Source organism: Alterotamlana spongicola, from assembly GCF_035818475.1.
In the GTDB taxonomy this organism is placed as follows: Bacteria; Bacteroidota; Bacteroidia; order Flavobacteriales; family Flavobacteriaceae; genus Cognatitamlana.
In genome coordinates, this window is record NZ_JAYMGV010000001.1 from 2,109,716 (window position 1) to 2,340,401 (window position 230,686).

At 33.5% G+C, this 230,686-nt stretch carries 189 protein-coding genes, 6 tRNA genes and 1 other RNA gene (1 of these 196 only partly in view); 149 read left to right on the plus strand and 47 right to left on the minus strand.

What is annotated here, in order from left to right; all coding sequences use genetic code 11:
• From VOI54_RS09065 to VOI54_RS09080, 4 genes are all read left to right on the plus strand, one after another.
• A partial coding sequence (locus VOI54_RS09065; protein WP_326282429.1) for a polysaccharide lyase family 8 super-sandwich domain-containing protein occupies nucleotides 1–671 on the plus strand: 671 nt, incomplete at its 5' end.
• A gap of 117 nt (nucleotides 672–788) precedes the next feature.
• A complete protein-coding gene (locus VOI54_RS09070) occupies nucleotides 789–2,003 on the plus strand; it encodes a glycoside hydrolase family 88 protein (RefSeq protein ID WP_326282430.1) in 1,215 nt (404 codons plus the stop codon).
• A gap of 23 nt (nucleotides 2,004–2,026) precedes the next feature.
• The gene (locus tag VOI54_RS09075) at nucleotides 2,027–3,586 is read left to right on the plus strand and encodes a sulfatase family protein (RefSeq protein ID WP_326282431.1); all 1,560 of its coding nucleotides are present in this window, start codon (nucleotides 2,027–2,029) and stop codon (nucleotides 3,584–3,586) included.
• Nucleotides 3,587–3,707: 121 nt separating this feature from the next.
• The gene (locus VOI54_RS09080; RefSeq protein ID WP_326282432.1) at nucleotides 3,708–4,076 is read left to right on the plus strand and encodes a hypothetical protein; all 369 of its coding nucleotides are present in this window, start codon (nucleotides 3,708–3,710) and stop codon (nucleotides 4,074–4,076) included.
• 587 nt (nucleotides 4,077–4,663) lie between these two features.
• On the opposite strand, the gene VOI54_RS09085 is transcribed toward VOI54_RS09080, so the two are convergent.
• The gene (locus VOI54_RS09085; protein WP_326282433.1) at nucleotides 4,664–5,893 is read right to left on the minus strand and encodes a hypothetical protein; all 1,230 of its coding nucleotides are present in this window, start codon (nucleotides 5,891–5,893) and stop codon (nucleotides 4,664–4,666) included.
• 227 nt (nucleotides 5,894–6,120) lie between these two features.
• On the opposite strand from VOI54_RS09085, the gene nagB reads away from it, so the two are divergent.
• Nucleotides 6,121–8,049, plus strand: coding sequence for a glucosamine-6-phosphate deaminase (gene nagB, locus VOI54_RS09090; protein ID WP_326282434.1), 1,929 nt, complete (start codon nucleotides 6,121–6,123; stop codon nucleotides 8,047–8,049).
• 11 nt (nucleotides 8,050–8,060) lie between these two features.
• Here nagB and VOI54_RS09095 read toward each other — a convergent pair whose 3' ends face one another.
• Nucleotides 8,061–8,771, minus strand: coding sequence for a LytR/AlgR family response regulator transcription factor (locus VOI54_RS09095; protein WP_326282435.1), 711 nt, complete (start codon nucleotides 8,769–8,771; stop codon nucleotides 8,061–8,063).
• Nucleotides 8,768–9,826 (minus strand): sensor histidine kinase, encoded by a 1,059-nt coding sequence (locus VOI54_RS09100; protein WP_326282437.1) that lies wholly within the window; start codon nucleotides 9,824–9,826, stop codon nucleotides 8,768–8,770. The genes VOI54_RS09095 and VOI54_RS09100 overlap by 4 nt, the downstream gene beginning before the upstream one ends.
• A gap of 128 nt (nucleotides 9,827–9,954) precedes the next feature.
• Here VOI54_RS09100 and VOI54_RS09105 point away from each other — a divergent pair, with 128 nt between their 5' ends.
• The 18 genes from VOI54_RS09105 (at nucleotide 9,955) to VOI54_RS09190 (ending at nucleotide 36,681) form a co-directional block, all read left to right on the plus strand.
• Nucleotides 9,955–12,213, plus strand: a complete 2,259-nt coding sequence (locus VOI54_RS09105; RefSeq protein ID WP_326282439.1) for a GH92 family glycosyl hydrolase — start codon at nucleotides 9,955–9,957, stop codon at nucleotides 12,211–12,213.
• The gene (locus VOI54_RS09110; protein WP_326282440.1) at nucleotides 12,213–14,090 is read left to right on the plus strand and encodes a sodium:solute symporter family protein; all 1,878 of its coding nucleotides are present in this window, start codon (nucleotides 12,213–12,215) and stop codon (nucleotides 14,088–14,090) included. Before VOI54_RS09105 ends, VOI54_RS09110 begins: the two co-directional genes overlap by 1 nt.
• Nucleotides 14,091–14,141: 51 nt before the next feature.
• Nucleotides 14,142–15,107: a glycoside hydrolase family 130 protein gene (locus VOI54_RS09115; protein ID WP_326282443.1), complete on the plus strand. Its 966-nt coding sequence runs from the start codon at nucleotides 14,142–14,144 to the stop codon at nucleotides 15,105–15,107.
• Between the two features lie 59 nt (nucleotides 15,108–15,166).
• A complete protein-coding gene (locus VOI54_RS09120; protein ID WP_326282445.1) occupies nucleotides 15,167–16,240 on the plus strand; it encodes a carbohydrate-binding family 9-like protein in 1,074 nt (357 codons plus the stop codon).
• 7 nt (nucleotides 16,241–16,247) lie between these two features.
• Nucleotides 16,248–17,357, plus strand: coding sequence for a family 10 glycosylhydrolase (locus VOI54_RS09125; protein WP_326282447.1), 1,110 nt, complete (start codon nucleotides 16,248–16,250; stop codon nucleotides 17,355–17,357).
• A 62-nt stretch (nucleotides 17,358–17,419) separates the two neighbouring features.
• Complete coding sequence (gene fucP / locus VOI54_RS09130) at nucleotides 17,420–18,733, plus strand: L-fucose:H+ symporter permease (RefSeq protein ID WP_326282448.1); 1,314 nt, start codon at nucleotides 17,420–17,422, stop codon at nucleotides 18,731–18,733.
• A gap of 86 nt (nucleotides 18,734–18,819) precedes the next feature.
• Complete coding sequence (locus tag VOI54_RS09135) at nucleotides 18,820–21,066, plus strand: GH92 family glycosyl hydrolase (protein WP_442809381.1); 2,247 nt, start codon at nucleotides 18,820–18,822, stop codon at nucleotides 21,064–21,066.
• A gap of 10 nt (nucleotides 21,067–21,076) precedes the next feature.
• The gene (locus VOI54_RS09140) at nucleotides 21,077–22,096 is read left to right on the plus strand and encodes an isoaspartyl peptidase/L-asparaginase family protein (RefSeq protein WP_326282450.1); all 1,020 of its coding nucleotides are present in this window, start codon (nucleotides 21,077–21,079) and stop codon (nucleotides 22,094–22,096) included.
• Nucleotides 22,097–22,134: 38 nt separating this feature from the next.
• Entirely contained in the window at nucleotides 22,135–24,456 is a 2,322-nt protein-coding gene (locus VOI54_RS09145) for a glycoside hydrolase family 20 protein (protein WP_326282451.1), read from the plus strand.
• A 105-nt stretch (nucleotides 24,457–24,561) separates the two neighbouring features.
• A complete protein-coding gene (locus VOI54_RS09150) occupies nucleotides 24,562–26,943 on the plus strand; it encodes a PSD1 and planctomycete cytochrome C domain-containing protein (RefSeq protein ID WP_326282452.1) in 2,382 nt (793 codons plus the stop codon).
• Nucleotides 26,944–26,947: 4 nt separating this feature from the next.
• On the plus strand, nucleotides 26,948–28,405 hold the full coding sequence (locus VOI54_RS09155; protein ID WP_326282453.1) for a DUF1501 domain-containing protein: 1,458 nt from the start codon (nucleotides 26,948–26,950) through the stop codon (nucleotides 28,403–28,405).
• 19 nt (nucleotides 28,406–28,424) lie between these two features.
• Nucleotides 28,425–29,468: an NHL repeat-containing protein gene (locus VOI54_RS09160; RefSeq protein WP_326282454.1), complete on the plus strand. Its 1,044-nt coding sequence runs from the start codon at nucleotides 28,425–28,427 to the stop codon at nucleotides 29,466–29,468.
• Nucleotides 29,465–30,265, plus strand: a complete 801-nt coding sequence (locus VOI54_RS09165) for a chitobiase/beta-hexosaminidase C-terminal domain-containing protein (protein ID WP_326282455.1) — start codon at nucleotides 29,465–29,467, stop codon at nucleotides 30,263–30,265. Before VOI54_RS09160 ends, VOI54_RS09165 begins: the two co-directional genes overlap by 4 nt.
• A complete protein-coding gene (locus VOI54_RS09170) occupies nucleotides 30,265–32,394 on the plus strand; it encodes a c-type cytochrome domain-containing protein (protein ID WP_326282457.1) in 2,130 nt (709 codons plus the stop codon). Before VOI54_RS09165 ends, VOI54_RS09170 begins: the two co-directional genes overlap by 1 nt.
• Nucleotides 32,388–33,749: an alpha-L-fucosidase gene (locus VOI54_RS09175; protein ID WP_326282458.1), complete on the plus strand. Its 1,362-nt coding sequence runs from the start codon at nucleotides 32,388–32,390 to the stop codon at nucleotides 33,747–33,749. Before VOI54_RS09170 ends, VOI54_RS09175 begins: the two co-directional genes overlap by 7 nt.
• Before the next feature lie 5 nt (nucleotides 33,750–33,754).
• Nucleotides 33,755–36,094, plus strand: coding sequence for a GH92 family glycosyl hydrolase (locus VOI54_RS09180; RefSeq protein ID WP_326282459.1), 2,340 nt, complete (start codon nucleotides 33,755–33,757; stop codon nucleotides 36,092–36,094).
• Between the two features lie 58 nt (nucleotides 36,095–36,152).
• Entirely contained in the window at nucleotides 36,153–36,470 is a 318-nt protein-coding gene (locus VOI54_RS09185) for a hypothetical protein (protein WP_326282461.1), read from the plus strand.
• Entirely contained in the window at nucleotides 36,466–36,681 is a 216-nt protein-coding gene (locus VOI54_RS09190) for an RNA polymerase sigma factor (RefSeq protein ID WP_326283149.1), read from the plus strand. Before VOI54_RS09185 ends, VOI54_RS09190 begins: the two co-directional genes overlap by 5 nt.
• Before the next feature lie 149 nt (nucleotides 36,682–36,830).
• Here the strand turns inward: VOI54_RS09190 and VOI54_RS09195 are convergent, their stop codons facing one another.
• Nucleotides 36,831–37,694: an AraC family transcriptional regulator gene (locus tag VOI54_RS09195; protein WP_326282462.1), complete on the minus strand. Its 864-nt coding sequence runs from the start codon at nucleotides 37,692–37,694 to the stop codon at nucleotides 36,831–36,833.
• A gap of 215 nt (nucleotides 37,695–37,909) precedes the next feature.
• Between VOI54_RS09195 and VOI54_RS09200 the strand changes: the two genes are divergently transcribed.
• The 31 genes from VOI54_RS09200 (at nucleotide 37,910) to VOI54_RS09350 (ending at nucleotide 93,270) form a co-directional block, all read left to right on the plus strand.
• Complete coding sequence (locus tag VOI54_RS09200) at nucleotides 37,910–38,998, plus strand: mandelate racemase/muconate lactonizing enzyme family protein (RefSeq protein WP_326282463.1); 1,089 nt, start codon at nucleotides 37,910–37,912, stop codon at nucleotides 38,996–38,998.
• 5 nt (nucleotides 38,999–39,003) lie between these two features.
• Nucleotides 39,004–39,765, plus strand: a complete 762-nt coding sequence (locus tag VOI54_RS09205; RefSeq protein ID WP_326282464.1) for an SDR family NAD(P)-dependent oxidoreductase — start codon at nucleotides 39,004–39,006, stop codon at nucleotides 39,763–39,765.
• A gap of 102 nt (nucleotides 39,766–39,867) precedes the next feature.
• Complete coding sequence (locus VOI54_RS09210; RefSeq protein ID WP_326282466.1) at nucleotides 39,868–40,890, plus strand: zinc-binding alcohol dehydrogenase family protein; 1,023 nt, start codon at nucleotides 39,868–39,870, stop codon at nucleotides 40,888–40,890.
• Between the two features lie 20 nt (nucleotides 40,891–40,910).
• Nucleotides 40,911–42,542, plus strand: a complete 1,632-nt coding sequence (locus VOI54_RS09215; protein WP_326282467.1) for a sodium:solute symporter family transporter — start codon at nucleotides 40,911–40,913, stop codon at nucleotides 42,540–42,542.
• Between the two features lie 28 nt (nucleotides 42,543–42,570).
• Nucleotides 42,571–43,377 carry an L-rhamnose mutarotase gene (locus tag VOI54_RS09220; RefSeq protein ID WP_326282468.1) on the plus strand — a complete coding sequence of 269 codons (807 nt, stop codon included), beginning with the start codon at nucleotides 42,571–42,573 and terminating at the stop codon, nucleotides 43,375–43,377.
• Nucleotides 43,378–43,381: 4 nt separating this feature from the next.
• A complete protein-coding gene (locus tag VOI54_RS09225) occupies nucleotides 43,382–44,902 on the plus strand; it encodes an alpha-L-fucosidase (protein WP_326282469.1) in 1,521 nt (506 codons plus the stop codon).
• 172 nt (nucleotides 44,903–45,074) lie between these two features.
• Nucleotides 45,075–46,154 carry a glycoside hydrolase family protein gene (locus VOI54_RS09230; protein ID WP_326282470.1) on the plus strand — a complete coding sequence of 360 codons (1,080 nt, stop codon included), beginning with the start codon at nucleotides 45,075–45,077 and terminating at the stop codon, nucleotides 46,152–46,154.
• A gap of 105 nt (nucleotides 46,155–46,259) precedes the next feature.
• On the plus strand, nucleotides 46,260–48,110 hold the full coding sequence (locus tag VOI54_RS09235; protein WP_326282471.1) for an arylsulfatase: 1,851 nt from the start codon (nucleotides 46,260–46,262) through the stop codon (nucleotides 48,108–48,110).
• A 156-nt stretch (nucleotides 48,111–48,266) separates the two neighbouring features.
• The gene (locus tag VOI54_RS09240; RefSeq protein WP_326282472.1) at nucleotides 48,267–50,360 is read left to right on the plus strand and encodes an alpha-L-fucosidase; all 2,094 of its coding nucleotides are present in this window, start codon (nucleotides 48,267–48,269) and stop codon (nucleotides 50,358–50,360) included.
• A gap of 24 nt (nucleotides 50,361–50,384) precedes the next feature.
• Nucleotides 50,385–51,959 (plus strand): sulfatase family protein, encoded by a 1,575-nt coding sequence (locus VOI54_RS09245; RefSeq protein WP_326282473.1) that lies wholly within the window; start codon nucleotides 50,385–50,387, stop codon nucleotides 51,957–51,959.
• 179 nt (nucleotides 51,960–52,138) lie between these two features.
• A complete protein-coding gene (locus VOI54_RS09250) occupies nucleotides 52,139–56,128 on the plus strand; it encodes a hybrid sensor histidine kinase/response regulator transcription factor (protein ID WP_326282474.1) in 3,990 nt (1,329 codons plus the stop codon).
• 811 nt (nucleotides 56,129–56,939) lie between these two features.
• Complete coding sequence (locus VOI54_RS09255) at nucleotides 56,940–59,087, plus strand: fasciclin domain-containing protein (RefSeq protein WP_326282476.1); 2,148 nt, start codon at nucleotides 56,940–56,942, stop codon at nucleotides 59,085–59,087.
• Between the two features lie 11 nt (nucleotides 59,088–59,098).
• Complete coding sequence (locus VOI54_RS09260) at nucleotides 59,099–62,326, plus strand: SusC/RagA family TonB-linked outer membrane protein (protein ID WP_326282477.1); 3,228 nt, start codon at nucleotides 59,099–59,101, stop codon at nucleotides 62,324–62,326.
• Between the two features lie 15 nt (nucleotides 62,327–62,341).
• Nucleotides 62,342–63,787 (plus strand): RagB/SusD family nutrient uptake outer membrane protein, encoded by a 1,446-nt coding sequence (locus VOI54_RS09265; protein ID WP_326282479.1) that lies wholly within the window; start codon nucleotides 62,342–62,344, stop codon nucleotides 63,785–63,787.
• 49 nt (nucleotides 63,788–63,836) lie between these two features.
• Nucleotides 63,837–65,375: a fasciclin domain-containing protein gene (locus VOI54_RS09270; protein WP_326282480.1), complete on the plus strand. Its 1,539-nt coding sequence runs from the start codon at nucleotides 63,837–63,839 to the stop codon at nucleotides 65,373–65,375.
• Nucleotides 65,376–65,385: 10 nt separating this feature from the next.
• Nucleotides 65,386–66,972, plus strand: coding sequence for a fasciclin domain-containing protein (locus tag VOI54_RS09275; protein ID WP_326282481.1), 1,587 nt, complete (start codon nucleotides 65,386–65,388; stop codon nucleotides 66,970–66,972).
• 10 nt (nucleotides 66,973–66,982) lie between these two features.
• Nucleotides 66,983–70,039, plus strand: a complete 3,057-nt coding sequence (locus tag VOI54_RS09280) for a SusC/RagA family TonB-linked outer membrane protein (RefSeq protein WP_326282483.1) — start codon at nucleotides 66,983–66,985, stop codon at nucleotides 70,037–70,039.
• Nucleotides 70,040–70,066: 27 nt separating this feature from the next.
• Entirely contained in the window at nucleotides 70,067–71,599 is a 1,533-nt protein-coding gene (locus tag VOI54_RS09285; protein ID WP_326282485.1) for a RagB/SusD family nutrient uptake outer membrane protein, read from the plus strand.
• A 191-nt stretch (nucleotides 71,600–71,790) separates the two neighbouring features.
• Nucleotides 71,791–73,413 carry a sulfatase family protein gene (locus tag VOI54_RS09290; protein ID WP_326282486.1) on the plus strand — a complete coding sequence of 541 codons (1,623 nt, stop codon included), beginning with the start codon at nucleotides 71,791–71,793 and terminating at the stop codon, nucleotides 73,411–73,413.
• A 26-nt stretch (nucleotides 73,414–73,439) separates the two neighbouring features.
• Nucleotides 73,440–75,425, plus strand: a complete 1,986-nt coding sequence (locus VOI54_RS09295; protein ID WP_326282488.1) for a beta-N-acetylhexosaminidase — start codon at nucleotides 73,440–73,442, stop codon at nucleotides 75,423–75,425.
• Between the two features lie 59 nt (nucleotides 75,426–75,484).
• Nucleotides 75,485–77,461 carry a beta-N-acetylhexosaminidase gene (locus tag VOI54_RS09300; RefSeq protein WP_326282490.1) on the plus strand — a complete coding sequence of 659 codons (1,977 nt, stop codon included), beginning with the start codon at nucleotides 75,485–75,487 and terminating at the stop codon, nucleotides 77,459–77,461.
• Nucleotides 77,462–77,478: 17 nt separating this feature from the next.
• Nucleotides 77,479–78,996, plus strand: a complete 1,518-nt coding sequence (locus VOI54_RS09305) for an alpha-L-fucosidase (protein ID WP_326282492.1) — start codon at nucleotides 77,479–77,481, stop codon at nucleotides 78,994–78,996.
• A 49-nt stretch (nucleotides 78,997–79,045) separates the two neighbouring features.
• Entirely contained in the window at nucleotides 79,046–80,266 is a 1,221-nt protein-coding gene (locus VOI54_RS09310) for a glycoside hydrolase family 18 protein (RefSeq protein ID WP_326282493.1), read from the plus strand.
• A 31-nt stretch (nucleotides 80,267–80,297) separates the two neighbouring features.
• Nucleotides 80,298–81,791, plus strand: coding sequence for a sulfatase family protein (locus tag VOI54_RS09315; RefSeq protein WP_326282495.1), 1,494 nt, complete (start codon nucleotides 80,298–80,300; stop codon nucleotides 81,789–81,791).
• 47 nt (nucleotides 81,792–81,838) lie between these two features.
• Nucleotides 81,839–83,287, plus strand: coding sequence for a sulfatase family protein (locus VOI54_RS09320; RefSeq protein WP_326282497.1), 1,449 nt, complete (start codon nucleotides 81,839–81,841; stop codon nucleotides 83,285–83,287).
• Between the two features lie 208 nt (nucleotides 83,288–83,495).
• Nucleotides 83,496–84,947 (plus strand): sulfatase-like hydrolase/transferase, encoded by a 1,452-nt coding sequence (locus VOI54_RS09325; protein WP_326282499.1) that lies wholly within the window; start codon nucleotides 83,496–83,498, stop codon nucleotides 84,945–84,947.
• A 20-nt stretch (nucleotides 84,948–84,967) separates the two neighbouring features.
• A complete protein-coding gene (locus VOI54_RS09330; protein WP_326282501.1) occupies nucleotides 84,968–86,458 on the plus strand; it encodes a sulfatase family protein in 1,491 nt (496 codons plus the stop codon).
• Nucleotides 86,459–86,468: 10 nt separating this feature from the next.
• Nucleotides 86,469–88,451, plus strand: a complete 1,983-nt coding sequence (locus tag VOI54_RS09335; RefSeq protein WP_326282503.1) for a beta-N-acetylhexosaminidase — start codon at nucleotides 86,469–86,471, stop codon at nucleotides 88,449–88,451.
• Between the two features lie 11 nt (nucleotides 88,452–88,462).
• Entirely contained in the window at nucleotides 88,463–89,788 is a 1,326-nt protein-coding gene (locus VOI54_RS09340) for a sulfatase (RefSeq protein ID WP_326282505.1), read from the plus strand.
• Nucleotides 89,789–89,809: 21 nt separating this feature from the next.
• Nucleotides 89,810–91,207, plus strand: coding sequence for a sialate O-acetylesterase (locus tag VOI54_RS09345; protein WP_326282507.1), 1,398 nt, complete (start codon nucleotides 89,810–89,812; stop codon nucleotides 91,205–91,207).
• A 23-nt stretch (nucleotides 91,208–91,230) separates the two neighbouring features.
• On the plus strand, nucleotides 91,231–93,270 hold the full coding sequence (locus VOI54_RS09350) for an alpha/beta hydrolase fold domain-containing protein (RefSeq protein ID WP_326282509.1): 2,040 nt from the start codon (nucleotides 91,231–91,233) through the stop codon (nucleotides 93,268–93,270).
• A gap of 72 nt (nucleotides 93,271–93,342) precedes the next feature.
• Here VOI54_RS09350 and VOI54_RS09355 read toward each other — a convergent pair whose 3' ends face one another.
• On the minus strand, nucleotides 93,343–93,999 hold the full coding sequence (locus VOI54_RS09355; RefSeq protein WP_326282511.1) for a hypothetical protein: 657 nt from the start codon (nucleotides 93,997–93,999) through the stop codon (nucleotides 93,343–93,345).
• Between the two features lie 415 nt (nucleotides 94,000–94,414).
• Nucleotides 94,415–94,809: a transfer-messenger RNA gene (gene ssrA / locus VOI54_RS09360) on the minus strand.
• A 187-nt stretch (nucleotides 94,810–94,996) separates the two neighbouring features.
• Here ssrA and VOI54_RS09365 point away from each other — a divergent pair.
• Both VOI54_RS09365 and VOI54_RS09370 read left to right on the plus strand, forming a co-directional pair.
• Nucleotides 94,997–95,428 (plus strand): DUF1801 domain-containing protein, encoded by a 432-nt coding sequence (locus VOI54_RS09365; RefSeq protein WP_326282515.1) that lies wholly within the window; start codon nucleotides 94,997–94,999, stop codon nucleotides 95,426–95,428.
• A gap of 11 nt (nucleotides 95,429–95,439) precedes the next feature.
• Nucleotides 95,440–96,648, plus strand: a complete 1,209-nt coding sequence (locus VOI54_RS09370; RefSeq protein ID WP_326282517.1) for an NAD(P)-dependent oxidoreductase — start codon at nucleotides 95,440–95,442, stop codon at nucleotides 96,646–96,648.
• Here the strand turns inward: VOI54_RS09370 and VOI54_RS18005 are convergent.
• The 8 genes from VOI54_RS18005 to VOI54_RS09405 form a co-directional block, all read right to left on the minus strand.
• On the minus strand, nucleotides 96,627–97,292 hold the full coding sequence (locus VOI54_RS18005) for a DUF1361 domain-containing protein (RefSeq protein ID WP_442809365.1): 666 nt from the start codon (nucleotides 97,290–97,292) through the stop codon (nucleotides 96,627–96,629). The two genes, VOI54_RS09370 and VOI54_RS18005, sit on opposite strands and share 22 nt — an antisense overlap.
• Nucleotides 97,293–97,302: 10 nt before the next feature.
• Nucleotides 97,303–97,695 (minus strand): ribosomal maturation YjgA family protein, encoded by a 393-nt coding sequence (locus VOI54_RS09375; RefSeq protein WP_326282519.1) that lies wholly within the window; start codon nucleotides 97,693–97,695, stop codon nucleotides 97,303–97,305.
• A gap of 44 nt (nucleotides 97,696–97,739) precedes the next feature.
• Nucleotides 97,740–98,132 carry a ribosomal maturation YjgA family protein gene (locus tag VOI54_RS09380; RefSeq protein ID WP_326282521.1) on the minus strand — a complete coding sequence of 131 codons (393 nt, stop codon included), beginning with the start codon at nucleotides 98,130–98,132 and terminating at the stop codon, nucleotides 97,740–97,742.
• A gap of 30 nt (nucleotides 98,133–98,162) precedes the next feature.
• Complete coding sequence (locus tag VOI54_RS09385; protein ID WP_326282523.1) at nucleotides 98,163–98,780, minus strand: tetratricopeptide repeat protein; 618 nt, start codon at nucleotides 98,778–98,780, stop codon at nucleotides 98,163–98,165.
• Between the two features lie 142 nt (nucleotides 98,781–98,922).
• Nucleotides 98,923–100,293, minus strand: coding sequence for a cell envelope integrity protein CreD (gene creD, locus VOI54_RS09390; protein ID WP_326282525.1), 1,371 nt, complete (start codon nucleotides 100,291–100,293; stop codon nucleotides 98,923–98,925).
• 56 nt (nucleotides 100,294–100,349) lie between these two features.
• A complete protein-coding gene (locus tag VOI54_RS09395; RefSeq protein ID WP_326282527.1) occupies nucleotides 100,350–100,640 on the minus strand; it encodes a winged helix-turn-helix domain-containing protein in 291 nt (96 codons plus the stop codon).
• A 31-nt stretch (nucleotides 100,641–100,671) separates the two neighbouring features.
• Nucleotides 100,672–101,733, minus strand: coding sequence for a DUF6688 domain-containing protein (locus tag VOI54_RS09400; RefSeq protein ID WP_326282529.1), 1,062 nt, complete (start codon nucleotides 101,731–101,733; stop codon nucleotides 100,672–100,674).
• 9 nt (nucleotides 101,734–101,742) lie between these two features.
• Nucleotides 101,743–102,351, minus strand: a complete 609-nt coding sequence (locus VOI54_RS09405) for a hypothetical protein (protein WP_326282531.1) — start codon at nucleotides 102,349–102,351, stop codon at nucleotides 101,743–101,745.
• An 87-nt stretch (nucleotides 102,352–102,438) separates the two neighbouring features.
• On the opposite strand from VOI54_RS09405, the gene VOI54_RS09410 reads away from it, so the two are divergent.
• A complete protein-coding gene (locus tag VOI54_RS09410; RefSeq protein ID WP_326282532.1) occupies nucleotides 102,439–102,816 on the plus strand; it encodes a DUF1801 domain-containing protein in 378 nt (125 codons plus the stop codon).
• Here the strand turns inward: VOI54_RS09410 and kdsA are convergent.
• Nucleotides 102,813–103,634: a 3-deoxy-8-phosphooctulonate synthase gene (kdsA, locus tag VOI54_RS09415; RefSeq protein ID WP_326282534.1), complete on the minus strand. Its 822-nt coding sequence runs from the start codon at nucleotides 103,632–103,634 to the stop codon at nucleotides 102,813–102,815. The two genes, VOI54_RS09410 and kdsA, sit on opposite strands and share 4 nt — an antisense overlap.
• A gap of 133 nt (nucleotides 103,635–103,767) precedes the next feature.
• Here kdsA and typA point away from each other — a divergent pair, with 133 nt between their 5' ends.
• From typA to VOI54_RS09445, 6 genes are all read left to right on the plus strand, one after another.
• Complete coding sequence (gene typA, locus VOI54_RS09420; RefSeq protein WP_326282536.1) at nucleotides 103,768–105,567, plus strand: translational GTPase TypA; 1,800 nt, start codon at nucleotides 103,768–103,770, stop codon at nucleotides 105,565–105,567.
• 1 nt (nucleotide 105,568) lies between these two features.
• The gene (locus VOI54_RS09425) at nucleotides 105,569–105,805 is read left to right on the plus strand and encodes a uroporphyrinogen decarboxylase (RefSeq protein WP_326282538.1); all 237 of its coding nucleotides are present in this window, start codon (nucleotides 105,569–105,571) and stop codon (nucleotides 105,803–105,805) included.
• Nucleotides 105,806–105,983: 178 nt separating this feature from the next.
• Nucleotides 105,984–107,291, plus strand: a complete 1,308-nt coding sequence (locus VOI54_RS09430; RefSeq protein WP_326282540.1) for an O-antigen translocase — start codon at nucleotides 105,984–105,986, stop codon at nucleotides 107,289–107,291.
• A 24-nt stretch (nucleotides 107,292–107,315) separates the two neighbouring features.
• The gene (locus VOI54_RS09435; RefSeq protein WP_326282542.1) at nucleotides 107,316–108,293 is read left to right on the plus strand and encodes a GNAT family N-acetyltransferase; all 978 of its coding nucleotides are present in this window, start codon (nucleotides 107,316–107,318) and stop codon (nucleotides 108,291–108,293) included.
• The gene (locus VOI54_RS09440) at nucleotides 108,290–109,390 is read left to right on the plus strand and encodes a DegT/DnrJ/EryC1/StrS family aminotransferase (protein ID WP_326282544.1); all 1,101 of its coding nucleotides are present in this window, start codon (nucleotides 108,290–108,292) and stop codon (nucleotides 109,388–109,390) included. The genes VOI54_RS09435 and VOI54_RS09440 overlap by 4 nt, the downstream gene beginning before the upstream one ends.
• A gap of 35 nt (nucleotides 109,391–109,425) precedes the next feature.
• Nucleotides 109,426–110,712 carry an O-antigen translocase gene (locus VOI54_RS09445; protein ID WP_326282546.1) on the plus strand — a complete coding sequence of 429 codons (1,287 nt, stop codon included), beginning with the start codon at nucleotides 109,426–109,428 and terminating at the stop codon, nucleotides 110,710–110,712.
• Nucleotide 110,713: 1 nt separating this feature from the next.
• Here the strand turns inward: VOI54_RS09445 and VOI54_RS09450 are convergent, their stop codons facing one another.
• Nucleotides 110,714–111,868 (minus strand): glycosyltransferase, encoded by a 1,155-nt coding sequence (locus tag VOI54_RS09450; protein ID WP_326282548.1) that lies wholly within the window; start codon nucleotides 111,866–111,868, stop codon nucleotides 110,714–110,716.
• A gap of 150 nt (nucleotides 111,869–112,018) precedes the next feature.
• Between VOI54_RS09450 and VOI54_RS09455 the strand changes: the two genes are divergently transcribed.
• Nucleotides 112,019–112,432: a sugar 3,4-ketoisomerase gene (locus VOI54_RS09455; RefSeq protein ID WP_326282550.1), complete on the plus strand. Its 414-nt coding sequence runs from the start codon at nucleotides 112,019–112,021 to the stop codon at nucleotides 112,430–112,432.
• Nucleotides 112,433–112,495: 63 nt separating this feature from the next.
• Nucleotides 112,496–113,566, plus strand: coding sequence for a glycosyltransferase (locus VOI54_RS09460; RefSeq protein WP_326282552.1), 1,071 nt, complete (start codon nucleotides 112,496–112,498; stop codon nucleotides 113,564–113,566).
• Nucleotides 113,567–113,574: 8 nt separating this feature from the next.
• Here VOI54_RS09460 and VOI54_RS09465 read toward each other — a convergent pair whose 3' ends face one another.
• From VOI54_RS09465 to VOI54_RS09480, 4 genes are all read right to left on the minus strand, one after another.
• Entirely contained in the window at nucleotides 113,575–114,513 is a 939-nt protein-coding gene (locus VOI54_RS09465) for a glycosyltransferase family 2 protein (protein WP_326282553.1), read from the minus strand.
• On the minus strand, nucleotides 114,510–115,370 hold the full coding sequence (locus tag VOI54_RS09470; protein WP_326282554.1) for a glycosyltransferase family 2 protein: 861 nt from the start codon (nucleotides 115,368–115,370) through the stop codon (nucleotides 114,510–114,512). Before VOI54_RS09470 ends, VOI54_RS09465 begins: the two co-directional genes overlap by 4 nt.
• Complete coding sequence (locus VOI54_RS09475; protein ID WP_326282555.1) at nucleotides 115,370–115,813, minus strand: methyltransferase domain-containing protein; 444 nt, start codon at nucleotides 115,811–115,813, stop codon at nucleotides 115,370–115,372. Before VOI54_RS09475 ends, VOI54_RS09470 begins: the two co-directional genes overlap by 1 nt.
• Nucleotides 115,814–116,108: 295 nt before the next feature.
• On the minus strand, nucleotides 116,109–116,792 hold the full coding sequence (locus tag VOI54_RS09480) for a cell division ATP-binding protein FtsE (protein WP_326282556.1): 684 nt from the start codon (nucleotides 116,790–116,792) through the stop codon (nucleotides 116,109–116,111).
• Nucleotides 116,793–116,985: 193 nt separating this feature from the next.
• Here VOI54_RS09480 and VOI54_RS09485 point away from each other — a divergent pair, with 193 nt between their 5' ends.
• Nucleotides 116,986–120,006 (plus strand): tetratricopeptide repeat protein, encoded by a 3,021-nt coding sequence (locus VOI54_RS09485; protein ID WP_326282557.1) that lies wholly within the window; start codon nucleotides 116,986–116,988, stop codon nucleotides 120,004–120,006.
• 34 nt (nucleotides 120,007–120,040) lie between these two features.
• Nucleotides 120,041–121,780 (plus strand): TonB-dependent receptor, encoded by a 1,740-nt coding sequence (locus VOI54_RS09490; protein WP_326282558.1) that lies wholly within the window; start codon nucleotides 120,041–120,043, stop codon nucleotides 121,778–121,780.
• Nucleotides 121,781–121,846: 66 nt separating this feature from the next.
• On the opposite strand, the gene VOI54_RS09495 is transcribed toward VOI54_RS09490, so the two are convergent.
• A complete protein-coding gene (locus VOI54_RS09495) occupies nucleotides 121,847–122,542 on the minus strand; it encodes a class I SAM-dependent methyltransferase (protein ID WP_326282559.1) in 696 nt (231 codons plus the stop codon).
• Between the two features lie 122 nt (nucleotides 122,543–122,664).
• On the opposite strand from VOI54_RS09495, the gene VOI54_RS09500 reads away from it, so the two are divergent.
• From VOI54_RS09500 to VOI54_RS09510, 3 genes are all read left to right on the plus strand, one after another.
• Nucleotides 122,665–123,156, plus strand: a complete 492-nt coding sequence (locus VOI54_RS09500; protein WP_326282560.1) for a YkgJ family cysteine cluster protein — start codon at nucleotides 122,665–122,667, stop codon at nucleotides 123,154–123,156.
• Nucleotides 123,157–123,275: 119 nt separating this feature from the next.
• On the plus strand, nucleotides 123,276–124,115 hold the full coding sequence (locus tag VOI54_RS09505) for a sterol desaturase family protein (RefSeq protein WP_326282561.1): 840 nt from the start codon (nucleotides 123,276–123,278) through the stop codon (nucleotides 124,113–124,115).
• A 30-nt stretch (nucleotides 124,116–124,145) separates the two neighbouring features.
• Nucleotides 124,146–124,970 (plus strand): glycerophosphodiester phosphodiesterase family protein, encoded by an 825-nt coding sequence (locus VOI54_RS09510; protein WP_326282562.1) that lies wholly within the window; start codon nucleotides 124,146–124,148, stop codon nucleotides 124,968–124,970.
• Here the strand turns inward: VOI54_RS09510 and VOI54_RS09515 are convergent.
• Nucleotides 124,967–126,232, minus strand: coding sequence for an exo-beta-N-acetylmuramidase NamZ family protein (locus VOI54_RS09515; RefSeq protein WP_326282563.1), 1,266 nt, complete (start codon nucleotides 126,230–126,232; stop codon nucleotides 124,967–124,969). The genes VOI54_RS09510 and VOI54_RS09515 overlap by 4 nt on opposite strands.
• Before the next feature lie 8 nt (nucleotides 126,233–126,240).
• Here VOI54_RS09515 and VOI54_RS09520 point away from each other — a divergent pair, with 8 nt between their 5' ends.
• Nucleotides 126,241–127,476 carry an ABC transporter permease gene (locus tag VOI54_RS09520; RefSeq protein WP_326282564.1) on the plus strand — a complete coding sequence of 412 codons (1,236 nt, stop codon included), beginning with the start codon at nucleotides 126,241–126,243 and terminating at the stop codon, nucleotides 127,474–127,476.
• A gap of 124 nt (nucleotides 127,477–127,600) precedes the next feature.
• On the opposite strand, the gene VOI54_RS09525 is transcribed toward VOI54_RS09520, so the two are convergent.
• From VOI54_RS09525 to VOI54_RS09540, 4 genes are all read right to left on the minus strand, one after another.
• Nucleotides 127,601–129,172, minus strand: coding sequence for a DUF1501 domain-containing protein (locus VOI54_RS09525; protein ID WP_326282565.1), 1,572 nt, complete (start codon nucleotides 129,170–129,172; stop codon nucleotides 127,601–127,603).
• A gap of 2 nt (nucleotides 129,173–129,174) precedes the next feature.
• Nucleotides 129,175–130,758, minus strand: coding sequence for a DUF1800 domain-containing protein (locus VOI54_RS09530; protein ID WP_326282566.1), 1,584 nt, complete (start codon nucleotides 130,756–130,758; stop codon nucleotides 129,175–129,177).
• A gap of 619 nt (nucleotides 130,759–131,377) precedes the next feature.
• Nucleotides 131,378–131,773, minus strand: a complete 396-nt coding sequence (locus VOI54_RS09535; protein WP_326282567.1) for a DUF2721 domain-containing protein — start codon at nucleotides 131,771–131,773, stop codon at nucleotides 131,378–131,380.
• Nucleotides 131,774–131,881: 108 nt separating this feature from the next.
• Nucleotides 131,882–132,181, minus strand: a complete 300-nt coding sequence (locus VOI54_RS09540) for a hypothetical protein (protein WP_326282568.1) — start codon at nucleotides 132,179–132,181, stop codon at nucleotides 131,882–131,884.
• A 157-nt stretch (nucleotides 132,182–132,338) separates the two neighbouring features.
• Between VOI54_RS09540 and VOI54_RS09545 the strand changes: the two genes are divergently transcribed.
• From VOI54_RS09545 to VOI54_RS09660, 24 genes are all read left to right on the plus strand, one after another.
• Complete coding sequence (locus VOI54_RS09545; protein ID WP_326282569.1) at nucleotides 132,339–133,610, plus strand: DUF2851 family protein; 1,272 nt, start codon at nucleotides 132,339–132,341, stop codon at nucleotides 133,608–133,610.
• A 36-nt stretch (nucleotides 133,611–133,646) separates the two neighbouring features.
• On the plus strand, nucleotides 133,647–133,874 hold the full coding sequence (locus tag VOI54_RS09550) for a PspC domain-containing protein (protein ID WP_326282570.1): 228 nt from the start codon (nucleotides 133,647–133,649) through the stop codon (nucleotides 133,872–133,874).
• Nucleotides 133,875–133,877: 3 nt separating this feature from the next.
• Nucleotides 133,878–134,897 (plus strand): potassium channel family protein, encoded by a 1,020-nt coding sequence (locus VOI54_RS09555; RefSeq protein ID WP_326282571.1) that lies wholly within the window; start codon nucleotides 133,878–133,880, stop codon nucleotides 134,895–134,897.
• A gap of 96 nt (nucleotides 134,898–134,993) precedes the next feature.
• Nucleotides 134,994–136,580, plus strand: coding sequence for an alanine/glycine:cation symporter family protein (locus VOI54_RS09560; protein WP_326282572.1), 1,587 nt, complete (start codon nucleotides 134,994–134,996; stop codon nucleotides 136,578–136,580).
• A gap of 16 nt (nucleotides 136,581–136,596) precedes the next feature.
• Nucleotides 136,597–137,478 (plus strand): ComEA family DNA-binding protein, encoded by an 882-nt coding sequence (locus VOI54_RS09565; protein ID WP_326282573.1) that lies wholly within the window; start codon nucleotides 136,597–136,599, stop codon nucleotides 137,476–137,478.
• Nucleotides 137,479–138,645 (plus strand): acyl-CoA dehydrogenase family protein, encoded by a 1,167-nt coding sequence (locus VOI54_RS09570; RefSeq protein ID WP_326282574.1) that lies wholly within the window; start codon nucleotides 137,479–137,481, stop codon nucleotides 138,643–138,645.
• Nucleotides 138,646–138,729: 84 nt separating this feature from the next.
• Nucleotides 138,730–138,924, plus strand: coding sequence for a 30S ribosomal protein S21 (gene rpsU / locus VOI54_RS09575; RefSeq protein WP_326282575.1), 195 nt, complete (start codon nucleotides 138,730–138,732; stop codon nucleotides 138,922–138,924).
• A 137-nt stretch (nucleotides 138,925–139,061) separates the two neighbouring features.
• Nucleotides 139,062–139,955, plus strand: a complete 894-nt coding sequence (locus VOI54_RS09580) for a tyrosine-type recombinase/integrase (protein WP_326282576.1) — start codon at nucleotides 139,062–139,064, stop codon at nucleotides 139,953–139,955.
• 34 nt (nucleotides 139,956–139,989) lie between these two features.
• Nucleotides 139,990–140,292, plus strand: a complete 303-nt coding sequence (hpf, locus tag VOI54_RS09585; RefSeq protein ID WP_326282577.1) for a ribosome hibernation-promoting factor, HPF/YfiA family — start codon at nucleotides 139,990–139,992, stop codon at nucleotides 140,290–140,292.
• Nucleotides 140,293–140,393: 101 nt separating this feature from the next.
• Nucleotides 140,394–140,467: transfer RNA gene (locus VOI54_RS09590), tRNA-Thr, on the plus strand.
• Nucleotides 140,468–140,516: 49 nt separating this feature from the next.
• Nucleotides 140,517–140,598 (plus strand) — tRNA-Tyr (locus tag VOI54_RS09595).
• A gap of 75 nt (nucleotides 140,599–140,673) precedes the next feature.
• Nucleotides 140,674–140,746 (plus strand) — tRNA-Gly (locus VOI54_RS09600).
• A 91-nt stretch (nucleotides 140,747–140,837) separates the two neighbouring features.
• A tRNA-Thr gene (locus tag VOI54_RS09605) sits at nucleotides 140,838–140,909 on the plus strand.
• A 68-nt stretch (nucleotides 140,910–140,977) separates the two neighbouring features.
• A complete protein-coding gene (gene tuf, locus VOI54_RS09610) occupies nucleotides 140,978–142,165 on the plus strand; it encodes an elongation factor Tu (RefSeq protein ID WP_326282578.1) in 1,188 nt (395 codons plus the stop codon).
• A gap of 64 nt (nucleotides 142,166–142,229) precedes the next feature.
• Nucleotides 142,230–142,302: transfer RNA gene (locus VOI54_RS09615), tRNA-Trp, on the plus strand.
• Between the two features lie 66 nt (nucleotides 142,303–142,368).
• Entirely contained in the window at nucleotides 142,369–142,566 is a 198-nt protein-coding gene (gene secE, locus VOI54_RS09620) for a preprotein translocase subunit SecE (protein ID WP_326282579.1), read from the plus strand.
• An 11-nt stretch (nucleotides 142,567–142,577) separates the two neighbouring features.
• Nucleotides 142,578–143,132: a transcription termination/antitermination protein NusG gene (gene nusG / locus VOI54_RS09625; protein WP_326282580.1), complete on the plus strand. Its 555-nt coding sequence runs from the start codon at nucleotides 142,578–142,580 to the stop codon at nucleotides 143,130–143,132.
• 76 nt (nucleotides 143,133–143,208) lie between these two features.
• Entirely contained in the window at nucleotides 143,209–143,646 is a 438-nt protein-coding gene (gene rplK, locus VOI54_RS09630) for a 50S ribosomal protein L11 (RefSeq protein ID WP_326282581.1), read from the plus strand.
• Nucleotides 143,647–143,665: 19 nt separating this feature from the next.
• The gene (gene rplA, locus VOI54_RS09635; protein ID WP_326282582.1) at nucleotides 143,666–144,355 is read left to right on the plus strand and encodes a 50S ribosomal protein L1; all 690 of its coding nucleotides are present in this window, start codon (nucleotides 143,666–143,668) and stop codon (nucleotides 144,353–144,355) included.
• Nucleotides 144,356–144,374: 19 nt separating this feature from the next.
• Complete coding sequence (gene rplJ / locus VOI54_RS09640; protein WP_326282583.1) at nucleotides 144,375–144,896, plus strand: 50S ribosomal protein L10; 522 nt, start codon at nucleotides 144,375–144,377, stop codon at nucleotides 144,894–144,896.
• Nucleotides 144,897–144,961: 65 nt separating this feature from the next.
• On the plus strand, nucleotides 144,962–145,339 hold the full coding sequence (gene rplL / locus VOI54_RS09645) for a 50S ribosomal protein L7/L12 (RefSeq protein WP_238674287.1): 378 nt from the start codon (nucleotides 144,962–144,964) through the stop codon (nucleotides 145,337–145,339).
• Nucleotides 145,340–145,533: 194 nt separating this feature from the next.
• A complete protein-coding gene (rpoB, locus tag VOI54_RS09650; RefSeq protein ID WP_326282584.1) occupies nucleotides 145,534–149,346 on the plus strand; it encodes a DNA-directed RNA polymerase subunit beta in 3,813 nt (1,270 codons plus the stop codon).
• A 32-nt stretch (nucleotides 149,347–149,378) separates the two neighbouring features.
• Nucleotides 149,379–153,680 (plus strand): DNA-directed RNA polymerase subunit beta', encoded by a 4,302-nt coding sequence (gene rpoC, locus VOI54_RS09655; protein ID WP_326282585.1) that lies wholly within the window; start codon nucleotides 149,379–149,381, stop codon nucleotides 153,678–153,680.
• Between the two features lie 137 nt (nucleotides 153,681–153,817).
• Nucleotides 153,818–154,135 (plus strand): DUF3467 domain-containing protein, encoded by a 318-nt coding sequence (locus VOI54_RS09660; RefSeq protein WP_326282586.1) that lies wholly within the window; start codon nucleotides 153,818–153,820, stop codon nucleotides 154,133–154,135.
• 42 nt (nucleotides 154,136–154,177) lie between these two features.
• Here VOI54_RS09660 and VOI54_RS09665 read toward each other — a convergent pair whose 3' ends face one another.
• Nucleotides 154,178–154,411: a (4Fe-4S)-binding protein gene (locus VOI54_RS09665; RefSeq protein ID WP_326282587.1), complete on the minus strand. Its 234-nt coding sequence runs from the start codon at nucleotides 154,409–154,411 to the stop codon at nucleotides 154,178–154,180.
• 131 nt (nucleotides 154,412–154,542) lie between these two features.
• Nucleotides 154,543–156,132 (minus strand): peptide chain release factor 3, encoded by a 1,590-nt coding sequence (locus VOI54_RS09670; RefSeq protein ID WP_326282588.1) that lies wholly within the window; start codon nucleotides 156,130–156,132, stop codon nucleotides 154,543–154,545.
• Between the two features lie 130 nt (nucleotides 156,133–156,262).
• Here VOI54_RS09670 and idi point away from each other — a divergent pair, with 130 nt between their 5' ends.
• The 4 genes from idi (at nucleotide 156,263) to VOI54_RS09690 (ending at nucleotide 157,700) form a co-directional block, all read left to right on the plus strand.
• Nucleotides 156,263–156,787, plus strand: coding sequence for an isopentenyl-diphosphate Delta-isomerase (gene idi / locus VOI54_RS09675; RefSeq protein WP_326282589.1), 525 nt, complete (start codon nucleotides 156,263–156,265; stop codon nucleotides 156,785–156,787).
• Nucleotides 156,784–157,194 (plus strand): 6-pyruvoyl trahydropterin synthase family protein, encoded by a 411-nt coding sequence (locus VOI54_RS09680; protein ID WP_326282590.1) that lies wholly within the window; start codon nucleotides 156,784–156,786, stop codon nucleotides 157,192–157,194. Before idi ends, VOI54_RS09680 begins: the two co-directional genes overlap by 4 nt.
• Before the next feature lie 101 nt (nucleotides 157,195–157,295).
• Complete coding sequence (locus VOI54_RS09685) at nucleotides 157,296–157,565, plus strand: hypothetical protein (protein WP_326282591.1); 270 nt, start codon at nucleotides 157,296–157,298, stop codon at nucleotides 157,563–157,565.
• A gap of 61 nt (nucleotides 157,566–157,626) precedes the next feature.
• Nucleotides 157,627–157,700 (plus strand) — tRNA-Thr (locus tag VOI54_RS09690).
• Between the two features lie 139 nt (nucleotides 157,701–157,839).
• Here VOI54_RS09690 and VOI54_RS09695 read toward each other — a convergent pair.
• The 3 genes from VOI54_RS09695 to VOI54_RS09705 form a co-directional block, all read right to left on the minus strand.
• Entirely contained in the window at nucleotides 157,840–158,544 is a 705-nt protein-coding gene (locus VOI54_RS09695; RefSeq protein WP_326282592.1) for a DUF4369 domain-containing protein, read from the minus strand.
• Between the two features lie 50 nt (nucleotides 158,545–158,594).
• The gene (locus tag VOI54_RS09700) at nucleotides 158,595–159,899 is read right to left on the minus strand and encodes a DUF819 family protein (RefSeq protein WP_326282593.1); all 1,305 of its coding nucleotides are present in this window, start codon (nucleotides 159,897–159,899) and stop codon (nucleotides 158,595–158,597) included.
• A gap of 508 nt (nucleotides 159,900–160,407) precedes the next feature.
• Entirely contained in the window at nucleotides 160,408–161,001 is a 594-nt protein-coding gene (locus tag VOI54_RS09705; protein ID WP_326282594.1) for an alpha-ketoglutarate-dependent dioxygenase AlkB family protein, read from the minus strand.
• 39 nt (nucleotides 161,002–161,040) lie between these two features.
• Between VOI54_RS09705 and VOI54_RS09710 the strand changes: the two genes are divergently transcribed.
• The gene (locus VOI54_RS09710) at nucleotides 161,041–161,706 is read left to right on the plus strand and encodes a M15 family metallopeptidase (protein ID WP_326282595.1); all 666 of its coding nucleotides are present in this window, start codon (nucleotides 161,041–161,043) and stop codon (nucleotides 161,704–161,706) included.
• Between the two features lie 53 nt (nucleotides 161,707–161,759).
• On the opposite strand, the gene VOI54_RS09715 is transcribed toward VOI54_RS09710, so the two are convergent.
• Nucleotides 161,760–162,101, minus strand: coding sequence for a DUF6249 domain-containing protein (locus VOI54_RS09715; RefSeq protein ID WP_326282596.1), 342 nt, complete (start codon nucleotides 162,099–162,101; stop codon nucleotides 161,760–161,762).
• Nucleotides 162,102–162,239: 138 nt separating this feature from the next.
• Between VOI54_RS09715 and VOI54_RS09720 the strand changes: the two genes are divergently transcribed.
• On the plus strand, nucleotides 162,240–162,827 hold the full coding sequence (locus VOI54_RS09720) for an RNA polymerase sigma factor (RefSeq protein WP_326282597.1): 588 nt from the start codon (nucleotides 162,240–162,242) through the stop codon (nucleotides 162,825–162,827).
• A complete protein-coding gene (locus VOI54_RS09725; protein WP_326282598.1) occupies nucleotides 162,808–163,212 on the plus strand; it encodes a hypothetical protein in 405 nt (134 codons plus the stop codon). Before VOI54_RS09720 ends, VOI54_RS09725 begins: the two co-directional genes overlap by 20 nt.
• Here VOI54_RS09725 and VOI54_RS09730 read toward each other — a convergent pair.
• The 5 genes from VOI54_RS09730 to htpG form a co-directional block, all read right to left on the minus strand.
• Nucleotides 163,209–163,718 (minus strand): cupin domain-containing protein, encoded by a 510-nt coding sequence (locus tag VOI54_RS09730; protein ID WP_326282599.1) that lies wholly within the window; start codon nucleotides 163,716–163,718, stop codon nucleotides 163,209–163,211. The genes VOI54_RS09725 and VOI54_RS09730 overlap by 4 nt on opposite strands.
• Before the next feature lie 10 nt (nucleotides 163,719–163,728).
• Nucleotides 163,729–164,970 carry a DEAD/DEAH box helicase gene (locus VOI54_RS09735; protein ID WP_326282600.1) on the minus strand — a complete coding sequence of 414 codons (1,242 nt, stop codon included), beginning with the start codon at nucleotides 164,968–164,970 and terminating at the stop codon, nucleotides 163,729–163,731.
• A gap of 36 nt (nucleotides 164,971–165,006) precedes the next feature.
• The gene (locus tag VOI54_RS09740) at nucleotides 165,007–165,648 is read right to left on the minus strand and encodes an MOSC domain-containing protein (RefSeq protein WP_326282601.1); all 642 of its coding nucleotides are present in this window, start codon (nucleotides 165,646–165,648) and stop codon (nucleotides 165,007–165,009) included.
• Between the two features lie 55 nt (nucleotides 165,649–165,703).
• Nucleotides 165,704–166,405: a hypothetical protein gene (locus VOI54_RS09745; RefSeq protein WP_326282602.1), complete on the minus strand. Its 702-nt coding sequence runs from the start codon at nucleotides 166,403–166,405 to the stop codon at nucleotides 165,704–165,706.
• 353 nt (nucleotides 166,406–166,758) lie between these two features.
• Entirely contained in the window at nucleotides 166,759–168,669 is a 1,911-nt protein-coding gene (gene htpG, locus VOI54_RS09750) for a molecular chaperone HtpG (protein WP_326282603.1), read from the minus strand.
• Between the two features lie 244 nt (nucleotides 168,670–168,913).
• Between htpG and VOI54_RS09755 the strand changes: the two genes are divergently transcribed.
• The gene (locus VOI54_RS09755; protein WP_326282604.1) at nucleotides 168,914–169,921 is read left to right on the plus strand and encodes a 3-oxoacyl-ACP synthase III family protein; all 1,008 of its coding nucleotides are present in this window, start codon (nucleotides 168,914–168,916) and stop codon (nucleotides 169,919–169,921) included.
• A 479-nt stretch (nucleotides 169,922–170,400) separates the two neighbouring features.
• Here the strand turns inward: VOI54_RS09755 and VOI54_RS09760 are convergent, their stop codons facing one another.
• The gene (locus tag VOI54_RS09760) at nucleotides 170,401–172,878 is read right to left on the minus strand and encodes a TonB-dependent receptor (protein ID WP_326282605.1); all 2,478 of its coding nucleotides are present in this window, start codon (nucleotides 172,876–172,878) and stop codon (nucleotides 170,401–170,403) included.
• Nucleotides 172,879–172,966: 88 nt separating this feature from the next.
• On the opposite strand from VOI54_RS09760, the gene VOI54_RS09765 reads away from it, so the two are divergent.
• Nucleotides 172,967–173,329, plus strand: a complete 363-nt coding sequence (locus VOI54_RS09765; RefSeq protein ID WP_326282606.1) for a CoA-binding protein — start codon at nucleotides 172,967–172,969, stop codon at nucleotides 173,327–173,329.
• On the opposite strand, the gene VOI54_RS09770 is transcribed toward VOI54_RS09765, so the two are convergent.
• Nucleotides 173,300–174,748 (minus strand): sodium:solute symporter, encoded by a 1,449-nt coding sequence (locus tag VOI54_RS09770; RefSeq protein WP_326282607.1) that lies wholly within the window; start codon nucleotides 174,746–174,748, stop codon nucleotides 173,300–173,302. The two genes, VOI54_RS09765 and VOI54_RS09770, sit on opposite strands and share 30 nt — an antisense overlap.
• 124 nt (nucleotides 174,749–174,872) lie before the next feature.
• Between VOI54_RS09770 and recR the strand changes: the two genes are divergently transcribed.
• The 13 genes from recR (at nucleotide 174,873) to VOI54_RS09835 (ending at nucleotide 183,816) form a co-directional block, all read left to right on the plus strand.
• Nucleotides 174,873–175,490: a recombination mediator RecR gene (gene recR, locus VOI54_RS09775; protein WP_326282608.1), complete on the plus strand. Its 618-nt coding sequence runs from the start codon at nucleotides 174,873–174,875 to the stop codon at nucleotides 175,488–175,490.
• Nucleotides 175,491–176,063, plus strand: coding sequence for a hypothetical protein (locus tag VOI54_RS09780; protein WP_326282609.1), 573 nt, complete (start codon nucleotides 175,491–175,493; stop codon nucleotides 176,061–176,063).
• A gap of 160 nt (nucleotides 176,064–176,223) precedes the next feature.
• Entirely contained in the window at nucleotides 176,224–176,664 is a 441-nt protein-coding gene (locus VOI54_RS09785; RefSeq protein WP_326282610.1) for an HAD family hydrolase, read from the plus strand.
• A gap of 130 nt (nucleotides 176,665–176,794) precedes the next feature.
• Nucleotides 176,795–178,129, plus strand: coding sequence for a dihydrolipoamide acetyltransferase family protein (locus tag VOI54_RS09790; RefSeq protein ID WP_326282611.1), 1,335 nt, complete (start codon nucleotides 176,795–176,797; stop codon nucleotides 178,127–178,129).
• A 107-nt stretch (nucleotides 178,130–178,236) separates the two neighbouring features.
• Nucleotides 178,237–179,013 (plus strand): exonuclease domain-containing protein, encoded by a 777-nt coding sequence (locus tag VOI54_RS09795; protein ID WP_326282612.1) that lies wholly within the window; start codon nucleotides 178,237–178,239, stop codon nucleotides 179,011–179,013.
• A gap of 210 nt (nucleotides 179,014–179,223) precedes the next feature.
• Nucleotides 179,224–179,835 (plus strand): fumarylacetoacetate hydrolase family protein, encoded by a 612-nt coding sequence (locus VOI54_RS09800; RefSeq protein ID WP_326282613.1) that lies wholly within the window; start codon nucleotides 179,224–179,226, stop codon nucleotides 179,833–179,835.
• Nucleotide 179,836: 1 nt separating this feature from the next.
• Nucleotides 179,837–180,178: an Hpt domain-containing protein gene (locus VOI54_RS09805; RefSeq protein ID WP_326282614.1), complete on the plus strand. Its 342-nt coding sequence runs from the start codon at nucleotides 179,837–179,839 to the stop codon at nucleotides 180,176–180,178.
• Nucleotides 180,178–181,428, plus strand: coding sequence for a competence/damage-inducible protein A (locus VOI54_RS09810; RefSeq protein WP_326282615.1), 1,251 nt, complete (start codon nucleotides 180,178–180,180; stop codon nucleotides 181,426–181,428). Before VOI54_RS09805 ends, VOI54_RS09810 begins: the two co-directional genes overlap by 1 nt.
• A gap of 82 nt (nucleotides 181,429–181,510) precedes the next feature.
• A complete protein-coding gene (rpmB, locus tag VOI54_RS09815; protein WP_072402996.1) occupies nucleotides 181,511–181,747 on the plus strand; it encodes a 50S ribosomal protein L28 in 237 nt (78 codons plus the stop codon).
• A 25-nt stretch (nucleotides 181,748–181,772) separates the two neighbouring features.
• Complete coding sequence (gene rpmG / locus VOI54_RS09820; RefSeq protein ID WP_008271040.1) at nucleotides 181,773–181,955, plus strand: 50S ribosomal protein L33; 183 nt, start codon at nucleotides 181,773–181,775, stop codon at nucleotides 181,953–181,955.
• Between the two features lie 20 nt (nucleotides 181,956–181,975).
• Nucleotides 181,976–182,125, plus strand: coding sequence for a DUF4295 domain-containing protein (locus tag VOI54_RS09825; protein WP_326282616.1), 150 nt, complete (start codon nucleotides 181,976–181,978; stop codon nucleotides 182,123–182,125).
• A 240-nt stretch (nucleotides 182,126–182,365) separates the two neighbouring features.
• Nucleotides 182,366–183,340, plus strand: coding sequence for a signal recognition particle-docking protein FtsY (gene ftsY, locus VOI54_RS09830; RefSeq protein WP_326282617.1), 975 nt, complete (start codon nucleotides 182,366–182,368; stop codon nucleotides 183,338–183,340).
• A gap of 47 nt (nucleotides 183,341–183,387) precedes the next feature.
• The gene (locus tag VOI54_RS09835) at nucleotides 183,388–183,816 is read left to right on the plus strand and encodes an SRPBCC family protein (protein WP_326282618.1); all 429 of its coding nucleotides are present in this window, start codon (nucleotides 183,388–183,390) and stop codon (nucleotides 183,814–183,816) included.
• Here the strand turns inward: VOI54_RS09835 and VOI54_RS09840 are convergent.
• Nucleotides 183,813–184,880 carry a serine hydrolase domain-containing protein gene (locus tag VOI54_RS09840; protein WP_326282619.1) on the minus strand — a complete coding sequence of 356 codons (1,068 nt, stop codon included), beginning with the start codon at nucleotides 184,878–184,880 and terminating at the stop codon, nucleotides 183,813–183,815. The two genes, VOI54_RS09835 and VOI54_RS09840, sit on opposite strands and share 4 nt — an antisense overlap.
• A 111-nt stretch (nucleotides 184,881–184,991) precedes the next feature.
• Between VOI54_RS09840 and rimO the strand changes: the two genes are divergently transcribed.
• The gene (gene rimO, locus VOI54_RS09845) at nucleotides 184,992–186,299 is read left to right on the plus strand and encodes a 30S ribosomal protein S12 methylthiotransferase RimO (protein ID WP_326282620.1); all 1,308 of its coding nucleotides are present in this window, start codon (nucleotides 184,992–184,994) and stop codon (nucleotides 186,297–186,299) included.
• 121 nt (nucleotides 186,300–186,420) lie between these two features.
• On the opposite strand, the gene VOI54_RS09850 is transcribed toward rimO, so the two are convergent.
• Nucleotides 186,421–187,944 (minus strand): arylsulfatase, encoded by a 1,524-nt coding sequence (locus VOI54_RS09850; RefSeq protein ID WP_326282621.1) that lies wholly within the window; start codon nucleotides 187,942–187,944, stop codon nucleotides 186,421–186,423.
• A gap of 191 nt (nucleotides 187,945–188,135) precedes the next feature.
• Between VOI54_RS09850 and VOI54_RS09855 the strand changes: the two genes are divergently transcribed.
• Entirely contained in the window at nucleotides 188,136–188,828 is a 693-nt protein-coding gene (locus VOI54_RS09855; RefSeq protein ID WP_326282622.1) for a peptidoglycan DD-metalloendopeptidase family protein, read from the plus strand.
• A gap of 31 nt (nucleotides 188,829–188,859) precedes the next feature.
• Here VOI54_RS09855 and VOI54_RS09860 read toward each other — a convergent pair whose 3' ends face one another.
• From VOI54_RS09860 to VOI54_RS09885, 6 genes are all read right to left on the minus strand, one after another.
• Nucleotides 188,860–189,297: a hypothetical protein gene (locus VOI54_RS09860; protein WP_326282623.1), complete on the minus strand. Its 438-nt coding sequence runs from the start codon at nucleotides 189,295–189,297 to the stop codon at nucleotides 188,860–188,862.
• A gap of 490 nt (nucleotides 189,298–189,787) precedes the next feature.
• A complete protein-coding gene (secA, locus tag VOI54_RS09865; protein ID WP_326282624.1) occupies nucleotides 189,788–193,141 on the minus strand; it encodes a preprotein translocase subunit SecA in 3,354 nt (1,117 codons plus the stop codon).
• Nucleotides 193,142–193,306: 165 nt separating this feature from the next.
• The gene (locus VOI54_RS09870; RefSeq protein WP_019387375.1) at nucleotides 193,307–193,528 is read right to left on the minus strand and encodes a DUF2795 domain-containing protein; all 222 of its coding nucleotides are present in this window, start codon (nucleotides 193,526–193,528) and stop codon (nucleotides 193,307–193,309) included.
• Between the two features lie 185 nt (nucleotides 193,529–193,713).
• Entirely contained in the window at nucleotides 193,714–194,289 is a 576-nt protein-coding gene (locus VOI54_RS09875; RefSeq protein WP_326282625.1) for a cob(I)yrinic acid a,c-diamide adenosyltransferase, read from the minus strand.
• A gap of 173 nt (nucleotides 194,290–194,462) precedes the next feature.
• Nucleotides 194,463–195,236 carry an O-methyltransferase gene (locus VOI54_RS09880; RefSeq protein WP_326282626.1) on the minus strand — a complete coding sequence of 258 codons (774 nt, stop codon included), beginning with the start codon at nucleotides 195,234–195,236 and terminating at the stop codon, nucleotides 194,463–194,465.
• Nucleotides 195,237–195,262: 26 nt separating this feature from the next.
• Nucleotides 195,263–197,125: an ABC-F family ATP-binding cassette domain-containing protein gene (locus VOI54_RS09885; RefSeq protein WP_326282627.1), complete on the minus strand. Its 1,863-nt coding sequence runs from the start codon at nucleotides 197,123–197,125 to the stop codon at nucleotides 195,263–195,265.
• 107 nt (nucleotides 197,126–197,232) lie between these two features.
• Here VOI54_RS09885 and VOI54_RS09890 point away from each other — a divergent pair, with 107 nt between their 5' ends.
• The 30 genes from VOI54_RS09890 to VOI54_RS10035 all read left to right on the plus strand — a co-directional run.
• Nucleotides 197,233–198,033, plus strand: a complete 801-nt coding sequence (locus tag VOI54_RS09890) for a polysaccharide biosynthesis/export family protein (protein ID WP_326282628.1) — start codon at nucleotides 197,233–197,235, stop codon at nucleotides 198,031–198,033.
• 10 nt (nucleotides 198,034–198,043) lie between these two features.
• Complete coding sequence (locus VOI54_RS09895; RefSeq protein ID WP_326282629.1) at nucleotides 198,044–200,503, plus strand: exopolysaccharide transport family protein; 2,460 nt, start codon at nucleotides 198,044–198,046, stop codon at nucleotides 200,501–200,503.
• A gap of 34 nt (nucleotides 200,504–200,537) precedes the next feature.
• Nucleotides 200,538–201,404 (plus strand): ABC transporter permease, encoded by an 867-nt coding sequence (locus tag VOI54_RS09900; RefSeq protein WP_326282630.1) that lies wholly within the window; start codon nucleotides 200,538–200,540, stop codon nucleotides 201,402–201,404.
• Between the two features lies 1 nt (nucleotide 201,405).
• Complete coding sequence (locus VOI54_RS09905) at nucleotides 201,406–202,656, plus strand: ABC transporter ATP-binding protein (RefSeq protein WP_326282631.1); 1,251 nt, start codon at nucleotides 201,406–201,408, stop codon at nucleotides 202,654–202,656.
• A 24-nt stretch (nucleotides 202,657–202,680) separates the two neighbouring features.
• Nucleotides 202,681–203,469: an FkbM family methyltransferase gene (locus tag VOI54_RS09910; protein WP_326282632.1), complete on the plus strand. Its 789-nt coding sequence runs from the start codon at nucleotides 202,681–202,683 to the stop codon at nucleotides 203,467–203,469.
• Between the two features lie 12 nt (nucleotides 203,470–203,481).
• A complete protein-coding gene (locus VOI54_RS09915; protein WP_326282633.1) occupies nucleotides 203,482–204,657 on the plus strand; it encodes a glycosyltransferase family 4 protein in 1,176 nt (391 codons plus the stop codon).
• Complete coding sequence (locus VOI54_RS09920; protein ID WP_326282634.1) at nucleotides 204,630–205,628, plus strand: glycosyltransferase family 2 protein; 999 nt, start codon at nucleotides 204,630–204,632, stop codon at nucleotides 205,626–205,628. The genes VOI54_RS09915 and VOI54_RS09920 overlap by 28 nt, the downstream gene beginning before the upstream one ends.
• Nucleotides 205,629–205,868: 240 nt before the next feature.
• On the plus strand, nucleotides 205,869–206,975 hold the full coding sequence (gene wecB / locus VOI54_RS09925) for a non-hydrolyzing UDP-N-acetylglucosamine 2-epimerase (RefSeq protein ID WP_326282635.1): 1,107 nt from the start codon (nucleotides 205,869–205,871) through the stop codon (nucleotides 206,973–206,975).
• Between the two features lie 87 nt (nucleotides 206,976–207,062).
• The gene (locus tag VOI54_RS09930) at nucleotides 207,063–208,238 is read left to right on the plus strand and encodes a glycosyltransferase (protein WP_326282636.1); all 1,176 of its coding nucleotides are present in this window, start codon (nucleotides 207,063–207,065) and stop codon (nucleotides 208,236–208,238) included.
• Nucleotides 208,235–209,155, plus strand: coding sequence for a glycosyltransferase family 2 protein (locus tag VOI54_RS09935; RefSeq protein ID WP_326282637.1), 921 nt, complete (start codon nucleotides 208,235–208,237; stop codon nucleotides 209,153–209,155). Before VOI54_RS09930 ends, VOI54_RS09935 begins: the two co-directional genes overlap by 4 nt.
• A 16-nt stretch (nucleotides 209,156–209,171) precedes the next feature.
• Nucleotides 209,172–210,065, plus strand: a complete 894-nt coding sequence (locus tag VOI54_RS09940; protein ID WP_326282638.1) for a glycosyltransferase family 2 protein — start codon at nucleotides 209,172–209,174, stop codon at nucleotides 210,063–210,065.
• Nucleotides 210,062–211,267, plus strand: coding sequence for a hypothetical protein (locus tag VOI54_RS09945; RefSeq protein ID WP_326282639.1), 1,206 nt, complete (start codon nucleotides 210,062–210,064; stop codon nucleotides 211,265–211,267). The genes VOI54_RS09940 and VOI54_RS09945 overlap by 4 nt, the downstream gene beginning before the upstream one ends.
• A complete protein-coding gene (locus VOI54_RS09950) occupies nucleotides 211,260–211,982 on the plus strand; it encodes a hypothetical protein (protein WP_326282640.1) in 723 nt (240 codons plus the stop codon). Before VOI54_RS09945 ends, VOI54_RS09950 begins: the two co-directional genes overlap by 8 nt.
• 7 nt (nucleotides 211,983–211,989) lie before the next feature.
• The gene (locus VOI54_RS09955) at nucleotides 211,990–213,003 is read left to right on the plus strand and encodes a glycosyltransferase (protein WP_326282641.1); all 1,014 of its coding nucleotides are present in this window, start codon (nucleotides 211,990–211,992) and stop codon (nucleotides 213,001–213,003) included.
• Nucleotides 213,004–213,028: 25 nt separating this feature from the next.
• Nucleotides 213,029–214,330 carry a hypothetical protein gene (locus tag VOI54_RS09960; RefSeq protein WP_326282642.1) on the plus strand — a complete coding sequence of 434 codons (1,302 nt, stop codon included), beginning with the start codon at nucleotides 213,029–213,031 and terminating at the stop codon, nucleotides 214,328–214,330.
• Nucleotides 214,331–214,353: 23 nt separating this feature from the next.
• The gene (locus tag VOI54_RS09965; protein WP_326282643.1) at nucleotides 214,354–215,013 is read left to right on the plus strand and encodes a methyltransferase domain-containing protein; all 660 of its coding nucleotides are present in this window, start codon (nucleotides 214,354–214,356) and stop codon (nucleotides 215,011–215,013) included.
• A complete protein-coding gene (locus VOI54_RS09970; RefSeq protein WP_326282644.1) occupies nucleotides 215,013–216,014 on the plus strand; it encodes an N-acetylneuraminate synthase family protein in 1,002 nt (333 codons plus the stop codon). Before VOI54_RS09965 ends, VOI54_RS09970 begins: the two co-directional genes overlap by 1 nt.
• Nucleotides 216,011–217,171 carry a UDP-N-acetylglucosamine 2-epimerase gene (neuC, locus tag VOI54_RS09975; RefSeq protein WP_326282645.1) on the plus strand — a complete coding sequence of 387 codons (1,161 nt, stop codon included), beginning with the start codon at nucleotides 216,011–216,013 and terminating at the stop codon, nucleotides 217,169–217,171. Before VOI54_RS09970 ends, neuC begins: the two co-directional genes overlap by 4 nt.
• Nucleotides 217,172–217,309: 138 nt before the next feature.
• A complete protein-coding gene (locus VOI54_RS09980; protein ID WP_326282646.1) occupies nucleotides 217,310–218,008 on the plus strand; it encodes an acylneuraminate cytidylyltransferase family protein in 699 nt (232 codons plus the stop codon).
• A gap of 1 nt (nucleotide 218,009) precedes the next feature.
• The gene (gene asnB / locus VOI54_RS09985; RefSeq protein ID WP_326282647.1) at nucleotides 218,010–219,716 is read left to right on the plus strand and encodes an asparagine synthase (glutamine-hydrolyzing); all 1,707 of its coding nucleotides are present in this window, start codon (nucleotides 218,010–218,012) and stop codon (nucleotides 219,714–219,716) included.
• A gap of 60 nt (nucleotides 219,717–219,776) precedes the next feature.
• Entirely contained in the window at nucleotides 219,777–221,174 is a 1,398-nt protein-coding gene (locus VOI54_RS09990; RefSeq protein ID WP_326282648.1) for a glycosyltransferase family protein, read from the plus strand.
• On the plus strand, nucleotides 221,165–222,256 hold the full coding sequence (locus VOI54_RS09995; protein ID WP_326282649.1) for a glycosyltransferase family 4 protein: 1,092 nt from the start codon (nucleotides 221,165–221,167) through the stop codon (nucleotides 222,254–222,256). Before VOI54_RS09990 ends, VOI54_RS09995 begins: the two co-directional genes overlap by 10 nt.
• A 3-nt stretch (nucleotides 222,257–222,259) precedes the next feature.
• Entirely contained in the window at nucleotides 222,260–223,423 is a 1,164-nt protein-coding gene (locus VOI54_RS10000; RefSeq protein ID WP_326282650.1) for a hypothetical protein, read from the plus strand.
• An 11-nt stretch (nucleotides 223,424–223,434) separates the two neighbouring features.
• A complete protein-coding gene (locus VOI54_RS10005; protein ID WP_326282651.1) occupies nucleotides 223,435–224,391 on the plus strand; it encodes a glycosyltransferase family 2 protein in 957 nt (318 codons plus the stop codon).
• Nucleotides 224,381–225,013, plus strand: coding sequence for a class I SAM-dependent methyltransferase (locus VOI54_RS10010; RefSeq protein WP_326282652.1), 633 nt, complete (start codon nucleotides 224,381–224,383; stop codon nucleotides 225,011–225,013). The genes VOI54_RS10005 and VOI54_RS10010 overlap by 11 nt, the downstream gene beginning before the upstream one ends.
• 418 nt (nucleotides 225,014–225,431) lie before the next feature.
• Nucleotides 225,432–226,577: a glycosyltransferase family 4 protein gene (locus VOI54_RS10015; protein ID WP_326282653.1), complete on the plus strand. Its 1,146-nt coding sequence runs from the start codon at nucleotides 225,432–225,434 to the stop codon at nucleotides 226,575–226,577.
• Complete coding sequence (locus tag VOI54_RS10020; RefSeq protein WP_326282654.1) at nucleotides 226,571–228,109, plus strand: glycosyltransferase family 2 protein; 1,539 nt, start codon at nucleotides 226,571–226,573, stop codon at nucleotides 228,107–228,109. The genes VOI54_RS10015 and VOI54_RS10020 overlap by 7 nt, the downstream gene beginning before the upstream one ends.
• A 1-nt stretch (nucleotide 228,110) precedes the next feature.
• The gene (locus tag VOI54_RS10025) at nucleotides 228,111–229,112 is read left to right on the plus strand and encodes a glycosyltransferase family 2 protein (RefSeq protein ID WP_326282655.1); all 1,002 of its coding nucleotides are present in this window, start codon (nucleotides 228,111–228,113) and stop codon (nucleotides 229,110–229,112) included.
• On the plus strand, nucleotides 229,109–230,227 hold the full coding sequence (locus VOI54_RS10030) for a glycosyltransferase family 4 protein (protein WP_326282656.1): 1,119 nt from the start codon (nucleotides 229,109–229,111) through the stop codon (nucleotides 230,225–230,227). Before VOI54_RS10025 ends, VOI54_RS10030 begins: the two co-directional genes overlap by 4 nt.
• Nucleotides 230,227–230,686 carry the start of a glycosyltransferase gene (locus VOI54_RS10035; RefSeq protein ID WP_326282657.1) on the plus strand. Its footprint extends 617 nt past the window's final position, so only the first 460 of its 1,077 coding nucleotides appear in the window; it begins with the start codon at nucleotides 230,227–230,229; its stop codon lies beyond the right edge, outside the window. The genes VOI54_RS10030 and VOI54_RS10035 overlap by 1 nt, the downstream gene beginning before the upstream one ends.

Below are 230,686 nucleotides of genomic sequence, written 5' to 3' on the forward strand. Positions count from 1 at the left end.
TCATTGATCCGTATAAAAACGGATATGTTGTTTTGTCTGATAATACCATTGTCTTTTCAAAAAAAGAACAACACTCATATCACAATAAATATTCTGTTAGAACAGGAAAAATTGATAAGGCTGTTAAAGGGGTAAAAGAAACTAAAGCTAACTATGCTACTGCCTGGATAGACCATGGAAGTGCTCCTGAAAAAGCGTCATATCAATATGTGATTTATCCAAATTTAAAAGATAATGAGATCAAAAATTTTAATCAATATGTGGTTGAAGACAAATCGTACCAAATATTGCAAGCTAACAGTGATGCTCATATTGTAAAAAACAAAGAGACTTCTACAGTAGCTTACGTAGTTTTTAATGAAGATAATGCAATTAATATTGGAGTATTACAAAGTGTGTCTAAACCTTCATTGGTTATGATAGAAGAAAAAGATCCAAACAATTTAAAAATAGAAGTAACCAACCCTGATTTAAATTTTGTCATAGAGGAAGGAAAAGAAAATAGGTACAATAATTATGGACTCCCTACAGAAGTGTCATTATCAATAAAAGGTAAATGGAAGGTAAATAATAAGGATATGGTGGTGGCTGTTTCTGAAAGTGGAGAAACCACAACAATTACTTTAAAATGCGTAAATGGATTAAAAACCAGTATAGTTATAAGTAAATAGACTTACGTACTGCTTTAGACCATTTTGCCCCCCTCATTAGCATTTAATTTCACCTGTCAAATTGGTTTATACTATAGATATTGCGCATTATAATTGAACACGTTTTAAATGATATTTATGAAAATAATAAAGTCGATAATTATACTTTTAATAATAGTTTCTCTTCAATCTTGCTTTTCACAAAAAGCCGGATTATCTTTTCCTGAGCAACAATTGAATCATGCAGAATTACAGCTGTCTTTACTTTTGGAAGAAGCAATCAAAGCAGATAAAATACCCAGAACCATTGAAGAAGACGGTGATGATATTCAGTATATACGTAACGGTTTTGATTGGACCGAAGGATTCTTTCCAGGTACATGCTGGTATTTATATGAAACAACTAACAATGAAAAATGGAAGAAAGCAGCTGAAAAGTTTCAGGCAAAATTTGAAAGTCATAAACTATATACAAAATTCCATGACCTGGGATTTGTATTTAATTGCTCATATGGAAACGGGTTAAGATTAACAAAAAATACACATTTTAAGGAGGTATTGATTACTGCGGCAGATTCTTTAATGACCCGTTTTAATCCTGTTGTTGGTTGTATCCTTAGTTGGAATGTAGATGCAGGTTGGCAAGCAAAAAGAGGGTGGAAATTTCCTGTGATTATTGATAATATGATGAATTTAGAATTATTATTTAAGGCGTCTGATCTAACAGGAGATGACAAATATAAAAATGTAGCCATTACTCATGCCAACACCACCATGAAAAATCACTTTAGAAAAGATAATAGTTCTTTCCATGTAGTAGATTATGATCCGGAGACCGGAGAAGTTAGAAGCAAGCAAACTGCACAGGGGCATGCTAACGGTAGTGCCTGGGCAAGAGGGCAGGCCTGGGGAGTCTATGGATTTACCATGTGTTATCGTTATACAAAAGATAAACGGTATTTAGAACAAGCCATAAAGATTGCTGATTTTATAGAAGATTACAAAGGCATGCCAGAGGATGAGATCCCCTACTGGGATTATAATGCACCGGGCATACCTAATGCTCCCCGTGATGCTTCAGCAGCAGCAATTACAGTATCGGCTTTATTAGAACTAAATAACTATACCAATAATGAATTTGAAAAAGAGACACAAAGAATATTAAATTCATTAGCATCTGAAAAATACACAGCAAAACTTGGCGAAAACGAAAACTTTGTTTTAATGCATTCAGTTGGAAGTATTCCTCATAATAATGAAATTGACGTACCTTTAAATTATGCCGATTATTATTATTTAGAAGCTTTATTGCGCTACAAGAAAAATAAAAGCACTCTTAACCCTAAAAAATAGAAAGCGCTTTAAGAAGTCATTACATGTTAAAATTTCTCAAAATATTTGGCATCATTCTATTCGTGTTTTTGACCTTTGTTGGGTGTGCTAGTTTAGAGCAAAACAAGAAAGAGAAAATAATAAAGCGTGTAAGCGATAACCCCAATATTTTAATTATACTCCCGGACCAGTTAAGACGCTATAGCGCTGGGTTTTGGACTGAAGATTATTATAAAAAAAGTGTGGTAGGGAAATCAGACCCTGTAGTTACACCAACAATAGACAGATTAGCAAAGAATGGAGTTGTTTTTACAAATGGAATTAGCAATTTCCCTTTATGTAGTCCATATCGTGGGATGTTAATGTCCGGCATGTACCCGGAGCAAAATGGTATTTGGAACAATTGTAGAATAGGTAGGAATGAAAGTTTAAGAGATGATATTGCTACTATTACCGATTTATTTTATAAAGCAGGATATAATACGTCATATTTTGGAAAACTTCATTGGTTAAAACCAGAACCTTTATTTGATGAAAATGGCAATTATATAGGAACCGCAGATGAACCGGGAGGGCACTATGTAAATCAATATGATACTTACGTGCCGCCAGGAAAAGCGCGGCATAGCATAGAATATTTTTATCAATCGTTAAAAGATAGTCATAAAAACCCGCTTACTTATTCAAATGATCCAAAAGCGGTTAATGGTAAAAAAGACGGAGAATTGTATCAACCCAAACAATTCTCATCTAAAATTGAAGCTGAGAAAATTATAGAGTATTTACAAAATAAAAATAATGTAAGGGATACTAATAAACCATTTTGTATGATGTGGTCTTTAAACCCTCCTCATTCACCTTGGGAAGATCAACATACAGAAATGGATGTTTTAAAAGCGCATTATGACACAGACAAATACCCTACGATAGCGTCATTAGTTCTTAGAGAAAATGCCCAGACGGAAAAAGCAAAGCATGTAAGACATTATTTTGCACATGTAACAAGTGTTGATAATTATATTGGTAAAGTCCTGGAAGCGTTAGAAAGACAAGGGGTGTTAGATAATACAATTGTTGTTTTTACGTCAGACCATGGTGAAATGTTAGGGAGTCATGGTTTAAAAAGTAAAAATGTAATAAAAACAGAAGCTTTGGCTATTCCATTAATTATACATTGGCCAAAAGGAATAAAAAGCGGTATTAATGGTATACTTTTTGGTGCTCCGGATATTTTGCCAACACTTATGGGGTTGGCTGGTTTGGAAAAAAATATTCCAAAGGAAGTACAGGGCATTAATTTTGCGGAACTCATAAAAGATCAATCAACAAAAAATATTCAAAAACCGGAATCTATTTTGCTAATGCTTAACAGCGCCAGAGGGATTATGACAGAAAGGTATATCTTATCTGTAGAGGAGGATAAGGAGGGTGTTAGCACGTATATCTATGATAATTTAAAAGATCCGTATCAATTTGTGAAATTACCATTAGATGACCATCCAAAATTATCTGAAAGGCTTTTAAAAGAGTTGGCCAGTCAATTAAAAAAAACCAACGATCCTTGGTTTAAGCATAAAGAACATGCAGAATTAATTCCCTATTAAATTTTGTGTTTTAAGCAAATATTCCACTTTTATACTGCTATAGTTAACAATTAGGTTTTAGTTTGTGGAATCAAAGCTACATTATAATTTTTTACATAATCTAACAGTTTTTATATTTATTATGACTATTAAATCTTTACAGTATCTAATTAGATTAGGTGTTTTTCTAACTTTTTTAGGACATGGTGTATTTGCGTTATATACTAACCCTAACTGGATAAAATATTTAAATACAGTAGGCTTTGATTCAGAAACGGCTAGTAAGTTGATGCCGGTAATTGGAGGTATAGATATTCTTGTAGCCATTGTAATTCTTCTAAAACCCTATAAAGCTTTTGTAATTTGGGCCTTTATTTGGGCCTTTTCTACAGCCTTAATAAGGCCATTGTCAGGGGAGCCTATCTGGGCTTTTATTGAGCGGGGTTCTAATTGGGTGCTACCATTAGTTTTACTTATTATGCTTCAAAAGAAGAATCAGAAATACAACTAGTGAGTAGCTTCTTCTTAATCAGATTATTTTAGGTATATGTCAATATAAAATTATGACAAATAATATATCCGATTTTATTTAAGCCGAGCATTCTAATTCATAATATAGATGTAGAGGTTTAAGGAATGGCAGACAAGGCAACAAAAAGATAATATGTTGGTGATTTTGGAATACCAAAAGCCCCCTATTATATGCTTTACCTACAGACTAAGAGTTGTACATAGCTATGAATAAAATATAAGGGTTAAAAGTGATAATTACAATTAAAAGTCAAGTAAATAATACAATAGGCATGGTTTTTTGTAAAAAAAATGATGTATTTAATAGTACGGGGCTAACAGCTCTGAATTAAAAACTCCGGAAATACTAATATATTTGATTAAAGATTTGAACCAATTATTTAAGTCTTCCGTACTTAATTTATAGGTTTAATTAGTATACATTTTATTGAGTTTTCTTCAAAATAGAACGAATTAGCTTATAATAATAAAAAAATGAGGCAAATAAAAAGAGCTGTTATAGCTCTTTTTATTTGCCTCAACAGAGGTCTTTCTCTCTACTACTACTCTATGACTAATCTTGTATTTTTAATAAAAGGACATTGCAATAGCTTGCTTCCCTTCATAATTAGATGATACATCAGAATTAAAAAGAAAATAAACGCCATCCACAGGTGCTCTGTACCTCCAGAATTTTAAATTAGGATCTATTGACGTACTCCAATTACCTCTACTAGCGGCAGCACCAAACTCATTAAAAAGATCATCTATAAGTAATGGATTGCTACTGGAGGAATCAAATTTCTTATCATCAATGGGAATAAAACCATAGGGGTATGGTGTAATATCATAGGTAACGGAGTCGATGATCAAATCATAATTATAGTCAGCTCCATACACAAAAGCAGCAGTTACATTCTTAGAAGATTTCCAAATTCTAAAGCGAAATCCTTTTGAAAAGTAATACCAATAATCTGCATTTGCATCACGAGGTGATATAAGCTCTGGTTCCCCTAAAGCATCTAACAAGGTGTCAGCTAAATCAGGATAGGTATTATCCGGATTGGTTTGCGCATCATCAATAGTTATTCCTTCAAGAATATTAAACGATTGAATGCCATGTTTCAGAACATTTATTTTATCGGTTTTAAGAGCCAAACTATCTGGAATAGTATACGCATATGGTGTAGGTGTATAAACCACGTCATTAAAAGTTATTTCCCAGTTATCATCTTCGTAAATAGATCCTGCCTCTATATTTTTTGTGCTGGTATTTACTACAAAGAAATAGCCTTTTGAGAAATAGTACCACGCCTCAGTGCTTGAATTTCGGGTTCGCTTAAATTCCGGCTCACCCAAAAACTCCAGGATAGTATCAGAGGAATCAGGATTATCAGAGTTGTCATTAATTGTGATGCCTTCAAGTTTATTTAAATTTGCTCCGTGTTCTATAACCTGGAGCCTAAAACCCTTCACCTGTTCTAAGCCTTCGCTGGCACTAACTCTAAAAACAATATTATAATCGCCCCCGTTTTTAGGTGTAATTTCAAATGATGTAGGTGTAATTTTATTAACACTTATACTATCGTTTACATTTGCAGATGAGTTTCTTTCATAAGCTGATACAGTACTATTTACAACACCTGTAGCGTCTAGTTGAATAGTTACTACATCTCCGGCAAAAACTTTTTGTCCGGTTGTTAATATGCGATTAAATGCTAAAGTTTCATCACTGCTGTTGTCATTATCATCATTGCTACAAGAAACAAATACTAATGTTAACAGACATATTGTAATAAGTTTAATTATCTTAATCATAATTCAATTTTTTGATTTGTTTAGTTTGTAGAGACAAAACTATGATATAAATTAAAAGTTTAAGTGGGTTATATTGGTCATTAAGACAGTACAAATTGTTCAACCTTGTAGTGTTTACTGGATACGGTTAAGTTATTTTTTGTCGATGACCAGAGGTTATTGGTCGAAATTATGGTTTACATGAATAATATGCGATTAAATTTATTCATACATAATAACCATTAAAAATGCAATTAGATATACCTAACACTATAGATATTACTTATAAAGAACCCGGAAAATTTGAAGACACACGTTTTGAAAAAATTCACAATGTTATTTTCGAGTCTTCAATTGAGGCTTCTGTATTAGTAGCTCAGGAAATAGCCCATTTAATTCGAGAAAAAGCAGAAAAAAATGAGCCGTGTGTGTTAGGTTTAGCAACAGGCTCTTCACCAATAAAAGTTTATGAAGAGTTAGTAAGAATGCATAAAGAAGAAGGTCTGAGTTTTTCTAATGTAGTAAGTTTTAACTTAGATGAGTATTACCCTATGGACAAGAGTAATATTCAAAGTTATTTTTATTTTATGCATGAGCACCTTTTTAATCATGTGGATATCCTTTCGGAGAATATAAACATTCCGGACGGAAGCGTGAGATTAGAAGATTTATATCAATACTGTATAGATTATGAAATGAAAATTAAAGCCCTTGGAGGCTTAGATTTTCAACTTTTGGGAATTGGTAGAACTGGACATATTGGTTTTAACGAACCAGGATCTCATTTTAATTCAGGAACAAGAAACATTACATTAGACCATATCACCCGTATTGATGCAGCACCTTCCTTTCTGGGAATTGATAATGTGCCCAGAAAAGCTATTACTATGGGAATTGGTACAGTACGTAGTGCAAAAAGGATAATACTTCTTGGTTGGGGAGTTAGTAAGGCAGAGATTCTTAAAAAAACAATAGAAGGAGCAATTACTCCAGAGGTGCCAGCAACCTATTTACAAGAGCATAATAATACAACCTTTGTTTTAGATGGAGGGGCTTCTTCAGAATTAACCAGGGTCAAAACCCCTTGGTTGGTAACTTCTTGTATATGGACAGAAAGCTTGAAACTTAAAGCAGTAGTTTGGCTGAGTGAGTTAACTAATAAACCTTTTTTAAAGCTAACTGATAAAGATTATAACGACAATGGTATGTCTAACCTTTTGACTGAAGAAGGTACCGCATACGATTTAAATATCAAAATGTTTAATAGGTTACAGCATACCATTACCGGATGGCCGGGGGGAAAGCCAAACGCAGATGATACAAATCGCCCTGAGCGATCAACACCAGTACAAAAGCGGGTTATTATTTTTAGCCCACATCCTGATGACGATGTTATTTCGATGGGAGGTACTTTTGACAGGTTGATAGAGCAGGGGCATGAGGTGCATGTTGTCTATCAAACATCGGGTAATATAGCAGTTTCAGATGAGGAGGCTTTAAAATTTGCTGAAATAGCCAGGTCTTTAAGTCCGGATTGTAAAGAATCAATTGCTATTATTGATTTTTTGAATCAAAAAACAGGTAATGACGTTGACCCTCTTGAAGTGAGAAAATTAAAAGGGTTAATAAGGCGAAGTGAATCTTTTGCTGCAACCAGATATTTAGGGTTAAATGATGAAAACGTACATTTTTTAGATTTACCGTTTTATGAAACCGGAGCTATTAAAAAGAATAACCTGTCAGAAGGAGATGTTGATCTCATGTGTGGTATAATTGAATGCATAAAACCACATCAAATTTATGCTGCCGGAGATATAGCAGATCCTCATGGAACCCATAAGATTTGCCTGGATGCATTATTTGAAGCCTTAAAAAAGCTAAAGCATAATGCGTATATGAACAATTGCTGGGTTTGGTTATATAGAGGGGCATGGCATGAGTGGGAGTCTTATGAAATTGAGATGGGGGTACCTATGAGCCCTGATCAGGTATTGAAAAAAAGACATGCTATTTTTTACCACCAATCCCAAAAAGATGGTGTGATGTTCCAGGGAGACGATTCCAGGGAGTTTTGGGTTAGAGTTGAAGATAGAAACAGATTAACTGCTAAAAAATATAATGACCTTGGTTTAGCTGATTATGCTGCTATTGAGGCGTTTAAGCGCTATCATTTTTAAATAAGGTTTGATTAGATAGAAGAATTTAATATTTTCTGTTTCACTTCATCAAGATAAGACCTGCCAATAACATATCTAAGCCCTTCAATCTCTACGCTGTTGCCTTCTACAGCATCAATTTTATCTATGGCAACAGTATAAGATCTGTGTATTCTTATAAAATCTTTTTGAGGTAATAAGTTAGTGAAGTCAGATAGGGTACTATGTATTATGTGTTTGCCAGTGGTTGTGCTGATCTTTAAATAATCTTTTAAAGATTCAATAATTAATATTTCATCTAAAAAAACCTTCTTCATTTTCTTTTTGTCAATTTTAACAAATAAGTAAGGACGGTCTTTTGTGTTGTCATGAAAACTTTTATTGGCGTCAAGCCTTTTGTTAACTTTATTTAAAGCTTTCATAAACCTGGGGAACTCAATAGGCTTAACTAAATAATCCAGTACATCCAGTTCATAGGTTTCTATGGCAAAGTCATCATAAGCACTGGTAATAATAAACAAGGGAGGTTCTTCTATACTTTTTATAAAATTAATACCATCCAAAACAGGCATATGTATATCCAAAAAAATAACATCAACAGTATTGTTTTTTAAAAAAATTAAACCATCAATAGCGTTGTTAAATGAATTTATTACTTCAAAATCTTCAATTTGCTCTAAATAATTCTTAATAATGTTAATAGCTAAAGGTTCATCATCAATAATCAAACACTTTATTTTCATGTTACTTTTATTTTAAGTTTTACAACAAACAGGTTGTTGCCGTTCTCAATGGTTAATAAATAATCACTTTTTTTATACCCCAAAGCAAGTCTCTTTTTTACATTTTCTAATCCAATACCACTGGAATGGCTAAAACGTTCTTTATGTTTGGTTGGCAAGGGCATAGGGTTAGAGATGGTAAAATAAAGAAAATCTTCTTTAATTGTAAAATCAATATCAATTTTAACTTCTCCTATGTTTTTATTTACACCGTGTTTAAAGGCGTTTTCTACAAATGATAATAGTAAAATAGGAGCGATTTGTTTATCCTGAATATCACCCGAAATAGACATGTTTATTTCTAACTGTTCATCATGGCGCACACGTTCCAGATCAAGGTAATTTTGAATACATAGAATTTCGTTTTCTAAAGTTTGCTTCTTATTCTTAGTTTCATAAAGCAGGTACCGCATTAACTCTGATAACTTTAGAATGATTTTTGATGTTTTTTTTGAATTCTCTACAGCTAAAGAATATATGTTGTTTAAGGTGTTAAAAAAAAAGTGAGGAGAAATTTGAGTCCTCAAAAATAATAATTCTGTCTCTAATTGCGCTTTTTCAAGATCAGTTACCCTTTTCTGTTCCTTTAAAAAATCTAATGTAACTTTAATAGCTGTTACAAAGGTGACTACATATAATTCACCTATCATCATATCTATGGTGTAATTAAGTGTTATACTATCTACCGGAGCGGGCCCCTCTGGCCATACATTGTGACTTATCAAATAATAGGTGAGATTGAATTTTATAACAACCATAATAAATATGGCTGATAAAATTGAAACGACATAAGAAAAATACCGTCTTTTAAATACCAATTTGGGCATAAGAACATAAATGTTCAGGTAGCATAATATCATATGAATAGGGAAACCTAACAGACCTGTTTTAAAAGAATATACATAGTCCTCAAAATAACTTCCCCATCTAAAAAAGTTAAAAAGAAAATATACAGACCAAAAAATCACATGATGTAAAAGCGATACTTTATAAAGTCGTCCGGAATTAAAATTCATGCTTTAAAGGATAATTTGTATTTATTTTTTTTGATGTTCGGCTTAGTTAATAGGTTATCCGTCTAAATTACTTTCATAAATGCCCAAATTTATGAATTTTTACCTACTAAATAGTACACAACGTTTTCATGAAGAACATTACTTTATTTTTTTTGTCATTGATATTGCTTGCTGGGTGTAATAAAAAATCAGACAAAACAGAACATCGTAAAACACTTTTAACCGACCATGTAAATCCTTTTATTGGTACTGGAGGTCATGGACATACCTACCCTGGAGCTGTGGTTCCTTTTGGGATGTTGCAAGTAACACCGGTAAATGGTGTTAGTTCTTGGGATTGGTGCTCAGGGTATCATTATTCTGATTCAATAGCGGTTGGGTTCAGTCATTTAGCTTTAAGCGGTACGGGTATTGGTGATTTGGCAGATGTATTATTTATGCCTGTTAACAAAGAAGTTGATTTATCTTTAATGCCAACATCACGCGATTCACTTTCTTATAAATCATTATACAATCATAAAAATGAAAAAGCCAGCCCTGGGTATTACCAGGTCTATTTAGAAGATCATGAGGTAAATGTTGAATTAACAACATCTCAGCGTACAGCATATCATAGATATACATTCAAAGAAAATAATGATCAAACTGTTGTTGTTGATCTTGGTTTTGCCATTAATTGGGATAAAGCTTTACAAACTCAAATTACGGTAGAAGATGCTTATACTATAAGTGGTTACCGTTTTAGTACAGGGTGGGCAAAAAATCAAAAAGTGTTTTTTGTTGCGAAGTTTTCAAAACCAATAGTTCAGCATCATTTGTTTTCAGATAAAAAAGCAGTTGAAGGGACTGTAGGTCAAGGCACAAAAACAGCAGCACAATTATTTTTCAGCCCGGAGAATAATAATGAATTATTTGTAAAAGTAGCATTATCCTCAGTAAGTATAGACAATGCAAAAGATAATTTAGATACCGGTAATGATTTTAATTTTGAAGCTGTAAAAAGTAAAGCTGAAAATATTTGGAATGAGGCTTTAACTAAGATTACGGTAGAAACACCTATTGATTCACTTAAAACAATTTTTTATACAGCATTATACCACGCACAATTAGCGCCTAGTACGTTTAGTGATAAAAATGGGCAATTTAGAAAAGAGAATGATAGCATAGCTATAGCTGAAAATTATACTGCATATACCACGTTATCTCTGTGGGATACTTTTAGAGCAGAACAGCCTTTATTGACCTTAATAGCGCCAGATAGAGCTTCAGATATTATTAATAGCATGCTGGCTTATTACGAAACAAAAAAAATATTACCGGTTTGGACACTTTATGGAAACGAAACAAATACCATGACAGGGTATCACTCTATTCCTGTAATTGTTGAAGCTTATTTAAAAGGAATAAGAAATTTTGATGCAGAACAAGCGTATAAGGCTATGAAAACCACAGTGATGCAAGATGAACGTGGTTTAAAATATTATAAGGAATACGGTTATATTCCATATAACTTATTAGATGAATCAGTAAGCATTACTTTAGAATATGCTTATAACGACTGGTGTGTAGCCCAAATGGCAAAAGCATTAGATAAGCAGGAAGATTATAAATTTTTCTTAGAACGTTCTAAGGCGTATCAGTATTTATTTGATAAGGAAACAGGATTTATGCGTGGTAAATCAGAAGATGGCGTATCCTGGAACGAACCATTTGATCCGAAGTATTCAAACCACAGAGAGCATACCGATTATACCGAAGGTAATGCATGGCAGCACAGTTGGTTTGTGCCACATGCAGTTAGCCATTTTATTTCGCTTCATGGCGGTGCAGATACATTTACCAGTAGATTAGAACAGCTATTTACAGAGAGTTCCGAAATTACAGGAGATAATATTTCAGCAGATATAACAGGATTAATCGGGCAATATGCTCATGGTAATGAGCCAAGCCATCATATTGCTTATTTATTTAATCATGCTAATCAACCGTGGCGTACACAATATTGGGTAAGGGAGATAATGAATACACAGTACAATACAACGCCAAACGGATTAAGTGGTAATGAAGATTGTGGGCAAATGTCAGCTTGGTATGTACTAAGTTCGGTAGGCTTATATCCATTAAACCCTTCATCAACAGCTTATGAAATTGGAAGCCCGCTCTTTGAAAAAGCAACTCTTAACTTACCAGAGGGAAAAGCCTTTGTTATTGAAGCAGAAAATGTTTCAGATAAAAACATATACATACAATCAGCCACTCTAAATGGAGAGATGTTTAATAAAACCACAATAGCTCATAGTACGTTATTAAAAGGAGGAAAACTTCATTTAATCATGGGAGCAGCACCTAATAAGAATTGGGGTGTAAATAAAACAATAAAAGACTAATGCATAGTGTTGACGTATCAATAATAGTAATTTATATAGTTTTAACATTAGGTGTTGGTATTTGGATTTCTAAGCGTGCTTCAAAAGGATTGGATTCATATTTCTTAGGAGGAAAATCCATTAAATGGTATTATTTAGGGTTAAGTAATGGTTCAGGTATGTTTGACGTATCCGGAACAACTTGGATGGTTGGTATACTGTTTCTTTATGGGGCTAAGAGTTTTATGTTTATGTGGCTGTGGCCCATATGGAACCAGATTTTTATTATGATCTTTTTGGCAGCCTGGATTAGACGGTCAAATATCATGACGGGTTCTGAATGGATTTTAACCCGTTTTGGAGATGATAAAGCAGGTAGAGCTTCGCATCTTATAGTCGCTATTTTTGCTATTGTAGCATCTATTGGTTTTATAGCTTATTTTTTTGAAGGTGTAGGTAAATTCATGACCATTATACTACCATGGGATTTTTCCCTTATGTTCAATGATGCTGTTATATTAACGTCAGATCAAAGCTATGCACTGCTCATTATATTTTTAACTACCATCTATACCATCAAAGGCGGTATGTTTTCGGTAGTAGCAACTGAGGTATTACAATATGGTATTATGGTAATTGCGGGTATTTTAATTGCTGTTTATGCTTTTATAACCGTTACAGATATTGAGATCAGCAATATTATTTCTACAGAATGGAGCAATATCTTTTTTGCAAGCCAAATAGAAGATACGTGGTCAGGAAAGTATGAAGCTTTTAATAACCTAATAGACCAACAAGGTTATAAAATGTTTGGAGCTTTTATAGGTATGTCCTTGTTTAAAGGTTTTTTTGCAAGCATAGCAGGTCCTACACCAAGTTATGATATGCAGCGTATTTTATCTACACGATCTGTAAAAGAAGCAGCATACATGAGTGGGTTTACCAATCTTGTATTATTTATTCCACGTTATTTATTGATTGGAGGAATAGTGGTTTTAGCATTGGCTTACATAGCTCCGGAAATGATAGCATCTAACCAATTAAATTTAGACGATTTAGAGATCATTTTACCAAAAGTTATTAATTTTCATGTTCCGGTTGGTATTAAAGGTTTATTATTAGCGGGATTATTAGCAGCATTTATGAGTACGTTTTCAGCTTTTGTAAATTCAGGGCCGGCGTATATAGTAAATGATATTTATAAAAAGTATTTTAAGCAAAATGCATCTAATAAACATTATATTAAAGCGAGTCATATAGCATCATTTGTAATAGTAGTTATAGGGGTTATTATGGGATTTTTTGCAGAATCAATAAACTCCTTGACCCTTTGGATTTCCAGTGCGCTTTATGGAGGATATGTAGCAGCAAATTTTTTGAAATGGGTATGGTGGCGTTTTAATGGCTGGGGTTATTTTTGGGGCATGACCTCGGGTTTGATCATTGCAACTTTGCAGTTTTTATTAGATCAGAATAAGGCAAACTTTGAAATAGGAACCTGGCTATACGATTTAGCACAAATTCCTGCCATATATATATTTCCTTTAATTTTTGGTGTATCTTTATTGGGGTCTTTTTTAGGAACATTGCTTACCCCGCCAACCAATATGGAAACTTTAAAGAGTTTTTATCGCAATGTACGCCCATGGGGTTTATGGAACCCGGTATTTAAAGCATTAAAAAATGATGATCAAAACGTTAGAAAGAATCAGGATTTTGCTTTAGATATGCTAAACTGTATGATTGGTATTATCTGGCAATCCAGTATGATTGTTTTGCCAATTTATTTTATGATAAGAGATTACCCCAAAACAATATGGACATTAGTGGTGTTTATTGTGACATCTCTGATCCTCAAATATACATGGTTAGACAAGGTGAGAAAACTACCTAATTAAAGTGTGTATTAAAAAATAACGAATAATAAAAATTATAAAGAACTGAGTTTAGTGAGTACAATTCCTTGGCAAAAGCGACCTGAAAATAATAATGATATTATTTGGAGATATTCTGAAAACCCTATCATAGATAGATATGCTATCCCTACATCAAATAGTGTGTTTAATAGTGCCGTTGTGCCTTTTGGAGATGGCTATGCAGGCGTTTTTAGATGTGATAATAAAGCCGTACAAATGAATATTTTTGCCGGTTTTAGCAAAAATGGTATCGACTGGGAAATTAACCATGAACCTATTGTCATGCAAGCTGGTAATACGGATATGATAGAGTCTGATTATAAATACGACCCCAGAGTTGTGTTTATAGAAGACCGTTATTGGATCACCTGGTGCAATGGATATCACGGGCCTACTATAGGTATAGGTTATACATTTGATTTTAAAACGTTTTTTCAGTGCGAAAATGCCTTCTTACCTTTCAATAGAAACGGGGTGCTGTTTCCACAAAAAATAAATGGGAAATATGCCATGTTAAGCAGGCCAAGTGATAATGGACATACTCCTTTTGGAGATATCTACATCAGTTATAGCCCTGATATGAAATATTGGGGAGAACATCGCTGTGTTATGAAAGTAACACCATTTGAAGATAGTGCTTGGCAGTGCACAAAAATCGGCGCAGGTCCGGTGCCTATCTTAACTGATGAGGGATGGTTGCTAATATATCATGGTGTGATAAACACTTGTAATGGGTTTAGGTATTCTATGGGGTCTGCTTTGTTAGATATAGATCAACCCCATAAAGTAAAATACAGAACCCAGCCTTATTTATTAGCTCCGGCAGAACTATATGAGTTAACAGGTGATGTACCTAATGTGGTATTCCCCTGTGCAGCATTACACGATGTTAAGGAAGATAAACTAGCAATATATTATGGTGCTGCTGATACAGTAGTGGGCTTGGCATTTGGAAAGTTATCTGAGGTGGTGCAATTCACGAAGGAAAATACGATATAAAATAATTTCGCTTCGTTACATTCAGATATAATAGTAGTGATGATATAAAATTTTAAACAATGAATAAGTGTTTTAATCCGGGTGTTGTACTAATGTTATTACTTTTCAGTATAACTTCTTGCTCACAATCCAAAAAAGAAATTATTCCACAAACCTATACGGCACATAAAATTTCTGAAACAATTACTATAGATGGAAAAGCAGATGAAGCAGTTTGGGCAAAGGCTAAATGGACCAATGATTTTATTGATATTGAAGGCGATAAAACACCCAAATACCAAACTCGGGTAAAAATGCTTTGGGATGAAAATTACTATTACATTTTAGCAGATATTAAAGAACCACATGTATGGGGAGATATCACTGAGCGTGATGCCGTGATTTTTCATAATAATGATTTTGAGGTATTTATTGACCCGGATGGTGATACTCACAATTATTATGAATTGGAGATTAATGCTTTAAACACTGTTTGGGATCTATTTGTAAATAAGCCTTATAGAGAAATTAATGTTGCTCTGAACGATTGGAATTATACAGGTTTAAAATCGGCTGTAAGTGTTGATGGTACGTTGAATAACCCCGATGATATTGATAAAGGCTGGACTCTTGAAATAGCCATACCTTTTAAAGATTTAAGAACAGCTTATTATCAAGATAATGTGCCAAGAGACCAATTTTGGCGTGTTAATTTTTCAAGAGTGAATTGGGAGCATGATATTACAGACAAGGTATATTCCAGAAAAAAAGGAGCAGATGGCAAATTTTTACATGAATACAATTGGGTTTGGTCTCCAATAGGGGTGATCAATATGCATGAACCGGAAAAATGGGGTTATGTTTATTTTTCTTCAAAGGGAGTAGATCATACAGAAGAGTTTACCGTTTCAAATGACGAAAAAATTAAATGGCACATGTATACTCTGTACCGAGCACAAAGAGCCTATAAGGGCAAGCATAAACGTTTTGCACCCCAAATTGCTGATTTAAATATTTCTGATTTGGTTATAGATAATCAAAATATAAAAGTAACCATGCAAAATCATGATATAGGTTACAACTTGTATGTAAAGAGCCCTTTTTCAAATAAAACTTTAATAGTAAGAGAAGATGGAAAATTCATTTCAAAATAATATAACTATGAAAACAAGTCGTTTATTCATTTTAGTCTGCCTTTTTAGTGTTTTAATGGCATGCAACCAAAATAAAGAAGTACAAGATAGTGCTGAAGTTACCCAGGAAGCACCAGCAAAGGAGACGTTTAAATTTAGTACCTGGATTACTTCCAATAAGGAAAAATCTAATGACACATACGCAAAGGAATTTGCAAAATATAAAGAGGGAGGTATCGATGAGATTTTAATTAATACAGGTACAGACCCCAAAGAATTGGAGCGATTAATACCTGTAGCCAAAGAAGCGGGTTTAAAAGTACACGCATGGATAATGGCGGTGAACCGTCCGGGAGACACTGTGGCTTTAAAACACCCGGAATGGTACCAGGTAAGCCGGGACGGTAAATCCTGCTTTGATACACGTCCTTATGTAAATTATTATCAGTGGTTGTGTCCTACAAGAGAAGAGTCGCGTAACCATATTTTAGGCCTTGTGGAAGGTTTGTCAAAAGTAGAAGGAATAGCGAGCGTACATTTGGATTATATTCGTTTTCCGGATATTTTTTTACCAGTAGGATTATTACCAACATATAATTTAAAACAAGACACAGAAATGGCAGAATATGATTTCTGTTACTGTGATGAATGTGTAAATGCTTTTGAAAAGCTACATCATAAAAACCCAAGGGAAAGTGAAAATACATCCATTGATATGGAATGGAAAAATTTCCGGTTAAATGCTATTAAAGCGTTAGTTGATGATGCATACCAAATAGTACATAAACATAATAAAAACTTAACAGCGGCTGTTTTTCCTTACCCTGAAATGGCAGACCATATGGTGCGCCAACGTTGGGATAAATGGGATATAGATGAGGTGTATCCTATGATTTATCACGGCTTTTATAATGAAGAAATAGATTGGGTAGGCTATGCTACCAAACAGGGGGTTACTGATTTAGAGGCAAAAAGCACGCTTATTAATACAGGGCTTTATTTACCTGACTTTAAAACCGAGGAAGATCTGAAAGAAGCCATTTTATTTGCTAAAAATAGTGGGGCTAAGGGGGTTGCATTTTATGAAGGTCCAAATTTAACAGAAGCACATTATAAAGCAATTAAAGCCACCAAATAAAGTTTGAAATAGTAATATTTGAATCACCGTAAATTTGAAAATAAAACAATAAGCATAAGCCTATGACTAATCAAAAATCATATCGATCCTCATTCATTCTGCTAACTACTTTATTTTTCCTTTGGGGATTTATTACCGTTCTTGTAGACTCTCTAATTCCACGTTTACGTGAATTATTTACGCTGACTTATTTTCAAGCGGGCTTGGTTCAATTTGCGTTTTTTGGTGCTTATTTTCTACTCTCCATTCCGGCAAGTTATATTCTTTCTAGAATCGGATATAAAAGCGGAATTATTCTGGGTCTGTTAACCATGGCTTTGGGCTGCTTGTTGTTTTACCCTGCAGCGTCGTATCGTGTGTTTGGCATTTTTATGCTGGCCTATTTTATTTTAGCAGCAGGTATGACGGTTTTGCAGGTAGCCGCTAATCCATTTGTAGCAGTTTTAGGATCAGAAGAAGGTGCCTCCAGCCGTTTAAACCTGTCTCAGGCATTTAATTCTTTGGGAACAGCTATAGCTCCTGCTGTTGGTGCATTATTTATTTTGAGTGATGTCATAAAGGATAAAGATGAAATAGCAGCACTGGACAATACCGCAAAAGAAGCGTACTTAGCTTCAGAAGCCGCTGCAGTACAAACACCATTTCTTGGACTGGCTGTATTTATAGGTTTGATAGCTGTTATATTTTTGTTTTCAAAATTACCTAAAATGATTACCGAAGCATCAACGGGAACTTACGCTGAAGCATTCAAGAATAAAAAACTTATGCAAGGTGTTTTAGGCATATTCTGTTATGTTGGAGCTGAAGTAGCTATAGGAAGCTATTTGGTAAACTATTTTTTAGACATGAATCTGGTTTCAGTAATTAAAGAAAGCGAAGTTATGAAACTCATAGCAGAAGCCATCCTTAATTCAGGAATAGCAGAAAATGATAACAAAGCAGTCGTTGGAGTTTTTGTAACATTTTATTGGTCTGGTGCCATGATTGGGCGTTTTGTAGGAGCTTATCTTACAAAAATTATTAAACCAGGAAAAGTACTTGCTCTTTTTGCAACTATTGTAGTGGCCTTAATTTTAATATCCATTAGTACTAATGGTTTAGTGAGTATGTGGAGTATTTTGGCGGTTGGTTTATTCAATTCTATTATGTTCCCTACTATATTCACATTGGCTATAGATGGTATTGGGCATTTAAAACCAAAAGCTTCAGGGCTATTATGTACAGCAATTGTTGGAGGGGCATTAATCCCGCCTACTTTTGGTTATTTAACAGATCATATTGAGTTTAAAAAAGCTTTGCTATTTATAATTCTTTGCTATGCCTATATTTTGTGGTATGGGTATAAAAATGGAAAATCTCAAGCTTATGTAAGCTAAAGGTTTTATAGAAAAATAATTTTGAATAGCCCCTTCTGTAACTTAAAAGCTTTAACCAAAATTATTTAAAGATGATTAAAGAAATAATGAATAAATATGGCCTTATATGTATAGTATGTGCCATACTCTTAGTTAATTGTAAGGAGGCTAAGAAGGAAATAGATCAGGTTAAATTAACCCACTATGTAAATCCTTTTATAGGGTCTGATGGTCCAGGGAACACCTATCCAGGTGCTACGGTACCTTATGGGATGGTACAATTAAGCCCGGATATAGGCATTCCCGGATGGGACAGAATTGCCGGTTATTTTTATCAGGATTCAATCATTTCTGGTTTTTCCCATATGCACTTAACAGGTACTGGAGCTGGCGATTTATATGATATTTTGGTCATGCCTACAAACAGTAGGTCTAACAAAAGAATTAAAGAGAATAACTTCAAACCCTTTTCCAGTTTTTCTCATGATAAAGAGGGGGCTTCTCCAGGCTATTATACCGTTGATTTATTAGATTATGGTATCAAGGCAGAAGTAACAACAACAGAAAGAACGGGTATCCATAAATACACATTTCCTGAGGATGATGCTTCACAAATACATGTAGATTTAGGGTATACATTAAACTGGGATAGCCCTACAGACACTTATATTCATGTGAAGGATAATTATACCATTGAAGGTTATAGAAAATCAACAGGATGGGCAAAAGACCAAAGGGTTTATTTTGTAATGCAGCTTTCAAAACCCTTTGAATCATACAATGTTTTTAAAAATGATTCACTTGCTGACAATCCTGTAAAAGCCAAAGACACTAAAATCATTCTGAATTATAAAACAGATGATAATGAAGAAATTATTCTTAAAACCGGACTGTCAACAGCAAATATAGAAGGCGCTTACAAATCATTGGAAATTGAAGCATCGCATTTTGATTTTGAATTATATAGAACTCAGGCAGACAGCCTTTGGGAAAGCCAATTGCAAAAAATTAAAATAGAAACTGATGAGGTAGAAAAAAAGAAAATTTTCTATACCATGTTATATCAATCGATGCTTGCTCCAACATTATTAAGTGATCATTACGGCCATTACAAAGGGGCGAATGATACTATTATGAAAGCTGATGGTTTTAATAGGTATGATACTTTTTCATTATGGGATACGTATAGAGCCGCCCATCCTTTATATACAATCATCCATACAGACAAGGTTCCGGATATGATAAACTCTTTGTTGGCGCATTATAAAGAAACGGGGCTATTACCGGTGTGGTCGTTGCAAGGCAATGAGACTAATATGATGATTGGCTATCATGCAGTTCCTGTTGTGGTAGATGCTTACTTGAAAGGCATAGAAGGTTTTGACGTTGAATTAGCTTATGAAGCCTGTAAAGCAAGTGCAATGGATAATTCAAGACAAATTGATGATTATATGGATATGGGCTTTGTTCCTGTTGATGAGGATCATGAAAATTGGTCGGTTTCTAAAACACTGGAATATGCTTATGATGATTGGTGTATCGCACAATTTGCTAAAAGCTTGGAAAAGCCTAAAGATTATGATTATTTTTTAAAGCGCTCAGAGAATTGGCTAAATGTGTTTGATTCGCAAACTACATTTATGCGGCCAAAAAAGAGGGATAATACATTTATAAAAGATTTTGTTCCAAAAGCATACTCGCCTTATTTCTGCGAAAGTAACGCATGGCAATATGCATGGTCGGTTCCTCAAAATATAGAAGGCCTGGTAAAGGCTATCGGAGGAGAGGAAGCCTTCACAAAAAAGCTGGATTCTATGTTCAGCTTAAATCCATTACCGGAAGATAAACTCCCCATTTTTAGTACGGGCATGATCGGGCAATACGCCCATGGTAACGAGCCAAGTCATCATGTGGCATACTTGTATAATTATGTTGGTAAACCATGGAAAACACAAGCCATGGTTCGCGATATTTTAGAAGGGCAATATAAAAACACTCCGGACGGACATTGTGGGAATGAGGACTGCGGACAAATGTCATCCTGGTACATATTCAGTGCTTTGGGCTTTTACCCGGTTAACCCGGCACAGGGTGTTTATAGTTTTGGATCGCCATTATTTAATAATGCAATTATAAACCTGGAAAACGGAAAGCAATTTGAAATACAAGCGATTAATAATTCAAAAGAAAATAAGTATATACACTCTGTTCAATGGAATGGAGCGGAAATTAATAGAGGTTATATTACGCATCAGGAAATTATGCAGGGAGGAAAACTAATTTTCACCATGGACAAATTTCCTAATAAGGAGCTTAACAATACCATGGCAGTATCATCAAAAGCATACAATTAGAATAAGGTTTATGTCAAATAGAAGAGATTTTATAAAGAAAACAGCATTAGGAACTATAGGAGTAAGTACCGTTTTTAGTTGTAAAGAAATTACTGAAAACAAGCAGGATAAGGCAGAAGGTGTTATTGGGAGTACTCCAACAAAACCTTTGGTTATTTCTACCTGGAATCATGGGTTGCCTGCCAATGAAGAAACCTGGAAAAGGCTAAAACAAGGAAGATCAACGCTGGATGCTATAGAAGCTGGTATGAAAATTCCGGAAGCAGATCCTAAAGTGAGAAGTGTGGGCTATGGAGGCTTTCCGGACCGGGAAGGCAAAGTGACTTTAGATGCTTGTATTATGGATCATAAAAGTAATTGTGGTTCTGTGTCATTTTTGCAGGGTATTAAGCATCCTATTTCAATAGCTAAAAGAGTGTTGCAAAACACGCCACATGTTATGTTATCTGGTAAAGGAGCTCTCCAATTTGCTTTATCTGAAGGTTTTGTTGAGGAAAACTTATTAACAGATGAAGCCGAAAAAGATTGGAAAAAATGGTTGGAAGCTTCAAAATACAGCCCCGTTATAAATATTGAGAATCATGATACAATCAGCATGCTGGTTTTAGATAAAAACGGTGATATATCTGGAGGATGTACAACAAGTGGTGCAGCATGGAAAATGCACGGCCGTGTAGGTGACTCCCCAATTATTGGTGCGGGCTTATTTTTAGATAATGAGGTTGGAGCTGCGGCGGCAACAGGTTTAGGAGAAGCGGTTATTAGAACAGCCGGGAGTGCAATGGTTGTTGAACTAATGAGACAGGGCAAATCGCCTTTTGAAGCTTGTAAAGAAATAGTAGAACGTATATATAACAAACATAAAGATCACAAAGATATGGAGTATCTACAGGTTGGTTTTATAGCCCTGAACAAAAATGGTGAGTATGCCGGGTATAGTTTAAGATCAGGGTTTAACTATGCTGTGGTCGATGAAACACAAGGGAACAGAATGGAAGATGCACAATTTAAAATGAAGTGGGATAATTAAAATAATAGCTACTAATACACGAAACAAAATATAAACAAGTGAAAAGATTTAATCAAATAATACTACTAGCTCTGGTGGTTATTTTAAGCTCATGCTCAGAGCGTAAAGAATTTACAGAAAATGATATCCGGATTATTCCAAGACCAGCTGAACTAAAAATTTTAAAAGGCGTATTTGAGTTCTCAGAAAAAACAAAATTTGTGGTGAGCAATGAGGATCAAAGAGAAATTTCTAATGCTTTGATAAAAAAGTTTAAAAAAGCGGCGGGCTGGAATCTTGAAGCTTTAAACAAAAAAATCCCAGGGAATTATATTCGATTTGTGGAGAATGAGGAGTTTGAGGACGAAGCTTATAAATTAGAAGTCGATAAAGATAAAATTACCATTACAGCTAAAGGGAATGCCGGGTTTATTTATGGTTTGGAAAGTATCAGGCAGTTGCTTCCGGAAGCTATTGAAAGTTCTGAAATAGTTTCTGATGTGGAATGGATAATTCCTAATGTGACAATTACTGATAAACCCCGTTTTAAGTGGCGAGGATTAATGCTGGATGTATCACGTCATTTTTTTGATAAAGATTATATAAAACAAGTGATTGATGGTTTGGTGATGCATAAAATGAATGTATTGCATTTGCATTTAATAGACGATCAGGGATGGCGTATAGAAATTAAAAAGTATCCTGAATTAACCAATGTAGGAGCCTGGCGCGTTGATCAGGAAGATAAACATTGGAATGCGAGAGATGCTGTAAGCCCGGATGAAAAAGGAACATACGGAGGTTTTTTTACACAGGAAGAATTAAAGGAATTGGTCGCTTATGCCCAATCGAGAAATGTAGAAATTATTCCGGAAATTGAAATGCCTGCACATGTAACCAGTGCTATTGCAGCGTATCCAGAATTATCTTGTTTAGAAAAACCTGTAGGCGTACCTTCTGGAGGGGTCTGGCCAATTACAGATATTTATTGTGCAGGAAAGGACAGTACATTTGAATTTTTAGAAAACGTGCTGATAGAAGTTATGAATATTTTTCCATCAAAATATATTCATATAGGAGGAGATGAGGCTACCAAAACAAATTGGAAAACATGTCCGAATTGTAAGAAGAGAATGAAAACTGAAGGCTTGCATGACGTAGAAGAATTACAAAGTTATTTTATAAAAAGAATGGAAAAATTCATCAACAGTTACGATAAAAAACTAGTTGGATGGGATGAGATTTTGGAAGGCGGACTTGCTCCTGATGCTACCGTAATGAGTTGGCGTGGTGTAAAAGGAGGATTAGAGGCAGCTGCTCAAGGCCATGATGTTGTCATGACTCCGGGTACACACTGTTATTTTGATCATTATCAAGGGCCACAAAATGAAGAGCCATTAGCCATTGGTGGGTTTACACCTTTAAGTAAAGTATATGAGTTTGATCCAGTTGTGGAGACTATGACAGAAACTGAAGCGTCACATGTATTAGGGGGGCAGGCAAATTTATGGGCAGAATATATTCCAACCACTGAACATTCAGAATATATGACTTATCCAAGACTTGCAGCTTTAGCCGAAACTGTGTGGAGTCCAAAAGCACTGCGTGATTGGAATAATTTTTCTAATAGAATTGTACCTCAGTTCAAACGCTATGAGTTTTTAGGGATCAACTATGCGAAAAGTGCTTATTTGGTAACATCAAAAACAGACGTTGATCTAGAGAATAAATCAGTTAGTTTATTATTACAAAACGAATTTCCAAATGCAGATATTCGCTATGTTTTTGGTAACGGAAACCTCAATGAAGAAGCCATTAAGTATACCAGCCCAATAGAATTACAAGAAACTACTATAATTAAAGCATCCTTGTTTAAAAATGATAAACCCGTAGGGAAAGTGTTTGTAGACACTATTACATTTCATAAGGCAGTAGCTCATAAAGTAAACTATATAACACCTTATAGTGATAAATATCAGGGAGCTGGAGCATTTGGGATGGTAAACACTTTAAGAGGAACAAAAAACTTTCATGATGGACAATGGCAAGCCTGGTTGGGACAAGACATGGAAGTTGTTATTGATCTGGAAGAAAAGAAAACTATAAAAGAAGTAAGTGTTGGGGCTTTGGAAAATCAGGGGCCGGATATTTATTTCCCAACCGCGGTTGAGGTTTCTGTTTCTAATGATGGTAAAACATTTGATAACGTTGGAAGGACAGATAGAGCATTTGTTAAAAATGCTGAGGCTGAATTAAAAGATTTTAAGATTAGTTTTAAAGAACGTAAAGTAAGGTTTGTAAAGGTCAAAGCCATTTGTCTGGAAAAATCTCCTAAAGGTGGAGGTGCATGGCTTTTTGTAGATGAAATCTTATTAAAATAATTAAAGCGTTTTTTTAGAGAATATTCAGCTTTAATGCCTTGTTATTCGTCGAAAAACTTTTTGTTAAAAATTGATTATATTTAATATTAACAAAAGCATTTAATTATGTTAAAGGTTAAAGGCGTCAAATCATTAGCTTTAGTATTATATTTTATTATACCTTTTTTGGTAGTAGCTTTTATTAAATACACTCTGGGAAGCTCTAAAAATGGTTATCTTCCTCTGGACAAAAAGCAATCAGAATTGGTAGATGCTTCAATGCATGAAAATGAAGCCTTCCGGCTTCCGGAGACTATCGATTACATTTTTGATGTCAAACCTATTTTGTCAGATAGGTGCTATCTATGTCATGGCCCGGATGATGGAACCCGGGAGGGTGGTTTAAGATTGGATACTAAAGAAGGGGCATATGCTGCTATTGGAGAGCATTTGGATAAGTATGCCATAGTCCCTGGAGATGTTGAATCCAGTCTGTTGGTTTCCAGAATCAATAATCCGGATATTGAAAAAAGAATGCCACCGGTTGCATCTAATTTAAGCTTAACACCTTATGAAAAACAAGTGCTAACAAAATGGATAGCACAGGGAGCGGTATGGAAAGACCATTGGGCGTTTGTTCCGCCTGTAAAAAGCAAGTTGCCTAAAATTTCTGATTCAAAATTAGCCTACAATGAAATAGATCATTTTATTATAAAAGAATTAGAAAGTAAAAGCTTATCTCTATCAAAACTATCAAGTAAAGAAAAGCTCATCAGGCGTGTTTATTTTGATTTAACAGGGTTACCTCCATCATTGAAGGATATCGATATCTATCTTAGCGATAATGCTCCTGATGCTTTTGAAAAAGTGGTAGATAAATTATTAGCGTCTTCTGCCTATGGGGAACATATGGCAGCCAGTTGGTTAGATACGGCAAGGTATGCAGATACTCATGGGTACCAGGATGATTTGCAAAGAGTCATGTGGCCATGGCGTGACTGGGTAATTAGTGCTTTTAATAGAAATATACCTTATGATGATTTTATAAAATGGCAATTGGCAGGTGATTTGTTGCCCAATGCCGGTCTGGAGCAAATTTTGGCGACAGGGTTCAATAGAAATCATAAAATAACCCAGGAAGGTGGTGTTATTGATGAAGAGTACAGAGTTGAATATGTGTTAGATAGGGCCAATACCACTTCTAAAGCTTTATTAGGATTAACTATGGAATGTGCTCAATGTCATGACCATAAATATGATCCAATTTCACAAAAAGAGTTTTATAGTTTTTATAGTTTTTTCAACAAGCTAAATGAAAAAGGCCGGATTGAATATAATGAAATCCCAGAGCCCAATATAACCATTACCCCAAAAGAAATAGAAAAAACTTTGGCATTTATTAATATGCCTGATTCTATTAAGGAAGCTAAAGTTATGGTTATGAAGGATGGTGCCCCGGAACGTAAAACCTTTATATTAAAGCGCGGTTTATACGATGCTCCTACAGATGAAGTTGAAACAAGTGCGCCTAAAATTGCATTAGCATTTTCAGATAAATTTTCTAAAGACAGATTGGGTCTGGCTCATTGGTTTTTTGATGAGCAAAATACACTTACGGCCCGTGTTGCTGTAAATAGGTTATGGCAACATATTTTTGGCGTAGGGATTGTTTCTACAAGCTCAGATTTTGGTAATCAGGGAGCCCTGCCAACCCACCCGGAACTGTTAGACTGGTTGGCTGTTACCTATAGAGAAGAAGGCTGGGACATGAAAAAAATGATTAAAAGAATGGTCATGTCCAGAACCTATCAACAAACCTCAGAAATCACTTCGGAATTATTGGAGATTGATCCTGATAATATATTATTAGCCCGAAGCTCAAGACACAAGTTGTCAGCCGAAATGATAAGAGACAATGCTTTGAAGGTGAGTGGATTATTAGTAGAAAAGATTGGAGGGCCAAGTGTTAAACCTTACCAGCCGGAAGGCCTTTGGGAAGAAACCACCTCGGGGCAGGGGCTTACTAAATATTTTATGGACTCTGGTGAAAATCTGTACCGAAGAAGTTTATATACCTTTTGGAAACGAACAGTACCACCACCTTCAATGATAACTTTTGATGCTGCAACAAGAGATTATTGTCAGGTAAAACGCCAAAAAACAAGTACCCCTTTACAGGCGCTTGTTATGTTGAATGATCCGCAGCTTATAGAGGCGGCTCAAACGCTGGCACTACATACCTTGAATGAAGAAACACTAAGTGATGAACAACGTGTTGAAACAATATTTAGAAAAATAGTATCAAGAAAACCTGATGACTTAGAATTAAAGACATTGATGACATATCTTAATGAGGCTTTTATGAAGATTGATGAGATAGAGCAAGAAGAAATGATAGAAATACTTTCTAAAGCGAAAGATAACAATCTTACTTTAGAAAGGTTACAAGGATTTACCATGTTAACAAGCTTAGTTTTTAATTTGGATGAAGCCATTCTAAAAGGATAAGATTATGGAAGAATTATCAAAACACTTTATCAATAATAATAGACGCCATTTTCTTAAAAAAGTAGGCTTAGGTATTGGGGGTATGGCTACTGCTTCATTATTAAATCCTTTTTCTTCTTTAGTTGAAGCTCCAGACTCGCCTCTGGCTGGAATGAATTTGCCGCATTTTGCACCAAAGGCAAAACGTGTAATATACCTTTTTCAAAGTGGAGGTCCGTCACAACTGGAACTCTTTGATTATAAACCGTTATTAAATAAAATGCGGGGAGAAGATTTACCGGATTCCGTTCGAAAAGGACAGCGTCTTACAGGTATGACTTCTGGTCAAGAAAGTTTTCCTTTAGTGGGTAGCAATTTTAAGTTCAATCAATATGGCGAATCAAGAGCTTGGGTAAGTGATTTGATGCCTTATACTGCTAAAATTGTTGATGAGCTTTGTTTTATTAAATCAATGCATACTGAAGCTATTAATCATGACCCGGCAATAACTTTTTTCCAAACAGGGTCACAGCAAGCCGGGAGGCCAAGTATAGGGTCCTGGATGAGTTATGGTTTAGGCAGCTTAAATAATAACCTACCTACGTTTACTGTATTATTATCAAGAGGAACAGGGAGGCCATTTTCTCAGCCTTTATATTCAAGACTTTGGGGCAATGGTTTTTTAAGTTCATTGCACCAAGGTGTTCAATTTCGTTCTGGTAAAGATCCTGTATTATATCTAAAGGATCCGGAGGGCATGTCAAGAGCAGAACGAAGAAAAATGCTGGATTATATAAGTGAACTAAATCACAAGCAGGAAGAAGAGTTTGGAGATCCGGAAATAAACAGTAGGATTGCTCAATATGAAATGGCATATCGCATGCAAACATCGGTTCCGGAAACAATGAATATTGATGATGAGCCAGAGCATATTATTCAAATGTATGGTGCTAATTCTTTAGTACCCGGAACCTATGCAGCAAATTGTTTACTGGCAAGGCGCCTGATTGAAAAAGATGTAAGGTTTGTTCAGTTATACCATATGGGCTGGGATCAACATTTTGATTTACCCAGTCAAATAGAAAAACAAGCTAAAGATATTGACCAAGCCACTGCTGCTTTAATTATGGATTTAAAACAAAGGGGCTTACTTGAAGATACTTTAGTGGTATGGGGTGGGGAATTTGGAAGAACAAATTATAGTCAAGGTACTTTAACAGATGTGAATTATGGAAGAGATCATCACCCCAAATGTTTTACCATGTTTATGGCCGGAGGAGGTGTTAAACCGGGATTCACTTATGGGGAAACCGATGATTTTGGGTATAACATTGTAAAAGACCCTATGCATGTTCATGATTTACAGGCCACTATGATGCATTTAATGGGGGTAGATCACACTAAATTTACTTATAAGCACCAGGGAAGAAGATTTAGATTAACGGATGTGTCAGGTCATGTCGTTCATGATGTATTAACCTAAATACTAGATAATAGCTTTAATGAGTCGTAGAAAATTTTTAAAACAATCATCTTGCCTGACTATGGGTATGTTGACTTACCCGGTTTTTAGTACTGCATTTTCATTTAATAGTGTGAACGATGTTATTATTGGGCATAATACACATAAATATAAAGTGAATATGAATTGGGGTAATTTAAACCCTTTGTATACGCCGGTAAAAGATTGTCATGAAATGGTTCAGGATTCAAAAGGGAGAATTGTTCTTTTAACCAATCACACTAAAAATAATGTTATTATTTATGATAAGTCCGGTAAATTATTAGAAACCTGGGGCACTAAATACCCTGGCGCTCACGGTCTTACTTTAGTTAAAGAGAATGGAGAAGATTTCTTGTTGATAACAGATTATGAAAGGCATCAGGTTATAAAAACAACAATTACAGGAAACGTCATATTTGAGATTGATTATCCGGCAGATACGGGAAAGTATAAAAATAAAGAAGAGTTTAAACCAACGGAAACTACGGTTTTAGAAAACGGTGATTTTTATGTGGCTGATGGTTATGGTAATCAATATATTACACACTATAATCATAAAGGAGAATTACTTAACATTTTTGGAGGAAGAGGAACAGAAGATAGTCAGTTTTTAAATGCTCATGGTATTTGCTATGACAACAGAGATAAAAATAAGCCTTCAATTTTGGTGTCTGCCAGAGAATTGAATGAGTTAAAACAATTTAGTTTAGAAGGCGAATATCTGTCTTCTATAAAAGTTCCGGGAGCATTAATTTGCCGTCCGGTAATTCATAAAAATGATATATATTTTGCAGTCTTAAAATCTAAAGAAGCACCAAATGATGATTCCGGGTTTTTGTTGATTATGAATGAAAAAAACGAAGTAGTATCCTGTCCGGGAGCAACAGCACCATCTTATAAAGGAAACCAACTGGAAGACTTATATCAAACTATCAGATTGTTTCAGCACCCACATGATGTTTGTATTGATGATGATGAAAATATATATGTAGCCCAGTGGAATTCAGGTCAAACTTACCCTATAAAATTAGTTAGAGTATGAGACAATCTGCATTATGGGGGCTAACCATTTTACTGCTTTTAAGTTGTAAAAAAACAAACAGGACGTTGTTTTTACAGCAAAATCAAGTGCATCTTGCCCAACCAAGGGTTCAGAGTACAACTATGATTATTGACTCATTTGCAGTCATTAAAGTTGGTCAGGGTTTTGAAGGTTCGGAAGTATATTATACATCAGATGGAAGTGAGCCTACAATGACATCCGTAAAATATAAAGCTCCATTTAAAGTTACCGAACCAGGTACCTATAAGTTTAGAACCTTTCATACCAATTGGAAGACAAGTGAAGCATCAATGATGACGCTTTATAAGAAAGGACAAGTGCCAGAGGATATCGTTTGGTATTCCAAAGCTCAAACTAAGTATAAAGGACAGGGAGCTTTAACCTTAATTAATCAAAATAAAGCGAGTTTGCCTTTTAGTAATCCGGAGTGGGTAGGATTTGATTCTATTGTTGATGCCAAAGTTGTATTTAAAGAAAAGACCATGATAAAAAGCATTGATATCGGGTTTTTAAATGATCCGCAATCCTGGATCTTTCCGCCTTCGGAGATTGTGGTGTATTTAAATGATTTAGAAAACGATTCAGATAAAATAAAAATTCAAATGGATGACGTGCCTACCATGGTATCTGCTGAATTAAGCAACATAAAGATAAAAATTGAAAGAGAAGTAAAATCAGTAAGGTTGGAAATACACAATTTACAATCAATTCCCGAATGGCATGAAGGAAGTGGCCAAAAAGCCTGGTTGTTTATGGATGAATGGATATTTAATTAATGAAACAAGTTTTAAGAAAATATAGTGCAGTTTTAGTGCTTTTTATAGTTCTAACAGGTGTCTTGCTGATAAGCTTATCAAGTGCAGCAGAAATTCCGAAAATAGTTCTTTTTTTTGGAAGATTTCACCCTTTGTTATTGCATTTACCTATAGGCGCTTTATTGCTTACGTTTTTTATAGATATTATTGGCCGTATAAAAAAAGACTACCCCTTATTAATGATAAAATGGGCTTTAGGGTTTTCTTCTTTTTTCGCCATCTTAACCTGTATATTGGGGTACTTTCTTTCATTAGAAGGGGGGTATGGAAATGATGTTTTAGAGGTGCATTTTTGGACCGGTATTTTAACAGCTGTTCTAACACTACTTCTTTTTTTAATGGTTTCATTAAAGTCTGATAAAACCAATAAATGGTTTCTGCCTCTTTTTGTTTTAACATTGGTGAGTATTAGTGTTGCAGGGCACTACGGAAGTGTATTAACACATGGAGAAAACTTTTTAACGGAGTATGTGGAAACATCTGAAAAAGAAAGAATCATAGAAGTTGTTGATAGCCTAAAAATTTATGATGATGTCATTAATAAAATTTTGGATGATAAATGTGTTCAATGTCATAATTCAACTAAGAAAAAAGGCGGGCTTTCACTAATTTCAAAAGAAGCCATTTTGAAAGGCGGTGAAAATGGAGCGGCCTTACATGTAGGCAACTCTAACGAGAGCTTGTTGTATGAACAACTGTTATTACCAATATCACATGAAAATCATATGCCGCCTGAGGGGAAGCCGCAATTAACAAAAGATGAATTATGGCTTATTAAATACTGGATTGATAATGGAGCAAAGTTTGATAATTATGTAAATAGCGAAACTCGAAATGATACACTAGATAAATTATTGAAAAACTATCTTGTTTTCGATAAAATTATTATTCCAAAAGCTTCAAAAAACGATATAGTCAAAGTTAAAGAAATTGGGTATATGGTTAATGAAATGGTGCCAGGTGAAGCAGAATTGAGTATAAAGTTTACAAAAAAAGCGATTACAAAAAACGATGTAGATATGCTTTCTAAATTAAAGGAACAAATTATTGAACTCGATTTTAGTAATACCAGTTTAACTGATCAAATGACAGGAGTTCTAAAAAGATTGGAAAACTTAAAAATGCTTAGACTTGATAACACTAAAATATCAGACAAAACGCTTCAGAATATTAAAGATTTAAAAAGATTAGAGGTGCTGAATCTTTTTAATACAGGTGTAACTGGTGTAGGCCTGGAAACATTACTGAAAAGTATTACGCCTTCACAAATTTATACATGGAAAACAGCAATTGAATTTGAAATGGCAGAGCGTCTTAAAAAAGACTATGGAATACAAATTCATAATGGTATTGCCAGGGGATTTGTTGAAAAAACAAAATTAGAAGCCCCTAAACTGACTCCTGAAAATACACTTTTTATAGATTCTCTTTTGTTAAGTGTTAAAACCAATACTAAAAATGCCGAATTAAGATACACATTAAATGGAGAGATACCAGATTCTACAAGTGCTCTTTATACGGATGCGTTACATGTGGAAGAAAGTAAAACCTTTATGGTTAGAGCTTTTAAAAAAGGTTGGTTTCCAAGTGATGTTTTGAAGCGCGACTATTTTAAGGTGAAGTATCAGGTAGATAATTTCACCATTGAAAAAAAACCGGAGAAAAGATATCCTAATGCTAATAAACTATTTGATTTAGAAGTGGGTAATCTCTCTTTTAAGGATGGAAAATGGACAGGTTATTTGGGGTATGATTTAAGCACTACTATTAATTTGGGAGCTGTTAAAGCAGTTGATAGTATTTCTGTTAATTCTTTGGGGAATACTAAAGATTGGATTTTGTTTCCAAACAAATTAAAAGTTTATGCGTCTAACAATGCGCATACAGGTTTTAAAAAAATAGGAGAATTAAAGATCAATCAGGCAAAGGGTTATGAAGATCCTCAAATTAAAAGATTTACCTTACAAACTACTAACACGCAAGCACAGTATTTTAAAATAATAATAGAAAATCCTAAAGTTTTACCTAAATGGCACGAAGGTGCCGGGCAGGCTTCATGGATTTTTGTAGACGAAATATTCTTATGGTAACAAAAATTAGAGTTAAATCGAAATTGCTAATAGTATTCCTTCTGTTTTGTGGAATAGTAAATGGTCAAAATAATGAATCATCATATGAAGAACGTATGGAATGGTTTAAAGATGCCAAATTAGGCGTTTTTATTCACTGGGGCTATTACGGCGTCAATGGTATTGGAGAGTCCTGGTCTATGTATCATAAAAAAATCTCATACGAAGATTATATGATGCAGGGTAAACAATTTACTGCAGAACATTATAAACCTAAAGAATGGGCCAGACTATTCAAAAAAATTGGTGCCCGTTATGCGATATTAACAACAAAGCATCATGATGGGGTGGCCTTATGGGATACTAAGTTAAGTAAGTTAAATGTAATAGAAAAAACACCGGCTAAAAGAGATTTAGTTGCGCCGTTTGTTGAAGCTTTAAGACAAGAAAATTTAAAGGTAGGCTTATATTATTCTTTATGCGATTGGTCTCATCCGGATTATAATGTTGTTTTTCCAAGACCCAATACTCAAAAGAATTACCCACAAAAAGGGCAAAAGGAACTATCTGAATGGCAACGTTTTGTAAGGTTTTATAAAGGTCAGATAAAAGAGTTAAATGATGACTTTTACCCCGATTTATATTGGTTTGATGGAGATTGGGAAAAGTCTAGTGAGCAGTGGAGAGCCCAATCACTAAAAGATTCGTTATTGGCGTGGAACCCCAAAACCATAGTTAATTCAAGGTTGAAAACCCATGGAGACTACAGTACGCCCGAACAGGGAATCCCGGTGGTGAGACCTAAAGGGCCCTGGGAATTTTGTATGACCATGAACGATAACTGGGGGTACTATCCTTCTGATACCAATTACAAACCCATTTCTCAAATTATTAGAACGTTTGTTGAGGTAATAGCTTCGGGAGGTAATTTATTATTGAATATAGGACCTAAACCAGACGGAACAATTGCCCCTGAGCAAATGGAGCGACTTGAGGCCTTGGGAGATTGGATCAAAAAACACGAACGTGCGGTTTTTGAAACCAAAGCAGGCTTACCCTATGGGCATTTTTACGGACCGACCCTATTGAATAAGGATGAGACAAAAATATACCTGTGTTTGTTTGATGCTCCTAAAAATTATATATCATTAAAAGGCATTCAGAACAAAGTAAAATCTATTAGAGTAGTTGGAAGTAACCAGGAATTAAGCTTTGTGAGAAACGGAGGCGCAGCATGGAATAATATACCGGGTATTTTAAGAATAGAAATTCCTGAAAGCAGATATTTAGATGACAATGTAACGGTATTGGAAATAGAATTGGAAGATGCCCTGAAATTATATAGGGGACATGGAAATGCCGTTGAATTAAATTAATTATGATGGGAAAAATAGTCAAAATAGTAGTTTTAGTAACATTAGTTGTTAGTGTTTCTTGTATAGATAAAGGGGGCGAACAGATTAGCGATATTATACAATCGCAGAATTTGGTAGATTATGTAAATCCGCTCATGGGAACAGATTCAAATTATAGTCTATCTAACGGGAATACCTATCCGGCTATTGCCACACCCTGGGCTATGAATTTTTGGACGCCTATGACCTCAAAAATGGGAGATGGCTGGGCTTATAAATATAGTGACACAAAAATACGAGGGATAAAACAAACCCATCAACCAAGCCCGTGGATTAACGATTATGCTGCCTTTTCTTTAATGGCTGTTACCGGCGATTTAAAATTTCAGGAAGACCAGAGAGAATCGTGGTTTTCACATAAATCAGAAATTGTAAAACCCTACCATTATAGTGTTTATTTAGCAGATTATGATATCGTAGCAGAAGTAACCCCCACAGAAAGAGCTTCACAATTCAAATTTACTTTTCCGGAAGCAGAAACATCATATATTATGTTAGATGCTTTTTTTAAAGGTTCTATGGTAAAGATAATCCCGGAAGAACGAAAAATTATTGGGTATTGTAGAAATAATAGCGGAGGTGTTCCGGAAAATTTCCATAACTATTTTGTAGCTGAATTTGATAAAGATTTTGAATTGACGCATACCTGGAATGATAACTGGGAATTAAAAGAAGACTCAACAAATAGCGAAGGAGAACATGTAGGAGCTATCATTGGGTTTAAAACTAAAAGAGGTGAAGTTGTTCATGTAAAAGTGGCCTCCTCTTTTATAAGCCCGGAACAGGCTCAGTTGAATTTATCCAGAGAAATAGGAAAAGATACTTTTGAGCAAACTAAGGAGAAAGCAAAACAAGCCTGGGAGACAGAATTAAATAGGATCAAAATTGAAGATGATAATATTGATTATATAAGAACATTTTATTCTTGTTTATATCGTGTACTGTTATTCCCCAGAAAATTTTATGAGTTCAATGAAAGTAATGAGATAGTTCATTACAGTCCTTATAATGGAGAAGTATTACCGGGATATATGTTTACCGATAATGGGTTTTGGGATACGTTTAGAGCCGTTTTTCCTTTTTTTAATATGATGTATCCGGAATTGAACAGTCATATTATGGAAGGGCTGGCCAATACATATAAAGAATCAGGGTGGCTTCCGGAATGGGCTAGCCCGGGACATCGGGATTGCATGATAGGTTCAAATTCAGCAACCATTATTGCAGATGCTTATTTAAAAGGAAATGTTAAAGAAGATGATGTTAATGTGTTGCTAGAAGCTGCATTGAAAAATGCGACTGTAAATGAAGGGCGCCCGGTAGGGTCTGTAGGTAGAGCAGGTGTTGACTATTATAATGATTTGGGCTATGTGCCTTATAATGTTGGTATCAATGAGAATGCAGCACGAACCCTGGAATATGCGTTTGCCGATTTTACCATTGCTAAAATGTCTGAAAAATTAGGGCAAGAAGAACTGGCAGAAACATATTTTGAAAAAGCTTTAAATTACAAGAACCTCTTTGATCCTTCAACCAATTTAATGAGAGGTAAAAACGAAGATGGTAATTTTCAAGAACCATTTAATCCATTAAAATGGGGAGATGCTTTTACAGAAGGTAACAGCTTACATTATACGTGGTCCGTATTTCATGATGTTCAGGGACTTATAGATTTAATGGGAGGAACCCAAAATTTTATATCAAAATTAGATGAGGTTTTTAGCATGCCGCCGGACTTTGATGAGTCATATTATGGACATGTTATTCATGAAATTAGAGAAATGCAAATTGTGAATATGGGAAATTATGCACATGGAAATCAACCCATTCAGCACATGATTTACTTGTATAACTATGCCAAAGCGCCCTATAAAACTCAAGAAAAAATAAGAGAAGTATTAACCAAACTATATGCCGCTACTCCGGATGGTTATTGTGGTGATGAAGATAATGGGCAAACATCGGCCTGGTATGTGTTTAGTGCCTTAGGATTTTATCCTGTAACCCCGGGTGTGGATCAATATGTTATAGGAAGCCCGTTATTTAATAAGGCAACAATAGCTTTGGAAAATGGAAATACTTTCAGTATAACAGCTAAAGATAATTCCGAAAAAAATATTTACATCCAGTCTGCCTTTTTAAATGGAGCAACGTATTCAAATAGTTATTTGAATTTTGAAGATATTCAAAAAGGAGGCCATTTTGAGCTTAATATGACAGACACACCTCATAAAGAATGGGGTAGCAGTATTGAAAATGTACCATATTCATTGAGTAATTCAAAAAAACAGGAAGTGAATAAGTAATATTCACTTAATAATGACCTATAGACTTCTAATTTTGCCTATTTAAAAAAGTGAATACATGCGGTATAAAAAACATGTTTTAATAGTTTTAATTCTGGTTACACACTTATTTTCCTGTAACAGTAATACTAATGTTTTACATATTGTAAACGACGGCGTTTCTGATTACGAAATTGTGTATAGGACTGATGCAAAGGAGAACCTGTATGAAGCAGCCAAAGAGTTACAATATTATATCCGTGAAATTAGTGGAGCTACTTTAAATCTGGTCAATGAGGCACCCCAAAACAACGATAAACATAAAATATATATTGGAAATCTAGCGGGTGAAAATTTAAACCCCAATCAAATAATTATCAAGGTTAAATCAAATTGAAAATAAAGCGGAGGATGTTAAAATGATGGAGCAACGTTTAGCATGTTTAAGATTGGCCATTGACGAACTCCCTCCAAAATGTAAAAAAGCACTGTTGTTAAACAAAATAGAAGGATATAGATATAAAGAAATAGCGGAGTCGATGGGTATTTCGGTAAAAACTGTTGAAAATCATATTTCAAAGGCTTTTAAACTTTTGAAAAAAAGATGACTGCCAATAAGTTTTTACTTTTATTTATTAATTTTTTTAAGACTAGATTTTTTGTTGCAAGCCCACTTAACTAATTAACCTCTTTTTATTTAATAATACATGTTATTATTTGAAACTAAATAAAATTAAGGCTTAATTAATAATTGGAGTCATGATACTTTAAGTATCTTTCTATAGTTTTGACGATACTTTGATGGTGACATGCCTTTAAATTTGTTGAATTGCCTATGAAAAAAGCTAAGATTATTATACCCCACTTCATATCCAACTTGGGAAATAGAGTAATCTGTACCAATTAATAGTTTACTAGCTAAACTTATTTTATACTCATTTACAAATTCAAAAAATGACTTATTAAATGTTTTTTTAAAGAACCGACAAAAAGCTTCCTTACTCATAGAAACCTTTTCGGCAATTTCGTGTAATCGAATTTGTTTTATATGGTTTTTTCTAACATAATCATAAATTAGATTAATACGACCACTTTCTTTTAACGATAAGTTATCAGAAAAGCTAGTGCTAGCAAGCAATTCGAAATCTTCAAAAAAAGTAAGCTTCTGTAGTATTCTGATAAATGAGAGTAAACGTTCTAAAGGGCTTAAATGGATAAGTTCAATTAAAGAACCTTCCATTTCCTTAGACTTTAATTCATTAAATTTAATGCCTCTGGCTGATAACTTTAGTAGTTTTTTTATCGGTTTTAGCTCTTCTTTGTTAAGCCAATCTCCAAAAAAGGAGTCATCCCATTGAATAATTATGCAACGAACTTTTTCAGTTTGTTCACCAATTGTTTTCCAGCTGTGTGGTAAATTGGAACCAACTAGGACTAAATCACCGTGTTTAAAATCTCCCATACTATCTCCAATATACCTAACACCTGTGCTACTTAGCATATAAGTAAGTTCATATTGAGAGTGGAAATGCCATGCTGCTGGAAAAATCTTATCTTCAAACAATTTTATGGCAAAAGAACTTCCAGGCGAATTGTCTACGTTATGGTAAGACGCTTTCATAAAGGTGATTATCTTATAAAATAGATTAAATTAAGAAAATAGTAGTAAATATACTTAATAAAGGTCAATATAGTGTATAAAAGGTGCTCTATGGTGTAACAATCTCTTTTGTTGTTTAAATAATTTTGTAAAGGATAGAAATAAACATCAATTTAGACCTGATATTTTGTGGTTTTGAAAGATGTATTTTTCGAACAACCAAGAGACAAAAATAAATGATTGAAGAAACCAGAATAAGAACTGCAAAGATTTATAGGGCAAAGACGCAGTTAGAAAAGCCAATTTCGGATGCAACACACACTTTAACAGAAATTTCATTTGTTGTATTACGATTACAATTAGAAAACGGCGTTGTAGGAGAATCTTATTTACTCACTTTTCAATATTCTCCAAATGCCATTATAGGAGCTTTAAAAGATGTACTTCCAATAATAAAAGGGTATAAAACAAATGAGACCGGAGTAGTAAATAACAAATTAAATGCTTTAGCAGAATATTTTGGAAATCAGGGCTTACTTCGCTGGGCGCAAGCAGCAGTAAATATTGCTATGTGGGATGCCTGGGGAAAAACACTGCAGCAGCCGGTGCATAAAATATTAGGTACCCATAAAGAGCGTGTGTCTATCTATGGAAGCGGAGGATGGATTTCTTATACCATCGATGAGTTAATCACCGAAGTTACAGATTATGCAAACAGAGGATTTAAGGCTGTCAAAATTAAAGTTGGATCACCTAAAGTAAGTACGGATATAGAACGTTTAAAATTGGTGAGAGAAGCTGTGGGGAACTCAGTTGATATTATGATGGACGCCAACCAGGGGATGGATTTGTCTTCTGCTATTAAATTGGCAGATGCAGCTAAAGAAATAAATATTAATTGGTTTGAAGAACCTGTAAACCATCAGGATTTTCAGGCATACGAAATTTTAAAGAATCAAACAGGGATTTCATTAGCTATGGGAGAACGCGAGTTTGATACTTTACCACTTAGAGAATTGGTAACTAGAAATGCACTTGACATATGGCAACCTGATATTTTACGTATTGGTGGTGTGGAAGCCTGGAGAGAAAGTGCCGCATTGGCTAAAAGCTTTCATTTACCGGTTCTGCCACATTATTACAAAGACTATGATGTCCCTCTTTTATGTACCATATCTAATGGCGTAGGGGCAGAATCTTTTGATTGGGTAGATCCGCTCATAGATAATCCTATGCAACTTGAAAATGGTTTTGCCCAGCCTCACAATTTACCAGGTTGGGGATTTAATTTTATTGATGATAGATTAACTGATATAAAATTATAAAATAGATGAGCTTAGATGTATTCTCTTTAAAAGGAAAAATAGCATTGGTGACTGGTGGAGGAACAGGAATTGGATTAGGTATTTCTAAAGCTTTTATTCAAGCCGGCGCTATTGTAATTATAACAGGAAGGCGGGAAACTATGCTAAAGGAAGCGGCAACCGAACTAGGTGAGCACTGTAAATATTTTGTGAATGATGTTACCAATAGAAAAGGTATTCCTGATTTTATATCTCATATTGAAACTCAAATTGGAGCTATAGATATTTTAGTAAATAATGCCGGTATACATCATAAGGCTTGGGCTCAAGACACTACCGATGAGGATTTTGAGCGTGTCTTGCAAACTAACCTTATAAGTGTCTTTAGTTTGACCAGAGAGTGTGCAAAGTACATGTTAAATAGGAAATCCGGTTCCATTATTATGATTGGTTCCATGGCCGGATTGTTTGGTGTTGATAGAGTTGTTGCCTATGGGGTTTCTAAAACGGCAATCACAGGCTTGGTAAATGCTTTGGTGACAGAATATTCAAAAAGTAATGTCAGGGTGAATGCCATTGCACCTGGATGGATCGAATCAAACATGTTTTTGAATGCGATCAATAAAGATGAAAAAAGGAAAAAGCAGATTACAAACCGAATAGCTATGGATCACTTTGGTAAAGTAGAAGATATAGGTAATGCTGCTGTTTTTTTAGGTTCAGATGCGGCAAAATATATTACGGGTGTAATCTTACCTGTAGATGGAGGGGCCACCGTAAATTTTTAAAAGGAAGCGTAAAAATATTGGATAGACCACAATTAAATTGTTGAATACCCCTTTTTAGTGAAATAATTAAACCATCTTGAAGGAATAAGATATTAATAAAAAATGAAGGTAATAAGACTCAATAAACCAGGGGTATGGGAGACTTTGGAAGTAAAGGCTCCTAATCATATATTGAAACGGGGTGAAGCTTTACTAAAAGTTAATAAAATTGGAGTTTGCGGAACAGACTTACATGCTTTTAAGGGTACCCAACCTTTTTTTAATTACCCTAGAATTTTAGGGCATGAACTGGCCGTAGAAGTAGTAGCCGTAGCAGAAGATGTTAAAAATGTAAAAATAGGAGACCGTTGCTCCGTAGAACCTTACTATAATAGTGTTGTGGGACAGGCAGTAAGAAGAGGAAAAACAAATTGTGGAGAACATTTACAAGTCTTAGGAGTGCATGTAGATGGAGGAATGCAAGAGTATATTGTATATCCATCAAAATTTTTACATGCTTCCAACTCGTTATCCAATGACCAATTAGCGATGATAGAACCTCTTGCTATTGGTTGTCATGCTGTAGACAGAGCAGAAATTTCTTCTGAAGATATAGTTTTAGTAATAGGAACAGGACCCATTGGTTTGGGTACCATACAGTTTGCTCAGTTGACTGGTGCAAGGGTTATTGCTATGGATATTGACCAGGTAAAGCTAGATAAATGTAAAGAAATTACTAATGTTCAGGATACGATCAATGCCTTAGAGGATGTAGAACCACATTTAAGATCACTTTTAAATGGAGATCTTCCAACAGTAGTTTTGGATGCTACAGGTAGTGCTAAGTCTATGATGAACACTTTTAAATACGTAGCCGCCGGAGGAACCATTGTTTTTATTGGACTGTTTATGGGAGATGTTAGTTTTAATGATCCTTATTTTCATAAAAAAGAACTAACACTAAAAGCTAGTAGAGCCGCTTTGAGTAATGATTTTAGTAGAATAATTGGGTTAATAGAATCTGGAAAGATTGATCCAATACCGTTTATCACACACCGTATAAAATTTGATGAGGTTCCTGAAAATTTTGAGAAGCTCTTCTCGCATGGAGGAGAGTTAATCAAAGCTATAATTGATATGGATTAAAATAAAAATAAGCAAGTATTATGAACATTTCTTACCTTGATTTATTAATCATCGCAATATATCTAATAGGCATTGTAATTATTGGAATTTGGGTTGGTGGTGGCTTTAAAAAGCAAAGCTCTAACACTTATTTTCTGGCCGGACGATCTTTGGGGTGGGGAGTTGTGGGAGCATCACTTTTTGCTTCCAATATATCCACAGTACATATTGTAGGGTTTGCTGAGTCAGGGTTTGTATCGGGTTTGTCTGATGGGATATTTGAATGGATGGCTATTCCCTGTTTAGTCTTTTTAGGGATATTTGTGGCTCCTTTCTACTTTAGAAAAAAAATAAGCACCATACCCGAGTATTTTGAAAAACGTTTTGATGGATCCTCAAGAACTTTTATGGTGATATTTGCAATTTTAACGGCATTATTAATGCATATAGGAATAAGTTTATATGCAGGGGCTACTATAATGAAAGAGTTTTTTGGGCTGGATCAATTGTGGGGCGTACTAATAATTTCACTTTTAACCGCTTTATACACTATTTTAGGAGGTCTAAAAGCCGTGGCCGTCACAGAATCTATTCAATCTGTGTTACTATTAGGAGGAAGTATATTAATCACTGTATTTGGGGTTTTAATGTTGCCTGAAGTTGGTATAAATTCATTTGAAGCCTTTAAATCACAAATACAAGCCGGCAGCCTTTCTATGTTACGTTCAGATGCAGTTGTTGCAGAAACCGGAGGAATACCTTGGTATGCTGTATTGTTAGGCTATCCTGTTTTGGGTATATGGTATTGGTTCACAGACCAAACTATTGTCCAAAGAGCTTTAGGATCGAAATCAGAAAAGGATGCTCGTATCGGACCTATGTTTACAGCTGTTTTAAAGTTCGCTCCTGTGTTTTTTATGCTTTTACCGGGATTATTGGCCTATGTGCTTTTTAAGGATCACATTGATGCATCAGGTAGTGGACAAACCTATTCTATATTAGTTAGAGAACTATTACCCACGGGACTTATAGGGCTTGTTATCGCCTCTCTTTTAGCTGCTTTAATGAGCTCTGTAGCTGCAGCTCTTAACAGTACTTCAACATTAATTTCAATAGATATAGTAAAAAGATATAACCCTAAAATACAAGACTCCAAACTGGTGTCTATTGGTAAAATTACAGCTTTTATAGTTATGGTTATTGCCATTTTGTTTTCATTGGTAGCAGGAGCTAAAGGAGGATCTATTATTACTATTGTAAATTCTATAGGAACAAGTATTGCACCATCTATAGCAGCTGTTTTTATCCTTGGTTATTTTTGGAAAAGAGGAACCAAAGAGGCCGCTAAAATCACCTTTCTTTTTGGACTTGTTATAGGAGTATTAATGTTTAGTCTTGATTTTCCTGATGAGAACGGGATAAAGCTTATAACTGATACCTGGGGTGTTATTTTTATGATGCAAGCGTGGTGGGCGTTTGTAGTTTGTTGTATCATTTTTGTTACAATGAGTTATTGTACTCAGCCCCCTACTGCTGAACAACAAAATTATACCTTCTCAAATTCGGCTTATTTTACAAAAATAAAAGGTATAACAGATTATAGAATTATTGGTATTGCAATAATGGGCGTTCTAGCTCTTTTATGGTTAGGAATAGAAATGCTTGCATACTAATTGAGTTTAATATAAAACAAAGCGAATCATGAAAAAGTATGTATTTATTGTCCTTTTAATACAGTTGATGGTTAGTTGTAAGGAAGAAAAAAAGACATCAGAGGTTATTGGTTCTGAACTAATTACTACTGAAACAAAATATGAGAAAGATCAATTTAGGCGTTTTACTTTTTTTGTTGAAACTGAAAAATCTGAGGTTTTAAAATTATTCAAAACGTTAAATTGGGGTGTGCTTTCCAAAGGTGAAAAAGACATATATGTGTCTAAAGCATATCAAAAAGATAACGGCATTTTTTTGGTATTTGATACCAATCCAAATTTTAATTGTGATCAGTTATTAAACGTTTTGAAAGTTAATGAGGAATTTGCTGATTTGATTGGTCAATTGGAGAGTAAAGACATTCATTTGGAAGATTATAATAAGCCTTTGGAACGTATTTTCAAAATGGAACAAAAAAAGGTTTACAGCCCGGAGGAAGGACAGTTAAAAACCAAGCTTGGTGATCATAAGCGTTTTGTGTGGACATTGTTATTACAGGAAGATCCTGAAATGATCGCAGAATATAAAGCCATTCATGGTATAGGTAAATCGTGGCCCGAAGTTATAAATAATATGAAAACCATTGGAGTTAAGGACATGGAGCTGTATTTATATGGAACCAGGGCTATGCTTATTATGGATACAAGGCCAGATTTTGACCTGGCCATTGAAGGTCCGAAATGGCAAAAATTACCAAGGGAAATGGAATGGCAGGAATACGTGGCAAAATTCCAACGTATTGAACCCGGTAGCGGTATTCAGGAAAAATGGTTGGATATGGTAGAATTAAACTAAAAATATGTGTTACTTAAAATTAAATAAAGTACTGCTAGTACTAATGGCATTCATGATATTTTCATGTAAACAAAAACAAGAGGAAAATACAGCTTCGGAAAGCCAGATTTTATATGAAGAAAATTGGAAATCTCTGCAACAATTTGAAATCCCCAAATGGATGGAAGATGCTAAGTTTGGTATTTTTATTCATTGGGGCCCCAGTGCTGTTCCGGCCAAATACTCCGATTGGTATCCCATGCGAATGTACATGAGCGGAGAAGAAGGTATCTCCAAAAAAGAACATCCGGCCTATAAATTTCATAAGGAGACATTTGGCGACCAGTCTAAGTTTGGATTCAAAGATTTCATTCCTATGTTTAAGGCTGAAAAATTCAACGCCAAAGCCTGGGTAGAACTCTTTAAAAAGGCAGGGGCTAAATATGTTATTCCCGTAGCAGAACATCACGATGGGTACGCTTTGTATAACTCAACTAAAACAAGGTGGAATTCGGTTGATATGGAGCCTCATATAGATATCCTTAAAGAACTAAAAAAAGAGATTCAGGCTCAAGGCCTTATTTTTGGTGCGTCTTCACACTTGGCATATAACTATAATTTTTATCCTAAGAGTGAAAAGTTTGATACCTGGGACTCAAAACATGTTGATTTGTATTCACCTAATAAAATATTGAACGGTCCAATTAGTGATGAGTGGATCAAAACCGTGTGGTGGCCCAGAACCAAAGAAATTATTGACTTATATGAACCAGATATTCTTTGGTTTGATTTTTATTTAGACAAGCCTGAATTTATTCCTTATCATAAAAAATTAGCAGCCTATTATTACAATAAAGGGCTTCAAAATAATAAGACTTTTGTACTTCAAACCAAAAATATGAAACAGGAATCTTATCCAAAAGGCACCCATATGCTAGATATTGAACGTGGTAAATTGGCAGATATAAGAGATGAGGCCTGGCAAACAGATACTTCGATTGGTGCAAATTCATGGTATTATGACGATAGATGGATTTCGCAAACACCAAACTATATAATAGATGAACTTATTGATATAGTGAGTAAAAATGGCGCTTTATTATTGAACGTTGGACCAAAAGCAGATGGAACTATACCTGAAATTCAGAGAAATACACTTTTAGATATTGGTAACTGGCTGGATATTAACGGCGAAGCGATTTACGGAACCAGGCCGTGGAAAAATTTTGGAGAAGGTAATACAGAAATGGTAGAAGGGCATTTAAATGAAGGGGAAAATACGAAATTTTCCAGTTCAGATATTCGATTTACTAAAAAGAATAATACCCTATATGCTATAGTTATGGACTGGCCAGGAGCAAAAGAAGCTATATCGATTCAGTCTTTATCGAAAAGCGCTCAACCAGAGCTTAAGATTAAGGACTTATCCTTAATAGGTTATAATGGAGACATAGTTTGGTCAAGAGAAAACGATGCCTTAAAAATTACTTTTCCTGACCAAAAACCTTGTGATTATGCATACGTGTTTAAGATCATATTAAATTAACTGTCTTGACCTGGTATTGCAGTACATATTATGAAAACAGAAAGCATTACTTAATCATCCTAACAATGGTTGGTTTTTTGTGTGTGATGAGTTGCAAGGAATATCCTAAAATTCAAAAAATAATCGAGGCCAATTGAGATTTATAAAAAGGCGCCTCCAATCTGTAGAAATTATGAAATTAACAAAACGTCCTTTATGCTTATTGTTTTCAATATTACTTGTATTGATTTCCTGTCAATCGACAAAGAAAGTAGCTTTGGCTGATGACTTATCCTTTAAAAATAGATTACAACCTGTAACTGAAGACAATATATTTAAAGATAAAGATTACTACAATTGGGGTGCCTCTATTATTAAAGGAAAAGATAATCTTTACCACTTGTTTTATTCACGCTGGAAAAGAGAATACGGTTTTTATGCTTGGCTCACACATTCTGAGATTGCACATGCAGTTTCTAAAAATCCTGATGGACCATGGCAATATAAAGAAACTGTTCTAAAAGGAAGAGGCGGAAATGGCTGGGATGCTATTACGGCTCATAATCCTAAAATCAAGTTTTTTGATGGTAAATATTACTTATATTATATAGGGTCCCATTTGGGAGGTAAACTTTATACTAATAATGACCTTATTAAAGCAGCGAAGAACAGGAAGAATGATGCAAACTGGAGAACCCTGCGTCCCAATATGCGAACCGGCGTTGCCATAGCTACATCTTTAGATGGGCCTTGGAAGCGCTTAAATGATCCGATTGTTGAGCCTTCGGGGCCTATTACAACACTTACAGTAAATCCTGCAATTGACAGAGGTGCAGATGGCAAATATTACCTGGTTGTTAAGGGAGACAAACCTGATGAAAAAAAGTTTATTCGAAACCAGGCCATTGCAATATCAAAATTTCCGGATGGCCCCTTTATAATGCAACCTAAACCGGTTATTGATTACCGTGATACAGAAGATATGTCCATATGGTTCGATAATAAAAGAAATCGTTTTTATGGTATCTATCATGCACATACATTTATTGGATTAATAGCATCTAAAAACGGGATTGATTGGGTGCCAGCTAATGAGGAGCAAATTATGCAAAAGTCTATTCCTTTAAAAGGAAATGGTTTTATAAAACCTGATAGAATGGAGCGCCCATTCATTTATTTAGAAGAAGGGAAACCCAAAACACTTTGCTTAGCTGTAAAAAAGAAAGATGATTCCTTTATGGTATTTGTTCCTATTCGGAGTAAAAATAAATGACTTACTAAAGGAATAAAATTGAATTAGAATTGCTGGATAAAAGGACTCGAAGAGTTGAAGTCCTTTTTATCTTGGATTAAGAATATATTAATAGAAAATAAGAATATGAAGTTTTATATTATTGGACTATATATAATTGGAAGTATACTATTATTGGGTTGCACCAAAGACAAAAAAAGAGCAGATAATACCCCTCCAAATGTTATACTCATTTTGACAGATGATCAAGGGTATGGTGATATTGCAGCACATGGAAATCCAATTGTAAAAACACCTCACTTGGATAAGCTTCATTCAGAAAGTATGAGATTTACAGATTTTCATGTAAATCCGTTTTGTGCACCCACTAGAGCAGCACTTATGACAGGAAGAATGTCTGATCGTACCCATGTGAGATCAACGGTTTATGCTAGAAACCATCTAAACATTAATGAAACCACTATGGCTGAGTTTTTTAGGGCATCAGGGTATCGTACCGGGCATTTTGGTAAATGGCACTTAGGGCAAAATTATCCATATAGGCCTATAGATAGAGGTTTTGATCATTGGGTAGGTCATGGTGATGGAGGCACTGGTTCAGCAAGTGATTATTGGGGTAATGACAGGATGAATGACACCTATTATAGAAACGGCGTTCAAGAAAAATTTGCAGGGTTTGGTACAGATGTTTTTTTTGACGAAACCATAAGCTTTATTGATAAAAGTAAAGACCAGCCTTTTTTTGTGTATTTAGCAACTAATGTACCTCATAAACCCTGGAATGTTAAAAAAGAATGGTATAAAGATTATGAAAACGTAGATAGTGTGAATTATAAAAATTGGGATGCAAAAAAAGACTTTTTAGCAACTCTTACGCACTTTGATTCTAATTTAGGAAAGCTTCGTCAATATCTAAAGAAAAATAACCTTAATGAAAATACAATAATCATTTTCCTTACAGATAACGGAACCTCTGGTGGTAATGAAATATTTAATGATGGGATGAAGGGAAAAAAAGGGTCTATGTATGAAGGAGGGCACCGTGTACCTCTATTTATTTATTGGCCTGAAGGAGGGTTTGATAAGGGAATTGATATAAATGAGTTTACGGCTCAAATAGATTTGTTACCAACTTTAATTAACTTATGCGATTTAAAATCACCGGTGAAAGGTCATTTGAAATTTGATGGAAAGAGCCTGGAACCCTTGCTTACAGGTAAAAAAGAAACATTGGAAGACCGCTTTTTAATTATGCATCAGCAAAATACCAGAGAGGTTCCTGTAAAAGGGATGAACAGTTTGGTTGCTACCAGAGAATGGAGGTTGATTAAAGGGAAAGAACTGTATCAAATTAGAACAGATCCTGGCCAAAAAAACAATTTAGCAAAAAACTTCCCTGAAGTTGTAAAAACATTGAATCTAAAATATGATGCATATTGGGATGAATTAGGTATGAATAAGTATCCGTTTCCTCGGCCAATTATAGGTTCTGGGAAAGATAAAGAAACTCTACTTGCCCCAGATGCACTAATAAGAGATGGTATTGAGAATACATGGGATCAGTCTCATATAGAAGTAGGAGTGCAAAGTAGTGGTTTTTGGCCTGTTGAAATTGCAAAGAAAGGCACCTATAGTTTTAATATTCGTCGCTGGCCAAGAGAATTGAATGAGTCTATAAATGCCTTTGAGTTGGAACCTAAAACAAAAGATATATATAGACGTGGAAAGCTTGTAGATGATTATGGTTATGGTAAAGATTTACCTAAAATACAGAAATCAAAACCAGATACCATAGTCCAGGTTGCTTTGGAAATTGGAAGTATTTATAAAGAAAAACAAATAAATTCTTTAGATAAAGACATAACCTTTCATGTAGAATTAGATAAGGGGGTAACTCAAATAAGAGCGTGGTTTATTGATGAAAACGGAAACAAGTATGGAGCATATTATGTTTATGCAACAAAACAAAGTGATTAATTATGAAGGTAAACACAGATATAACAGTTACTACAAATTATAAAAGAAGAATAGTATGAGCTATGAATGTTTAATAACCATTTTTAAATAATTTATAGTTATTATTAATGTTAAATTCTTAGTATTTAAAGTACAATGCTAACTATAACAAACAATATGAAAAACACACTAATTTTAGTTCAGATTTTTATTGGAATATCTTTGATTGGGTGTCAAGGTACCCCAGCACCCAAACCTTTAGCCGTAGTACCAACTGAGAATCAGATAAAATGGCATGAAATGGAGCGAAATGCTTTTATTCACTTTGGGCCTAATACATTTACTGATAAAGAATGGGGCTATGGGAATGTCCCTGCTGCTGCTTTTAATCCATCGGAATTAGACGCAGAACAATGGTGTAGAATTATAAAAGAAGCTGGCCTAAAAGGTGTGATTTTGACGGCAAAACATCACGACGGATTTTGCTTATGGCCTTCAAAATACACTGAATATTCTGTTAAAAACTCACCCTGGCGGGAAGGAAAAGGCGACTTGGTTCAAGAAGTGTCTGAAGCCTGTAAAAAATATGGACTTAAGTTTGGTGTTTACTTGTCTCCCTGGGATAGAAACAGTGGAATCTATGGAACTCCCGAATACATTGATTATTTTAGAAATCAACTTACTGAATTACTTACTAATTATGGAGATGTCTTTGAAGTTTGGTTTGATGGTGCTAATGGAGGGACAGGATATTACAACGGAGCTAACGAGAAACGCTCTGTAGATCGTAAAACATACTATGATTGGAAAACGACCAATGCTTTAGTTAAAAAATTACAACCCAATGCATTAATATTTAGTGACGGAGGGCCTGATATAAGATGGTGTGGTAATGAAAAGGGTATTGCTGGAAAGACTAATTGGGCAACCCTACGAAGAGATGAAGTTTGGCCTGGGTGGCCCAGGTATAAAGAATTAAACCCGGGACATGAAGATGGTAATTATTGGGTGCCAGCAGAAATTAATGTGTCCATTAGGCCAGGTTGGTTTTATCATAAATCTGAGGATCATAAAGTTAAGGATATATCATGGCTAATGGATTATTATTATGAGTCCGTTGGAAGAAATGGTACAGGGTTGTTAAACTTCCCAATTGATGATAGAGGCCTAATACATGAGGTTGAAGCGGAATATGTAACGGCGTGGCAAAAAAAAATTCAAGCTGATTTCGCCAATAATCTATTATTAAATGTTACAGATATTACAGCTTCAAATGTTAGAGGGAATTCTCGTGAATATCATGGTGCAAATGTAAATGATTCTGATAAAGCTACATATTGGGCTACTGATGATGGGGTGACATCCGGATCACTATTGTTTAGTTTTGATGCACCAATTACTTTTAATAGATTTCTTGTGCAAGAAGATATTTCTTTAGGACAACGTGTCGAAAAATTTACTTTAGAGGTTCTAGATGATAAAGGTATTTGGGAAGAAATAGCAAATGAAACAACAATTGGTTATAAGCGTATTTTAAGATTTCCAGCAATTACATCTAAAAGCGTAAAGTTCTCAATTAAAAAAGCGAAAGGAAGCTTAGTTATTTCAAATATAGGGATCTACAATGCACCAAAATTAATTACAACACCTGAGATTATTAGAGACCAAGAAGGTCTTGTTAATATTAATATAGCTAATAAAGGATTAGATATATTTTATACTGTAGATGGTAGCGTACCAAATACTAAATCCAATAGATATCTGAATGCTTTTAATTTTGACAAAAAAGGAACTATTAAGGCAATTGCAATTGATAATGATTCAGAAAGAAAGAGCCCAGTTGTAACTAAAGAATTCGATATAAGTAAAAAAGATTGGAAAGTCTACCTTTCAAATGATTCGGCAGCAACAAATATTTTTGATGGAAACGTAAATTCTAAGTGGTTTCAAACCGCAAAAGAATTTCCAATTGATTTAGATGTGGACTTAGGTAAAACACTAACTGTAATAGGTTTTACTTACTTACCAGATCAAACTGCAAGTAGGCATTCAAAAGGCATTATTTTTAATTATGAATTTTTAACCTCTATAGATGGTAAAAAATGGCAGACTGTTTCTTCGGGAGAGTTTTCAAATATTAAGAACAGTCCTATTTGGCAAATTAAGAATTTTGCACCCGTTAAAACCCGTTTCGTTAAGCTTAGAGCATTAAGTAATACGAGCAGTGATAGTGTGGCAGGTTATGCTGAATTTGGGATTATTACAGAATAATAAAAGAACTAAATAGTTGAAAAAATGAGAACAATAAAACCTTTTATCTATAGTTTATTTGTAATATTTTTTTTGTTAGAAAGCTGTAAAACAAAAGAAAAGCCCCTCGCTGTAGATAACACTTCCAAATCAAAGCCTAATATTATAATTATTTATGCAGATGATATGGGCTACGGAGATTTGAATGCCCTCAATAAGGACTCAAAAATCCCAACCCCAAATCTTGATAAACTAGCTGATGAAGGGATGAGGTTTACTGATGCTCATAGTGCTTCAACTGTTTGTTCTCCCAGTAGATATTCTCTGTTAACGGGAAGATACCATTGGAGAGGTCATTTAAAGAAAGGAATTGTAAGGGCTTGGGGAGACCCTGCTATTGAGAAAGGAAGATTAACCATAGCTTCAATGTTAAAGGAAAGCGGCTATAAAACAGCAGCTATTGGCAAATGGCACCTGGGCATGACCTATCCTTTTAAAGAAGGTATTGGCCAGAATGATCCTAAGAAATCCGGGTGGAGTGATGGTAACAATGTCGTTTATAATCCGGAAGATTTTGATTGGGAAAAACCCGTAGAGGGTGGGCCGAATGCTTTTGGATTTGATTACTATTATGGAGACGGCACAATCAATTTTCCACCTTATGTTTGGATGGAAAATAATATGTTTTTAAATACCCCCACAGCTTTATTAGATAATGGAAAAACAAGTACTGCAGAGGGATCATGGGAATGTAGACCAGGGCCGGCAGTTGAAAATTGGGACATTCCTAATGTACCCATTAAATTAACAGAAAAGGCAGTAGAGTGGATTGGCAACCAAGAAACAGATGATAAACCGTTCTTTATGTATTTTTCAATGCCTTCTCCACATGCACCTATTGTACCGGCAAAACGCTTTCAAGGAACATCTAAAGCAGGTGGGTATGGTGATTATATGGTACAAACAGATTGGATGGTAGGAGAGGTGTTGAATGCTATTAAAGAAAAAGGGATAGAAGAAAATACTCTGGTAGTATTTACAAGTGATAACGGTCCGGAATTATATGCCTATAATCGAATTAAAAATTATGAACATTATAGCATGGGAAGCAGGAGAGGTGTGAAACGTGACTTATGGGAAGGAGGACATCGTGTTCCATTTATTGTCAAGTATCCCGGGAAAGTAGAAAAAAAATCTGTAAATAGTAATCTTATATCTCAAATAGATATTATGGCAACCCTTGCAAATATTGTAGATTATAAGCTTCCGGAAAATGCTGGAGAGGATAGTAAAGATTTTTCTAAGGGAATTTTTTCTTCAGAGATGCCTGCAAATAGAGAGGCCTTGGTTTATCATGCTGTTAACGGCAAGTTTGCAGTTCGTAAAGGGAATTGGGTGCTGATAGAAAATAAAACTGGAAGCGTAACAAAAGAGCCAAAATGGATAAAGGAGAAAAATAATAGTAAACAAGACAATACTCTTAAAGTGTTGTACAATATTGAAGAGGATCCATTTGAACAAAACAATTTGTACAATGATAATACTGAAAAAGTTAAAGAACTTGAGCAATTATTGAATGATATAAGAGGGAGAGCAAAAAACGTTAATAACGATAATTAGATATATAGATATCAATATCTCTATGGGAGTTTAGGGGTATTGAAAAATTATAATGTATAAACAAGAAAGTAAACGAATTCAAGGTGTGAATTTAGAATAACAATATATAAAGTTTAGTCAGTTTGTTAAAAAACGTTAAATTTGATAATTACTGCAAGAGTAGCTGCCTTAATCTTATTATGATAGCACAATTAAAGCTTATTTTATTTATTCTATGTTTTTTCAGTTCAGGCATAGTGGCATCCCAAAATTATGATATTAAACAAATTTCAAGCTTAGACGGTTTATCTCAAAATTCGGTCACAGCTTTAGAGGTGGATGAAGTTGGAAATATCTGGATAGGAACCACCTTTGGTTTAAACAGATACGATGGAAGGCAAGTCTATAAATATTTTTTTGACAACTCTGATGAAAACTCGATCCCTAATAATCATATACAGGATCTCCATAAAGATGATCAGGGAAACTTGTGGGTTTTAACACAATGGGGAGGAGCATGTTATAATCCTAAATCTGATGATTTTAATAGAAGTCCATTTAATAGACAGATCTCGGGAAGAAACAATATTACCGAGGATTCGGATAATGTAATATTAATAAGTTCTGGGAATAAACTTATACAATATAATAAAGAGGATAAATCAGTTCAGGTAAACGATATATCACCAAATATAGGACAATCCCCTTTTTTGAAAGTAGCATCCTTAGATGAAGACAGGTTAATAGCTTTAAGCTATACTGAAGGTATCGTAGAAATTATAAAAGATACTGGAAAGCTCTTACCGTTTTTTGATTTAAAAGGAGAGCCCTTTGTAGATTTTGTTATTACAGAGAAAGGCATTTATGTTAGTACTATTAATAGCCTTTATCATTTAAACAGATCAGGAAAGATAATTAATCATAAGCCAAAGTTATTTCAAAACTATAATAATCCTATAGTCTTAGGGATTAATTATAATAAAACGGACAATACACTGTGGGTAATAACGGATGGAGATGGTGTTTTAATTTTCGATGAATTGTTAAATGAAGAGTCCAGGTTAAAATCAGGTGTTAATGTAAGTGGTGTACTTCCCGAAAATTCTTTACAGGAGTTAATTTTCAAAGATAACAATATTGTTTTATTGGGCTCGGTTAGAGCTGGTCTAATAATATTGTCTCCTACCTCTTTTAAACATTATAAATATTTGAATGGTGCCATTTATGGGCCATCTGCAGCAGCGGTTAGTTGTATTTTAGAAGATGATGATAAAAACATTTGGATTGGCACTGATGGGGGGGGATTGAACCTTTTAAATGAGGAAACAGATACTTTTAAGTATTTTGAACATCCAGATGTTGTTAAAATTATTTCCATTGTAAGCTATTCTGATAGATTTTTATTAATCTCTTCATATCGTAAAGGACTCTATTTTTTTGATAAAAAGAATAAAGAGTTCGTAAATGTAGAAGAACATCCACTTTTAGGTAAAGTTAAAAGTGACAGAACACAACGATTATATAAAGATGCCTTAGGAAATATATGGATATCAACAGGTTTGGAAATTTTCAAAATTAACAAAAAAAGAGATGCACTGCATAGTATAAATAAGGAACAGAATAAAGCAGATAAATTCCAAGTGCCAAATTATTTTTATCATGTTTTGGAAACGGCCAATGGTAATATGTGGTTTTCCTATATTGGTGGCATGTCTTGTTATTCTGTTAAGGATAATAAGGTAATTAAGGAAATAAGAAATAATAATATTAAGATACCTATTGGTAATGTTATTTATACCATGATTGAAGATAAAAATGGAAATATATTATTTGGTACAAATAGAGGAGGGTTATTTGAATACAATATATTGAATGATAAGGTTTCAGAATTTACGCTTTTGAAAAAAGAAAGTCCAAAAATCGTTTTCTCCCTTTTTTATAATAATAAAAACCAAATTTGGGCCGGAACCAATGAAGGACTCATAAGGATTGATAGAGATAGTTCAAATGCTTCTGTGTCATATTATAATAGTTTAGGGGAAATTGGAGGTAATGAATACCATCGTACTGTTTTGAAATCATTAGATGGTAGGCTCTATATGGGGAATAATAATGGAATGGTTGTATTTGATCCAGAAGAGGTGGTTAATGATAAAACAGAGCCTGTGGTAACAATAACTAATGTTTCTAGAAAAATACTATCAGAAGAAAAGATTATTAATGATCAGTTAAGCTATAATATTCAAGATTCATGTAGAGTTGTTGTAGATTATAAGGCAACAGCTTACAATTTTGAATTTAATACTTTTAACATATTAAACGGAGAGCACACGCAGTTTTCTTATACACTTGAAAATTTTGAAAATATATGGCATACAAGTAAGTCTAATTTTGCAAGTTATTCTGAATTAAAGGAAGGCAATTATGTCTTTAAGGTTAAGGCTACTAACCAAAATGGGATCATGGGGAGTAGAATTACAAAGGTAAATCTAACAATAAGGCCACCATGGTGGCGTACAATCTGGGTTAGAGGTTTTGGAATTTTATTTTTACTTGGAAGTATTATAATGGTTTGGAGAGAAAGCTTGAATAAAACAAAAATTTTAAACCAATTAAAGCTTGAGAGATTTAAAAGAGATAAACTTAAAGAAATTAACCAGTTAAAATTAAGTTTTTTCACTAATATTTCTCACGAATTAAAAACACCTTTAACCTTGATATTGGCACCACTTGAGCAGATGGTGAAAAGTAATAAAAAGCCGGAAGAGATTCGGAGATATTTTCCTTTTTTGTATAGGAATGCTAAAAGGATGAGTGAGCTAATAACACAATTGTTGGAGTTTAGGAAAGCTGAAATGTCTAGCTTAGAACTGAAAATGGAACAAGGCGATTTGGTTTCTGATTGTAGAAACGCCTTGGATTATTTTGAGCATCAGGCAGAATTTGACGGTGTCCAGATGAATTTTAAATCAAATTTTCAATCTTATCCCTTTAATTATGATAGAGATAAATTGTTTAAAATTCTTTTCAATCTTTTAAGCAATGCTTTAAAGCACACAAAATCTGGTGACAAAATAGAAGTAGAACTATTGGAGGCAGAAGAAAATGGTGTAATAATTAAGGTTATCGACACCGGTACAGGAATTCAGAAAGAAGAATTATTAAATATTTTTGATAGATTCTATCAGTCTGATCATAAGGAGATTGGTTCCGGGATTGGACTGGCATTTGCAAAGAAATTAGTCGAGCTACAAAACGGTAAAATTAGAGTAGAGAGTGAATTTGGAGAAGGAGCTACTTTTATTATAGAATTACCAAATAATGTTTTAGGAGAAAATATTACCGAATCAGTAGATGAGATTAAGGTGTTGAGAGAAGAGTATAAGAAAGAACCAATTAAAAAAAGAGAAGATAATAAAAGCACATTAAATAAAGATGCCCCTTTGATTCTAATTGTTGAAGACGACTGGGGAATTCGTCAATATGTAACCGGTTTATTTGAAGATCATTATAACGTTATTCAAGCCAATAATGGTAGAGATGGTTTTGATAGAGCAGTGCTCGAGTTACCGGATTTGATTTTGTCCGATTTGATGATGCCAATAATGGATGGTTTGGAGCTTTGTGAAAAAATAAAAGAAGACTTACGAACCAGTCATATTCCAATTGTGTTATTAACAGCAAAATCGGATGTTAAAAATAGGCTTGAGGGCTATAGGTTAGGTGCCGATGCTTACATTCCTAAACCATTTGACAACGAAATATTGCTGACACAAGTAAGTGGAATATTGAAGAATAGAAAAATCCTTAAAAATAGATTTAGCCATGATCTGGATTTAAAATTAAACGAATTATCTCAGACGTCCAGAGATGAGAAATTTCTTGACAAAGCCATCAGCGTGGTTGAAATGAACTTAGATAACTCATTATTTAATGTAAATACTTTTGTTAAAGAAGTAGGGCTAGGTAGAACTTTGGTCTATGAAAAAATTAAGGCTTTAACAGGAAAAACAATAAATGATTTTATTCAACATATAAGAATGCGAAAGGCCGCAGAATTATTAAAATCTACTAATGATAGTATTGTCAACATATCAATATGTTGTGGGTTTTCAGACCCAACCTATTTCAGTACAGTATTTAAGAAATATTATAAAATATCACCTTCAGAATACCGTAGTAAAAACTAACCTTAGGTTAAGAATACCGTTTTATTAATAGTTCCTTTTCTTAACAGAGATATAATTTTTTAGATTTTCAATTTATTCGTAAATAAAGCTTAGGAGGCCTCTTTATTGTATACTTTAAATAGAACAAATTAAGATTGCTATTTTATAGTTAATACAAGTATATTATCTCAACTGTTAGGGTATTCAAAGAACATTTCCTTTACAATATCTAAATTCTTCTGGCTAGTCAGACTAATCTCCAGCACCGAATTTAAAATATGTTATTAAATTCAACTTAGGTATATCAAAACGTATAAACTCTGTTTCCATTTTCTGCAAAATAGTTGTTTATAATGCTAGAGTTCACAACGGAGTTTGTTACTACAAAGCGCATTAATTGCTCAAGAAAGTTTGATTTTTTGAGGGTATAGAGCTCTGAACAAAATTCAAGATTTGTGTACAATATTTAAGGTGTTCATACATCGTACAATTTTAAAACTGTTTTGTACACATTTAAAGCTGTTTAGAAGAGTTATTGAACATATTTGCTCAGGTTAAAAATGAACATATAATATGGTGTTCAAATGAAGGGATACAATGAGGAAGCGTTTTTATATAAAACAACCTCATTATTCATTACCAGATTTTTTGCAAAAAAAGAAACCAATAATGCAAGCACCATAGCCCATTATAGAACAGTTTTTCGGTAAGAGAAAGCAATAACCATATTAAACAAAACTGTTTTAAAAACTAACAAAGTACTTGTTCATTTTAAATTCTATTAACTAACAAATTTTTAACTAAACCAATTAATTATGAAAACCATTAGCGTATGAAAAAAAAATTATTTTTTCTAAGATTACTAGTACTATTAACATTAGCTGGGTGCGAGGATGATACCCATGATAGGTATAGCAAACCGGATTGGTTGGAGGGAGATATCGCTTCAATTCTTGAAAACCGGGGAAACTATACTATATTTCTTGAGGGGCTTAAAAAAGTAGGTTATTTAAAGCAGGTCTCAGGACGTGCCAATTTAACTGTTTTTGCACCAAGCGATGATGCATTTACTGCATACTTTAATAAAAAGCAAGTTTCTGGATTGGATGATATCCCGGAAGATGTATTAAAGAGTATAATCACTTATCATTTAGTCCAAAACACTTATACCAAGGAGAGGCTAATTGATTTATTTGAAGAACCTATAGTGCGTTTACCTACATTTTTGAGGTATGATGCCGAAGAGGTGTTAGATGTTCGAGATAATAGAACAAAGAGGTTGTTTAAAAATAACAAATGGGTACCATTGTTTCATAAACAACGCTTTGATTTAGCTAACGTTTCTAACCCTGCTACCAATTTTAATTATTTCTTTGAGAATGCCTATATGGATGATGCCATTTATTATGGGAATGCCATGGTTGAAGACTATGAGATACCTGCAGAGAATGGCTATCTATATACAATAAATGAAGTTGTTGAACCTCTTGATAATATATACGATATTCTTAAGAGAAACTCAGATAAACACGACTACTTCTTGTCCATGCTTGACGAGTTTAAATACTTTAGATATGATGAGGATATTACCAGAAAATACGGGGGTATAGATCAGGACAGTTTGTTTACATCTTACTACACCTTTGATGTTTTTAGGAAGAATTTATCTAATGAGGAGGATTTAACTACAAACTATGAGGGCAATCATAGATACAACATCAATGCTTTTGTGCCATATGATACTAGTTTGAAGTTGTGGTTGGAAAACAATGTCTTAAATGCTGATTACCCTACACTTGATAATATTCCATTAATAACCAAAAAGTATATTCTTAACTATTTTATTACTGAATATGATTTTTCATTTCCTGAAAGAATTGAAGGTAGAAAGGTTTTGAATGATTACAATATTCCTATAGTTTTTCCAACAGGTTTAGCTGTAGGAGAATGTGCAAGTAATGGTGTTTATTATGGTATAAATGAAACTCCAGATATTTTATTGTTTAATACAGTATTAAAAATACCGTTTACAGAAGCTAATTATAGAGTTTATCTCTATATTCTGGAAAATTCGGGAACATTACCGCAGTATTTAAACGAAAGTTTAGAGTATACCACCTTTATTCCACATAACGATTCCTGGGAGAACATTGGACTTTCCATAGATTTTGGCGATCCTGATATTGTTGGCGATGAAGAGTTTTTGATGGAAGAAAATGGGCAGGAACGCCCGTTGAATAGGTCGCGTTTATCGTCATTGGTTGGTTACCACACCATTACCGGAGAAGTTGTTTTTTCGGATGACATTCAAGTTATTTCAAATCAAAATAAGTTTGGCGTCACTTTTGCCAAAGGGAATCAAGTTTGGTCAGGAGGAAATGAAGAAATTGGAGGAACTCCCCAACTGGTAGGAGACCCTATAGAGACTATTAATGGAAAATCTTATAGAACAGATAATCCAATAATGGCACCAACTAAAGATCTGGCATTTCATATCGCCCTGCATGATAGATTCAAAGCATTTAATGATTTGATAGTTTCCGTTGATGGTTACAAGAAAAGTAATACGGCAGGAAATGACATTATTGGACTTAAATTTTTAAAATCCGGAAAATACACTGCTTTTATTCCATCAAATGCGGCAATTGCAGAGGCACAGGCAAATGGAGAAATTCCATTGCCAGATGGAGATCAGAACACCCAGTTGAAAGAATGGTTAAGTTATTTCTTCGTTAACTCGGCTAAAGATCAGCGTACAAACTATTTCTTACCAAAAGAAAGCATAAATGAGTGGCTTGAATCTGCCACCATTGATGATGCCGAAGCTGAGACTTATCATTTATTAAAGGTTATTTCCGGAATCTCTGAGTATAAAGTTGTTGGAGCAAATAATGAGGAGGCAATAGTGAATATAGAAGCAGCTTCTTTGGGTAAGAATGGGCTGCTTTATGAAATCGACAACGTAATTAGTTTTAAATAAAATAGAAAAAGATGTTTAAATATAAATTGATTCTATTCATAACTGTTTTGCTTGGGTGTTTAAATACAAATGCGCAAAACGAAACTATAACAGGTAATATTACTGATGATAAAGGAGCACCATTAATAGGTGTTAATGTTATTATTGTTTCTGAGAACAATCGTTTTGTTTCAGGAGCCACATCAGATTTTGATGGAACTTACAATATTAGCTATGATAAAAAGTATAACACAATCCGCTTTAGTTTTATTGGGTTTAAGAGTCAGACACTAAAGATTGATGGACAATCTACCATAGATGTGGTTATGGTTGAAGATATAACCACAATTGATGAGATCGTTTTGCATGGAAAAGCAAAAAATGTAAGTAATTCGGGGATTATGGAAGTCCCTTTTAAAGATTTAACCACAGCAAATCAAAAGCTTAAAATGGGTGAGTTATCTGAGGTTGGAGCAGCTACCCTGGGAGATGCATTACAAGGACAACTTACCAATGTTGATATGACCTTTGCAAGTGGTTCACCAGGTGCAGGGATGTCTATTCGTATTAGAGGAACTTCAAGTTTAAATGCAAGTCAGGAGCCATTAATAGTACTGGATGGCGTTATATATCCAACCAATATTCAAGATGATTTTGACTTTCAAACAGCGGATGCAAATGATTATGGTTCACTTGTGGATATTGCCCCTGAGGATATTGAAAGCATTGAAGTATTAAAGGATGCTGGGGCTACGGCACTATATGGAACAAAAGGAGCAAATGGTGTATTAGTAATAACCAGTAGGCGAGGTAGAAGAGGACCTACAAGGTTTAATTATTCATATAAGCTAAAGACGCGTTTTCTTCAAGACCCTATACCAATGCTTGAAGGGGATGACTATATAGCTTTGATGAATGATGCACTTTGGAATAGTTATTTAGATAGTGAAGGAAGTGAAGGGTTTATTAATACACTTCAGGATTTTCCAGATATAAACGGAGACCCTGATTACGTGCATTATAATGAATTCAATCAGAATACAGACTGGGTTGATCTGATTTCACAAAATAGTATATCGCATGATCATAGCTTAAGTATATCCGGAGGAGGTGAAAAGGCACGTTATCGCTTTAGTCTTGGTTATTTAAATGATATAGGTACAACTATTGGTACGGACTTCAATCGTTTAAGTACTCGTGCAAATATAGATTATGAAATATCAGATAAATTGATTTTTTCAACCGATTTCTCATATATAGTTAGTAATAGAAATTCAATACCTAAGCCTAATAGAGCATTAGGTGAAAGCGGAGAATCACAAGTACGTTCTTTGGCATTTTATAAGATGCCAAATATGAACCCGTATCAATTTGATGAAACAGGGAATATTACTAATAGATATTTTACACCAAACGAAAACTTTCAGAATAATACCATCAACCCATTAGCAATGGTAAATGAAGGACAAAGTGAATTGGTGGCTAATAAAATAAGATCGGTTTTTCGTTTTAATTATAAGATATCAAAAGCCTTGACTATAGATTCTAATATTTCTTTTGATAAGAATATTACTAAACAAAATGATTTTGTTCCTCAAATAGCAAGTGGTGAAAGTTATCTAAGTACAACCGCTAATGAAGCTACAGAAAATAATGGAGAAGGGTTTACGATTCAAACCAATAATAAGCTAACATTTAGACCTTATTTAGGTGACAAACATAGACTTATTAGTCTCTTGTTATTACAAACTTTAGAGACCAGTAGTTTGGCCTTTAACAACCGTATTGGTAATACAGGACATAGTAATTTAACAGTACCATTAAGTGGTGGGGTTGTTGGTGCCATTGGAAATGGATCTTCCAAAAGAAGAGATGTAGGAGCACTTTTAAACACGCATTATACTTTTAATGATAAGTATATTTTAAGTGCAGGAATAAGAGCAGATGGATCAAGTAAGTTTGGAGCCGACAAGCGTTATGCTTATTTCCCAAATGGAAGTATTGCATACAGACTGAGTAGTGAGAAGTTCATGGAGAATGTTTCTTGGGTTGACGATATTAAATTTAGAGTAAGTTATGCCCAGGTAGGTAATTCACCGGCTACAGCATATCCGTCTTTTGGGTCTTACGGAACTAATGGTTTTTACCTTAACCAACAGGCTTTGGCACCACAATCAATAACATTGGATAATTTGAAATGGGAGCTTACTAAAAGTGTGAATTTTGGAGCCAATTTCTCTCTGTTAAATAATAGCCTGAACCTGACCTTTGATTATTATGTACGAAAAACAGAAGATCTCCTTGTTCCTAATGTTACATTACCGGAAACAACTGGGTTCTCAAGAATTGGTTGGGTAAACCAGGGAGATATGGAAAATCGTGGTGTGGAGTTTAGTGGATTCTGGCAACTTATAAATAATAAGAATTTGAGATTTCAGATTAATTGGAATCTAGCCAGAAATAAGAACATTCAATTAAGTCTTCCAGAGAATATTGCCACTCAAAATTATACATATGCCAATGGTAGTTATGCTACAAGGATTGAAATTGGAAAACCAGTAGGAAGTTTTTACGGTTATAGAAGCTTGGGTGTTTTTACTGATGATAATGCTGCGATTGCTACGGACCAAAATGGAAACCCTTTGACCAATCCGGAAGGTGAATTAGTATATCTAAAAAGTGCTAATGGAATTACTTTTAGAGGAGGTGATGCCAAATATCAGGACATAAATTATGATGGAGTTATTGACGAAAATGATATTGTTTATTTAGGGAATAACAGGCCTTTGGTAACAGGAGGATTTGGTCCGAGTATTACTTATAAGTCATTTAGCCTTAATACATTTTTCCACTTTAGATTAGGACATAAGATTATTAATGAGACTAGGATTAATACTGAAAATATGAGAGGTACAAATAACCAGAGTACAGCGGTATTATCCAGATGGCGTAAACCAGGAGATGTAACAGATGTACCACGTGCATTATTTGGTAGAGGATTTAATTACTTGGGGAGTGATCGTTTTGTTGAAGACGGAAGTTATGTGCGCTTAAAGAATATAACCTTGGCATATCGTTTACCACACTCCATATGTGAAAAATTAAAGGTCAAACAACTAAGTGCCTATGCAACAGGATATGATCTGTTTACGTGGACCAAGTACAGTGGGCAAGATCCGGAAGTTGGACTAAACGGAAGAGACAGAGCAACAACACCTCGCCCAGCGATGTTGAATTTAGGTATTAATATAGGTTTCTAAAAAAATAAAAGTATCATGAGAAAGTTGACAATATTATTAGTTACAACTATTATACTTACCGGGTGTAGTGATTGGCTTGAACTTGAGCCCGAGAACGAATTGGTAAAGGATGATTTTTGGCAAACACAATCAGATGTAGAGGGCATACTAATTAGCTGTTATAGAGAACTACAGCAAAGCACGTATAATCTGGTATTATATGGAGAGTTGCGAAGTGACCAAATGGAGATAAAATCAATTGATGGTAATGCCAGATCCATTCGAGAGGGAAATATATCCAGTAACAATACGTATGCCAGATGGGGCTTTTTCTATTCAATTATCAATTATGCTAGTTCGGTAATAGAAAATGCACCGGATGTTGCAGATATAGATAAGAATTTTACAGAAGCAGAATTGAGGTCCGTTATTGCAGAAGCAAGGTTTTTAAGGTCTTTAAGTTATTTTTATTTGGTAAGAATCTGGAAAGAGGCTCCCATTATTGAGAAATCTTATGAAACAGACGATACACCACTTACAGTAGCGAAAAGTTCAGAAGATGAGTTAATAGCTTTAATTATTGATGATCTTTTAGAAGCAATACCTAATTTAAAATCTCAATATGAAGAAGAATGGGAAAAATGGGGGCGTGCTACTAAGGTAGCAGGAGAAAGCCTTTTGGCTGATGTTTATTTATGGGCAGAAAGATATGAAGACTGTATAGAGTATTGTGACAAAGTAATTGCCAATCCAAATAAAGTACTTCTTGCCACGGAAAATTGGTTTTCTATTTTTTCAGAAGGAAATACTAATGAAGGTATTTTTGAAATTCAGTTTAATCAGGAATATAACCAGACAGGTCCTTGGAATGTTCTGTACTATAACAATGTAAGTCCGGACTTTAAGTTTCCGGCAGAGCTTATTGAAGAAGAGTTCTTTGCAGAGGAGGATATTCGTGGATTTGAGGCTACCTATGCTAAAACGGAGCGACGAATTCTTAAGTTCATTACAGCAACACCAAAAAAGCCTGTCTTTTATTCAGGTAATGAGTTTGTTTCAAACTTCATTATTTATCGCCTGGCAGACATTTATCTTATGAAAGCAGAGGCCCATGCAGTACTTGGCCAATATGATTTGTCAGACCAAGCTATTATGACCGTTAGAGAACGTGCCGGTTTGGCAGATCAGCTTATCAGTATTCCGAATTCTAGAGATGCTTATGAAGATTTTATTTTGACGGAAAGACAAAAAGAGTTTACAGCTGAAGGTAAAGCATGGTTTGATCTACTCAGAGTCGGTAAGAGAAATAATTTTGAACGTAAAAAACTGGTTATAGATAAGCTTTTATTAGAAGTAACTGGGGTTGATCGTCCAACTATTGAACGGGCATTACAAGATCCATATGCCTATTATATGCCAATACATCAGTCCGAACTAACCCAGAATTCTGAGTTGGTACAGAATCCTTACTATCAATTTTAATTGAATGATTTAAATGAGGATCTTAATTATATCATAAAATATTTGACAAATGAAAAATATAAAAAACATTATTACTATGCTCTTAGCATTGCTTATTATAAGTAATTGTGAAGACAATAGTATTGACGATAATTTTGCTATTGCCGAATTATACCCTATAAGCATATACATGGGAATGCATCCGGAGAAATTTGGTATGTGGAAAGATATTCTGCAACAAGCAGAATTAGACCATTCATTTAATGCCAGTGGCACCTATACAATGTATGCGCCAAATAACAAGGCCGTAGAGGAATGGTTAAGCGGAAGAGCTGTGTCTTCTATATCCAAAGAAGCAGCAGCTGAATTGGTTTTTAACCATGTTATTAATAAACCATATATACACACCGATTATAATGAAGGAGCTATTCCCGATACCAATATGAATGGTCATTATATAGCGGTTGAGTTTGGAGATGGAGCCTATCAGAATATCAAACTTAATAAGAGTAGTTTGATACTTGAAAAGGATATTAAGATGACAAATGGATTTATTAATGAAATTGATCATGTCATGGATATTCTACCAAATCTTTCCTCAGTATTATCAAACCTCGAAGGCGTAAGTGTTTTTACCGAAGCCATAGAAAAGACAGGGTATTCGCAGGAACTAACAAGTATTGAAAAGGAAGTTGACGGTATAGCAAAAAGGCAATTCCGAACAGTAATGGCCATTGCAGATTCTACATTTGCACGCTTGGGTATTAACAATATAGATGAGTTAATTCTAAAATATACAGACGAAAACAATTTAACAGATAAAATAAATCCTTTTAACCAATGGGTGGCATATCATATTCTTGGAGAAATTAACTACACCAATCAGTTGATCTATTTAGATTCAGAGCAGGAATTTAAAAATGTAATGACATTGGCCATTGAACAAGGTGTAGAAATTCGTGATGATCGTGCCATTGTGATCAATCGAGAAGTTATTGATGATGTGGTTTATGAAACCCATATATATAAAGACAGACGTAATATTCCTGCTGTTAATGGAGCCATTCACTTCATAGATGACTTTATGGATATTTACCAGGTTAAGCCATTTTTTATTCGTCAGGATATATGGGATGTAGCCAATTGGAGAGCCATAGAAAATTACCGCTCAGGTCAAAGTGGTAGTATAGAATGGATTGATGAAGATGTATTTGAAGAAGTTTCATGGCATAGCGAACCAGAACAAGTACCAATTGGATATTGGCAGCATTGGAATCATGAATGGTACAAAGGAGGTAATGGTATCGTTTTAGATTTTAACAGAACAAATACAGGTTGGGTAGAGTTTAAAACGCCATACCTGGCAGCAGGTACTTATAGGGTAAAACTTATGGGGCATAAACGTCCTGAAGGTGGTCAATGGAAAGCATACTTTGATGGGGTGCCGGCAGGAACCTTGGACAACTATTATGCTGGAGGGGGAGACGCTTATGGCTTAGTGGCAATACCAAGTATTGAGGTAACCAGTGGCGTACATACAATACGATTAGAACACTTAACCGGTAGTGGATATATTGGTGTAGGTGATGTAAAATACTATCCTTTATAAATAGATTACTATGAAGAATTTAAAAAATATAATTTCAATAGGAATATTATCCATTCTTATTATGATGGGATGTCAGGATAAAGAATGGGATAAACACTATGAGGAGTCTATACATTTAGAGGCTTCTTCACTAGTTGAGTACTTAAAGAACAATGATGAATATAGTGAATTCTACGAATTGCTTAAGGTAACAAAGTTGGATAGCATTGTGCAAAACTCAACCAATGTAACCTTGTTTGTTGTTAAAAATGATAACATACCGGATGAAATACATAATGAAAATGTTGATGATCTTAAAAAACGGCTTAAACTACATATGTTACATGGGAAGTATTACGCCTATCGAATTGAAGAAAATGAAAGGCTTAAAACTTTAAACGGGAAATATTTAGAAGTACATGTTGCAGATAATAGTACCATAAGTGATGTGTCGTTTTTACCAAAAGATTTAAGTGTTGGGAATGGGGTGATCCAGGAGCTTGAAAGCATATTAGCACCTGTGCCCAATGTCTATGAATACTTATATTCTTTAGGAGATGAATATAGTATTGTGCAAGAATATTTAAAAGGTTTGGATAAGAGAACATTTGACAAAGAAAATAGTAAACCTATTGGTGTTAATGAACAAGGAAACACAGTATATGATTCCATATGGGTTATAAAAAATAAATTGTTAGAGGGCGTAAATGATGTAAGGGAAGAAGATAATTTATATACAGCATTTTACCCAACAAATAATGTGGTTACAGAAGCAATTACAAAGGTTAGAGAAGATTATGCAGCAAGTGGAGGGGACTTAAGTCCTGAGCTGGATGCAGAACTTTTTGAATGGACAGTAACAAGTTTATATACCAAAGGAATTGTTGAGAACCCCATGGATATGATCGTAAGAACGACCAATAATGATGATTTTTGGATTAGTCCGGGAAAACAGGAAATAATAAATGACTCATACTTCAAAGCCAGTAATGGTATAGTTTATACGGTAACTCATTTACATGTTCCAAAGATCAAATATATGAACAAATTTGTTTTTGATCCTAAATTGTATTGGATGTTTGACCAGGAAACAAGGGATCAGTATATGTATCTCGAAGAAGGGGAAAGGGTTTATTTTATGCAACGTGGAGGCGGATATGAACCGGCTTGGGGTTATGGATGGTACGGCATATGGGGCGCCGAAAATAGGGATGTTGATGATAAGGACTCTTATTTCAAGGTAAAGTTTCCTTATTCAACTATAGTTACCGAAGATGATGAGCTTAAAGTGGTTTCCTTAATTCCGGGAGAATATGAGGTATATGGGCAAAGTGGAATTACAAGATTCGGTATTTGGAATCGCCCTAGTTGGGTACAGCTCTATATAAATGATGTTCCAATGGAGGAGAAATGGCAACAATGGTCCTGGGTTTCAAATGTGTCACCTATCTATTTGGGAACCATTGTAATACCTGAAGAAGCAGGAACAAACCCTATTAGTATTTCTGTTGAGGTACTTGACAGATCTCCAAATTGGAGTGGAAGCGGGGGAGCCAGGGCACGAAACAGAGCCTTTATAAAGATAATGGAATTTATTCCAACAAAGACTAATTATTAAATCCCTTCTAATGAACAGTAAAATTAATTTCTTATTTATACTTATCGTTTTAATTTTTATTGCCGATTTAGAGGCGCAAAATGTTAGGGCGATAAAAATTCTTGACGCAGAAAAGCAGTTGCCTGTGGCCAACGCAATTATTAAAACAGATTCGGGACTTGAAGTAAAGTCAAACAAAGATGGGTTTGTTGAGTTAGATGTAAATGATGTAGCTACAATTTACATACGTAAAGAAGGTTTTAAAAATTTGGAAATAAAGACCTTTAACGGAATTAAACCAACTTATTTTCTGTTTTCAGAAGACGTCAATCAAATGAAAGATAAATTTGGGGCTGTATGGTCTTCAGTTAAAGAAACAGATATAGATCACTCAGATTTAAGCTTTGATATAAATTCCAGAGGTAAGATAGCAGGAGTATTGATTCAACAACATAGTGGGATGCCTGGCGAAGGAACCGAAATTACTATACGAGGTAACAATTCATTGTCACTTAGTAATAAACCATTACTGGTTGTTGATGGCCAAATTTATCAAAATGATGGATATGAAAGCCCGGTTTTTGAGGGATTTTATAATAACCCTTACAATTTGGTTAATACACATGATATTGAAAGTGTTACTTTTTTAAAAGGAAGTGCTGCCGCAATGTATGGGAGTTTAGGTAGCAACGGAGCTATTTTAATTTCAACCAAAAGAGCAAATGAACTTAAAACCAGAATTAAGGTTAGTAGTTGGCAAGGTATAAGTGACATAGACCATAAAATACCGTTATTAAATAATGAGCAATGGATAAATAAATCCCTTGAAGTGTTACAAACAGATCTAACTATAAATGAGATCTACAGCGCGTATCCCAGTCTTTTTAATAACCCGGATAATGTAGGGTTCCACCAATACAAATATAATACGAACTGGCAAGATGAAATATTTAGACTAGCTATTTCACAAAATTACAGTGCACAGGTTAGTGGTGGAGATGAAGTAGCAAAATATTATTTGGGTATTGGTTATAATAATAACGATGGGATTGTTTCCAATACAAATTTCACACGGTATAGCACTAGATTTAATACCGATGTGAACATTAGTAAAGATTTTAAAGTTAAAGTAAATCTAGGCGTAAATTATAATGATGGACAGCTTATAGATTCAGGTATAAATAACAATAATCCAATTTATGCAGCATTGTTTAAAAGCCCTATTCTTCAGCCAAAGAAAGTGAATTTTGAAGGGGAAGAGCTACCTGATTATGATCCCTATCATATCTTTAATGTGAGTAACCCATTGGCTATTCTTAATGACAATGAAAGTAAATATGTTGGATATAGTTTATTGGGTAATTTTGATCTTTCTTATCAAATTAATGATAATTTTTGGGTAAATGGAAGTATAGGTCATACCAGTTGGAAAGACGAACAGCATTCATTTATTAGTGGAGTAACGAGTAATGCCATTGTTCCAACATATATTTATAATAACTATGCCAATAATCAGGTAAAACATTTTGTAGCAAAGAATAGTAGCTTACATGCAGAAGCTAAGCTTGGTTATAATAAATCTTTCCATCATGCTAATTTAAATGTGGTGTTTGGAACACGATACTTATCTAATAAGTATGAGACCATATATAGTTATGGAATGAATACGTCAAGTGATAAATTCATTACACTTAATCAAACTAACCCAAACGATTTTCGGGATATTTCAAGCGATTTCTACGAGCGACGACTATTTAGTAATTACCTGACTTTTGATTACATGATCAAAAACAAGTACAACCTATCTGCTACCATTAACTATGAGCAGAATAATGGACATGCTTCGAGTATTAGTGGAGGATACTTGTATGGTAATTTGGGAGCTTCATACGATGTTGGGGCAGAACCATGGTTTAGCAGCAATGCCTTTTTGGATATATTACGATTTAGAATGGATTATGGAAGAAGTGGGAACAGTCGTTTACATGCTGGTTTAACAGATAAGCTTTATCAACCTAAAAACTTCAGTAATGTAACCGGATTGGTTAGAAAGAATATATATAATTCTAATATCGATAACGAGATAACAAGCACCTTTACTTTTGGGGTTGATTTAATTTCAGACCGTGAAACAATAGCTTTAACTATTGATGCCTGGAGGTCAACAACAAAGAACCTGATTGTATATAATCAAACCGATAACTTTATAGGTTTTGATGGTGTTTACCTGAACGATGCGGAAATGAGTGCTACCGGTATAGACCTTGCATTAAACACAAAATTTAACATTTCAAAATTCAATTTTGCCTTTGGCGGGAACATATCTAACAGAATGAATAAAGTTACAGAGCTTGGGGATAATGATATGCTTGTAACAAGTTTTAATGGAGGTCAGAAAATAATTAGAGAAGGCTCTTCTGGCTATCATTTTTATGGATTAAAAACAGAAGGTGTTTTTATAGATGCAGATGAGGCTACTGCAAGTAACCTTATAAATGATTCTGGATACAGATATCAAGCCGGTGATATGAAATTTACTGATATAACAGAGGATGGGATTATTAATGATGAGGATTTTGTGGAAATAGGGGATCCTACACCTGACTTTTTTGGAGGTTTTTATGGGCGTATTTCTTATGGGAATTTATCCCTAAACGCTCAGTTTAGTTATGTGTCTGGTGGAGATGTTTATAATTTTACAAGGACCTTACTTGAAGGGCAAACATCTACAGTTAATCAGAACAGAAGTGTACTTCGGGCATGGACAAATTATGGGGATGTTACAGATGTACCAAGAGTATCTTATGGAGATCCTGCTTTAAATAACGCTTTTAGTGATCGTTGGATCGAAGACGGTTCTTATATAAGCCTGACAGATATCACCTTAGCATATGAGTTACCTATTAAAAGTAATACCTTAAAAAGAAGTAAGGTGTTTTTAAAAGGAAGGAACATTTGGACGTCAACCAGTTATTTAGGGTATTCACCAGAGTTTAATTACAACGGAAATAGCTTATTGCAGGGAGTAGATTATAGTAAAATGCCAGTACCGCGTAGTGTCATTATTGGTGTAGAAATAGAATTATAGAATAAGAATATTATTAAAAATATTAATATGAAAAAAGTTATTTATCGTTTACAAGTTTGTTTACTGGTACTAGTGTTCTTTGGATGCGACGATTTCCTGGAAACAGAGAATAAGACAGGCCTTGAATCAGATAAAAATTATCAAACAGCAGAAGATGTGTCTACTAATATGCTTGGAATCTTTGCAAGTGTCCAGGACGTTATGCATAAGATAATTATTTTTAACGAGTTGAGAAGTGATGCTCTGGAACCTTCAGATACAGCACCAATTGAGTTATTGTCCATTGCCAATTATAATGATAATGCCAGCAATTCAATAATTAAACCAAATGAGTTTTATAGAATAATTGTTAATTGTAATGATTTTTTACAAAATGCAGAGAGCTATAAGCTAAGTGGTGATTATATGTCTGAGGACCAGTTTAATGCCCATATGTCCGATGTACTCCGTATTAAATATTGGACCTACTGGAATATTTCAAAGATCTACGGAAAGGCATACTACTTTGATGACCCTCTTGACCAAATCGAAGATATTGATAAGGTAACAAATCTTGTTCCAATGACCTTGGAAGAAATGATTCCATTCTTAATAGAAAAGATAGAAAATAGTACCTATGATTTAAAGTCTAAAGTAGATTGGAGAGCCTTGTTTGATGCAAATACCGATTTTAATTTTTATAGTATTGATGCCGAAGCATTATTAGGGGAACTTTATTTATGGAATGAAGATTATCAAATGGCAGCCAATATCTATCATAGAATACTTAATGATAGGCCTGATATTAATATCACACTATCTGGAGAAACGTATTTTAAAAATGGGTACAGGAATCTATTTTCTTCAGGGTTATCTGGATTAAATAATCATATACTAACAGGTGTAGAATATACAGAAACAAACGGGCAATTAAATAAAACAGGGCAACTGTTTTTTCAAGAAGGAGGAGAGCGCCAGTTACTTGTCAGTAAGGCTTATGTTGATATGTCTCTTTCTCAAGAAAGTACAGACAAGAAAGACGGTGATTTCTACCGAGGGCAGCGTACCAGTTTCAATGTAGGGGACAGGGCGGTCAAAAAATACACATTTGCTGCCAAACCTCGTGTACCTGTATATCGGGCGGCCGAGTTGCATTTAAAATATGCAGAAGCATTAAATCAATTAGGAGAATTTGATAAGGCTCTTGCTCTTTTAAATCAAGGTGTATCAAAATATTGGAATGGCAGTAATTTTGAGTCACCTTTTGATGACGGTAGTTGGCATCCTAAATGGAGAAATGCTAAGGGGCTAAGAGGTAGGGTTAAACTTGCATCTCGTGTTCTTGATGATGCTCTTTCTGATGAAGAAAAGAAAACTCTCATAGATATGTGGATACTGGAAGAAGGAGCTCTAGAGTTAGCTTTCGAGGGTAAACGTTTAGAGAGCTTAATTCGAGTAAGTCTTCGTTATAATGATCCTTCCATTCTTGCTGAAAAAGTAGCCTCTAAATTTGAAGAAAGTCAAGTTTCTACAATAGAAAGTTTATTAATGAACCAAGAAAAATGGTTTTGGCCTTATTAATTACCAATTAGTTATTTTGATTACAAGATTAGTTTTGAGTTAGTTTTGAGTTAGTTTGTAATAAAAGGAGGAAGTTAATATCTCTTCCTCCTTTTTAACAAAGAGCTGTTCCATACAGTATATTCAAAATATAAAAGCTTCTAGAAAAGAATATTAAAAAACAGTTCCCAATAAATAAAACCTATAGTTACATGAAACGCAAGCTCGTTAATATTTTAATTTTTAATATTCTCATTTTTATTACATCCTGTAATAAAACGGTAAAGAAAGAACCATTAAAACCAGAGCGGCCTAACATTGTGTTTATAATGAGTGATGATCATGCTTTTCAGGCAATCAGTGCTTATGGACACGGTCTTAATAAAACACCAAATATAGATAGGATAGCTTTAGAAGGAGCTCTTTTTAACAAGGGGTTTGTAACAAACTCTATATGTGCTCCAAGTAGAGCAGCCATGCTTACAGGCAAGCATAGCCACATTAATGGAAAGGTTGATAACCTTCATGCATTTGATTGGACTCAGGATAATTTTGCTAAAACCTTACAAAAAGTAGGTTACCAAACAGCCATGGTTGGTAAGATCCACATGGATGGACTGCCTCAGGGTTTTGATTATTCAAATGTATTGCCAGGCCAGGGGCATTATTATAATCCTGATTTTATTGAGAATGGAGAGAAAAAACAAATATATGGTCATGCCACACAAATAACCACCGATTTAGCTTTGAATTGGTTACAGAATAAAAGAGAAAAGGACAAGCCATTTTTATTATTATACCACCAAAAGGCACCGCACAGGCCCTGGATGCCAGAAGAGAAATATTTAGATCTTTTTGATGGAAAGACCTTTGCCCCGCCTTCAAACTTTTTTGATGATTACCAGGGGAGACTTGCTGCTGAGAAACATGAGATGGGTATAGATGTACATATGGATTTGGCTTATGACCTTAAGCTAAAGGACAAAGAAGAAACTATAAATACTAGGTTAAGAAAGTCTTTTGAAAACATGTATAATCGCATGGATGAGAAACAAAAGGCTGCCTGGGACGCTTACTATGATCCCATCATAGAAAAGTTTAAAAAAGATAAATTATCAGGTAAAGAATTAGCACTGTGGAAATATGATCGCTATATGAAAGACTATCTGGCCACCATTCAGTCTGTAGATGATGGTGTGGGAGAAGTATTAGACTATTTAGAGGCTAATGGATTAACAGAAAATACTATAGTGGTCTATACCTCAGATCAGGGGTTTTATTTAGGAGAACATGGCTGGTTTGATAAACGTTTTATGTATGAAGAATCTTTTAGAACACCAATGCTAATACGTTACCCAAAAGAAATAAAACCAGGAACAGAAATAAACCAAATGATTCAGAATATTGATTTTGCACCCACTTTTCTGGATTATGCCGGGGTAGACATACCAAAAGACATACAAGGAGAGTCCTTTAGAAAAGTAGTAAAAGGAGAGAAGGTAAACTGGCGAGATGCTATTTACTACACCTATTATGAATATCCGGGAGAACATAATGTGGCCAGGCATCATGGAGTTAGAACAAAGCGCTACAAGCTTATTCATTTTTATTATGATATTGATGTTTGGGAGCTTTATGATCTGGACAAAGACCCTTCAGAGATGAATAATGTGTATAATGATGAAGCTTATGCAGAAGTGAGAATAGAAATGCATAAAAAGTTAAAAGAGGTAAGAGCGAAGTATAGAGATAGTGACGAGTTGGATACAAAATACCTTAATGAAACTTTGAAAAAAGAGAGGGCAATTAGACCTCTTAATTCAATAAAAAAATAATGCTAATCATAAAACAAAAAAGAATAATGATTTCAAAAAAGCTATTAATCTCAACCTTATTTGGTGTAATATTTTTTTCCACGTTTGGTGCTTTTGCTAATTCAATTGATAAAATATTTCCTGTACCACAAAAAGTAGTTGAAGGAAAAGGAACCTTTATTTTGGAAAGGGGGCGTATATTGCTTGGGCCAGATGTTAAACTAAACTTGTTTAATAATGTTTCAGAATTAAGAGATTTAGCTATTGAAAAAAGCGGAGCTTCGCTATCTATAGTATCAGCCTTAGCAGAACATGAAGCAGCCCAGATATCTATAATAATTGATTCAAAAGTTAGTCTTAGATCTCAGGGGTACAAGTTGAATATTTCAGAAACTGGTGTTCAGATCGTGGCAAACAATGAAGCTGGAGCTTTTTATGCCATCCAGACCCTAATACAGGTAATTAGATTTAGCGAAAAAGGAAAACTTCCTTATGTTACCATAGAAGATTGGCCTGACTTTGAGCGTCGGGGTATAATGGTTGATGTTTCACGAAATAAAGTGCCTACCATGGAAACGCTTAAACGTACCATTGATCGTTTTGCTGAATGGAAAATAAATGAAGTTCAACTTTATATAGAACATACTTTTGCTTATAAAAATCACAAGACGGTTTGGGAAGAATTCTCCCCAATAACGGCAGAACAAATATTAGAACTTGATAAATATTGTGCTGAACGCTTTATTGATTTGGTACCCAATCAGAATTCTTTTGGACACATGAAACGTTGGCTCCAGCATGATGAATATGTATACCTGTCAGAGCGACCGGGAGATGCAAGTTCTGATGATTGGATTATCAATAATAACCGTTCAACCTTATGTGCAACTGATAATGCTTCCGTTGAATTTATGAACGAATTACTGGGAGAGTATCTGCCAAATTTTTCTAGCAAATATGCGAATATAGGCGGAGATGAACCCTATGAATTGGGAACCGGTAAATCAGCACAAGCATGTAAAGAAAAAGGAAAGCCTGTGGTTTACCTTGAGTACATGAAAAAAATGAACAACTTGGTGAATCAGTTTGGCAAAAAAACACAAATGTGGGGAGATATTGTAAATAAGCATCCTGAGTTAATTCCAATGATGCCTAAAGATATTACCTGTATGATTTGGGGGTATCGCCCAGAGCACCCTTATAATAAACAATGTCCTCGATTTAAAAAAGAAGGAATCCCTTTTTATGTATGTCCGGGGACAAATGGTTGGCGCTCATTTATTGGAAAAACCGACCGGGGTCTGGCTAATATTATTAATGCCACTACAAATGGAAAAAAGTATGGTGCTTATGGAGTGTTAATGACCGACTGGGGTGATTTAGGACATATGCAACCTTTTACCGTGGCATTCCCACCATATATTTATGGAGCTGCCATGTCATGGTCTACTGAAAAAAACAAGGACGTTAATATTGAAGATATATTAAATACGCATGTTTTCTTAGATGAAAGTGAAGCTCTAGGGAAAGCTTTAATGACGTTGACTAATGCATACAAAGCCGGAGGAGATCAAGAGCTTTTAACGCCTTATTTTAATATGATTAACAGGACACTGGAACCTTTTGAAGAAAACTATATAACACGTAATTACAACATGAGTAATTTACAAGGCGTATGTAAGGAAATAGAAAAAGCAATGAACATACTAGAAAGCGCCAAGCCAAGATCTTATGACGGTGAAGTGGCGATTAAAGAAATGAGAACAGCTGCTAAACTTGCAGATTTTATGTGTCGTGTAATGATTGACCGTTCTAGGGTAAAGTACAGTGATATTTTTAATATTTCTTTTTCAAAACGTAAAGAATATGCTAAGGAATTAGAGCAGATAATTAAAGATTTTTCGAAAACCTGGATTTTAAGAAACCGGATTGGAGGGTTAAGTGACACGAACAAATTCTTTGAAGATATTGTAAAAATTCTCAATACAAAAGATACTGAAAATTGTTCAGTGGTTCCCAGATTGAGATTATAGAATAGGAAAAATTATAGTCGCTACGGCAAAAAGAGTTGTCCCCTGAAATAATACAAAGCATGAAATATTTTAAAATTCTGATGTTGGTAATAGTCTTTCTTTCATCAGATTACATACTAGCGCAAAAAGAATTAGCTATCGTTCCTAAACCCGTAAAAGTGGACGTGCTAAAAGGGAATTTTGTATTGAATTCAAAAACACAAATAAAAGCACCCTTCCAATTAAATGAAGAAGCACAGTGTTTCAAAGACCGATTAACAACCGCTACAGGAATAGAGTTGAAGTCTTTCACATTATCTAATAATAGTTTTATTGAACTAAAGGTTGATGGTTCACTTCAAAATAAATTCGGAAATGAAGCCTATCAATTAAAAATTACCCAAGATAAAATTATAGTTACAGGAGGAAGCAAAACAGGAGTTTTTTATGGGCTTCAAACGTTACTTCAGTTAATGCCTGAACGAGTTTTTAGCAGGGTTAACCTGGAATTAGAAGAGATAGCTGTTCCTTGTGTAGAAATACTCGATTACCCTAGATTTGGATGGCGTGGATTTATGCTTGATGCGTCCCGTTCATTTCAGCCTATAAATTATGTAAAAAAGAGCCTTGACTTAATGGCCATGCATAAAATGAATGTATTGCATTGGCATTTAACAGATGATCATGGTTGGAGAATAGAAATTAAAAGTCACCCCGAACTTACTCAGGTAGGAGCCTACAGAAACCAGCCTAATTATCCGGTTAAGGGAGAGACTAATCCGTATGGGGGCTTTTACACGCAGGAGCAAATTAGGGAGCTTATAAAATATGCAGCAGAAAGGCACATTACTATAGTCCCTGAAGTTGACTTGCCTGGGCATTCCTCTGCTTTGCTTGAAGCCATACCGGAAATGGCATGCGATCATGTTGAGAAACAAAAGTATGTTCAATATTTCCGTGATTACCCCATGCGAAATACCAACTATATAAGACATCAAGGAACCAATGTGGTATGTGCTGGAAAGGATTCGGTGTATCCCATTATAGAAGATATTATAAATGAACTAATTGATTTATTTCCAAGTAAGTATATTCATGTTGGAGGAGATGAGGTCCAAAAAAAATGGTGGGAAGCCTGCCCAGATTGCAAGGAGAAAGCTAAAAAAGAAGGATTGAAAAATTCAGATGAGTTGCAAGCTTATTTTATCAAGCGTTTAGAAGAAATGGTTGTAGCTCACGATCGTAAATTAATTGGTTGGGATGAAATTCTGGAAGGCAATCTTTCTCCAACGGCATCGGTAATGGGGTGGAGAGGTTTACAAGGTGCTGAAAAATCAGTAAAAGAAGGGCGAAATACTATAGTAGCTTCAAATCAAGGGTATTATATTCAAAGAAATCAAACAGAGAACCCTTTTCATCCACAAGGATGGCCAAGAGTTAATACAACAAAGAGTATATACGAATACAACCCCATACCAGAAGGCTTAACTAAAAAGGAGGAAACACTAATACTTGGAATTCAGACCTCTGTTTGGACGCCATTTATGCACAAAAATGATTTATGGGATATAGCGCTTTATCCTAGAAATTGTGCTTTGAGTGAAGCGGCATGGACCCAAAAAGAACTTAAAAACTGGAGTGGTTTTGAAATTAGGATGCGTCGTCATTTAAAGCGATTGAATTATCAGGGCGTTTCTTATTGGAGAGAACAATCGGAAGCCATTGGAGAATGGGGGACCTCAGATCTCTGGAATGAAACAACGCTATTAAAATATGATGTAACCAATAAGATCCAAGAAGCTGGAGTCTATTTTTTTCTTGGAGATTTAACTGAAGGAGCAGAACTTGTTGTAGAAGAGGCACGAGTTTTAAAAGATGGAAAACCAATATCCAGTGATAAACACTTGGGGTATATTTCAAAAGAGAGAAATCACGAACGCCTTTATTTTATAGATATTCAAAGTGTTGATAGAGATGCTCAATATGAAATTAATCTAAAAGTAAAAGGAACTTTAGGGAAAGTTTCAAAAGGGAAATTTTATGTTTTAAAACCTTAATCATTAAAAAAATAGAAATGAAAAAAATACTACTACTAATTTTTCTAGTTCATATTACCGCATGTGTTTCTGGTAAAAAGATAGAAAAAGAGACAAAAAAATATGATGAAAACTGGGACTCTTTAGCAAAACATAAGGAATCGCCAGATTGGTTTAGCGATTCAAAATTAGGCATTTATTTTCATTGGGGAGTTTACTCAGTTCCAGCATTCGGAGGCGAATGGTATCCTAGGAATATGTATATTCCTGGACATGGGTTTAATAAACACCATCTAGAAACCTATGGAGATCTGCAGGAGTTTGGTTATCATGATTTTGTACCTATGTTCAAGGCAGAAAAGTTTGATGCTAAGGCTTGGGTTGATCTTTTTGAAAAGGCCGGAGCACGTTTTGCGGGCCCTGTAGCTGAGCATCATGATGGGTTTTCAATGTGGGATAGTGAAGTTACTCCTTGGAATTCCATGGCCAAAGGCCCTAAAAAGGATATACTTGGTGAGCTAAAAAGAGAGCTGGATAAAAAGAATATGAAACTAATTGCGACGTTCCATCATTCAAAACAATTACAAAGGTATAATGGGAAGGAGGAGAGTGCTAAAGAACACCATTTTAAAGACAGTCATTATCCTATGTATCCGGGTTTAGAACCAGAAAGAAGTAAAGAGTTAGATTATTTGTATGGAAATATACCGGAAGATAAATGGCTTGAAGACATTTGGTTTGGAAAACTAAAAGAGGTGATAGATAAATATAATCCGGATATCATGTGGTTTGATTCTTGGCTTGATAGAATACCTGAAGACTATCGGGCAAAGTTTTGTGCTTATTATTTAAATGAAGCTGAAAAATGGAACAAAGAAGTCGTTATAGTTAGAAAACAGGACGATCTACCATTAGATTTTAGTGTTGATGATTTAGAAAAATCGCGAAAAAACAAAATGGGAGACAAGGTATGGATGACCGATGAAACCATTAGTAAAGGAAGCTGGTGCTACACTGAGAATCTAACTATAAAACCAACTAAAGATGTGCTTCATGTTTTAATAGATATAGTTAGTAAAAATGGGGTGTTACTTTTAAACGTCTCTCCCAAGGCAGATGGTTCAATTCCGTTAAACCAGCAACAAGTATTATTAGGTATGGGGGATTGGTTAAAAAAATATGGTGAAGCTATATACGGAACAAGGCCTTGGTTTACCTATGGAGAAGGGCCAACCAAAGAGCCGGATGGTCATTTTAAAAATGCAAAGAAGTTTCTTAAAGTAAAATACTCAGATAAAGATGTGAGGTATACAACAAAAGAAAGAACAATTTATGCCACAATACTTGGCAAACCTGATAGTGAAAAGTTGATTACTCTGGAAGCCTTTAAAAAAGAAAATGCATCAAGAATTGGAAAGATTGATAAAGTAGAAGTTTTGGGCTCAACAGGTGAAATAACATGGAGACTCACTGAAGGAGGATTACAATTAAAAATGCCAAAACTTGTCCCCGATGAAATGGCTATTGTAGTGAAAATAGTTACTAAGCCACTTTAATTTATTTAAAGAACCTTTCAAAGCAATACACACATAAATAGTTACTAAAATGAAAAAAAAGTTAACAAATGTTACCTCCGTATTTTTGATATGCCTTACTGTATTAAGTCAATATGGGTGCAAGTCCGGAAAAACAGTTCAAAATGATACGGAAAAAGAGTTTATAAGCCTGGCCTATGTATCCTTGTCTATGTTGAAGCTACATAAGGCTAATCCGGAGGAAATAAAAGCGATCTTAGATAATTATAGATGGGATGGTATTTCAGATATCGTTTTAATAGGTGGTATCTATATGACCGGGAAAGAAGGGAGCATCATAACCAGTTGGAATAGATCAGAATGGCCCGAAGTTTTTGAAGGTGTTGATTATCTTGATCGTCCTATTAATGAAAAACATAAACGAAACATGTTATGTAGCAAAGAGGTGGTGAATGCTGTTGTAGATTACTTTAAACAAAAGGACATGAAACTTTGGTTATCTCAAACAGCAGCAGGGTGGTTAACAGGAGGAAGTTTTGGTGTGGTGCTTGAAGATAAAGGCATGACAAAAGAGTATGCTTTAAAATTATATCGTTTTGCAAAAGATTTTGGATGTGTAGGTGTTGATTTTGATTGGGAATTTCCACCAAATAAAATTCAGGCAGAGGGTTACCGTGATCTAATGAAACAAGTAAAAGATTTAGGAATGAAAGTATCAGTTTGTGCTATTCGTCCAACAGCCGGAAAAGAATATCTTGATCAGGCTATAGAACCGGAAGCCAATATTAATGGCCATGCCGGCAAATTTATGAAGTGGGAAGAGATTATTAATGACCAGATGGTAGATTACATTAATGTGATGCAATATTTAGGTTACAATCCTAAAACAAAACAACTTGATGTAAACATTAAGGCGGAAAAAATGGCAGAATGGGAAAAAATTTACCCCAATGAATTTACAGAAAACCGAAACATTGATTTTCTGTGTGGCATTGGTTATTACTCCTTTTTACTTCCTGAGTTTAAAAAAAATGGAAAGAAAGGAGGGAAAAACCTGCAGTTTATTTATGATAACTATGGAGCAGAAGCCTTAGGCAAAAAAGTTGTTGAGGGGCATGCTATTTGGTCAACCTCTGATGTGAGCGAAATTGTGAAGTATGCAAAGAAACAAGGCTGGAGTGGTGTGTTTACCTGGCTGGTTTCACATGATGTGACAAATGAAGTGGATGATGAATATAGCAGACAAAGGGCATTGGCCAATGAAGTTGAAAAGATATGGGAAGCTGAATAATCGGATAATAACCATTATTAAAATTGTATTTATGAGATCATATCTTAGTAACATGATAATTATGGTAGCCATAATTGTTGGATTCGGCACTGATTCTTATGGTCAGGGTAATACAAAGCGTGAAGCACGTAATAAATTCCCAAACATCATTTTTATTCTGGCGGATGATCTGGGTTATGGAGATGTAAGTTGCTTGAATCCTGATTCTAAAATAAAGACTCCAAACATGGATAGCATGGCCAAAACAGGGATCACTTTTACAGATGCACATTCAAGTTCATCAGTTTGTACCCCCTCACGTTATAGTGTTCTAACAGGACGATATGCCTGGCGTACATCATTAAAAAGTGGGGTGCTTACAGGATATAGCCCGGCATTAATTAAAAATGGTCGTCAAACTGTGGCTTCCATGCTGAAAAAATATGATTATCATACCGCAATAATTGGAAAGTGGCACTTAGGTATGGGCTGGGAAACTACGGATGGCAGGGCTCCGGAGCGTTTTGGAAGTAATGTCGACTTTACAAAAAAAATTACAGATGGGCCCACTGCAAGAGGCTTCGATTATTATTATGGTATTTCAGCATCAATGGATATGCCGCCATACTGTTTAATTGAGAATGACAGACTAATAGAGCAGCCAAATTATGAGTTTAAAAAGGGAGATGAAAATCCATTTGGACGCCGGGGGCACACGATAAAAGGCCGTGGTCCGGAATTTTATTTATCGGAGTTTACATCTAAAGCGGTTGAGAAGATTGGAGAATACAGCAAATCAAAGCATCCATTTTTTATTTATTTTCCTCTTAATGCACCACACACACCGATAGCGCCAAATAAAGAATTTATAGGTCAAAGTAATGCCGGAGATTATGGTGATTTTGTGGTTGAAGTAGACAACGTACTTGGAAGGATTATAACGGCATTGGAAGATAATGGTATAAAAGAAAATACCTTAGTGATATTTACAAGTGATAATGGACCAGAAACCATTTGTTACCCACGGGCAAAAAAATACAATCATTATAGTGCCGGTAAACTAAAAGGTGTAAAACGCGATTTGTGGGAAGGCGGACATCGTGTTCCATTTTTTGTAAACTGGCCTTTAGGAATTAAATCAAATATAGAGTTTGATGAAACCATTTGTCTTTCGGATTTCTATGCGACCGTTGCCGATATTGTTGGTCATAAGAGAGCCATGAATGAAGGAGAAGACAGTTTTTCGTTTTATGATGTACTTCAAGGAAAAAAGAATAATATTCGCCCTTACACCATTCATCACAGTGCCCGTGGAAATTTTGCTATAAGAAAGGGGGATTGGGTTTTAATAGACAATAAATCAGGTGATGATAACAATGGAAGAGGTGAAATATACTATAAAGATTTGGGATATGAATTGATTGATTCCGAAGGCGAGTTGTATAACCTAAAAGACGATTTGCGCGAGTTTAAAAATCAGTATACCAATAAGCCTGAGATTGTAAAGGAGTTGAAAAACATACTCAATGCTTCAAAACTGGAATAAAAGAAAATATAAAGAGTAATGCTGATTGTATTAAAATATAGCTTAACATGAATTTAAAATATTTGAAAATATCCGTAATTGTATTATTTATCGTTGTTATTGGTATTAAAGGGCAATGTCAACAAAGGGGGCCCAATAAAAAACCCAATGTAATTCTAATTTTCCTTGATGATAGCGGATATGGGGATTATGCACACAATGGCAATCCTACAATTAAAACCCCCAATATTTCTAGGTTAAAGGATAGTGGTGTGAATTTTACACAGTTTTATGTGACTTCTCCAGCTTGTTCAGCATCACGTTACTCTTTATTAACAGGCCGCTACCCAGGAAGATCGGGTTTGGGGTCTTGGGTTATAGGTCCGGCTGCAAAGCGCTATATCCATGAAAAAGAGATTACTCTGGCTGACGGCTTGAAATCTGCCGGTTATAAAACCGGAATGTTCGGAAAATGGCATTTAGGTACACCAAACGATCTTAATGGTTTTTCACATCATACCTTACCTCTGGCACATGGTTTTGATGAGTGGATTGGAACTAATGTATCTCATGATTATAATGATGCCATGCTACTAAAGAGTAACCCTAATGGTAAAGCCCCTATTGCAGGTTATGAGGTATTGGCCAAAAATTTACCAGTTAATATAGAAATCTCAGAGTCCTTAACAGGAATATGTACTAAAGGTGCCATTGAATTTATAAAACGCAATAAAGACAAACCGTTTTTTGCATATATACCCTATAATATGCCGCATTTGGGACTATTCGTTAGTGATAAATTTAAAGGTAATTCCCGACGCGGCGAATTAGGAGACGTTATGGAAGAAATTGATGCTTCTATAGGAGACATTATTAAAACTCTTGAAGATGAGGGGATAAGAGAAAATACCATTGTTATTTTCTCATCAGATAATGGCCCCTGGATTGTTTTTTCCAACAGAAAGGATAATAAAAAATATGGAGATACGCGTTTAAAAGTTGGTTATGCGGCACCATTTCGTGATGGAAAAGGTTCTACATGGGAAGGTGGTCATCGCGTTCCCGGAATTATTAGCTGGCCTGCAAAAATAAAAGGAAATCGTTATGAGCAAACACCAATAAGTACTTTAGATATATTACCAACTATTTTTGCGATTGCAGGGGTGGAAACACCAACTGATAGAACAATTGATGGGAGGGATATAAGGGCTATATTAATGCCTGAAAGATTTGAAAAGCTTCAAAAACCATTTAAGTTTTACTATAATTATAAGGATAATATGCCTTCAGCCATAAGAAAAGATGCATGGAAGCTTCATATACGTATAGGGTCACAGACTAATAATAATTATGGATTTGTAGCCTCAAGAGAAACGCCTCTTCTGTTTCAAGTAGAGGAAGATTTAGGAGAACGAATTGATGTAGCAAAACAACAAACTGAATTAACTATCGAATTACTTTCAGATTTAGAAAGATTTGAAAAGCAAATAAAAGAAGAGGGGAGCTTCTGGGATTGATATTGATTTTACGGATAGTTTGCCCTAGTTAGGGGTTAAATGAAGTGATTTTTACAAAAAAGTAGGTTATGACATCAATCATACTTTTATATTTATACTTCTAATTGGGAGAGACTTTAAAATACTATTACAGAAAATTTGAGTTAGAAATAAAATCAAATTCTATAATTGAGACTCCATATGGACAGGCTCGGAAAATTAAATTAAAATGGATAGTACTAGACTGGTTTTTACACTTTTATCTTTACTCGCATTTCTGGGAGTAGATGAGATATGTCAAGCACAACAAGATAGGCCGAATGTTATCTTAATTATGGCTGATGATATGGGTTGGGGTGATACAGGGTATAATGGACACCCTCGTATTAAGACACCACATCTGGATGACATGGCGAACCAGGGAATTCAGTTTACGCGTTTTTATGCTGCGGGTCCAGTGTGTTCACCCACAAGGGGTAGTGTTTTAACAGGTAGAAACCCTAACCGATACGGAATAACAACGGCTAATGTAGGACATTTGAAAAAGGAAGAAGTTACCCTGGCAGAGGTCTTTAAAGCAAATGGTTATAAAACAGGACATTTTGGAAAATGGCATTTAGGAACACTATTTCCGGATTATAGCGGGAAAGGACCTAGAAGAAACCCGGGTAAAAATTACATGACTCCGAAAATGGCAGGGTTCGATACGTATTTTTCATCCGAATTCTCCATAGCCACCTTTGATCCGTATAAAAGAGATAAAGAACATGCACATGCTAAGGATTGGCTGGAAAAAGGAGATAAAAGAGTGCTTTACGTAAAAGATGATAAACCTGTTGAGGATGATCTTACCGGTTGTGATTCAAAGATTATAATGGATAGGGTTTTACCTTTTATTAAAGAAAGTGAAAAGGATAAAAAACCATTTTTTACAGTAATTTGGTTCCATGCACCCCATGAACCTGTAGTTGGCCATCCTAAGTATATGAAAGAACTCTATTCTGATCTGGAAGAAAATAAGCAACACTATTATAGTGTCATTACTGCATTAGATGCACAGGTTGGACGACTGAGAAGTACATTAAGAGAAATAGGAATCGCAGAAAACACCATGATATGTTTTACCAGTGATAATGGTCCGGAAGGTAATCCCGAAGCCATGAAAAGGCGTCAAGGGTCTACCAACGGACTTAGAGGGCGTAAAAGAAGTTTATACGAAGGAGGAATTAGAGTACCTGGTATTATTGAATGGCCTTCAAAGGTAACCTCTGGCATATCAGCTATACCAGTAGTGACCAGCGATTATTTTCCAACATTCTGTAGTATACTTGGCTATGATGTGGTTGATAACAGACCTTATGATGGTATAAGCCTATTGCCTGTATTAAATGGAAAAATAAAAGTGCGTAAAAAGAACATTGGTTTCTGGTATCGGTCACATAAACAGCAAGCTTTAATTGGAGATAGATACAAGTTACTTCATAACATTGGAAATGACAGAGCAAGGTCTGATAATTCTGAACTACCAAGAAAAGCCTATGAGTTATATGATATCATTCAAGATCCAGAGGAAAGGAATAACATCATAGAAGCGAATAAAGAACTGGCTGAAAGAATGAAAGTAGCATTAGCACAATTTGTTCAATCCTGTGAAGAAAGTAACTCAGGAAGTGATTATTAATTAATAATAAGAAAAGCATTATGAAAATTTATGTACTCCTATTTATGGCTTTCTTGATGGTTTCTTGTAAATCGATCACGAAAGCAGAAAACAATATTGAAAAACCTAATATTGTTTTTATTTATACGGATGATCAAACTTATGAAACCATACGGGCTTTAGGGAATTCAGAAATTCAAACGCCCAATATGGATAAACTCGTAAACGAAGGCACCACGTTTACAACGGCCTTTAATATGGGAGGCTGGGGAGGTGCCGTTTGTGTAGCATCCAGAGCAATGATGATGTCTGGAGCTCATGTGTGGAGAGCAAAGGCTCAGGAAGATCTATGGATGAAAAATGATTCGGTTGCCATTAATAGGACTTGGGCTAAATTAATGTCGAAGAATGGGTATAATACCTATATGACAGGAAAATGGCATGTTAAAATCAAAGCCAACAGTGTATTCGATACTGTTGCCCATGTAAGAGGTGGAATGCCACAGTATGCCAGAAAATATAGAGAAGGAACAGAAAAGAAAAAGGAAATATATAAACTAGGGTATAACCGCCCTTTAAACAAAAAGGACACACTCTGGTCTCCTACAGACCCAAAATTTGAAGGTTTTTGGAAAGGAGGGAAACATTGGAGCGAAGTTGTAAAGGATGATGCTTTATCTTTTATAAGTGATGCCAGTAAAAAAGAAGCTCCATTTTTCATGTACCTGGCATTTAATGCACCACATGATCCAAGACAAGCACCTCAGGAATTTTTGGATATGTATCCACTAGACAATATTGCGGTTCCAGAAAGTTTTCTTCCAGAGTATCCATATAAAGATAGTATAGGTAATGGCTCTACTTTACGAGACGAAGCTTTGGCACCATTTCCTAGGACACCATATGCTGTAAAAAAACATAGGCAAGAATATTATGCACTCATTACGCATTTAGATCAGCAAATAGGTGAAATACTAATTGGTTTAGAAGCTTCCGGTAAAAAGGACAATACTTATATTTTCTTTACTTCAGATCATGGATTGGCAGTTGGACAACATGGGTTAATAGGTAAACAGAGTTTATTTGATCATAGTATGCGCGTGCCATTAATGGTTGTGGGGCCAGACATCCCTAAAGGAAAAAGGCTAGATCAGGAAGTGTATCTACAAGATATTATGGCTACAAGCTTAGAAATAGCAGGTATAGAAAAACCTTCCTATGTAGAATATCACAGCTTGTTAGATTTTATAAAAGATGACAAAAAGCAAAGTAATTATGACGCTATATATGGTTGTTATAGAGAACACCAAAGGATGATAAGAAAGGATGGGTATAAGTTGTTAGTATATCCGAAAATAGAAAAAATACTATTATTTGATTTAACCAAAGATCCGGAAGAAATAACAGATTTAGCAGAAAATCCTGAACAATCAGAAAGGGTGAAAGTACTTTTTAAAGAGCTGCTAAAGTTGCAAAACGATATGGACGATTCTTTAGATCTTACAGGTTTGTATAATAAGTTAACAACCTAAAAAAGGCACAATGATTTATAGAACAGTTCTTTTCATGATTTGTATTATGGTTCACACCTCTTTGTTCGCTAATGATGGGAAGACATTGAATTTACTTCCTTTACCAGTGGAAGTGAAACTTGGAACTGGTCAGTTTCAATTGAATGAAGAAGTCGTTATAATTGCCAAGAATAGCCTGGCATTAGAAGCTCAGAAGTTTATTGAGAAAGTTCAGTCTGCCTTGGGTTTTAAAATAAATATAACAGAAGATTCTAATGCTGAAACCAGAATTTATTTAATCCTCGACCCACAGCTCAATTCTAAATACGGGAAAGAGTCATACAAAATTAATGTTTCAACAAAGATAATTACCATAAAAGCTGGAGGAGATGAAGGAGCATTTTATGCATTACAAACACTCCGACAACTTTTACCTACAGAAATATTTAGTCGTGTAGAACTAAAGAATATCGATTGGACTATCCCATGTGTTGAAATTTTGGATTACCCACGGTTTGATTGGAGAGGCTATATGCTTGATGTGTCTAGAACCTTTGCGGATGCAGATTATGTGAAGCATACTCTTGATATTATGGCAGAACATAAAATGAACGTATTTCATTGGCATTTGGTAGATAATAATGGCTGGCGTATTGAGATAAAAAAACACCCATGGCTTACCGAAAAAGGCGCCTGGCGTATGCAGCCAAATTACCCCAAACGTGGAATTACTGGGCGCTACGGAGGGTTTTATACACAAGAACAGATTAGAGATATTGTAGCTTATGCCAAAGAACGTCACATTACAGTACTTCCGGAGATAGATATACCTGGGCATTCTACAGCACTGTTACACACCATACCGGAATTTGCTTGCCCAAATGCGAAAACTACAGGGTATGTTCGTTTTTTTAATGATTTTCCGCAACGAGGGAAACCATTTGATAAACATGAAGGGTCCAATGCTGTTTGCGCAGGGAATGATGAGGTGTTTCCGTTTTTTGATGAAATTATAGAAGAGTTAGTCAGTTTATTTCCATGCGAGTACATTCATATTGGTGGCGATGAGGTGAACAAGGAATGGTGGGAAGCCTGTCCTAAATGTCAGCAAAGGATTAGAGATGAAGGCCTATCTGATAGTGATGAGCTACAAGCATATTTTATTAAGAGGTTAGAGAGTATAATCAATACCCATAATAAGAAATTGATTGGTTGGGATGAAATTCTGGAAGGAGGAATTACTAAAAGCTCTACAATTATGAGCTGGCGGGGTAATAGAGGCGCACTTACTGCGGTACAGAATGGTCAAAAAACTGTCATTGCCTCAAATCAGGGCTACTATTTTCAAAAAGACCAAACAGATAATCCTCTGCACCCAAAACAATGGCCCGGAATGTTAACGCTTCAAACGGCTTACGAATATGAACCGATTCCATTAAATATGCCACAAGAACAAATGGATTTGGTTTTGGGTATTCAATCAGCTTTATGGACCCCATTTACTAATAAACCAGATTTATGGGATTTGGCGGTCTATCCTAGGAATTTTGCAGTTAGTGAGAATGCCTGGTCAGAATCCGGACATAAAAATTGGGAGGAGTTTCAACAACGTGTTCAGAAGCATCGGTTACGTCTGGCATATGAAGGGGTGGCCTATTGGCGTGAGGCTTCCGAAAGAGTAGGGCAATGGACTTCGGAAGATTTGAAAAGCCCAAAGGGGTTGGTAATTGATGTCACCTCATTTTTAACACAAGCAGGGAAATACTTAATAGTATTAGATCATACTACGGGGACCGATGGTTTGGAAATAAGAAGCGTAAAATTTCTGAAAAACGGTAAACCAATTGCTTCCGACTTTCATTACGGAACAACTGAAGAAGGTTCGGATAAGGACCGGATGTATTTTGTAGACCTTCAGAGCCTGGAAAAGGATGCAAAATATGAATTAGAAATAGGGGCATCAGGTTTTGGTGGAATGGATAGTAATGGCGATATACATATGTTTAAACCCTAATAATTAATGATATGCTAGTTAAACAAAACACTTTTTTATCAATATTAAGTTGTTTATTATTTATGTCCTTTGGAAATAGTAATGCCCAAGCAAAAAAGTCCAATTTTATTATCATTATGGCAGACGACCTGGGATATGCTGATTTAAGCTGTAATGGAAGTCAAACTATTAAAACCCCTAATATTGATAAACTGGCAAGGGAAGGCATGCTTTTTACAGATTTTCATTCAAACGGATCGGTTTGCAGCCCAACACGGGCAGCACTTTTAACTGGAAAATATCAACAAAGAACAGGTATTTCTGGAGTTGTGACTGCAAAGTCCCATCGGGATGTGGGACTTAGTTTAACAGAAGTAACTTTTGCTGATATGCTAAAAGAGGCTGGATATGTTACAGGAATGTTTGGTAAATGGCATGTTGGATACCCTGAGAAATATAATCCGGTGCATCAGGGCTTTGATGAATATATTGGCTACGTAAGTGGTAATGTTGATTATCATGCTCACATTGATCAGGAAGGCTATGAAGATTGGTGGCACCAGAATCAATTGCAGAAGGAAAAAGGATATTCAACAGATCTGATTTCCTCTCATGCAGTTAATTTTATTAAACGCCACAAGGACAAACCTTTTTTACTTTATATCCCACATGAAGCACCACACGGCCCTTTTCAGGGTCGCAAAACGTCGGCTTTTAGAAAGATTGGTGAGGTAGTTAAAGATAAAAAACGTACAAGAGAAGAAACCAAGCTTTTACTAAAGGAGATGATAGAAATAATGGACGAGGGTATTGGAAACGTCATGCAAACCTTGACAGAATTAAATCTTGATGAAAATACGTTTGTGTTTTTTTGTTCTGATAATGGAGGAGCCCGTTATGGAGATAATACACCGCTAAGAGCAGGTAAGGGATCTCTATACGAAGGTGGGCAACGGGTTATAGGTATAGCAAAGTGGCCGGGAAAAATAAAAGCAGGAAGTACTACCTCAGAAACCGCAATGACCATGGATATTTTACCAACTTTGGCTCAATTTGGAGGAGTACAGAACCCACTAAAACTGGATGGTGTAAGCCTTGATCGAGTACTTTTGAAGAATAAAAGACTAAAGAATCGCGATCTGTTTTGGCAGTATTCAAACAAAATGGCCATGCGTAGGGGGAAGTGGAAGTTATTGATGTTTAAGGATAGTGGTGTTCTAGAATTATACAATTTGGATTCGGATATTGGAGAAAAGAAAAATCTGCTCAATGCGTATCCTCAAAAGGCCAAAGCTATGAAATTAGACTTGTTAAAATGGTATGATGATGTTACCAAGAATGTTGATGAAAAATCGTAACAAAGCGCTTAAATTTAATATATGAAAAAAGTTTTACTAGTTATCTTATGTTCGATAGGATTTGTAGTTCAGGCAGAGGTTAAGCTTCCATCCATATTTTCTTCAAATATGGTGCTTCAGCGAAATACTAAAATTAATATTTGGGGTTGGGCAACACCAGGTGAAAAATTAATTGTGTCTGCAAGCTGGTTAGAAAAAAGCAAACAAATCAAGGTATCTGAAAATGGTAAGTGGATTTTGCAATTAAAAACTACTAATACAAAGGAACCACAGCGTATAGAAATTACCGGAGACAATTCGGAAATTAATTTAAATAACATTTTTTTTGGAGAGGTTTGGCTGTGTAGCGGGCAATCTAATATGGCGTGGCGCATTGTACAGCCACTCAAAAAGAGATCGGTAAAAATAAAAGATGCCGATGCGCTAATTGAAAGTTCAGGTTTGTGTAAAATACGTGTTTTTAGAATTCCCGGAACGGCAAGATTAACCCCTCAAGATACGATAGAGGGAGCTTGGCAGGAAGCCAGTTCTTTAACGACACCTAATTTTAGCGCTGTGGCTTACTCTTTTGCCGAAATGTTGGAGCAAACGTTAGATGTACCTGTTGGAATAATAGTATCTGCTGTTGGTGGTTCAAAGGTGGAAGCCTGGATGAATGTAGAAAGCATACAAAAGTTTCCTGAGTTGATACTTCCAACAAAGATAGAAGGCAAAACAAATAAACAACCCAATCTTTTGTATAATGCCATGATCCACCCATTAATTGGTTACACAATTAAAGGAGTCATTTGGTACCAAGGAGAGGCTAATAGAGATAATCCTATGCTTTATAGCCATTTATTTCCAGAACTAATAAGGCAATGGCGCCGGGAATGGAAACAAAGGGATCTGCCGTTCTATTATGCACAAATTGCTCCTTTTAGTTATAGTGATGGTTTATCTACACATATTCGTGAGGTCCATTTAAATACCTTGCAAAAATTAAGGAATACAGGGATGGCAGTGACCATGGATGTAGGAGAGCAGAGAGGGATTCATCCGCTTAAGAAAAGAATAGTAGGGCATAGACTGGCTTTATGGGCTTTGGCTAAAAACTATGGAAAGAAAAATATGGTCTACAGTGGACCTCAATATAAATCGCATAAAATTAAAGGTAGCAGAATGCTTGTAGAATTCGACTATACTTTTGGTGGTTTGCAGTTGCAAGCGTCAAATTCTGTCAATTTTGAAGTGGCTGGAAGTGATAAAATGTTTCATCCGGCCAAAGTATTGATCCATTCTGATAATACGCTGGAGGTCTGGTCTGAAAAAGTTAGTAAGCCAGTGGCTTTGCGTTATGCATTTTCAGATTGGGCTGTTGGTACATTGTTTAATAAAGATGGTTTGCCTGCCTCATCATTTAGAACGGATAACTGGTAACTAATAAAATATTGAATTTAATCATGATAAAAAAGTGTCATTATCTGGTAATTATCTGCGTGCTTTCCATTTGTCAAACTTTTGCTCAAAAGTATATACCAAACGATACGATAATTTACAAGAAAACACCTCAAGGTGAACTTGCTCTACATGTATTTTACCCTGAAGATTATTCGGTTAATGATAGTCGGTCAGCCATTGTTTCCTTTTTTGGAGGTGGTTGGACAGGTGGTCATCCCAGGCAATTTTACCAGCAAAGTACATTTTTTGCAAAGCTAGGGATGGTAGCAATTTCGGCAGAATATCGTGTAAAGAAGATTCATAAAACATCACCCTTTGAAAGTGTTCAGGACGGAAAATCTGCTATTCGCTGGGTGCGTCAGAACGCAAAAAAAATAGGCGTTGATCCTAATAGAATTGTGGCATGTGGAGGCTCGGCCGGAGGGCATGTAGCAGCCTGTACAGGTGTAATTCAGGGACAGGAAGTAACTAGCGAAGATCTGTTAGTGAGTTCAGTACCCAATGCCATGATATTGTTTAACCCGGTTTTAGATACAACAGAAAAAGGATACGGTGCTGAAAAAGTGAAAGGGCGAGAGACCGAAATCTCTCCTTGTCATCAGGTAAAGGAAAATGCACCTCCTAGCTTGGTTTTTCATGGAACTAAAGATCTTACTGTTCCCTTTGAGAATGCTGAGCGCTTTGAACGCCTCATGAAACAAAAGGGGAATGAGTGCTTATTGGTTCCGGCATTTGGTATGGGGCATGGTTTCTTTAATAGTAGTTGGTTTCGTAAAACGAATACTGATGCTTCTTTTAAATACACTATGTATAAGTCAGAAGCATTTTTATGGAAGCATGGATTTATAGAAAAAGAACCTTCAGATTGGGATATCGAATTTAATAGCCCATTGTTTCCTAAACCAAAATTGGATTCAAAATCCTATCATAAATTACGAGGTGGCTTAAAAAACAGCCAGATAAAGTTCACTAAAGATAAAAGAGGTACAGTAGCATTTTTAGGCGGTTCAATTACCTTTAATAAAGGGTGGAGAAATAAGGTTTGTGATTATCTTAAACAAAAATTTCCGGAAACGGTATTTACTTTTATTGAAGCCGGAATTCCTTCTGAAGGTTCAACTTCGGGAGCCTTTCGTTTAGTCCGAGATGTATTATCGAAGGGAGACGTTGATTTGCTGTTTGAAGAAGCTGCGGTCAATGATCGTTCTCCGGGACTGAGAAGAAATAGTATTGACCGTGTTCGGGGTATGGAAGGTATTGTGCGGCATGCACGCAAGATAAACCCAACTATGGATATTGTTGTAATGCATTTTGTTGATCCGTCAAAAATGGAAAAATATCGCGCAGAAAATGTTCCGCAGGAAATTGCAGATCACGAAAGTGTTGCTGAACATTATAAGCTTTCTTCAATTAATTTGGCCAAGGAAGTAACTGAACGGATTGATGCCGGTGAGTTTACCTGGGAAGACGATTTTAAAAACTTACACCCTTCACCTTTTGGTCAGGAGGTTTATGCCTGCTCCATGAAAACTTTACTTGAAAATGCCTATTTTGGTTTTGTGGCTGACGATGATAAAGTTACAGCCTATGAACTCCCTGAAAAATTAAATGAATTTGCTTATGATAATGGGACGTTTCTTTCTATTGATAAGGCCAAATATAAAAATGGATGGGAGCTTGATCCTTCATGGGAGCCTACAAATAATGAACGTGTAAGACGAGGGTATACAAAAATTCCACTTCTAGTGGCCAATGGAGACAAGGGGTGGTTAAAACTGAATTTTACAGGAAGCGCTATTGGAATGATTGCATTATCTGGTCCCGATGCTGGAACCATTGAATATAGTATTGATGGTAGCGAATATCAATTATTCGATCAATACACTACCAACAGTTATTACCAACATTTACCTCGTTATTTTGTTTTGGCTTCAGAACTTGATGCTCAAAAAAAGCACACTATTAAAATTAGAATGGCTAAAATACCTAATTCGCAGAGTGAAGGCAATGCTTGTAGAATTTATTCATTTTTTACTAATTAAACTAGCTTTTTTTTAGTTAAAATCTTTGTTAGATAGAAGTAAAAATGATTATTCTTCAAGGGAGATGAAAATCTATATATGACCAACAGTAACTATTACAAAATTATTCATGCTGGAAATATTTATTCCTTTAACAGGAGGTAATGCGTTACCATATATACCGAGATCACTTCCCGCATTATATCCTTTTGAATTAAGAAATTTTCTAATTAAGTGCGCCAATTTTATAGTTCTTGTACCAGTTGATGCGGCTTCTACACTAATATTCTTTTTTTCTTTGTTAGAAACTTTTTTTAATTCTTTTTCAACTAAGTTTATCAATATTTTTTTGTCACTATCATTCAGTATTACTGGTTTTTCATTTAAATTATTAATAGTGTTATTGTTTCCAATTACTCCATTATTTGTTCCCGTATTAACATTTGCAGGTTGATTTCCTAAATCTACTTCTACTCCAGTTTTTTTTATTTTAGTAGTTTTTTTTTGAGGAGCGGTAATATACTTTGTTACAATTTTTTCTTTATAAACTGTATCTGGAGGTGTTTTTGTTTCTTTCTCTATATATAAAGTATCAGGCACTTTTCCTATTTTGAAATATTTGGTTTCTATTGAATAGCCTTTAAACAAAATAATAATGATAACAATAGATATTATAATTAGGATAAAATATTTAAGTTTATCTATTATTGTCCAAATATTTATTGAATGGTTCTCTTTTTTTTTACTCATTTATAATAATATACAACATCGTAAATGTTGTATGTATTTTATGGCAATAGTTAACAAATATAGTTAAATACTTATTAAAATAAGGGGTGATTTAGGATGAAATGATAAGTGTTGTTACCAAATTACAAAGAAAAGAATCAGAAAAAAACAACTTTAAATGTTCAACTATTTTGTTAACTGAAAAAACAAACCTATGAATTTATTATGTATTCAGAGGTTTTGTGTGGAGTCGGAGAGAACAACCAAAAAACGTAATAGTATAGTATTTAAAGAGGGTAAGAGATTATCAAAAATCTACTGACCCCAAATTAGCCCCTTTTTATTTAATAATACACGTTATTATTTGAGGCTAAATAAAATTAAAAACCCCGTAAATCAATAATTTACAGGGTTTTGTTTCGATTTGATGCTCAAAAAGTGGAGTCGGAGAGAATCGAACTCTCGTCCAAACAAGTAACCAAAGAGCTTTCTACACGCTTATTCTTTACTTAGATTTTAGACTGTAAGCTGGTTAAAGACCACCCACTTACAACTTAGCTTTTTTATCTTGAAGGTGCATCAAAGCGCTACACCATCTTAGTTAATATTTACGATGCCTCTAAAAAGAACGCCATTAACCAAGGCTTTCCGGAGACATAAAGCTTGTACACCTTGTGTACCTAGGCCAATCTTACTGTAATTCAGATTATGCAGCTAAAGCGTAGTTATTCTCGCCGTTTAAAAGTTTGATCTAGCCTTTAACGTGTTTCAAAATCATTACACGACGTGCTTACCGTTCAATTAATCTCGCTGTCAAAACCAGTCGACCCCGTTTTTAATAAGGTTAGGGTGTTCCCCAAAGGGGGCGGGCTTTCACTACTCGCTCCCTTCTACGTCGGGGAGTTCAAACAAACCGTTCAATCCCTAACACGGATGGCAAATTTACCAAAAACTTTGTAAATCACTATAAATCCAATTAATTTAGAGCAAAAATTATTCCAACTGTTAAGCCAGTCGTATGAATAAAAATTTTGTATTAGCTACAGATGCTAAGGTTAAAGATGTGTTTAATAGTTATCCACAACAGGTGAAATCAAAAATGCAAGACCTTAGAGCATTAGTATTGGAAGTGGCATCAAAAACAGAAGGGATTGATAAGCTGGAGGAAACCCTAAAATGGGGAGAGCCCAGTTACAAAACTAAACATGGAAGTACCATTAGAATGGATTGGAAAGAAAAATCTCCTAATCAATATGCACTTTATTTTCAATGTACATCAAGTTTAGTAACTACGTTTAGAACCATTTATAAAAATACATTTGAATTTGAAGGAAATAGAGCGATAATTTTTAAATGCCATAGCACATTGCCGGTAACCGAAGTAAAACATTGTATTGAAATAGCCTTAACGTATCATAAAAGAAAACATCTGCCTTTATTGGGAGCCTAAAAATATAAATTATGAAATTTGCCATAATCAAAGAACGTAAAAATCCACCGGACCGAAGGGTGGTACTATCACCATCAAAATTAGCAGAAGCAAAAACATTATACCCCAATTCTGATTTTAAGGTAGAAGCATCAGATATCAGGGTGTATCAGGATAATGCCTATACATCTGAGGGTGTTGAGGTTTTACAGGATGTGTCAGACTGTGATGTGATGATAGGCGTTAAGGAAGTCCCTGTGGAAGCACTTATTCCAGGTAAAAAATACTTTTTCTTTTCGCATACCATAAAAAAACAGCCTTATAACAGAAAATTGCTGAGGGCCATTTTAGAAAAAAATATAGAACTCTATGACCATGAAACCATAGTCAATAAAGAAGGTTTTAGGCTAATAGGTTTTGGTAGGTATGCAGGTATAGTAGGCGCGTATAATGGGTTTAGAGCATGGGGATTAAAATATGATTCCTGGAATTTACCAAAAGCAGGAACTTTGCCTGGTCAAGAAGCTTTGATTAATGAGTTAAATAAAATTAAACTTCCTGGTATTAAAATGTTGCTTACAGGAAGTGGTAAAGTAGCTAACGGCTCTCAGGAAATGTTAGATGCTATGCAAATAAAATCCGTTTCAGTTGAAGCGTATTTAAACCAAACATTTAATGAACCGGTATATTGCAGAATAGATGTGTTAGATTATAACAAGCGTATAGATGGCCAGCATGTTGATGATGTATTCAATTTTTTTAATAATCCTCAGGACTATGAATCCAATTTCATGCGTTTTGCCAAGGTAACAGATTTTTATATAGCCGGTCATTTTTACGGTGATGGGGCACCGTATTTGTATACAAGAACGGATGTAAAATCCCCTGATTTTAACATAAAGGTGGTCGCTGATATTAGTTGTGATGTTGATGGGCCGGTAGCAACTACATTACGGGCTTCAACAATTGCAGACCCCATTTATGGTTATGATCCTCAAACCGAATTGGAAACCAATTATAAAGACCCAAAAGCTATAACGGTTATGGCTGTAGATAATTTACCTTGCGAGCTCCCAAAAGATGCCAGTGAAGGTTTTGGAGATATGTTTTTACAGCATGTTATTCCCGCATTTTTTAATAATGATAAAGAAGGGGTCTTACAGCGCGCTAAAATTACAGAAAACGGAAAACTGACGGAACAATTTAGTTACCTGCAAGATTATGTAGATGGATTGGAATAGAAGCAGTTAAATACCCAAAGCCCTATACTTAAAAATGTTCCAAATAATAGAGTAAATAACCAGGCTTCGGTATGATGAAAGGGTTTAATAAGGATATTTAAAATGTCAGTAATCAAGAACCTGGGGTTACTAATAATTTCCCAGGAGTTATACCGTAAAAACCTACCGAGGTAAACTCCGAAACCGCATAAAAAAGGAATTGTAAATATAAGGGACTTAATTTGCCTGACATTCATGATATTTGTCAATACTATTTTCATATCAATTAACGAAAAATAAAAAAGGGCCAGCCCGTTGAGTGCAAAGGAAGTTATTAGCAAAACATCCAGCCAAAGTAAATGTGATGTACTTATTTTTATGTGTAGGAGATCTGTAACAATATATGGAGCATTGGGCAAAAAAAGCAGCCATACACTAAACCAAAAGAATAAGATATATTTATTAAGCTTGGGGAGACTTGATAAATAGGTGGTTATAGTAAAGGGTACGACTGCTAAAAATAAATTCCAAACTAAAAACAGGTAGAAATAAGAATGAGTTAGTTTCATTCTTATCATTAATAGAACAATGCTAAAGCTTATTGAGATTGTTATTAATGAAAATGTTTTAAACCGATTAAACAGAAGTTGTTTTATGTGATTCATTTATGATAGATTAAGAAGACCTGTCTGGTTTTTTAAACCAGACAGGTCTTTTGTTTTCAATAGCTACTATAAGGATCAAACCGAGTGCATAGGCTACTAAATCAGAAACTTGAAATGTGCTTCCTAAAAGTAAAATAGCTGTTTTATTGTGCTCCATATTGAGTAGTTTAAGTATATTAAGTAGTTGAAGCAGTTCGATACAAAGGGCAAAAAGGAATACGGCAACAGCCAATTTAATTGAGTTTATATTTAGAAAACTTTTAAAAAAGCAATAGATTAGAATGACCACTAGAAAATCACCAACGGTGTGACGGATAAAGCCAGTTTTTAAAAAGATGGCAATACATGCTTCTATTAGAAATAGCAGCAAAGTCAGAGTCAGGTATGTTTTGTTTAGTCTCATATCTTTTAAATGTCTGTGAGATATTAGGAGTTAATTTTTTTAAATTAAGAAGACTTGTCAGGTTTCAAAGACCTGACAAGTCTTTTGTTTTTAATACTTAAAGTAAAGATTAAACCAAGAGCATAGGCTACTAAATCAGAAACTTGAAATGTGCTTCCTAAAAGTAAAATAGCCGTTTTATTGTGCTCCATATTAAGTAGGTTAAGTATATTGAATAGTTGGAGTAACTCAATACATAGGGCAAAAAGGAATACGGCAATAGCTAGTTTAATTGAGTTTATATTTAGAAAACTTTTAAAAAAGCAATAGATTAGAATGACCACCAGGAAGTCACCAACGGTGTGACGGATAAAGCCCGTTTTTAAAAAGATGGCAATGCATGCTTCTATTAGAAATAATAACAAAGTTAGAGTTAGGTATATTTTATTTATTTTCATTTAAATTGAATTTCCAAGGGGAGTTTAGTATTAATTCTCAATATCATTGATGTTGTCAATGAGTTGTGGTGCCATTTTATGCCCGTTTTCTCGGGCTTTATTGAGCCATTTTTTGGCCTTAACTTTATCTTTTTTTGTTCCAAAGCCATTATAATACATCATGCCAAGGATAATTTGGGCATTTGAATCTCCATTTTCGGCACAGTCTTTATATAGAATTAAGGATTTTTTTAAGTCTATCTCTGTACCTTCACCGTAGAAATACATATTTGCCAAATTGAATTTAGCATTGAAATCCCCTTTATTGGAACATTCCATAAAAAGTTCTAAGGCTTGTTTTTTGTCTATACCCACACCAACTCCAGAATAGTATGAGAGTGCTAGCGCATAAAGGCCTTCTAGGTGTCCTTGGGCTGCACTCTTTTCATAGTATTCAAAAGCTTTTCTATAGTCTTTTTTTGTACCTACACCGTAGTAATACATTTGCCCTAAATCAAATTGAGCTTTAGCATTACCTCTATTGGCTTTTGTAGTATTCTCCTTGAATAATTTTGCTCGACTTTCAAGTATAACATCTTCAATATTTTGTGAATTGCCTGTAGTTGTTGCTAGTATAAACATTGTAACTAGAATTAGTATGGTCTTCATTTTAATCGATGTGTTGATTTGTGTCTTTTGCGTTAGTGATTGAACGGTGTGTTTGAGCTCCCTGACGTAGGAGGGAGCGAGTAGTGAAAGCGCGGCCCACGCTCAAAAGCGTGGGAAACGCCCACATCATTAACTAATAAAATTAACCATTGCTCCAATCTATTTTTCGGGATACAAACATGACGATGGCAAGTATTAGGAAGAGGCCAATACTACCTACTAATAAGGCATAATTTTCAAGTTGTATGATAACATAGATAAATGCGTATAGTGCACTTAATGATATACCAATAAACAAAGGGAACTTAAATGTTTTTAAAATAGATTTTGAATATAATGTAATCAAAATTATTACAGACATACCGGCAATACAATAGGCTTTTAAAAAGTTACTGTGCTCTGATATTGAAATTAATAAAGTATAGAACATGGTAAGGGCAAGCCCAATCATTAAATACTGAAACGGATGGATGTGTATTTTACTTAATGTTTGGATTAAGAAGAACACCAAAAAGGTTAAGCCTATAACCAGGAAGCCATATTTTGCCGAGCGCTCACTTTTTTGATATTCGTCTACCATAACCATAAATTTGGTACCAAAGGCAAACCGGTCCAAATTTGGAATACTTTTTAAATGTTGTTGAGAAAATGCCCTATTGATGTGTAACACCTTCCAGCTAGCGTCAAAGCCATTTTTTGAGATTTGTTTAGTTTCGTCATTTGGCAGGTAATTACCTATAAAACTTGGATCTGCCCAATTGGACACCATGCTCATAGTTGTGGTTTTGCCTATGGGTATTAATTCTATTTGTCTGATGCCGTTAAAGGTCATTGAAAATGAAAAGTCAGTATTTTTTGTTTTAAATAGTCCTTCGGCATTTATAAAACCGGACTCTAAAATATCCAGAGAGCTATTGTTATTTTGATTGAAGTTAGTTTCAAAACCATAGGCTTTATCCTGAAGCTTTATTTGGATTTCACTTTTTATGCCTTTTAGATTTGAGGTTTTAATGATTATAGAGGCTTTATTCCAAATAATATCCTCTGATTTAATACCTTTTGCAACCAGATTTATTGGAATATAGTGCCCTGAAAAATCCATTGTTGTGGTGAATACGGCTGATTCAAAATTGCCTCTTTTTAATGTTTTTGAATTTACATTGACTTTTGAGTTTAAATTTTCAGGAAATATATAAACATAGTTTACATGGGTTTGGGTTTCCTTAAAATACGTTTTGGTCTTTTCGTTGTAAGTTTTCGTTTCGGTATAGGTTTTATAGGGCAACTTTAAAATGGGGCCGTATACCAGAACATGGTTTCCCCATTTTTGATTTATTTCGTTGATGACGTCTTTTTGTCTAAATGCACGTTCATTAATTAAACTATTTATAAATGATAAGGGGATTAATAAAATAATGACCAAAAAGCCTACCATGAGCATCCTGGCTGTGATGGAGGTTTTAACCCAATGTCCAAATTTGTTTTGTTGTGAAGTGTTTTTATGATTTTCCATAGTTGTGATTATTTAAAAGTACTTTGTTTTTCAAAGTATAATTATAAAAAAATGTATTATTTATTAATTAATTTTTCCAGAGCTTCAATATGTTTCTTAAATTCAACTCTTCCTAATTTTGTAGTAGAGTAACGGGTATTGGGTTTACGGCCAATAAACTGTTTTTCAACTTTTATATACTCTGATTTTTCCAAGGCTTTGGTGTGGCTTGCCAAATTGCCATCCGTAACCCCTAAAAGTTCTTTTAGCATGTTGAAATCAGCATATTCATTGACCATGAGAATAGACATGATGCCTAATCTAATACGATGATCAAATGCTTTATTTATGTTGGTTATTATGCTCATTTTTTACTATTCAAACAAAGCTAAGGGCCTTTTACTTTAGCTCATATTGCTTTTTAATTCTTTTCTCAGGATGTAAACAAAACAAATATAGACTTATTAAAAATATCCATTCAAGAGGTTTCATAATTACGTAAGTGATGTTTGACCATAATTCTGAATTAATTTTTTTTGAAAGCGGATATCCGTACTTATCATATAAGCGTCTAATTATTTTATGTCCCTTTTTAAACTTTTCTTGAATCATTTCTTCAAACGCATTAGCTACCATTAATTGCCTATTAACAATAATTGTGTTTCCATTTCTTGTCCCTAACCTTTTTGGTTTAACTATTTTTGGAGATCCACAAGCAGCCACTGTACATAAATAATGTCCTTTATGATCTAAATATGGCGGGTGAGTTTTTTGTGAGAACGTCCACGTTGAGGTTTCAGTAAAAACTTTTACTATCGAGTCATAGTCTTGTCCAAATAATGTTAAGATTAACACTAATATTAAGAGTATGGGTAACAATACTATGGTTAACCAAAATCCATAATTTGATGAGCGGGATAATTTGTCATTTAAAAAACTAAGAGTTTTATTTTTATAATATTTCTCTTTGGATATTTTTGCTTCTTTTTGTGCTAAACTAATTGATAATAATATACTAGCGATTATGAAAGTAAGTGGACCTATCCACATAAAATAGGCTCCGCTCTTAGATGTTTGAATAATAATAAAAATTAAAAAAACGGAAAATAAATGCATGAAAAAAATACATAGAGCTAACAATAGAGGAGGAAGCTCTTTTTTTCTTTTCCATATCATAATTGTGCTTGACATTCCAAGGATAGCTATTGTAACTGCAGTTAATATATGTTTTTGGGCAAGAGGCTCATAGCCTGAATCTATTGGGTCAATTGCTTTATAATATGGTTCAGAATTTAATGACATTCCAACTAAGAATAATAAAAATCCAACAACTGATGCAATAATTATTATTAATTCAATAATTACTATATGTTTTTGCCTTTTAGTCTGTCTAACTATTAGAATACAGGTAGCTAAAACTATTAACACAACTAGAGCAAAAAGGAAAACAAACCCTCCCATGATATTATTCTATTTTTTATCATATTTAAAATGCATCCAGGTGCCATATACAATATGCATAATGCCAAAACCAAGTACCCAAAGCCAAAAGCCAAATCCGGGCTGCCATGCCCCTATAAGTCCTAATATGATTTGTATATAACCCAGGAAGCGAATATCGCCAATACTATATTTTGATGCATTGACTAAGGCCAAACCATAAAAAATTAACATTAAGCCTCCTGTTTGCCCGTATTTTCCCTGATTTAGAATAATTAAAATATAAAAGCCACCGGCTATTAATGGAATCAAAAAATTAAATACAAGTCGCCTAGACGTTGCATCCCAAATTTTAGCTCCATGTTTTTTTGCTTTTCTGGTTGTTAAAACAATACCGGTTGCTATACTAAACAGGGCTACTAGTACCAGAGTTAAGAGGCATGAATCAAACACCCAACCGTCAAGGATTAAAACGCCGTTACTATAAGTCATCACTAACCAATAAGCAACTGCTGCCCCTATTAAAGCATAAGACCCGGCTAAAACACCTGATAAACCGCTAAGTGAAATAAAGCGCGACGATTTATTCATCAAATCCTTAATCTCACTAATGTCTTTTAAATAATCTTTAGATTCCATATAAAAGTACTTTGAAATACAAAGTAAATAATTATTTTTCAATTAGCCACATATTTTTTTGTTAAGTTTGAAAATAAAGTCAATTCAATGAAACCCGTAGATGAATATTTTATAAATCAAAAAGAGCCTTATCAATCTATAATGCTTTATGTGCGAAGTGTTATTTTAAGTACGCTTCCTGAAGTTACTGAACGGTACAGTTATAGAATCCCATTTTATAATATTGGAAAAAAACCCATGCTGTATTTAAATATTTTAAAGGGAAAAGATTATGTTGATGTGGCTTTTGTACAGGGTATTCTACTTGAAAAAGAATTCCCGGTATTAAAAAATGATAACAAAAGAAAACAAGTGCGGTCTATTCAATTAAAATCAATTGAAGACTTAGATCACGAGAATTTTGTTCAGCTTTTATACACGGCAACCGAACAGATTAAAAAGAGTAAAAAAGCCTGGTTTATTTAGCTCAAATTGTTTATTGTTTTTCTAATAGCTGTCAGATTAGAGAGTAGCTGTTCTAGGTTGTCCAAATGTAACATATTGGCACCATCACTTTTTGCATTTGCCGGATCAAAATGGGTTTCTATAAACAGGCCATCCACATTGTTAACTACACCGGCTCTGGCAATGGTTTCAATCATATCTGGACGTCCGCCCGTAACACCGACACTTTGATTGGGTTGTTGTAGTGAGTGCGTTACATCTAAGACTGTTGGTGCAAATTCACGCATAGTTGGGATACCTCTAAAATCTACAATCATGTCCTGATAACCAAACATAGTCCCTCTATCTGTTATCCAGGCATTTTCATTACCAGCATCCTTAACTTTTTGTACAGCGTGTTTCATAGCTTCAGGACTCATAAACTGTCCCTTTTTTAAATTAACTACTTTACCGGTTTTAGCAGCGGCCACAACCAAATCTGTTTGACGCACTAAAAACGCCGGTATTTGTAAAACATCAACATATTGAGCTGCAAGGTCTGCATCAGAAACTTCATGAATATCGGTAACCGTAGGAACATCAAAAGTATCAGATACTTTTTTAAGAATCTTTAAAGCTTTTTCGTTACCTATTCCGGTAAAACTATCAATTCTACTGCGATTTGCCTTTTTAAAACTTCCTTTAAAAACATAGGGAATGTTTAACTTATTTGTAATAGTGACTACTTTTTCAGCAATGCGCAGAGCCATATCTTCACCTTCAATAGCACATGGGCCACATAATAGAAAAAAAATTTCAGAATTTGTATGTTTTAATTTTGGTATATCTTGAAGGTGCATAGTGTTAATTATTTTCAGAACTTGCAAGCTACAAATATACAATATTCAGAAAAGGGATCATCCAAAAAAGGATTATTATACAATATATCCATTATTTATGAGTACCTTTGCACGCTTAAAATAAGGCACTATTATGGCTAATATTAAAAACATTGCAATTATTGCACACGTAGATCATGGTAAAACTACTTTGGTAGATAAAATCATGTATCATTGTCAGTTATTTCGTGAAAATGAAAATACAGGAGATTTAATTCTTGACAACAATGATTTAGAACGAGAAAGAGGTATTACTATTACTTCAAAAAATGTGTCAGTAATTTATAAGGACACAAAAATTAATATCATTGATACACCAGGTCACGCCGATTTTGGTGGAGAAGTAGAACGTGTGTTAAATATGGCTGATGGCGTTTTATTATTAGTTGATGCCTTTGAAGGTCCAATGCCACAAACACGTTTTGTACTTCAAAAGGCTATAGATTTAGGATTGAAACCTTGTGTTGTGGTTAACAAAGTAGATAAGGAAAATTGCACGCCTGACGAAGTTCATGAAAAAGTTTTTGATCTGATGTTTGAACTAGGGGCTGAAGAGTGGCAGTTGGATTTTCCAACGGTATACGGTTCTGCTAAGAACAACTGGATGAGTGAAGATTGGCAACAGCAAACGGAAAATATAGAGCCTTTATTGGATATGGTTATTGAGCATATCCCATCACCAAAAATAGATGAAGGGACAACACAAATGTTAATTACCTCTTTGGACTTTTCTTCATTTACCGGAAGAATAGCTATTGGGCGTTTAACCCGAGGAGAGTTAAAAGTTGGCCAAAATATTTCACTGGTAAAGAGAGATGGAAGTGTTGTTAAATCTAAAATAAAAGAGTTGCACACTTTTGAAGGTTTAGGCCGAAAGAAAGTAGACCAGGTACAAGCCGGAGATATTTGTGCTATTGTTGGCCTGGAAGGTTTTGAAATAGGAGATACGGTAGCTGATTGGGAAAATCCTGAGGGGCTAAAAACCATAGCTATTGATGAACCAACTATGAGCATGTTATTTACTATTAATGATTCTCCTTTCTTTGGGAAAGATGGTAAGTACGTAACATCACGCCATATTAAGGAACGCTTAACCAAAGAGCTGGAAAAAAACTTAGCTCTTCGTGTTGAGGAAACAGATAGTGCTGATAAGTTCATGGTTTTTGGCCGGGGGGTACTTCATTTATCAGTTTTAATTGAAACCATGCGTCGCGAGGGGTATGAGTTACAGATTGGGCAACCTCAAGTAATTATTAAAGACATTGATGGTGTGAAGTGTGAACCTGTTGAAGAAATGACCATAGATTTGCCCGAAGTTGTTTCAGGTAAAGCCATTGAAATGGTTACTTTGCGTAAGGGTGAAATGCTAAGTATGGAGGCTAAAGGTGAACGTATGGTATGTGAGTTTATTATTCCATCAAGAGGTATTATTGGATTGAGAAATCAGTTGCTTACTGCTACAGCCGGAGAAGCCATAATGGCGCATCGCTTTAAAGAATATCAGCCATTAAAAGGAGATATTCCTGAGCGTTTAAATGGAAGTTTAGTGTCTATGGAAAAAGGGCAGGCCATTCCATATTCAATTGATAAGTTACAAGAACGAGGTAAGTTTTTTATTGATCCGGGAGAGGATATTTACGAAGGACAGGTAATTGGAGAAAATTCTCGTGGTGATGATATGACTGTTAATGTTACTAAAACCAAAAAGTTAAGTAATGTACGTTCTGCGGGAGCTGATGATAAGGCTAAAATAGTACCGGCTATTAAATTTTCTTTAGAAGAAGCATTGGAATATATTCAAAAAGATGAATATGTAGAAGTGACACCTAACCACTTGCGTTTAAGAAAGATTTTTTTAACAGAGGTTGAACGTAAGAGAAACAAGTCTGTATAACATGGAATTCTTAGGAATTCTATGGGTAGAATGGATAGGGTATGCTGCTATGGCTACTGTTTTAGTCTCATTTTTAATGAAATCTGTTAAGAAACTACGAATAGTAAACTCCTTTGGATGTTTACTATTTGTGCTTTATGGCATGGCGTTAACCCCATTATCTTATCCAATAATTATAACCAATACGGCTATTTTTTGTATTAATATGTATTACCTGTTTTATAAGAAGAAATCTTAATTTGTTTGTTATTATTTTTAGATACTGGAAAGTATAGCTAAGAGACTTTCCGGGATTTTGTATATTTGATTTCTTGATGAAAACTAATATAACTAAAGACTAATATATTCTTTTCAGTTTTAGAAATGCATTTGAGGGTATTTGTGCAATTCTGTTAAGAAACGAAAATATGTATTAATTGAAGAAATTAATAGACTATATAAATACTAAGGTTTTAATTAAAATTACTTCCTTACAAACTGCCTCAGTAATAACCAGAATAATAGCCGGAATGTTAACATCTAAGGCTATTGCTGTATTTATAGGGGCTGAAGGCTTGGCTCTAATAGGGAATTTAAGAAACTTTGTTAGCTCATTTCAAACTGTAGCAACCGGAGGATTTTATAAGGGTGTTGTAAAATATGTTTCAGAATTTAAAGAAAACACCTTAGAACTAAGCAAAACGTTATCTACAGTTTATTATACAGGTTTTCTCTCTACTATAATTGTTTCTTTTTTCTGCTATTTTAGGGCTGAATGGATAAATGATGTCATTTTTCCAACCTATAATGACTACGATTATGTTATAAGGATTTTTGCAATTGTCCTGCCGTTTTATGCTTTAAATCTATTTTCATTTTCCATAATGAATGGATTTTCAAAGTATAAAATCCTCATTATAATTAATATTATTGGACAAATATTAAGTGTTTCGGTAGCATTACTTTTAATTTATCAAAACAAAATTGACGGTGCATTAATCTCAGTAGCTATTGCCGAATCATTGATATTTTTAATTACCCTTGTAGGTATTATTAATAGGCGTAGTTTAGTGTCATTTTTAAAGGTGAGTAATGTAAGTTTGGATATTTTAAAGAAAATGAGCTCTTACTCAGTAATGGCACTTTTTTCAGCGGTACTACTACCATTGGTTGCTATAGCAATTAGGTCTTATATTATTGATAACATTGGGTATAAAGATGCTGGTTTCTGGGAAGCTATGGTACGTATATCAAAATATTATTTGATGTTGATTAGTTCATTAATAGGATTGTACCTTTTACCACGGTTTTCAGAAATTAATGATAATAAAGCGTTTAAAAAAGAAGTCTTTAGCTTTTATAAGACCATAATACCTATCTTATTTACAGGTTTTTTATTGATTTATTTTTTAAGAAAATATGTTGTTTTTGTGATTTTTTCAGAAGAGTTTAGCCCTGTGGAAGATCTATTCTTATGGCAACTTTTAGGTGATTTTATAAAAGTTTTATCGATTGTAATAGCATATCAGTTTTTGGCTAAAAAAATGTTTTGGCATTATATACTCACAGAAGCCTTTTTAATTGTTACATTGTACATTACAAGTGTCTATTTTATTGATATGTATGATAGTGTTCAAGGTGCTGTTGTAGCTCATTGTGTGAGTTATGCCATGTATTATGGCATTATATTACTCATATTTGGAGGGGCGTTGTTTGGAATAGCGAGTGATGATAAAAATGACTAAGTTTTATTTATAGTTTATTAATACATGCAGAATTATAAGGTTGTCAAATATTCATCTGATTTTTTTCAAGAATGGAACAATTTTATTCAGGATGCAAAAAATTCTACGTTTTTATTTCATCGGGAATTTATTGAATATCATCAAGATAGGTTTGAAGATTATTCACAAATGATTTATAAAGGAAGCAAGCTAATTGCTGTTTTTCCAGCTAATAGGAAGGGGAATACGGTTTATTCTCATGAGGGGTTAACCTATGGGGGGCTTATATTACCAAAGGAGATAAAGTTTGAAGCAGTGATTCAAGTTTTTAAGGAATTACTCCTATTTTTAAATAATAACGGATGTATTGAATTAATTTTGAAACAAATCCCATCAATTTACAATACTTTGTTTACTGAAGAAATACAATATTTAATGTATGTTCTTCAGGCCAGCTTAATTAAAAGAGAGACCTTGTCTGTTTTAAATATGGAAAACAAGGTAAAGGTTTCAGGCAATAGACTGGAGGGATATAAAAGAGGAGTAAAGCATCAATTAGTTGTAAGGGAAGAAAACCAATTTGAGCCGTTTTGGAACTCTATACTGATACCAAATTTAAGAAAGAAGCATAATGCAAAGCCAGTTCACAGTTTGCAGGAAATAGAAATGCTAAAAGCATCTTTTCCTAAGAATATTAGGCAGTTTAACGTATATAAAGATGATGAAATTATTGCAGGTACAACCATATTTGAGTCAGGTCAGGTAGCGCATTCTCAATATATTTCTGGTTCAGAACAAAATAATCAGTTAGGGAGCCTGGATTTTCTATATATTCACTTGATAAATAACGTATTCAAAAATAAAAAGTATTTTGATTTTGGTACTTCCAATGAGTGTGACGGCTTAAAAGTGAACAAGGGACTTCAATTTTGGAAAGAAGGTTTTGGGGCTAGAACTGTAACACAAGATTTTTATAATATTTTTACTTCGAATCATAAAATATTAAATGAGGTTCTAATATGATAAAGTTTTTGGATTTGCAAAAAATAAACGCGCGTTTTCAAAAAGAATTTGAAGAACAGTTTAAGCAGTTTTTAAATTCGGGTCAATATGTCTTAGGTAGCCAAGTTTCCAAATTTGAGAACAATTTTGCCGCATATTGCGGTACTAAATATTGCGTAGGGGTTAGTAATGGATTGGATGCATTGATATTGATTTTTAAGGCATATGTTAGATTAGGGGTGTTGAAACGGGGAGATGAAGTCATTGTTCCAGGAAACACTTATATAGCAAGTATTCTAGCCATTGAAGCTGTAGGGTTGAGCCCCGTTTTGGTGGATCCGGATTTCAAAACTTATAATATATCAGTTTCTGAAATTGAAAAAAAAATCACACCCAAAACCAGAGTTGTTTTAGTAGTACATTTGTATGGCATGCTCGCCAATATGGAAGAAATAAGCACTCTGTCTAAAAAGAATAACTTATTGGTTTTTGAAGATGCGGCACAAGCGCATGGAGCAATTAACCATAAAGGAATTAAGGCAGGAAATATGAGTGATGCCGCAGCGTTTAGTTTTTATCCCAGTAAAAACCTAGGTGCAATAGGTGATGCGGGCGCTATAGTTTCTAATAATGAAGTTTTGATTAATATAATTAGGCAACTTCGAAATTATGGAAGTGATAAAAAGTATATTTACGAAACTATTGGGGCAAATAATAGGCTTGATGAAATTCAAGCAGTTTTTCTTAATATTAAATTAAAACTGCTTGATAATGATAATATAAAGAGAAGAGATATTGCTAAACTGTATCTTTCAAAAATAGCTAATAAAAAAGTAAAGCTTCCGTTTTATGATTTATCTGACAGCCATGTTTTTTATGCTTTTGTGGTTTTGGTTGAAGACAGAGAAAAATTCATGACCTATATGAGCAGGTATGCTATTGAAACATTAATTCATTATCCAATTCCTCCTCATAAGCAAAAAGCATTTGCTCATTTAAAAAAAATATCTTTACCAATTACAGAGAGAATACATAACGAGGTAGTAAGCCTTCCAATAAGCCCAGTGATGACAACGAAAGACATAGAATGTGTAATCAAAGTTATCAATAAATATTAGTGTTCAAACATTAATATTATTAAAATAGTTATGATTTGGCCAATTTTAGGAATACAATTAAGAACAATTTATTATTAAAGATAACATCTTTAAATGCATTGGTATTAGCAGTAAAGTTAATTATTTCCTTAGTTGTTCAGAGAGTATTAGCATTAGTAGTAGGGGAAGCTGGTATAGCTAAAATAGGGCAGCTAAGAAACTTGATGCAAATAGTTAGCAGTTTCTCTTCATTAGGGGTGTTTAATGGTATAGTAAAGTATGTTTCAGAATTCAGAGAAAAAAGTGAAGAGCTTAATAATTTGTTCTCTACTGTTTTTGTGTTTATTTTCTTAGGGTCAGTCGTTACTTCTGTGATCATATTTTTGAAAGCTTCCTATATCACTTCTGAATTGTTTGGCAATTTGGATTATATATATATTATAAGAAGTATTGCTTTGCTTCCCATAGTTATGGCTATCAATAGAGTATTTCAAGGTGTGATTAATGGTTTGTCTGAGTATAAAAAGTATGCCCGAATTGATTTTTTAAGCTATACTTTGTCATCCGTTTTATTAATCATATTACTTTATGGCTATCATCTTGAAGGTGTTTTATTTGCATTGATAATTACGCCATTAATTCAATTGATAACTATCATTTATATTTTTAGTTCAATACTAAAGAAGCTTACTACACTTAATCATATAAGGCTTAAGATTCCATTTGCCAAGGAGCTATTGGCCTTTACTTTAATGTCTTTTGTTTCATCAATATTATTGAACTATATTGAACTTGATATAAGAACAATGATAGTTAAAAAAATTAGTATTAATGAGGCCGGCTACTGGACCGCCATGGGTTTTATATCTAAGAGTTATATGGCTTTTTCTTCGAGCTTATTTACGCTTTATGTAATACCAAAGTTTGCAAGAATTGACAAAGCTCCTGTTTTTAAAAGAGAGGTTTTTAGTATATATAAAACAATTCTACCTTTGTTTGGCCTTGGAATGTTATTGGTTTATTTTTTCAGGGGGTATATTATTCAAATTGTATACCCCAATTTTATGGGTATTGAGCCTCTGTTCAAATGGCAGCTTTTAGGAGATTTTATAAGATTGGGAGCATTAGTGATTTCCCATCAGTTTTTAGCTAAAAAAATGGTTAAGAGTTTTATTGTTACAGAATTGATTTCATTGACGTTGTTTTATTTTTTCTCGAATATTTTGGTCTTTAAATATGGGGCAGAAGGAGTTGTAATGGCTCATTTCTTTAGATATATTATTTATTTTATTATTGTAGTATTGTTTGTTTGGTTTGGTTTTTTTAAAGCCAAGAGAAATTGATTTAACCGAGGTTCCTTTTTCTAGTCCATTCCTTGACGTATTGATTTGTAATTTTTATGTAATCATGTTCTCTTTCGATAAAAGCTCTGGCGCTTTTAGAAATTTCAACAATTTTTGAAGGGTTTAAAATCAACCATTCTAACTTATGGGTAATTTGATTCACATCCGGGAGTGCATTAATAGCAATAGAATCTTCTTCTAAGTTGTACAATTCTAGCCATTCTTTTTCTGCTCCCGTAAATACAACTTTGCCTTTAGCCATGGCTTCAAGAGCATTATAGCCTTGATCAAAAGAATAGACTTGGTCCAAAATGATATGGCTGCTATCATAGAGTGATATATATTCTTTGTAAGGGACATCTTTAGTGATTCTAATACTTACTTTTTCTGGATACTTTGATTGAATGTTTATTAAGGCTTGCTCAAAAAAAGAAGATCCTTTTTTAAACGAATTTTCGGAATTTATACCATGAAAAATATTAATTCTGTCTACTATTTGTAATGAAGTAAAGTTTAGTTTATGAATATTTATGGGGTTGGGAACTAGTCCCAAATATTTAGGTTTTCCTTGCAATGGGATATGATAATCTATATCAGAAGCAAAAACGCCTTCAATGTTTTGATACAAAAACTTATGGAGTTGATAGTTCTGTTTTGAAATATATTTGAGGATATATTTATACTTCTTTTTAAGATTTGGATTATTAAAATAAGGTGTTAAAATAGAATATCTGGGTTTTTTTTCAAATGCATATTTTACACTAATATAATCTGTACCACAAGATAAAAGAAATAACTTGCCATTTTGCTCAATGATTTTTTTAAAAAACCATATTTGAAATTTAAAAAAAGTTTTTAAAATATCTTCATTGATTAGTTGTACTATATCATAGTCTTTAAGTTTTGGTAACAGCTTATATAGCCTAAATGCTATTTCTATTTTTGATAAATCAAACTTGAAAATTTTATAAAAGACTTTAATAAAAAATAATAAAAATGGAATTTCTTTGGATTTTGGAGCAATATTAAAGTCAACAGGGTAATTTTTAAACCCATCACCAGATCCAATTAATAGAACCTCATGATCATTTTTTACTAAGCCTTCCTTTAAAGAATTATGAAGTCTGCTATATTCACCAATTAATAAAATTTTCATTTATGTTTTGTATTTTTCAAATATATAAGATTTATAAATCACGTCATGGATACTCCTCAAGATAAATTTTATAATTATTTTATTTATTTAATAGGATTAACTTATTTTAGATGATATAAGTGAAATTTTTGATAAAAAAGGAAGGATTAAATGAACCAAACAATACATAGTTGCACAATCATTAGTATTCCCAAAATACAAGATTATCGTGGGAATTTAGGAGTTATTGAAAAGAATATTCTTCCTTTTAAGGTTAAACGTGTTTACTATTTATATGATGTTCCAAGCGGATCAGTAAGAGGAGGGCATGCCCATAAAAAACTTCATCAATTTCTTATTGCGTTAAGTGGTAGTTTTGATGTAATACTTAAGGACGGGGTAAAGGAAAAAGCGGTGACACTTAACAATCCCTCTGAAGGGTTATTAATAACTCATGGTATTTGGCGTGAATTAGAAAATTTTTCCTCGGGTTCTATCTGTTTGGTTTTGGCCTCAGAGGTTTTTGACGAGGATGATTATATTAGAAGTTTTGTCGAGTTTAAAGACTCTAAAACAACCAAATAGAAATTAATATTTAAAATAGGAATTTTTCTTAGTTGCAAAATAGTACCATAAAAAGACGTTATAGTGAAGAAGGTTTGTATAGTAACAACATCTTTGGGGAAAGGTGGAGCAGAAAGGTCTAGTGCATTGCTTTCACAAATGCTTTCAAATATTTGTTATGATGTTCATATTCTAATGACCAAGAATGATATAGATTATGAGTTTTTTGGAACACTGTTTAATTTGGAGAAAAAATATGGGCATAACTTATCAAATTTAAAAAAAATTAAAATTCTTAAAGCCTATTTTAAAGAGCATGATTTTGATATTATTATAGACAACCGCACGAGGCCAAGTTTTTTAAAAGAGTATATTTTGTACAACTATGTTTTTAAGGCAAAAAAAAAGATTTCTGTTGTCCGTAGTTATTATTTAGCCAACTACTTTCCAAATAACATATGGTTAGCAAAATGGCTGTACAGAAGTAAATCGGTACTTGTACCTGTTAGTAAGGAAATTGGAAAAGCTATTTATGAAAAATATAATTTATCCAGTTGGGTTCATATATATAATCCTATTTCAGTTGATACCATCATTAATAAATCCAACGAAGAAATTAAGCCAAAAACAGACTTTATTTTGTGGTATGGGCGTATAGAAGAGCGCGTTAAAAATTTGACACTGCTTTTGCATGCTTACAAAATGTCTAGTTTGTCAAACAGGCGAATTAAGCTCTATATTATTGGAGAAGGGAAAGATGTATGTCTTTTAAATGAAAGAATAAATAATTTAAAGCTTAGTAGTAGCGTTAGTCTCTTACCCTTCACAAAAAACCCGTTTCCTTACGTAAAAAGAGCTCGATTTACCGTATTAACAAGCCGCTATGAAGGTTTTCCCAGAGTTTTAATTGAATCTTTATCATGTGGAACACCAGTAGTGTCAGTGAATTGTAAATCTGGACCCAAAGAAATTATTAAGCACAAAGAGAATGGACTTTTAGTTGAAAATAATAACCCTGAAGCTTTGGCTGCAGCGTTTAATGCCTTTATTAACGATAAAACATTATATAACTATTGTAAGGAGAATGCGAAAAAAAGTGTAAATAAATTTTCTGTAAATCATATAGCGGAGCAGTGGAAGGCTCTACTAAAATAAACTATAGTTTATTTATAGGCTGTTAAATAAATACCATTATTAATTAAAAATTGCTGAATTCTTCTTATCATAAGTAACAAGAATCTAGGGAATTTCAGAAGCAATCGTTGTTTGTTGTTCAAACTTTTATAATTTATTTCTTTTTTTGTCTTGCTATAGAGAGCTAGCTCATTATTCATTAAACATCGTATTGCTATAGCATATCTATTTACATCTAAATATCTTTTTAATGAAGGGTTGCCCTTTTCTTCTTTAGAATAGCTATTTATGAATTCATAACGTATATCATTAAACTCTTTTTTAGATAAGCTATTATTAACGTTTAGTTTGTAAGACATTGTAATTTTTGGATTGAACACAATCATATACTTTAGTGCCATTCTAATCCATAAGTCCAAATCTTGAGCAGTCCTTAACCTTGTATTAAACTCTCCTATTGAATTAAATTTTTCCTTTGAAAAAGCAACAGCTGAAGTCCAAGCAACCGAATTGGTAATGCTGGCTTTAAAATAATCTTTAACGATTACGCATTCTTCTTCATACTGGAAATTAATATTGGCAGGCTTCACTAAATCTTTACTATAAAATATTTCATAGTTATTACAGTATAACCCGGCATCAGGAAAAGTAAGTATTAGCCTTCGAAGCTCAAATAAGTGGTTTTTATACCAATAATCATCAGCATCCAGTAGAGCAATATATCTAGACTTGGCCATTTTAATCCCATTGTTTCTGGCAACAGATACTCCAGAGTTTTTCTGTTTTGAAATAGATATTCTATTATCTTTAATTGTATTGGCAACTTTCAAGCTATTATCAGTACTTCCATCATCAATTATTATTATTTCAAAATCTCCAAATGTTTGATTTAATACACTGTTTAGTGTATCTATAATATAGGCTTCCTTATTATATAAGGGGATTACAACTGAAAAAAAAGGAGTCATTTTTTATTCTTTATTAAACAAAAATACCCTAATCGATAGAAATCATATAGAAATAATAAAGGGTAATTGGAGTTTAAATTATATTTCAAAATTGGTTTTGTCAGTTTAAAAATAGATACAATAAACCCACATAACTTAAATTTACTAAGTTTAAAATAGCATTTAGATATACCAACTTTGTCTTTATTTAGTTTACCTTTATTAATAAGGTTTATCAGGTTTTTAATTGCATTTTCATTTTTTTTGATAAACGTATTGGCGGTATCATCTGCATAGTGTTCTACTGGGTTGTAAAAGGTCTTAACCATAATACCATTGGTCTTTAAAGTTTCAAAAAAAAGAACATCTTCATAACCGTAATTTTTTAGAGATTCGTCAAAACTAAAATCTTTAAAAAGGTTCTTTTTTATATAGAAATTACATGAGTGCAATCCCGATTTGCTTTCTCTTTTTTTTGTGTAAATCCACCTAAGTTTAAAAGGTTTTTCAGGAGGTTCATCGCAAAAAGTCATGCCACCAACCAGAACTTGACTGGTTTCAATTTGAGCAATATAATTTTTTATAAAACTTTTCATTCTTGGAAATGTACCTGCATCAATAAATAAAAGGTTTTCAAATTTTGAATGAAAACCTAATAAATTACGAACAGCACTTCTACCAATGTTTTTTTGTAAAGCTTTAAAAGTGCAGTTTTTTATATTATTAACCTCTTCATTCATACTGTTAGTTGAAGATCTAGAACCATCATCATAAGCCAATATTTCAAAGTTAATATTACATTCAACAGTTTGTGTGTAAAGTTCATTAACCAACTTAGAAATGTCACAGTTATAAACGGGAATTAATATTGAAAGCATTATTTGGTTGCAATTAAAATAGTTTCAGGTGATTTAAAACCTAGAAATATATCATTTGGTTGTTCATTAAAAGTCATCTTTAAAACCTTAAAACCATGATTTTGTAATCTGTTTTTTAATCCCTCAATTGAATAAACCCTAACATGGTCTTCTTGTCCAAAATGTTTTAATTTTTCTTCAGGAGAAACAATAGATTTATTCTCATAAATATCACCTTCTTTAAAGGGGGTTTGAATATAAATTTGACCTCCAGTTTTTAAAACTCTGTAAAGCTCATCCATTGCCTTATCATCATCATTAATATGCTCTAAAATATGATAACATATAATAGTGTTAAAGGTGTTGGACTCTTGATTTATATTAGTAATATCAAAATTATAATCAGCTAAAAACTTATTTTCAAAATCTGTACTAAAATAGTTTATGCTTTTGGTTTTTTTCAATATTCTATAAAGATTTCGTGAAGGAGAGAAATGAAGTAAATAACCTTTTAAAATGCCATTTTTGTTAAGTAAATACCATAATCTTCTATTTCTTGATAAACTTCCACAAAAAGGACATAGTAAATCTTTATTTTCCAATGGAATGAAAGATCGAAGGTGCTTATTGCAAACATTACATTTATGTTTCTTTCCTAAGAAAAAAATACCATGAAAGGCCCTAAAGAACAATTCGTTTTTAAACAAAAATGATTTAAGGAAAAAAAAGTTGATGCCCTTTTTTAAAATTTTGTACATGCTATTCTTTTCTTTGTACCACCTCATAAACCGCATTATCATCACACTTTAATGTCTTGCTGGGATATTTAAGGAGTAAAGCATAATCATGAGTGGCCATTAAAATAGTATTGCCATTTTTATTAATATCCTGAAGGACTTCCATAACCTCTACACTAGTTTGAGGATCTAGGTTTCCGGTAGGCTCGTCAGCGAGAATAAGTTCGGGATTGTTTAATAAAGCTCTGGCAATAGCCACACGTTGTTGTTCTCCACCGGAAAGTTCATGAGGAAACTTAAAGCCTTTAGTTTTCATATCAACCTTAGTTAACACTTCTTCAACGCGGGCGTTCATTTCATCTTTATCTTTCCAACCGGTAGCTTTTAATACAAAAAGTAAATTATCATTAATAGTTCTATCGGTAAGTAGTTTGAAATCTTGAAAAACAACACCTAACTTTCTTCTTAAAAAAGGAATGTCTCTTTCCTTCAGGTTTTTTAAATCAAAATCCACTATTTGCCCTTCTCCTTTTACAAGCGGTAAATCGCCATAAAGCGTTTTCATAAAACTACTTTTTCCTGTACCCGTTTTTCCAATAAGATACACGAAATCTCCTTTGTTGATTTCTACGTTAACATCTGAAAGTACTAAGCTTTCACCTTGAAAAACAGATGCATTATTTAACTTTAAAATTGGGTTTGACATAAAATAATTAAGGTTTTATGAGAGTTGTAAATGTATTACTAAAAAGTTAAATCATAATAACTAACGATTAAAACTTTAGTTTATTTCCTGAAGAATTTAACATTTAATAACTCCGTTTATAATTATGGCATGATTATTACGTTATAAGGTTTATATTAAATTATCTTTGATTTAAAAATTAAACGTACCATTAATGACTAAAAAGAATATTGCCTCATTAGTAGCGACTATAGCTTTTAGTTTTCAAATTATAGCGCAACAATCTGCCGTTTACACCAGCAGTTTAGTCAATTATCAAAAAGGATTATCCCTTTATAATAATCAACAATATCAGGCTGCCCAATCTTTATTTAGGGAAGTGAAAAAAACAACTAAAGAGTCTGTTCTTGTATCGGATTGTACATTTTACATTGCTAATTGTGCAGTACGGTTAAATCAACAAAATGCAGATCAGTTAGTTGAAGATTTTGTAAGGGATTATCCCACAAGTCCAAAACGAAATACAGCTTATATTGATGTGGCCGATTATTATTTTGAAAACTCAAAATATGCCCACGCTAGAAAATGGTATAATAAAGTTAATGAGGACGCTTTAAGCAGATCGGAGCGAGAAAAATTTTATTTTAATAATGGTTATACTGCATTTTTAACAAAGCAATATAGAGACGCAAGAAAGTATTTAAAAAGAGTAGAAAACTCTCAGGAGTACGGATCACAAGCTAAATACTATATTGGTTTTATGGCTTATGAGGGAGATGATTACAATGAAGCTAATAAGTACTTTGATCAGGTAAGTAATCAGGATCGATATAAGGAAAAATTATCCTATTACCAGGCAGATTTAAATTTTAAGCTAGGTAAATTTGAAAAAGCAATAGCATTGGCCAAAGAAAAACTGGATTCTAGTGACAATAATGAAGTTTCGGAGCTTTCCAAAATTATTGGAGAAAGCTATTTTAATTTAGAAAAATATGCAGAAGCCATTCCGTATTTGAAAGCATATAAAGGTAAAAAAGGAAAATGGAGTAACACAGATTTTTACCAATTGGGTTATGCCCATTACAAACAAGAAGATTATGAAAATGCCATATCTGAATTCAATAAAATAGTTGCAGGCAACAATGGTATTGCTCAAAATGCATACTATCATTTAGGAGAGAGTTATATTAATCTTGATAAAAAGCAAGAGGCTTTAAATGCTTTTAAAAATGCATCTGAAATGGATTTCGATTTAAAAATTCAGGAAGACGCGTTTTTGAATTATGCAAAGATTAGTTATGAAATAGGTAACCCGTACCAATCAGCCCCTCAGGTCTTAGCAGCTTATCTGGAAAAGTATCCAAAAACAAGCTACAAAGAAGAGATTGAAACATTATTAATAGATTCTTACATTACATCAAAAAATTATAAAGAGGCCTTAAGTTTATTAAGAGGGAAGAAAAGTTTTCAAAATAAAGTAGCTTACCAGAAAGTAGCATTTTACAGGGGCTTAGAATTATATAATGAAGGAAATTATTTAGAGGCAGAAGCGCTTTTTGATGCATCTTTAAAAGAACCTAGAGACTCAAAATATACAGCCAGAGCTACATTTTGGAAAGCCGAGTCTGATTATAATTTAACAAGCTATGATGACGCTCTTGTAGGGTTCAAACAATTTAAACAGCAAGCTGCGTCTTCTTCAACACCTGAAAAGGATAATGTAGATTATCATATTGCCTATACTTATTTTAAGCTGAAGAACTATGATCAATCCACTGAGTATTTTAATGACTTTATTACTGTCAAAAAAGATGATAAAATAAGGTTGAATGATGCATATTTACGTTTAGGAGATGCTCATTTTGTTTCCAGCCAATATAAAAGTGCGATTGGAGCCTATGAAAAGGCAATAAAATTGAATCAAATAGAATCAGATTATCCGGCATTTCAAAAAGCCATTAGTGTAGGATACGCCGGGCAATCATCAAAAAAAATAAAAGAGCTTGAACAGTTTATCAAAGACTACCCGAAATCCAAGTTGAGAGATGATGCCATGTATGAACTGGGGAATTCCTATGTCAAGGAAAATGATACAGATAAGGCCATGAATGCTTATAATCAGCTAAACAGCGAATATAGAATGAGCTCATTCGTACCTAAAGCTTTACTTAGACAAGGCTTGGTTTATTATAATGGTAATAAGAACAGTCAGGCATTGACTAAATTTAAAAAAGTAGCGGGTGATTATCCCGGAACCCCCGAAGCTGTTCAGGCTGTTTCAACAGCCAGATTGATATATATAGATTTGGGGCAGGTAGATCAGTATGCAAAGTGGGTAAAAACTTTAGATTATGTTGAGGTTACCGATGTTGATTTAGACAATGCGACCTATGAGGCAGCAGAAAAACAATATTTAGATAATAATGTAGACAAGGCAATCAAACAATTTAATGGCTACTTAAACCAGTTTTCAAATGGTTTACATGCTTTAAATGCTCATTTTTACGTAGCGCAGTTGTATTACAAAAAAGGCTTGTCTGAAAATGCTTCATCCCATTATAAATATGTGGTAGAAGCGCCACGAAGCCAGTTTACAGAAGAAGCCCTAACGCGTTTATCGCAATTCTATCTTGAAAAGAAAAGTTGGAATCAGGCTATGCCTTTGTTAGTAAGGCTGGAAGAAGAAGCCAGTTTCCAGCATAATATAGTTTTTGCCCAATCAAATATGATGAAGGCTAATTACCAATTAGAAAATTATGGAGAGGCTGTTTCTTATGCGGAAAAGGTATTGGCAAGTTCAACAATTGATAATAAAATAAAAAGTGATGCACATATTATAATAGCGCGTTCAGCTATAAAAACCAATAACGAAACAAAAGCTAAAAGTGCTTATGCAAAAGTTGAAAAAATAGCAATTGGAGAAACTGCAGCAGAGGCTTTATATTATAATGCGTATTTCAAAAATAAAGCAGGAGCGTACGAAGCTTCAAATAAAGAAATCCAAAAATTGGCAAAAGATTTTTCCGGATTTAAATATTATAGTGCAAAGGGCTTAGTACTTATGGCTAAGAACTTTTATGCTTTAAAGGACGCTTTTCAAGCCACATATATTTTAGAAAGTGTAGTCAATAATTTTTCAGAATTTGAAGATGTGGTTTCAGAAGCGAGGAAAGAGTTGACAAAAATTAAGCAAGAAGAGGCAAAAACTAATTCATCTATCCAACCGGAAGATTAATAATCATCAATCACAAAAAAGTAAATCAAAACATATGCGAAAGCACACAAAAAGTACATTTACCCTCATTTTTTTAATGGGTATAACATTAGGGTTTTCTCAAGTCAAGAAAAGCGATACTTTAAATACTGGAGTTATAGATGTAGTTAAACCCTATGTGCCTACAATATCAGACGCCTTCAAAGTAAAGGAAGTACCTGCTTTAGAAGATAAAACCAACGAGAGTAAAAAGGACATTAAATATAACATTTTTTCATTTCCTGTAGCCTCTACGTTTACCCCGGCAAAGGGTAAAGCTGCCGGAGTAGAAAAACGAGCACCGATAAAATTATTTGATAATTATGCGACTTTAGGAGTAGGAACCTATACAACTATTTTAGGCGAAGTGTATTTAAATGAAGCTATTAGTAGAAATGAAAGTGTTGGTGGATACGTGAGTCATCATTCTTCGGGAGGAGGAATTGAAGGTATTGCTATTGATGATGGGTTTTCTAATTCAAAAATTAAGGTAAACTATGCATCACGTTTAAGAGACCTGTCGTGGAATGTAGATGCAGGGTTTCAACACCAGTACTATAATTGGTATGGATTGAACGAGGCTTTTTTGGCTAATGAAACTTTGATTAATAGTTTAGATGTAGGGCATTCATTTTTTGATATTCATTTTGGCGGCGATATTACTTTTGAAGATACATATATAAACTCAGGAAGCTTTTTATTTAGACGTTTTACAGATAATAAGGGTTCTGGGGAAAATAGATTTGTGGTGAATGGAAAAGTAGATATTCCAATTAATGATATTGAAATTTCCACAGATTTTAAATTTGACTATTTGGGAGGAAGCTTTGATCAGGGGTATTATACAACTGAGGAGCTGAATTACGGAAATATACAAGTAGGTGTTTCTCCAACTTTTCAATTAAAGCAGGATGATTTAACTGTGAATTTAGGCGTATCCCTGTTTTATTTAAATGACAGGGCATCCGGTGATAATGAATTTTATCTTTTTCCAAATATAACTGCATCTTACAGGCTGGTAAATGATGTGTTAATTGCATACGGTGGTATTCAGGGAGATTTAATCCAAAATACATATCATGAATTTGCTAACGAAAACCCTTTTGTCTCTCCAACGTTAAACATTATGCCAACAGATCAGGTTTATAATGCTTATGTGGGGTTAAAAGGAAAAATATCAAGTAATATGAGTTATAATGTTAATGGACATTATAAAGCAGACAATAGCAAAGCACTTTATAAATCTAATGAAGTAAGAAATGTATCGGCCGAAAAGAGTTATGAATATGGAAATTCTTTTGGAATTGTTTATGACGATGTAGATACCTTTGGCTTTGCCGGAGAAATAAATGTAGATGTAAACAGGAATTTTAAATTAGGATTAAAGGCAGAGTATTTTGCATATAACACAGACGAACAGGCAGAGGCCTGGAACCTACCGGATATTAAAGGCTCATTATTTATAGATTATCAAATTGATCAACATTGGTTTACAGGAGCCAATTTATTTTATGTAGGAGAACGAAAAGATGAAATTGTATTGGAAGGAGCATTAATACCGGAGAATTTAAATAAAACCATTGTTCTGGATAGTTATTTTGATGCCAATGCCCATGTTGGATATCATATAAATGATCAATTCTCGGTGTTTGCCAAAGCCAATAACATAGCAAATAAAGCTTATCAAAAGTGGCTAAATTTCCCGGTACAGAGCATTCAGTTTTTAGCAGGAGCAACTTACAAGTTTGATTTCTAAACTTCTGCAAAGGAGACTATAGAGCATGTAATTAAACAGATTCAAAATCAAATATAAAATGATAAGTTAACTCAATCTGGCCAAATAATCATAGTGATCACCTTCAAAGAGCAATTCGCAGTGTAGGCCTATTGCTTCACAAGCTGATTTTAACGTATTAAAGTCTAAATAAAGCCATTTCAAAGGCACTTCTTTTTCATCTTTATAAGAGAGGTAATAATCAAGCTCACCATAGTAGCTAGCATTCATATTCATCCAGTAACCTCCATCTTCATCCTGATACATGTATGTTATGTCAGAGGAATCTATTAAAATCTGTCCGTTTACATTTAACAAACTTTTTAAATGAGACAAGTATTTTGAAACCTGGTTAAGTTCCTGGAAAATACCGGTACCATTCATCAACAATAAGATGGTATCAAATGTTTCAGTTTCATCTAATAGATCTAAAACTTTTGCATTTATAATACCACGTTGTTTGGCAACTGCAATAGCGCCTTTTGAAACATCAATGGCCTTTATTTTTATGCCTTTATTTTGTAAGTACAAACTATGACTTCCTGCACCACAACCAACATCCAAAGTTTTTCCATGAGCTAATTGTAAAGCTTTTTGTTCAAGCTTCGGCATTTCAGAATAGTTTCTGAATAAATATGGAAGAGGTAAAATATCTTCATCAGAAATACTGGTTGAAGTCATAATATCTTCAGAATAATTTCCGTTGTGATAATCTAATAAAGCTTTTCCGAAAAGATCTTTCATAATGTTTACGTCATTGCGAGACTTTTAAAAAGTCGTGGCAATCTGCTAAATTGGAGTTTCAATGTTAAAGATTACTTCAGTCATGCTTCCTTCGTAATGACGAAAAGTATTATTTTTACACCATGCAAGATATTATTAAAAACCTTCCAAAGCTTGCCAAAGATAAGCATAACGAAAACAAAAAATTCTTTGCAAAGCTTAAAAAGAAACCACCTAAGAATTTAGATTACATCATGCAGGAGTTGCATGATAATGAATTTGAAAACACCAATTGTTTAGAGTGTGCTAACTGTTGTAAAACCACGGGCCCTTTATTTACAGCTAAAGATATAGAAAGAATAGCTAAGTTTTTTAGAATAAAACCACAGCAGTTTATTGAACAATACTTAAGAGTAGATGAAGAAGGAGATCATGTCCTGCAATATGTGCCCTGTGTGTTTTTAGACGAAGATAATTATTGTTCAATTTATGATGTAAGGCCTAAAGCTTGCAGGGAGTTTCCGCATACAGACAGAAAAAAATTTCAGCAAATATCTAGTCTAACACTAAAAAATGTGGCTATTTGTCCGGCCGCATTTAACATTGTTGAAGCTATGAAACAACGTATAAAATAATTATATTTAGAAAATAAACAATCATTATTAAATGGGGTGAGATATTTCTAGAAAACAAATTTTAGTTTCTAATCTGGCCTCAAAATATTAAATCTCACATAGAGAGTCAATTTTTTCGTTTGGAAACACTGTTAAACTATTTTGAAAATATTCCACCTCCCCATCGGGCAATTCTTATAATTGGAGGGATAACCATATTTTGGATTATTGAGGGCGTGATACCTCTATTTAGATTTAAATACAATAAATGGAAGCACGCCATACCAAATTTGTTTTTCAATCTGACACTTATGTTAGTGAATTTTCCTTTGGCATTTTTGTTATTAAAGTCCTCAGATTGGGTTGAAGCCAACAACTTTGGCTTAATTAATTGGCTTCCGGAGATGCCAATATGGTTGTATGCCTTTCTGGGTGTTTTTTTTATGGATTTTTTCGGAGCTTATTTACCACATTTAATTGAACACAAAGTAAAGCCACTTTGGATGATACATTTAGTACACCACACCGATCATAGTGTGGATACCACTACAGCTAATAGGCATCATCCTATAGAGAGTTTAATACGTTTTTCTTTTACGTTAATGGGTGTACTCATTGTAGGTACTCCTATTGCTTTGGTATTTCTATACCAGACTTTATCTGTTATTGGAACTCAGTTTAGTCATGCTAATATTAAGTTACCTAAAAAACTGGATAACCTGTTAAGTTATATTATTGTTTCTCCAGATATGCATAAAGTTCATCATCATTACAGGCTACCTTATACCGATTCTAATTATGGAAATATTTTTTCAGTTTGGGACCGGCTTTTAGGAACTTACATGAAATTAGATGCGGATAAAATTGTTTATGGTGTTGATGTCTTTCCGGATGAACAAAAAAACGGAAATATTATAGAGTTGTTAAAACAGCCTTTTCAAAAATACCAAAGACCAACTCATATTCCTGATGAGAACTAACCAATACATTGTCGTATTATTTCTTTTTTTATGAATTGCAGTACTACAAAGATTATTGATATTCAAGGGCATCGAGGGTGTCGTGGGTTATTGCCTGAAAATACGATTGAAGCATTTAAAAAAGCCATTGATCTGGGCGTTCATACTTTAGAGCTTGATGTAGCTGTTTCTAAAGATAAAATTGTGGTGGTTTCTCATGAACCCTTTATAAGCAGAACCTATTGCTTAGATGCTGAAGGCAACGAAATTTCAGAAGCATATGATAAAAAATATAATCTGTATCAAATGCCCCTTGATAGTATCAAACAATTTGATTGCGGTTCAAAGTTCCATCCAAGGTTTCCCCAACAACAAAAGCTAAAAACCTATAAGCCATCGTTAGATGAGGTTATAAAAATTTCAAAAGCCAACAATCCAAGCATAAAATTTAATATTGAATTGAAAGCACGACCGGAATACGATCGTATTTACACTCCTGTTCCATCAGAGTTTGTAAAATTGGTTTTAGATGTTGTAAATGATAATGATGCATTTAATGAAACCAATTTGCAAAGCTTTGATTTGCGTATTTTAGAGGAAATAAAAAAGCAATCCCCAAAAATGATAGTGGCTTTACTTGTTGATGACGATGAGGTTATTTGGGAAAAAGCAGCACAAATGAGTTATTCCCCTGAGATTATAAGCCCATATTATAAATTATTGGATGCTAAAACCGTTAGGGATTTACACGCCAAAAACTTTAAAGTTATTCCATGGACTATTAACGAATATGATAACTTAAAACAAATGATTACGTTTAAGGTTGATGGTATAATTACGGATTATCCGGATAGGCTGATTGAACTTTTAAATTAATTGTACATTAAATATGTCTTTCTGATTTCCCTAAACGAATTTAAATTGTCTTGCCATGAGGCTTTAATCTCTTCTTCACTTAACCCGGCTTCAATTTGCTGTTGTAACTTTTTGGTTCCTGCTAATTTGGTAAAGAAGGAGTTGAAGAATTCATCTTTGTTTTTAGTGTTGTTATAAGCTTTTATTAACCAGCTAAGATTCAAACGGTTCAGAGGTTTGTCATGCATTAAGTTTTCACCATAGCATAACATGCTTTTATATTTTGGATGTTTGGCTCCATGATTAGGTTGCGGGGTAAATTCAAAATGGAATACATCTTTCTTTAAAAACGGACTTCCATAAATTTGAAACTGAGTTTCAGTTCCTCTACCTGCACTTACATTTGTTCCTTCAAAAAAACACAAACTGGGATAAAGATTAATAGCTTTATCATTAGGTAAATTTGGACTAGGTTTAATTGGTAGGTTGTAGCTTAAATTATGCTTATAGTTTTTTATAGAAATAACCATTAAATCACATTGTACACCATTGGCTAACCACTTTTCCCCATTAATCATTTTTGCATATTCCCCAATAGTCATACCATGAACCACGGGAATAGGGTGCATCCCAACAAAACTTTTATGGGTTTGCTCTAAAACAGGGCCATCAATGTAATGTCCGTTAGGGTTAGGCCTGTCAAAAAGTATCAATTGAATTCCAGCTTCGGCGCAAGCTTCCATAACATAATGCAAAGAGGAGATATAAGTGTAAAATCGGGCACCTACATCCTGAATATCAAAAATAATAATATCCAATTCCTTTAATTGCTCAGCAGAAGGTTTTTTGTTTTTTCCATAAAGGGAAACAATAGGCAGGTTGGTTTTAGTATCAATCCCATCTTTAACTGCCTCACCGGCATCAGCATTACCTCTAAATCCATGTTCCGGGGCAAAAACCTTTTTAACATTTATATGTAATGCCAAAAGAGAATCAACTAAATGAACAAAATGATTATTTGTAGAAGCATTTTGTGCTGAAACGCTCTTTTTGAAAATAACACTGGTCTGATTAGCAACAATGCCAATTCGTTTTCCTTTTAATAAAGGTAAATAGCTTTCAGTTTGATTAGCTCCAACAATTATTTGTTTACTATCATGGGCTTGTTTAATAAGCTGATCTCCCTCAAAAGCAAAAGGTGTTTTGTCTTTTGCTTTAGAAGCACAAGAAATCATTACCAAAACAAATAATAAAACAGTATTTTTGAAAACATTAAACTTCATTTGATACATTGAATTACGAGTTTTTTATAGCTAAACGTATTATAGGCAGTAAAGCGTATAAAAGTAGTATATCAGCACCAATAATAAAAATTGGTATTGCAGCAATTGCTATAGGTATAGTAGTTATGATGATTGCTATTGCTACCGGTATTGGTTTGCAACAAAAAATTCGCGATAAAGTGGTAGCCTTTAATGGGCATGTTACTATATCAAACTATGATAGTAATAACTCTCAGGAGAGTGGGATTCCTATATCAAAAAATCAGGAGTTTTATCCGGAGTTCAAATCCGTTGAAGGGGTTAACCATATTCAGGCAGTAGCTACAAAGTTTGGTGTCATTAGAACAGAAACAGATTTTGAGGGCGCTATATTTAAAGGGGTAGGAGAAGATTATAAATGGGATTATTTTAAAGAGTTTTTAGTAGAAGGAAGGTTGCCGGTTTTTTCAAAAAAATGGAGTGAAGAAGTTTTGATATCACAATATTTGGCCAATCGGCTAAATTTTAAAATTGATGAAACATTTCAAATGGTATTTGCCAAGGATGATCCCGAAAAGCTTCCTAATTATGTTAAATGTCATATTGTTGGTATATACAATTCAGGGTTTCAGGATTTGGATAAGCAATATTTAATTGGAAATATTAGACACATACAACGTATTAGCAGGTGGGAGTCTAATCAAATTGGAAGCTTTGAAGTTTTTATAGATGATTATAGTGATTTAAATAAAAAAGGAGTTGAGATTTATCAGAATACACCATCAACATTCAACACTCAGACTATTATAGACAAATATTATTCAATTTTTGAATGGATTAATATTTTTGATAAAAACATATATGGTATTATTGGTATCATGATATTAATTGCAGGTATTAACATGATAACCGCATTATTGGTTTTAATACTTGAGCGTACTCAAATGATAGGTATTCTTAAAGCCTTAGGTAGTAATAATTGGAGCATAAGAAAACTGTTTTTGTACAATGCATCTTATTTGATTTTATTAGGATTGTTATGGGGTAATATTTTAGGATTAGGATTGTTGTTTGCTCAAAAGTATTTCAAATTATTTCCTCTGGACCCAACAGTTTATTATGTGACTGAGGCTCCTGTTTATATTAGCTTTGGATATATTTTTGCATTAAACATAGGAACACTGATTTTGTGCTTACTCATGTTATTGGTTCCCTCATATATCATTACTAAGATATCTCCTGTTAAGGCCATAAGGTTTGATTAATTAATTAAATGAAATGAAATACTTCATCTTTGGTTATCCTTTCTTTAAATTAAAGAAAAAACGCTATCAGACAAAACCCCAATAGCGTTTAAAAAATGTATGATGAAGAAATCAATCTTCGTATTTATCTAACAATAAACTTTATGCGTTCTGTTTGTTTAGGAGCTTGTACAATTAATATGTATGAACCTAGTGCCAGTTTAGAAGTAGGAATTGTGAATTCATGATTCCCGGTTAAATGCACGTGTTTATCATATGTTGTCACACGCTGACCGGAAATTGTAACAATAGTGAACTTCAGATTTCCAGGTTCTATCACATTTATTGTAACGTTTATTTTTTCCGTTGACGGGTTTGGATATAATTGTATTTTTTCATCGTCCTTACCTGTTGGGGTGCTTGAGCTGAAAGTAGCACAAGGTGAAATGATATCGTAATAAGTAACTCCACCATAATCTTCAAAACTTTGTTCAATGTCTGTTTCATCAATACCAAACCAATCGCGTAGTACAGATGCGTAAATATCTCGATAATCAATTTCCTTAGGAAGTGCTTTTCCATTTTTAACAGTATTAGAAATCACCGGATTGTTTCCTACTACTTGTTTTGAAAGGCAAGAACCAAACATGAACATAGATGAAGCCTCTCCGTGGTCTGTACCGAGCGAACCATTTTGAGCAATTTGTCGTCCAAATTCTGAATAGGTCATCCCTATTACTCTTTTGTTCAATCCCATTGCATTCATATCTTCTTGAAAACCTTTAATAGCTTTGGACATTTTATCCAGTAATGGTCCGTGTCTGCCTTCAGTAGGGTCACTTGCACTTACCTGACCTCCATGAGTGTCAAATCCACCGCTATTAATATAGTAAATTTTGGTTTTCAATCCTCCTGAAATCATTCTTGCTACATTTTTGAAGGCTGTGGAGAGCTGATCTGTACCGTAATTTTGAGAAATAGAATTTCCGGAGTTTGTAGCATTTTGAATTCGTTTAAGGTAGCCATTAGAATGAGCGCCAACAATACCTAAAAATTTAAGATGATCTGCATTGTATGAAAGTGGTACACCTTGAGATGTTCCTCCTATAATATTTGTTACATTATTTGGCTTGACAATTGGAAAAGAAAAGTTTCCTTCATGTCCTTCACACGTTGGCGTTGGGCGATTTTGAATGGCAATTGCGAAAGGATCTTCGTAATTACTGTTTGGGTAGTTTTCCGGAAAGTTTGGATACTGCGTATCTAAAGCGCGCCCCAACCAGCCTGCATCCTTCTGAGGGTGATTCACATCAATAATTCCAGTGTGCCAAACCTTTGTTGCTCTAAAGTGAGATCTACCTGTTGGAGCAGCGACTCCTTGAATGATTGATAAATCTCCATCTTCAAACATATTTGCCATTCCTGACATTTTAGGATGTAGTGCCAGATTTGTTCCTGATAAAGAGATCAGGTTTGATTCTGGAATAATGAGATTTGGTCTTTGTATCGTTAAATTGGCATATTGATCCAAAGGAATAACAGTGTTTAAACTATCATTTCCTCCTCCCATTCGTAATAAAATCAGAATGCGATCTTCAGCTGCCGTTTTTGTTTTCATGAAGCTAGGTGCTTTTAGTAAATGCGAGAATGCATTAGCACTCAAGCCCATTGCACAAAGAGACAAGCTTCCTTTTAGTAAAAATTTTCTTCTATCCATAATTAAAAAGTATGAAACATGTATAATTTATATAGCGCTCCTAGTGTTGCACGCATCTGATTTCTAACTTGCGTATAATTTGCTGTGGGATCTAGCAGATAATTATTGTATAAATCTGTCCACTCAAAGTTGGGTAAATCGTCTGTTAAAATATTTTTAAGCGCTAGTTTATCGGTATTGTTTAATGGAGTTGGCATGTACAATTCTTCCAGAGCGTCAATCACAGAGTTTGCGTTTGATGGATTGGGCAAACTGTTTAAAAGGCCAACAAAATCAACGACCAGTGATTTCCCTGTAGAAGCAGAAAAACTACCGCTGGCTATTCGAGTGTCAATAAATTGAGATCTTCCCTTAAGGTGAACAGCTCCTACCCAAAGACGTGAGAAGTTAGGTGCTTCATAGTAAGCAGGCCATCCAGCAACACTTGGTGGTCCGGAAAGGTTCATCCCTAGAATATCGCGGAGTTCCTTGTAGACATTATAATACAACCGGTAATCAGACTCAACATCAAAATTAGCTTTTGAATCTGTAGAGTTATAGATTCCAATAACGTAATCCATAGGACTTTTGATCAAACAACCACGTAAGGCAGCATCATAAAAGTGTTCACTTTTCAAAAGTTGTTTCATCACCGGAAGAATCTCAAAATTGTTGTTTGTAAGTGTTTTTGCCATTTCAGGAATAACCTGTGTTTTTACACCATTTGTGATATCATTATTTACAAAGAAGTGATAAATACTTTCGCAGATAAAATTGGCAAAATCAGGTTGAGCAAAAATAACATCAATATAATCTTCATATTCTGTCTGTCCATTGGGAGAAATTGTTGCAGCGTTAAAATGATAGGATAATGTCTTTGAGCCCATATCATGATCTGCCTCAGTAAAGATTGCATATGGAGATGTGATGACAGTGCTTCTCCACCCTTCTATAGAATATCCTGTTAAAATCCTTGCACCTTCAGTCACATCAACTTCTGTATATGTACTAAAGTCGTCGTTACCTATTTCGTGGCCTTTACCAATAGAATACAATTCCAGTAATTCTCTTGCGTAGTTTTCATTGGGATCAGATGCAACGTTGTCTTTCCCGTTTAAGAATACAAGCATTGCAGGATCAATGGTCATCTCTTTAACTAATGTCTTGAAATTTCCAAGGGCGTGTGTTCTCAGTAATTCATAATAATTGTAATTTGCCCTGGAGTCTTTGGTGTCTTCTACCGCAAAATGATTGTGCCAAAACATGATCATTTTTTGAGTTATGGTAGAATTCAATTCAAAATTATTTTGGATCAACCAGGCATCTAAAGATCTTTCTCTGGCAGCATCTATTTTACCTAGAGGCGTAGAGTATACAGAAGTCACCCAAGATGTTCCAAAAGCGGCAACATTTTCCTTTGGATGATAGCTTAATGGAGGGTTTGGTGCTAGAGTTAAAACCAATAGATCGTCAACAGTGGCATCTATTCCGTTTGTCACGGCATCCTGAAGTTGAGCATATGTTGGACCATACAGTGCCCGCCTTAATAAATGCCCTGCTTCGGCCGAAGTCCAGGAACCAGAGTATGGATTTAAACTATAACTCATCGGAGGGGTTTGACTCCATGTTATTGTAGTTATTAGACTTAGTAAAAAGCAACTACAAAATATTTTGTAGTTGTAGAGGTAGGTTTTTGTCATATAGGTAGATTTAAAGGTTGAAATATTTTAAAAAAAATAACCCCATATATTTATATGCGTTTAAAATCACATATAAATATATAGGGTTATGTATCTTGTTCAAATTTACAAAGAATTTCCGACATATAGAAAAATGCATTGAATTTTTAGAATGACTAAGAAGGAACAGTAAACCAACTTGTCCTTAAATTGTAAATCAAAAAATATACGCTATTAAAAGAAAAACCACACTACTATGGCAATATTTGCAATACCTCTTATTTAGTAATAGTTTGGTACAATTTTTCACGATACCAAGTTAGAATTGCAAAAATGGTATTTAGGAATTTCCTTAATACTTAAGTGAGAGAAAGGGAATATCTTTGAGGCAACTGCAACTCTGAAAAACAATGATAGAGTAAGGGGGGTATTTCAGGAGATTATTGAAGCTTATGAAACTTTTGTCGAAGATAAGGAGAAGATTATCAGAGTGGAACCGAAACTTCTCGAGCACACGATTTTAAAATAAAATAAAATAAAAACAAATCTAACCATTTTCAATATCGCTAATATGATGTTCAAGAGCTTTTACAGAGATTTGTATTTCCTTGATTAAAAGCGCCAGAGATACAATTAGTAAAACTAAAGCAATACCAAATACCCAAATGGCTATAACATGTTGTTCTATGTATATCAAAAACATGGTTAGTACACAAAGTAGTAAACTACTAATACCGACAATTTGCATAGAGCGGGTGAGATAAAGTCTTTGTTTAATATTCTTTATTTGTTTAATTAATCGCTCATCCTTTTTCTGAAGATATTTGTCATGCAAATTTCTAATTACGGCAGCATAGGCTAAAAATCTATTGGTATATGCCAACATGATTAACGAGATGGCAGAAAATAAAAGCGCCGGCGTTGTAAGTGTGAGTTCTTCCATATAGTCTTTTAAAAAATGTCAGTTGATTATATAAATATACATAACGTATAATAAAAAAAAGAGAAACTGGTTCAAGTTTCTCTTTCATAATTTATATATATAAACTATTTACTTTTTCCAGTAAGACTGCATAATTTTAAACTTTTCTTTGCCAATTATAGCTTTGATTTTTTTATTGGATTCTTGTTTTAGAGCTTTAATTTCAGTCTTTTCGGTTTCTTTGTCCAGTTTCTTTTTTCTAACCACCCTTATAGCTGTAATTTTCTCTTTATTGATAGCTATCACCTTGGTAGTTTCTTCTTTACTTAATTCGGCATGGGCCACAGCACCTTCAAAAGTCTTTTTTTCTTGAGCATTTACAGATATAGTCAAAAATAAGGCGAAGATTAATAATACTAATTGTTTCATAATGATTTTAGTTTAAATTTTTCATGATTAGTTATAGTGCAAAGTTAAGCTTAGACCCTTGCTTGAGTAATATGATATGTTTTTAATTTCATGGCATATGTTTTTAATTTGAATATAACTTTCTTTAAACTTCTGCTTATTTTTTTATTTTAGAAGCATGCAAGAAGATTTTTTACATTACATCTGGAAGTATAAAAAATTTCAAATTCAAAATTTAAGAACTACTGAGGGGGAGGATATAATGATAACTTCGGTTGGTCAACATAATTTTAACTCAGGTCCTGATTTTTTTAATGCACAACTAAAGATAGGAGAACAATTTTGGGCAGGTAATGTAGAAATTCATTTAAAGTCATTTGATTGGTATTCCCATGGTCATGAAAAAGATAAGGCCTATGATAATGTAATTTTACATGTGGTTTGGGAACATGATACCGAAGTGTTTAGAAAAGACAATACACCTGTACCTACTTTGCAGTTGAAGGATTATGTAATCCCTGATATTTTAAATAATTATGAAAATCTATTTTCTAAACAAAGTAAATGGATCAATTGTGAAACTGAATTTGCATCTATAGATGAATTTACTTTAAAGAATTGGTTAGAGCGTTTGTATTTTGAACGATTAGAAAGGAAGTCTAAAACCATAGAATTACTTCTACAACAGTCAAAAAACGATTGGGAAGCCGTATTGTTTAAAATGCTGGCTAAGAGTTTTGGATTAAAGGTTAATGGAGATTCTTTTTTTAGCTTAGCTCAATCTATAGATTTTTCAGTGATAAGAAAAACACAATCTAATTTACAAACTTTGGAAGCTCTATTAATAGGTCAATCCGGTTTACTTGAAAGTAAAACAGAAGCCCCTTATTATATAAGTTTAACAAAAGAATATCAATTTTTGAAACAAAAGTTTAGACTGGAAAATCATAAGGTATTGCCAGTGCAGTTTTTCAGGCTAAGACCACCAAACTTTCCAACTATCAGATTGTCTCAATTAGCAAACTTATACCATATACATCAAAGTTTATTTTCAAAAGTGATTGATTCAAACCGAATAGACCATTTTTATGAATTATTTAAAGTGACAAGTTCCAACTTTTGGAAAACACATTACACTTTTCAAAAGGAATCAAGACCTTCAATAAAAAGAATTACTAAATCCTTTATAGATTTATTACTTATCAATACAGTTCTTCCAATTAAGTTTGCATACGCTAAGCAACACGGTGAGGAGGCAGATTCGGCCATTGTTAAAATTGCAATTCAAATCCAATCAGAAAAGAATAGTATTTTGAATGCCTTTAATAATTTAAAAAAGATATCAAACTCATCTATGGAATCACAGGCTTTACTGCAGCTTAAAGCAGAGTATTGTGATAAAAACGGATGTTTAAAATGTGCTATAGGGAATCAACTTTTAAATAAATAAACTTTTAAACCACTAAACTATATCTTAAATTGCAGCATGAATATAATTTACAAGCCACTATTATTTTTTCAAAAACACGGCTACTATGTTTGTCAACGTATAGCCGATAGGTTTGGCATAAGAGCAAAGGTAGTACGGACATCTTTTATGTACTTAACTTTTGTGACCGTTGGGTTTGGCTTTGCATTGTATTTATTTTTAGCATTTTGGATAAGAATTAAAGATTTGATTTATACAAAACGCACATCAGTATTTGATTTATAATTTATGAATCCACTTTCAAGGTTTTTTAGAACTAAAATATATACAGCCATATTTCTTATCATATTTATTGTAATGATAGGAGTAGTAGGTTATATGACCATTTCAGAATATAATTGGATTGATGCCCTGTACATGACAGTCATAACTATGACAACCGTAGGGTTTAGTGAGGTAGTTCCGCTTGACAACGAATCTAAAATATTTACCATATTCTTAATCTTGGCAAGTGTAGTTATTGTGGGGTATGCACTTTCTGTAATTACCGAATATATTTTAAGTAAAAACGATGTTGAAGAATTAAAACACAAAAAGATGCAAAAAATGATAGATAGTTTTAAAAACCACATCGTTATTTGTGGTTATGGCAGAAATGGAAAGCAGGCTGCCAGAAAACTTATGGCTTACCAAAAGCAATTTGTTGTTATAGAAAAAGATAAGGAGGTGGAAGGACGCTTACAAATAGATGGAGTCCCTTATGTTATTGGAAATGCCAATGAAGATGAAACTTTGATGATAGCAGGAGTTGATCGTGCTGCGTGTTTTATTTCAGCACTTCCAAATGATGCCGATAACTTATTTGTTGTGCTTTCTGCAAGGCAAATAAACAGTAAAATAAATATTATAAGTCGTGCGTCAAATGAATCCTCATATGATAAACTAAAATTTGCCGGAGCAAATAATGTAATCTTACCTGATAAAATAGGTGGAGATCATATGGCATCTCTGGTTGTAGTTCCTGGATTAATGGAATTTATAGATAATTTATCTATTGTTGGTAAATCTGATATTAATATAGAAGAAGTTGCTGTAGAAAAACTATATAATTCTAAAAAAGCCAGAACTATTAAGGATTTGGATCTCAGAAAAAAAACGGGATGTACTGTAATTGGTTATAAAGATAGTCATGGAGAATATATGGTAAATCCAGACCCCGAAATGGAATTGGAGACTAATTCCAGGATTATTGTTTTGGGTAGACCAGAACAAATAGAGGTATTAAATACAGCATATAATATAGATTAGCACCTTTTCTATTTTAACAGCTATAGTTTTAAAAAATCATTTTTTTTTATCATATTGCTGATTTTTAATTATAATTTTTTAATAAAATTTAATCTTATGAAGAAATACCTTCTTTCAATTTATACGTTAATAATACCATTTTTAACCTTTGCTCAAGAAGCAACCGAAAAAGGTATGGATGAAAGATTCAATGAAGCCTTTAAGCCAATTTCAGATGCCTGGGGAGCCATTGTGTTCTATCCGGTTCAGTTTACTGAAGACGTTGGAATGCCAATTGTAATTATTATGCTTTTGTCTGCGGGGTTATTATTTACTATCCTTTTTAAATTAGTTAATATTAGATTATTTCCGGTATCTATAAATATTGTAAGAGGTAAGTATGATGATGTAGATCATCATGAGGTTGAGCCCAAAGCTATGGTAAATGTTGTTGACGGTGATATTGTTGATACCATTGCTATAGAAGGGAAAGAAGGAGAAGTGTCGCATTTTCAGGCGTTAACAGCAGCTTTATCAGGTACGGTAGGCCTGGGGAATATTGCGGGAGTTGCCATAGCAATTTCATTAGGAGGGCCAGGCGCAACATTTTGGATGATTTTGGCTGGATTGCTGGGAATGTCCTCAAAGTTTGTTGAATGTACATTGGGGGTTAAGTATAGAGATATAGGAGAGGACGGAACCGTATTTGGAGGTCCTATGTATTATCTTAAAAAAGGCTTGGCAGATGTTGGCAAAGGTACCTTAGGAAAAATATTGGCAGTTGTATTTGCTATTATGTGTGTAGGAGGCTCTTTTGGAGGTGGAAATATGTTTCAGGCTAATCAGGCAGCTCAACAATTCAATACCATGATTGGAGCTAATTCTACTTCAGCTGGTGTGATTTTTGGAATTGTTATGGCAGCTTTGGTAGCTATAGTAATTATTGGAGGTATAAAAAGAATTGGTAGCATAACTGAAAAAATAGTGCCATTTATGGTTGGGATTTATTTTGTGGCTGCAGTCATTATTTTAGTAGCGAATTTTGGATTGATTGGTTCTGCATTTGGACAAATATTTGATGGAGCCTTTAAAGCAGAAGGTATTACCGGAGGTATTTTAGGAGTTTTAATCATAGGCTTTCAAAGAGCAGCTTTCTCAAATGAAGCTGGTGTTGGCTCTGCGGCTATTGCACATTCAGCAGTAAAAACCAAGTTTCCGGCTTCAGAAGGTTTAGTAGCTTTGTTAGAACCATTTATAGATACTGTAGTAGTGTGTACTATGACAGCTTTAGTTATTATAATTACAAATGGAGATGGAAGTATTATGGAATATGGTGTAAAAGCACCAGATGGTGTTTTAGCAACCTCTAAGGCATTTGCCTCTGTTATACCTTGGTTCCCTTATGTGTTGACTTTAGCTGTGGTACTATTTGCACTGTCTACCATGTTATCATGGTCTTATTACGGATTACAATCCTGGATGTTTTTATTTGGCAGATCTAAAGCTTCAGATTATTCATATAAAATCATATTCTGCTTATTTATTATAATAGGCTCCGCGGTTAGCTTAGGTGCGGTGACTGATTTTTCAGATGCTATGATTTTTGCCATGGCTGTTCCAAATTTGATTGGATGTGCTATTCTGTTTCCTAAGGTTAGGGGAGAATTGAATAAATACCTAAAAGCTATCAGAGCTAAAAAATAATATATAAAGACTAATAATGAGTTTTAAATCCCAATTCTTGTTTTCAAAAGCACAACGAAATGGGATTTTTTTATTACTTATACTTATAGTTATATTTCAATGCATTTATTTTTTTATTGACTTTTCTTCAAAGGATGTTCAAGTTAATAAAGAAGACTTATCGAGATTCGTCCGGGAAGTAGATTCTTTAAAAGAAATTGAACTAGAAAAACGTAAAACCAAGACCTTTCCATTTAATCCAAACTATATAACGGATTATAAAGGTGCAGTTTTAGGAATGAGTAATGAAGAAATTGACAGACTGTTAGAATTTAGGAAACAAAAAAAATGGATAAATTCAGCAAAGCAATTTCAAGAGGTTACCAGGATTTCAGATTCACTTTTGAAGGTCATTTCCCCGTATTTCAAGTTCCCGGAAAGATTAGCTAATACGTATAGCAAAACGAATTTTGATACTTTTATAAACAATAAGTCAAAACCTTTTTCTCAAAAATTAGATTTAAATACAGTTACAGCCCGGCAACTTCAAAGGATTAATGGAGTAGGTAAAGTGCTTTCTGATAGAATTATAAAGTTTAGAAATAAATCGGGAGGATTTATTGCAGATGTACAGTTACAAGATGTTTATGGATTAACACCAAAGGTTATTGATAATATTACTAGCTATTTTACAGTTAAGACTCCAAAGATCATTAAAAAAATCAATTTGAATTCTGCTACAGTAGACTATTTAGTTACTATTCCGCATATAGATTATGATTTAGCGTATGAAATTATTGAACAACGAAAACTAAGAGAAGGCTATAAATCAGTTGAAGAATTAAAAAAAGTTAAAGACTTTCCAATAAACAAAATCAAGATAATTGAGTTATATTTGCACCTCGAAAAAGAAAACTAGATGAATAGCATGTACTTCACTGAAGAGCATAACCTTTTTAGAAAAAGCCTTCAAGATTTTTTAAAGAAAGAAGTTGTACCTCATATTGATGAATGGGAAAGAACAGGTACAATAGATAGATTTATTTGGAAGAAATTTGGAGAAATGGGGTTTTTTGGAATCAATTACCCTGAAGCTTATGGCGGACTAAATCTAGATCTTTTTTATACGGTTATTTTACAAGAGGAGCTTCAAAAAATAAATTCAGGAGGTTTTGCTGCAGCAATATGGGCGCATGTTTATTTAGCAATGACGCATCTTAACGCAGAAGGTGATGAGAACATTAAACAGCATTATTTAGCGCCAAGCATTTCAGGCGAAAAAATTGGATGTTTATGTATTACGGAGCCTTCGGGAGGGAGTGATGTTGCGGGTATGAGAACAACAGCAGTAAAAGAAGGAGACTATTATGTGGTTAATGGTTCAAAAACGTTTATTACTAACGGTATCTATAGTGATTATCTGGTAGTAGCAGCAAAAACTAATCCGGAATTAGGAAATAAAGGGTTGAGCATCTTTGTGGTAGATAGAGATACTGAGGGTATTTCGGCTACAAAATTAGATAAACTGGGTTGGAGAGCTTCAGACACTGCAGAAATTGCTTTTGATAACGTTAAAATTCCAACAGATAACTTGCTGGGTGTTGAAAACCAAGGTTTCGCATATATTATGCAACACTTTTCATTGGAACGGTTGGTTATGGGGATTAATGCGCACGCCAGGGCAGAATATGCTTTAGAATATGCCTTAAACTATATGTCTGAAAGAACAACTTTTGGGAAACCTTTAAATAAGTACCAGGCTCTAAGACATAAATTTGTAGACTTGTATTCTGATATGGAGATCTGTAAACAATTTAACTATTCAGTAGCGTACAGGTTAAATCAAGGTAAATATGTGGTAAAAGAAGCAACTATGGCTAAGTTAAAATCTACCAAGATGGCCGATGAGGTTGTTTATGAATGCCTACAGTTTTTAGGAGGCTATGGTTATATGGAAGATTATCCATTGGCAAGGCTGTTGCGTGATAGTAGATTGGGGCCAATAGGAGGTGGAACCTCAGAGATTCTTCGAGAAATACTTTCTAAAGTTATTATAGATAAGAAGGAATATAAGCCGGCTACTTAAAAAAATGAAATCTAGTATTCAGGATTCAAGATTATTTTTATATTTGCAGCCTGAAAATTCTAAAAGAGAGGAGGTTAAGACACTATGTTAATAATTCCAATTAAAGAAGGAGAAAATATAGATAGAGCGTTAAAGCGTTATAAGCGCAAATTTGTTCAAACAACAATTAAGAGTCAATTGCAAGAGCAAAAAGAATTTAAAAAACCTTCTGTTGTACGTAGAGCTCAAATTCAAAAAGCACAGTATGTACAATTATTACGAGATGCAGAAGATATATAATTGCACTTCATAGATCATATAATCCCGCTTAAGGCGGGATTTTTTATTTTATAAGTATTACTTTAAATAATTTGACAAGTTTTAAAAGTTGCCTACTTTATTTTTTACTTTTAACTTTAAGCTTTCAAACTACTTATATGTCTTTCAAATCATTTGCAGATTATTTATTGCTTGAAAAAGGCTATTCCGAATTAACTGTAAAAGCCTATCAAAATGATTTAGAAACATTCTCTGACTTTATTCAAGAAGAGTACGGGGTAGAAGAAGCTATAGATGGTGTTAACTATTCGCAAATTAGGAGTTGGATAGTACTATTGGTAGAAGGCGGATTGACTAACAGAAGTGTGAATAGAAAAATATCGGCTTTAAACACCTATTATAAATTTCTTTTAAAAATTGAAGCTATAGAGGTTAATCCGTTAACAAAGCATAAAGCCTTAAAGACCAATAAAAAAATTCAGATTCCTTTTTCAGAAACAGAAATAAAGGCAGTTCTGGATGATTTAAACTTTGATGATGACTTTGAGCATGTTCGAGATAGGTTAATTATAGAATTGTTTTATTCTACTGGAATAAGAAGAATAGAACTTGTAAACCTTAAATTAACCAGTTTAGATTTAAATACAAAGACCTTAAAAGTTTTAGGTAAAAGAAATAAAGAACGAATTGTTCCGTTATTAGATTCTGTTATTGATTCAATACGTAAGTATTTGATTAAGAGGAAGGAACTTGAATGTGTTTTAGATGGTGAATATTTATTTTTAACGAAAAAAGGAATGAAAATATATGAAACACTTGTTTACAGAATAATAAATGAGTATTTTAGTTTGGCATCTTCAAAGGTAAAAAAGAGTCCGCATATTCTCAGGCACTCTTTTGCTACACATTTGTTAAACCAAGGTGCCGATTTAAATGCTGTAAAAGAACTTTTAGGACATTCAAGTTTGGCTGCCACTCAGGTTTATACTCATAATAGTATAGCCGAACTTAAAAAAGTACATATTAAAGCACATCCAAGAAGTAAAAAATAGCATTTGTAGTTATTGTCTAACCAAAAAGAGTATTATGAAGGTAAACACGCAATCAGTAAATTTTAATGCAGACCAGAAACTGATAGATTTTATTCAAAAGCGTATGGATAAATTAGATTTGTTTTATGACAAAGTAATTAAATCTGATGTTTTTTTAAAGGTTGAAAATACCAGTGATAAAGAGAATAAAATCTTTGAAGCTAAAGTAAGTGTTCCAGGAGATAGTTTTGTTGTAAAAAAACAATGTAAAACATTTGAAGAAGGTACAGATATGGCAGTTGCATCATTAGAAAGGCAGCTAAAAAAGCGAAAAGAAAAATTAAGAGCACATTTATAATAAAATTTTTCTAAAAATGTTTTGAATAAAATAAAAAATCTATACATTTGCAGTCCGTTAGAAATAACGGGCTTTTTTTATGCGTAAAAAATGTAAAAAATGCCGATGTAGCTCAGCTGGCTAGAGCAGCTGATTTGTAATCAGCAGGTCGTGGGTTCGAGTCCCTCCATCGGCTCTTTGAAAATTTGATTTTTTTAAGCTTTTATTTAAATTAAAAGTGACTCGGGGAGATACTCAAGCGGCCAACGAGGGCAGACTGTAAATCTGCTGACTATGTCTTCGCAGGTTCGAATCCTGCTCTCCCCACAAATCCAGATTGAACTGGAATGAGATTTTTGAAATATTGAAAACCTAAATTATAAGCGAAAGTTTATAGAAATTGCGGGAGTAGCTCAGTTGGTAGAGCGTCAGCCTTCCAAGCTGAATGTCGCCGGTTCGAACCCGGTCTCCCGCTCTAAAATTCCTGCGAAGGCAGGAATCTCTTCTTTCAATTTAATGTGATCTGTAAAGATTGCTTTTGAGAGAAAAGGAAATAAAAACTTTACGCCGGTGTAGCTCAGGGGTAGAGCGTTTCCTTGGTAAGGAAGAGGTCACGAGTTCAAATCTCGTCATTGGCTCTATATTAGAGTAGAATTTAGAACACACTAATATTATTTATAACTAAGATTAAAATTATTTAAAAAACATGGCAAAGGCAACTTTCGATCGTTCAAAACCACATTTAAATATTGGTACAATTGGACATGTAGATCACGGTAAAACAACTTTAACTGCTGCTATTACTAAAGTATTAGCTGATGCAGGTTTATCAGAAGCAAAAGACTTCGATCAAATTGATAACGCTCCAGAAGAGAAAGAAAGAGGTATTACAATTAATACATCTCACGTTGAATATCAAACAGCAAATCGTCACTACGCACACGTTGACTGTCCAGGTCACGCCGATTACGTAAAGAACATGGTAACTGGTGCTGCACAAATGGATGGTGCTATCTTAGTGGTTGCTGCTACAGATGGTCCAATGCCACAAACTCGTGAGCATATCTTATTAGGTCGTCAGGTAGGTATTCCTCGTATCGTTGTTTTCTTAAACAAAGTTGATATGGTTGATGACGAGGAGCTTTTAGAGTTAGTAGATATGGAAGTTAGAGATTTATTAAACTTCTATGAATATGATGGAGATAATGGTCCTGTTATTTCAGGTTCTGCTTTAGGTGCGCTTAACGGTGAGCAAAAATGGGTAGATACTGTATTAGAATTAATGCAAGCATGTGATGATTGGATTGAAGAGCCTGTTCGTGATATGGATAAGCCTTTCTTAATGCCTATTGAGGATGTATTCTCAATTACTGGTAGAGGAACGGTTGCAACAGGTCGTATCGAAACTGGTATTGCTCAGACTGGTGATCCAGTTGAAATTATTGGTATGGGTGCTGAGAAATTAACATCTACAATTACAGGTATTGAGATGTTCCGTCAAATATTAGATAGAGGTGAAGCTGGTGATAATGCTGGTATCTTATTAAGAGGTATTGAGAAAACTCAAATCTCAAGAGGTATGGTAATTACTAAGCCAGGTTCTGTAACACCTCATAAAAACTTCAAAGCTGAGGTTTATATCTTGAAAAAAGAAGAAGGTGGACGTCACACTCCATTCCATAATAACTACCGTCCTCAGTTTTACGTACGTACAACTGACGTAACTGGAAACATTGCGCTTCCTGATGGTGTTGAAATGGTTATGCCTGGAGATAACTTAACTATTACTGTTGAGTTAATTCAGCCAATTGCAATGAACGTAGGTTTACGTTTCGCTATCCGTGAAGGAGGTAGAACAGTTGGTGCAGGTCAGGTAACTGAGATATTAGACTAATATAGTTTAAGTAAAAATAGTAAGCTAAGGTATTCCGTTTTTCGGAATACCTTGACTTATATTTACGGGTTTAGCTCAGTTGGTAGAGCACTGGTCTCCAAAACCAGGTGTCGGGAGTTCGAGTCTCTCAACCCGTGCAAAAAAGTTTTTAATAAGAATAAAATTGAATACTATTTCAATTTATATTAAAAGAAAATAATAAAATGGCAGGATTAGTAAATTATATAAAGGAATCATTTGGTGAACTAAAGAATAATGTGACCTGGCCTACATGGGCAGAGGGACAAAGTTTAACTGTTTTAGTTGCGGTGTTTTCAATTATATTTTCTCTTGCTATTTGGGGTGTGGATACAGTATTCAGTAAAGTTATTACTACTTACTTTCAATGGATTAACGGTTAAAAAGAAGATTTATGTCAGAAGTGAGTGAAAAAAAGTGGTATGTTGTTCGAGCTGTAAGTGGTCAAGAGAACAAAATCAAAACCTATATTGAGAATGAAATTGCTCGGTTAGGAATGCAGGATTATGTTGATCAGGTATTAGTACCTACAGAACGTGTGATCCAAATTAGAAATGGGAAAAAGATTCATAAAGAAAAAGTGTTTTTCCCGGGATATATTATGATCCAAGCTAATTTAACAGGTGAAGTTCCTCATATTATAAGATCAGTTACTAACGTAATTGGGTTTTTAGGGGAAACAAAGGGTGGAGACCCTGTGCCATTAAGGCAATCTGAAGTTAACAGAATGCTTGGTAAGGTTGATGAATTAGCGGTAGAAGAATCAGCAAATGTAGCTATACCTTACACTAAAGGCGAAACAGTTAAGGTTATTGATGGTCCGTTTAATGGATTTGACGGTACTATTGAGAAAATAAATGAAGAAAAGCGTAAGCTTGAAGTGATGGTTAAGATTTTTGGAAGAAAAACGCCATTGGAGTTGAGTTATATGCAAGTTGAAAAAGTATAATAATTGTTACATTATATAAATGATACGGTCTTTTGCTTCCAAACTATAAGAAGCGTATCAAACTAAATTATTAAAAATGGCAAAAGAATTAGGTAAAGTAGTTAAGTTACAAGTTCGGGGAGGTGCTGCGAATCCATCGCCACCGGTTGGACCCGCTTTAGGTGCTGCTGGAGTTAACATCATGGAGTTCTGTAAGCAATTTAATGCTAGAACCCAAGATAAACAAGGTAAAGTATTACCGGTTGTTATCTCTGTTTACAAAGACAAGTCATTTGACTTTGTGATCAAAACTCCTCCAGCTGCAGTACAATTATTAGAAGCGGCCAAGGTGAAAAAAGGTTCAGGAGAACCAAACCGAAAAAAAGTAGCTAAAGTAACGTGGGATCAGGTAAAAGCCATCGCAGAAGACAAAATGCAAGATTTAAATGCATTTGAAATTGGATCTGCTATGAAAATGGTTGCTGGTACTGCAAGATCGATGGGAATAACCGTAACAGGAAAATTTCCTTCTTAATCTATTAAAGCATTAGAAAATGGCAAGATTAACAAAAAAGCAAAAAGAGGCTTTAGCGAAAATTGAAAAAGGAAAGGTGTATTCATTAGATGAAGCATCTGCACTAGTTAAAGAAATTACCAATACAAAGTTTGATGCATCCGTTGATTTAGCGATTCGTCTAGGAGTTGACCCTAGAAAAGCTAATCAAATGGTAAGAGGTGTTGTTTCACTTCCACACGGTACTGGTAAAGATATGAAAGTATTAGCATTAGTAACACCAGACAAAGAAGCAGAGGCTAAAGAAGCCGGTGCTGATTATGTAGGTTTAGACGAGTATCTTGATAAGATCAAAAGCGGCTGGACAGATGTTGATGTTATTATTACAATGCCAAGTGTAATGGGTAAATTAGGACCTTTAGGTCGTGTATTAGGACCTCGAGGTTTAATGCCAAACCCAAAAACAGGTACGGTAACTATGGATGTTGCTAAAGCTGTAACAGAAGTAAAAGCCGGTAAAATTGATTTTAAAGTTGATAAAACTGGTATTGTACACGCTGCTATAGGAAAAGCATCATTTAGTGCTGATAAGATTGCAGGCAATGCAAATGAATTAATTCAAACATTAATTAAATTAAAACCAACAACTGCAAAAGGGATTTATGTAAAGAGCATTTTTATGTCTTCTACAATGAGCCCAAGTATTGCTGTTGATCCTAAAGTTGGTTAATTAAGTTAAAACTTTTATTATGACAAGAGAAGAAAAATCACAAGTAATTGAGGAGTTAACTGCAGAATTAGCTAATAACGCAAATATCTATTTAACAGATATTTCTGGATTAAACGCAGGAACTACTTCAGACTTACGTCGTGCTGCATTTAAAGCAAACGTAAGAATGGCTGTTGTTAAAAATACATTACTTGAAAAAGCAATGGAAGCTTCAGATAGAGAGTTTGGAGATCTTCCTTCAGTTTTAAAGGGAAATACATCTGTGATGTATTCTGAAACAGGTAATGCACCAGCTAAATTAATTAAAAACTTCCGTAAAAAATCTGAAAAGCCTTTATTAAAAGGTGCTTTTATTGAGGAAGCTGTTTACATTGGTGACGAACAATTAGACATGTTAGTAGATATCAAGTCTAAGGAAGAGTTACTTGGAGAAATTGTTGGATTACTTCAGTCTCCTGCTAAAAATGTTGTGTCAGCGCTTAAATCAGGTGGAGGTACATTAGCTGGACTTATTAAAACACTATCTGAAAAAGAAGGATAGTATAAAATAGTACGCACTTTATTACAATTATATTATTATTAAAAAACGATTAAAACGATAGAAAAATGGCAGATTTAAAAGATTTCGCAGAACAATTAGTTAACCTTACTGTAAAAGAAGTAAATGAGTTAGCAACTATATTAAAAGATGAGTATGGTATCGAGCCTGCTGCTGCTGCTGCAGTTGCTGTTGCTGGTCCTGCTGCTGGTGGAGATGACGCTGGTGAAGCTCAAACTGAATTTGATGTAATCTTAAAAGCAGCTGGTGGTTCTAAATTAGCAGTTGTAAAATTAGTTAAAGAATTAACTGGTTTAGGATTGAAAGAAGCTAAAGGTTTAGTTGATGAAGCACCAAGTGCTATCAAAGAAGCAGTTTCTAAAGACGAAGCTGAAGCATTAAAAGCATCTTTAGAAGAGGCTGGAGCTGAGGTTGAGCTTAAGTAAGCTTAATTACTCAACAATACAAAGGTTTAGGTCTGTCCCGCTAAAGGCGGGATAAGATCTAGACCATTTTGCGTATATAAACATATACCAAAATATTAAAAAAAACAGTTAGTGATTTGTAGAATAAATCATGCTGTTTTATCAGTGTTTAAAACACTGTCGTTATTATTTTTTAATCAAAATTCCGTCCATTGATGTTATCAACACAAGCTGAAAGATTAAATTTCTCCTCTATTGTAAATAGAACAGAATATCCAGATTTCTTGGATATTCAGATTAAATCCTTCCAGGATTTTTTCCAATTAGAAACAAAATCTGAAGAAAGAGGTGATGAAGGTTTATATAATACCTTCATGGAAAACTTTCCAATTACAGATTCTCGTAATCAATTCGTTTTAGAATTTTTAGATTACTTCGTAGATCCGCCAAGATATGCCATTGAAGAGTGTATTGAAAGAGGACTTACATACAGCGTTCCGCTAAAAGCAAGGTTAAAATTATATTGTACAGACCCTGAACATGAGGATTTTGAAACCATTGTTCAAGATGTGTACTTAGGAACCATACCTTACATGACACCAAGTGGTACTTTTGTTATCAATGGTGCAGAACGCGTTGTAGTATCTCAGTTACACCGTTCACCAGGGGTTTTCTTTGGCCAATCTTTCCATGCTAATGGAACAAAATTATATTCGGCAAGAGTTATTCCATTCAAAGGATCATGGATTGAGTTTGCTACTGATATCAATCAGGTTATGTATGCCTACATTGATAGAAAGAAAAAGTTACCAGTAACAACACTTTTCCGTGCTATTGGTTTTGAACGAGATAAAGATATCTTAGAGATTTTTGACTTAGCCGAAGAGGTTAAAGTTTCAAAATCAGGATTAAAAAAATATTTAGGAAGAAAATTAGCGGCTCGTGTGCTTAACACCTGGCATGAAGATTTTGTTGATGAAGATACTGGAGAGGTTGTATCTATTGAACGTAACGAGATTGTATTAGACCGTGATACCATTCTTGATAAAGAGAATATTGAAGAGATTCTTGAAGCAGAAGTTAAAACGATTCTTTTACATAAAGAATCTAATGAGCAAGGCGATTATGCCATTATTCACAATACGCTTCAAAAAGATCCAACAAACTCTGAAAAAGAAGCGGTTGAACATATCTATAGACAATTACGTAATGCAGAACCGCCAGATGAGGAAACAGCACGTGGTATTATAGATAAATTATTCTTTAGTGATCAACGTTACTCTTTAGGAGAAGTAGGTCGTTATAGAATGAACAAGAAATTAGGACTTGATATTGGAATGGATAAGCAAGTGCTTACAAAAGAAGATATCATTACTATCATAAAATATTTAATTGAGCTTATCAACTCTAAAGCAGAGATTGATGATATTGATCACTTATCTAACCGTCGTGTGCGTACAGTGGGTGAGCAATTATCACAGCAGTTTGGTGTTGGTTTAGCACGTATGGCACGTACTATACGTGAGCGTATGAATGTTCGTGATAACGAGGTATTTACCCCAATTGATTTGATTAATGCCAAGACCTTATCGTCTGTAATCAATTCATTTTTTGGAACAAACCAGTTGTCTCAATTTATGGATCAAACCAATCCATTAGCTGAAATTACGCATAAGCGTCGTTTATCAGCGCTTGGGCCTGGAGGTTTATCAAGAGAAAGAGCAGGGTTTGAGGTTCGTGATGTTCACTATACTCACTACGGACGTTTATGCCCTATTGAAACACCTGAGGGACCAAACATTGGTTTGATTTCTTCACTTTCAGTATACGCTAAGGTAAATTCAATGGGATTCATTGAAACACCATATAGAAAAGTAACTGATGGTGTGGTAGATATTAAAAATGTACCTACCTATTTAAGTGCAGAGGAAGAAGAAGAGAAGTTAATTGCTCAGGCAACTGTTCAGGTTGATGAGGAAGGAAAGATTTTACATGATAAGGTAATTGCAAGAATGGAAGGAGACTTCCCGGTACTTGATCCTAAGGAGGTTAATTATACTGATGTTGCGCCGAATCAAATTTCATCTATTTCAGCATCTTTAATTCCATTCTTGGAACATGATGATGCAAACCGTGCATTAATGGGATCTAACATGATGCGTCAGGCAGTTCCTTTATTAAGAGTGGATGCACCAATTGTTGGTACTGGTTTAGAACGTCAGGTAGCTTCAGATTCCAGAGTATTGATTAATGCAGAAGGTACAGGAGAAGTGCTTTATGTTGATGCTAATGAGATTAAAATTAGATATGACCGTACTGAAGATGAAGCTAAAGTAAGTTTTGATAGTGATATTAAAACATACCAATTAGTAAAGTTCAGAAAAACCAATCAAGGAACTTCAATCAATCTTAAACCTATTGTAGTTAAGGGAGATAAAGTAACTAAAGGCCAGGTTTTATGTGAAGGTTATGCAACGCAACAAGGAGAATTGGCACTTGGTAGAAATATGAAAGTAGCCTTTATGCCTTGGAAAGGATATAACTTTGAAGATGCGATTGTAATTTCAGAAAAAGTTGTACGTGAAGATATATTCACATCTATTCATATTGATGAGTATTCTCTTGAAGTTAGAGATACTAAATTAGGAAACGAAGAATTAACTAACGACATCCCTAACGTTTCAGAAGAGGCTACAAAAGACCTTGATGAAAACGGTATGATTCGCGTTGGTGCTGAAGTTAAACCCGGTGATATTCTTATTGGTAAGATTACTCCAAAAGGAGAGTCTGACCCAACTCCTGAAGAAAAATTATTACGCGCTATCTTTGGTGATAAAGCTGGTGATGTAAAAGATGCATCTTTAAAAGCATCACCTTCATTAAATGGTGTTGTAATAGAGAAGAAGCTATTTGCCAGAGCGGTAAAAGATAAACGTAAAAGAGCTCAAGATAAAGATGATATCTTAGCATTGGAAGCTCAGTATGACAGAAAGTTTGATGATTTAAAAGAAATTTTGGTTGAAAAACTTTTTAACATTGTAAATGGAAAAACGGCTCAAGGTATTTTTAATGATTTAGGTGAAGAAGTATTACCAAAAGGTAAAAAGTTCACACTTAAAATGTTAAATGCTGTTGATGATTATGCACATTTAGTTTCAGGTAAATGGACTACTGATGAGCATACTAATCAAATGGTTGCAGATTTAATTCACAATTACAAGATCAAAGAAAATGACTTACAAGGGTCACTTCGTCGTGAGAAGTTTACAATTTCCGTTGGTGATGAATTACCTGCAGGTATCATCAAATTAGCAAAAGTTTATATAGCTAAGAAACGTAAGCTTAAGGTAGGAGATAAAATGGCGGGACGTCATGGTAACAAAGGTATTGTTGCCCGTATTGTTCGTCAGGAAGATATGCCGTTCTTAGAAGACGGAACTCCGGTTGATATTGTATTAAACCCACTTGGTGTACCATCTCGTATGAACATTGGACAGATCTATGAAACTGTATTAGGATGGGCAGGTCAAAAATTAGACCGTAAATATGCAACGCCTATTTTTGATGGAGCTAATATTGATCAAATCAATGATTTAACAGATGAGGCTGGAATTCCAAGATACGGACATACGTACTTATATGACGGAGGAACAGGACAGCGTTTTGATCAACCAGCAACAGTTGGTGTGATTTACATGCTAAAACTAGGGCACATGGTTGATGATAAAATGCACGCGCGTTCTATAGGACCTTACTCATTAATTACGCAACAACCATTAGGTGGTAAAGCACAATTTGGTGGTCAACGTTTTGGTGAGATGGAAGTATGGGCACTTGAAGCATATGGCGCATCAAGTACCTTACGTGAGATCTTAACTGTAAAATCTGATGATGTTATTGGTAGAGCTAAAACTTACGAAAGTATAGTTAAAGGTGAGCCAATGCCAGATCCAGGTTTACCAGAATCTTTCAACGTATTAATGCACGAATTGAAAGGTTTAGGATTAGACATCAGATTAGAGGAGTAGTTAATTAATTAAATTCATTTCAACCATATATTATGGCAAGAAAACAAGATAAAAATGCAGTTAAGAGATTTAATAAAATCTCAATTGGTTTAGCATCACCGGAGTCTATTTTAGCAGAGTCTAGAGGTGAGGTTTTAAAACCAGAAACTATCAATTATCGAACTCACAAACCAGAACGTGATGGTTTGTTCTGTGAGCGTATTTTTGGTCCTGTAAAGGATTATGAGTGTGCTTGTGGTAAATATAAAAGAATTCGTTACAAGGGTATTGTTTGTGACCGTTGTGGTGTTGAAGTAACAGAAAAGAAAGTACGTCGTGATAGAGTAGGGCATATCAACTTAGTTGTTCCTGTAGCTCATATCTGGTATTTCCGTTCTTTACCAAATAAAATAGGATACTTATTAGGATTACCATCTAAGAAATTAGATATGATCATTTACTACGAACGTTACGTAGTTATTCAACCGGGTAATGCTAAGAATGAAGAAGGAGAGCCATTACAAAAAATGGATTTCCTTACGGAAGAAGAGTATTTAAACATTTTAGAAGCGCTTCCTCAAGACAACCAATACTTAGATGATACAGACCCTAATAAGTTCTTAGCTAAAATGGGTGCTGAGTGTTTGATTGAATTATTAGCAAGAATTGATTTAGAATCGCTTTCATATGAGTTACGTCATAAAGCTAATACGGAAACGTCTAAACAGCGTAAAACAGAAGCTTTAAAGCGTTTACAAGTAGTTGAGTCTTTACGAGAATCAAATCAGAACAGGGAGAACAGACCGGAGTGGATGATCATGAAAGTGATTCCAATTATTCCACCAGAATTACGTCCTTTAGTACCGTTAGATGGTGGGCGTTTTGCAACCTCAGATTTAAATGATTTATACCGTCGTGTAATTATTCGTAACAATCGTCTTAAAAGATTGGTTGAAATTAAAGCACCTGAAGTAATCTTACGTAATGAAAAGCGTATGCTTCAGGAGTCTGTAGATTCATTATTTGATAACACGCGTAAGTCTTCGGCTGTAAAAACAGATTCTAACAGACCGCTAAAATCGTTATCAGATTCACTTAAAGGTAAACAAGGGCGTTTTCGTCAAAACTTACTTGGTAAGCGTGTTGATTATTCTGCACGTTCGGTAATTGTTGTTGGACCTGAATTAAAATTATATGAGTGTGGATTGCCAAAGAATATGGCAGCCGAATTATATAAACCTTTTGTAATTAGAAAATTAATTGAAAGAGGTATTGTTAAAACGGTAAAATCTGCAAAGAAAATTATAGACAAAAGAGAGCCTGTGGTTTGGGATATCTTGGAAAATGTTCTTAAAGGACATCCGGTATTACTAAACCGTGCGCCTACGCTGCATAGATTGGGTATACAAGCCTTCCAACCAAAGTTAATTGAGGGGAAAGCAATTCAATTACACCCCTTAGTATGTACAGCATTTAATGCCGATTTTGATGGTGACCAGATGGCAGTTCATTTACCATTAGGGCCAGAAGCTATTTTAGAGTGTCAGCTATTAATGTTAGCGTCTCATAATATCTTAAACCCGGCAAACGGATCACCAGTAACGGTACCGTCTCAGGATATGGTACTTGGTCTATACTATATGACTAAGCTACGTAAGTCTACACCTGAATTACCAATTAAAGGTGAAGGATTAACTTTTTATTCTCCGGAAGAAGTAGAGATTGCTTTTAACGAGAAAAGAGTGGATCTGAATGCAGGTATTAAAGTTCGTACAATCGATATTAATGAAGATGGTAAGCTTGATAAAATGATTGTTGAAACAACTGTTGGTAGAGTGTTATTTAACCAACATGTTCCTCAAGCAGCTGGATATATCAATCAGGTATTAACCAAAAAATCATTAAGAGATATTATTGGTGATATCCTTAAAGTAACCTCTGTTCCTGAAACAGCAGATTTCTTAGATGCTATTAGAACTTTAGGGTTCAAATTTGCATTCCAGGGAGGATTATCATTCAGTTTAGGAGATATTATTATTCCACCGGAAAAGCAAGGAATGATTGATAAAGCTAATGGTTTAGTTGATGGTATTACCGGAAACTATAACATGGGACTTATCACTAATAATGAGCGTTATAACCAAGTTATTGATATTTGGACCTCTACAAATGCTGAATTGACCGAGTTGTCAATGAAACGTATTAGAGAAGATCAACAAGGATTTAACTCGGTATTTATGATGCTTGATTCTGGAGCTCGTGGATCTAAAGAACAGATTCGTCAGCTTACAGGTATGCGTGGATTAATGGCGAAGCCTAAAAAATCTAATGCAGGTGGTGGTGAGATTATTGAAAACCCAATTCTTTCTAACTTTAAAGAGGGACTTTCAATTTTAGAATACTTTATTTCTACTCACGGTGCACGTAAAGGTCTTGCGGATACGGCTCTTAAAACAGCTGATGCAGGTTACTTAACACGTCGTTTAGTAGATGTATCTCAAGATGTTATTATCAATACAGAAGATTGTGGTACATTAAGAGGTGTTGAAGTTGAGCCACTAAAGAAAAATGATGAGGTTGTTGAAACTTTAGAAGAGAGAATCGTTGGTCGTGTATCCTTAAATGATGTACACAATCCGTTAACTGATGAGTTGTTAGTTGCAGCCGGTCAATTAATTGAAGATGATATTGCTAAAGCTATTCAAGAATCTCCAATAGAGACTTTAGAAGTGCGTTCAGCATTAACTTGTGAAGCTTTACAAGGAATTTGTGCTAAGTGTTACGGACGTAACTTAGCTACCGGAAAAATGGTACAGCGCGGAGAAGCAGTTGGTGTAGTTGCTGCACAGTCCATTGGAGAACCTGGTACACAGCTGACATTACGTACATTCCACGTAGGTGGTATTGCAGGTAACATTTCAGAAGATAACAAGCTAGCCGTTAAGTTTGACGGTATAGCTGAAATTGAAGATCTAAAAACGGTAAAAGGTAAGGATAGTGATGGGAATGAAATTGATATTGTTATTTCCAGAACCTCTGAACTTAAGCTTACGGATAAGAAAACAGGTATTGTTTTAAGTAATAATAACATTCCTTATGGTTCTACCATCTTTGTTAAAAATGGTCAGGAATTATCAAAAGGAGATGTGGTTTGTACTTGGGATCCATATAATGGTGTTATTATTTCAGAATTTGCTGGTAAAGTGAAGTATGAAAATATTGAGCAAGGAGTTACTTACCAGGTAGAAATTGATGAACAAACCGGTTTCCAGGAAAAAGTAATATCTGAATCCAGAAATAAAAAGCTTATTCCAACATTACATATTGAAGATGCTAGTGGAGAAACCATCCGTTCATACAACTTACCGGTTGGAGCACACTTGATGATTGATGATGGAGAGAAGATTAATGTTGGTAAGATCTTAGTTAAGATTCCTAGAAAATCTGCAAAAGCAGGTGATATTACCGGTGGTCTTCCACGTGTAACAGAATTGTTTGAAGCACGTAACCCATCTAACCCTGCAGTTGTAAGTGAGATTGATGGTGTTGTTTCTTTTGGTAAAATTAAGCGAGGTAATCGTGAAATTATTATAGAATCTAAGCTAGGTGAAATTAAGAAGTACTTAGTGAAGTTATCTAATCAAATTCTTGTTCAGGAAAATGATTATGTAAAAGCTGGTATGCCTTTATCAGATGGTTCTATTACACCAAACGATATTTTAAATATTAAAGGACCTTCAGCTGTTCAACAATACTTGGTAAATGAAGTACAGGAAGTATACCGTTTACAAGGGGTGAAAATTAATGATAAGCACTTTGAAGTTGTTGTTAGACAAATGATGCGTAAAGTTAGAATCATTGATTCTGGAGATACTATTTTCTTAGAAGATCAATTGGCACATAAAGCTGATTTCATTAAAGAAAATGATGATATTTTTGGAAAGAAAGTGGTTGAAGATGCAGGAGATTCTGAAAACCTTAAAGCAGGACAAATTGTTACACCTCGCGACTTAAGAGATGAGAATTCAATTTTACGTAGAGAGGATAAGCAACTTGTTGTAGCTAGAGATGCACAACCGGCAACTGCTACACCAATACTTCAGGGTATTACCAGAGCATCACTTCAGACTAAGTCGTTTATTTCTGCGGCATCGTTCCAGGAAACAACAAAAGTACTTAATGAAGCGGCCGTAGCCGGTAAAGTTGATTCTTTAGAAGGCTTGAAAGAAAATGTAATTGTTGGACATAGAATTCCGGCAGGTACAGGTATGAGAAATTATACCGATATCATTGTGGGCTCTAAAGAAGAGTTTGATGAAATGATGCAGGTAAAACAAGAGTTAAATTATAATTAATAATTGTTTCCTGTGAAATCGAAGATTCAAGAATACCTTACTTTGGAGGTGAGTATCAAAGAGTAAAGCAGGAATCTATAAAACAAAAGCCTTCATGTGACAAACTTGAAGGCTTTTTATATTTAAAATATTAAATTATGGCAGACGAAAAAGATCAACCAAAACAAGGTCAAATTAACATAGAACTTGATGAAAATGTGGCCGAAGGCACTTATTCTAATTTAGCAATAATAAATCATTCAGTTTCAGAATTTGTTGTTGACTTCGTAAACATTATGCCTGGGGTTCCAAAAAATAAAGTAAAATCAAGAATAATATTAACACCACAACATGCAAAGCGATTGTTAAAGGCATTAGGAGATAATGTTGCTAGATTTGAAAATGCTCATGGTGAAATTAAAGACTATGAACAACCACCAATACCATTGAATTTTGGGCCTGCTGGTCAAGCATAAATAAAAAAGCCTTTGAAAATAATTTTCAAAGGCTTTTTTATTTTAAGATGCTTTCTTTTTAATGTTTAAGCTATATTTTAACGCTCCTGACGGACAACGCTTTATTTGCTTAATAATAGCTTGGTTGGTAGCATACTCTAAATTAATCCAGGGAATTATGGAATCGCAAAAAACATCCGACAATTCCTTAGCACATTTCCCAGATAGAATACAGGTGGTGGGATCATAGGTTACAGTAATCTCTCCATTACTAAATTCATTATCATTAGTCTTCATGAGATATTAGATTTGGGGTTATTAATTTGGTTTTCCTTGTGTAAAATTACTTTTTTATCGATTAAATGTATGAAAAATTCGATGAAAAACAAAAAATATGCATAATCAATTCAATAAAATACATTTTGAGCTTAATCAAATTCTGAGGTGAAATGCAGTTTTACGTTAGGGTATTTTTGTTGAGTCATTTGTAAAGAAAACGGTGAATCGGCCAGGAAAACTAACTGATTCTGCTTGTCTTTAGCCAAAAATCGTTGTTTTACCCTTACAAATTCTTTGTACTCATCGGTATTTGAGTTCCCAGGATCTACCCAACACGCTTTGTGTACGTTTAAATTTTCATAAGTACACTTAGCTCCATATTCATGCTCTAACCTGTATTGTATAACCTCATATTGTAAAGCTCCTACTGTACCAATTAGTTTTCTCCCGTTAAGCTCAAGTGTGAATAATTGGGCAACACCTTCATCCATAAGCTGGTCAATACCTTTATATAATTGTTTAGATTTTAATGGATCAGCATTATTAATATACCTAAAATGTTCTGGTGAAAAACTGGGGATACCTTTATAGTTCAATATTTCACCTTCAGTTAGTGTATCACCAATCTTAAAGGTTCCTGTATCTTGTAAACCAACAATATCACCTGGGTATGAAATATCTACAATTTCTTTCTTCTCAGCAAAAAATGCATTTGGGCTTGAGAATTTTAATTTTTTATTATGCCTGACATGTAAATAAGGCGAATTCCTTTTAAACTCTCCAGAAACAATTTTAATAAAAGCCAGACGATTTCTGTGGTTAGGATCCATATTTGCATGAATTTTAAACACAAAACCGCTAAATTTTTGTTCATCAGGCTTAACCAAACGCTCTTCACTTTGTTTGGCTCTAGGTTTCGGAGCAATCTCCACAAAGCAATCTAACAACTCTCTAACACCAAAATTATTTAAGGCAGAACCAAAAAACACCGGTTGTAGATTTCCGTTTAGATAATCTTCCTTATCAAAGGTAGGGTAAATCCCCTCAACTAACTCTATCTCTTCTCTTAAAGTATTGGCAGAGTCTTCTCCTACCAAATTATTGAGTTCTGGTGATGCTAAATTTGAAATTTCTACAGTTTCTTCAATGTCCTTTCTGCTATCACCACTAAATAAGTTTACATTTTTTTCCCAAATATTATAGATACCTTTGAAATCATAACCCATTCCAATAGGAAAACTTAAAGGCGTTACTTTTAACCCTAACTTTTGCTCGACTTCGTCTAGTAAATCAAACGCATCTTTACCTTCTCTATCCATTTTATTGATGAATACTATCATAGGTATATTACGCATTCTACAAACTTCAACCAGCTTTTTGGTTTGTTCCTCAACACCTTTAGCAACATCAATTACAACAATTACACTATCAACAGCAGTGAGGGTTCTAAAAGTGTCTTCAGCAAAATCCTTATGCCCAGGAGTATCCAGAATATTAATTTTAATGCCATTATATTCAAAAGCTAATACCGAAGTCGCTACTGAGATACCACGTTGGCGTTCAATTTCCATAAAGTCACTGGTAGCTCCTTTTTTTATTTTATTACTTTTTACAGCTCCAGCTTCCTGAATAGCTCCCCCAAAAAGTAGTAATTTTTCAGTTAAAGTAGTTTTACCGGCATCCGGATGCGAAATGATACCAAACGTTCGCCTTCGTTGTATTTCTTTTAAAAAACTCATAGAATATTTGTACAAATGGGTTGCAAAGATACTATTTATAGTTCATTAGAAATATATGTAAATAGTATCATTTTATTTTTCTATTTAGAAATAGGTGTTTTATAAATTTACTTGGTATTTTTGTTAGACTATGGAAGAAGAAAAAGTTATTCTTGTTAACGAAAAAGATGAGCAAATAGGCTTAATGCCTAAGTTAGAAGCCCACGAAAAAGCAATATTACATCGAGCCTTTTCAGTTTTTATTTTTAATGATAAGAATGAGTTGATGTTACAGCAGAGGGCTCTGGATAAATATCATTCACCCGGACTTTGGACTAATACCTGTTGTAGCCATCAAAGGGATGGCGAAACTAATATTGAAGCAGGAAAGCGGCGTTTACAGGAAGAAATGGGGTTTGTAGTAGATTTGATTGAATCTATTTCCTTTATTTACAAAGCACCATTTGATAATGGATTGACAGAACATGAATTAGACTATATTTTATTGGGTAAATATAATGGAGCACCGGAAATAAACCCTGAAGAAGTTGCAAGCTGGAAATGGATGTCTCTGGAAGATGTAAAAGCTGATATGTCTCAAAACCCCGATGTTTATACAGCATGGTTTAAAGTAATTTTTGATAAATTCTATAAGCATTTAAATATTGAATCATGAAAATAAAGGTAAGTAGAAAAGCACATTTTAATGCTGCCCACAGATTGTATAGAAAAGATTGGGATTTTGAGAAAAATGATGCTGTTTTTGGGAAGTGCAATAACCCAAATTTTCATGGACATAATTATGAGCTTATTGTAAGTGTTTTTGGAGATATTGATAAAGAAACAGGTTATGTTATTGATATGAAAGTTTTAAAGGCTATTATAAAGCAAGAAGTTGAAGATGCATTTGATCATAAAAACTTGAATGTTGAGGTCGCTGAGTTTAGGGAGTTAAATCCAACAGCCGAAAATATAGCCGTTGTCATTTACAATAAGATTAAACCAAAGATTGATGAAGCCTTGCAGCTTGAAATAACCTTATACGAAACACCCAGAAATTTTGTAACCTATTCTGGGCAGTAAAAAAGTTTTGATTGAGTAAATAAAGACTATAAATTAATACTAAAAAGGCTACGCTATTGGAAGTTTATATGTAGTTTTGTAACCAAAATAAATAAGAAATTATGGCAAATGTTAGAGATCTAAAAAAAGATATTAATTATGTTTTAGGAGACATTATTGAAGCAGTTTATGTATGGGAATATACTAATACAGATAAAGATACAAAAGAAAGTGAAGCAATTATTGATGAGGCTATTGAAGCCTTTGACGAATTGATTGCAAAAGTAAATGCTAAAAATGTTGAAAACCCTAAAGCACATTTTAAGGCTATCAATAAAGAATTAGAAGAAAAGGGAAGAGCTTTAATTGAAAAAATTAATAAGCTTGGATAATTTTTTTAGCGGACAGCTTGCAAATAATAATTTTGCGATTATATTTGCACCCGTTAAATAGGCCGATGTAGCTCAGCTGGCTAGAGCAGCTGATTTGTAATCAGCAGGTCGTGGGTTCGAGTCCCTCCATCGGCTCAAAAAGCTTCACCTTAGGTGAAGCTTTTTTTGTGATATATAGAATTTAGTAAGGTTAGATAAACTCCAAGAAAATAATAAGGTCTTTCAATTTTATTTGAAAGACCTTAAATATATTTATTTTGGTACGAGCAATTTACTATTGCTTTTCTTCTTTACTTCGCTCTTGAATGAAACGGTCTAACTCAGTTCCATATTTTGAGGCTTTAATTTCAGGAGATAAGGATTTATTTATAGTATCCAGCAAATCAATTCTGGCATTATAAATTTCAGAAAGTGCTAAATAGGGAGCAACTTCGCTATCCTTATTATTAAGTGCAAAATTTACGGTGTACAAATACTTTCTTTTTAAAAGACTTTTGGATTCTTTTTCAACAGCGTTTAGTTTTACAGTGTCTCCCGCTTTTTGAGCTTCAAAGCTTTCTTTTATCAATTCTAGATTTCTGTTTTTTATTCTGGAAATTACATTTTGATAATCTTCTAAGGCCTTTTGTTGTTTTGATCCTTTAATTTTAGCATCAAATACAAAGTTTTTAAGCGTAGTATTTATTTCTGTAGTTCCTTTATCTGCAAAAAATGAAACCCTATCTTCTTCAGTACTATTCTTGTCAAGATATAAGTAGAACATCTCAGGCTCATCTAAATCGCTATATAGCTCAATAATAGAAGAATTGCCATTAACCTCTATGGAATCCACTGTAACTAAGGAGGTGTCTTTGATTTTTTTAAGATATACAGTCCCTTTTTTTAAGCCTTCTATATTGGCTTTAACAATTAAATCACTTTGTTTATTGGCACAAGCCAATATTAGAAAAACCAGAAGTAGGAAATACGTTTTTTTCATTGAATTTTATAAATTATGGAGGCAAATATCTTATAAATATTGATTAAATACTAACCGCCTGAAGCAATTTTCATCAACTCAGCACAAAACATGGCACCGTAAGTACCAACCACATATCCAAAAACAGCAAGTAATACGCCTACTGTAGCTAAAGAAGGGTGAAAGGCAGCAGCAACAACAGGAGCAGATGCAGCACCTCCAATATTAGCCTTACTTCCTACAGCTAAAAAGAAGTATGGTGCCTTAATTAATTTTGCAATTAAAAATAGTAACCCTACGTGAATGGCCATCCAAACTAAACCAACAAAGATCAATCCCGGGTTTTCAGAGATTTTTGTAAGATCCATTTTCATACCTATGCTGGCAACCAGAATATAGATAAAAACACTTCCTAATTTACTGGCACCAGCCCCTTCATATTGCCTTAGTTTCGTAAAGGAGAGCAATATTCCGGTAACAGTAGCAATGGTAATCATCCAGAAAAATTGAGAGCCAAATGAGGACATTGCTGAAGATTTATCCTTAACAACTTCAAAACTGGATTTTAAAAATTCTGAAATATTATTAGCACCAAAATGAGATAAACCAACAACAGAAAAAGCAATACCCAAAATAATCATATAATCTGAAAGTGTTGGATTTCTAGATATTTTAGAAGCGTAGGTAGATACCTTTTCTTTTAAAACTTCTATAGCTGAATTATCTGCTTTTAGCCATTTATCAATTTTTTCAGATTTTCCTATACCAAGAAGCAGAATAGCCATCCATATGTTGGCTACTACAATATCTACAATGACCATTCCTGCATAGTTATTAGTATTGTATCCGTATATTTCTAACATAGCAGCCTGATTGGCGCCTCCGCCAATCCAACTCCCGGCTAATGTTGCCAGCCCTCTCCATACGGCATCCGGACCAGCCCCACCAACCGTTTCAGGAGAAACTATAGAGACTAATAAAATGGCAATAGGTCCGCCTATGATAACTCCAACTGTTCCGGTTAAAAACATAATTAAGGCTTTGGGGCCAAGATTATAAATGGCTTTAAGGTCTATACTCAATGTCATGAGTACTAAAGCAGCCGGTAATAAAAACCTACTGGCTATATAATATATTTGAGAATGATGTTCTGTAACTTCACCGGTTGTGTTTAATGAAGTCCACTCCGGAGAAATAATCCCCAATGTTGTTAGCGCACCAGGGAGCATATAAGCCATTAATAAAGCAGGAATATATTTATAGAATTTTTTCCAAAACGGACTTGAACTAGAAGATGTGTAAAAAACAAAGCCTAAAGCTAGCATTAATAGTCCAAAAACAATAGTGTCATCTGTAAACAGGGGTTGGTTATTCATGATTTTAGTTTATTTGGGACGAATATATAAAAAATAAAAAAAGCATTTTTTTGACTTTGGCACGAGTATTGATAATATGTTTGTAGTTACATTCAAGATAAGTTTATTGAGTGGTTACTTTAAACTTTTGAATTGTAATTCATATTTTTGGTTGGTTAGTTAGTAAAAAAACACCCTTGTTTAGGGTGTTTTTTTTATCTGTTTTTTAAAATAGCGACTAGTTTATATTGAAAATCTTTCACACAGAATGTGTATTTTATCGATGAAATGCATTATTTGGTCATAAAATGTTAAAAAAACATGTATTTCATCGAATATAAGTGTATTTAATCGTTTTAATATAATCCGCAATTGTATATTTGAAGTGTACTAAATAACACACTTTTTAGTTCAATGGATTAATTAATTAATATTTGCATTATGTTGTTGATGTGGAAACCCCAAATCTAGCTTCGTAATATTAAAAAGCAAATTGAAAAGAAACCGAGTTTGAGGGAACTCGGTTTTTTTATGCTATAATTCTAAAAGTTAAATTAATTCGTTTTCCAATATTTTTTTTTGTTTTTGGAATTTGATGTAACCAATTTTTCTGAGTTTCACCTTGCATGAGCAATAAGCTACCATGTTGCAAAGTGAGCCTTGTTTTTAAACCGTTCTCCTTTTTGTGTTTTAAATGAAATATACGTTCAGCTCCAAATGAAACTGAGGCAATTATTGGTGTTTCTCCAAGTTCTTTTTCATTATCTGCATGCCAGCCATTACTGTCGTTTCCATCTCTATATAAGTTAGCTAAACAGCTCGTGAAATTAATATTTAACTTAGATTCAACCGTGTTTTTTATTTTTAGTAATGTTCCATCAAATATATCTGGTTGCATTATAATATTGCTGTATTTGTATGGGGTTTTGTTATTGTCAAAATAAGCTGTTAACCGGGGCTGTAAATACGTTTTTCCATAAACAGTTATAGTATCTTGCCTCCAGTTTATGTTGCTTAATAAGTCACTAAAATATAAGTCCGCTTCAATGTGATTGAAAAAATGAGGATAGTAAGTAACATCTGCTCCTTTTAGTTTTAAATTTATAGGGCTTTCAAAAAGCATATACTTTTATTTTCTAAATTAGCTATAAATCTAGCTTTTATGAAGTATTGTATCGTTTTTTTTATTCTACTAATATGCCCAAATCTTTTTGGACAATTACCCAATGGTTTTATTTATGCGGAACGTATTATCCCGGATATGGAAGTAGAATTACGTTACTATTCTTTAAATAATTTTATAGGAAAGCCTGTAGATGGCTATCAATCCAATACATTGATATTAACATTAGAAACCGTAAAGGCCCTAAAATTGGTTCATGAAGATTTACAAGAGCAAAATCTATGTTTAAAGGTTTACGATGGTTATAGACCCCAAAGAGCAGTTAATCATTTTATAAAGTGGGCAAAAGATTTGAATGATACCATCAATAAACAGATATTTTATCCGGATGTTAATAAAAGAAATCTTTTTAAGGAGGGGTATATAGCGAGTAAATCTGGTCATAGTAGGGGGAGTACGGTAGATTTAACTATTATTGATGCTAATACCGGTAAACCTTTGGATATGGGAAGTCCTTATGATTTTTTTGGAGAAGCTTCCTGGGTAAACTTTAACCATATTACTGATAAGCAAAAAGCAAACCGGCAATTACTCCAGGATATCATGCTAAAACATGGCTTTAGAAATTACCCTAAAGAATGGTGGCATTTTACGTTAAGAGGAGAACCTTTTCCAAATACGTATTTTGATTTTTTAATACAATAAAACTGCTTCCCTACAAGAAGCAGTTTTGTTTTGATTGATGTTTTACTGTTTGGTTATTCTTTATCCAGATTTTTAGTCAGATTAAAACCAACGAATAAGCCCACACCAGCCATAAAGAAAATAGTTGCAGGATAAGCGGCTTCTCCTAAAGTTGTGTATTCATCTAAAAACGAAGCTATAAATACACCTATTCCAATGCCCATTAACAATAAAGAAAGGTTTAAAATGATAACTTTCCATATTGGAGCGGTATAGGTTTTTCCTTTCATAAAAATGCTGGCATCTGCGCCTTTTTCTATTAGTGCCAGGCGTTCTTTGTTTCTGGTAGATAAATAAAGATAGACTATTCCAAAAATAGCTAAGAATAAGCTAATTGGTATTAATATTCCTTCCATAATAATTCGTTTTTAATTGATTAAATTTAATGTGTTCATAACTTATGACGATACCATTTTGATTTAGGTTACACTTTTTTAAAATTTTTTTTAAAAAAACGTAACCGATTAGGAGAGGTTGTCGTCTTACTTTATAAAATGACCACTAACGATCAACATTATATCAACCAAGTTATTAATGGTAATACCAATGCTTTTGCCGTATTGGTAGATCGTTATAAAGATTTGGTTTTTACCCTAACTTTAAGAATGCTTAAAAACAGGGAAGAGGCTGAAGAAGTATCCCAGGATGCTTTTATAAAAGCATTTAAATCCTTAAGTAAATTTAAGGGAGATTCTAAATTTTCAACCTGGATTTATAAAATTGCTTATAATACCAGTTTAGATCGGTTAAAAAAGAATAAGAAGTATATTAAGGATGTTGCTATTGATGAGTTTACAGAACATCAGGTAAGAACAATGGATAATGCCTTAGATGACTTAGAAAAAAATGAACGTGCCAAGATTATACAAGATTGTATCGCATTATTGCCTTCAGATGATAGTTTTTTATTAACGCTTTATTATTTTGAGGAACAATCTTTGGAAGAGTTATCAAAAACCGTAGGACTTACTGCTAATAATGTGAAAGTGAAATTGTTTAGAAGCAGAAAAAAGCTGGCTAATATTTTAAAAAGTAAATTAGAACCGGAATTAATTGAGTATTATGAAAGAGAAAGAAGATAAATATTTAGATGATTTAATAAAGAAAGTAATTAAAGATCGTGCCATTGAAAGCCCCTCTTTTGATTTTACCAATTCAGTTATATCCCAAATTAAAACCGGTAGTAATATAATTTATAAGCCTTTAATTTCTAAAAAAGGTTGGTTTTTTATCTTATCGGCCTTTTTAGTAATGGTGATATATGTATTTTTAGGAATAGAGATGGAACCTTCAGGTGTTTTTAAGTTTGTTGATTTTAGCATATTATCTAACAACAAAATATTGGACGTGCTAACAAATTTTACAACGTCTAAAACATTTGTATACGCCATTGTTCTTTTTGGATTAATGTTATGCATACAAGTCCAGTTTTTAAAACATCATTTTAATCAACGTTATGAAATCTAGTTGTTTATTCTTGTAAGTTTTTCGATTATGGTTTTTTGTTCGGGAAATTTTGAGGTTAACGCTGCTCTTTCTGCTAATTCAAAATCTTTAAAATCAAACCCGGGAGATACTGTACAGCCCAACAAACTATAGGTGCTGTTTCCAATAACTTCAGCTGCAAACCAATTTTTGGCTTTTACTATGTATTGAGGGAATTCATTATTTTCCAGATCATTTCCAATAATTACATTGCTGTAATTTCCTTTTTCTGAAATGATATGTAGCATTATTGGAGCTCCTTTATAAAAATGCCAAATTTCATCCTGCTTAATTCTGTGGAAAGCTGAAAATGTATCAGATGTTAACAGGAAATAAATACAAGTTGAATAATTCCTTTTTCCGGTAAAATCCGTTCCTAAAATATTAGGTGTTATTTCGCCGTCACTTCTATAGGTCTCTTTATAATATCCGCCTTCAGGATGGGGGAGCATATTGAGTTTGTTAGCAATTTTTTCTGCTTCGGTCATTTTAAGGGTATTAATACCAGCGTTTCTTTTTCTTCTTAGAAGCTTGACTTTTGCGACCTTTTTTATGCTTGCTTCCTGTTTTTTTAGATTTATGCACAATAGGCTTTGCTTTAGGGTCCAGTGGGTATGGATGGTCTTCTATAATGTCTATTTGAAACTGAATAAGTTGCTGAATGGTTTTGATATAATTTTTTTCATCTGCAGAACAAAAGGAATATGCCGTCCCAAATTTCCCGGCTCTAGCGGTTCTTCCTATTCTATGTACATAGGTTTCTGGGATGTTAGGTAAATCAAAATTTATTACAGCATCCAAATTATTAATATCAATGCCACGTGCAGCAACATCAGTAGCAATTAAAATGTTTACATCCCCTTTTTTAAATCTATTTAAAGCTTCTTGTCTTGCAGTTTGACTTTTATCACCGTGAATGCTATCTGCGTTATAACCATTCTTTAAAAGCGTTTTTTCAAGTTTATCTACGCCAAATTTAGTACGCCTAAATATGATAATATTTCCTTTTATGGTATTTCTTAACACATGTAAACATAGCTCAATTTTATTCCGTTTTGGAACATAGTATAATAATTGATTAACGTTTTTTGAAGTTGACGAATTTTGAGCAACCTCAATACGTTCAGGAGTTTTTAAAATAGAATTTGCTAATTGTTCAACTTTATATGGAATAGTAGCAGAAAACAACAAGACTTGTTTTTCTCTGGTACATAGACGCTCTATCTTTTTTACATCATCAATAAATCCCATGTCAAGCATTAAATCGGCCTCATCTAAAACTAAGGTTTCCACATAATCTAAGTTAGCAATATCCTGTTTATGTAAATCTAATAACCTACCTGGGGTAGCAATTAAAATATCAACCCCTTTTTTTAGCATATCTTTTTGGGGCTCTATAGAAATTCCGCCATAAACCACTGTAGTTCTTAAGTTGGTGTAAGTGCTGTAAGTTTTAAAATTATTTTCAATTTGAAGCGCTAACTCTCTTGTTGGGCTAACAATTAAAGCTTTTATTGTTTTGCCTTTTTTAGAGGCATCTTGTCTGTCAAATAAAGATTGAAGAATTGGAAGTGCAAAAGCAGCAGTTTTACCAGTGCCGGTTTGAGCAGAAACAATGATGTCTTTTTTTGCTAAAACAAGAGGAATAGTTTTCTCTTGAACTAATGTAGGGTTATCATAACCAGCTTCAGCAATCGCTCTTAAAATAGGTCTGTTTAAGTGTAAATCTTTAAATGACATTAAAATAAATTTAAAGCAAAGATATGATAAACCAAATCAAACGTGTTTTAAAAAAGATTCCAATTTATCTCTTTTCCTTTGTGGAAGCGCGTCGTTGTTAATAGCCCTTTTTATTAATTCGGGATCTTTATTTTTTGAAAAAATTAACTTGAACAGTTTAGCTGTGGTTAAACTATTTTCTTTTCTGTGTTTAAGCTCAAATATATCTCCTGCCTTTACCAAGCCTTCTTCTAAAATACGAACGTATGTTCCGGACAACCCATGGTCTATAAAGCGTTTTAAAGCCCCCATGTCTCCAAATTTTGCACCAAACTTAAAGCAAGGTTCTCTGGGCTGTGTTATTTGTATCAGGGTTTCTCCCACCTTATAAATATCTCCAATACATATTTGAGTTTCATCTAAACCAGAAATAGTCAGGTTTTCACCAAACATACCCCAGTTCCATTTTAGATTAGGGTAGAGGGGCTTCCAATAGGAGTATTGCTCCATAGAAAATAAGTAGCAGGCTTTAAATTCACCACCATGGACTTTTTTGTCTGTTACTTCATCATCTTTTACACCTTTTTTTCCTAAAAAAATAGGACTGTCGGTTGGCATTTTATAAATACCTGTGGTTACTTCTTGCCCGTTATAAGTAAAAATGGTTGGCTTTGCTGTATTTGTAGAAATGATATGCATTAATTTGCAAAGTATTTAATTAAAGTTTTACCGGAAACACTCTACTTGTAAGTGTTTAGATTTTACTCAATTGAATGAGGTTAACAGTAAGGATTAAATAAGATTTTTCAGCTTGCGGATTGAGATAGAAACTGGCTTTTACCGGTACTTTTACTTTATCATTGATCTCTAGTTTTTTAGTAAATGCAATGCCTATATTATTTATCCCTGCAGATTTTCCATAAAATGTTGAGCCGCTTAAATCATGCCAGCTAAAATTTCCACCAAAATGAGCTTCAACTTTATTATCATCCCATAACCAGGCATGCTTTAATTCAAGGTATTGGGAATAGCGTTGATCTGTTCTTACAGTTATAATTTCATTACCAACTATGCGCTCTTCTAAATTGGTATCACGACCAAATATAATGGTTGATGAGGATAAAGTCCAACGTTTTTCTTTATCTAACTTAATATTTACAATAAAATCCAGTAAGCCTCTTGTAGTTTGTTTATTAAAATCAAACAAGCCACTGGGCGTAGGAATATCTGAAATTCCTTCTGTAAAGTTGTAATAATATTCCAGATGAAAATTAATTCTTGGCCTCCTGTAAATAAGGAGGAAATCTGTTTCTTGATAACGCCCCTCAAAATCAACACCACCATAAAAACCAAATATCCAATCTTTCCAAATAACACCTGCATTAGTAGATAGGGTAGGAGCCTTAGCTGGAAGTAACCCTCTAAAAACGTTCTGAGTTTTAAAAGCAAAAGACATATCCCAATGCATTTTGCGATTTGAAATATCAAACAAGCTATCCTTTACAATTGAGTTTTCACTCTGGGAAAAACTTTGTTCTGGGCTGAAACATAGAATTAAACATAAAAAAATAAAGATGAGGCTTTTAACTGGGGGGGTAGTGAAGTTATTCATTTGCGTTAAATTAGTAAGGTTGTTTATAAAAATACAAATTAAATCTTTAATATTAATTTGTATTATAGCCAATAGATGATTATTTGTATACAACAATCTAAGGTATAGTTTTTTAATTAAAGTCCATAAAAAAACCACTTAGAACGAACTAAGTGGTTTGAATATATGTAGGATGCTGAATGTTTTCAGCGGGACTACTATTTTATCATCTCATAACTACGTTTAATGAAGTTTGTTAGCTCTTCACCTTTAAGCAAGCCCTGAGATAATCTGGCTAAGTCTAAACTTTGATTAATCAAACGTTCTTGTTTCTTTTTAGTTTTAGTGTTAATGATTTCACCAACCAATTCAGAATTTGTGTTAACTACCAGATTGTACATTTCCGGCATGTTGCCCATACCAAACATACCGCCACCGCCAGTTTGTTGCATTTCTTTCATTCTTCGCATAAATTCTGGTTGGGTGATAATAAATGGTGATGCATTACTATCCATAGCTTCAAGTTGTACCATAAATTTATCAGAAGGAATGACTTCTTTTAATAATTCATCCAAAGCTTTCTTTTGATCTTCGTCTAATTTAGAAATGGTGTTTTCGTCTTTCTTGATCAAATTATCAATATGATCACCATCAACACGTGCAAAAGAAATATTCTCCTTTGAAGTCTCTAATTTTTGAATTAAGTGAGATACGATTGGAGAATCTAATAATAGCACCTCATAATCTTTAGCTTTAGCCGCTTCAATGTAGCTGTGTTGAGCATCTTTATCAGATGCATAAAGAATGATTAATTTATCATCTTTATCAGTTTGTTTTGCCTTAATTTTATTAAAGAGCTCTTCATAAGTATAATATTTACCATCAACTGTTGGGTATAATGTAAACGCATCAGCTTTTTCAAAGAATTTTTCTTCTGAAAGCATACCGTATTCAATCACAATTTTAATATCGTTCCACTTGGCTTCAAAATCTTCACGGTTGTTATTAAAAAGTGATTTTAATTTGTCAGCTACTTTTCTTGTAATATAAGAAGAGATCTTTTTAACCGCTCCATCAGCCTGTAAGTAAGAACGAGATACATTTAAAGGAATATCCGGCGAATCAATTACACCTCGTAACATGGTTAAAAACTCAGGAACAATACCTTCAACATTATCAGTAACAAAAACCTGGTTTTGATACAGTTGAATTTTATCCTTTTGAATTTGCATATCGTTCGACAGTTTTGGGAAATATAAAATCCCGGTTAAGTTGAACGGATAATCTACATTTAAGTGAATATTGAATAATGGCTCTTCAAATTGCGTTGGATACAATTCTCTATAAAAGTTACCATAATCTTCATCTTTTAAGTCTGCAGGCTGCTTTGTCCAGGCTGGACTAGGATTGTTAATGATATCATCAACAGTTATTTTTCTATGAGGCTCAGTGGTTTCTTTTCCATCCTCATCTTTTGTTGTTTTAGGTTCATGTTCTGGATCGTTTATTTCCTTAGTTCCGAATTTAATCGGAATAGGCATAAACTTATTGTATTTATTTAATAACTCACGAATACGAGATTCTTCAAGGAATTCGGTTGAATCTTCAGCAATATGAAGAATAATCTCAGTACCTCTCTCTGTTTTTTCAACCGGTTCTAAGGTAAATTCAGGTGATCCGTCACAAGTCCAATGAGCAGCGGGTTCATCTTTATAAGATTTTGTAATGATTTCTACTTTTTCAGCGACCATAAACGCTGAATAAAAACCTAAACCAAAATGCCCTATAATACCAGCGTCTTTAGCAGAGTCTTTGTACTTATCTAAAAATTCTTCTGCTCCTGAAAATGCTACTTGGTTAATATACTTCTCAACCTCGTCAGCTGTCATACCTAAGCCTTGATCAATGATATGCAACTTTTTGTTGTCTTTATCTACCTTGACTTCAATTTGCGGATTGCCATATTCAATTTTGGCATCACCAATATTAGTTAAGTGTTTTAATTTTAAAGTTGCATCTGTTGCATTACTAATAAGTTCACGTAAAAAGATTTCGTGATCGCTATATAAGAATTTTTTAATGAGTGGAAAGATATTCTCTACCGATACATTAATGTTTCCTTTTGTCATGATATATAAAATTTTAATTTTTTCTTGTTATGCTTTCCTAATAGTCAACAAAAATGCCAATTGTTTAAATATGACAAACTGACACAACTTATTTCTTTAAAGAAAGTAAAACGGAAACTCTAATGACAAATGATAAATTCGAAAAGCGAAAGTTATTCGTTAATAGTGTTTGGGCTGTGAAATTTGATTTATTGGAATTTAAACATATTATTTTGTATTTTGGTTAGTCTAAACGGACTAAGTTATGTATAATTCAAAAATAATTGGCCTTGGTAAATACGTGCCGGAACATGTGGTAACCAATGATGATTTATCTAAATTAATGGATACTAATGATGAATGGATTCAAGAACGAACGGGGATAAAAGAAAGGAGATGGATTAAGGAAGGCACAGAAGATACCTCAGCAGTTATGGGAGCCAAAGCAGCCAGAATTGCTATTGAACGTGCTGGTTTGACTAAAGATGATATTGATTTTATTGTATTTGCAACGCTTAGCCCCGATTATTATTTTCCAGGTTGTGGTGTACAAATTCAAGATATGTTAGATATGCCAACTGTAGGTGCTCTTGATGTGAGAAACCAATGCTCGGGTTTTGTTTATGCGATATCAGTTGCTGATCAGTTCATAAAAACAGGAATGTATAAAAATGTGTTGGTGATTGGAGCAGAATATCATAGTAACGGATTGGATAAAACTACAAGGGGCAGGGGGGTGTCTGTGATTTTTGGGGATGGAGCAGGAGCATGCGTGTTGTCAAGGGAAGAAGATACAAGTAAAGGTATATTATCAACACATTTACATAGTGAGGGCAAGTATGCTGAGAAATTGGTTGTAAAATCTCCAAGTATAGCACATTGGGTACCGGAGATTATTGAAGCTGGAGATGATGATATATCATATTTCCCATATATGGATGGAACCTTTGTTTTTAAACATGCCGTTGTGCGTTTTAGTGAGGTAATAATAGAGGGGTTGATTAAAAACGGATTACAGAAAGACGACATTGATATGTTAATTCCTCACCAAGCCAATTTGAGGATAGCACAATTTATTCAAAAGAAATTTGACTTAAGGGACGATCAGGTATTTAATAATATAATGAAGTATGGTAATACTACTGCAGCTTCGGTAATCATAGCACTTACAGAAGCTTGGGAAGAAGGGAAAATAAAAGCAGGTAACCATGTTGTATTAGCAGCTTTTGGTAGTGGATTTACTTGGGCAAGTGCTATTATTAAATGGAGTTAAGCTATTTTTAATGATAAAACACAAAAAACCCAAAGCTAAAAGGCTTTGGGTTTTTCCAGCTATTAATCAACTTCAACTAACACTAATGTGAAGAATCTTAAGATATTAGACGTAACATTCTTAAATTTATTGCATTAAGGTAAATAATTTAACTTTTTTTAACATATAAAGGAAAAACTCGAAAACTAATTTCGAGTTTTTGTAAGTATACTAATCTTGATTACGAATTTTGATATGTGTAGACGACTAACTCTAAAATAATTATTTATTCGTTTTGGCTAGATAGTACAGTTAGTTAAACGATAGAGTAGCATAAATATTGTGAAGCTTTAAAACTTTAACATATTAATAGTAATACTGTTAAGTAATGAACCCTCAAAGCAATATTGCTTTGAGGGTTCTTATTTAATAACCTAAAATAACACTAACCATCAATTATTATAAATAGGCTATCAAATTTTGCTAAATATATTCTTCTATTATAAGAAGCCTCCTCCTCCGGATTTTTCATTATTATCACGTCTTTTTCTTTTTAAAGACCTATACTTGCCACCACCAAAACGGTAAGAAAGGGCTATATTCCAGGTGTTGCTTTCCCAATTGAAATCACCAAAAGCGGGGTATGGTGTGTCAGCTTCAAATTTAAATTGCATGGTGTTAAAAATATCACTGTAATTAAAACTAAAAGTAGCTCTGTTGTTTTCTAAGAAACTGTAACGCATTCCTGTATTGACAAAATACATAGGCTTTCTTGTAAACTGAATACCTTTTTCTGTTCCTCTGTACATTCCAAACAGTGAGAAGCTTAGCTTTTTTGTGGCTTTAAAATTGTTGAACAACCTAATATTCCAAACAACGTTATCAACTTCTGTTCTTATAGTTTCAATATTAGCTTCTGTTGCATTTGTTAAATCTGTAGTATTTAAAATTTCTGTAATACCTATTTGCGTTTGTGAATACAAATCAAAGCTACCATTTAAACTCCACCATTTTGTTGGACGATAATTTGATGATAATTCAAGTCCGAAGGCAGTTGTGTTTTCAAAATTATTAAATGATAGAATGGCATTTCCAGCGCTTATATCTGATCTGTCTATTCTTACATACCGGTTAATATTATCTTCAATAATTCTATAGAATACGCCCGCTGTAATGCTTCCTTTTTTTAGTTGTCTGGTATAATTGGTTTCTATAGAGTTGGTGAATTGAGGGACTAATTTTGGGTTTCCAAAAGAAGAGATTCTAGGAGTACTCCACTCTCTAATAGGATTGACTTGACCTATTCCCGGGCGGTCTACACGACGGCTAAAACTTAATTGATATGTGTTTTTTTCAGAAGGATTATAAGTTAAAAAAGCAGAAGGGTATAATTGAAAGTACTCATTTTCAAAAGGTAAAAACTCTGTGTTGTTATCATCAAAAGTTTTCAAGGCATCTGCATTTACAAACACTTGTTCAGCGCGTAGACCAACTTGATAATTCCATTTATCTAGAGTTTTTTGATAAGCGAAATATGCTGAATAAATATCTCTCTTATATTCAAAATCTGTGCTCGGTGTTGGTATTATATTGTTATCACCGTCAAAAGAAAAGCCAGATGAGGTATATCCAATATCAGATTTAAATAACCTGGTTTCTAAACCTACTTCAATTTTAGTTTTATCATTTAACGGGTTAACGTAGTCAACATTAATAGTGGTTCTGCTTCTTTCTGTATCAACATTATCAACATAATCAGGGGGGAATAAAAAATTAACAAAGTTAAAATTGGCAATTTCGTCCTGCTTGTAATCGTTATGATCAATTTCAATATCTAAGGTTTCATCTTCTTTTTTTAAATAATGCTTATATGCTAAATTATATTGACTTGAGGTATTCTCAGAAATATTATTAAAAAGTTGAGCTTGATTTATAGTGTTTGTGTCGCTTATTAGTGTGTTTCCAAAGCCTTTACCGTTAAAAATATTTTGATTGGTGAAAAATGATATAGTGTTTTTATCATTCATATAAAAGTCTACACCAACTTTATAGAGATGAGATTTATTGTTGTTTCCAAATTTAAAATCCTGTCTTGATTGATCGTCAAGACGTACAATGTTACCAAAGTTATCGTACTTCCCAATATTGTTGCCATAGTTACCATAAAAATTGAATTTTCCATTACGGTAATTCATATCAATAGAACTATTGAATTTTGCAAATACTTCTTTAGTTAATCCAAGATTAAGATTCCCATTAAATCCAATTTGTGTATTTTTATGAAGCTTAATATTAATAATCCCGCTCATGCCTTCTGGATTGTATTTGGCAGAAGGATTTGTAATTAGTTCAATTTGTTTAATTGATGTTGATGGGATTTGTCTTAGCAATTGGGCAATGGGTACATTGGTAAACTTGCCATCAACCATTACTCTAACATTTTCATTGCCACGAAGACTTATATTTCCTGTTTGTTGATCTACATTAATAGAAGGAATGTTATTCATAATATCACTGGCAGTAGCACCGGCGGTAGTCAGGTCTTTACCAACCGTTATTACTTTTCGGTCTACTTTTTGTTGAATTGTAGATACTTCAGCAACTACAGTAACTTCGTCTAAGCCCTCAGCTTCTTCTTCCAGGAAGATATTACCCAAATTTACTTTGTAGTTACCTTTGCCTATTTTAAGGTCCCTGTTAAATGTTTTGTAACCAATATATTGCACACTTACTGTAACATTGCCTTCTTCAACTTTCTCAATGCTAAAAGTGCCATCCTCTAAAGTGATACCACCCGTTAAAGTTTTGCCAGAAGCGTTTTTTATTATTACATTGACGTAAGGTATGGGTTCTCTTAAATTTGCGTCTAAAACTTTTCCTGATATAGTACCGGTTTTGTCAGCTTTTGGTTCTGGGTTTTTTGCTTGCGTACCTGAAATAGAAAATAAAACAAGACACAAAAAGAGTATTCTTTTCATTAAATTGAGTTTGATTGATGTTTATTTGTAGACGTTATATTTGAGTTTCTGTTACAATATTGGATAGCTGTTAACACCTTTTTAACATATGAGAAAAAAAACACTGGTACTTGGAGCGTCTTTGAAGCCTAACCGATATTCTAATTATGCAATTCAACGATTGGTTGCTAATGATATTGAGGTTGTAGCATTTGGTTTAAAAAAAGGAATTGTTGAGGGAATAGATATTGATACCGAATTATTACCTTATAAGGATATAGAAACCATAACACTGTACCTAAGCCCCAAAAAGCAGCGAGAATACTATAATTATATAATTTCACTGAAACCAGAACGGGTTATTTTTAACCCGGGGACTGAAAATTCAGAACTTTATAAAATTTTAAAAACGTATAGTATCTCTTTTGAAGAAGCCTGCACTTTAGTTTTGCTTTCTACGAATCAGTATTAGCCCTAAAAAGGTTAAGATTCCATTTATAATTAATATTTCAAAACCAATTTGGTAACCATTTAATAGGTCTGCTGAATATTCATTAATAAAATAGGATACTACTGGAGCTACTAGCGCAATGACCCATACCCATTTGTCCTTAAGCTGTGTTTTAGTAAATATTCCAAAAGCGAAGAGACCTAATAAGGGGCCATAGGTGTAACCTGCAGCTTTAAATAGCTCCCATATAACAGAAACATCCTTAAAAATGGCTTCAAAAAGTATAATGACAACTACCAATAATAGGCTAATAAAAATATGTGTTTGCTTTCTAATTCGTTTTTGATCCTTCTTTGGTTTTTTATCCAATTCAATAATATCAATGCAAAACGAGGTGGTCAATGATGTTAAAGCAGAATCCGCACTGGAATATGCAGCCGCAATTAGTCCTAATAAGAAAAATGCAGAAGTTAAGATACCAATTTCAGGCAGCATGGCTATGGTTGGAAATAAATCGTCCTTCTTTGCTGTAATGCCATGTTGGTTTGCGTATTGAGTTAAAAGCAAGCCTAAAACCAAAAATAGAATATTCACAAATATTAAGACCACGCTGAACGAAATCATGTTTTTTTGTGCTTCCTTTAAATTTTTACAAGTTAAGTTTTTTTGCATCATGTCTTGGTCCAATCCTGTCATTGTAATGGTTATAAACATACCGGCAAGAAAGCTTTTTATAAAATATTGAGCATCATTAACATCGTCAAGAAAAAACACTTTACTTAAAGCATTTTCTTTTACGTTAATATAAATCTCTGATATACTGTTTAAATCTAAAGCAGAAGCAAGAAAAGCAATAGTAACTATTACAGAAATAAGCATAAAAAGTGTTTGTAATGTATCTGTATAAATGATTGTTTTTATACCTCCCTTAAAGGTATATAACCAAATTAATGCTATGGTGATTATAACTGTAATGGTAAACGGAATATGGTATTGATCAAAGATTAATAATTGCAATACTTTAGCCACCAAAAACAGCCTGAAAGAAGCTCCAATAACTCGTGATATTAAAAATGCAACAGATCCGGTTTTATAGCTAATCGTACCAAATCTGTCTTTTAAATAAGTATATATGGAAGTTAAATTGAGCTTGTAATAAATAGGTAAAAGTACATATGCAATAACTAGATAACCAAAAAAGTACCCAAAAACGACTTGGAGGTATCCAAATTGTTTAGTCTCTACGGCACCGGGTACAGAAATAAAAGTCACTCCGGAAAGTGAGGCGCCTATCATCCCAAAAGCCACTAAATACCATGGAGCTGATTTATTAGCTTTAAAAAAAGCATCATTAGTATCTTCTTTACCTGTGAAATAGGATATTAAAATTAAAACAACAAAATAGGTTATAATTAATAACATGATTTGTGTGGCAGTCATAGGGGAAAGTTTTGTGTGGTTAAAATACAAATAATAAAACCCAAAAACCAAATGGAATAAAGGTGTCTTTAACATATGGTAATTTTATTAGTGAAATTCATGTCTAAATAGTATTTTCGCCGTTATGGAGTTTTCTTCAAAATTGTTAGAACGAGCTGTGTACGAAATGTCGCAATTACCGGGTATTGGTAAACGTACAGCTCTACGTTTGGTCTTGCATATGTTAAAACAGCCTAAAGATCAGACAGTAGCTTTGGTTGAAGCTTTACAGAGTATGCGACAAGATGTAAAGTTCTGTAAATCATGTCACAATATTAGTGATGTAGAACTTTGTGAAATTTGTTCTAATCCAAACCGAAATGAAGACATTATTTGTGTGGTAGAAGATATAAGGGATGTTATGGCTATTGAGAATACTAGCTCTTTTAAAGGATTGTATCATGTTTTAGGCGGAAAAATTTCTCCAATAGATGGAATTGGGCCACACGATTTAAATATAGAGTCTTTAGTAGGTAAAGTAAAGGAGGGCAAAGTTAAAGAGCTTATTTTTGCTTTGAGTTCTACAATGGAGGGGGATACTACCAATTTTTATATTTATAAAAAGATTCAGGGTTTTAAAATATTAACTTCTACTATTGCCAGAGGGGTTTCGGTAGGTGATGAATTAGAATATGCAGATGAGATCACATTAGGTAGAAGTATAATAAATAGAATCCCGTTTGAATCTTCTCTCAAAAATTAGATGGAGGTTATAACACTAAATGTTAAAGGTTTTCAGGAAAAGTGTGGAGAATTGAGATCTAAATTAGATTTTCTACCAGACTTAACAGTTGGTGTGCTTCATGGAGGTGGCTTTGTGGTAGATGAATTTAATAATGTAAAAAGTGAATATGTTAAGTTTCAAAGAGAAAATTGGCTTAAAAACACATTTTTTATTAAGTTTTTGTTAAAGAAATTGCCGTATTCAATTTTAAATAGATTAAGGGTAATTGAATCCAGAAGGGTTGAAGAATCGATAAATCATATTAATAAAGAAATTTTGAAAGATCAGGTTGTTGATTTTCAATTTGATTACACAAAATATGAGGAAATAAATACAGTTTTAATAGTTGATGACGCTATTGATTCCGGAAAAACTATGTTTGTTGTTAAAAATAGTTTGAGTAATTTGTTCCCAAATGCTCAAATTAAAACGGCTGTAATTTCATGGACTATAGAAGACTCTATTATTAACCCGGATTATTTTATTTACAAAAAAACCTTAGTCAGGTTTCCCTGGTCTAAAGATTATAAAGGAAAGGATTTTGAAAAATAGAGTTTTAGTAGTTGATCTGGACGATACTTTATATAGTATTAACACGTTTCATTATTTTCTCAAATTCCTTATTTTAAGCTGTATCGGAAAATTCAAACTAATTATAGTATTTAAATTATGCCTAGCCATATGTTCCAGAGTTTTTGTTTCACATGCAAAAATGAAACACCGTGTTTTATATTTAATAAAAGATCTTGAATATATTGATTATAAGACGTTTGTTAGCTCAATAGCTAATAAAAAGCGAGATATTTCAATAATTAAGGAAGAAAGGTTTTTTATAAGAATATTAGCAACAGGGGCACCTTCATGTTATGCAAACATTATTGCAAATATAGAAAAATTTGATATTTGTATAAGTACAGATTTCCCAGAATTTAACTTTAATGACCGTTTTGACAATGTCAAAACGGTAAAGCGAGACAATGTTTTGAAATATTTAAGAGATTTTGATGTAGAGCAAATAGATACTTTTATAACTGATCATATTGATGATTTGCCTCTTATGAAGATATCAAAGCAAAATTTGATAGTTTGCCCAAGTGAGGTATTGATAAATCAATTAAAACAAAACTCAATTTCATTTGAAGTAATGAACTAAAGCGGTTAACTTTGTACTTGGATATATGCAATAATAAAAAGCGTTAATTAATACGGATAATTCAAAATATTAGTCGATTTTTAGTTATTTTTGCAAAATAAAATTAAAAAACAAGCATTAGATTATTGATATGGCAAAATTTGAGCTTAAATTACCAAAGATGGGTGAAAGTGTTGCAGAAGCAACAATAACATCATGGTTAAAGGATGTTGGAGATACTATTGAAATGGATGAGCCTGTTTTAGAAATAGCAACAGATAAGGTAGATAGTGAGGTGCCAAGTGAGGTTGATGGAGTTTTGGTAGAACGCTTTTTTAATGTAGATGATGTGGTGCAGGTTGGTCAGGTATTAGCGATTATTGAGATAGAAGGGCATATTGATATCAATGATGACTTAGGTCAGGAAGATGATAAAGTAGAAATTCCGGGTGTAGAAGAAAAAGCAGTAGAAAAAGTAGTACAAACTATTGAAATAGCAAAAGAAACGGTTGCTCCATTGGTTTCTGGAGGAGACCGATTTTATTCACCTTTGGTAAAGAATATTGCTAAAGCAGAAGGTATTACGCAGCAAGAACTAGATGGAATACAAGGTACAGGTAAAGAAGGTCGGGTAACTAAGAATGATATTCTTAGTTATATTCAAAATAGAGGAACTAAACAGCAGCAAAGCGTAGGAACAAAAGTTGAAGCATCTGTTGAACAAGCAAAACCTGCTAAAATAACTAAGCAGATTTCAACTCCCGTGATTTCAAGTGGAGAAGACGAAATAATAGAAATGACCAGAATGGGCAAATTGATTGCAAATCATATGGTTGAGTCTGTTCAAACTTCAGCACACGTTCAAAGCTTTATTGAAGCTGATGTAACTAACATCTGGAATTGGAGAAAGAAAGTTAAAGATGGGTTTATGAAGCGCGAAGGGGAAAATTTAACATTCACACCAATTTTTATGGAGGTTATTGCTAAAGCGCTTCGCGATTATCCTATGATGAATATTTCTATACAAGGTGATTCCATAGTAAAAAAGAAAAATATCAATTTGGGTATGGCTGCGGCTTTACCAGACGGAAACCTAATTGTACCGGTAATTAAAAATGCAGACCAGCTTAATTTGGTTGGAATGACTAAACAGGTCAATGATCTGGCTAACAGAGCACGATTAAATCAACTAAAACCAGATGAAATTCAGGGAGGAACATACACGGTTACTAACGTTGGTTCTTTTGGCAGTATTATGGGAACACCTATTATTAACCAACCACAGGTGGGAATTTTAGCGCTTGGAGCTATTAGAAAAGTACCAGCGGTTATTGAAACTCCTGAAGGTGATTTTATAGGTATTCGCTATAAAATGTTCTTATCACATTCTTATGACCACCGTGTAGTAAATGGAGCTTTGGGGGGGATGTTTGTAAAAGCGGTTAAGGATTATCTGGAAGCCTGGGATGTAAATAGAGAGGTTTAGAAAAAACTTTATAATCAAAGATTAAACCCAACACCTTTAAACAGTTGGGTTTTTTTATTTTTGTAGAATTATATCGGGCATTAAAAAGCAAATTAACCATTAAACGAATGAAATTAAACTTAACAAAACCTATCTGTTTTTTCGATTTAGAAACAACGGGAATAAATATTACTTCAGATCGCATAGTTGAGATTTCTGTTTTAAAAGTATATCCCAATGGTACAGAGGAAAGTAAAACCTGGTTGGTAAACCCTGAAATGCCTATACCAAAAGAAGTAATCGCAATTCATGGTATTACTGATGAAAAAGTAGCCAATGAACCAACGTTTAAAGTCATTGCCAAAGATATTTATAATATGATCAAAGATTCTGACTTGGGAGGGTTTAATTCAAACCGGTTTGATATTCCATTATTAGCTGAAGAAATGTTAAGGGCAGAAGTTGATTTTGATATGAAAAATCGTTTAGCTGTGGATGTACAGACCATATTTCATAAAATGGAGAAACGTACCTTAAGTGCCGCATATAAATTTTATTGTAACCAAAATTTAGAAGATGCCCATAGTGCTGAGGCCGATACTAAAGCGACTTATGAAGTCTTAAAAGCCCAGGTAGATAAATACGATGAGCTGGAAAATAATACAAAGTTTTTGGCAGAGTTTAGCTCAAGAAAAAAGTTTGCAGATTTTGCAGGCTTTATAGCGTTTAATAAAAAAGGAGAGGAGTGTTTTTCTTTTGGGAAACATAAAGGTAAATTGGTTACTGAAATATTGGACACAGAGCCGGGTTATTTTGGATGGTTGTTGAATGCTGATTTTCCTCTATATACAAAGAAAGTATTAACAGCAATAAAACTAAGGAGTTTTAATAATAAGTTAGGATAGAACTGGCTGCTTAGAAGGTTGAAAATTTAAAAAACTGAATACTGCATAACTGTATTGATAACCAAAGATTATTAACAAGATTACTCCGATGAGGTATGCTAAAACTAAAATTTCAGGTATAACATTCACTAATCAAAGAAGTAACCATATAGCAGAAATGATTATCAAAGATGTTTCATTAAACACTTAAAAACAATAAAAAATAAGCAGATGAAACTTATATGTATAGGAAGGAATTATACCGAACATATTGAAGAATTACAAAATGAAAAACCAACAGACCCCGTTGTGTTTTTAAAACCGGATACTGCAATTCTGTTAAAAAAACAGCCCTTTTTTATTCCTGATTTTTCCAATGATGTACATTATGAAGTGGAAGTTCTGGTGAAAATCAATAGGGTAGGTAAATATATTGATAGAAAATTTACTCATAAATACTACAGTGAAATTGGCTTGGGAATAGATTTCACTGCGCGTGATTTACAGAGTCAATTAAAAGCTAAAGGGTTACCCTGGGAAAAGGCCAAGTCATTTGACGGAGCTGCTGTAATAGGTAAATGGATTTCTAAAGATGAGGTTGACAATGTAAATAATATTCATTTTTCATTAAAAAAGAATGATAATATTGTACAAAATGGAAATACAAGCCATATGCTTTGGAAAATTGATGAATTAATAGAATATGTGTCAAAATATTTTACTTTAAAGATAGGAGATATTATATTTACAGGCACACCAGCAGGTGTTGGCAAAGTAATTGCAAATGATAAACTAAATGGATTTTTAGAAGACAAAGAAATGTTTTCAATAACAGTAAAATAAAATGGAGCAGCATTACAAACTATTTAGAGTAAGAGAATTAGCAGATAACGATGAAGATTTCATTGCAGCTTTGGCAGCGGCTTTTTTAGAAGAAGTTCCTGTTGATGCAGAACGTCTTAAAAAAGCAGTGGCTGATGGAGATTATTTTAATGCTTATCAGGCTGCTCATAAAATGAAGCCTACGGTTGATTTATTTGAATTAGGTGTGCTGGATACGTTAATAGAAGTTCAGGATTGGGGAAAGTTTGAAAAGCAGGATGTAGATGTTTCTTCTCAATTGGAAATTGTTATTTCTGCTGTTGATAAAGCAACTGAAGAGATAAAATCAGATTTTAATTTGTAATGCAGGCCGAAATCATCACTATAGGTGACGAGCTTCTTATTGGGCAAGTTGTAGATACTAATTCTGCATTTATTTCAAAACAACTTAATAAAATTGGAGTTTCAGTATACCAAATCACTTCTATTCAAGATGATAAGGAACATATACTGCAAGCTTTAGCAGATGCGGAGAAGCGTGTGGACATTATAATTTTAACTGGGGGGCTTGGGCCTACAAAAGACGATATTACCAAAAAAACGATTGCCGAGTATTTTAATGACACGCTTGTTAAAAATGAATCTGTCCTTCAAAACATAGAAGCCATTTGGAGGCAGCATGTAAGGACCACAATGTTACAGGTTAACAGAGATCAGGCTTTAATTCCTTCTAAATCTAAACCCCTGATGAATAGGCTGGGAACTGCTCCCGGAATGTGGATAGAAAAAGCAGAAAAAGTATTTATTTCTTTACCAGGTGTGCCATATGAAATGAAAGCTTTAATGGAATATCAGGTTATTCCAAAGCTAAAAGGTAAATATAACTGTCCGTTTATTATTCATAAAACCATGATTGTATATGGTTTAGGAGAGAGTGCACTGGCAGCGAGAATAGAAACATGGGAAGAAGCATTACCCAAACATATTAAATTAGCATACTTACCCAATTTGGGTAAAATGCGTTTGCGCTTATCTACTAAAGGTTTTGATGAAAAGCAACTTAAAAAAGAGGTTCAGGACCAAATAGACAAGGTTATTCCGTTAATAAAAAACGAGTACGCTGGTTTAGAAGGGGAAGAAGGTTCTGTGGAAATATTAATAGCCAAGGAACTTACTAAATTAGGTAAGACATTAGCTATTGCTGAAAGTTGTACAGGAGGAACCGTAGCAGAAAGTTTTACGGCAAATTCAGGAGCATCAACTTATTTTAAAGGAGGAGTTGTAACATATTCCACCCAATCTAAAATCAATATTCTAAAAGTTTTAAAATCAGATATAGATACTTATTCGGTAGTAAGCTCCCAGGTTGCTGAGGCTATGGCTAAAAATGCACAGCAGTTGTTTCAATCTGATTATGCCATTGCCACAACAGGAAACGCAGGACCAACAAAAGGAGAATCAGATGCAGAAGTTGGAACTGTTTTTATTGCTATTGCTACGCAAACAGGTGTTTATTCTCAGGAATTTAACTTTGGAAACTCAAGAATAAAAGTTATAAATAAAGCTGTAAATAAGGCTCTGGAAATGCTTCTGAAAGAAATTTTTAAAAATTGATAAAAATTAGGTTGTCATAATATAAAGAATTTGTATATTTGCACCTCGATTTTAAGCAACAAAGAATTTAAAGTTATATAGAATGTCAAGAGTTTGTGAACTTACAGGAAAGAAGGCCATGGTTGGAAACAACGTGTCTCATGCATTAAATAGAACTAAGCGCAAGTTTAATGCGAACTTAGTAAAGAAGCGTTTTTACATTCCAGAGGAAGATAAGTGGGTAACTTTAAAGGTTTCTACATCTGCTTTAAAAACTATTAATAAAATAGGTATATCTGCAGCAATTAAGGAGGCAAAATCTAAAGGGTTTTTAAAATAATAGCTGTATTTAAAAAGAATAAAACATGGCAAAGAAAGGAAACAGAATACAAGTAATCTTAGAGTGTACAGAGCACAAAGCATCTGGGCAACCTGGAACTTCAAGATATATTACTACAAAAAATAAAAAGAACACGCCAGATAGAATGGAGATTAAAAAGTTTAATCCTATCCTTAAGCGTATGACAGTTCACAAAGAAATTAAGTAATTTATAAAAATATATAGATCATGGCAAAGAAATCAGTAGCATCATTACAAACAGGATCTAAAAGATTAACAAAAGCAATTAAAATGGTAAAGTCTCCTAAAACGGGTGCTTACATGTTTGTTGAATCTATAATGAGTCCAGATCAGGTTAACGACTTTTTAAAGAAATAAAAGGTTTCGTTTCAAGATATTATTAAAAGCTGCTTTCTAAGTGAAAGCAGCTTTTTTATTTTTATATTTGAGCGTTTTCTGCCATAATAGCAGGATATTAATTGTGGTAAGAAAATTGACTAAAAATATTTAGATGTTACAGTAAGGGTAGAGTTTATAAGTTTACCCAATGGAGTAGAAAGACAGTAACGTCAAACGCACGAATAAAATATTAAACTAAACAACGAACCAATAGTTAATATGAGTTTTTTTAAAAAAATATTTTCCTCAGAAAAAAAAGAAACCCTAGATAAAGGATTAGAAAAATCAAAGACTAGTTTTTTTGGCAAATTAAGTAAAGCAGTTGCTGGGAAATCTAAAGTTGATGACGAGGTATTAGATAACCTTGAAGAAGTTTTAGTAACCAGTGATGTAGGTGTAAATACCACACTTAAAGTTATAGAACGTATTGAAGAGCGTGTTTCAAAGGATAAATACCTTGGAACAGACGAGTTAAATCAAATTTTACGAGAAGAAATAGCCGCCTTATTAAGTGAAACCAATTCTGGAGAAGAAACAGATTATACCATTCCAGATTTGCCAAAACAAGAAAACGGGACTAAGACCCCATATGTTTTAATGGTAGTAGGTGTGAATGGTGTTGGAAAAACAACGACTATTGGTAAGCTGGCATATCAATTTAAAAAACAAGGGTTAAAAGTTGTTCTTGGAGCAGCCGATACTTTTAGAGCTGCTGCAATAGATCAACTTCAGGTTTGGGCAGACCGGGTAGATGTACCCATGATACGTCAAGATATGGGAAGTGACCCTGCATCAGTAGCATTCGATGCCTTGCAGTCAGGAGTCAATCAAGATGCAGATGTTATTATTATTGATACTGCAGGTAGATTGCATAACAAAGTTAACCTCATGAATGAGTTGACTAAAGTAAAGCGCGTCATGCAAAAAGTGATTGGAGATGCACCACATGATGTGTTATTGGTTTTGGATGGTTCTACAGGACAAAATGCTTTTGAACAGGCCAAACAGTTTACAGCAGCAACAGAAGTGACATCTTTAGCTGTGACTAAATTAGATGGGACTGCAAAAGGAGGTGTGGTTATTGGTATTTCTGATCAGTTTCAAATTCCTGTTAAATATATTGGAGTAGGCGAAGGTATTGAAGATTTGCAAGTATTTAATAAATATGAATTTGTAGATTCGTTTTTTAAATAGAATTCCTGCCAATATAGGAATTTCATGATTTTCATAAATTTACGATTATGAGTTTTTCCATATTTCATAACCTAGTTATAAATACATCGCCTGAAGACGTATTCCATGCCGTTTCACAGCCAAAACATCTTGATAATTGGTGGACCTTAAAATCATCAGGAAAACCTGAACAAGGAACAGAATACAACTTAAATTTTACCGATCAATATAATTGGTTTTGTAAGGTTTCTAAAGTAGCGCCAAATAAATCATTTCATTTAAAAATGACCATATCTGATGAGGATTGGAACCCTACAACCTTTGGTTTTGATTTAGAAGAGGAGACAGGTAGCACATTGGTGAAATTTAGCCATATCAATTGGCGGGAAGCTAATCATGAATTTAAACATTCATCGTTTTGTTGGGCCATACTTTTAAAAGGTTTAAAAGATTATCTTGAAAAAGGGACAGTTATTCCATTTGAAGATAGGAGCTAGTTTATAAGGTTATTTATTTTATTCCATAATTGGTTATCAAAACTACTGGGGCCAAGTCTGCTTTTTTTTGCTTTATTTCCCATTCTTACAATTACTAGGTTTTTACTGGCTACGATATACAGTTTCTGGTCATTTTTACCTAAACCGGCAAAAAGGTCATTAGGAGCATTGGGTATTAGTTTGCCTTTAAACGTTTTGGTTAATCCGGGCAATTTAAAACTGTCTTTACCATTGAGCCAATATAAGTATCCGTAGCTTTTATTAAGGCTTTGAGATGAATTTATCATATTATCAAAATATGTCGAGTCTTCTAAAACCGATGTGTTATGCCATATCCCTTTATTAAGGTTTAGCAATCCAAACCTGGCCATGCTCCTGGCATTACTATAGTAAGGTTTGGCATATCCAATGCGCTTCCATTCACCACGCATACCTATTTTGTTTTGCAATTTTTCATAAAAATAGCTTTCAAAGCTTTTGTTTACCGCACCGGAAATAATATCGTGTGATTTAGTATATCCGGCATTGTGGTAATACCAAAAACTACCAGGAGTATTTTTATACTTTAAACAGCGAGGAGCTGTACAGTTTTTGTTAAAGATGGTATAATCCAGTCCTGTAGTCATGGTTAAATGGTGCCATACGGTAATGTTATTTTCTTCTTGACTTGTTAAGCTGGACCAACCTGTTCCCAGATAGTCACTGGAAGGGTTATTGATTTGTAAAAAGCCTTCATCCTGTGCAATGCCAATTGTAAAAGCAGCCAGAGTTTTAGCGGCCGAGTACCAAGGTAAAACAGTTGTGGCATTAGCACCATTACCATACCACTCCACGGCAATTTTTCCGTTTTTCAATATTATAAAAGCTTTAGTGCCTTTACTTTCAATATAGTCCAATAAAGGTTGTAGCTGTGAGCTGTTCCATCCCATTTCTTCTAAACCAATAGTGGCCCAATCATTTGAGGTTGAGGGTGGGAAATATAGATTGCTTTCATTATTGTTTTGTGAATTAATGCACATAAAACCAATAATGGTAATAGTAATGGCTAAGATGTTTTTTTTCATAGCAGTAGTTTTAATTTAAGACAGATAAACGCACTAAAGGTTTAACTTCAGGAATATGCTATAATATATCATAAATCATTCCGTATCTTTGCGCCCTGATTTATAGAAACTATGCGTACAAAGTCACTTAAAAAAAACAAAATAAATGTAGTTACTCTTGGTTGTAGTAAAAATGTTTATGATAGTGAGGTTCTTATGGGGCAACTAAAGGCCAGTGGTAAAGATGTTGTACATGAAGAAGAAGGTAATGTGGTGGTTATAAATACTTGTGGTTTTATAAATAATGCCAAGGAGGAAAGTGTGAATACTATCCTGGAGTATATGCAAAAAAAGGAGGATGGTGAAGTAGATAAAGTTTTTGTTACCGGATGCTTAAGTGAGCGCTATAAGCCGGATCTGGAAAAAGAAATTCCTAATGTAGATCGGTATTTTGGCACCACTGAACTACCGGGGTTGCTAAAAGCATTGGGGGCAGATTATAAACACGAACTCATTGGTGAACGTTTAACAACTACACCCAAAAACTATGCATATTTAAAAATAGCAGAGGGCTGTGACAGACCTTGTTCGTTTTGTGCCATTCCTATTATGCGTGGGAAACATAAGAGTACACCAATTGATGAGCTGGTTATAGAAGCTGAAAAACTGGCTGCAAATGGCGTGAAAGAATTAGTTCTTATTGCCCAGGATTTAACGTATTACGGTTTAGATTTATACAAAAAACGGAATTTAGCAGAATTGTTAGAGGCTTTAGTTAAAGTAGAAGGTGTTGAATGGATTCGTTTGCATTATGCATTTCCAACAGGATTTCCTTTAGATGTGTTGGATGTTATGAATAAAGAACCTAAAATTTGTAACTACTTAGATATTCCGTTACAGCATATTTCGGATACCATTCTGAAAAGCATGCGTCGTGGTACAACCAAAACAAAAACTACAAAGTTGATTCAGGAGTTTAGAGTAAAGGTGCCTAAAATGGCAATCCGGACGACATTAATTGTGGGGTATCCGGGCGAAACCGAAGAAAACTTTCAGGAACTAAAACAATGGGTTACTGATATGCGTTTTGAGCGTTTGGGATGTTTTACCTATAGCCATGAAGAAAACACTCATGCTTATAATTTAGAGGATAATGTTCCTGAGGAGGTGAAAATAGATAGAGCAAACCAAATTATGGAAGTTCAATCACAGATATCCTGGGAATTGAATCAACAGAAGGTAGGACAAGAGTTTAACGTGATTATTGATAGAAAGGAAGGTAATTATTTTGTTGGACGTACTGAGTTTGACTCACCGGATGTGGATAATGAAGTGTTGATTGATGCTACAAAGGCATATTTAAAGACTGGCGAATTTATTACAGTAAAGATTATTGAGGCCGAAGACTTTGACCTTTACGGAGAAGTTATTGTACCATAGTGTGAGTATATAGCTAATTTAAATGTTTCGTTTAATATTATTAGATTACTCTTAATTTAGCTTCAATAAAATTTGTAGTTTTCTTCTCAATTAAAACTAGAGGACTAATCTAATACTTTTATTAATCTCCCAGCTCTTTAAACTTAAATTTGGTATTTATCGCTGGTTCATGTTCTTGTTCCATGATATGTTCTATTTTTTTTACGATGTCTGGATACAAGTTTGAAACATTGTTTTGTTCTTTAATATCGGTTTCTAAGTCATACAACTCTATACTGAGATTGCCTTTGAAGATATTCTTTCTCACGCCTTTCCATTTCCCCATTCTAACAGCTTGCTGTCCTTTGTAACTTGGAAACTCCCAGTATAAAAAATCGTGTTGTTTTTGTTGTTGTCCTAATAATGTAGATTTAAAGCTAAGACCATCTATATGTTCCGGAGGGTTTATATTTGCAAGTTCACATATGGTAGGCATGAGATCATAAAAGGCAGAAATATGATTTGTAACTGTACCCGGTTTTATATGATTAGGCCAACTGGCAATTAGCGGCACCCGAATTCCACCTTCGTGGACAAAACCCTTGGTTCTGCCATAACCGTTTGATAAAGGTTTAGAGCTTTCAAAATAATTAAAATCTACACCTCCCAGGTAGGTCGGACCATTATCACTGGAAAAAATAATGATTGTGTTCTTGTAAATGCCTTCGGCTTTAAGTTTAGCAACTAATTCTCCAAGTTGAGCATCTAAATAGCTTATCATGGCTGCATAAGTTGCTCTGGGGTATCGATTAGGAAAATAGGAATTGTTTCCAAGATAAGGCTCTTCATCACCAAATTCTTTCCTATATTCATCAACATAGGCCTTTGGGGCTTGTAGCGGTAAATGGGGAAGAGGAGAAGCGTAATACATAAAAAACGGATTTTCCTTATTATCAGCTATAAAATGGAGTGCTTTTTCGTGTATTTTTTCGGGAGCATAATCATTTTGGGAAAATTTAGCATAGCTTTTCTCATCATACGGGTCGGATTGAGGATCCAACTTTGTTTTTAAAGAAAAGATCTCATTATTTAATAATATCTTTTCTGTATTTTCCCAAAGGTGACCGGGATATAAGTTATGAGCCTGACGCTGGCAATTATATCCATAAAAATAATCAAAACCCTGAAGATTTGGAACACCTTCCGTTTCCGGAGCACCAAGCCCCCATTTACCAAAAACCCCGGTTTTATATCCTGATTCTTTAAGCAGTTTCCCAATGGTAACCGTATTTTTGGGCATAGGTCGCTGACCTTCAAGGTTAATGTCTTTAAAAGCTTTTTCGTAATCCCAAACATCCCCACGAGCACTCCACTCGTCATTTCCTCTAATATAAGCATGCCCCATATGCTTTCCGGTTAAAAAAACATATCGTGCCGGAGCACATACGGGAGCTCCGGAATAATGCTGTGTAAATTTCATTCCATTTTTTCCCAGCGCATCTATATTAGGTGTTTTTATCTTTTGTTGTCCATATAATCCAACTTCACCATAGCCAAGATCATCAGCAAGAAAGAATATAATATTAGGAGGCTGTTGTTCACTTTTTTTCGAATTGCAGGTAAAGAGGCTAAAGCTTAATAAAAGTGTAATGGTTATTTTTCTCATTAATTTAAGTTTTGTCGGATTATCAGCAAGTATAAAGGTATGGTTAGAAAAGCAGTAAAGTTAGTCAAAAAAAAATGTTTACCTTTAACAAAAATTCAATCGCCTTTAGCAATTAATAGTCTACTGGATGCTATATTGGGTATTGTCAAAAAGCCTTATAATAATCGTATAAGTTTCTTATTTTTGAACTGATGCAATTCAAAGACTTTCCTGATTTTTTAAAAACGATAAGTGCTGAACCCCTTTATGTTCTGGATCCTGCTATCCCAAAATCAAAATATGTCCCAATAGATTTATCTGAATCTAATGAAGAACTTTACAAGGTAGATGTATCGTCATCTTTAAGGTTGGGCGAATTTGTGAACAACCATATCAAAAACCATGAGGCTTTAGTGGCTTTTGGAGGATATTTGGAAACTAGAAATATTTACAAAAGAAGCAGTCATTTTAATGGTCGGGCTAAAGAAGAACGTAACATACATTTAGGGCTTGATTTATGGTATAATGCTAAATCTTCTATTTATACACCTTTAGATGGAACGGTATATGGTTTTAAAAATAATATAGGTTATGGAGATTATGGACCAACTATTATCTTAAAACATGATCTTAGAGACGTAAAGTTTTATACGCTTTATGGGCATTTAAGTTTAGAATCTATCCAAGGTTTGGAAGTGGGTAAGTTTTTTGCAAAAGGTGAGTGCATTGGTGCTTTAGGAGACGCTATAGTGAATGGCGATTACCCACCCCATTTGCATTTTCAAATTATAAAGGATTTGAAAGGTTTTGAAAATGACTATCCCGGGGTTTGTTCTAAAAAGGATTTAAGATTTTATATGGAAAACTGCCCTGACCCCCGGTTATTACTAAAGCTATACTTTTAATCATTAAAAGATCGTTTATTTTTAGTTGCAATTAATCCCACCAAATTGTTATTCCGTCAAATTTTGCATTGCTAGGAATTTTGGATATATCAATTCCATTTTCATTCCACCAACCTTCTTGAAGCTCTGTTTTATTTATACTGAACCAAGCGTTAATAGGATTTATATCCAATACAATGTGTTCCGTATCTGGGGAAATCTTGTCTGTTGAATAATATTTTGATAAATCTCCAAACGTAGAATTTAAACCAATTTTTTTGGTTGTTTTAAACCGTTTATCTAAAATTGAAATCCGGTTAATTTTTGAATTTGTATCTCCTGCCTCCTTAGGTGTTAATACTAATAATTTTTTTCCATTAGAGTCGTAGATTTCATAATCCTCATAAGTGTCATCCGCAAATTCTCCATATCCAATCTTTTTCTTGATTTGATGTTTTGGAATAATATTATAAACATCCAATATGGTCATTCCTTTTGAAAAAATTCCAACACGGTTCTCTGAAATATGGAAATTGTCAAAAACATAACCTGTTGGTTTTTTTGTAGTCTCAGATTTTATGCCTTCTTTGATGGTTTCTTTTTCGTTAGGTATTTTTTTTTTTTTGATGTAGAATTACAGCTTATTAAAATCAAAGTAAAAATGACAGGTAAAATCTTTTTCATGGTTTTGAGCTTTGCTTACAAGGTTTTCTGTAAAAACTTGAAAATATTAATAGTTGACAAAGTTAAGAGTAACCGGTTTATGTTTCATTGAAATAGCATCAAAATATTATTAATGGTGCTTAGATTATTATAAGCTGTTTGGGTGAACACTGTCCGGTATTCATCTAATTGAAAATCCCGGTAGTTTCTACCGGGATTCTTTTATATGCTGCTGCAAGGTATAGAGAAGTTTTATATTGTGAGATGTTTCCAAAGAATACTTTGTAGTAAACTCTCCTCATATAATGAGTATTTAGTTAATCTTCAATCAATACCCAATCTCCTTTAGCAATTAATGGTTCTGCTTGTTTGTATTTTAAGGTTTTATTTTCACCGTTTATTACATGTTTAATAGTCACACGGTCATTACGTCCAATTTTTGGTCTGTCCCTAACAATGGTTTCAACAATTTCCTGTTGACGCTGAGTATTTCCGGCAGCTCTATTTTGCGCAGAACGCTCATCTAAATTAGGGATTTCGTCTTTTTGAATATTTAACTTCTCTCTTTTACGAGCTCTGGCTTCCTGAATGGTATCTTGGGTTTCCTGCGGCAATTCCCCTTTAAATAAGAATGAAATAACATCTTTATTAACCTGATCTATCATAGCTTTAAAGAGTTCAAAAGCTTCAAACTTATATATTAATAATGGGTCTTTTTGCTCATGAACTGCCAATTGTACCGATTGTTTTAACTCATCCATTTTACGTAAATGGGTTTTCCAGGCATCATCAATAATAGCTAGCGTAATATTCTTTTCAAAATCAGTTATTAGCTGCTTACCATTGGTTTCATAAGCTTTTTCAAGATCAGTTACTACATTTAAACTCTTAACACCATCTGTAAACGGTACTACAATACGTTTAAACTTATCACGTTGGTTTTCATATACGTTTTTAATTACAGGAAAAGCAATATCTGCATTACGCTCCATTTTATCTCTGTAATGTTCAAAAGCCGATTTATATATTTTTGAAGTAATATCCTGCTCTGATAATTTTCCAAATTCTTCCTCAGTTATCGGAGAACTCATTGAGAAATAACGAATCAATTCAAACTCAAAGTTCTTATAATCATTAGCGCCTTTATTAGTTTGAGCAATACCTTCAGAGGTGTCAAAAATCATGTTGGCCAGATCTACGCGAAGACGTTCACCGTGTAATGCGTGATGACGTCGTTTATAAACCACCTCACGTTGAGCATTCATAACATCATCATATTCTAATAAACGTTTTCTAACACCAAAGTTATTTTCTTCAACTTTCTTTTGGGCACGTTCTATAGATTTTGAAATCATGGAATGTTGGATAACTTCGCCTTCTTTTAATCCCATTCTATCCATCATTTTAGCAATACGCTCACTACCAAATAAACGCATTAAATTGTCTTCTAAAGACACATAGAACTGAGAACTACCAACATCACCCTGACGACCGGCACGACCTCGTAACTGTCTGTCTACACGGCGTGAATCATGACGCTCTGTACCAACAATAGCTAAGCCTCCAGCAGTTTTTACCTCATCACTTAATTTAATATCCGTACCACGACCGGCCATATTGGTGGCAATGGTAACCTGGCCACTTCTACCAGCCTGATCAACGATTTCGGCCTCTTTTTTATGTTGTTTGGCATTCAGTACGTTATGAGAAATTTTTCTAATGCTTAGCATTTTTCCCAATAACTCAGAAATTTCAACCGATGTTGTACCAATTAAAACCGGACGGCCAGCCTGAGACAGTTTTGTAACTTCATCAATAACGGCATTATATTTTTCTCGCTTAGTTTTATAGACTAAATCTTCCCTGTCATCACGGGCTATAGGACGGTTAGTTGGTATTTCAACTACATCTAATTTATAGATTTCCCAGAACTCACCGGCTTCAGTAACTGCAGTACCCGTCATACCGGATAATTTACGGTACATTCTAAAGTAATTTTGAAGGGTTACTGTAGCAAAGGTTTGCGTAGCGTCTTCAATCTTTACATTTTCTTTAGCTTCAATGGCTTGGTGTAACCCGTCAGAATAACGACGTCCATCCATTATACGACCTGTTTGCTCATCAACAATCATAACTTTATTTTCCATGACCACATACTGTGTGTCCTTTTCAAATAAAGCATAAGCTTTTAGCAATTGATTTAAAGTGTGAATACGCTCAGACTTTACACCAAAATCTTTAAATAATTCTTCTTTAAGTGTAGCTTCTTCTTCTGGAGAAAGACCTTGCTCTTCAATTTTGGCTACTTCTATACCTATTTCTGGTAAAACAAAAAAGTCCGGGTTGTCTTTTCCTGAAATATAGTCTACACCTTTATCTGTTAACTCTACCTGATTGTTTTTTTCTTCAATGACGTAGTACAACTCTGCATCAACCTTTGGCATTTCGCGGTTGTTGTCCTGCATGTAGAAGTTCTCAGTTTTTTGAAGCAGTTGTTTAACACCTTCTTCTGATAAAAATTTAATAAGGGCTTTGTTTTTAGGGATACCACGGTATACGCGTAATAATTGAAAACCACCTTCTTTTGTGTCCCCTTCTTTTATTAACTTTTTAGCTTCAGCTAAAACACCGGTTAAATATTTACGTTGAACGCCTACTATATCATCAACTTTAGGTTTTAGCTCATTAAATTCATGATGATCTCCTTTTGGAATAGGCCCTGAAATAATCAATGGTGTACGGGCATCATCAACTAATACAGAATCCACCTCATCTACAATGGCGTAGTGATGTGGGCGTTGTACTAAATCTTCTGGGGCATGAGACATGTTATCACGTAAATAATCAAAACCAAATTCATTATTGGTTCCGTAGGTGATGTCTGCATTATAGGCTTTTCTTCGGGCCTCAGAATTTGGTTGATGGTAATCTATACAATCTACACTCAATCCATGGAATTCAAAAATGGGGGCCATCCATGCACTATCACGTTTTGCCAGATAATCATTTACGGTTACCAGGTGTACACCTTTTCCAGATAAAGCATTTAAGTAAACAGGCAAGGTAGCTACCAAAGTTTTACCTTCACCAGTTTGCATTTCGGCAATTTTACCTTGGTGCATGGCTATACCACCTATAAGCTGAACATCATAATGAATCATGTCCCAGGTAATAGGTTTGCCCGCAGCATCCCAAGAATTTGCCCAAGTGGCATGATCTCCATCAAGCGTTACATAATCCTTATCTCCTGATAGTGTTCTGTCAAACTCATTAGCCGTAACAGTAATAGAAGTGTTATTGACAAAACGTTTCGCTGTTTCCTTTACTACAGCAAAGGCTTCTGGTAAAATATCATTTAAAATACCTTCGGTAATTTTATAAGCTTCATCTTTAAGTCTATCTATATCCTGGTAAATGTCTTCACGTCTATCAATATCTTCAGTATTTTCAGCTTCTTGTGACAGGTTGGTTATTTGCTCATCAACAGAAGCATTGGCTTCAGCAATTTTAGCTTTGAATTCTATCGTTTTGGCTCTCAATTCATCATGAGATAAAGCTTCTAATGCAGATTCAAAGGTTTTAATTTTATCAACTAGGGGAGTGATGGCTTTTACATCTTGTTTTGATTTATCTCCAACAAATACTTTTAATACAGAATTTAAAAAACTCATGGGTCTAATTTTATATATTTTATCTAGGGTTAACCTAGGATTTTGTCATTAATATTTTGCGCTACAAGGCAATCATCAAAGATACATTTTGTTATGCTTTTTTGTATGATTAAGAACAAAAAAAAAGCCTCAGATCGAGACTTTTTAACTATTCTTTATGCTTTATCAATATTCATCTTCATTCCAGAGGTAATCCTCATCGGTAGGGTAATCGGACCAGATTTCTTCAATAGAGTCATAAGAGTCACCTTCGTCTTCTATAGACTGTAAGTTTTCAACAACTTCTAACGGTGCTCCAGTTCTAATGGCGTAATCTATTAATTCGTCCTTTGTTGCTGGCCAAGGTGCATCACTTAAATAAGATGCTAATTCTAATGTCCAATACATTTCTTTGTGTTTAATTTTTTGCAAAAATAATTTTTTAGTTTAAACAGACAAGAAAAAAATGAATTATTTAATCATTAATTAAAAGAACGTATCTTTTTGTAATCTAAACATCTGAAATTATTTCTGCGTTGTTAATAATTGCAGCAATATTAAAAACTTATATTTTTATAAAAATTAAGTTATTATTAGGATGTCTTTTCAGGCATCCACTTAATTTCATTTGCTTTTAAGTCATGAGTCAACTTCCGTGCCAATACAAAAAGGAAGTCAGAAAGGCGGTTTAGGTATATTAAAGTATTAGGTTCTACAGGAGTAATATCGTTAAGTGCTGTAGCTAAACGTTCTGCTCTACGGCATATACAACGGGCAATGTGACAGAATGACACTGTTTGATGTCCGCCGGGTAATACAAAATGGCTCATTGGAGGCAAAGCCGCATTCATTTTATCCATTTCAACTTCCAGTAGTTCAATATTCTCAGTAGAAATTTTTGGGATATTTAAACGTTCTTTGCCACTTTTAAGTGTTGCCTTTTCTGGGGCGGTAGCTAAAATTGCACCAATAGTAAATAGTCTATCCTGAATGTGAATAATTAAATCTTTATAGTCTTGATGTATGTCCTGATCTCTGATGAGTCCCAGGTAAGAGTTAAGCTCATCAACAGTGCCATAACTATCAATTCTAATATGGTGTTTAGGTACCCGGGTACCACCAAACAATGCTGTAGTACCTTTATCTCCTGTTTTAGTGTAGATTTTCATCCGATAATTTTTATAGCTTCAGAGGTCGGATGTAATTCGCCATTTATATTTTATAAATTAACGATACAATCCTGAAGTGCTCATTTCATGCTATGCAAGTTAAAAGTAAAAAGTTAAAAGTTAAAGGTTTTTTACAAGAGATTGCTATAGGTTTTTTTTTAATTTAAAAACTTTTATATTCTTATTGTAAAATGCTCCTTAACCTGTTCTCTCCTAAAAAACACTAAGCCCCAGTAAAAGGTATCAATGGTTACTGTTACTTTAGGGTGTTGCTTAATAATCTCCCAGGCCTCGGTCATGCCTTTAGACCAATAGATATCATCAAAAATAAATACAGAATTGTTATGAGCTGTAGGTAATAACACTTCAAAATAATTTAAGGTAGCTTCTTTTTGGTGATTGCCGTCAAAGAAAACAAGGTCAAAGCTGTTAGAGTCTAATTTTTTGATATGGTCATTAAAATCACCGGTAATAACAGTTATATTATTTGCCTGATGAGCTTGTAACCCTTCTTTAGCAAACTTAGCTGTATTAGGGCAACCTTCAATAGTTGTGACTTTAGCCTCAGGATGTCCTGAACTTAAAGCATGTGTTGCGATACCTAAGGAAGTACCTAATTCTAAAATACTTTTTGACTTAAAATATTTACTAAGCCTATAAAGAAGCTTAGCCCTTTTATATGTGGTTCCTGCATTTTTAGCAATAGCATAAACCTTACGTTCTTTTCTTTTTATTAGGCGGGAGCCCTTTCCCAGATCTAAGACATTGATTTTTGTGTTTATTTTTAATAAAGATTTTTTATAGCTTGAAATGGCGTTATATGCACTATAGTGTGCCTTATCATAAAAACACTTGGTTACTAAGTCAAAAACAAAGGGAGAATGTATACCGTGTTGATTGGTAGATTTGAATAAGAATTTTATGTATTGAATAACTTGATAAAACATATTATAGCACTTGAAAGGTATAACTTTTATTCCTCCAGCTTTGAGGATAGTTCAAACCAACGTTCTTCTTTAGCTTCTATGGTGTCAATAATATCTTGTAATTCCTCTGAGAGTTTTTTAATGTCTTCTTGAGATAAATCGGGGTTATTAAACTTATTTTCCAGTTCTTTTTTATCAAAAGCCAAAGTATTGAGTTTACTTTCAATATTCCTCAATTCTTTTTCTTCGTTAAAAGATAATTTAGATGCTTTATTCTGCTTCCATGACGACTTGTCTTTTTTGTTTTCAGAAGTATTTGATACAACAGGCTGACTGTCTTCATAAACCCTATAATCCGTATAGTTACCAGGGAAACCTTCAATAATACCGTTACCTTTAAAAACAAACAGGTGGTCCGTTATCTTATCCATAAAATACCGGTCATGGGATACTACAATGATACAACCGGGAAAATCCAAGAGAAAACTTTCAAGAACGTTAAGCGTCACAATATCCAGGTCATTAGTAGGTTCATCAAGAATTAAAAAGTTTGGGTTCTGAATTAAAACGGTACACAGGTACAGGCGTTTGCGTTCACCTCCGCTTAGTTTCTCAACAAAATCATATTGCTTTTTTCTACTAAATAGAAAACGTTCCAGTAGCTGTTGCGCACTGATTTGCCGGCCTTTTTTTAACGGGATATAATCACCAAATGCTCTGATGACATCAATTACTTTTTGTTCAGGTTTGATACTAATGCCACCTTGCGTATAATATCCAAACTTAACGGTGTCACCTTTAACAACTTTACCGGAATCAGGTAGTGCAGATTGCGTTAAAATATTTAAAAAAGTAGTTTTTCCTGTACCATTTTTTCCAATGATACCTATGCGCTCTCCTTTTTTAAATGTGTATTCAAAATTATCAAGAATAACATTATCTTTAAATGCTTTAGATACTTTATGGAATTCCAAGATTTTACTACCCAGGCGTTCCATGTTTAGTTCCAATTGAACTTGATGGTCATTTCTACGCTGATGCGCTCTATGTTTTATATCTGCAAAGTCATCAATTCTGGATTTTGATTTTGTTGTTCTTGCTTTAGGCTGTCTACGCATCCAGGTCAGCTCTTTTTTAAAGAGTTGTTTTGCTTTTCCCGTTTCAACGGCTTCTCGTTCAATTCTTTCACCACGCTTTTCAAGATAATATGAGTAATTACCTTTATAACTATATAATTGCCCCTCATCTAACTCTATAATCTCATTACAAACACGTTCCAAAAAATAACGATCATGAGTTACCATAAAAAGCGTAATATTTTCTTTGGCAAAAAAGGCTTCTAACCACTCAATCATTTCTAAATCTAAATGATTTGTAGGTTCATCCAAAATGAGTAAATCTGGTTTGTTGATTAGTGCATTGGCTAAGGCAAGACGTTTTTTTTGCCCACCGGAAAGTACACTTACTTTCTGCTGTAGATTATCTAGTTTAAGTTTAAAAAGTATTTGTTTATAAAGTGTTTCAAAATCCCATGCCTGATGATGCTCCATAGCCTCAAAAGCAGCTTGATAGGCTTCTGTGTCTTCTGGGTTTAAAAGTGTCTTTTCATAATTAGAAATGACTTTTAAGATGGGATTTTCACTGGCTAAAATGGTTTCTTCAACAGTTAGATTTTTATCAAATTTAGGATCTTGAGATAAAAAAGACACTTTGATATCTTTTCTGTAAATAACATTTCCGGAATCAGATTGATCTTTTCCTGATAAAATATTTAAAATAGAAGTCTTTCCGGTACCATTCTTGGCAACAAAAGCTATTTTTTGATCTTTATGAATGCTAAAGGAGATGTTTTCAAAAAGGACCAATTCTCCATAAGACTTTGATATATTTTCAACTGTTAAAAAATTCAAAAGCTAATATTTTTTGCAAATAACGGACAAAAAACCAAAAAATCATCCATAAGTTTTATTGTTCCTTCCTAAAACTTATATTTGTGAGAAATCAAACTGCCTCATATATGAAGAGAAGTCTTCTTCTGGTTATAATAATCATAAATATTGTTTTTGTTTCATGCATTACAAATAAAGATGTGGTTTATCTGCAAGATAAAGGTGGTGGCATGGATAGTTTGACGGTAATTAATGAAATACAAAAACCATACAGGGTACAGGTAAATGATATATTAAGTATCAATGTTAAGGCTTTAGATGAAGAGTTAACAAAGATTTTTAATCCGGTGGAGTCATCAGCCGGAGCCATTCAAAACCAAAGTCAGTCTTCGCTATATTTTAACGGATTTACGGTAGATTTACACGGTAGGATTAAATTTCCAATTTTAGGGGAAATCACAGTGCTGGGATTTACTGTAAAAGAAATTGAAGCATTAGTTAAAGAGGAATTGCTAAAGCAATATTTTAAAGAAACCGCAGAATTGTTTGTTACCGTTAAGTTAGCCGGGTTAAGGTATACGGTTACGGGAGAAGTTGGAGGAGCTGGTGTTTACACCTTATTTCAAGATAGAGTAAATATTATAGAAGCTCTGGCAAATGCCGGAGATATTTTAGTCACAGGTAACAGAAAAGATGTTTTAGTAATCAGGCAGTATCCGGATGGACAAAAGATCCATCATATAGATCTAACCGATAAAAAAGCTATGCAATCGTCTTTTTATTATATACAGCCTAATGACATGATATTGGTAAAACCTTTAAAGCGTAAGTCTATTGGAGCAGGGCAAACTGCTGTACAAAATTTAGCAGCCATTTCATCAATTTTAGCTGGGTTGGTTTCCATTTATGTTTTAACCAGGAATCTTTAATTGAAGTGCTATGACAGAAGAATTTGAAGTATCTGAATCAACAGCCTCAAGTTTTGATATAAAAAAGTTTTTGTTTCGGGCTCTGAGCTATTGGAAGCTGTTTTTGCTTTTAGCAGCTATTGGTGTTTTCTATGTGTATCAAAAAAACATAAGAGAAGAGTTTTCATATAGATTAGGCACAAAAATTTCTGTTGAGGATGATAGTAACCCACTATTTACCTCAAATGCCAGTTTGACCTTTAACTGGGGAGGTGTTACTTCAAAAATACAAACCATGGTGGTAACGCTTAAATCGCGTTCACATCATGAAAAAGTTGTTGATAGATTAGAGTTTTATAAAAGTTATTTAAAACAAGGGCGTTTTAGAAAGCAGGATATTTATAAAGCGGCTCCATTTAGATTTGATCAAGATCATGATTTTGGACAATTAATCAACCGCCCTATTCAGGTTACGTTTTTAAGTGAAGATGCTTTTGAACTTGAAATTGAATTTGCTGGTACAACAGCAACGACTCAAAACTTTAATACTAAAGAAATATTACGAGTAGATGTTCCAATAGGGGTATTTAAGAAACAGTTTAAATTAGGAGAACCTATCAGCCTACCTTTTTTAAAAGGGGTTGTAAAACTTGCTTCAAATAGAAAAGTGTCTTCTGGAGAAGTTTATTATTTACAGTTTAATAATTTTGATGGCGCTGTTTCAAGTTATCGGGCAAGAACAGGCGTGTCAAATAATAATAATTCGCCAATTTTAGATATTTCTCTGATAGATAAGAATACTGAAAAAATTGTAGATTATTTAAATGCTATTGTAGCCGTTTTAAGTGAAGACCAACTGAATAGAAAGAACCAGTACGCTACAAACGCCATTACTTTTATTGATCAACAAATATCGAGAGTTAAAGGGGAACTTTCTGAAAATGCAGAAGCACTTAACGCTTATCGGAAAAAGAATAAAATATTTAACCTGGATGAAGAAAGTGTTTTACTTAATGATAAACTGACCAAACTGGATACGGAAAAAGAGACTATAAACAGGCAGCTTAGTTATTATTCTAATTTAAAGAACTATCTGTTGACCAGTAATTCTTTTACTGAAATTCCAGCGCCTTCCATAGCAGGGATTGAAGATGCTAATATTTTAAATAATGTTTCAAAGATCAACGAGCTTTCGGTTCAAAAGTCAAAATTACAATACTCAGTGCGTAGTGACGCTTCGATTTTTAACGATTTAAACAGGCAAATTGAAGGTTTGAAAAATGTGCTTTTAGAGAATATAAGCTCAGTTACAAGTGGATTAAAAGAAGACTTAAGGAGTGTAAGCAATAATTTGAATACTGTTGAAAGTCAATTTAGTAAACTCCCAGAAGATCAACAACAACTTATAAACATTGAACGTCAATATACCTTAAGTGAGCAAACCTATAATGTGTTTCTAGCTAAAAGAGGAGAAGCTGAAATAATTAAGGCCTCAAATGTTTCTGATATTTTAATTATTGACCCGGCAAAAAATACAGGTGCTACAGTTTTAGGAAGAAATTTAAATATTCGTTATGTTTTTGCAGTTTTTGCAGCTTTGCTTATCCCGTTGTTATTGGCTTTTGTTTTAACATTTTTAGATCATAACATTCATAGTCCGGTGGATGTTGAACAACTATCTGGTATTCCAATATTAGGCGTTATAGGAAAAAATAAATTAGATAATAATTTAGTCGTACATAGGAAACCAAAATCTGCTGTTGCCGAAGCGTTTCGCGCGATACGCTCTAATTTGCAGTATTTATATAAATCCAATGAGATAAAAGGTGCTAAAACTTTACTTGTTACTTCATCTGTTAGTGGCGAGGGAAAGACTTTTTGCTCTATTAATATTGCTACTGTTTTTGCTTTAAGTGGGAAAAAAACCATTTTGCTGGGTTTAGATCTTAGAAAGCCCAAGATTTTTGATGATTTTAAGATTAAAAATGATCTTGGTGTTGTAAATTATTTGATTGGCCAGGAATCATTTGATACTATTATTCAAAAAACAGAAATAGAACATTTGGATGTTATCACCTCTGGGCCTATACCACCTAACCCTTCAGAGTTACTTATTAATGAGAGGTTAAGTGAATTAATAAATACCCTAAAGACAACATATGATTATATTGTTTTAGACACGCCCCCTGTAGGTTTAGTGGCTGATGCTTTAGAACTATTGGATCATGTGGACGCCTCATTATATGTAGTAAGACAAGATTACACCAAAAGAGGGATGCTTAATTTTGTAAACGAAAAATATAGAACAAAGCAAATTGAGAATATTAGTATTGTTTATAATGGTTATGACCAAAAAGCCAAATATGGTTATGGCTACGGTTACGGTTATGGTTATGGCTATGGTTATGGGAATTACGCTAATGGATATCATGAAGATTTTAAAACAAAATTGGGGCTATTGTCAAGGCTTAGATCTGTTTTTAAAAAATAGAATTAATTAGCAATTAAATTTAATCTGGAATTTTTTGAAAAAGGAAATAAAAGGAGATTGGCTTTATACTATTTCATCTAAAAGAAGTGTCTTTAGCTTAAATTTTAAAGAAATTTGGAGCTACAGGGATTTACTTTTCCTTTTTGTAAAGCGAGATATAATTACTGTTTATAAGCAAACCATTTTGGGTCCCCTATGGTATGTGATACAACCCCTATTTACATCTGTAATTTTTACACTTGTTTTTAATAATTTGGGACAAATAAAAACTGGAACTGTTAATCCCTTTTTGTTTAACTTGGCAGGAATTACCTTGTGGAATTATTTTAAAGAGTGTCTTACCGGTACTTCAAATACGTTTACTAAAAATCAGAATATTTTTGGCAAAGTCTATTTTCCCAGAGCTATCATGCCAATGTCTGTTACGTTTTCCAATCTTTTAAAGTTTGTAATACAGCTATGTATTTTTTTTGGGTTTTACACGTATTTTTTTATTTCAGGAGATAATTTGTCATTAAGCCCGATGGTGTTGTTGTTACCTGTATACGTAATAATGATGGCATTGTTAGGTTTAGGGTTTGGTATGATATTATCTGCAATGACAACTAAATACAGAGATTTAACCGTTTTGGTTGGTTTTGGTGTTCAGTTATTAATGTATGTGTCTGCTGTGCCTTACCCAGTTTCTGAAGCACGTTTAAAATTTCCTGATTGGGTTGTGCCATTTGTAGAGTTTAATCCTTTAACACAACTTATAGAAGGATTTAGATATATATTATTAAATACAGGTGAGATAAATTTAAAGAGCTTTATTTATACATTTTTGTTAAGCTTATTCACATTTTTATTAGGGTTAGTGGTGTTTAATAGAACCGAAAAACAATTTATTGATACTGTATAATATGAGTGAAACTATATTAAAGGTTGAAAATATAAGTAAGCAATATCGATTAGGATTGGTAGGTACTGGTACCATTAGTCATGACTTGAATAGGTGGTGGTACAAGGTTAGGGGAAAAGAAGATCCTTATTTAAGAATAGGAGAAACAAATGATAGAGGTACAAAAGCCAATTCAGATTACGTATGGGCTCTAAAGGATATAAATTTTGAGGTAAAACAGGGTGAAGTGTTAGGTATTATAGGAAAAAATGGCGCTGGAAAATCTACGTTATTAAAAATTTTATCAAGAGTTACACTTCCTACAACCGGAGAAATAAAAACGAAGGGGAGAATAGCCTCTCTTTTAGAGGTAGGTACGGGTTTTCACAGAGAAATGACAGGGCGTGAAAATATATATTTGAACGGTGCTATTTTAGGAATGACTAAAAAGGAAATAACTTCTAAGATTGATGAAATTATTGATTTTTCTGGTTGTGAACGCTATATAGATACACCTGTTAAAAGGTATTCTTCAGGTATGACCGTAAGGTTAGCATTTGCTGTAGCTGCATTTTTAGAGCCTGAAATTTTGGTAGTAGATGAGGTTTTAGCAGTAGGGGATGCCGAGTTTCAAAAGAAGGCTATTGGTAAAATGCAGGATATTTCTAGAGGACAAGGGCGTACTGTGCTATTTGTGAGTCATAATATGGTTGCAGTAAAGAATTTGTGTACCAGAGTAATAGTGCTTAAAGATGGTGAAGTGCTGGGTATGGGAGAAACTGAAAATATGATAAAGCTGTATTTGAATGACCTAAGTATGAAACCACAGGATCAATTAGCTAAATCTAAATTTTTATCCTTTGTTTCAATGCAGAGTATTTTAGGAAATAATACCTTGAAAATTGGAGAAGATTTTCACTTATCTATTACGTTTAAAGAGACAGTCCATGGTCAATTTGATTATTTTTATGTAGCCATTGAAGATGATATGAGCAGAAGGGTATTGTCTGTGGGAACTCATTTAGATAATAATTTTCACGACAAATTTCATTTTTCAAAAAAATTAAATTGTGTTATACCTAAATTATGCCTTGTAAAGGGAATATACAGGGTCTTAGTTGCAATTGGAACAAGTGCTCCTTTTGAAAATAAAGAGGTTATAGAAAATGCTTTGAGTTTTGAAGTTGTAGATGATAATTTTTTTGAGAATGGAGTAAGTTTAGAAAAAGGACAAGGTGTTTTAATAACCAAAGTTAAATGGAATTTGTGTTAATTTTAGAATGGTAGTTCAATAAGCATGTATTTAAGTTATAGAAGAAAAATATTAAAAAACAACATCTACCTTTGGCTATGCCAATATGCAGTTTATATTCTAAAATTATACTATAAATTTAATAGTGCTCTTTTTTTAGATTATAGAAGTAAATGTTTAGAGAAACATGCTAGAAATTGCGAAAAAGAATTTTTTGTACTTCAAGTTGGCGCAAATGATGGTTTTGATAATGATCCTATACATAAGTTTATTATGAAGTATGGTTGGAAAGGCCTTTTAATAGAACCACAACCAAAGGTATTTAATAAATTTCTAAAAAAAACGTATTCTCGATTCCCCAAAATAGAGCTTTTAAATGCTGCTCTTAGCTCTGATTTAACTCAAAAAAAATTATACTGTATTTCTTTTAGCGACCATAGGTGGGCAACTGGTTTGTCTAGGTTTAATAAAGAATCTTTCAAAGAATTGATTGATAATGGTTATATAGCTAGCCAAGCAAGACAACAAGGGGTTGAATTACCAGATTCTACAGATAATTATATATCCGAGACTAAAGTGAATGCTGTAAATTTTGATTTTATAATCAATGAATATGGTATAACTAATGTAGATTTTTTGCAAATTGATGCGGAAGGTTATGATTATGAAATTCTAAAATTATTTCCGTTAGATAAAATAAAGCCCAAATTTATTAATCTTGAATATTCTCACTTTGATGAAAAAACCAAAGAGGAGTGTACTTTGTTATTAACTAAAAATCATTACAAGTGTGTTGAAGTAGAACATGATCTTTTTTGTGTATTGTATGGATAACATTCTTAAATTATGGTAAGAAAATTAGTTGTAATACCTTCAGATTTAATATCAGACTATGAGTCTAAGGGAACATCAAGTTGGTTAAGGAATTACTATAACCCCATGGGCTTTTTTGATAAAGTTTATGTTTTGTCTCCCATTGAAAAGGAATTTGACGAAAAATATGGACTCAAAATTGTGCCTGTAATATCTAATCGTGATTTTAGAAATAAATTAAAAAAAATAAACCCAATTTGTGTAAGAGCTTATGGTGGGTATTGGGCAACAGATTACGCTAATTATAATAGAGTGACTAATATTCCTGTTGTGTCCAGCGTACATGATACTAACTTGAAATTAATGTATGAAAGTCTTAAATATTCAGATTTCATACTTTCAATGAGTCAGGTGGTTAGCAATGTTTTGCTTGAAAATGATTTAGCAAAAAAAGAGCATATTAGCGTTTTGGGAAATAGGGTTGATACCTCGCTATTTAAAAAAATGAATATAGATAAATCTATTTTAAGCTCTTATGAAATACCCCTAGACAAAAGAATTATTTTACATGTTGGCCGTAAATCTGTTGAAAAAAACATTGAAAATGTTATTAAAACATTAAACTATTTAGAAGATGAGTTTATCCTGTTACTGCTGGGAGCTGGAGATTTTAAACCTTATGAAAAGCAAATAGAAGAGCTAGATCTAAAAGAACGGGTTTTTAATATAGAAAAAATTGAAAATAATAAATTACCACTGTTTTATAATATAGCAGAGGTATTATGCGTACCTAGTAGATGGGAAGGTTTTGGTTTAGTTTTTGTTGAAGCAGCCAGTTGTCTTACCAAAATAGTTACTTCTAATAAAGCACCTATGAGTGATTATCTTGTAAATGATGGGGTTATGAATACATTAATTAATGATTATGAAACTCCTAGAGTAATTGCTAAGGCCGTATTGAATTTAGTGAACAATAAATCTCAGAATTCCCATACACGAAATGTAATTGTTGAAAAGTTTGACCAAAAGGTGATTTCAAATCGAGAAATAGACTTTTATAAAACAATAGTTTACAGAAATATTAGAAAGCGAGCTGATTACAGAAAATGGTATGTTAAAAGGTGGTGTAAACTAGAATTATTACCAGTTTTAAGGAAAATTAAAAAGTTACCTAAAAGGTTATGGTTAAAGGTCCGCTCGTATCAATAATTCTTCCTGTTTATAATGGGGAAACGTATCTTGAACAATCTATAGAGAGTTGTTTAGGGCAAACCTATAGTAATATAGAATTAATTATTGTTAATGATTGCTCTACAGATACATCTCTTGAGATTATTAAAAGGTATTGTGCAAAAGATACTAGGGTTAAACTAGTAAACAACTCAGTTAATAAAAAATTACCAGCGAGTTTAAACATTGGACATGGATTTGCCAAAGGAGACTATATGACTTGGACAAGCCATGATAACTTTTACAACCCTGAGGCTATAGAAGTTATGCTTGAAACTATAAAAGAGAAGAAAGTTGATATAGTATATGCTAATTACAATTTAATAGAAAAGGAACAAGAAAAAAATATTAGCTTAAAAGAATCTGGTTTTTTAATCTTATCTAATGTTATTGGTGCTTGTTTTTTATACCATTCAAGAGTATATTTCAGAAACAAGTATGATGAATCATTGTTTTTAGTTGAAGATTATGATTTTTGGCTTCAAGGGTTTACTCAATTTAAATTTTATCATATTAAGGAAGTTTTATACAATTATAGGAATCATGAATCTTCATTAACCGAGAGTACCAAAAGGAATAAGAAATCAAAAGACCTGTATGCTAAAAATATTAAATTGGCCTATAGAAAATTTTTCGTTGAGCTTGGTTTAAATGAAAGCTATGCAGAACTGTTTTCTAAAATGCATATATCTCCATTTTCTATAAAAGGGAAAAATGAAATATTAAATATTAAAAAGCATGTTAGTTCATGCCTAAGAAAGCTTAATTTATCAAGGGCTGTTAAAAAGTCAATAGGAGTAGAAGTTTTAAAACTTCAACTTAAATTGCTCAGACTTATCAATAGTGATTTAACTATTTTTGATTGTCTAAAGTTTTTTGTCATGAATGCTTCTTTGTTTGATTTTTTCCATTTTAAAGTTTGGGTTAAGTTGTGTTTAAATAAAAAATAAAGCGCATAACTATTGGGAGAATCTCCTTGTTACAATGTTTTGTTTAGTTAAAAAACATCGATATAAAAAAAATATAACATGGTAAAGCTCTTGAGCATAGCCTGTATTTGAAATTTTCATCCATATTAAGAGTTTAAAATACCAGGTTTGTTTTTTTAGTATTATTAAAATAAAATCATATTAATATCTTGGTACCTTTTAGAGGTATTACCTAAAATAAAAAATTATAAAAATATAAAAGTGAAGATTCTTATTTGTTTTGGTACGCGTCCTGAAGCTATAAAAATGGCCCCTATTTGCTTAGCTCTTGCCAAGGAAAAAATTGCTTTTAAGCTATGTGTAACAGCACAGCATAGAGAAATGTTAGATCAGGTATTAACCTTTTTTGGAATTATTCCAGATTATGATCTAGATATTATGCAACCTAATCAAAGTTTAAATAAACTAAGTTCAAAGATATTGTTAAAAATGGATGGGATTTTTGAAAAAGAGAATTTTGATATGGTTTTAGTTCATGGAGACACAACAACATCATCACTTGTTGCATTATCTGCATTTCATAGAAAGATAAAGGTATCACATGTAGAAGCAGGCTTGAGAACTTATAATAAATTATCGCCTTTTCCAGAAGAACTCAATAGGCAAATTACAGGTAGAATTGCTGATTTTCATTTTGCCCCAACAGTTAAAGCCAAACAAAACCTTTTAAAAGAACAAGTAAATGAAACCAAAATAATTGTTACAGGAAATACGGTTATTGATGCATTATTAATTGCAAAAGATAAATTAGATAGTGGTTTTAATAATGTTTTTATAGATGATTTAAAACAGAAAATTGATTTTAAAAAGAAGATTGTACTAATAACGGGGCATAGAAGAGAAAGTTTTGGAGAGGGGTTTGAAAATTTATGCGATGCCGTTTTAGAGATAGCAAAAAGGGACGATGTTGAAATTGTGTATCCTGTTCATTTAAATCCAAATGTAAAAAGCGTAGTGAATACTAGATTGTTTGGTGTTAAAAATATTCATCTGTTAGAGCCATTAAATTATCCATCGTTTGTTTGGTTAATGAGTAAATCAAATTTGATAATATCAGATTCTGGGGGTATACAAGAGGAAGCACCAACATTTAAAATACCTGTAATTGTAACTAGAGATATTACAGAACGAGCTGAAGGAATAAAAGAAGGTTGTTCTTTCTTGGTTGGTACAAATACTAGTTCAATTATTAATAAAGCAGATGATCTTTTAAATACATCAGACCCTCTAAAAGGAGTCATAAATCCTTATGGTAAGGGGGATGCTTCAAAATTAATTGTTGATTTTTTACAGAGTGTTGATGTATAGTTTTTAAGGTAGAGTTATGTATTGTACAATTGAAACGTTATATAATCATTATATGAGTTTAATTAAAAAAGCAAGTTTAAGGCGCTTATGAGTTTTTCTTTTAATAATAAGAAAATATTAATGATTCTAAATCATGGCGGTCTTGGAGGTACTGAAAGGCAGGCGTTTGGTTTGGCTAAGTACCTAACAGAGGAAAAAGCTTGTGAAGTTAAAATATTGCAATTATATTCAAATTTCCAGACAGAAGAGTATAAAAAGCATGCTAAGCAAAGTCATATTAAAGAGGTACTCCATTTTGGACCATCATTTTTAATATTTAAAAAAGAGTGGTCCATAAAAAATTTGAAGCGTTTAAAATGGTCGTTTCAGTATTTGTGGAAAGTTAGACAAGGGATTATTCCTTACAAACCAGATGTTATTATTCCATTTTTAAATGTGCCTTCAAAATTAGCGTATTATTTGTATAAATTATTACCATCTGTTAAAGTTACATTTTGGCATCAGTTAGGGGCAGATACTACTAAAGGAGATTGGTTTGAAACATTTGCGGCATATAATATCCCCTTTGTTATTGGTAACGCTCATAATTGTTTTGAGCTGTTTAAAACCAAATATAAGATTCCCAAAAGTAAATTAAATTTATTACCACAGTATCTAACTTTAGAGCGTGTAGACAAAGATGGTGATTCAATAAGAAGCATGTTAAATATACCAGTTAATGCCGTTGTTATTGGTATGATTGCTCAGTATAGAAGTGATAAATATTTTGATCTTTTATTAGATGCTTATTATCAATTAGTGCACCAATTAAGTGTGGAAACTCATTTAGTCATTCTAGGTAATAAAAAAAATAATGATTCATCGCTTGAGATTTATAAAAGCTTAAAAGAAAAAGTTAAGCTTTATAAATTAGAGAATCATGTTTCTGTTCTTAGTAATTTTGAAGTAAATAATCTTTTAAATATAATTGATATTGGAGTTTTGGTGTCTCAAATTGAAGGAATGCCCAATACTGTTATGGAATATATGTCTTATGGAATTCCTGTTGTGGCAACTAATCACCCTGGATGTGAACAATTATTAGATAAAAGCAACTTTCTAATTCCTAACGATATTGAAGTATTAAAAGATAAGCTAGCAGAATTAATTAATTCGAAAGAATTACGAGATATAGAAGGAAAGCGAAATGCAAAAAAAATATTAGATTACAACGTTCCTGATTATGTTTATAAATTAGAGCAAATAATTAATAAATATTTATGATTAAATCCCCATTAGTGTCAATCATTGTACCCTGTTATAATCAAGGTAAGTTCTTAAATGATGCCTTGACCTCAATATATAATCAAACCTATGCAAATTGGGAATGTATCATAGTGAATGATGGGAGTGTTGATGGTTCTGAAAGAATAGCAAATAAATGGGTACATAAAGATGATAGGTTTAAATATTTTTTTAAAGAAAATTCAGGAGTTAGTGCCACAAGGAATTTCGCCTTAGATAATGCTAAAGGAGCTTATGTTCAATTTTTAGATGCCGATGATGTTATAGATTGCAGAAAATTAGAATTATCAATAGATGAGCTAGGACGTATTTCTTCTGAAGATAAAACAATAGTGTTTACAAATTTTGAGATGTTCTCCGATAATCCAGATATTACTAAGGCTCCTTATTGTAGACTTGATTTAGGATTGTTTACTTATGAAAACCTACTATATAAATGGAATGATACCTTTTCAATTCCTATTCATTGTGGTTTTTTTGAGGCTTCTTTATTCAACAATATAAGATTTCCCGAAAATTTAACCGCACAAGAAGATTGGTTAGTTTGGGTTAAAATGTTTAAGCTTGTGGTTACTCCCGTTTTTTTAGATAAGCCTTTAGCTTTATATCGTCAGAACCCGCAGGGTAGAACAAAATCTAGAAGTATTATTGAAGATCAAATGCTTGTTTTTGATGCTTTTAAAGAAATATTGAATGAAGAAGAATTTTATAAATTATCTAGAACGCTTGTAGAACGATATTTTAAAATTCAAAGGGATTATAAAACCAGGTTTAATACTTTAAAAAGATCTTACCCTTATCAAACAGGGTTAATGATAAAAAAGGTTTTAAAATCAATTGGTATGTTGAAGTTGGCGAGAAAAATTTTTCCATTTTTTTTAAGGTTTAAATCGTAAATAGTAGGTTTTATTAATGTTAGCAATAGTTGTTCCATATTATAAGAGTTATTTTTTTGAAGAGACCTTAAAATCCTTAGCTATACAAACTGATAATCGATTTCATGTTTATATTGGGGATGATGCGAGCGACGAATCGCCAGAAGAGTTACTAAAAAAATATGAAGATCAGTTTGCATTCACTTACCATCGTTTCCAATATAATTTGGGAGGAATGTCCTTGGTAAAGCAATGGGAGCGATGTTTAGAAATGATAAAAGATGAGGTTTGGGTACAGATTCTTGGAGACGATGATGTATTAAGTGCTAATACAGTATCCATGTTTTATGAGCATTTGGGAATAGTAGATCAAGAAGACTCCAATGTAATAAGGTTTGCCACGCAAGTTATAAATGAAAAAGGAGCATTAACATCAGGGGTTTATAAGCACCCGGTTTTAGAAAGTTCAGAAGAGTTTTTAATTCGAAAATATAAAGGAGGTACGAGAAGTTCTCTAAGTGAATATATTTTTAGAAAAGAAAAAATTGATGCAATAAAATTTAAAGATTTTCCATTAGCATGGTCTAGTGACACACTTGGAATCATAGAGTTTTCTGAAAATAAGGCTATTTATACTATAAATGATACTTTAGTTTTTTTTAGGAGAAGCGATAAAAATATTACGGGTCAGGTAGATTCTGTTGAAAAAAATGAGGCTTGGTTTAGGTTTTATTTATATGTGCTTTCTAATTATGGTAAGACTTATTCGGAGGAATTAGTCACAATGTTATTTGACAGAATTGAAAAAGCCCAACTAAATAATAAAAAAACACCTTTAAGATGGGTAAAGCTATTTTGGTTATATTTAATTTTTAAAAAATATTCAAGGTTTTTCTCTTTACGTATAAAGATTAAAAATAGTATTAAATGAGACTTTTGGTTATTACTCAGGATTTAAGGGTTAGTGGTACTAGTGCGGGTTTAGGAAGACGATCTTTTATAGCTAAATTAAGAAAGGCATATCCTGATTCAATAATTGATGTACATTATTTAATCCATAGAGATACAGAAGATAGGTTAGATTTGCTTCCTGTTAACTCTATAAAAAAGCATATTGTAAGCACTAAAATACCAAAGCATATTGTTTTTTTGAATCGATTCTACTGGCGTTTATTGCATGTTTCTTTAAATGAGCGCTTTCAGCAAAAGCAGTTTGCCAAAATAATTTCGAAAATAGATATTTATATCTATGATCATATTTTTATATCGAGTGCAGGCACAAGGCATGAAACCATTTTAGCAACCCATCATTTGCCTATTTTAAAAAAGGCTAATATAATTTTTCATGACCCTTACCCATTAGCTTGGTATGAAGGGTATAATAAAGAACCTTCTAATTTAGATTTATTTCGTTTAAAACAAGTTATTGAGGTGGCTAAGCAGGCAAGAACATGCTCTAGTACTGCACAATACATGTCTCATGATCTCAAGTGTTTGTATGCTTACAAAAAGAAGTTTTTCACGCTGCCACACCAATTTGATTCTTCAGTATTTGATGCTTCTGATACATCACGAGTATTAAAAAAATCAAAAAAGGTTAGTATTTCTTATCATGGAGCTTTAATGTTTGGGCGTAATGCATATAATTTATTATTGGCATATCAAGAACTGTTGAAAGAAGAGAGAACTTATAATGAGCTAACAGAAGTTGTGCTAAGGGTGAAAGGTGATGGCGTAGAAAAATTAAAGCAGCATTTTGGTACTATTAAAAATATTAAAATATTAGATCCTTTAAATTTTTCTAATTCTTATAATGAACAAATGAACGAAAGCGAAATCCTCGTTATTCTAGAAAATGGTCCAGATTATTGTAATATCTTAGTGGGAAAAGCACCGTTTATAGCAAGTTGCAACAAACCAGTACTATGCCTTTCTCCGAGAAAAAGTGAATTGAGAGACCTTATAGTTGATGAAAGGTGTATTGCTAATATGAATGATGTTAATGATATAAAAGAGAAACTAAAAAACTTAATAGATAATAGATTGGTTTCTAATGAAGAATTTAAACCTTTTGGAGATTACTTTAGCGAAGAAAAGTTTAAACAAAAACTAAATCAGATTATTGATGCTTAAAACTTTAAATAAATATTTTGAAGCTTATAAAAAGCATAAAAAGGAAAGTGAGAGGAACTTAAAAGAATTAATTTGGGCTAATGTATATCATGATAGTATAAGAGGTAAAATATGGTTAGAAAATCAAGCTCTAAATGTGGGTAGGTGGGCTGGTAATTACGCGTTCTTTTATTTAATGAACAGAATTTTAAGTGATGCTAAACCTAAATCTATTCTTGAATTTGGGTTGGGGGAGTCCACTAAATTTATATCGTGTTTTTTAAAAAATGAATTGAAAAAAACGAAGCATTTAGTAATTGAAGATGATGAAAACTGGATTAAATTGTTTAATTCCAATTTTAAAGTAAATAGTCAAACAAAGATTAAACATATTGCAAGTGAAAATGTTGTTGTAAATGGTTTTAGTACCAAAAGTTATAAAGATTTACTGAGTTATGTTGAGGCTGATTATGATTTATACGTTATTGACGGACCCCATGGAAGTCCAAATTACTCGCGGTACAATATTGTTGAAATAGTAAAAAAGTTTGAAGCTAATAAAGAATTTATTATTGTTTTAGATGATTATAATAGAAGCGGAGAAAAAGAGACTGTAAAAGAAATAATTACAAATTTAGCATCGCAAGGTATTCAGTATGAAATTACCGTGTTAAAAGGTGTGGTAGATGTGGCCTTAATAGTCTCAAAAAAGTATAGTTTCTTAAAAACAGTTTAGAGATACAATGAGAGTAGGGTTAAATCCAAATAAGCATACATACATAGATAGTTCTAGTTATATTCACCAAATTTTAATTCCTGTTTATATACCTAACCATGAAGGCTATTATAAGGATAGCTTTGAAATTCTGAGAACTTCCTTAAAGTCTGTTTTTAATACTATCCATGATAAAACATTTATAACTATTGTAAATAATGGCAGCTGCGAAGATGTAAAGATATACCTAGATACATTATATGCGCAAAAGAAAATACAAGAACTTGTTCATACAGAAAATATTGGTAAGCTTAATGCCATTTTAAAAGGCTTAGTAGGAAGCAATATTGAACTTGTCACAATTGCTGATGCTGATGTCTTTTTTTTAACTAATTGGCAAAAGGAAACTGTGAACGTTTTTAGTAACATACCAAAAGCAGGTGTTGTTGGTATTGTACCACAGTTTAAAATGTATGAGGCAAATAGTGGTAATGTTATTTTTGATAATATACTAAACAAAAGAATGCGGTTTTTACCAGTTAAAAACCCATTGGGAATAGAACGATTTTATGAAAGTATAGGTTGGGATAAAAGTTATAATAAAGATTATTTAAAATATACTTTGGGTTTAGAAATAGATTCGAAATTAACGGTACTCATTGGTTCAGGACATTTTGTGGCAACTTATAAAAGGGATGTTTTTAAAGATCTTGTTTCCTTTATTGAATATAAAATGGGAGGGAGTAGTATGGAATTTTTAGACCAGGCTTTGTTGAAAAAAGATTATTGGAGGTTAACTACTCAGGATAATTATGCTTATCATATGGGGAATACCTATGAAGAATGGATGACAGAAAATAACGAAACTCAAGACCTTCAAACAGACATACCTTTTAATTTCCCTATTAGAGAAGATGTTAGTACTTTAGGTAATTATGTTAAGAATAGAGTTTTTCCAAAATTTGTAATTTCAATTCCCTTTTTTAACAAGCTGTTTTTGAAATGGAAAGGTTTGCCAAAAACAATGATTAAAGATTATTAAAACTAGTATACAGTAAAAATATCTCATGAAGATAGTTGTTTGTGCCTTTAGCGTTTATCCAGATTATCCATCCAGTGAAGGGATTGTAAATAGAAATTGGATAGAAATTTTAAAAAAAGAAAACGTTGAATTAAACATTTTATCTTTAAAACAAACAGAGATAATAAATGAAACCGGGGCTAGTTCTATAACCAGTAATACGTTTAGTAATTATCTTTACAAAATATTAAAATCATCTAAGAATAGTATATCACATCTTTGTTATAGAGTAGCAAATAAAACTTTAATAAAATTTTTATCTCCCAACAGTACTCTTACCATATTTCAGTATATATGGGTAAGCCAACAGACTTCACGAATAGAAAAGTTTGCAGGCAAGGGACCCGATTTTGTTTTCTGGTCAAGAATTTTACCAATAGAGTCGTTAATTCCATTTTTTAAAGCATACAAAAAAGTAAAATTCCCCTTAATTGTAAATATCAACGACCCTATTTTTTTACAGGATAATAAAAAAGTCTACCAAATGGAGGAGGGGTTTTTAAAGCGTACTGCAAAAGTTGCACAGTGTTGGACGTTTCCATCGAGTAAATTGGCTGATTATGCTGCAGATAAGTACGGTTTAGATAGAAAAAGATGTTTTGTGATTCCTCATGCTACTAAAACCCAGAGTAAATTATACTCCTTTCATTCAGAAAAAAATAGAAAATTAAATTTTTTGTACACAGGTACATTTTACAAAAGTGCTTTTACAGATGAGTTTAAAGTTGCATTGAAACGTTTTAGTAAACTAGAAATTTCAAAAAATGTTGAGTTCACTTTTATTCTATCTCAATTTGACCAATCCTCGATAGATTGGCTTAAAGAGGCAATTCCTCATGTTAAGATTTTTACGAAATTAACTTCTGAAAAAGTATTAGAAATAACATCGCATATGGATTGTGTTTTTGTTGTTGATGCAAGTTCGCATTCAATGTTGTTAAAAGGTAAACTTATTGAGGCTATTTCTTTTGGAATACCGGTTTTTGCAATAACTTATAAACAGTCGATAATGGATAAAGTTGTTCAGGAGTATGGAGGAGTTTCAGGTTATCAAGATGTTGAAAATGATATTTCTACAAAATTGTTATTAGTTTGTGAAAATTTGAATGATGAAAATTGGGTGACTAATTTTTGTAAAAAAAGAGAGCGAGTCATGTTTCAAATTTCCGAAGGTGTTATTTTTGAAAAAACTAGAATGGTATCTGAATTTGCTTTAAAAAGATTTTTATGGGAAAATAACAAGGAAAATATTAAACCTACTTATCTTGAAAATTGTAATTGGCCATAAATAATATTGATAAACTTGCATTAATGAATAGATCGAGTACAAAAATAAAATCATATAGCAATAGAGCTGAGTTTGCCAAAAGCATACTGAAAAATAATGCATCTAAAGTGCAGAATAATGTTGTGAGTGATATAGGATCTGGATTTGGCAATATGAAAAGTATTGTTCAAAGTACAGGTGGTAAATGGCAGCCTCTTGATTATGTGAAAAAAATACCAGAATCTATAATATGGGATTTAAACCATAAGGCTCCAAAAGAAGCAAAGAAAGCAGAGGTTGTACTTTTGTTAGAAGTTTTAGAGCATTTAAACAACCCGCTTTTGGGAATTCAAAATATCTCTAACCATATGGAAAAAAATGGTATTTTGATTTTAACCACACCAAATCCGCAATCTAGTAAAAATACGTTAAGTTTGTTTTTAAGAGGTGCTTTATATGCATTTCAGGAAAAGCATATAAAGGAAAACCATGTATTTACACCTTGGAAACATGTTGTCTATGAGTTCTTGAAAAGGGGTGGTTTTGAGGTTTTGGAATATGCTATTGTAGATACACAATATAAGAGTAGAAAAAGTACCTCTTTAAAAGATTGGTTTAAAGCAAGAATTGAATCGTATATAGAGTATAGAAATCCACTGGCAAAAGGTATGAGCTACGGAATAGTAGCAAGAAAAATAAGCTAATGAGTATAAAGTTAATAGCAGAAATAGGGCAAGCGCACAACGGGAGTTTACAGAAAGCTCATGATTATATTGAGGCTATTGCAACAACCGGTGTTGACGCTATTAAGTTTCAAACCCATATAGCTGAAGCTGAAAGTAGTATTTATGAACCTTTTAGAGTAAAGTTTACTGATAAATATGCTACTAGGTTTGACTATTGGAAAGCAATGGAGTTTTCTTTAAAAGAATGGAAATCTCTTAAAAAACACTGCGATGATGTTGGCATAGAATTTATAAGTTCACCCTTTAGTAATGCGGCGGTTGATTTATTAGAAGAGGTAAGGGTTAATTGTTATAAAATTGGTTCAGGGGAGGTCAATAATTTTTTGTTGTTGGAAAGAATTGCACAAACTGGTAAACCAATTATCCTTTCATCAGGAATGAGTTCCTATCAAGAATTAGATGAAACAGTGAATTTTTTAAAATTGAAAGAAGCCGATTTTTCTATCTTACAATGTACAACAGCATACCCAACACAGCCAGAGCAATATGGGCTAAATGTTATTCACGAATTAAAATCTAGGTATAACGTTCCTGTTGGGTTTTCAGATCATTCCGCTAAAATAGAAACATGTGTAGCTGCTGCTGCATTAGGAGCAGAAATATTAGAGTTTCATGCTGTTTTTAGCAAAAATGAATTTGGCCCTGACGTTACATCATCATTGACCATAAAAGAGATTAAAATATTAGCGCAACAAGTTAGAAATATAGAAAAGGCGTTTAAGCACCCAGTTGATAAATTTGATAATTCTAAGTTTGTAGAACTGAAGTCAATTTTTGAGAAATCTTTGGCTGTAAACAAAGATTTATCCAAAGGGCATATTTTAACTTTTTCAGATTTAGAAGCAAAAAAACCTGCAAATAAAGGCATACCGGTTTCTAAATTTAAAGAGATTATAGGAAAACAATTAACTAGAGAAGTCAAACAATGGGACTTTTTAACATCAGGAGATATTAAATGAGTGTAAGAAAGATATGTGTTGTCATTACTGCGCGTCCGTCCTACAGTAGGATAAAAACTGCTTTAACGGCTATTGTTGCGCATCCAAAGTTAGAATTGCAATTAGTGGTTGCTGGTTCGGCGCTTTTAGATCGTTATGGTAATGCGGTAGATTATATTGAGAATGATGGTTTTAAAATAGATGCAAAGGTTTTTATGGTTTTAGAAGGTGAAAATAAAACGTCTATGGCCAAAACTACAGGTTTAGGAGTTATGGAGCTGGCCAATACCTTTTACAATTTAAAACCAGATGCCGTGGTTACTATTGCCGACAGGTTTGAAACCTTGGCAACATCAATAGCAGCATCATATCAAAACATACCATTAATTCACATACAAGGAGGGGAAGTTACAGGTAATATAGATGAAAAAGTACGTCATGCCAATACAAAATTAGCAGACATTCATTTGGTAGCTTCAGAAGATGCTAAAAATAGGGTGGTTAAAATGGGAGAAGATGCTAATTATGTTTTCAACACGGGCTGTCCTTCAATAGATATTGCTTGCAGCGTTAATAAATCACCCGATTTAAATTTTAATCCCATTGAAAAATACGGTGGGGTAGGTAGTAATATTAATTGGCAAGGCGGTTATATAGTAGTAATGCAACACCCCGTAACTACTGAATATGCAGAGGCCAAAAAGAACGTTTTAGCAACATTAAAAGCAGTACATAAATTGGGTATTCCCGCATTTTGGTTTTGGCCAAATGTAGATGCCGGAGCAGATGGTACTTCCAATGGTATTAGGTCTTACAGAGAAATAAACAAACCAGAGAATATTCATTTTTTTAAAAATATGATTCCAGAGGATTTCCTTCGGTTACTTATTAATAGTAAGTGTTTGGTGGGTAATTCAAGTGTAGGTATTAGAGAATGCGCTTATTTAGGAGTGCCTGTTGTTAATATTGGAACCCGCCAAAACGGAAGAACCAGAGGTGTTAACGTTTTAGATGTTTCTTATGACGAAGCCGATATTGAATCGGCTATTTTAAATAGAATAGAACTAGAAAATCATATGACAAGTGATTCTATTTATGGTGAGGGGAATTCGGGAGAAAGCATAGCCAATATTTTAGCCGAAGTTGAATTACGTTTTCATAAAACCATTTCGTATTAATGAAACGAACATTAATAAATTTTAGACATTTTTCACAAAAGGATATGTTTAAAAATTTTAATGTGAGAGCGTAGCGTTTACATACGTTCTCAATTTTATAATTATCATAAAACTAAATAATTAATAAAATTTAAACGTATGAAAATTTTAGGACTCATACCAGCACGTGGAGGCTCTAAATCTATTCCTAAAAAGAATATAAAAATTCTTAATGGTAAGCCTTTAATTCAATACACTGTTGAAGCCGCTTCTGATTCGAAAAAACTGGAGCGATTTATTTTAAGTTCTGATGATGAAGCCATTATTAAGGTAGCTAAACAATTAAACGTTGAGGTGCCATTTGTAAGGCCTAAACATCTGGCAGAAGATACATCACCAACTTTAGGAGTCATTCAGCATGCATTAAGGTTTTACGAAGAACAACATATACATTTTGATGCTGTATGTCTTCTGCAAGTTACAAGTCCTTTTAAAACCGGAGCGTTTATTGATAAAGCCATAGAGAAATTTATAACATCTGGTTGTGATGCCTTAGTGTCGGTTCAAAAAGTACCTGATGAGTATAATCCGCATTGGACTTTCAAAGAAACTATTGATGGTCATTTGAAATTAGTTACAGGAGAAGAGCATATAATTCCCAGACGTCAGGATTTACCTGAAATTTATCATAGAGACGGGCTCATTTATATAACAAAAACCAATGTTCTGTTGGAGCAAAACTCTCTTTATGGTTCTAAATTGACTTATATCAAATCGCCATCAGATTACACCATAAATATTGATACTATTGAAGACTGGAAACAAGCGGAACTATTTTTAAAGTCTAAAAACATATAGTATGTGTGGAATTGCCGGAATTATTGGATCTGACAATTACCAATTTGAAATACATAAGATGTTGGAGTCTCAGGCGCATAGAGGACCAGATTTCACCGGAACTTATTTTGATAATGGCTTTGCAACCTTAGGGCATAACAGGCTTTCCATTATTGACTTGTCTTCAAACGCTAATCAGCCTTTTAAAGATATCACTAAAAGATTTACTATTGTTTTTAACGGTGAAATTTATAATTATTTAGAGCTTCGTGACCGTTTAAAAAATGATTATGATTTTCAAACGTCTTCTGATACAGAAGTGCTATTAGCAGCTTTCGTTAAATATGGCAAAACATGTTTAAAAATGTTAAATGGCATGTTCTCATTTGCTATTTGGGATAATTTGAACAAAGAATTATTTGCTGCCAGAGACCGGTTTGGAATTAAACCATTTTATTATTCATACAACAATAATAAACTGATTTTTTCTAGTGAAATTAAAGCAATCCATAAAGCAGGGAGTGATAAAATTCCAAATGAAAATGTATGGTCTGGTTATTTCATAAATGGTAGTTATGGAGCTCCCAATGAAACATTTTGGAAAGATATCAATCAATTACCTGCCGGGCATTTCTTAGAATATTCCAACGGACATGTAAAAGTTGAAAAATGGTATGATTTTGTTGATAGAGTACGGCATCAACCCAAACTAACAAACTATCAGGAAGCCCAAGAGGAGTACATTAGGTTGCTGGTAGATAGCATTAAACTAAGATTTAGGGCAGATGTGCCTGTAGGATTTAATGTTAGTGGCGGATTAGATAGTTCGGCACTATTGGCTTTGGCCAATATCTCCCAAAATGATATATCTAAAATAGAAGCTTTTACGTTTTATACAAACAATGAAGATTATGACGAATTACCTTGGGTTGAGCAAATCATAGGTATTTATAACAATCCATTAAATAAAGTTTTAATGTCTTCAAACGAAGTGGTATCAATATCAAAAACTATATCAGATATCCAAGATGAACCTTATGGAGGCATCCCTACTTTGGCGTATTCTAAATTGTTTGCTTCAGCATCAAAAAAAGGTATAAAGGTATTGTTGGATGGTCAGGGAATGGATGAACAGCTTGCCGGATACGATTACTATAGAAATGCGTCAAACGTTACTATTCAGGGTATTCATAAAAGCCCATTTAGGAAAAATATGTTAAGTGACGCCTTCATAGAGCTTGCTTCAAAAAAAGACCACCCAAAACCTTTTAACTCAACAGTAAAGAATACACAATATAGAGATTTGTTTTATACAAAAATCCCAAGAGCTTTACGTTTTAATGATAGAGTGTCTATGGCACATTCAACAGAATTAAGAGTGCCCTTTTTAGATTACAGATTGATTGAGTTTGCATTTTCACTTCCTACGGAATTTAAGATAAAAGATAACCAGGGGAAACAGATTTTAAGAGATGTTATTTCAAAATACGTAGACAAAAAAGTTACTTACGCACCTAAACGCCCTTTACAAACGCCACAACGGGAATGGTTAGGGGAAGATCTAAAAGGGTATGTAGAAAATTGTATCAACAGCATAAAATCTTCAGAATATAAATCATGGTTTAACATAAAGGAATTAGATTTAGAGTGGAACAGGTATTTGGCTGGTGATAATCAATCGAGTTTTCATATTTGGCAATTGATCAATTTCTCATTGTTAATGTCATGACAGCCTATGTTTTATTACTAAAAATAATATCTTTAACATTTTAAACAAACTTCAAAAAACTTGCAAAGAAAAGAATCAAAATTGGCCCTTGTTATTACCGATGGTGTAGGCTTTAGAAATTTCATTTTAAGCGACTTTTTAGAACATGCCAATAGAACCTTTGATGAAGTGGTCATTTTATCTTGTTTACCCGAATCTGTTTATAGAGAATATACCGAATTAAGGGTTATAGAACTCAATGTTTTTGTAGAAACTTTTAAAACATGGTTCTTTAGAAAGGCTAAAGAAATTGCTCACCTTAAATTAAATAAAAAAGAGAATTTTGGTATTTGGGATAATTTAAGAGCTAATTATTCAAAGTTTAAAACAACCAGAGGATATGCAACACGGTTTATATATAAGCTAACAGCATTATTTCATAGAGAGTCTAATATCCAGCAGTTTCAGAGGTTGCAAAATTTTACTTTCAGAAATCATAAAATAACTAAAGAGTATCTTTCAATATTAGAAGAGGAGCAATTTGGTATGTTGTTCTTTACGCATCAAAGACCTCCTTATATAGCACCTTTAGTGTATGCAGCACATCAGAAAAAAATAAAAACAACAGCTTTTATTTTTAGTTGGGATAATTTGGCTTCAAAAGGTAGAATGGCTTCTAATTTTGATTATTATTTGGTGTGGAGTGATTTGATGAAGCATGATCTGCTAAAATTTTATAGATCAATAAAAGAAGAGCGTATTAAAGTTGTAGGAACTCCTCAGTTCGTGCCCTATGTCATGGATGCATATAAAATATCGAAATCAGAATTTATTAACCAATTTGACTTAGATTTAAATTTAAAAACAATCTGTTTTAGTTGTGGTGATATTTCAACCAGTAAAAATGACGAACTTTATATTGAAACCCTTGCAAATGCCATTATAGAAAAGACTATAGAACCGGTTAATTTTATTGTAAGAACCTCACCGGCTGAAGACCCCGTTCGTTTTAAAGAAATAGTTGAAAAATTCCCATTTATAAAGTGGAACTTTCCTAAATGGGAGCAGGTAAGGCAAAACCACCAGGAATCCTGGTCACAACGAATTCCAACAATAAAAGATGTAAAACAGTTAAGGGCTCTGTTAGAATATTCAGATTTGAATATTAATATGTTGTCTACTATGAGTTTAGACTTTATGTTGTTCGATAAGCCGGTTATAAACCCTATTTTTGGAAACCAAACCAATAGTTTATATGATGACCAACGCTTTTTAGGGTATGCGCATATAGCTCATTTGGTAAATAGCCAGGCCTCTAAGCTAGTAAAAACAAAGGAAGCATTAATTCGGGCAATTTCAGATTATCTGGAAACGGATAATGATAAAGAAAAGCGCAAGAATTTTATAAAGCAGCAGGTGGGCGTTTCATTAGAAAAAACCAATAGCGCATTAGCAGATAGTTTAAAAGCATGGGATTAAAAGCAAAACATATTGCCATAATATGCAATTATGAACTTCTTGAAGACCGTGTTGGAGGAATGGATCATTTTTTCTGGAATTTTAATAAGATATGTAATGAAAAACAAATTATGATCGATTGGTTTTTTCCTAATTTGGCTTCACATGGTGAATATGATAAGTTTAATATTATACCATGTCCAAAGCACTTAAGTTTAGAAAAGAATTTTTTAAACCATTCAAGAGCAAATAACACTCAATATTCACATATAATAACGCATTTTATTGAGTTGTGTACTTACTTTTTTGCAGAAATTAAAAAGCATCAAAAGGCAAAAATAATTGCAGTAGACCATAACCCAAGGCCATTAAAGGGGTATACACTAAAAAAGCAATTAAAAAAACGGCTAAAAGGCATATTGTATTCAAAACATATAGACAAATTCATTGGAGTTTCGGAATATACAAGTCGAGCTATTTTAAAAGATTTTGGAAGTTTTTTAAAGCGTAAAATCCAAACCGTATACAATGGAGTTTTAATAGATGAGATCATTCCAAAGGTTGACGAAAGAAGAAAGATTAACCCCAGATTTTTAGTCGTATCTCATTTAAGGTATTCAAAAGGTATACAAGATCTTATAGAAGCGGTTAATATCTTGCCTGATTTTATTAAAAACAATCTTGTTATTGATGTATATGGAGCAGGTCCTTATGAAGATGTACTTAAAGCAAAAGTAAATACATTGTTATTAGCAAGCGTGTTCTCTTTTAAAGGAAGTGTTTCAAATTTAAATGAAGTTTATTGTAAGTATGATTATATGCTGTTGCCGTCACATATGGAGTGTTTTAGTCTGGCAATATTAGAAAGCTTAGCAGCTAATATTCCAGTAATTGCATCAAATGTGGGGGGAAATGAAGAAGCCATAACCCATGGAGAGAATGGATATATTTTTAAAGCAAAAGATATTTCAGCGTTAAAAGAAATTATTGAGACTGTATTTCTAGGAAATGAGCAAATTAAAATAAATACACGAACCTTAATTAAAGAATCATTTTCTATTGATACTATGATAAAAAAACATATAGAACTAATCAGGTTTTAGTTGATGAACAGTATATTTAGAAACATCAATTTATTAAAAGCCAAGCAAGACTATATTTTACTAAGTATAATAGTTTTAAGTCTTGCTTTTACAAGTCGCAACTTATTTTTTTCATTGCATGGTGATGAGCATACTTATGTTACTTTGGCAAATAGTATCCTAGATGGAAGCTATAGTATTAATGAGAAACCATCAGTTGTAAGCCCTTCAGTACCAATTATAATAGTTTTTTTTAAATTGTTTACAAATAATTTAGTGGCTATTTATTTAAGCAAATTATTTCACTTAGCACTTGTGCTCTTTGGATGTGTATTTTGGTTTAAGACCTTTAAAAAAGTAAAATTACCACCAACAATAATTCTCAGTTTGATTGCATTAACATTAATAAATCCAACATCAATAAGTTGGTTTGCTAAATTATATCCTGAGGCTTTACTGTTTTTTTCATTTTCGGGTTTTATCTACTATTTCAACTCTGACCTTCTATCTAAGAATTTTGCTTTTTTATTATTTTTTTTCCTTTTATTAATTTTTACGCGTTATGTGTTTGCTGTTTTGGGACTCTTAATTTTTGTACGTTATATAGAATATTTGAAATTAGATTTTAAGAAAAATATTGTTACACTATCGGTTTATATACTGATAGCATTCATACCTGTTGCTCTGTGGGGTTTCTATTTAGCAAATGTGCAATCTCAAGGTGTTTCTAGTATAAGTTATTTTGATAGGTTTAATATTGAAAATCCTATTATATATAATTTAAAATGTGGGTTAGGTTTAGAGCAACATTATGAAGTATCTCGTATTAATGGAATACCAGCTTTTGTGTCATTATTTATTCCAATTACGGGGTTTAGAAACTACCTTTTAAGCGTATTGTTAATAATTGCCTTTGTTTCAGGTTATGTAGGAACGTTAAAGCCTAGAGTAATAAAAAAAATATTAGTGTCTATTTCGTTAATAATGACGGGATATGTATTTGCAGGTACAGGCTTTAGTAGGTATTGGGTGTCTATGCTACCTGGATTTTTATTAGGGTATTATTTGCTTTATAAAAAGTTTAAATTAAGTGATAAGCTGTTTTTGTATATTGTGTATTCAATATCTATAGTTTATATATTAAATGAAATAAGAATTAGTTTGCTACTTTTTACAAGTAGATTGTAAATTTTAGATTAATGAATAAAAAAATAATTGTTTACATGCCAGCTTTAAATGAAGCTAAAACAATACAAAAGGTATTGCAAAGTATTCCTGAAAACATTAAGGGAGTGCAAACAATTACAAAATTGATAGTAAATGATGGAAGTACAGATGCAACAGAAGAAGAAGCTAAACTAGCGGGGGCAACTGTAATTTCTCATGGTGTAAATAGAGGAGTGGGGTTTGCGTTTCAAACAGCAGTTAATTATGCACTAAAAGAGGAAGCAGATATTTTAGTCAGTATAGATGCAGATGGTCAATTTGATGTTAATCAAATTTCAAAAATGATTCAACCAATAATTGATGAAGAAGCAAGTTTTTGTATCGGTAATAGATTTGCTGAAAAGCGACACGAACATATGCCTAAAATTAAACATTGGGGAAACATGCAAGTTAATAAAATTATCAGTTTTATTACCAAAACTAAAATAAAAGATGCCTCTTGTGGATTTAGAGCCTATTCAAAAAAGTCTCTAATTAACTTGAATTTACATGGGAAATTTACCTATACTCACGAAACTATTTTGGATCTAATAAATAAAGGTTTTAAAGTAGAGCAAATACCAGTAAGTGTTACTTATTTTGAAGAGAGAAAATCCAGAGTAGCAAATAATGTTTTAAGTTATGGGTATAAAACATTGAAGATAATTACAAAAAGTCTGAGAGATTATAAACCATTTTATTTTTTTGGGATGATATCTCTAATCTTTTTTATTCTTGCATTAATTTCTGGTGGATTCGTATTATTACATTGGATATTAAAAGAAAGGATTACACCCTACAAGTTTATTGGTATTTCTAGTTTGATAGTGTTTTTAGTCTCCATTATTTTTCTAGTATTAGCATTTTTAGCTGATATGCTTGGAAGGATAAGACTAAATCAAGAAAAAATGCTACTTATGCTAAAGCAAAAAAAATTTAATGATGATTGATCATACAAGCCTAAACGCACAACCCGAGAACGAGGATTTTTCAGGCAAATACAAAAATGAAGGCATAATAGCAAAATATTTAGTAAACAATTATTTTAAGGCTGTTGAACGCTTAATTTCAAAAACAAAAAATACAGAAAGCTCACATGAAATAGGAATTGGAGAAGGTAGGTCTACTATGCGTTTAAAAAAAATGGCAGTAGGTCTAAGTGGCTCTGAATATGTTGATTATATGGTGCGTATTGCTCGAAAAAACAATCCTGATTTAAATATTTTTCAAGAAAGTGTATATGAACTAAAACATGAAAATAAAAGTGTTGATTTGGTGTTTTTATTAGAAGTTTTAGAACATTTAGACTATCCCGAGTTAGCCTTAAAAGAAATTAAAAGAATATCAAAAAGGTATTTGATTTTAGGAGTTCCAAGAGAACCTTTATGGAAGCTTCTCAATATCTGTAGATTTAAGTATGTAAAAAAATTGGGAAATACACCTGGTCATTTAAATCATTGGTCAAGAAAAGAGATAGTGAAATTGATAGAAGCTAACTTTGGAAAAGTAATAGCAGTAGAAACTCCTATTCCTTGGATCATTGTATTGGCTAAAAAAAATGGTACTCAATGATCTTTAATGTTAAAAATACACTGAAATCTAAAAATGTAACTTTAGTAAAAAAATATGTACTTATTAGTATCATTAGCTATATATATATATTTTCTAGTTTATTCGTTTTAATTGATGTTTTTAGTTTCAATGAAAGATTTTCTTTTATTATAGTTTATGGAATTGCGTACATTTTTTTATACATAGTACAACTTCGGTTTATATTCAATAAAAAGCATCATAAGAACAAATTCTACAAGTATATTTTTTCAATTTTTTTATTTTATTTATTGGCAAATCTGTTTTTTAATTTAGGATTATATATTAGATTAAATTATTTATTGGTGACTGCACTTACTGTTGTTTTATTAATGCCTATTAGATTATTAGTATTCAAAAATTATGTGTATAGAGATTAGATGTTTTTAAATTTAATTATATGATGATAGCTTTTTTAACACCAGAATATCCACATCCAAAAACTGGTAGTTCTGGTGGTATTGGTACAAGTATTTTAAACTTATCCAAGGCATTATCTGCTATGGGACATGAAGTTAGCGTACTTGTTTATCATCAAGATAAAGATGAACAATTCACTGAAAATGATATTCAATTTTATAGAATTAAAAATATAAAAGTAAAAGGTTTATCACTTATTTTGACCCAAAGAAAAGTAGAGCAGTTAATTAATAATTTACACAAGGCAGGTAAGGTAGATATTGTTGAAGCACCAGATTGGACTGGTTTTACGGCGTTTGTAAAGCCCAAGTGCCCTCTTATAATCAGAGAAAACGGGAGTGATACCTATTTTTGTTATTTAGATAAAAGAAAGGTGAAATATAAAAATAAGTTTTTAGAAAAACGAGCTCTGACCAAAGCTGATGGTGTTATAAGTGTAAGCGCCTATACAGGACATTTAACCAATAAATTAATGGGGTTGAATAAAAATTTTACTGTGATACCAAACAGTATTGATGCTGAACTATTTGAACCCAAGGCAAATACTACAACTAAAAAAACAATACTTTATTTTGGTACATTAATAAGGAAAAAGGGACTTTTCGAATTACCACATATTTTTAATATGGTATATGAAAAAGATAATGGTGTTGAACTTATTTTAGTGGGTAAAGATAGTGGGGATATAAAAACAGGTTCTTTTTCAACTTGGGAGTTAATACAATCTTTATTTAATAAAGAATCAATAAAAAAAGTAAACTATTTAGGAGCTGTAGAGTACTCCAAAATTCAAGATTTAATTAAACAAGCAAGCGTTTGTGTTTTTCCAACATTTGCAGAAGCCCTACCAGTGTCTTGGTTAGAAGCTATGGCTATGGAAAAAGCCATTGTAGCATCAAATATAGGTTGGGCAAATGAGATGATTGAAGATGGCGAAGAGGGCTTTTTAGTTTATCCAAAAAATCATAATGAATATGCTGATAAAATTTTAGATCTATTACATAGTAAAGAAAAACAAATACAATTTGGAAAGGCGGCCAGAGAAAAAGTAAAGAAAAAATTTAATCATAATCTGGTTGCTAAACGTTCCGTTGAATTTTATAAAAGTATACTCGCATCTTGTTAAAGTTAAAAGAACATATTGCACCTACAGGAGAAATAATTCTTTATATAGGTAAACCCAATTTACACTTGTTAAATGAATTGGTTTTAAAAGAGGGAGATATTTGGCATAGTGGTTTGGAGCAAGGTTATAAAAATGCATTTCCAGAAGTAGTGTATCAAGCAGTGGCTTATTTTTGGTACATAAATGATTTTGATGGTCTTGATAAATGTGTAAGTTGGAGAATAAACCCTAATGCTTTTGCAGTACGAAAGAAAGTTTGGGATTCTCTTAATGGGGTTGACTTAGATTATGACAATATTCAGATGTCGGCACTTGATTTCGGATTTAATACATTGCGTTACCAGGGGGGAATTCCTTTACATGTAAAGGGTTTATTTGAACCTGTAAAAGAAAAAGTAATCCTATCTGTAAAAGATATTTATACTTTTTATAGAAAGAACTTCAAAAAATCTCATAGTATTTATATGCTTGCACGGCAAGGTTTTTGGAAGTTAAAAGGGATTAAAGCATATAGAAATGCACAGCGAAATTTTGAGTTTAAGGATAAAAAAAATCAGTTAAAGCCAAGAGAACTTAATCCTATACAAGGCACTCCAAAGGTTAGTTACATCATTCCAACAATGATGCGACAAGAGTTTACAGTAAACCTTTTAAAAGATTTAGAAAATCAAACTTATAAACCTAATGAAGTTATTGTTGTAGACGCTACTCCAAAAGAAAAAAGAGACGTGTCTTTGTACAATTCTGAGAATTATTCGTTTAAAGTAGTTTTTAAGTGGCAAATAACCAAAGGAAGCTGTAGAGCAAGAAATGAAGCTATTGCTTTATGTACGGGCGATTATATTGTTTTTGGGGATGATGATATTAGGGTTCAATCAGATTTTATTGAAAATCATATTAGATTATTGCAAACTTATAAAGCAGAAGCTTGTAATGGTTTAGATATAAGGGCAGAACATCAACAACAAGATTTAAAAGATTTAGAAATTAAATTAAATGGACTAAGAGCGAAAAGGTGGAAAGTAGGAGCAGCCCAAGGCTTTAGTAATGCCAATTCTTGTGTATCTAAACGTGTTGTTGATAAATTGATTGGTAATGACATAAATTATGATGGAGGATATGGAGAAGATGCAGATTTTGGGTTGGAAATAACAAAGCTGGGAGTAACTGTTTTGAACAACCCTTTTTCAGTTAATCTACATCTAAAGCCACCACAAGGAGGGTATCGTTTTTGGGGAAAACAATCTAGCCTAAAAGGAAAAAACAGGAAAAAACAGCCTTGGGAACTAGATACACCAGTTAAATGGATTGTGCCAAAACCTAGTCCAACAATTATGTATCTGTTGTTTAAGCACTATAATAAAAGGCAACGTAAAGAATATAAAATTAAATATTTTGTATTTTATTTTACCAAAGCATCTAAAATAGAATTACCGTTAAAAGTTATTAAATTTCCTTTAAAAGTACTTCAATTTAATAAGTCTGTTTTTTATGCGAAAAAGTTAATGAAACTAGGAAAACGTACTGAATAATATGAAATTCTCATTGATTATATGTACTTACATGCGTCCTAAGCCATTGCAAAAATTATTGCAGTCCGTTAAGGAACAAACGCTTTATCCAAATGAAATACTAATTATTGATGGCTCATCTAATGAACAAACAGAAGAGATTTTAAACCAAAACCAGTTTAAGAATCTGAAATATTTTAAAGCAAAAGAAGAACATAGAGGGCTGACAAAACAACGTAATTATGGTGTTCAAAGAGTTGAGAAAGAATCTGAAATAATATGTTTTTTAGACGATGATACCGAGTTGTTTTTAGGTTATTTTGAAGCGATAATAAATACTTTTAAAAAGGATGAAACTGTAATAGGAGTTGGTGGGGTAGCAGTAAATGAATCAAGATGGTTGAAAAAGGATATTGCTAAAGTATACCCTAAGCATGAATACTATGAATTTGACGGTTATATAATTAAAGAAAGTTCAAGAAATGTAGTTAGAAACAAGTTTGGTTTGCAGTCCCCATTACCACCAGGGCATATGCCAGATTTTTCAAATGGCAGAACATATAGCTACCCTTTGAATAATAAAACTTATCAAGTAGATTTGTTAATAGGAATGTCTTTTAGTTTTAGAAAAGAACTATTTGAAAATATAAACTTTTCAACCTATTTTGAAGGTTATGGATTATATGAAGATGCTGATTTTAGTATACGAGCACTAGAACATGGTAAAAATGTAATATGTACTCAAGCGAAATTAAATCATTATCACGATCAATCTGGCAGACCCAATAAGTATAAGTATGGCAAAATGGTAGTGCGCAATGGCTGGTATGTATGGCGATTAAAATACCCTAAACCAAATCTAAAGGCAAGGCTAAAATGGAATCTTACCCTTTTCTTATTAACAATTATAAGAGGAACAAATATATTGACCACAAATCATAGAAAAGAGGCATTTACAGAAACTTTAGGAAGAGTGGTAGGCTGGTTTTCCTTATTTTTTTACAAACCAGGTATTAAAAGATGAAATTTGTTGTAATAACACACGTAGAACATAAGCAAATAGGACAAGATTTTTTTGCCTATGCACCTTATGTGCGTGAAATGAACTTATGGTTTAAATATATTGATGAAGTTGAAATTGTAGCATCGTTGGTGGTTCAGAAAAAATCTAAGATCGATTTAAAATACAAACATAAAAAGATTCGTTTTCAAAGTATCCCATCAATTCAATTTACATCTATAAGTAAAGCTTTTTTATCTCTTTTTAAACTACCAGTAATTCTTTTTGCTCTTTTTAAAGCTTGCAAAAAAGCTGACCATATTCACTTGCGATGTCCTGGTAATATTGGATTATTGGGCTGTTTGGTGCAAATGTTTTTTCCTAAGAAAGTTAAAACAGCAAAATATGCAGGGAACTGGAACCCGGATTCAAAACAACCATTAAGCTACAGGCTTCAAAAATGGATATTAAGTAATTCTTTTTTAACCAGAAATATAAAAGTTTTAGTTTATGGTAATTGGAAAAACCAATCAAAGAATATCAAACCTTTTTTTACAGCTACTTATAACAACTCAGAGGTTGAGAAAATTAGAGACAAGGAGTATTCACAAAGGCTAAATGTTATTTTTACTGGTAGCTTGGTAAGAGGAAAGCGGCCTCTTTTGGCAATAAGAATTGTAGAATCCCTATATAAACAAGGTATGGAAGTATACCTAAATGTTTATGGAGATGGTATTTTAAGGAAAGAGTTGGAGGATTATGTAGGTACTAGTAACCTTGATAGTATTGTCTCATTTCATGGAAATCAACCTAAAGAAACTATTAAAAGTGCCCTTAGGACTTCTCACTTTTCAATATTGCCATCAAAATCAGAAGGTTGGCCAAAAGCTATAGCAGAAGCTATGTTTTTTGGTGTTATACCTATTGCTACTAAGGTTTCTTGTGTTCCTTATATGTTGGATTATGGTAAAAGAGGCATTTTAATTCAGCCAAATTTAGAAGCAGCTGTTGCAGAAATCCAGGGCTATTTAAAAGATAATAAGCAGTTGAAAACAATGAGTAGAGAAGCTTTAAGCTGGTCTCAACAGTATACATTGGATGTTTTTGAAAAAGAGATTTCTAAATTATTAAGTAATTGATGAGGGTTTTACAACTTATAGATTCATTGCATGCAGGAGGCGCAGAACGCGTTGCGGTAAATTATGCAAATTCATTGTCACAGTATATTGAGGGGTCTTATTTGTGTACTACAAGAGATGAAGGTATATTGAAAGAAAACATATTGGATGCGGTTAGTTATTTGTTTGTAAATAAAAGGTCAGCTTTAGATGTAAAGGCTATAAAAAAGCTGAACCGCTTTATTAGAGTCAATAAGATAAATGTTATTCATGCACACAGCACCTCTTTTTTTATGGCCACTATTATAAAGCTATTTATTCCTGGAGTTAAGTTGATATGGCATGACCATTACGGAAAAAGTGAATATTTAGATAAAAGACCAAAATTTGTACTAAAATGGTGTTCACGGTTTTTTAGCCATATTTTTGTAGTAAATACAAAATTGGAAGCATGGGTAAAGGCTACACTTTATACAAAGT

Bases quoted from the DNA above. Each gene is read 5' to 3' on its own strand.
- VOI54_RS09070 (WP_326282430.1), top strand. From the start codon at position 789: ATGAAAATAATAAAGTCGATAATTATACTTTTAATAATAGTTTCTCTT.
- VOI54_RS09075 (WP_326282431.1), top strand. From the start codon at position 2,027: ATGTTAAAATTTCTCAAAATATTTGGCATCATTCTATTCGTGTTTTTG.
- VOI54_RS09080 (WP_326282432.1), top strand. From the start codon at position 3,708: ATGACTATTAAATCTTTACAGTATCTAATTAGATTAGGTGTTTTTCTA.
- VOI54_RS09085 (WP_326282433.1), bottom strand. From the start codon at position 5,893: ATGATTAAGATAATTAAACTTATTACAATATGTCTGTTAACATTAGTA.
- nagB (WP_326282434.1), top strand. From the start codon at position 6,121: ATGCAATTAGATATACCTAACACTATAGATATTACTTATAAAGAACCC.
- VOI54_RS09095 (WP_326282435.1), bottom strand. From the start codon at position 8,771: ATGAAAATAAAGTGTTTGATTATTGATGATGAACCTTTAGCTATTAAC.
- VOI54_RS09100 (WP_326282437.1), bottom strand. From the start codon at position 9,826: ATGAATTTTAATTCCGGACGACTTTATAAAGTATCGCTTTTACATCAT.
- VOI54_RS09105 (WP_326282439.1), top strand. From the start codon at position 9,955: ATGAAGAACATTACTTTATTTTTTTTGTCATTGATATTGCTTGCTGGG.
- VOI54_RS09110 (WP_326282440.1), top strand. From the start codon at position 12,213: ATGCATAGTGTTGACGTATCAATAATAGTAATTTATATAGTTTTAACA.
- VOI54_RS09120 (WP_326282445.1), top strand. From the start codon at position 15,167: ATGAATAAGTGTTTTAATCCGGGTGTTGTACTAATGTTATTACTTTTC.
- VOI54_RS09125 (WP_326282447.1), top strand. From the start codon at position 16,248: ATGAAAACAAGTCGTTTATTCATTTTAGTCTGCCTTTTTAGTGTTTTA.
- fucP (WP_326282448.1), top strand. From the start codon at position 17,420: ATGACTAATCAAAAATCATATCGATCCTCATTCATTCTGCTAACTACT.
- VOI54_RS09135 (WP_442809381.1), top strand. From the start codon at position 18,820: ATGAATAAATATGGCCTTATATGTATAGTATGTGCCATACTCTTAGTT.
- VOI54_RS09140 (WP_326282450.1), top strand. From the start codon at position 21,077: ATGTCAAATAGAAGAGATTTTATAAAGAAAACAGCATTAGGAACTATA.
- VOI54_RS09150 (WP_326282452.1), top strand. From the start codon at position 24,562: ATGTTAAAGGTTAAAGGCGTCAAATCATTAGCTTTAGTATTATATTTT.
- VOI54_RS09155 (WP_326282453.1), top strand. From the start codon at position 26,948: ATGGAAGAATTATCAAAACACTTTATCAATAATAATAGACGCCATTTT.
- VOI54_RS09160 (WP_326282454.1), top strand. From the start codon at position 28,425: ATGAGTCGTAGAAAATTTTTAAAACAATCATCTTGCCTGACTATGGGT.
- VOI54_RS09165 (WP_326282455.1), top strand. From the start codon at position 29,465: ATGAGACAATCTGCATTATGGGGGCTAACCATTTTACTGCTTTTAAGT.
- VOI54_RS09170 (WP_326282457.1), top strand. From the start codon at position 30,265: ATGAAACAAGTTTTAAGAAAATATAGTGCAGTTTTAGTGCTTTTTATA.
- VOI54_RS09175 (WP_326282458.1), top strand. From the start codon at position 32,388: ATGGTAACAAAAATTAGAGTTAAATCGAAATTGCTAATAGTATTCCTT.
- VOI54_RS09180 (WP_326282459.1), top strand. From the start codon at position 33,755: ATGGGAAAAATAGTCAAAATAGTAGTTTTAGTAACATTAGTTGTTAGT.
- VOI54_RS09185 (WP_326282461.1), top strand. From the start codon at position 36,153: ATGCGGTATAAAAAACATGTTTTAATAGTTTTAATTCTGGTTACACAC.
- VOI54_RS09195 (WP_326282462.1), bottom strand. From the start codon at position 37,694: ATGAAAGCGTCTTACCATAACGTAGACAATTCGCCTGGAAGTTCTTTT.
- VOI54_RS09200 (WP_326282463.1), top strand. From the start codon at position 37,910: ATGATTGAAGAAACCAGAATAAGAACTGCAAAGATTTATAGGGCAAAG.
- VOI54_RS09205 (WP_326282464.1), top strand. From the start codon at position 39,004: ATGAGCTTAGATGTATTCTCTTTAAAAGGAAAAATAGCATTGGTGACT.
- VOI54_RS09210 (WP_326282466.1), top strand. From the start codon at position 39,868: ATGAAGGTAATAAGACTCAATAAACCAGGGGTATGGGAGACTTTGGAA.
- VOI54_RS09215 (WP_326282467.1), top strand. From the start codon at position 40,911: ATGAACATTTCTTACCTTGATTTATTAATCATCGCAATATATCTAATA.
- VOI54_RS09220 (WP_326282468.1), top strand. From the start codon at position 42,571: ATGAAAAAGTATGTATTTATTGTCCTTTTAATACAGTTGATGGTTAGT.
- VOI54_RS09225 (WP_326282469.1), top strand. From the start codon at position 43,382: ATGTGTTACTTAAAATTAAATAAAGTACTGCTAGTACTAATGGCATTC.
- VOI54_RS09230 (WP_326282470.1), top strand. From the start codon at position 45,075: ATGAAATTAACAAAACGTCCTTTATGCTTATTGTTTTCAATATTACTT.
- VOI54_RS09235 (WP_326282471.1), top strand. From the start codon at position 46,260: ATGAAGTTTTATATTATTGGACTATATATAATTGGAAGTATACTATTA.
- VOI54_RS09240 (WP_326282472.1), top strand. From the start codon at position 48,267: ATGAAAAACACACTAATTTTAGTTCAGATTTTTATTGGAATATCTTTG.
- VOI54_RS09245 (WP_326282473.1), top strand. From the start codon at position 50,385: ATGAGAACAATAAAACCTTTTATCTATAGTTTATTTGTAATATTTTTT.
- VOI54_RS09250 (WP_326282474.1), top strand. From the start codon at position 52,139: ATGATAGCACAATTAAAGCTTATTTTATTTATTCTATGTTTTTTCAGT.
- VOI54_RS09255 (WP_326282476.1), top strand. From the start codon at position 56,940: ATGAAAAAAAAATTATTTTTTCTAAGATTACTAGTACTATTAACATTA.
- VOI54_RS09260 (WP_326282477.1), top strand. From the start codon at position 59,099: ATGTTTAAATATAAATTGATTCTATTCATAACTGTTTTGCTTGGGTGT.
- VOI54_RS09265 (WP_326282479.1), top strand. From the start codon at position 62,342: ATGAGAAAGTTGACAATATTATTAGTTACAACTATTATACTTACCGGG.
- VOI54_RS09270 (WP_326282480.1), top strand. From the start codon at position 63,837: ATGAAAAATATAAAAAACATTATTACTATGCTCTTAGCATTGCTTATT.
- VOI54_RS09275 (WP_326282481.1), top strand. From the start codon at position 65,386: ATGAAGAATTTAAAAAATATAATTTCAATAGGAATATTATCCATTCTT.
- VOI54_RS09280 (WP_326282483.1), top strand. From the start codon at position 66,983: ATGAACAGTAAAATTAATTTCTTATTTATACTTATCGTTTTAATTTTT.
- VOI54_RS09285 (WP_326282485.1), top strand. From the start codon at position 70,067: ATGAAAAAAGTTATTTATCGTTTACAAGTTTGTTTACTGGTACTAGTG.
- VOI54_RS09290 (WP_326282486.1), top strand. From the start codon at position 71,791: ATGAAACGCAAGCTCGTTAATATTTTAATTTTTAATATTCTCATTTTT.
- VOI54_RS09295 (WP_326282488.1), top strand. From the start codon at position 73,440: ATGATTTCAAAAAAGCTATTAATCTCAACCTTATTTGGTGTAATATTT.
- VOI54_RS09300 (WP_326282490.1), top strand. From the start codon at position 75,485: ATGAAATATTTTAAAATTCTGATGTTGGTAATAGTCTTTCTTTCATCA.
- VOI54_RS09305 (WP_326282492.1), top strand. From the start codon at position 77,479: ATGAAAAAAATACTACTACTAATTTTTCTAGTTCATATTACCGCATGT.
- VOI54_RS09310 (WP_326282493.1), top strand. From the start codon at position 79,046: ATGAAAAAAAAGTTAACAAATGTTACCTCCGTATTTTTGATATGCCTT.
- VOI54_RS09315 (WP_326282495.1), top strand. From the start codon at position 80,298: ATGAGATCATATCTTAGTAACATGATAATTATGGTAGCCATAATTGTT.
- VOI54_RS09320 (WP_326282497.1), top strand. From the start codon at position 81,839: ATGAATTTAAAATATTTGAAAATATCCGTAATTGTATTATTTATCGTT.
- VOI54_RS09325 (WP_326282499.1), top strand. From the start codon at position 83,496: ATGGATAGTACTAGACTGGTTTTTACACTTTTATCTTTACTCGCATTT.
- VOI54_RS09330 (WP_326282501.1), top strand. From the start codon at position 84,968: ATGAAAATTTATGTACTCCTATTTATGGCTTTCTTGATGGTTTCTTGT.
- VOI54_RS09335 (WP_326282503.1), top strand. From the start codon at position 86,469: ATGATTTATAGAACAGTTCTTTTCATGATTTGTATTATGGTTCACACC.
- VOI54_RS09340 (WP_326282505.1), top strand. From the start codon at position 88,463: ATGCTAGTTAAACAAAACACTTTTTTATCAATATTAAGTTGTTTATTA.
- VOI54_RS09345 (WP_326282507.1), top strand. From the start codon at position 89,810: ATGAAAAAAGTTTTACTAGTTATCTTATGTTCGATAGGATTTGTAGTT.
- VOI54_RS09350 (WP_326282509.1), top strand. From the start codon at position 91,231: ATGATAAAAAAGTGTCATTATCTGGTAATTATCTGCGTGCTTTCCATT.
- VOI54_RS09355 (WP_326282511.1), bottom strand. From the start codon at position 93,999: ATGAGTAAAAAAAAAGAGAACCATTCAATAAATATTTGGACAATAATA.
- VOI54_RS09365 (WP_326282515.1), top strand. From the start codon at position 94,997: ATGAATAAAAATTTTGTATTAGCTACAGATGCTAAGGTTAAAGATGTG.
- VOI54_RS09370 (WP_326282517.1), top strand. From the start codon at position 95,440: ATGAAATTTGCCATAATCAAAGAACGTAAAAATCCACCGGACCGAAGG.
- VOI54_RS18005 (WP_442809365.1), bottom strand. From the start codon at position 97,292: ATGAATCACATAAAACAACTTCTGTTTAATCGGTTTAAAACATTTTCA.
- VOI54_RS09375 (WP_326282519.1), bottom strand. From the start codon at position 97,695: ATGAGACTAAACAAAACATACCTGACTCTGACTTTGCTGCTATTTCTA.
- VOI54_RS09380 (WP_326282521.1), bottom strand. From the start codon at position 98,132: ATGAAAATAAATAAAATATACCTAACTCTAACTTTGTTATTATTTCTA.
- VOI54_RS09385 (WP_326282523.1), bottom strand. From the start codon at position 98,780: ATGAAGACCATACTAATTCTAGTTACAATGTTTATACTAGCAACAACT.
- creD (WP_326282525.1), bottom strand. From the start codon at position 100,293: ATGGAAAATCATAAAAACACTTCACAACAAAACAAATTTGGACATTGG.
- VOI54_RS09395 (WP_326282527.1), bottom strand. From the start codon at position 100,640: ATGAGCATAATAACCAACATAAATAAAGCATTTGATCATCGTATTAGA.
- VOI54_RS09400 (WP_326282529.1), bottom strand. From the start codon at position 101,733: ATGGGAGGGTTTGTTTTCCTTTTTGCTCTAGTTGTGTTAATAGTTTTA.
- VOI54_RS09405 (WP_326282531.1), bottom strand. From the start codon at position 102,351: ATGGAATCTAAAGATTATTTAAAAGACATTAGTGAGATTAAGGATTTG.
- VOI54_RS09410 (WP_326282532.1), top strand. From the start codon at position 102,439: ATGAAACCCGTAGATGAATATTTTATAAATCAAAAAGAGCCTTATCAA.
- kdsA (WP_326282534.1), bottom strand. From the start codon at position 103,634: ATGCACCTTCAAGATATACCAAAATTAAAACATACAAATTCTGAAATT.
- typA (WP_326282536.1), top strand. From the start codon at position 103,768: ATGGCTAATATTAAAAACATTGCAATTATTGCACACGTAGATCATGGT.
- VOI54_RS09425 (WP_326282538.1), top strand. From the start codon at position 105,569: ATGGAATTCTTAGGAATTCTATGGGTAGAATGGATAGGGTATGCTGCT.
- VOI54_RS09435 (WP_326282542.1), top strand. From the start codon at position 107,316: ATGCAGAATTATAAGGTTGTCAAATATTCATCTGATTTTTTTCAAGAA.
- VOI54_RS09440 (WP_326282544.1), top strand. From the start codon at position 108,290: ATGATAAAGTTTTTGGATTTGCAAAAAATAAACGCGCGTTTTCAAAAA.
- VOI54_RS09450 (WP_326282548.1), bottom strand. From the start codon at position 111,868: ATGAAAATTTTATTAATTGGTGAATATAGCAGACTTCATAATTCTTTA.
- VOI54_RS09455 (WP_326282550.1), top strand. From the start codon at position 112,019: ATGAACCAAACAATACATAGTTGCACAATCATTAGTATTCCCAAAATA.
- VOI54_RS09465 (WP_326282553.1), bottom strand. From the start codon at position 114,513: ATGACTCCTTTTTTTTCAGTTGTAATCCCCTTATATAATAAGGAAGCC.
- VOI54_RS09470 (WP_326282554.1), bottom strand. From the start codon at position 115,370: ATGCTTTCAATATTAATTCCCGTTTATAACTGTGACATTTCTAAGTTG.
- VOI54_RS09480 (WP_326282556.1), bottom strand. From the start codon at position 116,792: ATGTCAAACCCAATTTTAAAGTTAAATAATGCATCTGTTTTTCAAGGT.
- VOI54_RS09485 (WP_326282557.1), top strand. From the start codon at position 116,986: ATGACTAAAAAGAATATTGCCTCATTAGTAGCGACTATAGCTTTTAGT.
- VOI54_RS09490 (WP_326282558.1), top strand. From the start codon at position 120,041: ATGCGAAAGCACACAAAAAGTACATTTACCCTCATTTTTTTAATGGGT.
- VOI54_RS09495 (WP_326282559.1), bottom strand. From the start codon at position 122,542: ATGAAAGATCTTTTCGGAAAAGCTTTATTAGATTATCACAACGGAAAT.
- VOI54_RS09500 (WP_326282560.1), top strand. From the start codon at position 122,665: ATGCAAGATATTATTAAAAACCTTCCAAAGCTTGCCAAAGATAAGCAT.
- VOI54_RS09510 (WP_326282562.1), top strand. From the start codon at position 124,146: ATGAATTGCAGTACTACAAAGATTATTGATATTCAAGGGCATCGAGGG.
- VOI54_RS09515 (WP_326282563.1), bottom strand. From the start codon at position 126,232: ATGAAGTTTAATGTTTTCAAAAATACTGTTTTATTATTTGTTTTGGTA.
- VOI54_RS09525 (WP_326282565.1), bottom strand. From the start codon at position 129,172: ATGGATAGAAGAAAATTTTTACTAAAAGGAAGCTTGTCTCTTTGTGCA.
- VOI54_RS09530 (WP_326282566.1), bottom strand. From the start codon at position 130,758: ATGAGTTATAGTTTAAATCCATACTCTGGTTCCTGGACTTCGGCCGAA.
- VOI54_RS09535 (WP_326282567.1), bottom strand. From the start codon at position 131,773: ATGGAAGAACTCACACTTACAACGCCGGCGCTTTTATTTTCTGCCATC.
- VOI54_RS09540 (WP_326282568.1), bottom strand. From the start codon at position 132,181: ATGAAACAATTAGTATTATTAATCTTCGCCTTATTTTTGACTATATCT.
- VOI54_RS09545 (WP_326282569.1), top strand. From the start codon at position 132,339: ATGCAAGAAGATTTTTTACATTACATCTGGAAGTATAAAAAATTTCAA.
- VOI54_RS09550 (WP_326282570.1), top strand. From the start codon at position 133,647: ATGAATATAATTTACAAGCCACTATTATTTTTTCAAAAACACGGCTAC.
- VOI54_RS09555 (WP_326282571.1), top strand. From the start codon at position 133,878: ATGAATCCACTTTCAAGGTTTTTTAGAACTAAAATATATACAGCCATA.
- VOI54_RS09560 (WP_326282572.1), top strand. From the start codon at position 134,994: ATGAAGAAATACCTTCTTTCAATTTATACGTTAATAATACCATTTTTA.
- VOI54_RS09565 (WP_326282573.1), top strand. From the start codon at position 136,597: ATGAGTTTTAAATCCCAATTCTTGTTTTCAAAAGCACAACGAAATGGG.
- VOI54_RS09570 (WP_326282574.1), top strand. From the start codon at position 137,479: ATGAATAGCATGTACTTCACTGAAGAGCATAACCTTTTTAGAAAAAGC.
- rpsU (WP_326282575.1), top strand. From the start codon at position 138,730: ATGTTAATAATTCCAATTAAAGAAGGAGAAAATATAGATAGAGCGTTA.
- VOI54_RS09580 (WP_326282576.1), top strand. From the start codon at position 139,062: ATGTCTTTCAAATCATTTGCAGATTATTTATTGCTTGAAAAAGGCTAT.
- hpf (WP_326282577.1), top strand. From the start codon at position 139,990: ATGAAGGTAAACACGCAATCAGTAAATTTTAATGCAGACCAGAAACTG.
- tuf (WP_326282578.1), top strand. From the start codon at position 140,978: ATGGCAAAGGCAACTTTCGATCGTTCAAAACCACATTTAAATATTGGT.
- secE (WP_326282579.1), top strand. From the start codon at position 142,369: ATGGCAGGATTAGTAAATTATATAAAGGAATCATTTGGTGAACTAAAG.
- nusG (WP_326282580.1), top strand. From the start codon at position 142,578: ATGTCAGAAGTGAGTGAAAAAAAGTGGTATGTTGTTCGAGCTGTAAGT.
- rplK (WP_326282581.1), top strand. From the start codon at position 143,209: ATGGCAAAAGAATTAGGTAAAGTAGTTAAGTTACAAGTTCGGGGAGGT.
- rplA (WP_326282582.1), top strand. From the start codon at position 143,666: ATGGCAAGATTAACAAAAAAGCAAAAAGAGGCTTTAGCGAAAATTGAA.
- rplJ (WP_326282583.1), top strand. From the start codon at position 144,375: ATGACAAGAGAAGAAAAATCACAAGTAATTGAGGAGTTAACTGCAGAA.
- rplL (WP_238674287.1), top strand. From the start codon at position 144,962: ATGGCAGATTTAAAAGATTTCGCAGAACAATTAGTTAACCTTACTGTA.
- rpoB (WP_326282584.1), top strand. From the start codon at position 145,534: ATGTTATCAACACAAGCTGAAAGATTAAATTTCTCCTCTATTGTAAAT.
- rpoC (WP_326282585.1), top strand. From the start codon at position 149,379: ATGGCAAGAAAACAAGATAAAAATGCAGTTAAGAGATTTAATAAAATC.
- VOI54_RS09660 (WP_326282586.1), top strand. From the start codon at position 153,818: ATGGCAGACGAAAAAGATCAACCAAAACAAGGTCAAATTAACATAGAA.
- VOI54_RS09665 (WP_326282587.1), bottom strand. From the start codon at position 154,411: ATGAAGACTAATGATAATGAATTTAGTAATGGAGAGATTACTGTAACC.
- VOI54_RS09670 (WP_326282588.1), bottom strand. From the start codon at position 156,132: ATGAGTTTTTTAAAAGAAATACAACGAAGGCGAACGTTTGGTATCATT.
- idi (WP_326282589.1), top strand. From the start codon at position 156,263: ATGGAAGAAGAAAAAGTTATTCTTGTTAACGAAAAAGATGAGCAAATA.
- VOI54_RS09680 (WP_326282590.1), top strand. From the start codon at position 156,784: ATGAAAATAAAGGTAAGTAGAAAAGCACATTTTAATGCTGCCCACAGA.
- VOI54_RS09685 (WP_326282591.1), top strand. From the start codon at position 157,296: ATGGCAAATGTTAGAGATCTAAAAAAAGATATTAATTATGTTTTAGGA.
- VOI54_RS09695 (WP_326282592.1), bottom strand. From the start codon at position 158,544: ATGAAAAAAACGTATTTCCTACTTCTGGTTTTTCTAATATTGGCTTGT.
- VOI54_RS09700 (WP_326282593.1), bottom strand. From the start codon at position 159,899: ATGAATAACCAACCCCTGTTTACAGATGACACTATTGTTTTTGGACTA.
- VOI54_RS09705 (WP_326282594.1), bottom strand. From the start codon at position 161,001: ATGCTTTTTGAAAGCCCTATAAATTTAAAACTAAAAGGAGCAGATGTT.
- VOI54_RS09710 (WP_326282595.1), top strand. From the start codon at position 161,041: ATGAAGTATTGTATCGTTTTTTTTATTCTACTAATATGCCCAAATCTT.
- VOI54_RS09715 (WP_326282596.1), bottom strand. From the start codon at position 162,101: ATGGAAGGAATATTAATACCAATTAGCTTATTCTTAGCTATTTTTGGA.
- VOI54_RS09720 (WP_326282597.1), top strand. From the start codon at position 162,240: ATGACCACTAACGATCAACATTATATCAACCAAGTTATTAATGGTAAT.
- VOI54_RS09725 (WP_326282598.1), top strand. From the start codon at position 162,808: ATGAAAGAGAAAGAAGATAAATATTTAGATGATTTAATAAAGAAAGTA.
- VOI54_RS09730 (WP_326282599.1), bottom strand. From the start codon at position 163,718: ATGACCGAAGCAGAAAAAATTGCTAACAAACTCAATATGCTCCCCCAT.
- VOI54_RS09735 (WP_326282600.1), bottom strand. From the start codon at position 164,970: ATGTCATTTAAAGATTTACACTTAAACAGACCTATTTTAAGAGCGATT.
- VOI54_RS09740 (WP_326282601.1), bottom strand. From the start codon at position 165,648: ATGCATATCATTTCTACAAATACAGCAAAGCCAACCATTTTTACTTAT.
- VOI54_RS09745 (WP_326282602.1), bottom strand. From the start codon at position 166,405: ATGTCTTTTGCTTTTAAAACTCAGAACGTTTTTAGAGGGTTACTTCCA.
- htpG (WP_326282603.1), bottom strand. From the start codon at position 168,669: ATGACAAAAGGAAACATTAATGTATCGGTAGAGAATATCTTTCCACTC.
- VOI54_RS09755 (WP_326282604.1), top strand. From the start codon at position 168,914: ATGTATAATTCAAAAATAATTGGCCTTGGTAAATACGTGCCGGAACAT.
- VOI54_RS09760 (WP_326282605.1), bottom strand. From the start codon at position 172,878: ATGAAAAGAATACTCTTTTTGTGTCTTGTTTTATTTTCTATTTCAGGT.
- VOI54_RS09765 (WP_326282606.1), top strand. From the start codon at position 172,967: ATGAGAAAAAAAACACTGGTACTTGGAGCGTCTTTGAAGCCTAACCGA.
- VOI54_RS09770 (WP_326282607.1), bottom strand. From the start codon at position 174,748: ATGACTGCCACACAAATCATGTTATTAATTATAACCTATTTTGTTGTT.
- recR (WP_326282608.1), top strand. From the start codon at position 174,873: ATGGAGTTTTCTTCAAAATTGTTAGAACGAGCTGTGTACGAAATGTCG.
- VOI54_RS09780 (WP_326282609.1), top strand. From the start codon at position 175,491: ATGGAGGTTATAACACTAAATGTTAAAGGTTTTCAGGAAAAGTGTGGA.
- VOI54_RS09785 (WP_326282610.1), top strand. From the start codon at position 176,224: ATGAAACACCGTGTTTTATATTTAATAAAAGATCTTGAATATATTGAT.
- VOI54_RS09790 (WP_326282611.1), top strand. From the start codon at position 176,795: ATGGCAAAATTTGAGCTTAAATTACCAAAGATGGGTGAAAGTGTTGCA.
- VOI54_RS09795 (WP_326282612.1), top strand. From the start codon at position 178,237: ATGAAATTAAACTTAACAAAACCTATCTGTTTTTTCGATTTAGAAACA.
- VOI54_RS09800 (WP_326282613.1), top strand. From the start codon at position 179,224: ATGAAACTTATATGTATAGGAAGGAATTATACCGAACATATTGAAGAA.
- VOI54_RS09805 (WP_326282614.1), top strand. From the start codon at position 179,837: ATGGAGCAGCATTACAAACTATTTAGAGTAAGAGAATTAGCAGATAAC.
- VOI54_RS09810 (WP_326282615.1), top strand. From the start codon at position 180,178: ATGCAGGCCGAAATCATCACTATAGGTGACGAGCTTCTTATTGGGCAA.
- rpmB (WP_072402996.1), top strand. From the start codon at position 181,511: ATGTCAAGAGTTTGTGAACTTACAGGAAAGAAGGCCATGGTTGGAAAC.
- rpmG (WP_008271040.1), top strand. From the start codon at position 181,773: ATGGCAAAGAAAGGAAACAGAATACAAGTAATCTTAGAGTGTACAGAG.
- VOI54_RS09825 (WP_326282616.1), top strand. From the start codon at position 181,976: ATGGCAAAGAAATCAGTAGCATCATTACAAACAGGATCTAAAAGATTA.
- ftsY (WP_326282617.1), top strand. From the start codon at position 182,366: ATGAGTTTTTTTAAAAAAATATTTTCCTCAGAAAAAAAAGAAACCCTA.
- VOI54_RS09835 (WP_326282618.1), top strand. From the start codon at position 183,388: ATGAGTTTTTCCATATTTCATAACCTAGTTATAAATACATCGCCTGAA.
- VOI54_RS09840 (WP_326282619.1), bottom strand. From the start codon at position 184,880: ATGAAAAAAAACATCTTAGCCATTACTATTACCATTATTGGTTTTATG.
- rimO (WP_326282620.1), top strand. From the start codon at position 184,992: ATGCGTACAAAGTCACTTAAAAAAAACAAAATAAATGTAGTTACTCTT.
- VOI54_RS09850 (WP_326282621.1), bottom strand. From the start codon at position 187,944: ATGAGAAAAATAACCATTACACTTTTATTAAGCTTTAGCCTCTTTACC.
- VOI54_RS09855 (WP_326282622.1), top strand. From the start codon at position 188,136: ATGCAATTCAAAGACTTTCCTGATTTTTTAAAAACGATAAGTGCTGAA.
- VOI54_RS09860 (WP_326282623.1), bottom strand. From the start codon at position 189,297: ATGACCATATTGGATGTTTATAATATTATTCCAAAACATCAAATCAAG.
- secA (WP_326282624.1), bottom strand. From the start codon at position 193,141: ATGAGTTTTTTAAATTCTGTATTAAAAGTATTTGTTGGAGATAAATCA.
- VOI54_RS09870 (WP_019387375.1), bottom strand. From the start codon at position 193,528: ATGTATTGGACATTAGAATTAGCATCTTATTTAAGTGATGCACCTTGG.
- VOI54_RS09875 (WP_326282625.1), bottom strand. From the start codon at position 194,289: ATGAAAATCTACACTAAAACAGGAGATAAAGGTACTACAGCATTGTTT.
- VOI54_RS09880 (WP_326282626.1), bottom strand. From the start codon at position 195,236: ATGTTTTATCAAGTTATTCAATACATAAAATTCTTATTCAAATCTACC.
- VOI54_RS09890 (WP_326282628.1), top strand. From the start codon at position 197,233: ATGAAGAGAAGTCTTCTTCTGGTTATAATAATCATAAATATTGTTTTT.
- VOI54_RS09895 (WP_326282629.1), top strand. From the start codon at position 198,044: ATGACAGAAGAATTTGAAGTATCTGAATCAACAGCCTCAAGTTTTGAT.
- VOI54_RS09905 (WP_326282631.1), top strand. From the start codon at position 201,406: ATGAGTGAAACTATATTAAAGGTTGAAAATATAAGTAAGCAATATCGA.
- VOI54_RS09910 (WP_326282632.1), top strand. From the start codon at position 202,681: ATGTATTTAAGTTATAGAAGAAAAATATTAAAAAACAACATCTACCTT.
- VOI54_RS09915 (WP_326282633.1), top strand. From the start codon at position 203,482: ATGGTAAGAAAATTAGTTGTAATACCTTCAGATTTAATATCAGACTAT.
- VOI54_RS09920 (WP_326282634.1), top strand. From the start codon at position 204,630: ATGGTTAAAGGTCCGCTCGTATCAATAATTCTTCCTGTTTATAATGGG.
- VOI54_RS09930 (WP_326282636.1), top strand. From the start codon at position 207,063: ATGAGTTTTTCTTTTAATAATAAGAAAATATTAATGATTCTAAATCAT.
- VOI54_RS09935 (WP_326282637.1), top strand. From the start codon at position 208,235: ATGATTAAATCCCCATTAGTGTCAATCATTGTACCCTGTTATAATCAA.
- VOI54_RS09940 (WP_326282638.1), top strand. From the start codon at position 209,172: ATGTTAGCAATAGTTGTTCCATATTATAAGAGTTATTTTTTTGAAGAG.
- VOI54_RS09945 (WP_326282639.1), top strand. From the start codon at position 210,062: ATGAGACTTTTGGTTATTACTCAGGATTTAAGGGTTAGTGGTACTAGT.
- VOI54_RS09950 (WP_326282640.1), top strand. From the start codon at position 211,260: ATGCTTAAAACTTTAAATAAATATTTTGAAGCTTATAAAAAGCATAAA.
- VOI54_RS09955 (WP_326282641.1), top strand. From the start codon at position 211,990: ATGAGAGTAGGGTTAAATCCAAATAAGCATACATACATAGATAGTTCT.
- VOI54_RS09960 (WP_326282642.1), top strand. From the start codon at position 213,029: ATGAAGATAGTTGTTTGTGCCTTTAGCGTTTATCCAGATTATCCATCC.
- VOI54_RS09965 (WP_326282643.1), top strand. From the start codon at position 214,354: ATGAATAGATCGAGTACAAAAATAAAATCATATAGCAATAGAGCTGAG.
- VOI54_RS09970 (WP_326282644.1), top strand. From the start codon at position 215,013: ATGAGTATAAAGTTAATAGCAGAAATAGGGCAAGCGCACAACGGGAGT.
- neuC (WP_326282645.1), top strand. From the start codon at position 216,011: ATGAGTGTAAGAAAGATATGTGTTGTCATTACTGCGCGTCCGTCCTAC.
- VOI54_RS09980 (WP_326282646.1), top strand. From the start codon at position 217,310: ATGAAAATTTTAGGACTCATACCAGCACGTGGAGGCTCTAAATCTATT.
- asnB (WP_326282647.1), top strand. From the start codon at position 218,010: ATGTGTGGAATTGCCGGAATTATTGGATCTGACAATTACCAATTTGAA.
- VOI54_RS09995 (WP_326282649.1), top strand. From the start codon at position 221,165: ATGGGATTAAAAGCAAAACATATTGCCATAATATGCAATTATGAACTT.
- VOI54_RS10000 (WP_326282650.1), top strand. From the start codon at position 222,260: ATGAACAGTATATTTAGAAACATCAATTTATTAAAAGCCAAGCAAGAC.
- VOI54_RS10005 (WP_326282651.1), top strand. From the start codon at position 223,435: ATGAATAAAAAAATAATTGTTTACATGCCAGCTTTAAATGAAGCTAAA.
- VOI54_RS10010 (WP_326282652.1), top strand. From the start codon at position 224,381: ATGATGATTGATCATACAAGCCTAAACGCACAACCCGAGAACGAGGAT.
- VOI54_RS10015 (WP_326282653.1), top strand. From the start codon at position 225,432: ATGATGATAGCTTTTTTAACACCAGAATATCCACATCCAAAAACTGGT.
- VOI54_RS10025 (WP_326282655.1), top strand. From the start codon at position 228,111: ATGAAATTCTCATTGATTATATGTACTTACATGCGTCCTAAGCCATTG.
- VOI54_RS10030 (WP_326282656.1), top strand. From the start codon at position 229,109: ATGAAATTTGTTGTAATAACACACGTAGAACATAAGCAAATAGGACAA.